Origin of the sequence: Streptomyces sp. NBC_01237 (genome assembly GCF_035917275.1) — a bacterium.
Classification (GTDB): Bacteria; Actinomycetota; Actinomycetes; order Streptomycetales; family Streptomycetaceae; genus Streptomyces.
Genome location: NZ_CP108508.1, coordinates 5,274,145 through 5,496,576, shown reverse-complemented (window position 1 = coordinate 5,496,576; position 222,432 = coordinate 5,274,145). Strand labels below are relative to the sequence as shown.

Sequence of the window (222,432 nt, the reverse complement as noted above, 5' to 3'; positions counted from 1 at the left end):
GGGCCTGTTGGCCGCCGGTGACGCGCTGCACCCCGAGGCGCTGCGCAGGGCGCGGGAGTACGCCGCGCAGGCCGGGGCCGACGGGAACACCGGGCGGGCCACGGCCGACTAGGCCGTGCCGGGCGGCGGAGGTTGTGCCGGGCGGCGGCAGGGGCCGCCGGGCGGGTGATCCGGGGGTGCGTGAAGGGCACTAACGTGCCGCGTATGACGACTGCACTGATTACGGGCGCGACGGCGGGGATCGGGGCCGCCTTCGCGCGGCGGCTCGCGGGCGACGGGCACAACCTGGTGCTGGTGGCCCGCGACACCGAGCGGCTGCGGGTCCAGGCCACCGAACTGCACGACCGGCACGGCATCGAGGCCGAGGTGCTGAGTGCCGATCTGTCCGAGGACACCGGGATCGCGGCCGTCGAGGCGCGGCTGGAGGATCACCGGCACCCGGTCGATCTGCTGGTCAACAACGCGGGGTTCGGCAGCAAGGGGCGCTATCTGGACACGCCCATGTCCGATGAGCTGACGATGCTGAAGGTGCACTGCGAGGCCGTGCTGCGGCTGACGTCGGCCGCCGCGGCCGGGATGCGGGAGCGGGGCCGGGGCGGGGTGATCAACGTGGCCTCCGTCGCGGCGTTCCTGCCGCGCGGGACGTACGGGGCGTCGAAGGCGTGGGTCGTGCAGTTCACCCAGGGAGCCTCGAAGGACCTGGCCGAGTCCGGCGTACGGCTGATGGCGCTGTGTCCCGGTTTCGTGCGGACGGAGTTCCATGAGCGGGCCGGGATGGGGACGGGCAACATCCCGGGCTGGATGTGGCTGGACGCCGACAAGGTGGTGGCGTCGGCACTCGCGGATCTGGCGCGCGGCAGGTCGGTGTCGATCCCGGACCCGCGCTACAAGGCGCTGATGGGGCTGGTCAAGGTCACGCCTCGCGGCCTGCTCGGAGGGGTCTCCTCCAGGACAGGCCGCAAGTACGGACCCCAGTGAGTGGGCGGTTACCGGCGCCAGGGGCTCTCCGGGTGTTACCCCTGTTACGTGTGGTGCCCGTGGTACGGGCTGGGGCGCGGGGCCCGTTATCTGACGCCGCGGCCCGCGTAGGCACCGATGTTGGGGGCGCCGGGCTTCAGCCTGTTGCCGAAGTAGTCCTTGCCGCCGTTGTTCTCGATCACGGTTCCGGCGGCGAGGGCGGGCGAGCCCTTGCCCAGCCGGAAGTCGGGGCGCAGCTTCGGGTCGGCGGTGATGCCACCGGGGTTGGGGCGGGTCATGTCGATGCCGTAGAACGCGTTGTGGTCGAAGGAGAGGCCGGCGGTCGGGTTCTTGAAGGCGTAGCCGCCGGTGCCTTCGCTCACGAAGACGTTGTTGCGGATGGACAGTTCGTGCTGCGTGGTGGCGGGGCTTCCGGCGTCGTCCTGGACGAGGTGACCGGGCACTGTCTCCGCGCTGTTGACGAAGGTGTTGTTGTAGATCCGGGTGTCGAGGATCGGGCCCCAGCAGTTCTGGATGAGGCGCGCGCCGTCGTTGCGGCTGACGTTGTAGCGGGCGACCGTGCCAATGGTTTTGGCTCCGCTGTAGGGGCAGACCAGCAGGAAGCCGCCCTTGTTGTCGTGGCTGTAGTTGTACTGGAAGACGGTGTTCCGCGAGGCGCCGTCGGCGTCGAAGGACATGCCGTCGTGGGTGTTTCCGCCGCCCGAGACGTCGTTGTACTCGACGGTCGTGTCGTCGGTGTTGAAGGTCCAGATGCCCGCGTTGGCGGAGGGCGAGCGGAGCTGGAAGCCGTCGATCCTGTTGTGGTCGACGCGGGCGCCGCTGGTGGTGTCCAGCTTCATGCCGTCGCCCGCCAGGGACTTCAGCGTGTTGTGGTGGATACGGACGCCGGTGCTGGGCGTCCACTCCCCCGGGTAGACGTTCGGGTCCTGCTGCTCGCCGACCAGATCGCGCTTGGAGAAGGTGGACTTGAAGTAGATGCCCTCGCGGTCGACGTTCTCGATCCGGTTGTAGCCGATGTCGAGACCGTCGTACCGGCTGGCCTTCGCCTTGCCCTCGACGGCGATGTGGATGGCGCTGGAGCCGGTGAGCGTCTTGAAGTCGCCGCCGCGCACGTCATGGATGTAGAGACCCGAGACGCTGAAGCCGCGGGCGGTGCCGTAGTCGGTGAGACGCAGGCGTACGCCGTTGCGCTCGCTGCCGGGGTTGTCGGCGTTGGTGATCTCCAGGGCCTTGAGATGGACGTACTGCGTGTTGGAGAGCAGGACGACATCGTGGGCGCCCGCGCCGTCGAGCTTGGCGCGGGCGGACCCGTGGCCGTAGTCGGCGATGGTGAACGGGGCGCGGGCGGAGCCGCCGCCCTGCGGGGCGAGGGTGCCGGTGCAGGTGGCACCGCGCCGGAAGAGCAGCCGGTCGCCGGGGCCGTAGGTCTGGGCGTTCGCCTCGTCGAGACCGGTCCAGGGCCGTGCCCTGCTGCCGTCGGCCGCTGTCGTACCGGGGGTGGCGGAGCAGTCGACGTGGTGGGTACGGCCGGTGGGCGCGGCCTGCGCGGTGCCCGTTCCCGCGGCGGTCAGCCCGGCGGCGGCGGTCAGGGCAGCGAGCGCGGCTGCGGTGACGCGGTGTCTCACAATTCCTCCGTACGAACAGTCAGGGTCGGTTCGGATCGGTCGGTCGGATCAGCCGATCGGATCGGTCGGCCGGCCGGGATCGGTCGCATGGCTCGGATCGCTCGATCGGTCGGCATCGCCGGAATCCTGGACGCCGATTGATCGAACGTCAATGGATTGCGTTTGAATGATCGAAACTGCCATCGTTCGATCACGCTGGACTAGGGTCGGGACAGGGCTCCGGGAGTGGCCGGACCGGAGACCGGGTCACACATTGCGAGGGGACTGCTGCCGTGCGCGAAAGTGCTGCTGAACGCCATGACCGACTGCTGGAGCTGGTACGCGAACGGGGCTCGGCCCGGGTCTCGGACCTCGCCTCCCAGCTGGGGGTCTCCCCCGTCACGATCCGCCGGGACGTCGAGGACCTGGCGGTACGGGGCCTGCTCGACCGGGTGCACGGTTCCGTGTCCTGGCCGCAGGACGCCGTGCCCCCGCCCGGCGCCGCCACCGGTCCGGGCGCCACCGGCCCCGGCGGCGCGGGCGCGGGCAGCGGCCTGGTCCTCGGCATGCTCGCACCCTCCGCGACGTACTACTTCGCCGAGGTGATCCGCGGGGCGCACGAGGCCGCCGCGCGGGCCGGGGCCCGGCTGATCCTGCGCATCTCCGACTACCGGCCCGAGGAGGACCACGCCCGCACCGAGGGCCTCCTCGCGGCGGGCGCCGAGGGAATGCTCGTCGCGCCCGGGTGGCGGCGGCCCGGCGACCCGGCGGCGTTCGGCGACTGGATCACCTCGCTGCCCGTGCCCACCGTGCTCCTGGAACGGCAGCCCGCGGCCGGCTCCCCGCTCGACGCCCTGGACCGGGTCTGCTCGGACCATGGCCACGGGGTGCTGCTGGCCGTGCGCCACCTGGTGGACCTGGGCCACGGGGCACCGCTGCTGATGGCCCGCGCCGACTCCCCGACAGCGGTGGCCGTGCGCTCCGGGTACGAGGAGGCGCTGCGCATCCTGGGACTGCGCGCCCCGCAGGACGTGATCGATTCCGTACCGGCGGAGCTGGCGCCGGAGGGCTTCGAGGACGCGGTGCTGGCACTGCGCGACGCGGTCCGGTCGGGGGTGGCCACGGCGGCGCTGATCCACAACGACGTGGACGCGATCCAGGTGGTGCAGCGACTGGCCGAGCTGGGCGTCCGGGTGCCGGACGACCTGGCGCTGATCGCGTACGACGACGAGGTGGCGGCGCTCGCCGACACCCCGCTCACGGCGGTCGCCCCGCCCAAGCGCGAGGTGGGGAGGCACGCCACGGAGCTGCTGGTGGAGCGGCTGACGCGGGCCCGCGGCGCGGGCGGCGCCGCCCCGCGCCGGCATCTGACGCTGCTCCCCGAACTGCGGGTCAGGTCCTCCTGCGGGCACCCGCTGAGGTAGGCCGCCGGGCCCCTCCGCGACCACTTCCGTTCGTAACTTATTTGATCTTTTTTCGATCAATCAATCTTTCGCTCTTGACTTCGGTCACGGCTGGTTCAAGGATCACGGCCAACGCCAATGTCGTCGCCTGTTCAGGAGCCACGCTGTGAGCCGCAGTCGGAGCAGAACGTCCCATGTCATAGTCGGCGCCGCCACCGCCCTCGCCGTTCTCACGGCCTGCGGCGGCAGCGGTGACGACTCCGCAGCCCCCGGAAGTGACGGAAAGCCCGTCAGCGTCACCTTCTGGGGCTGGGCCAAGGGATCCAAGGAGGTCGTTGACGCGTTCAACGCCTCGCACAAGAACATCAAGGTCGTCTACGAGGAGATCCCCTCCGGCAACGCGGGCGGCTACGCCAAGATCTCCAACGCGGTGAAGGCGGGCAACGCCCCCGACCTGGTCAGCATCGAGTACCCGCAGCTGCCCGAGTTCGTCAGCCAGGGCGCGCTCCAGGACATCAGCTCGTACGTCACCGACGACGTCAAGAAGAAGCTGCTGCCGCAGGCGGTGGAGCTGACCACGCTGGGCGGCAAGAACTGGGCCGTTCCGTTCGACGCCTCGCCGCAGGCGTTCTACTACCGCCAGGACCTGTTCAAGAAGTACGGCGTCGAGGTCCCCACCACGTGGGACGACTTCCGCAAGGCGGCCGAGAAGGTCAAGCAGGCCGACAAGAAGGCCCGTATCGGCACCTTCTTCCCGGACGACCCGACCACCTTCCAGGCGATGGCCTGGCAGGCCGGGGCCCAGTGGTACAAGGCCGAGGGCGACACCTGGAAGGTCTCCACCAAGGACGCGGCCACCACCAAGGTCGCCGACTACTGGCAGGGACTGCTCGACGACGACCTGATCCGGGCCAACGCCTCCTTCAGCCCGGAGTGGACCAACTCCCTCAAGAACGGCGGCACCGTCGGCTACCTCGGCGCCGCCTGGGGCGCGGGCGTCCTGAAGGGCACGCTGCCCGAGCAGAGCGGCAAGTGGGCGGTCGCCCCGATGCCCAGCTGGGACGGCAAGCCGGCCAGCGGCATGCTCGGCGGCTCCACCTTCGCGGTGTCCAAGAACAGCAAGAAGGCGAAGGCCGCCGTCGAGTTCGCGACCTGGATGTCCACCACCGAGGACGGCATCAAGGCCCGTATCGAATCCGGCACGTCGAGCGCCTTCCCGGCCGCGGCCGAGCTGCGTCCCGTCGCGAAGAAGTCGTTCGACGCGAGTTTCTACGGCGGTACGGACATCTACCAGGTGTTCGAGGGCGCCGCGACGTCCATCGGCCAGAACTGGGCCTGGGGCCCGACGACCGGCACATCCAACACCGTGATCAAGGACCAGTTCGGCAAGGTCGCCAGCGGCGGTTCGACGATCGCCGAAGCCGTGCAGGCGGGCCATGACGCCACCGTCGCCGAGCTCAAGAAGCGCGGCCTGAAGGTCGAGGACGCCGGCTGATGAAGCGCGCCCGGACAACCAGAGCCGCCGCCGTCCTGCTGGGGCCCTTCTTCGTACTGTTCACCTTGGCCATGCTCGTGCCGATCGGATACGCGGTCTGGCTCAGCCTGTTCACCGAGAAGCAGTCCGGACTGGGCTTCGGCGGTACCGAGACCGTCTTCAGCGGCCTCGACAACTACGCGGCGGCGCTGGGCGACCGGGCCTTCCGCGAGGGCTTCGGCGTCCTGCTCGGATACTGCCTGTTCTACATTCCGCTGCTGCTCATCGGGGCCCTCGCCCTCGCCCTGCTGCTGGACTCCACGCTGGCCCGTGCCCGCCGGTTCTTCCAGCTCGCGCTCTTCCTGCCGCACGCCGTGCCCGGCATCATCGCCGCGCTGATCTGGGTCTACCTCTACACACCCCAGCTCAGCCCGGTCGTCAGCGCCATGGAGTCCGGGGGGATCGGCTTCGACTTCTTCTCCCCCGAAGGCGCTCTCCCCTCCATCGTGAACATCGCGCTGTGGGAATGGCTCGGCTACAACATGGTGATCTTCTACGCCGCGCTCCAGGCCATCGACCGGTCCGTACTCGAAGCGGCCACGGTCGACGGTGCGGGTACCTGGCGGATCGCCCTGTCCATCAAGGTCCCGCTGATCCGCGCCTCCGTGGCGATGGTCGCGCTGTTCACGATCATCGGCTCGCTCCAGCTGTTCACCGAACCGCTGATCCTCAACAAGGGAACGGGCTCCGCCGTCTCCTCCACCTGGACGCCGAACATGTACGCGTACACCGCGGCCTTCGAGCGCAACGACTACGGGCTCGCCGCGGCCGCCTCCATCCTGCTGGCCCTCACCGCCGCGCTGCTCTCCTTCGTCGTCACCCGCTTCACCGGCCGGAAGGGCAAGAAGGCATGAACTCATCGACTCGCCCCAGCCGTTGGATGTCCAAGACGGCGGTCAACGGCTTCCTGCTCCTCGCGGTCGTCTACATGCTCTTCCCCCTCGTCTGGCTGGTCACCGCCGCCACGAAGGACACCGGCGGCCTGCTCGCGGGCAACGCCTTCTCCTTCGACGGCTTCAACCTCGGCGAGAACCTGTCGAACCTCGCCTCCTACGGCGACGGCATCTACTTCCGCTGGTACCTCAACAGCCTCCTGTACGCCGGCGGCGGCGCGATCGTCTGCTCGCTGATCTGCGTCGCCGCGGGCTACGCCTTCGACAAGTACGAATTCCGGGGCAAGGAGAAGCTGTTCGGCCTGGTCCTGATGGGCGTGCTGGTGCCCACCACCGCGCTGGCCCTGCCGATGTATCTCCTGGCGTCCAAGATCGGGCTGGTCAACACCTACTGGTCGGTGCTGATCCCGGTGCTGGTCAACCCGTTCGGTGTGTATCTCGCGCGGGTGTTCTGCACCGGCTACATCCCGAACGAGGCGCTGGAGGCCGCCCGGATCGACGGGGCGGGAGAGCTGCGCACCTTCTGGTCGATCGGTCTGCCCATGGTCATGCCGGGCTTCGTGACGGTCTTCCTCTTCCAGTTCACCGCGATCTGGAACAACTTCTTCCTCCCCCTGGTGATGCTGTCGGACCGCAAGCTCTTCCCGTTGAGCCTCGGTCTCTACTCCTGGAACACCAACACCCACGGCGAGCCGAGCTTCTACCCGCTCGTCGTCACCGGCTCCCTCCTCGCCGTCATCCCCCTGATCGTCGCCTTCGTCTCGCTGCAACGGCACTGGAAGGCGGGCCTGACCGCCGGAAGCGTCAAGTGACCGTCGGACCGCCCGCGCGAGCCCTGAGGAGTACGAGTCCCACCATGCCCCACGCCACTGACAACCGGCCGAAGGCCCTGCTGGCGATGGCTCCCGGCATCGCCGAACGCCTCCTCGCCGCACACCACCGCACCCGGCTGACCGCCCTCACCCGGACGGACCCCCGGCTCGTCGGCCACGACCTGGCCGCTCCGACGCCCGAGGTGGCCGCCGCGCTCGCCGAGGCCGAGGTGCTGTTCACCTGCTGGGGCGCGACCCCGCTCACCGCCGAGGTACTGGCCGCCGCCCCGCGGCTGCGCGCCGTCGTACACGCCGCGGGGTCGGTGAAGCACCACATCACCGACGCCTGCTGGGAACGCGGGATCGCCGTCACCTCGGCGGCGGGGGCGAACGCGCTGCCGGTCGCCGAATACACGGTGGCCGCGGTGCTCTTCGCCAACAAGCGCGTCCTGCACTCGGCCCGGCGCTACCGCGAGCTGCGCACCGACCACGACTGGCTCCACGAGCTGGACGCCACCGGCAACTACCGCCGTACCGTCGGCATCGTCGGAGCGTCCCGCATCGGCCGCCGGGTGATCGAACTGCTGCGGCCGTTCGATCTGGACGTGGCGCTCTACGACCCGTACGTCGGTGCCGAGGAGGCGGCCTCGCTGGGTGTCCGCTCCGCGTCGCTGGCGCAGGTGTGCGCGGACAGCTCGGTCCTCTCCGTCCACGCGCCGCAGCTCCCGGCCACGCACCACCTCATCGGCGCGGAGCAGTTGGCGCTGCTGCCGGACGGGGCGACGCTGATCAACACGGCGCGGGGTTCGCTGGTGGACGAGGACGCGCTGCTGCCGGAGCTGGTGAGCGGGCGGCTGCACGCGGTGCTGGATGTCACGGAGCCCGAACTCCCGGCGGCGCAGTCCCCGTTGTACGACCTGCCGAACGTTCTGCTGACCCCGCACGTCGCGGGGTCGCTGGGCAATGAGCTGCATCGGATGGCCGACCAGTCGCTGGACGAGCTGGAACGCTTCGCCCGGGGACTGCCGTTCGCGGATCCGGTGACGCCGGGGGCGCTCCGCCACTCGGCGTGACCCCTCGGGGCTCCGCCCCGGACCCCGGTCCTCAAACGCCGGACAGGCTGAAAGATGCCCTCAATCGCCGGGCGGGCTCAATAAACCGAGCCCCCCGAAAACCCAGCCCCTCCGGTAATTGAGGAGCAGAGGTCCGGGGGGCAGTGCCCCCAAAACCCAGCCCCTCCGGCGATTGAGGAGCAGGCGTCCGGGGACAGCCCCCCGAAAACCCAGCCCCTCCGGCGATTGAGGAGCAGGCGTCCGGGGACAGCCCCCCGAAAACCCAGCCCCTCCGGCGATTGAGGAGCAGGCGTCCGGGGGCAGTGCCCCCAAAACCCAGCCCCTCCGGCGATTGAGGAGCAGGGGTCCGGGGACAGCGCACCCGGCAGGGTGGAACGCACCGAGGCCCGGTGCCCCCGCGACGGGGGTACCGGGCCTCGGTGTCGTGCCGGGTGCGTACTAGTGGGAGTGCCCGTGGCCGTGACCGGCGTCGGACTCGTCCTCGGCCGGCTTCTCGACGACCAGGGTCTCGGTCGTGAGCAGCAGCGACGCGATCGACGCGGCGTTCTCCAGCGCGGAGCGGGTGACCTTGACCGGGTCGATGACGCCGGCCTTCACCAGGTCGCCGTACTCGCCGGTGGCCGCGTTGAAGCCCTGGCCCTTGTCGAGCTCGGCGACCTTCGAGGTGATGACGTAACCCTCGAGGCCCGCGTTCTCGGCGATCCAGCGCAGCGGCTCGACGGCGGCGCGGCGCACGACCGCGACACCGGTGGCCTCGTCGCCGGTCTTGCCGAGGTTGCCCTCAAGGACCTTGACGGCGTGGACCAGAGCGGAGCCACCACCGGAGACGATGCCCTCCTCGACCGCGGCGCGGGTCGCGGAGATGGCGTCCTCCAGACGGTGCTTCTTCTCCTTGAGCTCCACCTCGGTGGCGGCACCGACACGGATCACGCACACGCCGCCGGCCAGCTTCGCGAGGCGCTCCTGGAGCTTCTCGCGGTCCCAGTCGGAGTCCGTGGACTCGATCTCGGCCTTGATCTGGTTGACGCGGCCCTTGACGTCGTCGGAGTTGCCCCCGCCGTCGACGATGGTCGTGTCGTCCTTGGAGACGGTGACGCGGCGGGCGGTGCCCAGCACGTCGAGACCGGCGCCGTCGAGCTTGAGGCCGACCTCTTCGGCGATGACGGTCGCACCGGTGAGGGTGGCGATGTCACCGAGCATGGCCTTGCGGCGGTCACCGAAGCCCGGGGCCTTCACCGCGACGGCGTTGAAGGTGCCACGGATCTTGTTGACGACGAGGGTGGAGAGCGCCTCGCCCTCGACGTCCTCGGCGATGATCAGGAGCGGCTTGGAGGCGCCGGCCTGGATGACCTTCTCCAGCAGCGGGAGCAGCTCCTGGATGGAGCCGATCTTGCCCTGGTGGATCAGGATGTACGGGTCGTCGAGGACGGCCTCCATACGCTCCTGGTCGGTCACCATGTACGGGGACAGGTAGCCCTTGTCGAAGGCCATGCCCTCGGTGAACTCAAGGTCCAGACCGAAGGTGTTGGACTCCTCGACGGTGATGACACCGTCCTTGCCGACCTTGTCCATCGCGTCCGCGATGAGCTCGCCGACCTGGGTGTCCTGCGCGGAGAGCGCGGCCACGGCGGCGATGTCGGACTTGTCGTCGATCGGGCGGGCGGTCGCGAGGAGCTCCTCGGACACGGCCTTGACCGCGGCGTCGATGCCCTTCTTCAGGGAGGCCGGGGACGCGCCCGCGGCGACGTTGCGCAGACCCTCGCGGACGAGCGCCTGGGCCAGCACGGTGGCGGTGGTGGTGCCGTCACCCGCTACGTCGTTGGTCTTGGTCGCCACCTCCTTCACGAGCTGGGCACCGAGGTTCTCGTACGGGTCGTCGAGCTCGACCTCGCGCGCGATGGTGACACCGTCGTTGGTGATGGTGGGAGCGCCGAACTTCTTGTCGATGACGACGTTGCGGCCCTTGGGGCCGATCGTCACCTTGACCGTGTCGGCAAGCTTGTTGACGCCGCGCTCAAGGGCGCGACGGGCGTCCTCGTCGAACTTCAGAATCTTCGCCATGGGCTGAATCTTTCCCTCTCGAACGAACTGCGCCCCTCGCCGCCCGGCTAGTTATTTCGCAGGGGACCAGGGGCGCAGAACAGAAGCAAACGTGGGTGAATTACTTCTCGACGATCGCGAGGACGTCGCGCGCCGAGAGGACGAGGTACTCCTCGCCGTTGTACTTCACCTCGGTGCCGCCGTACTTGCTGTACAGAACGACATCGCCGGTCTTGACGTCGAGCGGAAGACGCTCGCCGTTCTCGAAGCGGCCCGGGCCCACGGCCAGGACGACGCCCTCCTGGGGCTTCTCCTTGGCAGTGTCCGGAATGACCAGGCCGGAAGCCGTGGTCTGCTCGGCGTCGAGCGGCTGGACCACAATGCGGTCCTCAAGCGGCTTGATCGCAACCTTGGAGCTGGTGGTCGACACGATCCGGTCTCCCCCTTCGGAGATCTCACGGGGTTTAACAGTCTTTGGTCGGCGACCAGGTCGATCCGTCGTCGCGGGTGCCGGACCTGCCCTGTCGCACAGTGGTGCTGGCACTCTCCAGGGGGGAGTGCCAGACCCGAGACTATGACCGCGATTAGCACTCGGTCAAGCGGAGTGCCAATTCACCACCCTCGCGTCGTGCGGCGAGCCGGAGCGGGAGGGGGCGCCGGCCGCACGCGCCGCGACTGCCCTTGGCCACGGTGGCCTTGGGCGACGGCGACCGCGGGCCGACCTTCTGGGCCGCCTTGCGCCCCAGCCGTTCGATGGGGTCCACCGACTGCGCGCAGCCCGCGGTGACGGTGAACAGCGCACCGGCCGTCAGCAGTGCGGCCAGCAGCCGGTGCGCGCGGCTCATACGTAGTCCTCCAGCCTGGCCACCGCGTACCCCTTGTCGGTGATCGTCTTCATGACCCGGCGGATCATGTCCGCCATGGAGCCCTTCCAGTCCTCGCGTCCCCGGAAGTGGGTCAGGACGATGTCTCCGGGGTGCAGGTCCCGGTCCCACTCGCGCCACTCCATGTGGTCGGGGAACGCCTCGGCGGACCACAGGGGTACGGCGGTGACCCCGCAGGACTTCGCGACGACCAGGGTGTCGCGGTTGTAGTTGCCGTACGGCGGCCTGAAGAGGGTGGGCCGCTTCCCGTAGCGCTTCTGGATCTTCGCCTGCTGGTCGCAGATCTCCGTCCGCTGTTCCTCGCGGGAGAGTCCGGGCAGATAGCGGTGGTTGAGCGTGTGGTTGTTGAGGGTGACTCCGAGCTTCTGCATCTTCGCGAAGTAGTCGTAGTCGTCGTTGATCACGTAGTCGCTGAGGAAGGCGCTGTAGGGGATGTCGAGTTCGGTCATCATCCGCAGCAGCTCGGGGTCCTTCTCCGCCCCGTCGTCCATGGTGAGGAAGACGATCCGCTCCTTGGTGGGCACAGTGGTGAAGACGGGCGGCAGCGCGTCCCCGTCCGTGACCTCGAAGCCCTCGCGGGAGGTGATGCGCGGTTTCACGGCGGGGGGCGCGGGGGCGGGCAGCGGCACCGCGGCCAGCCCCCACTTCTTCGCGGCGACGGCCCGGGCCGCCTGTTTGCGCTTGAGCTCCTGGGCGTACGTGTCCGGGGCGCGGGCGGGTCCGGCCTGCCGGGCCGGGCCGCCCGGCTGCCCGGCGGCCGGCCCGCCCCGCTGACCGGCGGTGGGCTCGGCCGACCCGCCGGGGGTGCCCGCGCCACCGCCGTCCGATCCTGCGGCGCATCCGGAGCCGACGGCGGCGACCAGCAGGGCCGCCAGGACCATGTGACCCGGTCTGCGCCTCTTCGTGGTCAATTTTTCTTTTTGTCGTACTGGCTGCATGGCGCCGCATCCTGCCAGCCCGTCACCGGGCCCCCGCCCCGACACCGCCGCCGGGCTCGCCCGGTCCCCCGGCTGGCTCACAGCCGGCCTGGCTCACAATGGGCCGGGTGAACGCAACTACCCCCACCGGCCCCGCCGGCCCCACGGACCCGCTCGCCGCCTTCGCCGCCCTGCGCACGCCCGAGGGCGCCGAGCTGCTGGCCGGGCTGCGGGACCACGACCCCGCGCGGGAGCTGGCCACCGCGACCCGGCTGCGCCGTTCGCACCCCGCGGATCTGGTGTCGGCGGCCCTGGGGCAGGCACGGCTGCGGCAGCGGGCGGTGGCGAAGTTCGGTGCCGAGGACGCGCACCGGATGTTCTTCACACCGAACGGCGTCGAGCAGGCCACCCGTACGTCGGTCGCGACGTACCGCGCCGAACGGTTCGCGCGGCTCGGCGGCGTACGGAGCGTCGCGGACCTGTGCTGCGGGATCGGCGGCGACGCGATCGCCCTGGCCCGCGCCGGAATCCGTGTGCTCGCCGTGGACCGCGATCCGCTGACCGCCGAGGTCGCCCGCGCCAACGCCGCGGCGCTCGGTCTGGCGGACCTGATCGAGGTGCGGTGCGCCGATGTCACGGAGATCGACACCTCCCCGTACGACGCGGTCTTCGTCGACCCGGCGCGGCGCGGCGGACGGGGCCGGATCTTCGATCCGGAGGCGTACTCACCGCCGCTGTCCTGGGCGACCGCCGCCGCGCTGAAGGCCCCCAGGGCGGCGCTGAAGATCGCCCCCGGCGTCCCGCACGAGGCGATCGGGCCGCGGGCGGAGGCGGAGTGGATCTCGGACGGCGGCGACGTCAAGGAGGCGGTGCTCTGGTTCGGCGAGGGCTTCGCGCCCGGCTCGTTCCGGGCGACGCTCCTGCCCTCGGCGGCGACGCTGGTCGCCGCCGCCCCGCTCCCCGCCCCGCCCGTCGGCCCCGTCGCCCGCTATCTGTACGAGCCGGACGGCGCCGTCATCCGCGCCCACCTGGTCGCCGACATCGTGGAGCGGTGCGGTGGGTGGCTGATCGACGAGACGATCGCGTACGTCACGAGCGAGACGCCGTACGAGTCGCCCTACACGACCGCGTACGAGATCACCGACCGGCTCCCGTTCGGCATGAAGAAGCTGAAGGCCCTGCTGCGGGAGCGGGAGGTCGGCGTACTGACCGTCAAGAAGCGCGGCTCGGCGGTCGAACCGGAGGAACTGCGCCGCCGCATGAAGCTTCGGGGGCCGCACTCGGCCACCGTGTTCCTGACCCGGGTGGCCGGTGCCCCGACGATGCTGATCGGCCACCCCGTGGACCGATGAGCCGGTGAGGTGTCAGCCGTGCGGTCCGCCGCCCGCCGGCACCCGCGGCCGGGACACGGCTCCGATCAGGACCCGCACCACCCAACGGCGGTGGGTGAGCGCCTTGGTGATGCCGATCAGACCGGCCACCCAGGCGATGAGGCCGACGCCCATGAGGAGGACGACCAGGCCGTACGGGTCACCGGCCGTGGCGCCCGCCGGTCCGGCCGTGCACGCGAACAGGCCGACCGCGCACAGCACGAAGGACGCCAGCAGCCAGGCGAGACTGGCTCCGGGCCTGCGCAGTCGCAGGTCGCGGGCCGGGTCGCGGTCCAGCGCGCCCCATTCCAGGAGCAGTTGACGGACCCTCCGGTCCCGGGACAGGCCCAGCGCGACGAAGACGGCGGACGGCACCAGGAGTGCGACGCCGATGACGAGGCTGACCAGGGCACCGATGGCGCTGATCACGTCGTACGTCTGCTCGAACATGATGAGCCCGGTCCCCACGAGGGACCAGCCGAGCGCGGCGAGCGCCGCCCACATCCACAGCAACCCGAGCCGCCCCGGCCCCACATGCATCCTGACCAGCTCGCCCAGGACCACGTCCCGGTCGGCGAGCAGCGCTTCGCGGTCGGGCCAGGAGCGGATCTCCACGGGCGGCGGGGACGGCGGCAGCGGCGAACGGCGTGACATGACCCAGACACTACCGGCGGGTCACTCCCCCCCCTCCAACCGTTACCTGTTAAAAGCTCCTTCTGGTAACTTCATCGAAGCGGTCGAGCATCCCCGAAGCAGGAGGCACCCCATGACCTGGACTCTCGGCAGGACCTTCGAGACGCCCGACGGAGCCATCCGGTGGGACTCGTTCGGGCAGGGCGATCCCGTCGTGCTGCTGCACGGCTCCCCGTTCTCCTCGTACATCTGGCGCGATATCGCCCCTGCCCTCGCCCGCACCCGTCAGGTCTTCGTCTTCGACCTGCTGGGCTACGGGCGGTCGGAGCAGCGTGCGGGCCAGGACGTCGGGCTGGCCGCCCAGGGGCGGCGGTTCGCCGCCCTCCTCGGCCACTGGGGGCTGTCCGCCCCGGACGTGGTGGCCCATGACATCGGCGGCGCCGTCGCGCTGCGGGCGCTGCTGCTGGAGGGCGCCCGCTACCGGCACCTCACGCTGGTCGACGCCGTGGGCGGCGGCGACTGGGGTACGGGCTTCTTCAAGCTCATCCGCGAGAACGCGAACGTCTTCGAGCGGCTCCCCGACTACGCCCACGAGGCACTGGTCACGAGCCATCTGCGCTACGCCACCCATACGGGATACCGGCCCGGCGTCCTCGACGCCTATCTCGCCCCCTGGCGCGGGCCGGTCGGCCAGGCGGCGTTCTACCGGCAGTACCGGGATCTGGAGCAGGCGCAGTCCGACGCGTTCGAGCCGCTCCTCGGCGAGGTGTCGGTGCCGACCCGGATCATCTGGGGGCGCGAGGACCGGCTCCTGGTCGGTGAGTTCGCCGAGCGGCTGCACGCCCGGATTCCGGGGTCCGAGCTGATCTGGGTGGACGGCGCGGGCCACACGGTCCAGGAGGACGCGCCCGCCCGGCTGCTGGCCCTGCTGACCTCCCCCTGACCGCCGGACCCGGCCGGGGAGGAAGGCCGGGGGGGGAGGGCCGGGCAGCGGTCAGGCGTCCCGGAGCGCCTGGATGTCCAGCTTCCGCATCCCGAGCATGGCCTTCATCGCCCGGTCCGCCCTGGCCGGGTCCGGATCGCGCAGCACCTCGGCCAGCGCGCGCGGGACGATCTGCCAGGACAGGCCGTACTTGTCCTTCAGCCAGCCGCACATGCTCTCCTCGCCCCCCTCGGTGAGCGCGTCCCACAGGCGGTCCACCTCCGCCTGGTCCTCGCAGTCGACCGAGAGCGAGACCGCCTCGGTGAACGGGAACTGCGGGCCGCCGTTGAGAGCGACGTACTCCTGGCCGGCGAGCCGGAACTGCACGGTCATCACCGATCCGGTCTCGCCGGGGGACGCCGCCGTGTAGTGGGTGACGTCCAGGATCCGGGAGTCACCGCCGAAGATGGAGACGTAGTGGTTCGCCGCCTGTTCGGCCTGGTCGTCGAACCACAGGAAGGTCGTGATCTTCTGCATGGTCTTCTCCTCGTAGAGCCGTCCGGAGGGGCACCGGACGCCGGGGCGCCGCGCATCGGGACACCGGGCGCTCAGGCGCCGGACGCTGTGGAAGGTAGCCCCGTGACGGCCCCCGGACTCATCGGGACACGCCCGTCGCCCCGTCCGGCTCGGCCGGAGCCACCGCCCGCTCACCCGCCGGGAGCAGCACCAGCGCCGTCACCGCGGCCAGTGCGAGCAGCCCCGCGCAGACCCAGAACGCCGACGAGTACCCCGAGGCCAGTTCGGTGCGGCCGGAGCCGCCGCCGGTCACCTGGGCGGCGACGGTGACCAGGAACGCGAGCCCCAGCGAGCCGCCGACCTGGCGGGCGCTGTTGAGCAGCCCGGACGCCATGCCCGTCTCGCCGGGCACGACACCGGTCGTGGCGGCCGTGCCGAGCGGTACGAAGCAGAGGCCGACGCCGACGCTCGTCACCAGGGACGGGCCGAGTATCGAGTAGAGGAAGCCGCCGTCCGCCGTCGCCGTCGCGGCGAACCCGGCCATCCCGAGCGCGGCCACCGCCGCGCCCGTGGCCAGCAGCCGCCGGGTGCCGATCGCCGCGACCGTACGGGCGGCGGCCACCGAGCCCGCGACGACGCCCACACAGAACGGCAGGAACGCGGCACCGGCCGCCGTCGGCCCGTACCCGAGCACCAGCTGGAGATAGAGCGAGACGAAGTAGAACGCGGCGAACTGCCCCGAGGCCAGCAGCAGGCAGAACAGGTTCGCCGTCAGCACCGGCCGCTCCTTCAGCAGACCGGGACGCAGCAGGGGCGACGCGGTCCGCAGCTCGACGGCGACGAAGGTCACCAGCAGCAGCACCGCGGCGCCGAGCGTGCCCAGAGTGGTGGCGGAGCCCCAGGCGTGGTCCGAGGTCCGTACGAGCCCGAGGACCAGCAGCGTCGTACCGGCGGTGGCCAGCAGCGCCCCCGCCACATCGAGCCGGGCCCCGGTCCGCACGGGCCGGGCGGCGAGTCCCGTACGCACCGAAGCGGCGAGCGCGAAGGCGACGATCGGCACGTTCACCAGCATCACGGAGCGCCAGCTCGTCGCGTCCGTGAGCAGCCCGCCCGCCAGGACCCCGACGGCACCGCCCGCCGCGCCCGCCATGCCCCACAGCCCCAGGGCCCGCGAACGGGCGGGACCGGCCGGGAAGGCGAGGGTGATCAGGGCGAAGGCCACCGGGGCGAGCGCCGCCGCGCCGACCCCCTGCACCGCGCGCGCCGCGACCAGCGCACCCGGCGACTGCGCGAGCCCGCCCGCCAGACTCGCCGCGCCGAAGAGGACCAGCCCCGCCGTCAGGACGCGGCGGCTGCCTATCAGGTCGGCGAGCCGGCCGCCGAGCATGAGGAGCCCGCCGAAGGCGAGGGCGTAGGCGTTCACCACCCACAGGAGTCCGTCCCGGCCGAAGCCGAGATCGCTGCGGATGTCGGGCAGCGCCACGTTCACCACGGACATGTCCAACGACACCATGAACTGCACGGTGAGAGCCACCACCAGCAGCCAACGCACCTGCTTCGCCTGATTGTTCACGATTTACCCTTCCCTCGCGGTCACCCTTCGAATCATTACTATACGCGTATAGAAATTAATCACGGTGCGGCGGCCCGACAGGCGCGGGGTACGACGGAACGGCGTACGCCGGTACTGCGGAAGGGCGGACATGGCCGGGGAGGCGCGGAAGTGGCGAAGGGCGCGGGGGACAATGCCCCGGTGGCAGGCACAGAGAAGAAACCGGCGGCGGCGAAACGATCCGTGGGCCGGCCGCGCAAGCTGGACCCCGAGGTGATGGTCGCCACCGCGCGCCGCATCGTCGAGGAAGAGGGCGTAGCAGCCCTGAGCATGCGGCGGGTGGCGAAGGAACTGGGCAGTACGCCGATGGCGCTCTACCACTACGTGCAGGACAAGGACGAGCTGCTGATGCTCGCCCTGTCCGGCACCGCGGACTCCTTCCCGCGGCCCGAACTGCCCGAGGATCCGCGCGAGCGGCTGCTCGCCGTGTCCGTGCACATGCACGACATCCTCGGCCGGCTCCCGTGGGTGCTGGACATCCTGGCGCTGGGCGAGCTCACCGACAAGAACGCGCTGTGGATGGTGGAGGAGATCCTCGGCTCCGCCCTCGCCTGCGGGCTCTCCCCAGCTCAGTCGGTACGCGCCTACCGGACGATCTGGAGCTACGTCTACGGCGACCTGGTCTTCCGCAGGGCCGCGGCACGCCGGGCGGAGCATCCGCCGCGCATCCAGTACTTCCCCGAGATGGTCACCGAAGAGGACGCGGCCGCGCTGCCGCGGCTCACCGCGGTCAAGGACCGGTGGCGCGAGTACGCAGCCGACTACGACGTCGCCGACGAACTCGGCGCGATCATCGACGGACTGATCAGCCGAGGGACTCGAAGCGCCAGCGGTGCACCGCCCGGGTGATCAGTCCGGCGTCCGGCTCGGGGAGTTCGGGCAGTTCGTCGCCGTACTCCCCCGCCCACCACGTGATCACCAGGACCCGGTCCTGCGGGGCGCGCAGCAGTTCGCTGCGCAGCGGCTCGCGGGCCAGCTCGCCCGTCCTGGCCCGTGCCCACTCCAGGAGCTCGGCGCCCCGGCCCTCGGCGGCACGGGCCTCCCACATCAGCGCGACGGTCGGCTCGCTCATGAGTACAGGTTGTCCTTGCTGATCTCGTGCACGTGATCGTGGTCGTGGCCATGAGCATGACCGTGGCGGCCCGGCACATGCGGTTCGGTCACCGGAAGCGAGGAGTCCGCCGACAGCTCCAGGTCCGAGGCGGGCCGGTTGCGGGCCACCATCTCCGCGCCGAGCGCGGCGACCATCGCCCCGTTGTCCGTGCAGAGCCCCGGCCGCGGCACCCGCAGCCTGATCCCGGCCCGCTCGCACCGCTCCTCGGCCAGCGCCCGCAGCCGCGAGTTGGCCGCGACCCCGCCACCGATCATCAGGTGGTCGACGCCCTCGTCCTTGCAGGCCCGGACGGCCTTGCGGGTGAGCACATCCACCACGGCCTCCTGGAAGGACGCCGCCACATCCCGTACCGGCACCTCCTCGCCCGCCGCCCGCTTCGCCTCGATCCAGCGCGCGACGGAGGTCTTGAGGCCGGAGAAGGAGAAGTCGTACGCCGGATCGCGCGAACCGCTCAGCCCGCGCGGGAACGCGATCGCCTTCGGGTCGCCCTCCCTCGCGAGCCGGTCGATGACCGGGCCGCCGGGGAAGCCGAGGTGCAGCACCCGGGCGATCTTGTCGAACGCCTCGCCCGCCGCGTCGTCGATGGTCGCGCCCAGCGGCCGTACGTCGTTCGTGATGTCCGGGGCCAGCAGCAGCGAGGAGTGCCCGCCGCTGACCAGCAGCGCCATGGTCGGCTCGGGCAGCGGGCCGTGCTCCAGCTGGTCGACGCAGATGTGCGAGGCGAGGTGGTTGACCCCGTAGAGCGGCTTGTTCAGGGCGTACGCGTACGCCTTCGCCGCCGAGACGCCGACGAGCAGCGCCCCGGCGAGCCCGGGACCGGCCGTGACCGCGATGCCGTCCAGGTCGCGGGGGGCGACCCCGGCTTCCTTCAGGGCGCGCTCGATGGTGGGGACCATCGCCTCCAGATGGGCGCGGGAGGCGATCTCCGGGACGACCCCGCCGAAGCGGGCGTGCGTGTCGACGCTGGACGCGACGGCGTCCGCGAGCAGCGTCGTACCGCGCACGACGCCGACGCCGGTCTCGTCGCAGGAGGTCTCGATACCGAGTACGAGCGGTTCGTCAGCCATCAGTCAGTCTCAGTTTCTTGTACGTGCTCATGTACGTGCACAGGCTCGTCTACTTGTACGTGCTCGTGTTCCTGTACGTGGAGGCGCATGACGAGCGCGTCGACGTTGCCCGGCTGGTAGTAACCGCGCCGGAAGCCGATCGGCTCGAAGCCGAAGCGCTCGTACAGCTTCTGTGCCCGGGTGTTATCGACGCGGACTTCGAGGAGCACCGTGGCGCACTCGAAGGCGGTGGCGTGCTTCAGCAGGTCGGTGAGGAGTTCGGAGCCCAGACCGGCGCCCGTGTACGCACGCGTCACTCCGATCGTCTGGACGTCGGCCAGCTCACCGAGGGCCGCGAGACCGGCGTAGCCAACGATCCGCCCGTCGGCCGGGTCCTCGGCGACGACATAGCGGCGGGTGGCCCCCGGGCCGCGGGAGTGCGCCAGCTCGGACCAGAACATCCCGGCCGACCAGGCGTCCTCCGGGAACAGCTCGTGCTCCAGCTCCAGCACCGCGTCGATGTCCCACCAGCGCATCTCGCGCAGCACAGCGGTCGCGGTCCTCACTTCGGGGTGACCACCTTGTAGTTCTTCGGGACCTGCGCGTCGGGCCTGCGGAGATAGAGCGGCTGCGGCGGCAGCAGCTCGGCCCCGGCGGCCAGCCGCTCGGCGGCGAGCGCGGCCAGCGCCCCGGCCGCCACGTGCTCGGGTTCACGGGCGTCACCGAACGTGTCCGGGTACAGCAGCGCGCCCGCCCCGACGACGGGAAGGCCCGCCAGCCGGTCGGCGATGTCGGCGGGCCGGTCGACGGCGGGTTCACCGGTTCGGGTACGTCCGTCCTCGTACCGCGCCCAGTAGACCTCCTTGCGGCGGGCGTCCGTCGCCACGGCGAACGGACCCTCCAGACCGGCGAGCCCGGCGGCGTACGCGAGTCCGTCCAGCGTGCACAGTCCGTACACCGGTACGGACAGGGCGGAGCCGAAGGTCGCGGCGGTGACGAGGCCGACCCGCAGCCCGGTGTACGGGCCGGGGCCCACGCCGACGACCACACCGGTCACGGCGTCGAGTTTCACCCCGGCCTCGGCGAGAACCCGGTCGACGGCGGGCAGCAGCAGCTCCCCGTGCCTGCGGGCGTCGACCCGACCGGACTCCGCGACGACGGAGCTCCCGTCGTGGAGGGCGACGGTGACGGCGGGGGTGGCGGTATCCATGGCGAGCAAGAGCACGCAAACAGCCTACGGCTCCGCCGACGGAGGCACGGCGTCCGTACGTCGTCCCGAACTGCCCCGCCCCGGCTGCTACCGTCACCGGGGATACACGGGTACGACGTAAACGCTTGTATGACATGCGGCAGTCCGCATCCGAAAGGGGAGCTCACGGTGGCAAGGGGAAGCTCGGGAATCGTGGCCGGGCTCACTGCGGCGGCTGTCGTCGCGGTCGGCTTCCTCGCCTACCAGGCATCGGCGAACGCGCCGGATTCGGTGGCCTCCGTCACCCCGAAGGCTTCCTCCTCCGCCTCGGCCCACCCCCCCGCGAAGCCCAAGGCCCCCAAGAGCGACCCGCTCGTGATCCCGGCCGACTCCGGCACCGGGGCGCGCGTCGTGTACGCGCTGAAGGACCGCCGGGTGTGGCTGGTGGACGCCGGCGAGAAGGCCGCCCGGACGTTCACCGTGATGCCGAGCACCGTCAGCCCGCTCCCCGGGACCTACGGGGTCACCTCGCGCTCCGGCAGCATCCAGGGCTCGGACGGCGTCCTGATCGAGCACGTGGTGCGGTTCGCGAACGTCGGCGACGTGTCCGTGGGCTTCAGCGCGGCGCAGGACGGCTCGATGGAGAGCCCGGACCCGACCACGAAGACCGGCGGCGTACGCATGAAGCGCGCGGACGGCAACGCGCTGTGGACGTTCGCGACGGTCGGCGCGAAGGTCGTCGTCGTCCCGTAACGGGAGCGCCGGCGCCCGCGGCGCTACGCGGCTTCGCGCCGGACCGGCGACGCGTCCGGCGCACCCTCGTCCGGCTCGTCCTGCGCGCACGGCGGTGTGGACACGGCGGTCGCCGCCGCGCACGAGGCCAGCAGATCCTTCATCGACAGGGCGGACGGCGTCGCTGTCGACGGCGACGGGGACGTCTGCGGCCGCTCTTCACGCTCGGGCGTCGGCATGGATGCCTCCTGGGCTCCGCTGGAGGGCGTGGTTAGGTAGACCTAACCAGGTCTCCTCTCCATGTGACCACGCCCACCGTGCCCCGCGCAACAATTTACCGACGGCTTGTCGGAAAGAGCCCCCTCAGAACACCGGCAGCGCGGTCAGCGACGCCCCGTCGAGCAGGAAGACCCGCCCGCCGTCGGCCGTGATCCAGTAGCGGTCGATGTTCTTGATCAGGCGGAACACCCACGGCTCCCGCTCGTAGTCCAGATCGAGCACGTTGACGCCGCCGGCCTTCGCGTTGACGGCCACCGACCAGAACCCGTGGCCCTGGACGATGAGCGGGCTGGGCGGATCGCACTCGACCCTCCCCTCGTAGGTCCAGTCGGTGGGCTTTCCGTCGGCGATTCCCAGGCGCCGGGGAAATCCCAGGACGGACGCGTACACATGCGTGCCGTGAATGGTCGGGGAGCCCGAGGAGACCTGCGCCCCCCGTACCTTCCCCGACGTGTCCACGGCCCAGCGCTCCGTGCCGTCACCGGCGTCCAACGCCGCCAGACGGTTGCCGCTCACGACCACGGTGTCCCCCGAGACGGCGAGACCGGGGCGGCCCTCGGCCTGCCCGCGCACGATCCACGCCCTGCGCCCGTCGCCGGTGGCGAACGCGGCGACACCGCCGCCCCCGACGACGACCAGACGGCCCGGCGCGGTGGCACCGCGCGCCCCGGACCCGGCGGTGAGAGCGATCCCGGCCTCGACGGTCCACCGCACCTTCGCGTCGGACCGGCCGACGGCGCGCACCCGGCCGTCCCCGGTGACCACGTACACCGCGTCCTCGTCGGCGGCCAGGACGCAGGAGGCGTCCGCGTCCGCCGTCCACTTCGGCTCACCCGTCGACGCGACATACGTACGGAGAACGCCGTCCCCGTCGACCCCGGCCACCAGCCGGTCGGAGAGCGACACATAGCGGCGTACGGCCTCGACACCGGGCGCCTTCCACGTCACCGACCCGTCGACGACGCTCCGCGCCACGAGGCCGCCGCCCTTCGCCCCGGCGAGGATCACATCGCGCACCGGGAGGGGCGCCGGCGTCTTCGCGTCGACCGCCGAAGCGACGGTCCACAGCGGCTTCGGCGTCTCCCCGTTCACATAGTCGCCACGCTCCGTGGACAGGGCACGCGCCTTCGGCGTCGGCACGGCGGGCGGTATGGCGAAGGGACCCCCGCCGCTCTCCCGCCCGCTCCACCACACCGCGCCGCCACCGGCCGCGGCCACCGCCCCGCCGACCGCCAGCGCGGTCAGCAGACGGCGGCGCGCCACCGGTCGCCCGGTGACGGCGGTGGCGCCCGCGCTCCGGCCCTGCACGGTGGTGGTCAGCTCGTGGAGGCTGCGCTCGCGTGCCATGACGTCCTGCGCGAGCGGGCCCCGCCGCCAGACGCGGTCGGCGCCGCGTGGCGGGTCGAAGGCCCCGGCCAGCTGCTCCGGGACGGGGCGGTGCGCGGGGTCCTTGGCCAGGCACGGCGCGATCAGTGCCACGAGCGCGGGCGGCACCCGGTCCAGGCGCGGCTCCCCGTGGACGACCTCGTACTGCACCGCGGCGACGTGCGCCCCCTCGTACGCGCGCTGCCCGCTCGACGCGTGGACCAGCACGGCGCCGAGGGAGAAGACGTCCGCCGCCGGACCCACGCGCCGGCCGAGGACCTGCTCCGGGGCGCCGTAGCCGGGGGTGACCGGCACCTGGCCGGTCACCGTCAGTGTGAACCCGTGCTCGGGGCGGGCGATGCCGAAGTCGATGATCCGGGGCCCCGCCGAGGTGAGCACGATGTTGGCGGGCTTCAGATCGCGGTGGACCAGACCGGCGGCGTGGATGTCCTGGAGCGCGCGGGCCAGCGCCACCGCGAGGACCCGGACACCGGGCTCGTCGAGCGGACCGTACGCGCGGACGGCCTCGTCGAGGGTCGGACCGGCGAGGAACTCGGTGGCGATCCAGGGACGGCCGCCCTCGGTCCGGGCGTCCAGCACCCGGGCCACCCCCTCGCCGGTGACGGCCCGCGCCATGTGGGCCTCACGGACGAAGCGCTGCGCGAGGTTGGCGTCGTGCGCCAGGTGGGAGTGCAGGACCTTCACGGCGGCGGCACGCCCCTGCCCGTCCTGACCCACGTACACCTTGCCCATGCCACCCTCCCCCAGGACGCCGCGCAGGTGGTACGGGCCGAGTCGGATCGGGTCGCCGGTTTCCAGGGGCTTCATGTCTGCGCGATGCTTTCCGTGAGTTCGGTGCGGGCGTTCCCGCGTTCGGTGCGCGGGTTCCCACGAGGTGCGGAGCGCGGGCGTCCGGCGCCGGCGTCCGGTGCGTTCAGCCCAGGGGGTACGCGGCCGCGTACGCGTCGCCGAGCGCGATGAGCGTCCCCGAGCCCTTGTGCGGGAAGTACCGGCCGACGGCGGCCTTGTAGGGGCGGGCGGAAGCGCCGGTACGCACATCCGTGGCGGTCAGTCCCGACGCGGAGGCGCTGTAGACATGGCCGGTGCCCACGGCGGGAGCCGCGTCCAGGACGGTCTCGGTGTCGGTGCGGCCCTTCTCCGTCCAGCGCGGTTTCCCGTCGGCGGCCCCGACCGCGACGACACCCCGGCCCTGCTCCACCGCGTACACCACACCGCCGTCGACGGCCGGCGGGCCGTACCCGGCCCGCCCCCGCGCGTACCGCCACGCCTGCGCGCCGTCGGCCAGCCGGAGTGCGAGGAGTCCGGCCGCCGCCGTGTACACGTGCTGGTCGTCGACCGCGAGGCGGGCCCGGGTGAAGGCGGGCCGGTCCCCGTCGAGCGGCCGGGTCCAGAGCTGCCGTCCGGTGCGGGTGTCGCGGACGGCCAGGCTGAGCACGCCCTTCGCGGACTGCTGGACGAGCACCAGATACGTGCCCTGGACCTGGGCGGTCAGGAAGTGCAGTGCCTGGGACCCGTTCGGACGCGCGGGGAGCGGCCGGGTCCAGCGGGTGTCTCCCGTACGGCTGTCGAGCGCCAGGAGGGACCAGGACTGGTCCTCGCGGAACCCGTCGGTCGAGTAGGGCCCCCGGCCGCCGACCGCGTAGAGGGTGTCGCCCGAGACGCAGAGCAGCTGGTTCTCGAAGAGCCGCCCTCTCAGGTCCGGGAAGCGGGCGAAGGGCGTACGGAGTTTTCCGTCGGCCGGGCCCACCGTGCCGATGGTGAGGGGATCGGTCTCCTCGAAGGGGTACTCGACGGCGTAGATCTGCTTGCCGTCCGTGGTGACCTGGTGGAAGCGGTACGTATCGGATTCCGCCCACTGGGCCCTGCCGGTCCTCGGGTCCAGTGCCTGGAGCGTGCTCGCACTGTCCGCGATCACGACCAGCCGTTCCAGAAGGAGCGGAGCCGGGGGTACGCGGGGGCTGATCCCGTAGTCGGCCTTCACCTGCCAGAGCTGGTCCCAGGCGGGCGGCTCGGTGGGTTTCCCACCGGTGGCGCCCTTCTTCGGGTCGGCGCCGTCGTCGCCTCCCGGCAGATACCGCACCCCCGCCGCCACCCCGGCCGCGCCGAGCAGTCCGGCGCCTCCCAGGGTGAGCACCCGGCGGCGGGACACGGCGGGCTTCGCCTCGTCCGGGGCCGTCCCGGCGAGCGCGGGGTCGTGTCCGTGGTCGGCGGGCGGCGGCAGCCGGTGGGGGGTGACGGCCCAGACCGCCGCCGCGCGACGGCCCATCTCCATGAGCAGGGCTTCGGGCAGGTGATCGGCGAAGTGACCTGCGGGCGGGGCGAGTTCGGCCGCGAGAGCCATGGTGGCGGGACGGTCCGCCGGGTCCTTGCTCAGGCAGCGGGCCAGCAGCGGGAGCAGGCCCGCGGGGACGCCGGTGAGGTCGGGGGCGGCGTAGCGGACGCGGTAGAGGAGGTCCGCGGCCAGCCCCGAGCCGAAGGGACCGTGACCCGTCGCCGCCTGGGTGAGCACCCCCGCGAGGGCGAACACATCACCGGCCGCGGTGTGTTCCTGGCCGGTGGCCTGTTCCGGGGACATGAACGCGGGCGTTCCGGCGGCGGCCCCGGTACGGGTCAGCCGCTCGTCCCCGAGGGCGCGGGCGATGCCGAAGTCGATGACCTTGGGGCCGTCCGCGGTGAGCATGATGTTGGACGGCTTGAGGTCGCGGTGGACGACGCCCGAGAGGTGCAGTTGTGTCAGGGCCGCGCACAGCAGGGCCCCCAGGGCCCGTACCGCGGTCTCCGGAAGGGGTCCGGCGAGCCGCACCGCCTCGTCGAGCGGCGGCCCGAGGACGTACTCCGTCGCCAGCCAGGGTGTCTCGGCTGCGGGGTCGGCCTCGAAGACACGGGCGCCGTGGACGGGGCCGATGACACGGGCGGCCTCGGTTTCGAGACGGAAGCGGGTCCGGAAGGCGGGATCGGACGCGATGCGCGCGTGCATCGTCTTCAGGGCGACGGTGCGCCCACCGGCGGAGCGGGCCAGGTAGACCGTGCCCATGCCGCCGCTGCCGAGCCGGGCGAGAGGACGGTGGCCACCGAGGTGCCGCGGGTCGTCGTGGGTCAGCGGAGAGAACATCGGCCGTCAGCCCCGGGCGGTAGGAACGGTGGTGGATATGGGCAGTTCGGCCGCGAGCACCGCGGCGGAGAGCCGGACCAGCTCGGCGACGATCCGGGGAGGCGGCGGTACGGGGAAGGCTGCGTCGAGCACGGTGGCCTCGGGCACACGCGCCACCCCCGGAACACCTCCCGTACGCGGATCGCCGCCGGTGACACGCGGATCGAAGCCACTCGCCCGCGGATCAACGCCGGTGGCACGCGCATCGAAGCCACTCGCACGCGGATCAAAGCCACTCGCCCGCGGATCGGCCCCGGTCGTACGCGGACCGCTTCCCGCGCCCAGTTCGGCGGCCACCCGCGCCGCGTCCGGTCGGGCGGCCGGGTCACGGGCCAGGCAGGCCGTGATCAGGGGGCGCAGCGCGGCGGGCAGTTCGGCGCTCTCGGGAACGACGTGACCGGTGCTCGCGTACGAGAGCACTGTTCCCAGGCCGTACACATCACCCAGCGGACGCGGCCGGCCGCCGGTCAGCTGCTCCGGGGCGAGGCTGCCGGGCTCCAGACCCCCCGGCCCCACGTTTCCCAGGCCCTCGTGCCCCGGCCGCATGTGCCCCGGGCCCTCGCGCCCCGGCCCGTCCGGTCCTGCCGCGCGCACCGCCCCGAAGCCCGCCAGCCACGGTCCGCCGGACGTGAGCAGGACGGCGGACGGGGACACTCCGGCATGGGTCACACCCCGCGCGTGGGCGACGGCGAGCGCCCCCGCCAGGGTCGCGCCCAGAGCACGCACATACCGCTCGGGCAGCGGTCCGCCGTGGGCCGCCAGCGCGGCGGGGAGGGGAAGAACGGGTGCGTACGCGGCCGCGTACCAGGGAAATCCGCCGGGCCCGTGCGTCGCGTCCACCGCCTCCGCCACCGGGAGGAAGCCGGGGACGGACAGCCCGCGCGCCTGCCGCGCCTCCTCGGCCCAGCGCGCCGGGTCGGCGTCGGCGCGCGGGACACAGACGATGACGGTGCGCTCGCCGTCGGCGCTGCGGGCGACGTAACGGCGGTCGGGGACGGGGCGCCCGCCGTCCCGCGCGTCCAGCCCGGCCAGCGTGACGTACGGCCCGATCAGGGCAGGGTCGTCCTGGCGTAGGTGTTCCATGCGGTTGTCCCCCGAGGTCAGTGCCGAACGGGGTTCAGACTACTGAGCGGGCCCACGGCCCCGGACGGCCGCTCCCGCCCCGCCGCCGGCCCACCGGCACCGGCCGCCCTACGCCAACTCCGCCCGCAGCCCCGCCCAGCGCGCGCCGATCCCCACCAGCGTCACCTCGCGCCGCTCGTCGTCCGTGTCGCCGACCGCCCGGCCGATGAACACCTGGAGCCGGTCGTCCGACAGCTCCTCGACCTTGCCGTCGCCCCACTCCACGACCACCACCGAATCCGGCAGGGACACATCGAGGTCGAGGTCCTCCATCTCGTCGAGCCCGCCGCCCAGGCGGTACGCGTCGACATGGACCAGTGCCGGGCCGTCGGCCAGCGACGGGTGGACCCGGGCGATCACGAAGGTGGGGGACGTGACGGCGCCGCGCACTCCGAGCCCCTCACCGAGGCCCCGGGTCAGCGTCGTCTTTCCGGCACCCAGTTCGCCGGTGAGCATCACCAGGTCGCCGGGGGCCAGCACGCGGGCGAGCCGGCGGCCCAGCTCCCGCATCTCTTCGGGGGACTCGACGGTCATCCGTACGGTGACGGCTTCCCCGTCCGCGGTGCGGGACTCGGCGCCCTCGGGGACCTCAGCGGCCGGGCTGTTGTGCGGTGCTTCCATGCTCGCCAACGTTAGCCGCCGCGGGCACCGCGCCGATCCGCACCAGCAGGTCCGCGAGCCGGTCGGTGACGGTCTCCGGGTGCTCCAGCATCACCAGGTGCCCCGCGTCCGGCACGATCACCAGCTCGGCGTCCGGCAGCACGTCCGCGATGGCCTCGCTGTGCGAGCTGGGCGTCACCAGGTCCTTGTCGCCCGCCAGGATCAGCACCGGGACCTCGCGGAACGCGGGCAGCGCCCCGCTCTTGTCGTGTTCGGTGAAGGCGGGATAGAACTCGGCGACCACGTCGATCGGGGTGGACTCGATCAGCCGCTCGGCGAACCGCGCCACCGCCGGGTCCACGTCCCGCGACCCGAACGAGTACCGCTTGATCAGCCCCGCGAAGAGGTCGGCCGTGGCCCGCCGCCCCCGCTCCACCAGCTCCGCCTGCGAACCGAGCGCCTTCAGCATCCCGGGCAGCACCCGGCGCACCGCGTTCACGCCCGCCACCGGCAGCCCGAAGCTCACCTCGCCGAGCTTCCCGCTCGACGTGCCGATGAACGCGACGGCGGCCACCCGGTCGCGGACCAGGGCCGGGTACTGGTCGGCGAGCGCCATTATCGTCATGCCGCCCATCGAGTGGCCGACCAGGACCAGTCGGCCCTCGGGGGCCGCCGCGTCGATGACCGCCTTCAGGTCGCGCCCGAGCTGGTCGATGCCGACCGGTACGCCGTCGGCCTGGGCCCGGCCGCGCTCGGAGCGGCCGTGGCTGCGCTGGTCCCAGTGGACCGTGCGCACCAGACCGCGCAGCGCCGCCCGCTGGAAGTGCCAGGAGTCCTGGCTGAGGCAGTAGCCGTGGCTGAAGACGACGGTGACCGGTCCGGGTGCCTTGCGTCCGAAGAGCCGTCGCCGCCGCGAACCGGTGCCGCTCCCGCCCGCCCCGGCCTCCGGGGTGGGCGGCTCGATCTCGTCGACCTCGTAGTACAGCTCGGTCCCGTCGTCCGCGAGGGCCCGTCCCGGCATGCCGCGCAGCGAGCCGTAGGGGCCGGTGGCGTCCAGCGCCAGCCGGGCCCTCTTGCGCATGCCGCGCCCCACGGTGAGGCGCTCGACCGCGACCCCGGCCGCCGCACCCGCGGCGAGCACTCCTATCGCGGCCCCCGCGACACCTGCCCGGCGCCAGCCTGCCGCCGCGGCCGCCGTCGCCGCCGCCACGTCCCCCGCGCTGCTCTCGCTCACCGTGCCGCGCTCCTAGTCGTTGTCGGTCGGGATCTCGTGCGGCTCGTCCTGCTCGTTCACATACACGCGGGGCACCCGGGCCCCGATCCGGGTGACGATCTCGTACGCGATCGTGTCGGCGGCCACCGCCCAGTCCTCGGCGGTCGGCTCGCCCCGGTCCCCCGGCCCGAACAGCACGGCGTCCGCGCCGGTCCCTGGCCGGTCGCCTTCGAGGTCGACGACGAACTGGTCCATGGCCACGCGGCCCGCGATCGTGCGCACCCTGCCGTCGACCAGGACCGGGCCGCGGCCCGAGGCGTGGCGCGGGATGCCGTCCGCGTAGCCGACGGGGATCAGGCCGAGGGTGGTCTCGGCGGGGGTCGTGTAGAGGTGCCCGTAGCTGATGCCATGACCGGCCGGGACCTCCTTGACCAGGGCGACGGACGCGGCGAGCGTCATCACGGGGCGCAGTCCGAAGTCGGCGGACGTGCCCAGCTCGGGGCTGGGCGAGATGCCGTACATCGCGATCCCGGTCCGGACGAGGTCGAAGCGCGCCTCGGGGAGGGTCAGGGTGGCCGGGGAGTTGGCCATGTGCCGCACCTCGGGCTCGACGCCCGCCTTCTCCGCGTGCGCGACCATGTCGCGGAACACGCCGAGCTGGGCGGCGATCGAGGGGTGGCCCGGCTCGTCGGCGCAGGCGAAGTGGGACCAGAGTCCGGTGATGGCGACCAGGCCCGCCGTCTCGGCGGTGAGGGCTTCGGCGACCAGTTCGGGCCAGTCGGCGGGCTGGCATCCGTTGCGTCCCAGGCCGGTGTCGGCCTTGAGCTGGATACGGGCCGGCCGGCCGGCCGCGGTGGCCGCGGCGACGACCTCGCGCAGCGCCCACATGCCGCTGACCGACACGTCGATGCCGGCCTCGATCGCCTCGCGCCAGGGGCCGCCCGGCGTCCACAGCCAGCACATGATCCGGCCGCCGAGCCCGGCGGCCCGCAGGGCCAGCGCCTCGTGCGGGGTCGCGGTGCCCAGCCAGGTCGCGCCCGCCTCCAGGGCGGCCTTCGCGCAGGGCACCGCACCGTGCCCGTAGGCGTCGGATTTCACCACGGCCATGAGGTGCGCTCCGCCCGCCCGCGCGCGCAGGACGCGCACGTTGGCGCGCAGGGCGGCGAGGTCGATCTCGGCACGGGCTCTCAGGGACGCTGTCTCGTTCATCGCGCCCAGTCTCTCAGAGGCGTACGGCGGCATCCCGTCACTGCCCGTCCGCCCGCCCGGTCAACCGTCTGTCAGGGTGTCAGTGGTGCTTCAGCGCGTGCTCCAGCTGGTCGACCAGGACCGGGACATGGCTGGCGGGTACGTCCTTCACGGCCGTGACCAGCGTCACCGGTCCGCCCGCGCGCACCAGGGCGATCAGCCGGTCGACGGCCTCCGTGTGGGCCGGGTCGCCCAGCTCGGTGCGGTAGCGGTCGACGAAGTCGTCGTACCGGGCGCCGGACCGGTCCTGGTGGTACCAGGACCGCAGCTCGTCCGACGGGGTGATGTCCTTCAGCCACAGATCGATCGCGGCCCGCTCCTTGGACACGCCCCGCGGCCAGAGCCGGTCGACCAGGACCCTGGTGCCGTCACCGTCCCCGGGCGGGTCGTAGACCCTGCGTACCCGTACGGAATCCGCATCCGCCGAACCGCTCACCGCACCGACCGCCTCTCCGTACGCCCCCGTTCCTCCCCCACCCTGGAGCGGTCCCGCCCGGCCCGCATCTCCCACCCGGCCGCCTTGTCCCGCCCGGCCCGCATGTCACCCGGCCCGCGCGTCTCACCCGGCCCGCACGTCGCGCCAGGCGGCCGGAATCCGGTCGGCGACGTCCTGCGCGGCCACCGGCGCCCCGTCCGAGCCGTGCCGGGCCGCGAGACCGTGCAGATACGCGCCCACCGACGCGGCGTCGCGCGGGGCGAGCCCGGCGGCCAGCAGGGACCCCGTCAGCCCGGAGAGCACATCGCCGCTGCCCGCGGTGGCGAGCCAGGAGGTACCGGTCGGGTTGACCCGTACGGGTGTGTCACGGGCCTCGGCGACCAGGGTGGTCGATCCCTTGAGCAGCACCGTGGCGCGGTAGCGGGCGGCCAGCTCCCGTACGGCGGCGAGCCGGCCCGCCTCGACCTCCTCGCGGGGTACGCCGAGCAGTGCGGCGGCCTCCCCGGCGTGCGGGGTGAGTACGGTGGCGGCGCCGCGCGTACGGACGGCGTCGGCCTCCATCAGCCGCAGCCCGTCCGCGTCGACGAGCACCGGGACGTCCGAGGCCAGCACGTCGGCGACCGCCGCCCCGGCCGCCGTACCGTCCCCGAGCCCCGGCCCCACCACCCAGGCCTGCACCCGCCCCGCCTTCGACGGCGGCCCGGTGTGCACCAGCGCCTCCGGGAAGCGGGAGATCACCGCGTCGCCGCCCGGTCCGACGTACCGCACCGCACCGGCACCGCCGCGCAGCGCACCCGCGACCGCGAGCACCGCCGCGCCCGGATAGCGCTCCGAACCGGCGACGACACCGACGACCCCGCGCCGGTACTTGTCGCTCTCGGCACCCGGAACCGGCAGCAGGGCCGCGACGTCCGCGTACTGCAACGCCTCCAGGTCCGGCGGCTCGGGCAGGTCGGGCCCCAGGCCGATGTCCACGAGCCGCAGGGCGCCCGCCCGTTCGGCGGCCGGGTCGATGAGCAGCCCCGGTTTGTACGTGCCGAAGGTGACCGTCGCGTCCGCCCGCACGGCCGTCCCGTGGATCTCCCCGCTGTCGGCCTCCACCCCGCTGGGCAGGTCCACCGAGAGGACCGGGGCCCGTGACCCGGCGACCGCCCGCACCAGCGCGGCGGCCTCCGGGCGCAGCCCGCCGCGCCCGCCGATCCCGGTGATGCCGTCCACGACGAGGTCGACGGCGCCGAGTCCGTCCGGGCTGTCGAGCACCCGGCCGCCGGCCGCCTCCAGCGCGGCGAGCCCGCCCGCGTGGACCTTGTCCGGCGAGGTCAGCAGGGCCCGGACGCCCGCGCCCCGCCTGGCCAGCCGGGCCCCCGCGTACAGCGCGTCGCCGCCGTTGTCGCCGCTGCCGACCAGGAGCAGGACCCGGGAGCCGTACACCCGGCCGTTGCGCCGGAGCAGATCGCCGCAGGCCACGGCGAGCCCGGCGGCGGCCCGTTGCATCAGGGCGCCCTCCGGCAGCCGTGAGATGAGTGCCGCCTCGGCGGCCCGTACGGTCTCCACGCTGTACGCACGTCGCATACGGTCAACCCTCCGCGATCACCACGGCCGACGCCACCCCCGCGTCATGGCTGAGGGACACGTGCCAGCTCCGTACGCCGAGCTCGGCGGCGCGCGCCGCGACCGAGCCGCGCACCCGCAGCCGGGGCTGCCCGGAGTCCTCGACCCAGACCTCGGCGTCGGTCCAGTGCAGTCCGGCCGGCGCGCCGAGCGCCTTCGCCAGGGCCTCCTTGGCGGCGAACCTGGCGGCCAGCGAGGCGACCCCGCGCCGCTCCCCGCTCGGCAGCGTCAACTCCCTCTCCACGAAGAGCCGCTGGGCCATCTGGGGCGTACGCTCCAGCGCGGCGCCGAAGCGTTCGATCTCGGCAACGTCGATCCCGACCCCAATGATCACGAGCTCACCCTCGCCACTCCCCTTGTCATGCCTGTTGCCACTCCCGGCTCACTCCACGGTCACGGACTTCGCCAGATTGCGCGGCTGGTCCACCTCGTTGCCGCGGGCCGTCGCGAGCTCACAGGCGAAGACCTGGAGCGGCACGGTGGAGACCAGCGGCTGAAGCAGCGTAGGCGTAACGGGGATGGTGATGAGGTGGTCGGCATAGGGAGCGACGGCCTCGTCGCCCTCCTCGGCGATGACGATGGTGCGGGCGCCGCGGGCCCTGATCTCCTGGATGTTCGACACGATCTTGTCGTGCAGCAGGGAGCGCCCGCGCGGCGAGGGCACGATCACGACGACCGGCAGGTCCTCCTCGATGAGCGCGATCGGCCCGTGCTTGAGCTCGCCCGCGGCGAAGCCCTCGGCGTGCATGTACGCGAGTTCCTTGAGCTTCAGCGCGCCTTCGAGGGCGACCGGGTAGCCGACGTGGCGTCCGAGGAAGAGCACGGTGTTCTTGTCGGCGAGGGACCGCGCCAGCGCGCGTACGGGCTCCATGGTCGCGAGGACCCGCTCGACCTGCTCGGAGATGGCCGAGAGCTGCCGTACGACGGTCCTGATCTCGTCGCCCCACTTCGTCCCGCGCACCTGCCCGAGGTACAGGGCGACGAGGTAGCAGGCGACGAGCTGGGTGAGGAACGCCTTGGTGGAGGCGACGGCGACCTCGGGTCCCGCGTGCGTGTAGAGGACGGCGTCGGACTCCCTGGGGATGGTCGATCCGTTCGTGTTGCAGATGGCGAGGACCTTCGCGCCCTGTTCGCGGGCGTGCCGCACGGCCATGAGCGTGTCCATGGTCTCGCCGGACTGCGAGATGGCGATGACGAGGGTGCGGTGGTCGAGGATCGGGTCGCGGTAGCGGAACTCGCTGGCCAGCTCGGTCTCGCAGGGCAGCCGGGTCCAGTGCTCGATGGCGTACTTGGCGATCATCCCGGCGTGGAACGCGGTCCCGCAGGCCACGACGACGACCTTGTCGATCTCCCGGAGCACACCGGGCGCGATGCGCACCTCGTCCAGCAGCAGGGAGCCCTCCTGGTCGATCCGCCCGAGGAGGGTGTCCGCGACGGCCTTGGGCTGCTCGGCGATCTCCTTGAGCATGAAGTAGTCGTAGCCGCCCTTCTCGGCGGCGGAGGCGTCCCAGTCCACGTGGTACTCGCGCACCTCGGCGGCCCGCCCGTCGAACCCGGTGACGACGACCCCGGCCCGGCTCAGCTCGACGACCTGGTCCTGCCCCAGCTCGATCGCGGCGCGGGTGTGCGCGATGAACGCGGCGACGTCGGAGGCGAGGAACACCTCACCCTCGCCCACTCCCACGACGAGCGGTGAGTTGCGCCGGGCGCCCACCACCACGTCGGGCTGGTCGGCGTGCACGGCGACGAGGGTGAAGGCCCCCTCCAGCCTCCGGCACACCTGCCGCATCGCCTCGGCCAGCTCCCCGCACCCGGAGAACGCCTCGGCCAGCAGATGCGCCACCACCTCGGTGTCGGTCTCCGACTCCAGCGCGTGCCCGCGCCCGATGAGCTCCTGCCGGAGCGCGGCGAAGTTCTCGATGATCCCGTTGTGCACGACGGCGACCCGGCCCGCGTTGTCCAGATGCGGATGGGCGTTGATGTCGTTGGGCGCCCCGTGGGTGGCCCACCGGGTGTGCCCGATGCCGGTGCGACCGGCCGGAAGGGGCCGGTCCTTCAGCTCCTTCTCCAGATTGACGAGCTTGCCCGCCCTCTTCGCGGCGGCCAGCCCGCCGTCCGCGAGAACGGCGACACCCGCCGAGTCGTAGCCCCGGTATTCGAGGCGCTTGAGACCTGCGACGACGACGTCCTGCGCCGACTGCCCACCGACGTAACCCACGATTCCGCACATATCGGCACCCTAAGGCCGCGGCCTCCCCACAGGCGGAGGAGCACGCGGGACGGATCAGCCACCCTTCGGACGCACCGGTTCCGCACGTCCCGAGGAGCAGCCGATCACGCCCCGCGCTTCGGCCTGTCCGGCCGTCGGGCGCGGTTACCGCGCCCGTCCGGCCCTCAGGAGCAGTACTGCGCCTGCTTGCCGATCGACCGGTACATGCAGTCGGCGTTCTCGATCAGCTGGAGCACCGCGTCCCGGTTGCGCGAGGTCTCCCGCTCGATCACCTCGTCGGGCGGGTAGAAGCCGCCGCCCCCGGCCGATCCCGGATACATCTCGAAGGTGTAGGCGAAGATCTTCTGCGAGCCCCACAGCCAGTCGTCGATCGACCCGTCGGTGATGTAGAGGTCGCTGGACTGCTCGGCGGTGTAGCCGTTGCTCGTGCCCATCTTCTTGCCGACGGCGGCGAACGCGTTGCGGTCGTCGGCCGTCATGCCGGCGGCGGTGTCGTCGTAGGTGTAGCCGAACGGCCACAGCACCAGCTGGCTGTACGTGTGGAAGTCGATGCCCGCCGTGATCTGCTGCTTCCCGCCGACCACCCGGCTGCGGACGAAGTCGGCGACGACCTTCGTCTCGGGCGCGGATTCGGCCGCGGCCCCGCGGTAGGTCTCCGACGACGTGCTGGAGGAGGAGCCGCCGCAGCAGCCCCACTTGTAGGCCCAGTTGCGGTTGAGGTCCGTTCCCACGGCGCTGGAGCCGGAGTTGGGCTGCCGGTTCTTGCGCCAGCTGCGGTACGAGCCCGACGCGATGTCGTACTCGCCGCCGTCGGGGTTCAGGTCCGGCACGATCCACAGCTCGCGGCCGTTGACCGCCTGGGTGATCCGGGAGTCGGTGCCGTAGTCCTCACCGAGTTCGCGGAGCAGGTAGAGCGACATCTCGACGGTCAGGTGCTCGCGGGCGTGCTGGTGGGCGGTGAAGAGGACCTCGGGCTCGGCCTCGTCGGTGCCGACGTTGTCGCTGACCTTGATCGCGACGATGTCCCGGCCCTGGTAGGTCTTCCCGATCACGCGCTTGCTCATGATCGAGGGGTACGCGGCGATGCGCGCGTCGATCTCCGCGTTCATCTCGGCGTAGTTGTGGTAGCCGGAGTCGGACGGCGGAAAGTCGAGGATGCCGGTGTCACCCGCCGCGACCGGTTCGGCCCGAGGCGCGGGCAGCGCCTCCAGCACATGGCCGCGTGCCCGGAGCTTCTTGGCCTGGGCGGCGTCCGCGGTGATCACGATGCCGTGGTCGTGCACCTCGTCGATCGAGACCCCGGTGCGGGCGATCTCGGTGCGGGCGGCGGCAGTGGTGCGTCCGGTGATCTCGTACTGGGAGGTCTGCTCGTCCGCGGCGACGACCGCGCTGCGCCCCGAGGTGTCGGTACTGGCGACGGCGGTGACGGGGGCGGCGAGTCCGAGGGCGAGCAGGACGGCGAGGGTGGCGTTCCGCCTGGTTCTCGTCGGCCGGGATTTCCGTGCGTGGAGAAGTCGCATGCTGGAGTCTCCTGAGTCCGGATGGGTGGGGGGATGGACCTGTGCGACGCGGATATGGTCGTGTCGTGACATGGCCGGGTCAAGAGGATGGTTCCGGCCATGGGCCCGATGCCGACGGGCGCGGCGGGGCGCTCTCCTGCCCCGCCGAGCGCCCCGCCGCCCCCGCGCACCCCCCGCACCCCCATCGATGAGCTGCCCCGCGCCCCCTACCGACCGGGCGCCCCACCGCCCCGCTCGGCCTCCGCGAGCCGCAGGCGCAGCGCGGCCTTCTCCGGTTCGGCGCCCGGCAGTTCGAGCGCTTCCCGGTACGCGGCGGCGGCCTCGCCGAAGCGCTCCAAGCGGCACAGCAGGTCGCCCCGCGCGGCCGGATACGGCGGGTACGCGCGCAGCCTCGGCTCCCCGGCGAGCGCGTCGAGCAGCGCGAGCCCCGCCTCCGGGCCGTCCCGCATCGCCACCGCCACCGCCCGGTTCAGAGCGACCACCGGGGACGGGGCGAGCGCGAGCAGCACGTCGTACAGGGCCACGATCTGCGGCCAGTCCGTGCTCGCGACGTCCGCCGCCTCGTCGTGCAGGGCGGCGACGGCGGCCTGCACCCCGTACGGCCCGGCCGGTCCGCCGGTCAGCGCGTCGACCACCAGGACGCGCCCCTCCTCGATCATGTCCCGGTCCCAGCGCCCCCGGTCCTGCTCGTCCAGCAGCACCGGCTCGCCGCCCGGCCCGGTGCGGGCATCGCGCCGGGCGTGGACGAGCAGCATCAGGGCGAGGAGCCCGGCGGTCTCGCGTTCGGCGGGCAGCAGCCGGCGCAGGATCCGGGCCAGCCGGATCGCCTCCTCCGCCAGGTCCGTCCGCTGGAGACTGGGCCCGGAGCTGGCGGCGTACCCCTCGGTGAAGATCGAGTAGAGGGCCTGGAGCACCCCGGGCAGCCGCTCCGGCAGCTCGTCGGCGCCGGGCACCCGGAACGGGATGCGGGCCTCGCGGATCTTCTTCTTCGCCCGCACGATCCGCTGGGCCATGGTGGCGGTCGGCACCAGGAAGGCCCGTGCCACCTCCGGTGTGGTGAGTCCGGCCAGGCAGCGCAGGATCAGGGCGGTCCGGTCCTCGGCGGCGAGTGCCGGGTGGGCGCAGGTGAAGAACAGCTGCAACCGTTCGTCGGGCAGCTCACCGGTGGCGCCACCGGCCGGTGCGGCGTACGCGCGCTCCGTCGCCGCCCGTTCCGTCTCCGCCCGTTCCGCGTCCGCGCGGAGGACGGCGAGCCGGGCCGCGTACGCCTGGTCCCTGCGCAGCCGGTCCACCGCCTTGCGCCGGGCCGTCGTCAGCAGCCAGGCCCCGGGGCGGGCCGGCACCCCGTCGGCCGGCCAGTGCAGCAGCGCGGCCTCGATGGCCTCCGACGTCACCTCCTCGGCCAGGTCGAGGTCCCCGAACCGGCGGACGAGGGAGGCCAGCAGCAGACCGCGCTCCTCCCGGAACACCGCCTCGACGGAAGCCCGCGCCCCCTCCGCCCCGGCTCCCCCGCCCGTCACCGTCAGGCCCCGAAGTCGGCCACGGGCCGTACGACGACGGCGCCGCTGCCGCGCGAGCCGGGGCAGCGGGCGGCCCAGTCGAGCGCGGTGTCGAGGTCGGGCACGTCGATGACGAGGAACCCGCCCAGCACCTCACGCGTCTCGGCGAACGGCCCGTCCGTCACGGTCCGCTCCCCCGTCGGCCCGACGCGGACGGTGGTGGCGGTGACCAGGTCGGCCAGCGACTCACCGGAGACATGGATGCCCGCGTCGCGTACGGCCCTGTCGTAGTCCATCCAGTCCTCGACGGTGCACTCGGCCGCCCCGCCGTTCTCGTCGATCGCCCCGCTGTGGATCAGCAGCATGTACTTCATGGTCCCGGCTCCTGTCGTGTCCTGCCCTGTCCCGTCGCACCCCACCGCGGGGGTGCCTTTCACCATGACGACGAACGGGACAGGGCTCGATCGACACGCCCCGGAGAATTTTTTCTTCCGCGCGGGAAAACGACTCAGACGACGATGACCCGGCGCCCGCGCGTGTGACCGGCCTGGCTGTCGATGTGCGCCGCAGCGGCCTCGGTGAGCGGGTACGACTTCTCGACCGGGATGTGGAGCTTTCCCCGCGAGATGAGGCCGGCCGCCACGGCGAGCGCTTCCGGCACGCTCCCGGCCACGCCGGAGAACCGGACCCCGAGATCCGGCGCGTCGAGATCGGCGATGGAGATCACCTTCTGCGGATCCCCGGTCAGTTCCACGAGCTCAGGGATCACGCCCGAGCCGGCCAGATCGAGCGCCGCGTCGACGGGGCCGAGCTGCCGCACCCGCTCGGCCCAGCCCTCGCCGTACGTCGTGGCGAGGGCTCCCAGGCCGCGCAGATAGTCCTGGTTCGCGGCCCCGGCCGTGCCGATGACCGTGATGCCGCGGTCGCGGGCGATCTGAAGCACCGCCGAACCGACTCCCCCGGACGCGCCGCTGACCAGCAGCGTCTGCCCGGACCGCACACCGACCTGGCCGATGATGCGCAGCGCGGTCTCCACCACGGAGGGGTACCCGGCCGCCTCTTCGAAGGTCAGGCCCTCGGGCATACGGGCCCAGGCCGACAGCACGGCGAACTCGGCGTAGGTGCTCGCCCCTTCGCCGAACACATGGTCGCCGACCGCGATCCCTTCGACGCCCTCGCCGATCCCGTCCACCACCCCTGAGGCGTCCAGCCCGACCCCGGCGGGCAGTTCGAGCGGATGGGCCGCCAGGATCTGGCCCTCCCGAACCCGCCAGTCGACGGGGTTCACACCCGCCGCCCGTACGGCGATGCGTATCTGGCCGGGGCCCGCTTGGGGCTCCTCGGCGTCCACGAGTTGCAGAACGTCCGGACCGCCGAACTCGGCGAAGCTCACTTTCTTCATACGGCCGAACGTAACACTAACGGTTAGCTTTTTGGAACTGTTCCATTTTCGCATTTGATAGCGTCAGGGCATGACCGTGCAGTCCGGACGCCGTGAGCGCAAGAAGGCCGCGACCCGCCAGAAGATCGCTGACACCGCCCTGCGGCTCTTCCTGGAACGCGGGTACGACGCCGTGGGCATCCGCGACGTGGCCGCCGAGGCCGATGTGGCCGTCACCACGCTCTTCTCCCACTTCGCCTCCAAAGAGGCCCTGGTGTTCGAGCGGGACGAGGACTTCGAGCACCGCCTCGCGCGGGCGGTCACCGGCCGGGCCCCGCACGAGCCGCTCATCCCCGCGCTGCGCCGCGAGATCCTGGCCCTGGTACGCCATTGCACGGCGGACGGCGCCGCCCCGATCTGGCGGATGATCGACGGATCACCCGCCCTGCGGAAGTACGAGGAGTCGATGCGGCTGCGCCATGCGGCGTCGCTGGCAACGGCCATCGCCGCCGATCTCGGCCTGCCGCAGCCCACAACGGCCTGCCGGACGATCGCGAGGTTCGCGATCGACGCCCATTCGCTGGCCCGCGAGGCGGCCGATCCGGAGGCCGCGGTGGACGAGATCTTCCTGATGATCGAGGCGGCCTGGGCGGTCGCCCGCCCCTGAAGGGGGCACGTTCGCCGAAGGAGGCGCGTTCGACGCGTCGGCCACGGCCGTGGCGCCGTGACCAGGTGTTCCGGTCCGGGAGAAGGTGGATCAGCGGCCGGTCGTACGGTCGATGAGTTCGCGGAGGATGTCCGCGTGGCCCGCGTGCCGGCCGGTCTCCTCGATCAGGTGGGTGAGTGCCCAGCGGACGCTGGGAGCGGGGCGGTCCTGCCGGGACCGGGGGACCGGTGCGCCGAGATCGGCGCACCCGTCGAGAACGGCGTTGGCGCGCTCGACCGCCTCTCGGTAGCGAGCGACGACACCGGCCGCGCTGTCCCCCGGTGCGGCCCGGAACGTCGCCTGCCAGTCGGTGACGTCGTCCCCGAGGAACATCGAACGCTCGACGAGGGTCAGATGGTTGAGCAGGCCGAGCAGGTTCGTGCCCGACGGCACCGCGGCTGTGCGCACCTGCGGTTCGGGGGCGCCGTCGACCTTCGCGGCGATCGAGGTCCGGAGGTAGTCGAGGAATCCACGCAGGACCTCCCTCTCGCTGTTTCCGGTCCGGGGCGGCGGGGTGTCGCGGCGCGTGGTGCCGGGCACGGCGTCTCCTTCACCGGATGCGTCAGGCGGTGCGGCGCAGGAGGAGGACGTGGTCGGTGACCTCGGCGGTGCTCCCGTCCGGTCCGGTCGCGATCCGGCGGGGTGAGTCGGCCCGCTCGACCGTCCAGGTCTCCGGGGCCAGGCCGATGTCCGCGGCGATCTCCCGCGGGCCCGGGTAGCGGGCATCGGGGTCCTGGTTCCACGACCACGGTGCGGCCGAGCCGTGGTCGACGACCAGCAGCCGCCCGCCGGGGCGCAGTGCGTGCGCGGCCGAGCGCAGGGCGGTTGCCCGGTCCAGGGCGAAGGGGGTCTGTAGGTAGTGGGCGCAGATCAGGTCGAATCCGCCGGGCGGGAACGACGTGTGCACATCGTGCGGCACGGTGACGACACGGTCGTCCAGGCCGTGCGAGCGGGCGAGGGCGGCGAGCCGTCCGACCGCCACGGCCGAGATGTCGACGGCGGTGACGTGCCAGCCCTGGCGGGCGAGCCACAGCGCGTCGCCGCCTTCGCCGCATCCGAGGTCCAGCGCGTCACCGGGCGGCAGGCCCGTCACCGTCTCGGTGAGGCGGGCGTTCGGCCGCGGGCCGTCGGCCGCCGGCCGGGCCGCGTGGACCCCGTCCCAGAACGCGACCGCTTCGGTGGTGCTCATCAAGACTCCCTGTGTCGGTGGGTACGTGAGTCTTGCCGCGCACCCCGCGATCCGGCACGGAAACTTGCGGTAATGGCAAGATGGCCCGATGGATGGCACGAGCGACGACGACGTGCTCGACGCGGTGGGGCCACGGCTGCGCGCGCTGCGCCGCGAACGCGGCATCACCCTCGCCGACCTCGCGTCGGCCATCGGCGTCTCGGAGAGCACGCTGTCCCGGCTGGAGAACGGGCAGCGCCGGCCGAGCCTGGAACTGCTGCTGCCGCTGGCCCGTACCTATGACGTTCCGCTGGACGACCTCGTCGGCGCCCCGCACACCGGCGATCCCCGCATGCACCTCAAGCCGGTCAGCCGGTTCGGGATGACCTTCGTGCCCCTGTCCCGGCGACCGGGCGGTGTGCACGCGTTCAAGATGATCGTCCCCGCCCGCCCGGAACCACGCGAACCGACCCCGCAGACCCACGAAGGCTTCGAATGGCTCTACGTGCTCAGCGGACGCCTGCGGCTCGTGATCGGCGAACGCGATCTGACCCTGCCGCCCGGCGAGGCAGCCGAGTTCGACACGTCGTTGCCGCACTGGCTGGGCAGCGCCGACGGCGGCGCGGTCGAACTCCTCATCCTGTTCGGCCTGCAAGGGGTACGTGCGCACGTACGCACCGGCCCTGACGGGTCGTCCGGGACCGGGAGGGGTCGGTGAAGGACGACGCCGGGGGGCGGCCCGTGACCGGCCGCGCGACCCCGACTTCCCCCGGAGCAAGGCCCCTTCGGTCGGTACTAGGAGACGAGCATCCCCCGCCCCTCACGCGCTGAGCAGGTCCGGTTCGCGGAAGGCTTCGGCCCGGTAGGCCCGGCAGTCCCGGCAGGGGCCCGCGTCCGGTGAGCGGAAGGCCCGGTCGCAGTCGTCGCAGTTCTGCATCGGGACGACCGGTGGCGCCGTCGGCAGCAGGGGCGGCAGCAGGGCGATGAGCCGGTGCCTCAGGAGCTTCGCCGGATGCTTGAGCGGTACGGGGAGGTCACCGGTCAGGGCGGCGCGGAGGGCGGCCGGGGTGGCGCCGCGTTCGAGCCAGGCGGCGGCACCGGGTGTGAGGTCCTGGACATCGCGCTCGGAGAGGACCAGATGAGGCACCGTGCGCGGAAGACCGGCGAGGAGATCGGCAGCCGCCCGGTGCAACTGGGGCGTCACGGCCTGCGGTACGGGGAGCGGCGGGGGCGGCGGCTTGGGCGCGGTGGGTGGCGGTACGAGGCGGGGCGCGGGAGTCCGCTCCCGTACGGGCATCGGCGCGGGAGTCGGCTCCCCTACGGGCATCGGCGCGGGAATCGGCTCCCCTACGGGCGCCGCGGCGGGCCGGGGCGTCGGCGCGGGGGCGGGCTCCCGTACGGGCGTCGGCGCGGGGCGCCGCGACGGGCCGGGTGGCGCGGGCGGCGCTGCTCGCTCCGGAGCCTTCGGAGATCCCGGACCGCTGGTGTTCCGTCGGCTCTTCGGGGCTTCCTGCGGGTGCCGGTCGCGCTCCGGCAGGTTGTACGACTCCGTACGCGTCGCGATGCGGCCGTCGCGAAGGTGCACGCGGACCCGCCGCAGGAAGCCATGGACCTCCAGCTCGCGCAGCGCACCGGCGATGCACCTCTCGCCCTCCTTGAAACGCTCGGCGAGCACCTTGATGCCGACCTTCGTTCCGGCGGGCAGCGACTGGATGTACGTGCTGAGGCCGATCGCGACCAGCGACAGATCGCCGTGCTGGGAAAGGGCGTTGGAGATGATCGAGAAGCGCTCGGTCAGCCGGACGTTGAGGTGCACGACACCGTGTGACGGGGCACGCGGGGGCACGCTAACCTGCTGGGTATCCATCGGGAAGCTCCTACTTCCTCGGCGGCCAGACCCTCGATCGGGATTGCAGCCCGGTCGGGGGTCGTCGCATGTCTGGGTGGTGAGCGTGAGCATATGCCAGCCAACCAGCCCGAAATCCAGCTCAGTTGGCAAACCTCACCCGTGCGGGTGACGCCCTGCGGATGGCCGGGGACAGGGGTGGGGAAGGGTTCTTTCCTCTCGGTTCTTGAAAAGCTTTTACGTCGTGGCCGACCGGGACCCGCTCCACCGCGACGCCCCGACCCACGACATGGCACACCGGGTCGCGGCCGGTCACGATCCGGTGCCGCGCGGTGCACCGGCTGCCAGGTTCGCCCCGCCTCCCCCACTGAAGTCCGTACGTCCAAGGAAGTTGAAACCGCGCCTAGTTCAAGATGCGGAGACGGGCCCACGGTGGTGTGATGGTGAGAGGAGTGTTAACCAAATCGACGCACAGCGGAGATGGTCATCATGACCTCCTTCAAGCTCGGAGATCCGGTTGAACAGGAACGCAAGGGACTGACGAAGTTCTCTTCCGCGGCTGCGGCCGCAGCGCCCCCGGTCGTCCTGCGTGTCCAGCCCGAGTCCTATATCTACCTACAGACCCCGGAGGAGTTGCGGGCGTGGGAAGAAGGGGTTCGGGCCACGACGGGCCTCAGGATCGATGCCAGCTACATGGCGGGCTCGGCGTCCGAGTCCTGCTCGTGCGGCTGCACCGATGACTGCTGCGTGGACTGTCCCGAATAATGATCCTCACGGTATCGATCGAGGATGATCTGCACACACTCGCCATCCGTGAGGCCGCGGCCCGCCGCCACTACAGCCCGTTCCACGTCGTTGAATGCGACCGGATCAGCGGGCGGCCCAGCCTCAGTTGGAGTTCGCACCGGGACTCGCCCGCCACGGTTCTGACCTCGGAAGGGATCGCGGTACCGCTGGAGGACGTCTCGGTGCTGTGGTGGCGGAGGATGAGGGCGAACCAGCAGAACTCCGCGGACGCGGCGAACGACCACGAGCGGCGGCTGGTCAACAACGACTGCCGCGGAGCGCTCGGAGGCATGCTGGCGGCCGCCTTCACCGGCCGGTGGGTGTCATCCCCGGAGGCGACCGACCGTGCGGCGGACAAGCTGTACCAGCTCGCCGTCGCACGGGAGGAAGGCTTCCGCGTACCGCGCACCCTGGTGTCGCAGTCGCGCCAGGAAGTGATCGAGTTCGTCCGCCGCACCGGCCGGGTCATCGTGAAGCCGGTGCTGGGGGCGAGCGGGCCGCTGATGTTCACTCAGTACCTCGACGACCCGTCCTCGATCCCCGAGGAGTCCTTCCGGGTGTGCCCCGCCGTCTACCAGGAGTACGTCCCCGGCAGGCGCCATGTCCGGCTCAACTGCTTCGGCGAAGACATGTGCGCGGCCCTCATCGAAACGGACCGGCTCGACTGGCGCCCCGATCTGAACGTTCCCATCACCAAGTGGGAGGTTCCGGAACCGCTCGCCCGCCGGGTCACGGCGGTCCTGCGTCGGCTCGACCTGCGTATGGGGATCATCGACATCAAGCTGATGCCGGACGGCGAACCGGTATGGCTGGAGGTCAACCCCCAGGGCCAGTTCCTGTTCCTGGAACCCCTCCTGGGCGAACCACTGGCCGACCGCTTCCTGGACTTCCTCATCGCGGAGGCCGCCGACGCCTGACCGTCGGGGAATCGGCGAACGATTGCGGCAACGGTCACCATCACCCGGCTCACCGAGCGGCGGTGACGCGATGATCTAGACGCCGGTCTGCCCGTCCACGAGTTCACGCACCACATCGAGGTGACCGTTGTGGCGGGAAATCTCCTCGATGAGGTGGAGGACCACCCAGCGCAGGTCCACATGGCGGCCGTCGCCGATAGGGCGCTCGGCCGTCGAGTCCAGGTCGCGATCGGCCACCAGGCGGCGGTAGCGGGCGCTCTGTTCCTCGTACTCGGCGAGAAGCCGAGGCAGGGGGACGTCGACCGCCGTCCGCATCTCGGGGTCGGGGTCGTCGTCGGTCGCCGCAGTGAGCGGCCCCTCGGGTTCCTCACCGAGGAACATCACCTGGATCCAGTGATGTTCGACCCATCGCAGATGGCTGATCAGCCCGCACATCGTCATCAACGGTGAATTCGGGAGCGGCGCCCTGCGGGCATCCTCCTCGGACACGCCCTCACACTTGGTTCGCGCCGTGTCACGGGCGTAATCCAGAAAGGTGGCCAGCTGCGTACGTTCGTCCCACGTGGGGGGCGTATCGGTTCGTTGTGTCATCGCGGGTGAGGCTCCCACAACTCGGACGCGGTGTCGCGTGATTTCGCAGCCGCGCGGGCGAGCGGGCAAGCGGGACCGGCCGCGGGACCCCGCCCGGAGGGGTTGATCACCGTCTTCCTGCTGGCCTACGGCGCGGCGGGAATCGTGAAACCCTTGCGCTCTCTACTTATCAAAGACAAACAAAAGGTGGTCGTCGTCCACATACCTGATATCGACCTCGCAGCCTTTCTGCACCGCCGATGAGCGGATGGCCAGAATGGTATCCCTGCCTTCCACATGCCTGACCACGCCGCCCTCATTCCATGAGAGCCGGTAATCTATGGTGACGGATCCGCTGTCGTTGGTACCCACATGGCGAACATCCTCCACCAGGACCCGAATATCCCGTCCCTGCGACCAGATCTTTTGGTCGCGGAAAAAAAGATACACAATATAGGCGATGCTGCCTGCGACAATAATGACGGAAATAATGATGGAAATAGCTATGGCGAAATCCACAGATGCACCCCTCGCGTAACCATTGTCATGCCGTGGACCGGTGCCGGTATTTGCCTGTACCGCACCATCACATTCACCGACAATAGCCGTCGGCACAGTTTCGGATCTGCATTGTACCGTCGCCCAATGCCACTGCCACAGCGGTACGGACAGTCATGGACTTCCTTTGCCGCCAACAGTGAGGTTGATTCTTCAGCGGTGCCACTCCGGGGTGAGTACTTGGCAATTGACGTCATGTGGTTGTGGCGGGCGGGACGGAAGGCCCTCCAGGACTTGAGGTGGGCAAGGCCGCGCGCCGATGCCCAGAGAGCGGGAATTGGCCCTCCCCTTACGTCAGGCTTGAGGCTGTATGCCGACGAAAGGGCTACGCCGTCACCCTCGCCACCACAGACGCCTTCGCACCCCTCGTCCTCGTCACCGCGCTCCTTCGGTCCGGACACCGATCGGGGTGACGGCTGAGGACGCGTAACAGGCGAGGCCCTGCGGACCACGTAAGGGATCTTGAGACCACGAACAGCCCATGGCAGGCTCATGCCGCATGATCGATGAATTCGCGAAGGACAACCTGCACGGAAGACTGCGGCGGGACCGCGAGGCGCTGCTCTGGAAACTCGACGGCTTGTCCGCATACGACGCCCGCCGGCCTTTGACAGCGACCGGGACCAACCTCCTCGGCCTCGTCAAACACATGGCCAACATCGAGGCCAGGTACTTCGGCGAGGTCTTCGACCGCCCTTCCCCGGAATCGCTGCCCCGGTGGCAGGACTCCGACGGCAGCGATCTGTGGGCGACCGAGGACGAGACCCGCGATCGGATCATCGGGTTCTACCGGCGCACGTGGGAACACTCGGACGCGACGATCAACGAGCTTGCCCTCGACGCCCCCGGCCACGTCCCGTGGTGGCCGGAGCCGCACGCCGACACGAACCTGTTCGCCATCGTGGTCCATGTCCTCGGCGAGACCATCCGGCATGCCGGGCAGGCCGATGTCCTGCGTGAGGGCCTCGACGGCCGGACCGGGCTGCGCCCCGAACACGAGCAGCCGATCGACGAGGAAGCCCGTGCGGCCCACTGCGCGAAGATCGAGCAGGCTGCCGCCGGGTCGGCCGCACCGGGCAACGCCTAGCACGCCACCCGCAGATCGCCGGAGCGGCGTCCGGCCGACCGTGCCTACGGGTGCGTGTCCGTGACCGCGATGACCTCGTCGAGGCGGTCCAGGGCGGCCTGGAGGTCGTCGGCCTTGGCCTGGATCCGGTCGCGCTCGGCGCGCAGCATGGCTCGTTGCTCGGCATCGGTGTGCCCGGAGTCCCAGCACGGAAGGAGTTCCGTGATCCTTCGGCTGGTCAGGCCGGCGGCGTACATCTGCTGGAAGAATTGGACCCGGGCGATGGCGTCCTGTCGGTAGAGGCGCTGGCCGGAAGGGCTGCGCTCCGCGATGAGCAACCCCTGCTGCTCGTAGTAGCGCACGGCGCGTACCGAGACGCCGGCACCGCGCGCCACCTCGCCGATGCGGATCAGCCGCCCGGCCGCGGCCTCTGTGACGGTCATGGTGACTCCTCTCACCCCGGCCCTGATGACCGACGCTTGCCCCTGACGTCAACGTCAGGTTTTAGCGTACCGGGCATGGACATCAACAACTCAGTCGCCCTTGTCACCGGAGCCAACCGCGGCCTGGGCCGCGCCTTCGCCCAGCGCCTGCTCGAACGGGGCGCCCGCAAGGTCTACGCGACGGCCCGCCGGCCGGAGACCGTGGACCTGCCCGGGGTCGTGGTGCTGCCCCTCGACATCGCCGATCCCGCGGCCGTGCGGGCCGCCGCCGAGGCCGCCCCGGACGTCTCGCTGCTCATCAACAACGCGGGGATCCAGACGGGGACCGACCTGGTCACCGGTTCGCTGGACGCGGTGCGGCACGAGCTGGAGACCAACGTGTTCGGCCACCTGGGAATGGTCCGGGAGTTCGCGCCGACGCTCGCCGGGAACGGCGGGGGCGCGATCGTCAACGTGCTCTCCGCCATGTCGTGGTTCGGGGGCAAGGGCGCCAACGCCTACCACCTGACCAAGGCCGCGGCCTGGGCCATGACCAACGGCGTCCGCCTGGAACTCGCCGAGCAGGGCACGCTCGTGACGGCGGTGCACCTCGGCCTGGCCGACACCGACATGGCCGCGGGCTGGCCCGTGGACAAGATCGCACCGTCGGACCTGGCCGACGCGGCGCTCGACGGTGTCGAGGCGGGTTCCGCCGAGGTCCTCGCCGACCGGTGGAGCCGGGACGTCAAGTCCCGGCTGCCGCTGACGCCGGAGGAGTTCAACGCCGCGATGGACCGCGCCCTGGCGGCGCTGACGGCGGCCTGAGGAGCTTCTCGGGCCGCACCGACTCCGGTCCGCGGTTGCTCCTGAGGTCGGTCAACCCGCGTACGGCGGTGCCGTGCCCGGCCGCCGGATGTGAGCGGATCCGTGGTCAGGGCAGGGTCAGGATGCGGGGGCCGTCCTCGGTGACGGCGATGGTGTGTTCGATGTGGGCGGCCCGGCTGCCGTCGATCGTGCGCAGGGTCCATCCGTCGGGGTCGGTGTAGTAGTCGTTGTGCCCTCCGGCCATGAGCATGGGCTCGATGGCGAGCGTGAGGCCGTGGCGCAGGGGGAAACCGCGGCCGGGCCGTCCGTGGTTGGGGACGTGGGGATCTTCGTGCATCGTGCGGCCGATGCCGTGGCCGCCGAAGTCGGAGGGCATGCCGCAGCCGGCCTTGCGGGCGACCGCGCCGATGGCATGGGAGATGTCTCCGATCCGGTGGCCGGTGGTGGCGGCGGCGATGCCCGCGTCCAGGGCCCGCTGGGTGGCGGCGATGAGTTCGAGGTCGGCGGGGCGAGGGGTGCCGACGATGAAGCTGATCGCGGCGTCCCCGGTCCAGCCGTCGAGTTCGGCTCCGCAGTCGAGGCCGACCAGGTCGCCGTCGCGCAGGCGGTAGTCGCCGGGGATGCCGTGCGCGACGGCGTCGTTCACGGACACGCACAGCACCGCGGGGAAGGGGGTGGGGGCGAAGGACGGTCGGTATCCGAGGAACGGAGAGCGCGCTCCGGCCTTGTCGAGAACGGTGCGGGCGGCTTCGTCGAGCTCGCTCAGGCGGACTCCCACGGCTGCCGCCGCGCGACCGGCCGCCAGTGCGTGGGCCACGACGCGTCCCGCCTCCCGCATCGCGTCCATTGCCGTGTCGGTCTTGATCTCCACCATGTTCCTGACTCCTTGCGATGCGCCGCTACCCAATACTTATACCGGTATTAGTATCACGGACATGGTGAGAGTTCCTTTGAGCCCGCAGGAGCGTCGACGTGGGCAGCGGTTCGGGGCCCTGCTCCGCGAGGCCCGCGGTGACCGCAGCATGGTGGACGTGGCAGCGGCGGCCGGAGTGTCCGCGGAAACCCTCCGCAAGATCGAGACCGGCCGGGCCCCGACCCCGGCCTTCTTCACCGTGGCGGCCCTGGCCCACGCGCTGGGCCTGTCGCTGGACGGCCTGGCCGTCGCCTGCGCGGAGGACGCCGAGGGCGGCGAGCGGGCCATGGCGGCGTGACCCGCCCCGCACCCACCGGCGGCGGGGGCGGAACTCCCTGACGCACCACGGCAGAAGCGCTCCCGCCCGCACGCACCCAGGCAGCGCGAAGCCCCACCGTGCGGCGCACGGTGGGGCCCTCTTCGAGAGGTATACGCCGGCCGGTTGGCCGGTTGCTCAGACGGTGCCGAACGCTCCGGCCTTGACGCCCGCCACGAAGCCGACGAACGCATCAGCGCGAAGGCTCAGGGTGGGGCCGGTCAGATCCTTGGAGTCACGCACGGGGACCACGCCGCGCGAGGCGACGAGGTCGGCAGCGACCTCGACGCAGTTGCCGCCGTTGTTGCTGTACGAGGACGTGAACCAGCGGGGGGATTCGGTCGTCACGGAGTGCCCTTTCCTGGCCGACTGATCATGGCAGCGGCCGACGCCCGGGACAGCGGCTTCGGCATGCCTCCGACAGTAGGCCGCCCACACGGGCGGAAGTGAGGCGCTTTCCCGTCCAGGTGACCCGCCCGAACCCGATGGGCAGCACCTGATGTACGTGCATTAGGTCACTAAGTGGGATGGAGGAGCGGAACAGCGGATCGGGTGGAGGTAGCCTGGCATTCCATGGCAATGAGTACTGCGCTGTGGTCCTTCGCCCTGGTTGTAGGGCTTCTCACTCTGACTCCCGGTCTCGACACCGCTCTGATCCTGCGCACCTCGGCCCTCGGCCGCCGCAGAAGAGCATGGGGCGTCGTCCTCGGAATCCAGACCGGCACCCTCCTCTGGGGTGCGTTCACCTCCCTCGGAGTGACCGCACTCCTCACGGCCTCCCACCTCGCCTACACGGCGTTGCGCTGGGTCGGCGCCGCCTACCTGGTCTGGATGGGTGTCCGCATGCTCCGGGACACCCTCCAAAAACGACCGGCCTCGGACACGAACGACTCCGGACTGCTCGCCGGTACGGACTCGACAAGCGGCGGCTGGCGGCAGGGCACACTCACCAACCTCCTCAACCCGAAGATGGGTGCCTTCTACGTCGCCGTCCTGCCCCAGTTCATCCCCGTCGGCGCGAACCACTTCACCATGGGACTCCTGCTCACCACGGTGCACATCCTCATCGGCCTGATCTGGTCGGCCGTCCTCATCGGTTTCGCCCAGGTGCTGCACGGCTGGCTCCGCAGGCCCCAGGCCCGCCGCCTGCTCGACCGGATCACCGGCACCGTCATCGCCGCATTCGGTATCCGACTGGCTCTCGGCGACTGAACGCCCCTCCCGCCACGGTCCGTTCGTCAGGAGCTCCCGGCTTCCCCGACGTTGGCCACCATCCTGCGCAGGACCTTGAGCGCCGCCACGTACTCCTCGTCGCTGATGCCCTCGTGGACCACGGCGCGCACCTCGGTCACCAGCTCGCGCAGCCGCACCCTGGCGGCCTCCCCGGCCTCGGTGAGGTGCAGGCGGTGCCCGGCGTCGAACCGCAGCCAGCCACGGTGGACCAGCTGGTCGACGACCCGCCCCACCTCGTGCGGCCCGTCCGCGAGGGGCGTCAGCTGGACGACGACCTCCTCACGACTCGGCGCCGAGGAACCGCCGTTCAGACGGTTCAACACCCAGTACTGCGGCTGCGTCACGTCGATCCTGGCCATCGCATCACGCAGATGCCGGGTGACGACCCCATGAGCGAGGCCGCTCCAGTACCCGACGGGCTGCGTGGCCAGCATGTCGTCCGTGGCGGCCGGATCGGCCGGTGCCTGATCGGTGGCGGTGTCGGTCGGCGGTTTCATGATCCGACGCTACATCCCAAAAGCGCGTCGGGGCCGGGCGATTGCGGCACGTGACGGTGTCGGGCCGGGACAGCACGAAGCCCCACCATGCGGAGCACGACGGGGCTGTCCGGCTCGGTGAGGAACCGGGTGTTCAGACGGTGCCGAACTCTCCGGCCTTGACGCCCGCCACGAAGGAAGCGAACGCATCGGCACGAAGGTCCAGGGTGGGACCGCTCAGATCCTTGGAGTCACGTACGGGGACCACGCCGCGGGAGGCGGCGAGGTTGGCGGCGACCTCGACGCACTGGCCGCCATTGTTGCTGTAGGAGGACGTGAACCAACGGGGGGATTCGGTCGTCACGGAGAGCCCTTTCGTAACTGCTCGATCATGGCCACGGATGTCGCCTGGGAGGGCGATTCTGCTTGTAGTTGATGGTAGGCCGTCAGCATGGGCAAGACCGAAGTACTTTCCCGTTCGAGATGCCCCCGCTGCGAAGACTCTGCGTACGACATCAGCGAGCGGTCCGGCATCGTCAACACCGTTATCGGCAGATCGAACGGCCGGTGCGCCAGATCGAACGGGGCAACCTGAAGCATGGTGTTCGGCTGCCGAGCGAACTCGACCAGCCGCTCCAACTGCGCATCCATGGCCGCAGTTTCGCCGATCGACCGGCGAATGCAGCTTTCGTCCAGCACGACGACCACCAGCGGCAGCGGCATGCGCACAAGTGCGGCTTGCCTCTCGGCAACCAACGCCACCCGCTCGTCAGCCTGCTCGGGCGTGATCGCCCCACGCGCCACCGCGCTTGCAGCCAGGATCGTCGCATACTCCGGGGTCTGGAGCAGGCCGGGCACGATGCCGACTTCGAACAACCTGACTTCTGCGGCTCGTCCCTCATACGCCACGTACTCCGGGAAGCCTTCCAACAGGCTGCCGTTCCGTAGTTCTCCCCATGTGCGCTCGAACGCCTCTGCCGTTCCAGCGAGCCCCAGCACGGTATCCAGGCTCCGCGAGAAACGGAGAGTTGGAGGTTTGCGTCCCGTTTCGATTGCTGAGATGTGCCTGCCCGAGTAGCCGACCAGCGCGGCAAGCTCGTCTTGCGTCCAGCCGCGAGCCTCACGCGACTTGCGGACACGTGCCCCGAAGGCGGCTTGCGGGCTCGCTTCGGGGTTTAACTCCTTGCGGTTTACCAATGTGCCCTCCCCTTAAGGAACGTTGAAGACAGCCAGACTTTAGGTCACGCTCATCTCACCTGGTAGCGAAATGACCACGGAGAGGAACGATCGTGTCTACGAAAAACGGTTCTCCGAACGGACGTACCCCCCACGCACCCGCCCCCGACACCCTCGTACGGCCGGTCGTCCACGACGGCCTGCCCGCGCCGGAGCCGTGCCGGGGCTGCCAGGAGATCGACCACGCCGAGGCCGTGGCCGGAGCCGAGCGCGACGCCACCAAACAGGCCGCCTGCCGGGCCTCACGCCGGCGCCACGAGACGGCCGAGCACGGAGCACCGTCATGACGACGGGGTTCCTGACGGTCCGGCTCGCCCTCACCCTCGGAGCCGCCGGAATCCTCCTGCGCCGGTACCTCCCCCGGATCATCCGGGCACTCGCCCCGCAACCACCCCGGCCACAACCCCTGTTCGCCGAGTTGCAGCGTATCGAGTCGGACCCCGTCTACCGGGCCCTGTTCCTCGCCGGGCTGGACGCCGCGCTCGCCCGGCACGACGCGGAACGCACCGCCCGGCTGCACGCGGTCGAAGCAGCCGCCGACCTCCTCCGACGCCTGGTCCGCCCCGCCCCCGGCCCCCGCCACGACGAACACGCCACCACCACGACCGGCACGGACTACGTCGCCGAAGTCACCGTGAGCGCCGGGACGAGACGCGCGGTCCCGATCGGCCGGATCACCGCACCCAACCGCCGCCTCGCCCTGCGATGGCTCCGCAGACAGGCACTCCGCCTCGCGGACGGCCACGGACACCTCATAGCCCCCGACACCACCCCATGGACCCAGGCGAAGAACGACGTCCGGCCGGTCACCTTCCACAGCTCCGACGCCCCCGAAAACCTCCGCGCCTGGGCCACCGACAACCAACGCCAGACCGACGCACTGCACCAGCTGGAAACCGGCCCCGGCACCCTGCTCACCGTCACCGACCCCGCCGTCGGCCTCCACATCACCCTCACCGGCCGACCCGCCCGACCCGCACGGCCGTAACACCCCACAGACCCCCGTCCTGGCCGCGACCGCAGTGGCTCCCCCACGGGCGGCCAGGACGGGCACCACCCCACAAGGCACGGAGCACACCCCATGGAAAACAACCCCGAGACCCGAATCCAGGACTGCCCCCACTGCAACCTCTGCACCGGCACCAAACCCGGCTGCCCCTACGCGAAACCCACCCCGCCCATCGCAACGCCCCGCACCCCCGGCACACACCCGGCAGCCCACTAACCCCCAAGCCCCGCCCGGCTGCCCCCTGTCATGGGGACGGCGGCAGCCGGGCGGCACCACCCCCACAAGGAGGAACCCATGCCTCTCCTGACCCCGTACGTCGCCTCACGCAGCACCGACAGAGGCATGCCGGAATCCGCCCTGACCGTCGAGTTCACCCCGAACGGACCCCGCCTCGCCTACCGGGACACACGCCCCCAGGACCGCGACAGGCACGGCAACCTCTGGGTCCGCATCGAGGAATCCCCCGACCCCGGCCACGTCCAGTACGACTCCCTGCACTCCACCCGCCAACGCACCTGCATGGAAAACCTGCTGTGCCAGATCTGCGCCCAGCCCGCCGACCGCAACAAAGAAGGCTGGCTCTTCATCGACTGGCGGCGCGAGGACTCACCCCCCACCTGGCCCGAGAAATCACTCACCACCATGCCCCCGCTCTGCACCGAACACGCCCGCATCTCCGCCCGCCAGTGCCCCTTCCTCCGACGCGGCGAACACGTCCTCCTACGCGTCCGCAAACCCCACCCCTACGGGGTCTCCGGCACCCTCTACCGCCTCACCACCACCGGCTGGACCTCCACCGAAAACGGACAACTCTCCCCCTACAACAAACCCCGCTACCCCGGCATGCTCGCCTTCCTCCTCCTCCGCGAACTACGCGGAGTCACCCTCGCCGAACTCCCCTGACCCCCGGTCGACGGACGGTGCGGCCCCCGAACCGCGATGCCTGCCCACGGCTGGGTCAGCCCGGCTTGACCGCCAGCGTCGCGAAGTAGCTCGACATGTAGGAAGCGGATGCGTTGGAGTGGTGCGGCGCCTCCGCGAAGCCGGTGAGGACGAACCCCGCGGCGAGTTGCCCGCCGATCTGGTCGGTGAGGGTGTGGCTGTACTCAAGAGGGGCGTCCGCGCCGAACTTCGTGGCGCGTTCCTCGGCGGAGTAGTGCGTGACATCGCTGTAGGGCAGCTTGTGCACGACGTTCAGCTCGCCGCGCTCGTCGAGCGCCTCGTGGTCGAACAAGTACGCGTCAGGGTTGAGGAAGCCCGCGAGCAGAGTTCCGCCCGGTCGCAGGACGCGGAAGCACTCACGCCACACCGCTGCCAAGTCGGGTACGAACAGGTTGGAGACCGGGTGGAACACGACGTCGAAGGCTCCGTCGCCGAAGGCGCTGAGGTCGCGCATGTCGCCCAGGACGGTGCGCAGGTCCAGTCCGTCGCGCTCCGCCACCAGCCGGTCCTGGCCGAGCTGGCGTGGTGAGTTGTCGAATACGGTGACCCGCGCCCCCGCGGCGGCGAGAACCGGACCCTGCTGGCCACCGCCGGAGGCCAGGCACAACACGTCCGTGCCGGTCAGGTCGGTCGGCAGCCAGGAGCGGTCGACCGGCTCATGCCCGACGAGAACGATCGACCAGTCGCCCCCGCGGGCGCGCTCGACATCCTCAGCACTCACCGGCACCGACCACTCGTTGCCCTCCTGGACGCACTTGTCCCAGGCTGCTCGATTGTGGGCAACCGGGTCGACATCAATGTCCTGCACGTCTAACTCCCTGCTACGGCCAAGGGGACACCAGCGGTACTGACAGTTCGGTGCCGCCAGCCAACACGATCGCAGGGCGCGGGCTCAACGAAATTAGCGCCCACCTGAGGCAGTCCGGGGCACGGGCGGCCTCAGGAGGGGCCCTCTGCCCCGGGCTGCCTCAGGTGGGCGAGGAGGTCATCGAGGGCCTTGCCGAGGGCTTCGGAGTTGGCCGGGCCGAACCAGGTGGTGCGGATGCGTTCATTGCTTCCGTTCGGGGTCTCGTGGTCGGCGGCGAGTCGGTGCAGGGAGCGGGTCTCGTCCTCCAGGGCGCGGCCGGCACCCTGGAAGAGTCCGCGGAGGTAGCGGTCGGCGGTGTCGGCGGCGATGCCGTGGCCGACGGCCCACGACTTGAGCGTGGCGAGATACGCGTAGTGGGTGGTCAGCGTCCCCGTCAGCGCGGAGAAGACGTCGAAGGCCGCCTCATCCGCGACCGGCTGTGTCCCGCCCAGCTGCTCGAAGAGCGCGTCCGCCACCGGATGGGACGGAAACGTCACCGTGACGCAGCGGCGTTCGCGTACGGAGGGCAGCGGGATCGCCCGTACCAACGCCGCCTCGGTGTAGAGCACTTGGCGCAGGTCGTCGTTGGCGACCCCGGACATCACGTTGATCACCGTCCTGTCGTCGTCCACCCTCAGGCCGGCCAGTGCTTCGTACAGGTCCTGGGCGCGTACGGCGATGATCACCGCCTCCGAGCGGTCCACCACCTCCTGGTTGTCGGCGCAGACCTGTACTCCCTCGTAGCGTGCGCTCAGCTCCGCGGCCGTGCGCTCTCCCCGCGGGGAGAGGAACACCTCCGGCGGGGTGCCGACGCCGTCGCACAGGCCACTCACGACGGCCCGGCCGATCTCGCCCACCCCGATGATCCCGATGCGCCCCACCGTCGTCCTCGTCATCGGAGCGCTTTCCTTTCTCGTCATGCGGCGAGGGCGGTCCGGAGGAACGCGAGGATGTCCGCCCGCGCGGTCCCGGCCTGCGGTGCCAGGCCCGGCGTGGCGAGGAACCCGTGCCCCGCTCCGGGGTACTCGGCGAGCTGCGCGGGCGTCCCCGCCGCTCGCAGGCGTTCGGCGTAGCGGCGGCCGTGATCGGCCAACGGGTCGTGGGTGGGCACCACCAGGAGCGCCGGGGCCAGCCCGTCGAGGCGGTCGGCGTGCAGCGGTGAGAAGGCGCGGGGGTCGGTTCCCGGCGGAACGGCGAGCCGCCGGAACACGTGCAGCAGCGGCAGGCTGAGGGTCGGGGTTCGGGCGTGCTCGGTGAACGAGTCGTGGTCGAACATCGTCCCGGTCATATCGACAGCCGGGTTGACGAGCACCTGCGCCCTGAGACGCAGGCCGGCCTCCCTGGCCCGGATCGCCGCCAGGGCGCTGATCAACGCGCCGCAGCTCTCGCCGAGGACGGCGGTCCGCGCCGGGTCGATGCCCCACTCCTCGGCATGCCGCACCACGTGCCGGAGCACGTCCCAGCCGTCGTCGACAGCCGCCGACAGCGGGGTTTCCGGGTCGATGAGGCGGTGCTCGACCGAGACGACGAGTGCGGGCAGGTGGGCGGCGAGCCAGCTGTTGTTCCAGTCGCTCTGCACCGCCGTACCCACGAACCCCCCTCCGTGTACGTGGATCACCAGGGGCAGATCCGTCCGGCCGGCGCCTTCGTCGTCGCGCCCGGCGGTCGGCCGGTACACGCGGACCGGGAGTTCGCGGCCGGGCAGCGCCACCTCCTGCCACTGGATCGTGGCGCCGGGGTCCGGCTCCCCGGTGATCGCCCGCGCCGCGCCGGACGCCCGGAAGCGGTTCTCCGCGTCGCGGTAGGCGACCAGATCCTCGGTCGTGAGCGCCGACCAGTCCGGCTGCGGCGGACGCCCCTCGGCAGTGACCTCGCTCATGTCTTCTCCTCGTCGAGAGTTACGCGACTTCAGGTATCGATACCCAAGGTAGCGAAACGAGGTACCGTGTGGCTATGCCATCGCCCACATCCGCCAGGTCACCCGGCCGCCCGCGCTCCGGCGTCCACGCCGCGGTGTTCGCCGCGACCCTGAGCACGGTGCGGGAGCTCGGCTACGCACGCGCCACCGTCGAGCGCATCGCGGCCACGGCCGGCGTCGCGAAGTCGACGGTCTACCGGCGCTGGCCGTCGAAGGGCGTACTGATCGTGGACTGCCTCCTGGACGCCTTCGGCCCGGCACCACTGGAGGGTGCCGGGCGGACCGAGCTGATGTCCTCGACGATCCGCTGGATAGCGGCGAAGATCGGCGAACCCGGGGTGGGTGACGCGTTCGCCGGTGTGTTCAGTGACGCCGTCAGCGATCCGGCCCTGCGCGAGATCCTGTCCTCGCGGTTGCAGGACCCGTACCGCATCGCACTCCAGGACGCGCTCGGCGAGCCGGAGCACCGGGTCCTGTTCTTCATCGATGTCGTGGTCGGCGTCCTGCTCCACCGGATGGGCATGACCGGCGAGCCGATGGGCGAGGCCGATGTCGACGCGCTGGTCGAGATGGTTCTGCCGCACTTCGCCGGAGCGGGCGCACCGCGCCGGGACGGGGCGGGCCCCGGCACCCGACGCTCACCGCATCCCGCGTAGGCGTCGGCCGGCTCGCGCATCCGGCTCCCCCCGGCACCAGGGCGCGCCGCCGTCGCGCACAAAGCCCGCCGCATCCGGCCCCGGCCCCCTGCTCCACCCACTCGTACCGGCAATCCGATCCGTTTCGGAAGCCCTATCCGACCGGGCCGCCGCGAAACCGGGAAGGGCCCGCGGCAGCCACCGGATTGAAACGTGTTAACTCCCCCAGGCGCTCTCGATCTAGACATTTAGGGGTGCATTCCGGCCCAGGGAGCCGCGAATGATTGCCATACACACCTGCCTTACAGGATCTTCGTAGAGCAAGCACGAGAGACGAGACGACGGAAGGCCCGGACGAAGGCGGGCAGATATTTTTTCGACGCGTCTTCATTTGTTCGGCCGCACCCGTCGCCTCCCCGTTCGATTATCGAATGAAGGAGAACTTGTGATCTCAAAGACGAAGAGGTTCGCCCGTTCCGCAGCCGTGGCGTTCGCCGCCACCGTCGGGGTCACGATGGCCATGCCCACGGGCAACGCCTTCGCCATCGACCACGTCGAGTGCCGTGGCGGGGAGAACTTCCTGAAGATCTGGTCGCACCTGGACGGCAGGTCCAGCGTGGACTGCTACGCCAACAAGGGCCGGACCGGCTTCGGCAGCTGGTGGGTCGACCGTATTTCGACGGGCAACAACGACCTCATCTACTACGACGCCAACGGCGACTCGGTGCGCATCAACCGGTGGACCGACATCACTTTCCCGAACCACCCCCCGCTGGTCAAGGACATCGAAATCCTTTAGCTGACGAGCGGGCCGGTGTCCCGCGAAAGGCCGCGCCGACTCACGGGTCTTCGCGGATTCAATCCCCTTACCGAACGGACCTGAATTCATCGCGGGGTTGAATTAATCGCTGCCCGGCTCATCGATACAGGCCACGCGCATTTCGCGTGGCCTGTATCGGCATGTTCGGCGACACCGTTCACGGGCGTCACCGCTCACGCTCAGCCCTCCCCGCTGGTGCCGCTATTGCCGCCGAGGGGCCACCTGTTCGGGCGCCGGTTCCTTCGCCTCGCGCCGCCCACCACCGTCCCCGCGGCCAGCGTCACGGCCGCCACGGCGTGGACCCAGCGGGGCCCACCGCGCCCCGCCCAGACCACACACACGCACCCGCCGACGGCGAGGGCCAGGACGACGATCAGTGCCACCTGAAGCATGGTTCCCACCTTCGCGTTCAGTCCGCCGGTCCCACCGATCGTGCCAGGACCGGCAGACGCTTTCCGGACCCCGGGCGGGTCGCCGCCCATCGGTCCTCCGGCCGGTCATATCGACGCGAATCCCGGTGCGGACGGTTCCGTGCGCACAACGACCGGGGGGGCGGGCCCCCGCCTCCTGGAACCGGTCCCCGCCGCAGCTAACGCCTGGGGCCCCCGACCGCGTAGACCGCCGTACCGGCGACGACCAGGACGAGGGCCGTCCAGGTGGCGGTCGCCGTGCCGGGCGGCAGCATCATCCAGGTCAGCACCTGCCTGCCCACGCCCGACGAGGGCGGGACGACGAGGGAGACCGACAGCCACGCGAACGGCAGGATCCACGCGTACTGCGCCCCGCACCAGGCCGCCCCCATGGCGACGAGTCCGACCAGCCCCGCGCTGTTGCGCACGACGAAGGCGGCGGAGCCCGACTGACCGCTCATCGTCTGCACCGCCAGCAGCACCGCGCCGATCAGCACGCCGCAGAGCAGCACGTGCGCCGCCCTGCGGGGCATCCAGCGGATCGCGGCCGTGCGGTCCAACGCCCCGTCCTGCCCGCCGAGTCCGACCGAGACCGCCATGGCCCCGGCGGCGAGGATGAGCATGGACAGCCGCGGGTCCCCCAGCGTGCCGCCGCCGATCCCGGCGAGTGCCCACACCACCAGCGCGCCGATCACCACCCCCGCGAACGAGGCGGGCAGCTGCCGCGAACGCGCGTACAGCGTCAGCCATCTCACCGGAGCGCACCACCGTTCAGCACGGTCAGCGCGTCCTTCGACGAACAGGAGACCGCGGCGGCGTGCATGGCGCCGATCCGCCGCTGCTGCTCCGCCTTCGGCAGTGCGACGAACTTCTTCCACACCGGGCGGGCCAGGTCGTTCTGGTCCTTCGCGGGATACATGGTCCCGGCGAGCGGCCGGAGGTCCTCCCCGAGGACCCACGCGGTCGCGATGCTCTGCGCGGCGGCCTCCTCCTGCGTACCGCTCTCGGTCACGCTGCGGGGGCTGCACAGCGGGACCATGCCCTGGGCGACCAGGGCCCGGGTGACCGGGCGCTCGCCCTCGGCCTCGCCGATCGTCCGGTCGTCGAAGTCGAGGAGCACGGAGTCGCGCGGGCGTTCGGGCACGCCGGCGATCGCCCTCGGAACGGCGGTCTCGCGGATGGCGACGGGGGCCCGGTCGCCCAGGGCACCGCGCATCAGCCGAAGCGCCTCCTTTCCAGGACCCGCCAGGGCGTCGAGCCTCGCCTGCCGGAGCGTCGTCACGCACACCGGGCCGTCGCACACCTGCTTCGCCGCGGCCCGGTCGACGACGTATGTGTCGCGGGCGGTGGTCGGCAGCAGGAGCAGGGCGAGCGCCCCGCCCGCCACCAGGGGGGTGAGGGCCAGAAGCCGGGTGCGCGGGCGGGTGGCGGCCAGCAGGGCCAGACCCGTCGCGGCCATGCCGAGCAGCCAGAGCGTCTGCCCGACGTGCACGGAGGAGGAGAGCGTGAGGAGCGTTTCGCGGACGTCGGCCGTCGCCGGTGACAGCAGCGACAGGTCGTTCGGCAGGAACCCGGCGGTCGGCTGCGGGGCGTCCGAAGTCTGCATCTGCCGGAAGAAGTTGTTGAACACCAGGGCGGCCACGGCCAGTGCGGGCGGGGTGAGGACGGAGGGCAGGGCCCGCGCGACCCCCATGCCGAGGACCGCCCCGGCGGCCAGTGCGAGCGCCCCCACCAGCACGATGGGCAGCCAGCCGACGTGGGTGTACGCGGCGTCGCCCGCGAGGACCTGCACCGCGCCCACGACGACGAGGAGAGCGAAGGCCGCGAACAGCGCGAAGGCCGTCGTGCCCGCCAGGGTCGCCGCGCGGTGCCGCGCGGGCCGTGGGGTGCTGGTCAGCAGTTCGGGCATCTTCGAGCGGTGGTCGCGCAGCCCCTGGAGCGCCCCGAGCCCGATGGCGATCGGCCAGAGGAAGAACAGCAGGTACCGGATCCACAGGGCCATGGAGGTCCACTGGGCGGTCCACAGGACGGAGCCCTTCGACCACGCTCCGGGGATGAGGAGGAGGAACGCGAGCGCGGCCACCAGGATGACGGCGCCGGCCCACGGGGCGACGGACCGCCGCAGTTCGATGCGCAGAATACGGAGGTTCACCAGGCGCCCTTCGTCTGTGCGGGGTCGGCCAGCAGAGCCGAGTAGCCGCGCTCCAGCGGGCTGTCGCCCACGTGTTCCGGGCCGCCCGCCGCGGCCAGCTCGTCCGGGGTGCCCTGGAAGACCAGCCGCCCCTCGGCGAAGAGCACCACATCGGTGCAGGCGGCGGCCACGTCCTCCACCAGATGGGTGGAGACGACCACACACGCGTCGGTCCCCAACTCCTGGAGCAGATCGCGGAAGCGCAGCCGCTGCGCCGGATCCAGGCCGACGGTCGGCTCGTCGAGGAGCAGGATCGACGGGTCGTTGACGATGGCCTGCGCGATGCCGGCCCGTCGCACCATCCCGCCCGACAGGGCCTTCATCCGGTCGTCGGCGCGGTCGGCCAGACCGACCCGCTCCACGGCGCGCTGCGTCGCCCCGGGGATGTCCTCCTTGGGCACCTCCTTGAGCCACGCCATGTACTCGACGAACTCGCGCACGGTGAAGCGCTTGTAGTAGCCGAAGTCCTGCGGCAGGTAGCCGATCCGGCGGCGCAGCGCCCGGTGCTCGCCCAGCCCGCCCGCGGACTCCCCGAGCAGCTCCAGCTCACCCCCGGCGGGGCGCAGCACGGTGGCCAGCGCGCGGATGAGGGTGGTCTTGCCCGCCCCGTTGGGGCCGAGAAGTCCGTGTACTCCGGTGCCCAACGACAGGTCGAGCCCGTCGACGGCCATCCGGTTCCTGCCGACCTTGACCTTCAGTCCGGTCGCCCGGATCTCCCAGGCGTAGGCCGTGGGCGCGATGTCGGCCCTGCTCACTGCGGGCATCGTGCGCTTCCTGTTCTGTTGGTTCGGCTGACTCTGTTGGCTCTGCTGATTCGGCTGGTTCGGCCGACTCTGTTGGTTCTGTTGGTTCTGTTGGTTCTGTTGGTCCTGTTGGGGTTCTCCCGGATTTCCGAGAGGCGGGTTCAACGGTTCGCTCCCAGCACGGTGTACGCGCCCCTGCGGGCGATCACGACGGCGACGCCGAGCGCGAGGATCAGCGCCCACACCGGCAGTCCGCCCTCCTGGAACGCGGCGGCCGTACGACTGGTGGCCAGGGTCGGCGCCGCCACCACCACGGCCCACGCGGCCACCATGGCGACGGCGGCGCGGGTCACGCCGATCACACCGCCGAGCGCGAGGGTCATCGAGGTGAAGGCCAGGCAGGGCAGCAGCCACTGTGCGGCCGTCACCCCCGTCGCCCATCCCCCCGCCAGCAGCGCGGGGATCACCACGGCGAGCACGGAGGCGGTGCGCCGCAGCACCAGTTGCAGCCCGGCTCTCGGCGTGGAGGCCGTCAGCTCGTACGCCGGGTCCAGGCCCCGCGACCACGAGGCGGCCACACCGCACACGGGCAGGAGAGGGGCGAGCAGCAGCACCAGCGACACCTGGCCGGAGCCGGGTCCCACCAGGTCCAGCAGGAGCGCGAGCGCCGTCACGGCCAGGACCATGGCCAGCCACGGCGTCATGGCGGGCGTCGTCCACGCCGACAGCCTCGTACGGCGCCGGCGCGACGGTGCCGGGACGGCCGCGGCCAGTTGGTGTTCGAGGTCGGACCAGACGGCGTCGGTCAGCGCCACCAGTGCGGGGGCCTCGACAGTGACGGCCGCCGACAGCCGGTCACGACAGACCCGGCACCCTTCCAGATGGGCCTCCAGGGCCCATACCTCGTCCGCGACGAGGTCCGTGTCGCCGCGCGCGTACCCGTCGATGAGCCGTGCCGACGCGTGTTCCACGTTCATGCCAGCGCCTCCCGCATCATGATCCGGGCCCGTCGGGCGCGGGTCTTGACCGTTCCCTCGGGCACTCCGAGCAGAACGGCGGTCTCCCGGACGGACAGTCCGTCGAGCACCATGGCCTGTAGTACGTCTCTGAGCTCCGGCGCGAGCCGCCGCAGCGCGTCCCCGACATCACCGCCGACGGTGCCCACCAGCGCCTCTTCCTCGGCCGGGGGCGCCACGGGGTGCGGAGCGGCGGCGGGCGGCGGCTCCGCGTGGTGGGCCCTGCGCCGGAACGCGTCGACGAGACGGCGGGCCGCGATCGTCCACAGCCAGCCGACGGCCGTTCCGCCGGTGCGGCTCCCGGCGAAGGAACCCGCCGCCCGCCACACCGCCAGATACGTCTCCTGCATGACCTCGGCGACGATCTGCGGGTCGGCGCAGCGGCGGCGCAGCCGCACCGCCAGCCATGGCGACGTGCGCCGGTACAGCTCCTCGAAGGCGGCCCGGTCACCCCGGGCCACGCGTCGGAGGAGACGCTCCTCGTCCAGTTCCTGCGGCGGTGCCGCCCCAAGCCGTTTCACACCTGCTAGACGCCCTGCCGGGGCCGCAGGTTTTCCCCGGGGCGTGATCCGGGTCACACGTCGGGGCGGCATCGTCAGCCCGAACGCCGCCGCGGCACTCTTCAGCGACAGGTTTAGTTAGGTTAGGCTAACCTCACCATGATCATCGCGATGGAGGGGTTACCGACGTGCGGACACGTGGGAACGGGACGGGGCAGATACGGCTCGCCGGGATCGCCGGCATTGTGGCCTCGATCGCCTGGCTCATCGGGGACATCCTGCTCCTGGGCAAGCCCGTGGCATCGCCCGGAGACCATCCCCTCCTGACCGGCTACGACGGAACGGCCGCCGACTCACTGGCGGCGATGATGTCGGCGTCCACGACGCGGCTGGCGTGGGGAGCGCTGCTCGGCGTGCTGACCGGTCCGCTCTATCTGGTCGCGTGCGGGCACCTGTACCAGGGGCTCCGGCCGGCTCGGCGGTCGCTCTCCCTGCCACCGTTCCTGCTGCTGACCGCGGGCTTCGCCCTCGCCCCCTTCGCGCACGGCTCCTTCTTCTACTGGGGCCAGGCGGCCAAGGTGGTCGACGCCTCCGGCGTACGGTCCGCCGCCCTGGACGCGCTGCCGGGCGACATGGCGGACGTCCTGATCCTTCCCTACGCGGTGCTGCTGACCTGCTGGGTGCTGGGTTCCGTCTGGATGTCCGTGTGCGTACTCCGGGGCGCCACCGCCTTCCCCCGGTGGATGTGTGCCGTGAACCCGCTGACCTGCATCCCCGTGGGGGCCCTTGTCGCCGCGTCGATGCCCGGTCCGGTGGGAACCGCGATCCAGGGGGCACAGCTGAGCATCGGCAATCTGCTGCTCTTCTCGCTGTCGACCTTCGCCCTGTGGAACGCCCGCGGGGGCGCACCGGCCGAGCGCATGGCCGTCGGGCGACCGGTCAGCCCGTGAGCCGTCGATCTGCTGAGCCGCTGAACCGCTGAGCCGGTGAGGCCGTGAGCCGTCGAGGCAGTGGACCTTGAGGCTCACCGGACGGGCGGGCTTCCCGCTCAGAGCGCCCTGCGCAGTTCGCCCGTGGTCACGATCCGCAGGAACGGCGGGATCGTGAGGGCGATGGCAGCCGCGAAGACGAGGAACGCCGCCCGTATCCCGAACCATTCGGCCAGTACGCCGATCAGGGCCGCGCCCACCGGCATGCCGCCCCAGGTGAGCAGGCGGGCGGCGCTGGAGTAGCGGCCCATCAGGGCGTCCGGGACCAGGTTCTGGGAGATGAGGCGGGCGTTGACCGTCCAGAGGGTGCCGCCCATGCCGCCGAGGAAGGCCGCGACGGCGACGGCCCAGAGGTTCGCCGTGAGGACGGGGACCGCCATCATCGCCAACGTACCGAGCAGGTCCGCGAACATCGCCCACCGGCGGCCGAGCAGCCGGTTGACCCGGACCACGGCCAGGGTGCCGACCAGCCCGCCGACGCCGAGGGCGCTGAGGACGATGCCGTACTCCTGGGTGGAGAGCCCCATCAACTCCTTGGCGATCAGCGGCATCAGGGCCAGCCAGGCGCCCCAGCTCGCGCACAGGACCGTGAGGATCAGGCTCATGGTGCGCAGCAGCCGGTGCCGCCACAGGTAGCGCAGCCCTTCGGTGAGCCGGCCGCCCGCCCCGCCCGCACCCTTCTGCGGCGCGGCGGCGGGCCGCTCGGCGCGGAACCGGCCGACGAGCAGGAACAGCAGCAGTACGGCCGCGAGGTACCCGGCCCAGGTCGCGCCGAGCGCGACCCCCGTCCCGGCGGCCAGGAGCAGACCGCCGACCATGGGTCCGCAGAACTCGTTGGCGGCGGTCTCGACTCCGGTGATCCACGCGTTGGCGCGTTCGCGTGCGGCACGCGGGACCAGGGTGGGGATCAGGGCCGACTCGGCGGTCTGCGCGACGACTTCGGCGATGCCGAGCGCCGCGCCGACGACCGCCAGGGACGTGAGGGTGACCTGCCCGGCGGCGACGGTCCGGAACAGCCAGCCGACCGCCAGGAGCCGCACCCCGTTGGCCAGCCAGAGCAGCCGCCGGCGGTCGACGCGGTCCACCAGCAGCCCGACCGGGAGGGAGACGAGCAGCCACGGCAGCGTGAGGGTGAGGGCGATCAGGGCGACCGGGCCGGGCGAGCTGGTGATCCGGGTGGCCAGCACCGGAAGCGCGATCTTGATGATCCCGTCCGCGAGGTTGGTGAACGCGGTGAGGGCGAGCAGGACGCGGGTGTTGCGGGTGCCGTGCGCATCCGCCGCGGGAGACACGGGCGGCGCAAGCGGTGCGAGCGATGCGGGCAGCACGGAGGACACGGGCGGCGCAAGCGATGTGGGCGGCGCGGAGGACACGGGCGGCGCAACCGATGTGGGCGGCACGGGAGACACGGGCGGCGCAACCGATGTGGGCGGCACGGGCAGCATGGGCGGTGCGGGCGGCGCCGCGTCCTCGGCGGCCGATGGAGCCTGAGCACCCATGGAGCATCCCCTAACCCTCTAAACGCTTGACCGGTTATCCGCACGCAGCCTGACACCACCGGCGCGAACCAGTCAAGCGCTTAGCCGGTTACATGAGGGGTAGACTGACCAGGACCAGGAGGTGACCCGTGCTCGAAGCACCGCCTTCGGCCCAGCTGGTCGAAGCGTTCGCCAACACCGTCGATGTCGAACTGGGCACCGACGACGTGACCGAGCCCGCGCAGCTCGCCGCCTGGCTGAGCGAGCGGGGGCTCCTGCCGCCCGGCGGCCGGATCTCTCCCGCCGACCACGATCTGGCGCTGCGGCTGCGCGACGGAATCCGCGAGGAACTGGGCGTACACGCGGGGGACTCCCCCGACGCGCGTCGCGTGGCGGCGGCCGAGGAGGCCCTGCGCGAGCTGCCGCTCCTCGCCACCGTACGGCGAGGAGCGGGCCCGTCCCTGATCCCCGACCCCGGACTCCCGCCCGCCAAGCAGGCGTTGGCGGCCGTCGCCATCGCGTGGAGCGAACTGCTCGCCACCGGCGAGGTCGCCCGTCTCAAGCGCTGTGCCGAGCACGCCTGCGCCTGGGTGTTCTGGGACGTCTCCAAGAACCGCAGCCGCCGCTGGTGCTCCATGCGGGTCTGCGGCAACCGGACCAAGGCCCGCCGGTACGCGGCCAAGCACGCGGCCGGCGGCGACTGAGACTCCCGCCGGAGCGGGACCCGACCGGCTCGGAGACCCGCTCCGACCCGTTCAGTCCCACTCCGGAACCGCTCCGACCCGTTCGGCCCCGCTCCGACCCGTTCAGACTCCGACGTACGCCGCCAGGTGCTCGCCGGTGAGGGTCGAGCGGTCGGCGGCGAGGTCGGCGGGGGTGCCTTCGAAGACGACCCGGCCGCCGTCGTGACCGGCGCCGGGGCCGAGGTCGATGATCCAGTCGGCGTGCGCCATGACCGCCTGGTGGTGCTCGATGACGATGACCGACTTCCCGGAGTCGACCAGCCGGTCGAGCAGGCCGAGCAACTGCTCCACGTCGGCGAGGTGGAGTCCGGTGGTCGGCTCGTCGAGGACGTAGACGCCGCCCTTCTCGCCCATGTGGGTGGCCAGCTTGAGCCGCTGCCGCTCGCCGCCGGACAGCGTGGTGAGCGGCTGGCCGAGGCTGATGTAGCCCAGCCCGACATCGGCGAGCCGGACGAGGATGCGGTGCGCGGCGGGCGTACTCGCCGCGCCGGAGCCGAAGAACTCCTCCGCCTCGCTCACCGACATCGCGAGCACCTCGCTGATGTCCCGGCCTCCGAAGCGGTACTCCAGCACCGACGCCTGGAACCGCTTCCCCTCGCACTCCTCGCAGGTGCTGGCGACACCGGCCATCATCCCCAGGTCGGTGAAGACGACACCGGCACCGTTGCACGTGGGGCAGGCGCCCTCGGAGTTGGCGCTGAACAGCGCGGGCTTCACGCCGTTGGCCTTGGCGAACGCCTTGCGGATCGGGTCGAGCAGTCCGGTGTACGTCGCCGGATTGCTCCGCCGCGAGCCCTTGATCGGCGCCTGGTCGATGGACACCACGCCCTCACCGGTGGGAATCGACCCGTGCACGAGCGAGCTCTTGCCGGAACCGGCGACCCCCGTGATGACGGCCAGGACCCCGAGGGGGATGTCGACATCCACGTCGCGCAGGTTGTTCTCCGTCGCACCGCGGATCTCCAGCGCGCCGGTCGGCCTGCGCACGCTCTCCTTGAAGGAGGACCGGTCATCGAAGTGGCGGCCGGTGACCGTGCCGCCGGCCCGCAGCCCTTCGACGGTGCCCTCGAAACAGACGGTGCCGCCCGCCGTACCGGCGCCGGGGCCGAGGTCGACCACATGGTCGGCGATCGCGATCGTCTCCGGCTTGTGCTCCACGACGAGCACCGTGTTGCCCTTGTCCCGCAGCCGCAGCAGCAGGTCGTTCATCCGCTGGATGTCGTGGGGGTGCAGCCCGATGGTGGGCTCGTCGAAGACGTAGGTGGTGTCGGTGAGCGAGGAGCCGAGGTGGCGGATCATCTTGACGCGCTGCGCCTCGCCGCCCGACAGCGTGCCGGCCGGCCGGTTGAGCGAGAGATAGCCGAGACCGATCTCCACGAACGAGTCGAGTGTCTGACGCAGCGCGTCGAGCAGCGGTGCCACCGACGGCTCGCGGAGGCCGCGTACCCATGCGGCCAGGTCACTGATCTGCATCGCGCACGCGTCGGCGATGCTGATCCGCTTGATCTTCGAGGACCGGGCCCCCTCGCTGAGCCGGGTGCCGTCGCACTCGGGGCAGGTGGTGAAGGTGACCGCCCGCTCCACGAACGCCCGGATGTGCGGCTGCATCGCCTCCTTGTCCTTGGCCAGGAACGACTTCTGGATCTTGGGGATCAGCCCCTCGTAGGTGAGGTTGACGCCGTTGACCTTCACCTTGGTCGGCTCGCCGTAGAGGAAGTCCCGCATCTCCTTCTTGGTGAACCCGCTGATCGGCTTGTGCGGGTCGAGGAAGCCCGACTGGGCGTAGAGACCCACGGTCCACTGGCTGTCCGACTTCCAGCCGGGGATGGTGAACGCGCCCTCGGCGAGCGACTTGGAGTCGTCGTAGAGCTGGGTGAGGTCGATGTCGGAGACGGTGCCCCGGCCCTCGCAGCGCGTGCACATGCCGCCGGTGCGGTTGAAGGTCGCCTTCACGGCCTTCTTGGCCCCGCGCTCGACGGTGATCGCACCGCTGGCCCGGACGGAGGGGACGTTGAACGCGTACGCGCTGGGCGGGCCGATGTGCGGCTTCCCGATCCGGCTGAAGAGGATGCGCAGCATCGCGTTGGCGTCGGTGGCGGTACCGACCGTCGAGCGCGGGTCGGCGCCCATCCGCTGCTGGTCGACGATGATCGCCGTCGTCAGCCCTTCGAGGACGTCGACCTCGGGCCGCGCCTGCGTCGGCATGAAGCCCTGCACGAAGGCGCTGTACGTCTCGTTGATCAGCCGCTGCGACTCCGCGGCGATCGTGCTGAACACCAACGAGCTCTTGCCCGAACCGGAGACCCCCGTGAACACCGTCAGCCGGCGCTTCGGGATCTCGATGCTGACGTCCTTGAGGTTGTTCTCCCGCGCGCCGTGCACGCGGATCAGGTCGTGGCTGTCGGCAGCGTGCGGCGCAGGCGACTGCGGGTCCTTCTTCGTGGCCATGCTGGTCGTTCTCCGGCTTCTGCGTCGTCGGCTTGCGCTTCGTCGGCATCTGGTACGTCGGCTCGCGCGTCGTCGGCCTACGCGTCGTCGGCCTGGGGTTCGTCGGCTCGGGCTGCTTCGGCCGGTGGTTCGTCGGCTCGGGCTCTTCGGCCCAGGGGTCGCGCTGAGGGCCCGCCGCCTCCCTGACGGGCGGGGCGCCCAGCCATGGGCCGGGACCCTACCGCAGGCGTCCCCGCCGCAGGCCGGCCGCCGGCTGAGCGCCGGTCCTCACCCCTTGCGGGGCTGGTTGAAGCGGAGCATGTTGCCCGCCGGGTCGCGGAAGGCGCAGTCGCGGACGCCGTACGGCTGGTCGATCGGCTCCTGGATGACGTCCCCGCCGGCGGCCCGGATGCGCTCGAAGGTGGCGTCGACGTCGTCGGTGGAGAAGATCACGCCGCGCAGCAGGCCCTTGGCCAGCAGCTCCGCCATCGCCTGCCGGTCGGCGGGCGCGGCGTTGGGGTCGGCGAGCGGGGGTTCGAGGACGATCTCCACGCCCGGCTGCGAGGGTGAGCCGACGGTCACCCAGCGCATGCCCTCGAACGCGACATCGTTGCGGACCTCCAGGCCGAGGACGTCGCGGTAGAAGGGGAGCGCCTTGTCGTGGTCGTCGACGGCGATGAAGCACTGTGTGAGCTTGATGTTCATGCCTTCGACGCTACGAGGCGCCGCGGGATTCCGCTTCTCCATTCCTGACCGGTCGTGTGAGGACCTTGGCGACGCACGGCGGGATCGCGGCACCGGCCTCGTGACGGCGGGCCCGGTAGGCGCTGGGGCTCTCGCCGACCAGCTCCGTGAAGCGCGAGCTGAACGAGCCCAGCGAGGTACATCCCACCGCGAAGCAGACCTCCGTCACGCTCATGTCGCCCCGGCGCAGCAGCGCCTTCGCCCGCTCGACACGGCGGGTCATCAGATAGCGGTAGGGCGTCTCCCCGTAGGCGGCGCGGAAGCTGCGGGAGAAGTGGCCGGACGACATCAGGGCGACCTTCGCCAGCGCCGGAACGTCCAGCGGCAGCGCGTAGTCACGGTCCATCGCATCCCGGGCCCGGCGCAGCCGTACCAGGTCCTCCAGGTTCATACACCCCAGCATCGCACGGTGCTGACGCCGGCCCGCCCCCGCGATCGGCACGGCCCGCCCCCGTGATCAGCGCGGCCCGCCCCGCCATCGGCACGGCCCGCCCCCGTGATCAGCGCGGCCCGCCCCGCCATCGGCACGGCCCGCCCCGCCATCGGCACGGCCCGCCCGGCGATCGGCGCGCCCGGGACGCGGGGGCGCTCCGGGGTGTACGGCACCGCCCTGCCGGCCCGTGAACCTTTCCGGCGGCTGCGGGCAACAGGGGGTGCCAGACTCACCGGCCGACCACCTCTGGAGGCGCTGTGCCCGGACGACCACCACGACCGGCCGGTCCCGACGCCGTACCCCCCGAGGGCACCGGCACCCCCTCCGAGCCGGCGTCCGATCCCACGTCCCCCGGACCCCGGCCCTCCGCGGCCGGGCCCGACGACGCCGAGGTCATCGCCCAGTCCCTGGAGCAGCCGGAACTGTTCGCCGGGCTGTACGACCGCCACGCGCCGGACATCCACCGGTACGCCGCCCGCCGTCTCGGGGAGGGCGCGGCGGACGACATCACCGCGGAGACGTTCCTCATCGCGTTCCGGACCCGTGCGCGCTACGACACCGCCCACCGGCTCGCGAGACCCTGGCTGTACGGCATCGCCGCCAACCTGATCGGCAGGCACCGGCGTACCGAGGTACGGGCCCTGCGCGCCCTGGCCCGTACCGGACACGACCCGGTCGCCGCGTCCTGGAGCGAGCGGTCCGACGAGCGGATAGCCGTCCAGGCGCCGCTGGCCGGAGCGCTCGCCGGGCTCTCGCCCGGGGACCGGCACGTCCTGCTGCTCGTCGCCTGGGCCGACCTCGGCTACCAGGAGGTCGCCGAGGCCCTCCGGATCCCCCTCGGCACGGTCCGCTCCCGGCTCAACCGCGCCCGCCGCAAGGTCCGCGAGGCGCTGCGCATCGATCCCTCGTTCACCCCGGACGAACTGGAGCTGACACCGTCATGGACGAAATGACCACGCTGCGCGAGCTGCGCGCCGACGTCCCCGTACCCGACCGTGCCGCCCTGGCCCCCGGACGCAAGCGCCTGACCGAGGCCATGGCGGGGGGCGGCCGTACCCGGCGGCTGCGGGCCGACTGGCGGATCGCGTCCCTGGGCGCCGCCGCGGCGATCACCGTGGCCGCCCTCCTCGGCACCCAGCTGCTGGACGCCTCCGACCCGCGCGGCACGGCCCCCGCCACGATCGCGAGCAACCTGGACCTGTCCGGCCCGGCCGAGACCCTGAACCGGGCCGCCGACTTCGTGGAGGGGGCGGCGGCTCCTCCGGAACCCCGTGACGACCAGTGGATCTACACCAGGGGCGTGGTGGCCGAGCCGGAGCTGAAGGCCGGGGGCGAGGAGATGGCCGAGATGACGTACGAACCCGACTCCTGGAGCCGCTACGGGAACGGCGCCGCGGAGAAGGACCAGTCGGACGACGACCGCTCGGCCCGCGAGATCTACCGTGCCGCCGCCCGACTGCCCGAGGACCCCGCGGCGCTGCTGGCCGAGGTCCGCAGGCTCTACCCGGCGGACACGAGCGGGCAGACCCGCTCCGAGACCGAGGAACAGCAGACCTTCCGGGGACTGAGCGTGCTCCTGGAGTCCTACCCCCTCCCCCCGGCCGCCGTCGCCCGGATCTACCGGGCCATGGCCACGCTCCCGGGCGTCGGGATCACCGGTCACCTCGTGAAGGACGCCGCGGGCCGCGAGGCCATCGCGGTCACCCGGGACGAACAGGGCACCCACGAGCGCCGCGAGATCCTGCTCTCCCCGTACGACTACACCTACGCGGGCCAGCGCTTCGTGGTCACGGAGGACTACGAGATGAAGATGCCCGAAGGCATGCCGGGCCCCGGGCAGAAGTTCACCGCCGGTGACATCACCATCAACGAGGCCCGCACGGCCGCGGCCGTCGTGGACGCCGAGGGCGACAAGCCCTGAGCCGAGCCCGGCCCCGCTCCTCCCCGGCGGGGGACCGGTGTCCACTACAGGGGTGTGGACACCGGTCCCCTGCCGGGGACACACCCCCGCACACCTCCGCACACCTCCGCACACCTCCGCACTCCCCGTAACCCGCCGGACACCCACGTGACCGAGCCCACCCTCCACTCCGTTCAAACTCCCGCAACAATGAACCCGTGATCACTTCGCCGTCCCGGAGCAGCTCCCGTCGCACCGACCACGCGCCGACGCCCTATGTCGACCTGTCGCGTGCCGAGTGGAGCGCTCTGCGGGACAAGACCCCGCTGCCGCTGACCGCCGAGGAGGTGGAGGCGCTGCGCGGGCTCGGCGACGTCATCGACCTGGACGAGGTACGGGACGTCTATCTGCCGCTCTCCCGGCTCCTCAACCTCTATGTCCAGGCCACCTCCGGCCTGCGCGGCGCCCTGAACACCTTCCTGGGCGACGCGGGCAACGGCCACGGCGAGCAGCGCGGCACCCCGTTCGTCATAGGGGTGGCGGGCAGTGTCGCCGTGGGCAAGTCCACCAGCGCCCGTATCCTCCAGGCGCTGCTGGCCCGCTGGCCGGAGCACCCGCGCGTCGAACGGGTCACCACGGACGGCTTCCTGCTCCCGATGAAGGAGCTCCGGGCGCGCGGCCTGATGTCCCGCAAGGGGTTCCCGGAGTCGTACGACCGGCGCGCCCTGACCCGTTTCGTCGCCGACATCAAGGCCGGCAAGGACGAGGTGACCGCACCCGTCTACTCGCACCTGATCTACGACATCGTGCCGGACGAACGCCTCACCGTGCGCCGCCCCGACATCCTCATCGTCGAGGGGCTCAATGTGCTCCAGCCGGCCATGCCCGGCAAGGACGGCCGGACCAGGGTCGGGCTCGCCGACTACTTCGACTTCAGCGTGTACGTGGACGCGCGCGCCGAGGACATCGAGACCTGGTACCTCAACCGCTTCCGCAAGCTGCGCGAGACGGCGTTCCAGAACCCGTCCTCGTACTTCCGCAAGTACACCCAGGTCTCCGAGGAGGAGGCCATGGACTACGCGCGCACGATGTGGCGGACCATCAACAAGCCCAACCTGCTGGAGAATGTCGCGCCGACGCGCGGCCGTGCCACCCTGGTGCTCCGCAAGGGGCCGGACCACAAGGTCCAGCGTTTGTCCCTGCGCAAACTCTGACCCCTGGGAGCGCCGTGCTGCATCTGCGCCTGATCGTCCCCGCCGACGCCACGGACCAGGTGGTCCACCTCCTGGAGACCACCGTGGGCACCGCCCATCTGGTGGTGCTGACGGGTGCGGCGCGCAGCCCCGCGGGCGATGTGATCCTGTGCGACGTGGCCCGTGAGGCGGGCGACGCACTGATCGGCGAGCTGCGCGACCTGGGCATCGACAAGTGCGGCTCGATCACCGTCGAGAACATGGACCTGACGCTCTCCGCGCACGCCGACCGGGCGGAGGAGGAGGCACCGGGCGACGGTGCGGACGCGGTGCTGTGGGAGGAGCTGACGGAGGTCACCCACGAGGAGTCGACGTTCAGCGTCACGTACCTGGCGTTCCTCAGCGTCGCCACGATGCTCGCCGCCTGCGGTGTGATGCTCGACAACGCGATCCTGATCGTGGGCGCGATGGCGGTGGGCCCGGAGTTCGGCCCGCTGGCCGGGATCTCCACGGCCCTGGTGCAGCGCGCCCCGCGCCTGGTGTGGCGCTCGCTGTGGGCGCTGATCGGCGGCTTCGCCATCGCGATGGTGCTGACGGCCGGCTTCGCCTGGCTGATGGACTCCTTCGGGCTGTTCGCCCGCTCGATGGTCGAGGGGGACCGGCCCAACACGGCCTTCATCTGGAAGCCGGACTGGATGTCGTTCGTGGTCGCGTTCCTGGCGGGCATCGCCGGGACGCTGTCGCTCACCTCGGCGAAGTCCGGGGCGCTGATCGGCGTGGCGATCTCGGTGACGACGGTTCCGGCGGCGGCGAACGCGGCGGTCGCCTTCAGTTACACGGACTACACCCAGACGATCGGCTCCGTGCAGCAACTGCTGGCCAACCTCGGCGGCATCATCGTGGCGGGCACGCTCACCCTGCTGGCCCAGAAGGTCCTGTGGGCGGCCCACCGCCGCCGTACCCCGGCCGGTCCGAAGCGGCCGGGGCACCACACCTCACACCTCACCTGACATCACGCCACCTGCGCGGGAAGCCTCATTCACCCGCAGGCGTCCCGTCCCACACGAAGCCTCCGGTCACCCGCAGGCATCGTCACGCAGGAAGCCCCCGGTCACCCGAGGGCATCCCGTCACGCAGGAAGCCTCCGTCACCCGAGGGCGGACTTCACCACATCGGCCAGCCGGCCGGCCACGGCCCGCGCCTGCTCGATGTCGGCCGCCTCGACCATGACCCGTACCAGCGGCTCCGTACCCGACTGGCGCAGCAGCACGCGTCCGGTGGCGCCCAGCTCCCGCTCCGCCTCGATGACCGCCGTGGCCAGCTCGGAGGACGTGCTCACCCGGGACTTGTCGACGTCCGGCACATTGATGAGCACCTGCGGCAGGCGCTGCATGACCCCGGCCAGCTCGGCCAGGCTCCGGCCGGTCGCGGCGACCCGGGCGGCCAGCATCAGGCCGGTCAGGGTGCCGTCGCCGGTCGTGGCGTGGTCCAGGACGATGACGTGGCCGGACTGCTCGCCGCCGAGCGCGAAGCCCTCGGCCTTCATCGACTCCAGGACGTAGCGGTCGCCGACGGCCGTCTGGATGAGCCGGATGCCCTCCCGCTCCATGGCGATCTTGAAGCCGAGGTTCGACATGACCGTGCCGACCACGGTGTCCTTGCGCAGCTTCCCGGCCTCCCGCATGGCGAGGGCGAGCACGGCCAGGATCTGGTCGCCGTCGATCTCCTCGCCCGCCGCGTCCACGGCCAGGCAGCGGTCGGCGTCACCGTCGTGGGCGATGCCCAGGTCGGCACCGTTCTCGACGACCGCGGCGCGCAGCAGCTCCAGGTGGGTGGAGCCGCAGCCGTCGTTGATGTTGAGGCCGTCGGGGTCGGCGCCGATCGTGATGACCTCGGCCCCGGCCCGGGTGAACGCCTCGGGCGAGACCTTGGCGGCGGCACCGTGCGCCTCGTCGAGGACGACCGTCAGCCCGTCGAGCCGGTTCGGCAGGACGGCGATGAGGTGGGCGATGTAGCGGTCGAAGCCCTCGGTGTAGTCGGTGACCCGGCCGACGCCGGCACCGGTCGGGCGCGCCCACGGCGCACCGGTGCGGTGCTGCTCGTAGACGGTCTCGATCCGGTCCTCCAGCTCGTCGGCGAGCTTGTGCCCGCCGCGGGCGAAGAACTTCACACCGTTGTCCGGCATGGCGTTGTGGCTGGCGGAGAGCATCACGCCGATGTCGGCGCCGAGCGCGCCGGTGAGATACGCGACGGCAGGCGTGGGCAGCACACCGACGCGCAGGACGTCCACGCCCGCGCTGGCGAGGCCCGCCACGACGGCGGCCTCCAGGAACTCTCCGGACGCGCGTGGGTCCCGGCCCACCACGGCGGTCGGCCGATGGCCCTCGAAGGTGCCCACCTCGGCGAGTACGTGCGCCGCAGCGACCGAGAGTCCGAGCGCGAGCTCGGCCGTCAAGTCCGCGTTGGCGACACCGCGCACGCCGTCCGTGCCGAAGAGTCGTCCCACTGTTGTCCTCCGAGATGCTCCGAAACCGCACAACCACAGCAACCAAAAAACGGGCAAAAGGCAACAAGCCACGGCTGCGCACCGCGCGACCGGACGAGGGAATGCCAATAAACGTCTTATGCCGTTATACGCCCGCGAGGGGCGATAAACGAACGCCCCAGCGGCACAGGTGTGCCGCCGGGGCGAACGTGTAAAGCAGACGAGCAGGCGATTTAGCGCTTGCTGTACTGCGGGGCCTTGCGGGCCTTCTTGAGACCGGCCTTCTTGCGCTCGACCGCACGGTCGTCGCGGGAGAGGAAGCCGGCCTTCTTCAGCGTGGCGCGGTTGTTGTCCACGTCGGCCTCGTTCAGCGCGCGGGCCACGCCGAGGCGCAGGGCACCGGCCTGACCGGAGACGCCGCCACCCGAGATACGGGCGATGACGTCGTAGCGGCCGTCGAGCTCAAGCACCTTGAAGGGCTCGTTGACTTCCTGCTGGTGCACCTTGTTGGGGAAGTAGTCCTCAAGGGTGCGACCGTTGATCTTCCACTTGCCGGTGCCCGGAACGATCCGGACGCGGGCGATGGCGTTCTTGCGACGGCCAAGGCCGGCGGCGGGCTGCGGGTCGCCGAAGCGGCCGGCGAGGGACTCGCTGGTGTACTCGCCCTCGACGGGAACCTCCGATTCGAAGGTGGTCACCTCGGCGAAGACCTCTTCGCCCTCGGTGCCCGCCACGTCTTCGGTGGTTGTCTCAACAGTGGTCTCGGCCACGATTCTCCTCAGATCTTTCTGAACGTCTTAGGGTGTGGCCGGAACTACTGCGCGACCTGGGTGATCTCGAACGGGACCGGCTGCTGAGCAGCGTGCGGGTGCTGGTCGCCCGCGTAGACCTTGAGCTTCGAGATCATCTGACGGCCCAGGGTGTTCTTGGGGATCATGCCCTTGATGGCCTTCTCGACGGCCTTCTCGGGGTTCTTCGAGAGCAGCTCGTCGTAACGCACCGAACGGAGACCGCCCGGGAAGCCGGAGTGGCGGTACGCCATCTTCTGGGTCTTCTTGTTGCCGGAGAGGTGAACCTTCTCGGCGTTGATGATGATGACGAAGTCGCCCATGTCCATGTGGGGGGCGTAAATCGCCTTGTGCTTGCCTCGGAGGAGGTTCGCAGCCGTGGTGGCCAGACGGCCCAGGACGATGTCCTGCGCGTCAATGATGTGCCACTGGCGCGTCACATCTCCGGGCTTGGGGCTGTACGTACGCACGGTCGTAGCCTTCGCTTCTTCAGTGGATGGGGACCAGACACATGGCACCTCTGAAGCGATCATGCAGCTGGGGCTCACAAGGCCGGAAACACTGTCCGTATGCGAGCCACTGGTAACTGCTCCAGAGAACCTACGTAAGGGCCCTTCGCGTGAGAACGACGAAGCCAATACGCATAACAATCACCGACACTACCCGCCGTGCCCCGGACGGGTCAAAACGCGCCGTCCCTACCGTGCCCGCTCCACCCTCCGCTCGTCCCACACCGGCTCCGCCGTCTCCCGGACCACCCCGTCCGACCCGAAGACCAGATACCGGTCGAAGGACTTCGCGAACCACCGGTCGTGCGTGACGGCCATCACCGTCCCGTCGTACACCTCCAGCCCGTCCTGAAGCGCCTCCGCCGACTCCAGGTCCAGGTTGTCCGTCGGCTCGTCCAGCAGCAGCGCGGTCGTCCCCGCCAGCTCCAGGAGCAGGATCTGGAACCGCGCCTGCTGTCCCCCGGACAGCTTCTCGAAGGGCTGGTCCCCCTGCCGCTCCAGCTCGTAGCGCCGCAGCACCGACATCGCCCCGCCCCGGTCCTTGGCGTGCTCCGTCCACAGGATCTCGACGAGCGTCTTGCCCAGCAGCTCCGGATGGGCGTGCGTCTGCGCGAAGTGCCCCGGCACGACCCGTGCCCCGAGCTTCCACTCCCCCGTGTGCGCCACCGGCTCCCCCGCCAGCAGCCGCAGGAAGTGCGACTTCCCGGACCCGTTGGATCCCAGGACGGCGACCCGTTCCCCGTAGAAGATCTCCAGGTCGAACGGCTTCATGAGGCCGGTCAGCTCCAGCCCCTTGCAGGTCACGGCCCGCACCCCGGTACGTCCACCGCGCAGCCGCATCCTGATGTCCTGCTCGCGCGGCGGCTCAGGCGGCGGCCCGGCGTCCTCGAACTTCTTGAACCGGGTCTGCATCGCCCGGTAGCGCGACGCCATGTCGGGGCTGATCGCCGCCTGCTGCCGCAGCCGGTGGACGAGCGCCTTCAGCCGGGCGTGCTCCTCCTCCCAGCGCCGCAGCAGTTCCTCGAACCGGGCGAACCGGTCCTTGCGCGCCTGGTGGTACGTGTCGAAGCCCGCACCGTGGACCCACACATCGCTGCCCGCCGGGCTCGGCTCCACGCTGACGATCTTCTCGGCGGCCCGCGCCAGCAGCTCCCGGTCGTGGGAGACGAAGAGCACCGTCTTACGGGTCTCCTTCAGCTTCCCCTCCAGCCAGCGCTTCCCGGGGACGTCCAGATAGTTGTCCGGCTCATCGAGCAGCAGCACCTCGTCCGGCCCCCGGAGCAGCGCCTCCAGCACGAGCCGCTTCTGCTCACCACCGCTGAGCGTCCGCACCTCCCGCCACTGCGCCTTCTCGTACGGGACACCGAGCGCGGCCATGGTGCACATGTCCCACACCGTCTCGGCCTCGTACCCCCGGACCTCCGCCCAGTCGCTGAGGGCCTGCGCGTACTTCATCTGCGCGGCCTCGTCGTCGACGGTGAGGATCAGCTCCTCGGCCACGTCCACGGCCTTCGCCGCGTCCTGGATACGGGGCTGCGACACGGACACCAGCAGGTCCCGTACGGTCCGCTCGTCCCGTACGGAGCCCACGAACTGGGCCATCACCCCGAGCCCGCCGCTCACCGACACCGTGCCGCCGTGCGGCTGGAGCTCTCCGGCGAGCAGCCGCAGCAGCGTCGTCTTGCCCGCGCCGTTGGCGCCGACGAGGGCGACGACGGCCCCGTCCGCGACCCGGAACGAAGCATCGCCGAGCAGTACCCGCCCGTCCGGTAGGTAGTACTCCAGATGGCCCGCTTCAAGATGTCCCATACACATCATTGTCACGTCCTGCGAAGCCCTGGCCCAACCGGTTTACCCAGGCCCCGAGAATCGGGCCTACCGAGGCCCTAAGATTCGCCGCATGAGCTTTGGGCAAGGGGGGCCCTCCTGGGGGCCGGGAGATCAGCAGACGCCGGACTGGTCGGCGCTGGCCGATGAATCCGCCGCACGCGGCCGCCGCAAGAAGTGGCTGATGATCGGCGGCGGCGTGCTCGCCACCGCCGCGGTCGGCGCGATCGTGGCCACGGCCGTCATCTCGACCAACAACAACGGCAAGCCCGCCGGCTCGGACAAGAACGCGAGCGATCTGCCCGCCCCGGCCGATCTGCCCTCGGACACCTCCGAGCCCGCACCGTCCTTCTCCTCGGTGGCACCACCGCCCCCGCCGGACCCGAAGGACTACATATCCGACGCCAAGAAGGACAAGGCGCCGATCACCGTCGACGGCTTCTTCCCCGGCAAGAAGCTGACGATGGGCGGCCGCGTCCACATCAAGGGCGCGACGAACCGCACCACGAACTGCGCCGCGGGCACCCAGGGCGCACTCGGCGCGGTCCTCACGAACAACGGCTGCCAACAGCTCATCCGCGCCACGTACCGCAAGGAAGGCATCGCGGTCACCGTCGGTGTCGCGGTGTTCAAGACCGAGGCACGGGCGAAGAAGGCGGCCCAGCAGGCGTCCGGCGGCGTCGCCTCCCTCAACGGCGAGGGCGTCCCCACCTTCTGCCGCGCCGGTACGGTCTGCCGCCGCACCGCCAACTCCTACGGCCGCTACGCCTACTTCACCGTCAGCGGCTTCACCGACGGCACCCGCGTCACCACGTCCCACAAGAAGGTGTACGCGGTCGGCGACGACCTCACGGAGTTCACGTTCCGTCAGATCCGCCACCGGGGCGAGGTCCAGGCATCGCAGGCGGCGAACCCCGCCACCTGACGCCCCGCGAGGTCCGGCCGGGTGGCGCGCCCCGGCCCCCCGGAATCGGCCCCTGCCCCCGGCGCGGCAACGCGCCCGCGGCACCCGCCGGGGTCAGCAGCAGCCCGCCCCCGGCAGCGTCCTGACGTTCCGGGCCTCGACCGCCCGCGCCGCCAGCAACTCATCGGCCGGGTACGCCACTTCCTCCAGCGTCAGCCCGTGCGGCCGCACCACGTGCACCGCCGGGTCCCGCACCTTCGCCGCCAGCACCTCGGCGGGCCACCCGGCCGGACGGCGCCCGTCCCCCACGAACAGCGCGGCACCGATCAGCGCCCGCACCATGTTGTGGCAGAAGGCGTCGGCCTGCACGGTCGCGGTCAGCACCCCCGACACCTCGTCCCGCACCCAGCTCAGCTTCTGCAGCGTACGAATGGTGGTGGCACCCTCGCGCTTCTTGCAGTACGCGGCGAAATCGTGCTCCCCGACCATCAGCGCGGCCGCCTCGTTCATCGCGTCCACATCCAACGGCCGGTCGTGCCACAGCACATGACCGCGCGTCAGCGGATCGACCCCGCCGGGCCTGTCCCCCACCCGGTAGGCGTACCGCCGCCACATCGCGGAGAACCGCGCGTTGAACCCGGCCGGCGCCTCGGCCGCCCGCCAGATCCGGACGTCCAGCGGAAGCCGCCCGGCCATCCGCCGCAGCAGCTTCTCCTGGTGCTCGGCCCACACCTCGGCCGGCAGGTCGACATGCGCCACCTGCCCCCGCGCGTGCACCCCGGCATCGGTGCGCCCGGCCACCGTCAGGTCGTACGTACGGGGGGACCGCGTCACGGTCCGCAGCGCGTCCTCGATCTCCCCCTGCACGGTGCGCCTGCTGGTCTGCTTCGCCCAGCCGGAGAAGTCCTTCCCGTCGTACGACAGGTCCAGCCGCACCCGTACGAACCCGGGCTCCGCCTCGTCACTCACCACGCGTCCCCTCTCGAACCCTTCACAGCAGAACGGGCCCGCACCGCCCCGAAGGGTGATGCGGGCCCGTCCAGTGGTCTCAGAACGCTCAGGCGTCCTTGGACTCCGCGTCGGCCTCGGCCGGCTTGGCGTCCTCGACGACCTCGGCGGACTCGGCCGGGGCCTCGTCCTTCTTGAGGGAGTCTTCCTTGACCGCACGCTTCGTCGCGGCCTCGGCCTCACCGGTGGCCTGCTGCGCCACGGTCAGCGCCTCGACCAGCTCGATGACCGCCATCGGGGCGTTGTCGCCACGACGGTTGCCGATCTTGGTGATGCGGGTGTAACCACCGGGGCGGTTCTCGTACCGCGGGGCGATCTCGGTGAAGAGCGTGTGCACGATGCTCTTGTCCGTGATCGTCTGCAGCACCAGGCGACGGTTGTGGATGTCGCCCTTCTTCGCCTTGGTGACCAGGCGCTCGGCGACCGGACGCAGGCGACGGGCCTTGGCCTCGGTCGTGGTGATGCGACCGTGCTCGAACAGCGACTTCGCCAGGTTGGCGAGAAGCAGACGCTCGTGCGCGGCGCTGCCGCCCAGACGGGCACCCTTTGCGGGACGCGGCATGGTGTTTCTCCTTGTGTGCTGCACCGGCCGTATCAGGTACCGGTGTCAGTTCCCGCGCGGCGGTCGCCACACGGAAGTCCAGGTACTGGAACGAATCCCAGCCCGGACGGGCCAACCCTCAGCCCGTCCGGCATTCAAGAACGAGCCAAAACCAGCCCGTCCAACGTCCGAGGACGGCCAAAATCCAGCGCATCCAACGTCCGAGGACGAGCCGAAATCAAGCCCGTCCGGCGATTGAGGACAACCCCCTCACGCCCGGGCCAAAACCAGCCCGTCCAGCGATTGAGGACAAAGCCCTCGCCCGGTCCGGGGCACCCAACAATCCCGGGCACCCCAGCCGGAGGCGTACTAGTACTGCTCGGTCTCCACGAACCCGGCATCCGCATCGTCGTCCGCGCCAAACGCGTCCGCCGCGGCGGTCGGGTCGAAGCCGGGAGGCGAGTCCTTCAGCGCGAGGCCCATACCGGCCAGCTTCGCCTTGACCTCGTCGATCGACTTCGCACCGAAGTTGCGGATGTCGAGCAGGTCGGCCTCGGAACGAGCCACGAGCTCACCCACGGAGTGGATGCCCTCGCGCTTGAGGCAGTTGTACGAGCGGACCGTGAGCTCCAGCTCCTCGATCGGCAGCGCCAGATCGGCGGCCAGCGCCGCGTCCGTCGGCGACGGGCCCATGTCGATGCCCTCGGCGTCGATGTTGAGCTCGCGCGCCAGACCGAACAGCTCGACCAGGGTCTTACCGGCGGACGCCATGGCGTCACGCGGGCGCATGGCCTGCTTGGTCTCGACGTCGACGATCAGCTTGTCGAAGTCGGTGCGCTGCTCGACACGGGTCGCCTCGACCTTGTACGTGACCTTGAGCACCGGCGAGTAGATGGAGTCGACCGGAATCCGGCCGATCTCCTGGCCCACCTGCTTGTTCTGGACGGCGGAGACGTAGCCGCGACCGCGCTCGACGGTCAGCTCCATCTCCAGCTTGCCCTTGCCGTTCAGCGTGGCCAGGACCAGGTCCGGGTTGTGGACCTCGACACCGGCCGGCGGGGCGATGTCAGCAGCGGTGACCAGGCCGGGGCCCTGCTTGCGCAGGTACATCACGACCGGCTCGTCGTGCTCCGAGGAGACGACCAGCTGCTTGATGTTGAGGATGAGGTCGGTCACGTCCTCCTTGACGCCCGGCACGGTGGTGAACTCGTGCAGGACACCGTCGATCCGGATGCTGGTGACAGCAGCGCCGGGGATCGAGGAGAGGAGCGTGCGGCGCAGGGAGTTGCCGAGGGTGTAGCCGAAGCCCGGCTCCAGCGGCTCGATGACGAACCGGGACCGGAACTCGTCGACGACCTCTTCGGTCAGCGACGGACGCTGAGCGATCAGCATGAGGAAAATCCTTCAGTCGTGGGCACCCACTATTTGATGCCCGACAGATGAAACAAGGGTACGGGCGGCACACCCCCGAAGAGATGTACCGCCCGGCCCCACACTTGCGACAACGCGCGAACAGCCGTTACCGGCGTCCGTGCGTCAGACGCGACGACGCTTCGGCGGACGGCAGCCGTTGTGCGGCGTCGGGGTGACGTCCTGGATCGAACCGACCTCCAGGCCCGTGGCCTGGAGGGAGCGGATCGCGGTCTCGCGGCCGGAGCCCGGACCCTTGACGAAGACGTCAACCTTGCGCATGCCGTGCTCCTGCGCGCGGCGGGCGGCCGACTCGGCGGCCATCTGCGCGGCGAAGGGGGTGGACTTGCGCGAGCCCTTGAAGCCGACGTGGCCGGCGGAGGCCCAGGAGATCACGTTGCCCGCGGGGTCCGTGATCGAGACGATGGTGTTGTTGAACGTGCTCTTGATGTGCGCGTGGCCGTGAGCGACGTTCTTCTTTTCCTTGCGACGCACCTTCTTGGCTGCGCCCTGACGACCCTTGGGGGGCATGTCTTGACTCCAGATGGAGAGGGGAGGTGATCGGTCCTACAGCGAAGACCGCTGGATGCTGCGGATGCCCGGGATTCCGGACGTGCGCAGTGCGTCCGCTGAGGACTACTTCTTGCCCGGCTTCTTCTTACCGGCGATGGCGCGACGCGGGCCCTTGCGGGTACGCGCGTTCGTGCTGGTGCGCTGGCCGTGGACGGGCAGACCGCGACGGTGACGGATGCCCTGGTAGCAGCCGATCTCGACCTTGCGGCGGATGTCGGCCTGGATCTCGCGTCGAAGGTCACCCTCGGTGCGGAGGTTGGCGTCGACGTACTCGCGGATCTTGACCAGGTCCTCTTCGGCCAGGTCACGAACGCGGGCGTTCGGGTCGACACCGGTGGTGGCGAGGATCTCCTTGGACCGGGTGCGCCCGATACCGAAGACGTAGGTGAGGGCAACCTCCACGCGCTTTTCGCGCGGGATGTCAACACCTGAAACGCGTGCCATTCAATGGCTCCAGTTGTTAGATCGGGGGTCTTCCGCAGTGCCACTCCCGGCCGCCGACCTCTCGCTGGGAGAGGTGGTACGTCCGGGTCCCCGGCCCCCGCCGGAGGTGTCGTCAGCCGTGGCTTGGACGGGCTCTGCGTATGTACGTATTTACGTGCGTCGCGCGAAGAGCTGCGAGATGCAGGTGGTCGTGCGTCAGCCCTGGCGCTGCTTGTGGCGCAGGTTGTCGCAGATGACCATGACCCGACCGTGACGGCGGATCACCTTGCACTTGTCGCAGATCTTCTTGACGCTCGGCTTGACCTTCATGGGATGTCAGGTTCTCCGGGTCAGTGCCCTCACCACGCCGAAGCGGGATGGCGGCAAGATCTACTTGTACCGGTAGACGATCCGGCCACGCGTCAGGTCGTACGGGGAAAGCTCCACCACGACCCGGTCATCCGGGAGGATACGGATGTAGTGCATCCGCATCTTGCCGCTGATGTGCGCGAGGACCTTGTGACCGTTCTGGAGTTCCACCTTGAACATGGCGTTCGGGAGGGACTCGATCACGGTGCCCTCAATTTCGATGGCACCTTGCTTCTTGGCCACGCTTCGCCTTTCGAATCGGCTACCTTGATCGACTCCGACTTCCGTATGGAGACACACGGATGCACGAGAGCCGACGAGTCAGTCTACGTCAGCGGACTCCAAAAGACGAATCCGTCAAGTTTGCCCAGCCAGGGTGATCCTTAGACCTCCATGGAGGTCCGGACTCACCCCAGGGGGTCGGGGGCCGCCGTGATGCCGTACTCCGCCAGCTTGGCCCGGCCGCAGTCCGGAGAGGTGAGGACCAGCGGCCCCTGCTCCGTCAGGGCGATCGAGTGCTCCCAGTGCGAGGACCAGGTTTTGTCGGTCGTGAGGACCGTCCAGTCGTCGCTGAGCACCTCGGTCTGCGCCGTACCGAGCGAGACCATGGGCTCGATGGCCAGGCAGACGCCCGGCACCAGCTTGATGCCCTTGCCTCGCTTGCGGGAGACGTAGTTCAGCAGGTGCGGGTCCATGTGCATCTCGGTGCCGATGCCGTGGCCGCCGTAGTCCTCGATGATCCCGTACTTGCCGGTGGCCGGGCGGGGCTGGCGGCGGATGTAGGTCTCGATCGCCTTCGAGATGTCGACCAGGCGGTTGTTCACCTTCATCGCGGCGATCCCGGCCCACATCGACTCCTCGGTCACCCGGGAGAGCTCGATCAGCTCCGGGGCGTGACCGGTGCCGACGAAGGCGGTGTACGCGGCGTCGCCGTGCCAGCCGTCGATGATCGCGCCGGCGTCGATCGAGATGATGTCGCCGTCCTTGAGGACGGTCTTCTCGTCGGGGATGCCGTGCACGACGACCTCGTTGACCGAGGTGCAGATGGTCGCGGGGAACCCGCCGTACCCGAGGAAGTTCGACTTCGCTCCGTGATCGGCGATCACCTTGCGTGCGACCTCGTCCAGGTCCTTCGTGGTGGCGCCCGGAACGGCCGCCTCACGGGTGGCGGCGTGAATGGCAGCGACCACCAGGCCCGCCTCGCGCATCTTCGCGATCTGCTCGGGGGTCTTGATCTGCACCATTGCTCGGCGCCTCTCTGCATCGAAGGATGACGGCTGCGGCGTACTCAACGATACGGCGCAAACAGTCGGCCGCGGCGCCTGAAGGGCGCCGCGGCCGACTGTGAAGGTAATACGGGGCCTCGCTCAGTCCTGGTCGGACTTCTGGAGCGCCTCCATGGCACGCGCGGTCACATCGGTGACCTTGCCGAGCGCGGAGATGGTCACCACCAGGCCCTGGGCGCGGTAGTAGTCGATGATCGGCTCGGTCTGCGTGTGGTAGACCTCCAGCCGGGTACGGACCGTCTCCTCGCTGTCGTCGTCCCGCTGGTACAGCTCGCCGCCGCAGGTGTCGCAGACACCCTCGGTCTGCGGCGGGTTGTACGTCACGTGGAAGACGTGCGCGCTGTCGCTGCGGCAGATGCGGCGACCCGCGATCCGCTTCACGACCTCGTCCTCGGGGACCTCCAGGTCGAGGACCGCGTCCAGCTTTACGCCCTCGTCCTTGAGCATCGCGTCAAGAGCTTCGGCCTGCCCCACGTTGCGCGGGAAGCCGTCGAGCAGGAAGCCGTTCACGGCGTCCGACTGGGCCATGCGGTCCTTGGCCATTCCGATGGTTACCTCGTCCGGCACCAGCCGGCCCGCGTCCATGAAGGAACGGGCCTGCTTGCCAAGGTCGGTGCCCTGGCTGATGTTGGCGCGGAAGAGGTCGCCCGTGGAGATGTGCGGAATCGACAGGTTCTTGGCAAGGTACGCAGCCTGCGTTCCCTTGCCGGCACCAGGAGGCCCGACGAGGACGATTCGCATCAGCGGAGGAACCCTTCGTAATTGCGCTGCTGGAGCTGACTCTCAATCTGCTTCACGGTTTCCAGACCCACACCCACGATGATCAGGATGCTTGTCCCGCCGAACGGGAAGTTCTGGTTTGCACCGCCGAAGCCTGCCAACGCCATCGTCGGCACAAGAGCGATCAGACCCAGGTACAGCGAGCCCGGCCAAGTGATCCTGTTGAGCACGTAGCTCAGGTACTCGGCAGTAGGTCGACCAGCCCGGATACCCGGGATGAAGCCACCATACTTCTTCATGTTGTCGGCAACTTCCTCGGGGTTGAACGAGATCGCCACATAGAAGAAGGCGAAGAACACGATCAACAGGAAGTACGTCGCGATGTAGTACGGGTGGTCACCCTTGACGAAGTGGTCCTGAATCCAGGTCGCCCAGCCCGCCTGGGAGTTCGAGAACTGGACGATCAGGGCCGGGATGTAGAGCAGCGAAGAAGCGAAGATGACGGGAATCACACCCGCCTGGTTCACCTTCAGCGGGATGTACGTGGACGTACCGCCGTACGACCTGCGGCCGATCATGCGCTTCGCGTACTGCACCGGAATCCGGCGCTGGGCCTGCTCGACGAAGACGACGAGCCCGACCATCACGAAGCCGATGAGGATCACCGTGCCGAACTCGATCCAGCCGTCGGCCAGCTTGCCGCTCTCCTTGATGGCCCACAGGGCACCGGGGAAGCTCGCGGCGATCGAGATGAACATCAGGATCGACATGCCGTTGCCGATACCGCGGTCGGTGATGAGCTCACCGAGCCACATGACGGCGGCGGTTCCGGCGGTCATGGTGAGCACCATGACGACCGTCGTGAAGATCGACTGATTCGGGACGATCTGGTCGCCCACGGAGCAGCTGCTGAACAGCGCACCGCTGCGAGCAGTCGCCACGAGGCCGGTGCCCTGGAGGATGGCGAGGGCCACGGTCAGATAACGCGTGTACTGCGTGATCTTGGCCGTGCCCGACTGCCCCTCCTTCTTGAGGGCTTCGAGTCGGGGGATGACGACGGTCAGCAACTGAAGAATGATGCTGGCCGTGATGTACGGCATGATGCCGAGCGCGAAGATCGTGATCTGCAGCAGTGCACCACCGCTGAACATGTTCACCAGGCCGAAGAGGCTGTTGTTGCCCTTACTTGCCTGGTCAACACAGGTCTGGACGTTCTCGTAGCTCACACCGGGTACCGGGATGTGTGCCCCGAGCCGGTAGAGCACGATGATGCCGAGCGTGAAGAGCAGCTTCTTGCGCAGGTCGGGCGTCTTGAACGCCCGGGCGAACGCGGTGAGCACGGTGCCTCCTGCGACCCCCGCGCAATGCGTAGAGGTGACGGTCTTGAGGATCGACGAATACGAAAGAGTCAAAGATCCCCGGGCAGTTGCCCGGAGAGATAGCACAACAACGCACGCCACCTTACCGGCGACCATGCCCGCCTAGGAACGACCAACCGGGGATGCCCCATATGAGAGGCATCCCCGGTCGGATGTTCAGTACATCGAGTTGTCCGAGTTGTCTCAGACGAGCTCGGTGACGGTGCCGCCAGCGGCGGCAATCTTCTCCTTGGCGGAGCCGGAGACGGCGTCAACCGAAACCTGCAGCGCCACGGAGATCTCGCCCTGGCCAAGGACCTTGACGAGGTGGTTGTTGCGCACAGCGCCCTTGGCGACCAGATCGGCCACCGTGACCTCTCCACCCTCGGGGTAGAGCGTCGCGAGCTTGTCCAGGTTCACGACCTGGTACTCGGTGCGGAACGGGTTCTTGAAGCCCTTGAGCTTCGGGAGACGCATGTGGAGGGGCATCTGGCCACCCTCGAAGCGCTCCGGAACCTGGTAACGGGCCTTCGTACCCTTGGTACCACGGCCTGCGGTCTTACCCTTGGACGCCTCACCACGACCCACACGGGTCTTGGCGGTCTTGGCGCCCGGGGCAGGCCGGAGGTTGTGGGCCTTCAGCGGGCTGTTCTCCGCCATGTCAGTCAACCTCCTCAACCGTCACGAGGTGGCGGACGGTGTGCACCATTCCGCGGAACTCGGGGCGGTCCTCCTTGACAACCGAGTCGTTCAGGCGCTTGAGCCCGAGCGAACGCAGGGTGTCGCGGTGGTTCTGCTTGCTGCCGATGTACGACTTCGTCTGCGTGATCTTGAGGCGAGCCATTACGCACCCGCTCCCGCACGTGCACGAAGCAGAGCCGCGGGGGCGACGTCCTCGAGGGGCAGACCACGGCGAGCCGCGATCTCCTCGGGACGCTGCAGGCCCTGAAGGGCCGCCACGGTCGCGTGCACGATGTTGATCGGGTTCGAAGAACCGAGCGACTTCGACAGGATGTCGTGAACGCCCGCGCACTCCAGAACGGCGCGCACGGGGCCACCGGCGATCACACCGGTACCGGGGGAAGCAGGCTTGAGCAGAACGACGCCCGCAGCCTTCTCGCCCTGGATCGGGTGAGGGATGGTGCCCTGGATACGCGGAACCTTGAAGAAGCTCTTCTTGGCCTCTTCAACGCCCTTGGCGATGGCCGCGGGAACTTCCTTGGCCTTGCCGTATCCGACACCGACGGTGCCGTCACCATCGCCCACCACGACCAGCGCGGTGAAGCTGAAGCGACGACCACCCTTCACAACCTTGGCGACGCGGTTGATCGCGACGACGCGCTCAACGTACGCGGTCTTCTCGGCGGCGCTGGCGCCACCGTCACGGCCCTTCCGGTCCCGCCGCTCGCCGCCACCGGCACCGCTTCCGCGGCGCTGGGGTCCAGCCATTGGAATTACCTCTCTCTGTTACGTCCGCTGTGCGTAGGAACCGGGGCTTAGAACTTCAGCCCGGCTTCACGGGCGGCGTCAGCCAGAGCGGCAATCCGCCCGGCGTACTGGTTACCACCGCGGTCAAACACGACGGCCTCGACGCCTGCGGCCTTGGCACGCTCGGCGACCAGGGCGCCGACCTGCTGGGCCTGGGCGCTCTTGTCACCCTCGCCACCACGGATGGACACGTCCAGGGTCGACGCCGACGCGAGCGTGTGGCCCGCGATGTCGTCGATCACCTGAGCGACCATGTGGCGGTTGGAACGCGTCACGACCAAGCGGGGACGCTCCGGCGAACCGGAGATGTGCTTGCGGACGCGGATGTGGCGGCGCTTGAGAGCGGCACGCTTGTACGCGTCGCCCTTGGCGATCTTCACACCGTATGCCATGGCTACTTACCAGCCTTTCCGACCTTGCGGCGGATGACCTCGCCCGCGTACTTGACGCCCTTGGCCTTGTACGGGTCGGGCTTCCGCAGCTTGCGGATGTTGGCGGCTACCTCGCCGACCTTCTGCTTGTCGATGCCCTCGACGCTGAGCTTCGTGGGCGACTCGACCTTGAAGGTGATGCCATCCGGAGCCTCGATGAGGATCGGGTGGCTGTAGCCCAGGGCGAACTCCAGGTTGGAGCCCTTCGCCTGGACGCGGTAACCGACACCGCTGATCTCGAGCGCCTTGCTGTATCCCTGGGTCACACCGGTGATCATGTTCGCCACCAGCGTGCGGGACAGGCCGTGAAGGGCCTTGTTCTGACGCTCGTCGTTCGGGCGGACGACGTTCAGAACGCCGTCCTCACCCTTGGAGACCTCGATCGGCGCTGCGACGGTGTGCGTGAGGGTCCCCTTGGGGCCCTTCACCGCGACCGTGCGGCCATCGATGGTGACGTCCACACCGGCGGGAACCTGGATGGGGAGCTTGCCGATTCGCGACATGAGCTATTCCTCCGTTCCCGACTACCAGACGTAGGCGAGGACTTCCCCACCTACGCCCTTCTTGCTGGCCTGCTGGCCGGTCAGGAGACCGTGGGACGTGGAGATGATCGCCACGCCCAGGCCGCCGAGAACCTTCGGCAGGTTGGTGGACTTTGCGTATACACGCAGACCCGGCTTCGAGATTCGCTTGATGCCGGCGATCGAGCGCTCGCGGTTCGGGCCGAACTTCAGCTCGAGGACGAGGTTCTTTCCAACCTCAGCGTCCTCGACCTTCCAGCCGGTGATGAAGCCCTCCTGCTGGAGGATCTCCGCGATGTGCGACTTGATCTTGCTGTGCGGCATCGCGACATCGTCGTGATACGCCGAGTTCGCGTTACGCAGACGCGTGAGCATGTCTGCGATGGGATCAGTCATGGTCATGAGTTGGCCTTCGGCCTCTCTCGCCGGGGTTTCCTGTATGCGCCATCCCTCTCCCCACTCAGTGGCGGGACGGGTGCGGTGCGGGGACCTACGGCGTAGTAAGTCGGTCTTGGGCGGCAGGCGCCCAACCCTTCAAGCCTACGGCATGAAAGGAGGGGCTCCTGCCGACCAGATGCTTACCGAGAGTCTCCGGGTATTCCCAACGCCCAAGGGGCGAAGGAGAATTACCAGGAGCTCTTGGTCACGCCCGGCAGCTCGCCACGGTGAGCCATCTCACGAAGGCACACGCGGCACAGGCCGAACTTGCGGTAGACGGAGTGGGGCCGGCCGCAGCGCTGGCAGCGGGTGTACCCGCGAACGCCGAACTTCGGCTTGCGGGCGGCCTTAGCGATCAGAGCCTTCTTCGCCACGGTCAGTTCTCCTTGAACGGGAAGCCGAGGTGACGAAGGAGGGCACGACCCTCGTCGTCGTTGGTCGCCGTGGTGACCACGGTGATGTCCATGCCCCGGACCCGGTCGATCTTGTCCTGGTCGATCTCGTGGAACATGACCTGCTCCGTGAGACCGAAGGTGTAGTTGCCACGGCCGTCGAACTGCTTGGGCGACAGGCCGCGGAAGTCACGGATACGCGGCAGCGCGAGCGACAGCGTACGGTCCAGGAACTCCCACATCCGGTCACCGCGGAGGGTGACGTGGCAGCCGATGGGCTGGCCCTCGCGCAGCTTGAACTGCGCGATGGACTTGCGGGCCTTGGTGACGGCCGGCTTCTGACCGGTGATCGTGGTGAGGTCCTTGACGGCCCCGTCGATCAGCTTGGAGTCGCGGGCGGCGTCGCCCACACCCATGTTGACCACGATCTTGACCAGACCGGGAACCTGCATGACGTTCTCGTACGAGAACTCCTCACGCAGCTTGCCGGCGATTTCCTCGCGGTAGCGCGTCTTGAGACGCGGCGCAGTGGTGGTAGTCATCAGATGTCCTCACCGGTGCGCTTGGCAACGCGGATCTTGTTGCCCTCGTCGTCAAAACGGTAACCGACGCGAGTAACGACCTTGTTGCCGTCCTTCTCAACAACCAGCTGCACGTTGCTGACGTGGACGGGAGCCTCGGTCGTCACAATGCCACCGGTCTGCGAACCGCGAGCGGTCTGACCGGCCTTCGTGTGCTTCTTGACCCGGTTGACACCCTCGACGAGGACGCGGTCCTGAGCAGGGTAGGCAACGATGACCTTGCCCTGCTTGCCCTTGTCCTTACCGGTGATGACCTGAACCAGGTCGCCCTTCTTGATCTTCATGCTTACAGCACCTCCGGCGCGAGCGAGATGATCTTCATGAACTTCTTCTCGCGCAGCTCTCGGCCAACCGGGCCAAAGATGCGGGTGCCGCGGGGGTCGCCGTCGTTCTTCAGAATGACGGCGGCGTTCTCGTCGAAGCGGATGTACGAGCCATCCTGACGACGACGCTCCTTGACGGTGCGAACGATGACGGCCTTGACGACGTCACCCTTCTTCACGTTGCCACCGGGGATCGCGTCCTTGACGGTGGCGACGATGACGTCACCGATACCCGCGTAGCGGCGACCCGAGCCACCGAGAACACGAATGGTGAGAATTTCCTTCGCACCCGTGTTGTCGGCGACGCGCAGTCGCGACTCCTGCTGGATCACGTCTATCTCCTGATCGTCTGCCGGTTCCCGGCGGGGAGCTTCGCAAGTGACTTGCGGAGCTCCCCACCGAGCCTGGCGGAACTTGCCTGAGGGGAATGCCCCTCAGGAATTACTTGGCCTTCTCGAGGATCTCGACGATGCGCCAGCGCTTCGAGGCGGACAGCGGCCGGGTCTCCATGATGATGACACGGTCGCCGACGCCGGCAGCGTTCTGCTCGTCGTGGGCCTTGAGCTTGTTCGTACGGCGGATGACCTTGCCGTACAGCGCGTGCTTGACACGGTCCTCGACAGCGACGACGACGGTCTTGTCCATCTTGTCGCTGACGACCAGACCCTCACGGGTCTTGCGGAAACCGCGGTCGGTGTTGGTCTCAGTCACAGTCTTCTCGCTCATCAGACGCTCTCCACCGTCTCGATGCCCAGCTCGCGCTCACGCATCAGGGTGTAGATCCGGGCGATGTCCTTACGGACGGACTTGAGCCGGCCGTGGTTCTCGAGCTGCCCAGTCGCCGCCTGAAAGCGGAGGTTGAACAGCTCTTCCTTGGCCTCGCGGAGCTTGTTGAGAAGCTCCTCGTTGCCCAGCTCGCGCAGCTCGGACGCCTTGGTACCGGCCGACATCACGACTCACCTGCCTCGCGCCGAACGATCCGGCACTTCATCGGAAGCTTGTGAGCAGCGCGGGTAAGCGCCTCACGAGCAATCTTCTCGTTCGGGTAGGACAGCTCGAACATCACCCGACCCGGCTTGACGTTCGCGATCCACCACTCGGGAGAACCCTTACCGGAACCCATGCGGGTCTCGGCAGGCTTCTTCGTCAGGGGACGGTCCGGGTAGATGTTGATCCAGACCTTGCCGCCACGCTTGATGTGACGGGTCATCGCGATACGAGCAGACTCGATCTGACGGTTCGTCACGTACGCCGGGGTCAGCGCCTGGATGCCGTACTCGCCGAACGCAACCTGCGTGCCACCCTTGGACATACCGCTGCGCTTCGGGTGGTGCTGCTTGCGGTGCTTGACCCTACGGGGGATCAGCATTTCGGTCAGGCCTCCGTTCCGGTGCTCTCAGCAGCCGGAGCAGCGGCGGCGGGAGCGTCGGCCTTGGGGGCCTCGGCTGCCGGCGACTGCTGCGGCTTACGGCCGCGACCGCCACGCTCGCCACCACGGCCACCACGGCCGGCCGGGCGGTCAGCGCCGCCACGAGCCGGACGGTTGCCGGCGCGGGCTGCGGCGTTCTCGGCGCGGACCTCGGCGATGTTCTTGACGTCGCCCTTGTAGATCCAGACCTTCACACCGATGCGGCCGAAGGTCGTCTTGGCCTCGAAGAAGCCGTAGTCGACGTTCGCACGGAGCGTGTGCAGGGGCACACGGCCCTCGCGGTAGAACTCCGAGCGGGACATCTCGGCGCCGCCGAGGCGACCGCCGCACTGGATCTTGATGCCCTTGGCGCCGGCCTTCATCGAGCTCTGCATGCTCTTGCGCATCGCACGACGGAAGGAGACGCGGGAGGAGAGCTGCTCGGCGACGGCCTGGGCCACCAGCTGAGCGTCCACCTCGGGGTTCTTGACCTCGAGGATGTTCAGCTGGACCTGCTTGCCGGTCAGCTTCTCCAGCTCGCCACGGATGCGATCGGCCTCGGCGCCGCGGCGGCCGATGACGATGCCCGGACGGGCGGTGTGGATGTCAACGCGGACGCGGTCGCGGGTGCGCTCGATCTCAACCTTCGAGATGCCGGCTCGCTCCATGCCCTTCGTCATCATGCGACGAATGGCAACGTCTTCCTTGACGTAGTCCTTGTACAGCTTGTCGGCGTACCAACGGGACTTGAAGTCCGTGGTAATGCCGAGCCGGAACCCGTGCGGGTTTACCTTCTGGCCCATTACCGGGTTCCTTCCTTGCTGCTGACGACCACGGTGATGTGGCTGGTCCGCTTACGGATCCGGTAGGCACGGCCCTGAGCACGCGGACGGAACCGCTTCAGGGTCGGGCCCTCGTCCACGTACGCCTCGCTGATGACCAGCGAAGAGGCGTCGGTGTGGTCGTAGTTGTGTGCAGCGTTGGCAATGGCGCTGTCCAGCACCTTGCCAACCGGCACGCTCGCGGCCTGCGGGGCGAAACGCAGGACCGCCTGAGCCTCCGTGGCATCCATGCCACGGATGAGGTCCACCACTCGGCGGGCCTTCATGGGCGTGACGCGGATGTACCGCGCCTGGGCCCTGGCTTCCATGGTTGTCCCTTCGGTGTAAGTCATAGTCGTTTCCACCCCGCGCTAGCGGCGCTTCGACTTCCGGTCGTCCTTGACGTGGCCGCGGAAGGTGCGAGTCGGCGAGAACTCGCCGAGCTTGTGGCCGACCATCGACTCGGTGACGAACACCGGGACGTGAATCTTGCCGTTGTGCACCGCGATGGTGTGCCCCAGCATGGCCGGGATGATCATCGAGCGACGGGACCAGGTCTTGATGACGTTCTTGGTGCCGGCTTCGTTCTGTACGTCCACCTTCTTGACGAGGTGGCCGTCGACGAAGGGCCCCTTCTTGAGACTGCGCGGCATCTAAACCCGCTCCTAGCGCTTCTTGTTCGTCTTGCGGCGGCGGACGATGTACTTGCTCGATGCCTTCTTCGGCGAGCGAGTACGACCCTCCTTCTGACCCCACGGCGAGACCGGGTGACGTCCACCGGAGGTCTTGCCTTCACCACCACCGTGCGGGTGGTCAACCGGGTTCATCGCGACACCGCGGACGGTCGGGCGTACGCCCTTCCAGCGCATACGGCCGGCCTTGCCCCAGTTGATGTTCGACTGCTCGGCGTTGCCGACCTCGCCAATGGTGGCGCGGCAGCGGGCGTCGACCAGCCGGATTTCACCGGACGGCATACGAAGGTGGGCCATGGTGCCCTCCTTCGCCAGCAGCTGCACGGAAGTACCCGCGGAACGGGCGAACTTCGCACCGCCGCCGGGCCGCAGCTCGATGGCGTGGATGGTCGTACCGACCGGGATGTTGCGCAGCGCCAGGTTGTTGCCCGGCTTGATGTCTGCGGCCGGACCGTTCTCGACGCGGTCACCCTGCGACAGGCCACGCGGGGCGACGATGTAACGCTTCTCGCCGTCCGCGTAGTGCAGCAGCGCGATGCGCGCGGTGCGGTTCGGGTCGTACTCGATGTGCGCGACCTTGGCCGGCACGCCGTCCTTGTCGTGACGACGGAAGTCGATCACGCGGTAGGCGCGCTTGTGTCCGCCACCCTGGTGGCGAACGGTGATCCGACCGGCGTTGTTACGGCCGCCCTTGCTGTGCAGGGGGCGGACCAGCGACTTCTCCGGCGTGGACCGCGTGATCTCGACAAAGTCGGCGACGCTGGAGCCACGACGGCCCGGGGTCGTCGGCTTGTACTTGCGGATACCCATTTCTCAGTCCTCGTCCGATTCCGGACGACTCGACCTCCGTCAGGAGGTCGGGCCGCCGAAGATGTCGATACGGTCGCCCTCGGCGAGGGTCACGATGGCGCGCTTGGTGTCAGCGCGCTTGCCGAAGCCGGTCTTGGTCCGCTTGCGCTTACCCTGCCGGTTGATCGTGTTGACCCCGGTGACCTTGACCGAGAAGACCGCTTCCACGGCCTGCTTGATCTGGGTCTTGTTGGAGCCGGGCGCGACGATGAACGTGTACTTGTTCTCGTCGAGCAGCGCGTAGCTCTTCTCGGAGACAACCGGCTTGACGAGAACGTCGCGGGGGTCCGAGTAGGTCTTGCTCGTAATGCTGGTAACGGTCGCCTCGCTCATCAGGCGTCGCTCCCTTCGGTCTCAGCGGTCTGGGGGCCAGACACGAAGGACTCGAAGGCGGCCTGAGTGAAGACCACGTCGTCAGAGACGATCACGTCGTACGTGTTCAGCTGGCCCGGCTCCAGGATGTGCACCTGGGGCAGGTTGCGTGCGGACAGCCACGCGGCCTCGTCGGCGCGCTCGACGACCAGGAGCACGTTGTCGCGCTCGCTGATCTTGCCGAGCAGCGTCTTCGCGGCCTTCGTGGAGATCGCACCCTCGACCACGCCGGTGACGACGTGGATGCGGGAGTGACGCGCCCGGTCGGAGAGGGCACCGCGCAGAGCGGCGGCCTTCATCTTCTTCGGGGTGCGCTGCGAGTAGTCACGCGGCTGCGGGCCGTGGACGACGCCACCGCCGGCGAACTGCGGCGCACGGGTCGAACCCTGGCGCGCGCGGCCGGTGCCCTTCTGGCGGTACGGCTTGCGGCCACCGCCTCGGACCTCGGCGCGGGTCTTGGTCTTGTGCGTGCCCTGACGGGCAGCTGCCAGCTGTGCGACGACGACCTGGTGGATCAGCGGAACGCTGGTCTTGGCGTCGAAGATCTCCGCGGGGAGCTCGACGGTACCGGCCTTGTCGCCTGCCGGCGAAAGGATGTCAATGGTGCTCATTACCTCAAGCCCCCTTGGCCGCGGTACGGACCAGGACGAGGCCGCCGTTCGGACCGGGGACCGCGCCCTTGATGAGGAGCAGACCCTTCTCCGCGTCAACCGCGTGGATGGTCAGGTTCTGGGTGGTGACCCGCTCGTTGCCCATGCGACCCGCCATGCGCATGCCCTTGAAGACACGGCCGGGGGTGGCACAGCCACCGATGGAGCCAGGCGAACGGTGCTTGCGCTGCACGCCGTGACCGGCGCCGAGGCCCTTGAAGTTGTGACGCTTCATGACACCGGCGAAGCCCTTGCCCTTGCTCTTGCCCGTGACGTCAACCTTGACGCCGGACTCGAACACCTCGGCAGTGACCTCCTGGCCCAGCGTGTACTCGCTGGCGTCAGGGGTGCGGAGCTCCACCAGGTGGCGGCGCGGGGTCACGTCGGCCTTGGCGAAGTGGCCCTTGAGGGGCTTGTTCACCTTGCGCGGGTCGATCTCGCCGAAGGCGATCTGGACCGACTCGTAGCCGTCGCTGTCGTTGGTGCGGACCTGGGTCACGACGCAGGGCCCGGCCTTGACGACGGTCACCGGGACAACCCGGTTGTTCTCGTCCCAGACCTGGGTCATGCCGAGCTTCTCGCCCAGGACGCCCTTAATGTTCTTAGCCATCTCGCGCGTCACCTCAGAGCTTGATCTCGATGTCGACGCCCGCCGGCAGGTCGAGACGCATCAGCGAGTCAACCGTCTTCGGCGTGGGGTCGAGGATGTCGATGAGGCGCTTGTGCGTGCGCATCTCGAAGTGCTCGCGCGAGTCCTTGTACTTGTGCGGCGACTTGATGACGCAGTACACGTTCTTCTCAGTGGGCAGCGGCACCGGGCCCGCGACCGACGCACCAGTGCGGGTCACCGTCTCGACGATCTTCTTCGCCGAGGAGTCGATGACCTCGTGGTCGTAGGCCTTGAGCCGGATGCGGATCTTCTGTCCCGCCATGGCTACTAGTAGTCCTGTCTCTCGAAACGCTCTGGAACCCGGGGGTTCTACCGACTCCTCCTCCGACCCACGCGGTCGGGCGTGTCGCATCCCCTCTACGAAAATCTCCCGAGAGAGATCCCAACCAAGGGGGTGCGGGCCCAAGGACCGCGGAACCGGGGGCGGAACACCCACCGGGTGCCTGGCCGGCGCCCTGCTTTACTTCCCGGAAGATTCCCGTACGTCCGGCCCATACAGGGCCGACGAGTACTGTGGGACTCGCTTCCGGTCCTCCCGGCGGGAGGCGCGCAGCATTGACACTCAACCGAGCAACCTGGTCAGTGTGCCATACGGGGAGCTGGCCTGGCCAATCGGGCGGAGGATCTTACCCCCCGCGAGGGAGCGGTCAAACGCGGGCACGCATTCGGCCCGGCGACGGCCATGGGCTGGGGCACGCGTGCGTAGAGGGGTCAGTGCCCGGCGGCGTACGGGACGAAGCCCGTCCAGGCGGCGCGGCTGACGGCGAGACGCGGGCCGTGAGCGTTCTTGGAGTCACGGACGTGCACGGCGACCGGAGTGGTCGCGACCTCGACGCAGTCGCTGGGGTTGCTGCTGTCGCTGTAACTGCTCTTGAACCACTCCAGCGCGGAAGCAGCTCCCGCAGGCGGCTTGCGGATCATGGCTCTCCCACGCAGAAGCGGTCAGTTCCCGGCGGCGTACGAGACGAAGCCCGCCCACGCGGCGGGGGCGACGGCGAGACGCGGGCCCTGGATGTCCTTGGAGTCACGGACGTGGACGGCACCGGAGGCAGCGGCAACCTCGACGCACTCGCTGCCGTTGCTGCTGTCGCTGTAACTGCTCTTCATCCACGCCAGCGCGGAAGCGTCCCTGGCAGGCGGCTTGTGAATCATGGCTCTCCCCACGCAGAAGCGGTCAGTTCCCGGCGGCGTACGAGACGAAGCCCGTCCAGGCGGCGCGGCTGACGGCGAGACGCGGGCCGTGAGCGTTCTTGGAGTCACGGACGTGGACGGTGACCCGAGTGGTCGCGATCTCGACACATTCATTGCTGTTGCTGCTGTCGCTGTAGCTGCTCTTGAACCACTCCAGCGCATAACCGTCTCCGGCGGAGGTCTCGCTGATCATGTCTCTCCCAGCACTTGCTCGATGAAGGCCATCGACTCCCCTGGAGTGAAAGCCTGCGCCCGGATGATGCCACACCGCAGTTCGATGATCCGGAGGTGCTTCGGGTCAGAGACCGGTCGACTGCCAAAGTCGCCCTCGGAGCGCCCGACCGCCGAGCCGTCCCCGAACTTCAGCACCTGCATCTCCCCGCCCATTCCAGCATGCTCGTTACGGCTGGTCGGCATCACCTGAATCTCGACATTCCGCAACTGCCCAACCTCCAAAAGCCGTTCGAGCTGTTGGCGCAACACCATTCTGCCTCCGAGGGGGCGCCGCAGTGTCACCTCTTCCTGGACAAAGCTGAGCTCCGGGGCAGGCGATCGGCCGAAGATGGACTGTCGTGCTACGCGAGCGGCCACCAGCCTCTCCACCTCGTCCTGTGAGAACGAGGGCCTCCGCATCCCGAACAACGCCCGCGCATACTCTTCGGTCTGCAACAGGCCGTGAATGTTGTGGCTCCCGTACGCCGAGAGCTCCACCGCCCGAGCCTCCAGCTTCGCCAGTTCTCGGATCTTCTTCGGGTACCGCACCTCCGCGACGTCCGGCTTCATCGCCGCGAGCTTGCCGCCCGCCCCCAGTACCGTGTCCGCCCCGTCCAGGAACTCCGGGCGGGGGATGCGCCGGCCGCCCTCCACCTTGTAGATGAGGTCTTCGCCGTACCCCATCGCCGCCCCGAGCTCGCACGCCCGCATCCCCGCCGCCTCGCGCCACGCCTTGATCTGGCGGCCGACGGCGGCGACCACCGCCACCCCCGACTCGTCGTCCGGGTCGACGTCCCAGCCGGGCTCGTCCGCCCCGCCGTTCCCGTGCTCCGTACCGTCGCCAACCACGCTCATGCGAGCCCCACTTCCGACGTGCGTGCCGATCTTTTCCCAACCACGTCCGTTCCCGGCGCGTCACGCCGGACAGCCAGGACAGCGCCGGACAAGCCCCGGACAATCACCGTACGCAAGCGCTCTGTCACTGGGCACCGTACGCAGAGGCGGCCACGCTGAGTGACATGAACCCAGAACTCGTCCGCACCCAGCGCCCCGCCGCGAGCCGGACGTTCACCGTGCTGCTCTCCCCCACCCGCCGAGGGGCCCGGCTCGCCCGGCTGCTCACCGTGGCCCATCTCGGGGCCTGGGGGCTCCCTTCGGAGTCGGCGGCGCACATCGTCGCCGAGCTGGCGGCGAACGCCTCGGTGCACGGCCGCGTACGGGGCCGTGACTTCCAGCTGCGCCTCGCGGTCCACCACGAGGTCCTGCTGCGGATCGAGGTCACCGACACCCGGGGCGACAGCGTTCCGTCCGGCCCGGGGTCCGTCGAAGCGCCCGAGGACGACGCGGAGGGCGGGCGGGGCCTGCTCATCGTCGAGGCTCTGGCCGACCACTGGGGCGTCGTCCCCGGGCCCGTCCCGCTCAAGACGGTGTGGGCCGAGCTCGACCTCGCGCGCTGACGGCATCCACCGGGTCGTGCGTGGTCACGACCCGGTACCTCACGACCGCGTCGTGGGCGGCCACGACGCGGTGGCCCACGACATCAACTACGTAAAGAACCAGGAGAAATAACCCCACCCGACCCCACCCGGCCTCTACCTGACCCACCCCCCATGGCCAGTCACTCACACGGGTGAGGTTTGGCAACTGGGCTGGATTTCGGGCCGGTTGGCAGGCATATGCTCGCGCCACAACACCAGACATACGTCGGCCCCCAATCAGGACTGCAATCCCGATCGAGGGCCTGACCACCGAGGAAGAGAACGCTTCCCGATGGATGCCCAGCAGAATAACGCCCTCACCCGCGCCCTGGCAGAGGTTCCCGGCCCCCTCCCGGCCTCCGGGGTGATCCACATCGTGATCCCGCACACCAGCCGCTTCACGGTCGTCGGCAACCACCTCGCCCAGCACCCCGGCCTCAGCTCCACCGCCGTGGGCATCGCCGTGCGCATCCAGTCCCTGCCCCAGGGGGCCGACGTGGGGATCAAGGCGCTGGCGGCCCGCTTCCCCGAAGGGGAGACCCGCATCGCCGCCGCCCTGCGCGAGCTGGAGGCCCACGGCTATCTGCGACGGACCCGTAACCGCCTGCCGAACGGCCGGGTCGTCACCCGCACGGTGTTCTGCAACCAGCCGACGGCTCTGCTGCGGCCCCGCACGGCGGCCCCGCAACCGCCTCCCGCGCCGCTGGTCCCGGCACCGGCTCCGACGCCCGAGCCACCCGCACAGCAGGCCACGGCACCGCAGGCAGCCGCACCACAGGCGCCCGCAGCTCTCGCCGTACCGGAGGCACCCGGCCCCGCCCCCGTGCCGGAAGCTTCCGACCGGCCCTCCGCCGCCCCGGAGCCCCGCCCGCCGGTCGCCCCGATGCCGGTCATGGTCCCGCCCCCGGCCTCACCGCCCTACGTACCGCTGGCCACCGCGCCCAAGCCCCCGCCCCGGCCTCTGCCCCGGCCCCGCGAGCTGACCCCGGAGCTGGACCGGGCCGCCGCCGCGCTCCTGAGCGACCTGCGCCGTCACGCACCGCAGTTCGTGCTGTCCGAGAGTGATGTGCGGCATCTGGTGCCCGGTGTCGCCGCCTGGCTCGAACGCGAGGCCCACCCCGACACCATCCGCCATGCGCTGACCGACGACCCTCCCCAGCCCCTCAGGCAGCCCGCGAAACTCCTCAGGCACCGCCTGAGCGCCCTGCTGCCACCACCACTCCCCGGTGCCCCCGACCTCGCTCCGGTCCGCCGCGCCCCCGCCCTACCGCTCCAGACCTGCGACGGCTGCGAGCGCGCCTTCCGCTCCCCCGCCCCCGGTCACTGCCGCGACTGCCGGGCGGAAGGCGCGCGGACAGCCGCCTGAGCGCTGCACGACCGGCCGGGAACCGTCCGGCGCAACCGCTGCGGGCCCGTACGCCGCGCCCCTATCCGTACGAGATCGCGGTCCCGTAGGCCACCACGTACCAGGAACCGGCGTCCACCCCGTTCTGGACGGCCGTCAGACGTGCGCCGATGACCTCGTCGGCTCCGACCCCGGCCGCGTTCACGCTCAGGGAGGAGAAGGCTTCGCCGGGGAAGACCTGCTGGTCGCCCCAGACGACCCAGCTGTTGGTGACGGAGCGGTCCGTCCGCTGGGGGTTGTCGACAGTGAGGACCGGGACCGGAAAGGAGACTCTTCTCGCCATAGCCATGGGATGGTGCCAGGGCCCGGCAGGTTCGACAACGGACGGTGCACACCGTCGGCGGGTACGCGCTCCGGGCGGATCACCCGGGCGCGATCGGTCCCAGGTAGGTACCGCCGGAGACATCGATGCTCTGGCCGGTCACCCAGCGGCCCTGCGGGCCCGCCAGGAAGGCCACCACGTCCGCGATGTCCTCCGGCTCGCCGATCCGTCCGAGCGCGGTGATCGACTCCAGTCCGGCGACCGCCTCGGGAACGGCGGCGTAGGGGGCGATCATGTCGGTCAGCACCACTCCGGGTTCGACCGTGTTCACGGTGATCCCCCGCCGGCCCAGCTCGTTGGCGAGCGACGGGCCGAGGGCCGCCAGCGCCGCCTTGGTGACGGTGTAGCCGATCTGGCCGGGGTCCGCGATCCGGGTCGCCGCCGAGCCCATGTTCACGATCCGTCCGCCGTCCCGCAGCAGCGGCAGCGCCCGCTGGATCACGAAGAGCGGCGTGCTCACGTTGACCGCCAGCAACTGCTGGAACTCCTCCTCGGTGAGCTGTCCGATCGAACGGACCGAGTGGATGCCCGCGTTGTTGACCAGGATGTCCAGGCCGTCCACGCCATGGTCCGCCAGCCCGGCGGTGAGCCCGGTGAACAGGTGGTCCACCGCACCGCTCTCGCCGAACCGGGCCCGCACCGCGAACGCCCGGCCTCCGGCCCCGGCGATCCGCGCCACGGTCTCGGCGGCGGCCGCGTCGTCGCTGCCGTAGTGGACCGCGACCAGCGCCCCCTCGGAAGCGAGCCGCAGGGCGACCGCCCGCCCGATCCCCCGCGAGCCGCCCGTGACCAGTGCGGCCCTGCCGTCCGGTTTCCCCATGATCGACTCCCCCTTGGACGCCCCGGTCACATCCGGGAGCGATTCACCTTGTGCGGCCACGAAATCAGGTGTGCTTGAGCTTCGACGGATACACCTGGTGGGACGGGTCCCACCAGAGCACGTGGAAGACGTTGCCGACGGGGAATCCGTACAACCGCTGCGTGCCCGTGAACTCCAGGCGCTGGATCCTCGTGGCGTCACCGAAGCCGATGACCGCCGGCCTCGCCACGGCCTCCCTGCTCAGGCCGCCGGGCAGCTCGTACTCCTTGAAGAAGCGACGGGTCGTGCGTAACTCGTTGAGCGTCATGGTCTCGCAGTCGCGCAGCTTGGTCAGGACCTCTCACAACGTGGCCGGATCCATACCGTCGAAGCCCCAGGGCCCCTCGTGATCGACGTGTGTGAAGCGCCGGCAGACCCGGTCGTCCGAGGCGGTCGGACCCGGGAGCAGTGAGCGGACGTCACCGAGCCGTTTCCCCCGCACCGCCCCACTGGGCGGGAGCGCCGACGTTGGCCCAGGCTTCGAAGCGCTCGGCGAAGAGCGGGCGGTCCTCCCACGCCAAGTGGCAGGGTCCGACAGGCCGCGGGGCCGAAGCGGGACTTCTCCCGGACCGGCGGATGGACGCATCAGCTCACCTGAAAGAATCCGGCCATGTCCACGAGCACCAGGTCCGACTGGGCCCTGCGCACCGCCACCCCCGAGGACGTCGAGCCCATAGCCGAGCTCCGGGCTCTGGTGATGCGCCCCGACCTGGAGCGGCTGGGCCGGTACGACGAGCACCGCGTACGGCAGCGGCTGCGCGATGTGTACGCGCCGGAGCACACCTCGGTGATCCTCGTGGACGGAGCCCTCGCGGGGTGCGTGACCCTGCGCCCCGTACCGGACGCCACGACGGGCGGTGCGGCGGACGGGTGGTGGCTGGAGAACTTCTACCTCTCCCCCACCCTCCAGGGCCGGGGCATCGGCACCGGCGTACTGCGCTCGCTGCTGGAGCGGGCCGACCGCGAGCGCGTCACCGTGCGGCTGGACGTGCTCCAGGGCAGCGCCGCGCGTGCGCTGTACGAGCGGCACGGCTTCGTCGAGGAGCGCCAGGACCCCATCGATGTGTTCATGGTCCGCGAACCCACGGCCTGACCCCACTTTCCCCGTTCGCCCGGACATGCCCGGTCCGGCGGCCTAGCCTGATCCTCCACGGCTCTCGGGGGAGGCTCGGTGCGTCTGCTGATCGATGTCCGCGAAGGTGACTGGGCCACCTTCTACGGCCACTACGGGGACTGGACCGCATGGCGGCTCGGCCGCCTTGAATCCTTCGGCCCCTCCTCGTCCCGCGGCGCGGACGACACATCGGCCCGCTGGCACGAGCTGCACGAGGCCGCGCTCGACCGGGCCTTCGAGATCTCCGTACCGCCGTCGACGACCGTGTCCGAGTGCCTGGCGCACGCGCTGCGGGAGGCCCGCCGTCGCGGTGTCGCCCAGCCCGAAGCGGGGCCACCGGCGGACGGGGCGGACCTGTTCCTGGGCGGCCGGATCGTGCGGACCTGGCTGGCCGATCCCGCCACCGACGAGCGCTACGAGGACGGGCTGACGCTGGAGCGGGCCGGTCTGGCCGAGGACGACCTCGTCGTCCTGTGCGTCAAACGCACCGCGCAGGGCGCCTACTGCATGGGCCCGGCCGCGAATCCGGCCGTCCTGCTGGAGCACTTGCAGCTCGCGATGAACGGGACCGCCCCCGCCGACGGGCCGCGGCTGTGGGGCGTGCTCCTGTACACCACGGCCGACGTGGAGCTGGCGACGTACGTCCGGACGCACTTCGAGGACCTCAACGCCCTGTCCGGGCCGAACACCCGGGTCTTCGTGGTCGAGCGGCAGGCCCGATGGGCCGAGGCACGGAAGTACTGGCGCGCGCACCTGGAGCCGGAGCTGTACCGGGTGCTCTCGTCCATGCGGTGGCTGCACTGGCAGCCGTACGACCCCCAGGGCGCCTACAAGATCGCCGCCGTACTGAAGGTGGACCCCGAGCTCCTGCCCTGCCTGGTCTTCTTCGACAGCCGCCCCGGACTTCCCTGGGGCGAGCGGAAGATCGTCTTCCCGGTGGAGGACGTCACCCCGCGGTATTTCCGCACCCTCTTCGGCCGCATCGCCAAGGTCCTCGGAAGCGTCCCTCCGGAGGGGGAGCCGCTGGTCGACCACCACGGACCGCTGTCGTTCGCGAGCCGGCCGGACAGTGCCGAGAGCGACACCCGGACCGCACTGCGCGCACTGCTGCACAGCGGCCGGGGCCCTGACCTGGACGGCGCCGCCTTCGCCGCCGTCGAAACGGCCCAGCGCGCGATCAGGGAAGCGCTGCGGCCCGCCCCCGCGCCCAGCACCGATTACCACCTCGACAACTGCCGGGTCATTCTCACGCCAGGAGCATCCGTGACCGAGAACTTCTACTTCAACGGCCAGAACACCACGTTCATCAACCGCCCCGTGGACACCGTCGTCCAGGACTTCCAGAACCAGCACGGAACGGCTCTGTGCCACGAGGAGCTGCGCAGCCTGCTCCGGCTGACCCTCTCCAGCACCGACCTCGCCGACGCCGAACGCGACGAGGCCGCGGCCGCCGTGCACGACCTGGCCCGGCTCACCGCGGAACCCGAGCCGGACGCACCCGGCGTCCGGCTGCGGGCGGAACGGCTGCGGGAGATGCTCGCCGGTGCCGCCGACATCGCGCAGCCCGCCCTGGCGATCATCGCGTCGGTCGTGGCGGCCGTGACCGGGTAGCGGCCGTCGGTCGTGGCGGCCGTGACCCGGGGGGCGGGCATCCGTCGTCGCGGCCGTGACCGGCCAGGGGGCATCGGTCGTGGCAGCCCTGACCGGCCAGGGGGCATCGGTCGTGGCAGCCCTGACCGGCCAGGGGGCATCGGTCGTGGCGGCCCTGACCGGCCAGGGGGCATCGGTCGTGGCAGCCCTGACCGGCCAGGGGGCGTCCGGCTAGCCGTGACCACCGCCCGGCAGAGGCGATGTGCCCGCCGTGACCACCGCCCGGCACGGGCGACGATCCTGCCGGTGACCGCGCGCGAGCGGGGTATAACGCCGCGTTGTGGCCAAGCGTGAGTACCCGGTTCACTCCGACTTCGGGACCCTGGGGCCGACCGACCCCCACAGACACGCCTCAGGCGTGCCTCCCCCGAAAGAGGAACCATGCGAATAGCCAGGTTCGTGCCCGCCCTCGCCGCCGCGGCGGTCTCCGTCCTCGCCCTTCTCGCACCCACCGCCTCGGCCTCGCCGGCCGCCCCCGCTCCCTCGGCCCAGGCCGTCCAGCCGATCATCGGAGGCGGCTACGCGCAGAACGCCCCCTGGGCCGCGCGCCTCTTCTCCAACGGCCAGGAGACCTGTTCGTCCACGATCATCGCGCCGACGTGGATCCTCACGGCGAAGCACTGCGTAGCGGGCGGCGGGCTGTCGTTCCGTATCGGCAGCCTCGACCAGCACAGCGGCGGCACAGTGGCGAACGGCGTCCAGACCTACACCCACAGCGCCGACCTGGCGCTGGTGCGCCTGGACCGTTCCGTGCAGGGCACCTACTCCCCGCTCGGTCAGCCCGGCTCGGTCAGCGTCGGGCAGAGCGTCCAGGTGTTCGGCTGGGGCGCCACCTCGCAGTGCGGCTCCGAGATCAACTGCCAGTCCCGCTACCTGAAGGTGGCCAATGTGACCGTGAGCGGCGGCTGCACCGACGCGTACGGGGGCTCGGCGATCTGCGCACGGCGCGGCAACGGCATCACCGCGGGCGGCGACTCGGGCGGCCCGATGACGGCGGGCGGTGTCCAGGTGGGCGTCGCCTCGACCAGTGACCGGCAGACCACGACCGCGTACACGAATGTCACCGCGTACCGCTCCTGGATCCAGTCGATCGCGGGCGTCTGACCTATCGCGGGCGTCCGGCCTTCGGCCGTACCGGCCCCCCGGCACAAAGCGAAGGGCCCCGTACCTCTCTTGCGAGAGGTACGGGGCCCTTCTTGCAGCTCAGCGAGCTACCAGGTCAGACGATCAAGCAGAAACTACTTGATGATCTTGGTGACCTGGCCGGCGCCCACGGTCCGGCCACCCTCACGGATGGCGAACTTCAGGCCCTCTTCCATGGCGACCGGCTGGATCAGCGCGACGTCCATGAGGGTGTTGTCACCCGGCATGACCATCTCGGTGCCCTCGGGGAGGGTCACAACGCCCGTTACGTCCGTGGTACGGAAGTAGAACTGCGGGCGGTAGTTGTTGAAGAACGGGGTGTGACGGCCACCCTCGTCCTTCGACAGGATGTAGGACTGCGCCTGGAACTCGGTGTGCGGCGTGACCGAACCCGGCTTGATGATGACCTGGCCGCGCTCGACGTCCTCGCGCTTGATGCCACGGAGGAGCAGACCGACGTTCTCACCGGCCTGGCCCTCGTCGAGCAGCTTGCGGAACATCTCGATACCGGTGACCGTGGTGGTGGTCTTCTCGGTCTTGATACCGACGATGTCGACGGTCTCGTTGACCTTCAGGACACCACGCTCGATGCGGCCGGTGACGACCGTACCGCGACCGGTGATCGTGAAGACGTCCTCGATGGGCATGAGGAACGGCTTCTCGACGTCACGCTCGGGCTGCGGGATGGCCTCGTCGACGGCGGCCATCAGGTTCAGGACCGACTGGCCCCACTCCTTGTCGCCCTCAAGCGCCTTGAGCGCCGAGACACGCACGACCGGAAGGTCGTCGCCCGGGAACTCGTACTCGGAGAGGAGCTCACGGACCTCGAGCTCGACGAGCTCCATGATCTCCTCGTCGTCCACCATGTCGGCCTTGTTCAGGGCGACGACGATGTACGGGACACCGACCTGGCGGGCCAGGAGCACGTGCTCCTTGGTCTGCGGCATCGGGCCGTCGGTGGCCGCGACCACGAGGATGGCGCCGTCCATCTGCGCCGCACCCGTGATCATGTTCTTGATGTAGTCGGCGTGACCCGGGCAGTCGACGTGCGCGTAGTGACGCGACTCCGTCTGGTACTCGACGTGCGCGATCGAGATCGTGATACCGCGCTGGCGCTCCTCGGGAGCCTTGTCGATCTGGTCGAAGGCCGAGGCCTCGTTCAGGTCCGGGTACGCGTCGTGCAGCACCTTGGTAATGGCGGCCGTAAGGGTCGTCTTACCGTGGTCAATGTGACCGATGGTGCCGATGTTGACGTGCGGCTTAGTCCGCTCGAACTTTGCCTTCGCCACTGGGTCCTCCTGCGGAGTGGTTCTGTACGCCTTGCTTCATCGGCGCCAGGTGATCTTTGCTGGGATGCCGGGGCCGGGGGCATTCGGCACATTGCTTACGCTCCGTGTCGAATGCCGCACCGGGCTCCGGTGACAAGCCTAAAGCGTGAACTCGGGTGAGCTACTCGCCCTTGGCCTTCGCGATGATCTCCTCGGCGACGTTCCGCGGAACCTCGGCGTAGGAGTCGAACTGCATCGAGTAGCTTGCGCGACCCGAGGTCTTGCTGCGGAGGTCTCCGACGTAGCCGAACATCTCCGAGAGGGGCACGAGGCCCTTCACGACGCGAGCACCGCTGCGCTCCTCCATGGCCTGGATCTGGCCACGGCGGGAGTTCAGGTCGCCGATGACATCGCCCATGTAGTCCTCGGGCGTGGTGACCTCGACGGCCATCATCGGCTCAAGGAGCACGGGAGAGGCCTTGCGGGCACCCTCCTTGAACGCCTGCGAACCGGCGATCTTGAAGGCGAGCTCCGAGGAGTCGACCTCGTGGTAACCACCGTCGAGAAGGGTGACGCGGACGCCGACCATCTCGTAACCGGCCAGGATGCCGAACTGCATGGCTTCCTGAGCACCCGCGTCCACCGAGGGGATGTACTCCCTGGGGATACGGCCACCGGTGACCTTGTTGACGAACTCGTAGGAGGCGTCGCCACCCTCGATGGGCTCAAGGGCGATCTGCACCTTCGCGAACTGGCCGGTACCACCAGTCTGCTTCTTGTGCGTGTAGTCGATGCGCTCGACGGCCTTGCGGATCGTCTCGCGGTATGCGACCTGGGGCTTGCCGACGTTCGCCTCGACGCGGAATTCGCGCTTCATGCGGTCGACGAGCACCTCGAGGTGAAGCTCGCCCATACCACCGATGATGGTCTGGCCGGTCTCCTCGTCGGAGTGCACCTGGAAGGAGGGGTCCTCCTCCGAGAGACGCTGGATGGCAACACCCAGCTTCTCCTGGTCACCCTTGGACTTGGGCTCGATGGCGACCTGAATGACCGGCGCCGGGAAGTCCATGGACTCCAGGATGACCGGGTTCTTGTCGTCACACAGCGTCTCACCGGTGGTGGTCTGCTTCAGGCCCATGACGGCGATGATGTCACCGGCGCCCACCGACGCGATCTCCTCACGCTTGTTCGCGTGCATGCGGTAGATCTTGCCGATGCGCTCCTTCTTGCCCTTGACCGAGTTCAGCACCGCGGTGCCGGCCTCGAGGCGACCGGAGTAGATCCGGACGAAGGTGAGCTTGCCCAGGTGCGGGTCGCTCGCGATCTTGAACGCCAGGCCGGAGAACGGCTCGTCGTCCGAGGGCTTGCGCTGAATGACCTTCTCCGGGTCCTTGACGTCGTGGCCCTCGATGGCCTCGACGTCCAGGGGGGAAGGCAGGTAGCGCACAACGGCGTCGAGCAGGGGCTGAACGCCCTTGTTCTTGAACGCCGTGCCACAGAACACCGGGGTGACGGTGACCGAGTCGGCACTGCCCTTCGACGCCAGGGTGATCCGACGGATCGCCTCGTGCAGCTGCTCCTGGGTGGGCTCAGTGCCCTCCAGGTACAGCTCCATCATGGCGTCGTCGTTCTCGGCCACGGCCTCAAGGAGCTTGCCGCGCCATTCGTCGGCGGACTCCTTGAGGTTGTCCGGGATCTCGATGACGTTGTACATCTCGCCCTTGGCGGCCTCTTCGGGGTACACGAAGGCCTTCATCGACACCAGGTCGACGACGCCCGTGAAGTCCGCCTCCGCGCCAATGGGGAGCTGCATGACGATCGGGGTCGCGCCGAGGCGGTCCACGATCATGTTGACGCAACGGAAGAAGTCCGCACCGGTGCGGTCGAGCTTGTTGACGAAGCAGATACGCGGCACGCCGTAGCGGTCCGCCTGACGCCAGACAGTCTCGGACTGGGGCTCGACGCCCGCGACACCGTCGAACACGGTGACAGCACCGTCGAGGACGCGGAGCGAACGCTCCACCTCGACGGTGAAGTCGACGTGACCCGGGGTGTCGATGATGTTGATGGTGTGGTCAACATCATTGAGCGGCCAGTGGCAGGTCGTCGCGGCGGACGTGATCGTGATGCCGCGCTCCTGCTCCTGCTCCATCCAGTCCATCGTGGCAGCGCCGTCGTGGACTTCACCGATCTTGTACGAAACGCCGGTGTAGAAGAGGATCCGCTCGGTGGTGGTCGTCTTGCCCGCGTCGATGTGGGCCATGATCCCGATGTTGCGGACCTTGGCCAGGTCAAGCGAAGTGGTGGCCATAAGGCTCAATCTTCTCTCGGTCTCGATGTGGGTAGCGACTACCAGCGGTAGTGCGCGAAGGCCTTGTTCGACTCGGCCATCTTGTGGGTGTCCTCACGCTTCTTGACCGAAGCGCCGAGGCCGTTGGAGGCGTCGAGCAGTTCGTTCATGAGGCGCTCGGTCATGGTCTTCTCGCGGCGCGCGCGGGAGTAACCGACGAGCCAGCGCAGAGCGAGGGTGGACGCGCGACCGGGCTTGACCTCGATCGGCACCTGGTAGGTGGCGCCACCGACACGGCGGGACTTGACCTCGAGCGAGGGCTTGACGTTCTCAAGCGCGCGCTTCAGCGTGATGACCGGGTCGTTGCCGGTCTTCTCGCGGAGGCCTTCCATGGCGCCGTACACGATCCGCTCGGCGGTGGAACGCTTGCCGTCGAGCAGGATCTTGTTGATCAGCGAGGTGACAAGAGGAGAGCTGTAGACCGGGTCAATGATGACCGGGCGCTTCGGGGCGGGGCCCTTACGAGGCATTCTTACTTCTCCTTCTTGGCGCCGTAGCGGCTGCGGGCCTGCTTGCGGTTCTTGACACCCTGGGTGTCAAGGGAGCCGCGGATGATCTTGTAACGAACACCCGGCAGGTCCTTCACACGGCCACCACGCACGAGCACGATGGAGTGCTCCTGCAGGTTGTGTCCCTCACCCGGGATGTAGGCCGTGACCTCGATACCGGAGGTCAGACGCACACGCGCGACCTTACGGAGGGCCGAGTTCGGCTTCTTCGGGGTGGTCGTGAACACACGCGTGCAGACGCCGCGGCGCTGGGGCGAACCCTCGAGCGCGGGCGTCTTGTTCTTCTCGACCTTGTCCTGCCGGCCCTTCCGGACCAGCTGCTGGATCGTAGGCACTACTTCTCCGGTTTCTGTGTGCCGTTCGTGAAACTAACCTGGAACATCGCCGACCCACGCGGTCGGGTGTGTCGAATACTGCAGGCTCCTGCCCTAGGGCAGAAGGGGCGCAGATTGCGGTGGCCACTTACGGACTCGCCATGCGGTTGAGGACACGCACCCGAGCCCAGGCACACCCCAGGCACAAGGCTTGAGCGTACCTACCTCACGCACTCCGGTCAAAACAAATGCTGTCCACCATGCCACGCCGGGCTCCCGGGGACGGCGCGCCGGGGTCCGTGGACCTCCCCGGCAACGGTCCGTGCACCTCCCCGGCCGAGGTCCGTGGACCGCCCAGTCGTGGTCCGTGGGCCGCCCGGCCGCGGTCCGCGATCATCCCCGGCAGCGGGCGGATGGCCGAAATCCGGTCACTCCGGACCCGGTGCGCCGGGGGCCTCAGTACATTGAACCGCGCGCCGGAAGATCGGGGGACGGCATGACGGCGGCTGCACCCTTACCCGGCGACGGCGGACTCGACGACCGCGTGCCCTTTCTCGCCCGGCTGGAGAGCGAGGACCGCGCCGCGCTGCTCGCTCTCGGCCGTGAGCTCCCCTTCGCGCCCCGCGCGCCGCTGCTGCGCCAGTACGAGCCGTCCTCGCACGTCCTGCTGATCCTGCACGGCTGGACCAAGGTGACCGCCTCCGCCGCCAACGGCTACGAGGCGCTGCTCGCGCTCCGGGGGCCCGGCGACATCATCGGCGAGTCCGCCGCGCTGACCGGACGCCCCCGCTCGGCGACGGTGACCGCGCTGGAGCCGGTGCGCGCCGTGGCCATCGAGCACGAACGCTTCCGGGAGTACGCCGTCCGCTCCCCCGCCATCTCGTTCACGCTGCTCGGACTGACCGCCGACCGGACCCGCGCGGCCGACCAGCGCCGCCTGGAGTTCGCCTCGATGAGCGTGCGGGAGCGGTTCGCGGTGCTGCTGCTCGACCTGGCCCGCACCCACGGCCGCCGCACGGACGAGGGCGTCGAGCTCGCCGTACCGCTCAGCAAACAGGAGCTGGCCGGTGCGGTCGGCGCCTCCCGCGAGATGGTCCAGCGGCTGCTCAAGGACCTGCGGGCGCGCGGCATCGTCACGACCGGGCGGCGGGCGCTGGTGATCGTACGGCCGGACGCGCTGCGCATGATCATCGGCGCGCGGCCCACGGCGTCGACGGTCCCGCCGCTCGCCCCACCGCACTCCGCGTCACCCGAGGCGCCCTCTTCCGCGTGAGCACGCGGTCCCCCCGATTCACTGTGTGCACACGGTCACACTTCGAGTGCGTCATCCGCCCTCACCACCGGGGACCCACCGCCGTCACGCTCTTCCCAGCACGGAACACCCCCGGCGAGAGGCAACCATGTCCGACCCCGTGAGCAGCACGATCCTGCTGCTCGACATCGAGAAGTACAGCGAGCGCGACGACGTCGAGCAGGCGTATCTGCGCCGCATGCTCTTCGATCTCGCCGACCGCGTCCTGCTGGCCGCGGGCATCGACGAGACCCGGCGGCGGCGCGCCGACCGCGGCGACTGCGTGATGGAGCTGATCGACGCCAACGCCTCGGTGACCGCCCTGCTGCGCACGCTGCTCACCGAGGCGCCCGCCCAGCTGCGCACCCTGAACCGCACCGCCTCCAGCTCCGCTCAGATGCGGCTGCGCGGGGTGGTCGCCACGGGGTACGTCGCCCTCGACGGGCACGACGGCTGGGTCGGGTCGGATCTCAACCACGCCTGCCGGCTGCTCGACGCCGAACTGCTGCGGGGCGCGCTGAGGGAGCGCGCACAGGACTTCGCGCTGTGCGTGTCGGAGCCGGTGTACCAGGGCATCGTGCGGCACAGCCCCACCGGCGTACCGGCCGAGGAGTTCCACGCCATCACGGTGGGCAGCAAGAACGGGCCGCTCCCCGCGTGGCTGCACGGACCGGTTCCGCAGGTGCCGGTTCCGGACGCGCCCCCGCAGGCCCCGGACCGGGCGGCGCCCGAGCCCCGTACGCCGGCGGCGCCCCCCGCCGGGCCGGGCCAGGCGTTCGACTTCGGCGGCGCCACGGTCAACGGCGGCGTCTTCGGCGGGATGAACCACGGCATCGGCGGCGGCACCTTCCACGGCGACATCCACCTCGGCGGCGGCAGCAGGGAACGCTGATGAGCGCCGGTGACGCCGCCGGCGCGGGGCCGCAGCAGCAGCCGGGAGGCGCCCCCGAGGCGGCCGAGGAGACGGCGGAGACGGAGCCGGCCAAGGAGACCGGGGAGGCAGAGGAGACCGACCGGCCCCAGGACGTGTGGTCGGCCCGGCGGGACCTGGCCAACCACACCCCGCGGACCATGAGCCTGGACGGCTCCCGGGTAGGCGGCGGCGTCTTCGGCGGCGTCAACCACGGCATCGGCGGCGGCACCTTCCACGGCGATGTGCACGTGGGCACGACCGAGATCCACTACCGGTTCGGCGCCCACTCGGCGGTCCACTCCTCCGGCGAGATCCCGCCGGAGGCGCTGGACCGGCTGGCGGCGAGCTTCGCCTCCGCCGGAACAGGCTTCGAGGCGCTGGCCGAGCGGCTGCGCGACGAACACGTCCTGGTGCTCACCGGGCCGCACTTCGCGGGCCGCCGGACCGCCGCGCTCATGCTGCTGCGCCGCATCGGGGCGGCCCCGGTCCGCGCCATGGGCCCCGACACCTCCCCCGGTGACCTCGCCGGGCAACTCGACGGCGGCGGGCAGGAGGAGGCGCGCGGCCATGTCCTGTGCGACCTGATCACCGAGCGCGGCAGCCCCCTGCGCGAGGCGCACCTGCTGGCCGTACGGGACCGGCTCGCCAAGCGGGACGCGTACCTCGTGATCACCGTGGGACCGGCCGCGTCCCTGGAGGACGTACCGGTCGCGGTCTGGCGGCAGCCGTCCGCGAAGGACGTGCTCACCGCGCATCTGGAGCCGCTGGCCGATGCCGGGAGGATGCGGGAACTGCTGTCCCTGCCCGCCGTGACCGAGTTCCTCGGCCGGAGCCATCAGCCGCGCGAGGCCGCCGAGTTCGCCCGGGTCCTGGCGGGGTACGCGGCGGGGCAGAGCGATGAGCGGGCGCTCGGGAGCTACTCGCTGATGGCCCTGGAGAACCAGGTCCAGGAGTGGTTCGAGCAGGACGAGACCTCGCTGCACCTGCGCGAGAAGGCCTTCCTCGTCGCCCTGGCCGTCTTCGACGAAGCGCCCTACGCGCTGACGGCCGAGCTGAGCGACCTCTTCTACTCCTTCCTCCAGAGGACCGAGAACGCCGAGCTGTCGCCCGCCGTCCCGGTCTTCGGCACCCACATCGGCAAGCGGCTGCAACTGGCCAGGGCCCGCCGGTACGACGCGGAGGAGCACACCGAGTGGGGTCCGGTGAGCCAGGTGATGGCCGCCTACCTGGACGACCGCGCCGCGCTCGTCCTGCTCCGGGAGGTGTGGACCGGCCACCCTTCGGCGCGGCCCGCCCTGGTCGGGTGGCTGCGAGAGCTGGCAGGGGACGGCCGCCCGCTGGTACGCACCCGCGCGGCCTCGACGGTCGCCGTCCTCGCCCACACCGACCTGCCGTCCGCGATGGCCCTGGTCATCGAGGAGTGGGCCGGCTCCCGCCTGTTCCGCCACCGGCTCGTCGCGGTCAGCGCACTGGCCCTCACCCATCGGCTCGGCACTCCCAACGTGCCGCGCATCCTGGACGCCTGGTGCGGCAGCGAGGAGGCGGGGCAGCGCTGGGTGGCGATCCGGACGCACGGGCTGATCGGCCCGGAACGGCCGGTGGAGACCCTGGCCGCGCTGCGGGCCGCGGCCCGCCATCCGGACCGGCAGGAGGATCCGGACAAGCTGGTGGCCGGTGAACTCGCCGCATCGGTCGCGCTGTTGCTGCTGTCACCGGCGGGCGACCGGGTCATCGCCGAGCTGCTGCGGACCCTGCACACCGACCGCCCGGTGTTCGACCTCGCGGTGGGCGGCTTCGTCAGCGCCTGTCTGCGGGACCAGGACGACCGGCCCGGGTGGCCGGCCGTCCTCGACTGGTACGCCCGGTCCGCCGCCCTGGGCACGCAGGACGCCCAGGACATCGCCGCTCTGTGGCGGGCCGCGCTGGCCGACCGTGGCCACAGCCAGTCGGCGCTCGACGCGATGCGCCGGTGGGTGCTGTCCGCGGACGACGACGAGGAGGTGGAGTGGGCGCTCGCCGCGCTGCTGCCCGCCCTCGTCACCACCACCGCCGAGCGCCAGCGGCTCGGCCATCTGCTGCGGACCATGCACGGCGAGGACAGCACTCCCCCGCCGCCCGCCGCGGGCCGTCTGCTGACCACCCTGCCGAACCGCTGAGCCGTACCGACCCCACAGGAGAAGCACACCATGACCGATTTCCGCCGACCGCCCGAGTGGGAGCAGGCGGCCGACCGGCACACCCGGCTGGCCGACCCCGTGCTCACCGTCCGGCAGCTCTCCCGGTTCGGGTTCGCCCGCAAGTCGCTCACCCGTATCGACCACGCACTGGTGTTCTCGACCCCGGACGGCTCGTACGACACGTTCCTGCCACCGGTCCGGCCGACCCGCGCCGAAGCGGCGGGCAAGCGGTACACCGCCGTGTACGAGGTGGACATGGGCGTCCACCCGGTCCACGCGGAACTGGTGCTGCCCAGCGACAACGACGCCTTCGAGTTCGGCCTCTCCGTCGAACTGTCCTGGCAGGTCCACGATCCCGCGCTGTTCGTGGCGAGCGGCTACCGGGATGTCCCCCGGCTGCTGCTCGGCGAGCTGGAACAGGCGGCCCGCCCCGTGACGCGCCGCTTCCCCGTCGACCGGAGCGCGGACGCCGAACAGGAGATGCTGCGGGCGGTGCACGCGTGGGGCCCGCTCGGCACCGGCGCGGGCCTCGGCACGACCTGGACGGCGCGGCTGCGCAGGGACCGGGAGAACATCGGCCATCAGCGGCGCATCCAGGCCATCGACCACGCGGCCACCGAGCAGATCCACGCCGAACGGCGGGGCATGGAGTACGACGCCGAACTCGACCGGCGCACCAGGACACAGGACGCCCTCCAGGCGGGCCGGGCCATGGAGTACGGGGAGCGGCACCAGGAACTGGCGCTCCAGCAGCAGCGGTGGCAGCACGAGCGGGCCCTGCTGGCCGCCGCCGATGAGGTGGAGCTGCAGCGGGCCGAGGCGGAGAAGATCGACTTCTACCGGACCCAGCTGGAGCAGGGCGGCGTACGCGCCTGGGCGCTGCACCTCTCCCGGCACCCCGAGGACTCCCGGACCGTCCTGAACGGCATGCGCGAGGACCAACTCCGCATGATCCAGGCCCAGATGGACCTGGTCCGACAGCTGCTGGGCGGCGACGGCGCGGAGAGCTACGAGCTGGAGGGGCCCAAGAAGCTGGCGTTGCAGGCGGTGCACGACATCCTGACCCAGCGGCTGCCGGGAGTGTCCCAGGACTGGTCGGGCCCGCGGCTCGGCCCGCCCGCGCAGGAGACGGCACCGCCGCAGGACACACCACCGTACGAGACACGGCCGTACCGGTCTCCGCCGTACGAGACGCACACGCACGGGCCCCAGCCGTACGAGGCCCGTCCGCACGAGTCACGGCCGTACGAGCCCCAGCCGTACGAGGCCCGTCCGCACGAGCCACAGCCGTACGAATCACGGCCGCACGAATCACAGCCGTACGAAACGTATCCGTACGGATCGCGGCCGCACCCGGCGCCGCCGCCGCCGCAGGACGCACCGGCTCACGGGGCACCGCAGGCGCGGGTGCCCGCCCAGGACACCGTGCCCGCGACCTTCTCGGGCTGGCAGCCGCCGCCCGGCTACGGCAGCGCCCCCGTCATGCCCGCTCCCGCCGTACCACCGCGGCCCACCGAGCCGCCCGCCGCACCGCCGCAGCCGTCCACCGACGGTGACGCCCATGGCGTCGAACGCGTGAAGGAGGCCGACGGCTGATGGCCGACACCGATCCGGCACCAGCACCGCACCCGCCGCACCCACCGGACCCACCCCCGGCCCCGCCACCGGGCACCGGGACCGAGGCCGCCTCGCGGCTCCTCCTCGACCTGCGGTCCGAGATCGCGCGGGCCGACAGCAAGGCGGCCGTGCTCGTCGCCGCACTCGGCATGAGCGCGGGCGTGGTCAGCGGCCTGCTGGCCGGGAGCGACTGGGAACCGGCCGCCCTGTCCGGTACGGGCGAGACCTGCTGGTGGATGGGCACCGCCGCGCTGGCCGCGTCCCTGGTCGCCCTGCTGATGGCCGTGCTGCCGCGCTACCGCGCCAGCAAGTGGGCTCCCGGCGAGCCACTCACGTACTTCGGAGACATACGACGGGCGGTGCGGCAGGAGCGCCTGGCGGAAGCGCTCGCCGCGACGGAGCGCGCACCGGCCGCCTCGCTCCTGGTGGCCCTGGCGGAGACCAGCCGGATCGCCACGCGCAAGCACCAGTGGATACGTGCGGGGCTGGTCACCTTCTCCATCGGCGCCGTACTGCTCCCCGCCTCCCTGCTCATCGGCTGACGACCCCGTACCGCGAAGGATGGCCATGTCCCGGCGAAGCCCCGAGTCACCGCACCCGCAGGACCCGCAGGACGACCTCGACTACCGGCACGCCCCCGGCAGCCGACTGCACTTCACCGCCCACCAGCGCGGCGCCGACGCCACCGCGCTCGGGCATCTGGCGCTGCAACTGCCCGGCATCCTGATGAGCCTGCTGGTCGTCGCCCTGGCCGCCTCGCTCCTGGAGTCGTTCACCGGTCTGCCGTACTGGATCGCGGTGCTCCTCTGGTCGGCCTCCGGCGCCCTGGTCTTCCACGCCCCCAGCGAGAACTTCCTCGCCCGCTACCTTCTGAAGCTCCAGCGCCCGCTGCCCCACGAGGCCGCCCGGCTCGAACCCGTCTGGCGCGAGGTGACGGCGCGCGCCGGCGTGGACGGACGCAGGTACCACCTGTGGATCGAGGAGAGCGAGGACCTCAACGCGTACGCCGCGGCGGGACACATCGTGGCCGTCACCCGGTTCGCCCTGGAGCAGCTGCCGAGCGCCCAGCTCGCCGCCGTACTCGCGCACGAACTCGGCCACCACACCGGCGGTCACGCCTGGTCGTCCCTGCTGGGCTACTGGTACCTGCTGCCCGGCCGGATCGCGTGGCGGGTCCTGCGTACCGTGACCGTCCTCGCCATCAGGTTCACCGGCTACTTCTCGTACCTGGGCGCCGGCGTGCTGGTGCTGCTGATCGGCGCACTCGCCTTCACGACGCTCAGCGTCCTGTACGGGCTGCCGCTGGTGCTGCTCGTCGTCCCCTGGCTGACCGCCGCCGTCGGACGCCGTGCCGAGCTGCGGGCGGACCGGCACGCGGCGGTGCTCGGCTTCGCGCCGATGCTCGCGGAGGTCCTGCACACGATGCACGCCGGTGAGACCCGGGCACGGGAGTACGCGACGGCCGCGACCGGGAAGCCACCGGGCGAACCGGGCGCCCTGGCCCGGCTGCTCGCCACGCATCCCGACTACCGGACCCGGATGCACCATCTGCGGCCCTACCTCCGGCCGCCGCGCTGAGCGGACCCGCCCGCCGGACCCCGTACACGCCGCAGGGCGGCCACCCCGTGTTCGGGGTGACCGCCCTGCGGTCAGTCGCGGACGACTCGCTTACTGGTTGTACGGACCGTAGTCGTAGTCCTCCAGCGGAACGGCCTGGCCGGAGCCCGTGCCGAACGGCGAGTAGTCGATGTCGTCGTAGCCGACGGCCGAGTACATCGCGGCCTTGGCTTCCTCGGTCGGCTCGACCCGGATGTTGCGGTAGCGGGACAGACCCGTACCGGCCGGGATGAGCTTACCGATGATGACGTTCTCCTTGAGGCCGATCAGGGAGTCCGACTTGGCGTTGATCGCCGCGTCGGTCAGGACCCTGGTCGTCTCCTGGAAGGACGCCGCCGACAGCCACGACTCGGTGGCGAGCGAAGCCTTGGTGATACCCATCAGCTGCGGACGGCCGGAGGCGGGGTGACCGCCCTCGGTGACCACACGACGGTTCTCGACCTCGAACTTCGAGCGCTCGACGAGCTCGCCCGGAAGCAGCTCCGCGTCGCCGGACTCGATGATCGTCACACGGCGCAGCATCTGCCGGATGATGATCTCGATGTGCTTGTCGTGGATCGACACGCCCTGCGAGTTGTAGACCTTCTGGACTTCGCCGACCAGGTGGACCTGGACCGCACGCTGGCCGAGGATGCGCAGCACGTCGTGCGGGTTGGTGGCACCCACGGTGAGCTTCTGGCCGACCGCGACCGGGTCGCCCTCGCCCACGAGCAGACGGGCACGCTTGGAGATCGGGAACGCCGTCTCCTCGCTGCCGTCGTCCGGGGTGACGACGAGCTTCTTGGTCTTCTCGGTCTCCTCGATCCGGACGCGGCCTGCCGCCTCCGAGATCGGGGCGACACCCTTGGGCGTACGGGCTTCGAAGAGCTCGACGACACGGGGCAGACCCTGGGTGATGTCGTCACCCGCCACACCACCGGTGTGGAAGGTACGCATCGTCAGCTGGGTACCGGGCTCACCGATGGACTGGGCGGCGATGATGCCGACCGCCTCACCGATGTCGACCAGCTTGCCGGTGGCGAGCGAGCGTCCGTAGCAGAAGGCACAGGTGCCGACCGCGGACTCACAGGTCAGGACCGAACGGGTCTTGACCTCCTCGACGCCGGCGCCCACGAGGGCGTCGATCAGGACGTCACCGAGGTCGACGTTGGCAGGCGCGATGACCTTGCCGTCGACGACGACGTCCTCGGCGAGCATGCGGGCGTACACCGAGGTCTCGACGTCGTCCGTCTTGCGGAGCACGCCGTCGGCACCCTTGACCGCGATCTTCAGCTTGAGGCCGCGGTCGGTGCCGCAGTCCTCCTCGCGAATGATCACGTCCTGCGAGACGTCCACCAGACGACGGGTCAGGTAACCCGAGTCGGCGGTACGCAGGGCGGTGTCCGCCAGACCCTTACGGGCACCGTGCGTGGAGATGAAGTACTCCAGAACGGTGAGGCCCTCACGGAACGACGCCTTGATGGGACGCGGGATCGTCTCGTTCTTCGCGTTCGACACCAGACCACGCATACCGGCGATCTGACGCATCTGCATCATGTTTCCTCGGGCACCCGAGTCAACCATCATGAAGATGGGGTTCGTCTTGGGGAAGTTCGCGTTCATCGCCTCGGCAACCTCGTTGGTCGCCTTGGTCCAGATCGCGATGAGCTCCTGCGTGCGCTCGTCCTTGGTGATCAGACCGCGCTCGTACTGCTTCTGGACCTTCTCGTCCTGCTCCTCGTAGCCCTTGACGATGGCCTTCTTGGCCTCGGGCACGACGACGTCGGAGATGGCCACGGTGACGCCGGAACGCGTCGCCCAGTGGAAGCCCGCCGCCTTCAGGTTGTCGAGCGTCGCCGCCACGATGACCTTGGGGTAGCGCTCGGCCAGGTCGTTGACGATCTCGGAGAGCTGCTTCTTGCCCACCGAGTAGTCGACGAACGGGTAGTCCTCGGGCAGCAGCTCGTTGAAGAGCGCGCGGCCCAGGCTCGTACGCAGCCGGAAGGTGTCGCCCGGCTGGTACTCCGGCTCGCCCTCCTCGGCGACCGGCGGCACCCAGCCACGCGGCGGCATGGTGCCCACCGGGAAGCGGATGTCGACGGTCGACTGGAGCGCCAGCTCACCGGCGTCGAACGCCATGATCGCCTCGGCCGTGGAGCCGAACGCGCGGCCCTCGCCCTTGGTGTCACGGAGCTCACCGTCGGTGGTGAGGAAGAACAGCCCCAGCACCATGTCCTGGGTCGGCATGGTGACGGGACGACCGTCGGCCGGCTTCAGGATGTTGTTCGAGGACAGCATCAGGATGCGGGCCTCGGCCTGCGCCTCCGCGGAGAGCGGCAGGTGCACGGCCATCTGGTCACCGTCGAAGTCCGCGTTGAACGCGGTGCAGACGAGCGGGTGGATCTGGATGGCCTTGCCCTCGACCAGCTGCGGCTCGAAGGCCTGGATGCCGAGGCGGTGCAGGGTGGGTGCACGGTTCAGCAGCACCGGGTGCTCGGCGATGACCTCTTCGAGGACGTCGTACACGACGGTGCGGCCACGCTCGACCATGCGCTTGGCCGACTTGATGTTCTGCGCGTGGTTGAGGTCGACCAGGCGCTTCATCACGAACGGCTTGAAGAGCTCCAGCGCCATGGCCTTCGGCAGACCGCACTGGTGCAGCTTGAGCTGCGGGCCGACGACGATCACGGAACGCGCGGAGTAGTCCACGCGCTTGCCGAGGAGGTTCTGACGGAAACGGCCCTGCTTGCCCTTCAGCATGTCGCTGAGGGACTTCAGGGGACGGTTACCGGGACCGGTGACCGGGCGACCGCGGCGGCCGTTGTCGAACAGCGCGTCGACGGCCTCCTGCAGCATCCGCTTCTCGTTGTTCACGATGATCTCGGGGGCACCGAGGTCAAGGAGACGCTTGAGGCGGTTGTTGCGGTTGATCACACGGCGGTACAGGTCGTTCAGGTCGGAGGTCGCGAAGCGGCCACCGTCCAGCTGCACCATCGGACGCAGGTCCGGCGGGATGACCGGCACGCAGTCGAGCACCATGCCCTTGGGCTTGTTGCTGGTCTGCAGGAACGCGGAGACGACCTTGAGGCGCTTGAGCGCACGGGTCTTCTTCTGGCCCTTGCCGGTGCGGATGATCTCGCGAAGCCGCTCGGCCTCTTCATCCAGGTCGAAGGACTCCAGGCGCTTCTGGAGCGCGGCGGCGCCCATGCAGCCGTCGAAGTACGTGCCGAAGCGGTCACGCAGCTCGCGGTAGAGGAGCTCGTCGCCCTCCAGGTCCTGGACCTTGAGGTTCTTGAAGCGGTTCCACACCTCGTCGAGACGGTCGATCTCGCGCTGCGCGCGGTCACGCAGCTGCTTCATCTCACGCTCGGCACCTTCGCGCACCTTGCGGCGTACGTCGGCCTTGGCGCCCTCGGCCTCAAGCTCGGCCAGGTCGGTCTCGAGCTTCTTGGCGCGGGCCTCCAGGTCGGAGTCGCGACGGTTCTCGGTCTGCTGACGCTCGACGGAGACGTGCGCCTCCAGGGACGGCAGGTCGCGGGTACGACGCTCCTCGTCCACGAACGTGATCATGTACGCGGCGAAGTAGATGACCTTTTCGAGGTCCTTCGGCGCGAGGTCCAGCAGGTATCCGAGGCGCGACGGGACGCCCTTGAAGTACCAGATGTGGGTGACGGGAGCGGCAAGCTCGATGTGGCCCATCCGCTCACGACGCACCTTGGCGCGAGTGACCTCGACGCCGCAGCGCTCACAGATGATGCCCTTGAAGCGGACACGCTTGTACTTGCCGCAGTAGCACTCCCAGTCCCGGGTAGGACCGAAGATCTTCTCGCAGAAGAGTCCGTCCTTTTCGGGCTTGAGCGTGCGGTAGTTGATGGTCTCCGGCTTCTTCACTTCGCCGTGCGACCAGGTCCGGATGTCGTCCGCGGTGGCAAGGCCGATCCGCAGCTCGTCGAAGAAGTTGACGTCGAGCACTTGTCGTCAATCCCTCTTTCGGGGGTTCGAGCCCCTCGCGTCAAAGCGAGAAATGGGGCACTTCAGCAATGGTCTGAACGGGTCCGGGGAGAGCCGGCCGGATCACTGGGATCCGGCCGGCCAACCCGTCAGACCTCTTCGACGCTGCTCGGCTCGCGCCGGGACAGGTCGATACCGAGTTCCTCCGCCGCGCGGAAGACGTCCTCGTCCGTGTCACGCATCTCGATGGACATACCGTCCGAGGACAGCACCTCCACGTTGAGGCAGAGCGACTGCATTTCCTTGATGAGCACCTTGAAGGACTCAGGGATGCCCGGCTCGGGGATGTTCTCGCCCTTGACGATCGCCTCGTAGACCTTCACGCGGCCGGTCACGTCGTCGGACTTGATCGTCAGCAGCTCCTGGAGGGCGTAAGCGGCGCCATAAGCCTCCAGCGCCCACACCTCCATCTCACCGAAGCGCTGTCCACCGAACTGAGCCTTACCACCCAGCGGCTGCTGGGTGATCATGGAGTACGGACCGGTCGAACGGGCGTGGAGCTTGTCGTCGACCAGGTGGTGGAGCTTGAGGATGTACATGTAGCCGACCGAGACCGGCTCGGGGAACGGCTCGCCGGAGCGGCCGTCGAACAGGTTGGCCTTGCCCGAGGGCTGGACCATCCGGTTGCCGTCGCGGTTCGGGATCGTGGACTCGAAGAGACCGGAGATCTCGTCCTCGCGCGCACCGTCGAAGACCGGGGTCGCGACGTTGGTGCCGGCGGCGACGTCGTCGGCGCCGATCGCCTTCAGCCGCTCCATCCACTCCTCGCTGCCCTCGACCTTCCAGCCCTGGCTGGCGAGCCAGCCGAGGTGGATCTCGAGGACCTGTCCCGGGTTCATTCGGGACGGGACACCCAGCGGGTTGAGGATGATGTCGACCGGGGTGCCGTCCTCCAGGAACGGCATGTCCTCGATCGGCAGGATCTTCGAGATGACGCCCTTGTTGCCGTGACGGCCGGCGAGCTTGTCACCATCGGTGATCTTGCGCTTCTGCGCGACGTAGACGCGGACCAGCTGGTTCACGCCCGGCGGCAGCTCGTCGCCCTCTTCGCGGTCGAAGACGCGGACGCCGATGACCTTGCCGATCTCGCCGTGCGGGACCTTCAGCGAGGTGTCGCGCACCTCGCGCGCCTTCTCACCGAAGATCGCGCGGAGCAGGCGCTCCTCGGGGGTCAGCTCGGTCTCGCCCTTGGGCGTGACCTTGCCGACGAGGATGTCACCGGCGACGACCTCGGCACCGATACGGATGATGCCGCGCTCGTCGAGGTCGGCGAGGACCTCTTCGGAGACGTTCGGGATGTCCCGGGTGATCTCCTCCGGGCCGAGCTTGGTGTCACGGGCGTCGACCTCGTGCTCCTCGATGTGGATCGAGGAGAGGACGTCGTCCTGCACGAGGCGCTGCGACAGGATGATCGCGTCCTCGTAGTTGTGACCCTCCCAGGGCATGAACGCCACGAGGAGGTTCTTGCCGAGGGCCATCTCGCCGTTCTCGGTGGCCGGACCGTCGGCGAGAACCTGCTCGGCGATGACCCGGTCACCCTCGGAGACGACAACCTTCTGGTTGACCGAGGTGCCCTGGTTGGAGCGCATGAACTTGGCGATGCGGTACGTGGTGTACGTGCCGTCGTCGTTCGTGACGGTGATGTAGTCCGCGGAGACCTCCTGGACCACACCGTCCTTCTCGGCCTTGAGCACGTCACCGGCGTCGGTGGCGCAGCGGTACTCCATGCCGGTGCCGACGAGCGGGGCCTCCGACTTGATGAGGGGCACCGCCTGCCGCATCATGTTCGCGCCCATGAGGGCACGGTTGGCGTCGTCGTGCTCCAGGAAGGGAATCATCGCGGTGGCGACGGACACCATCTGGCGCGGCGAGACGTCCATGTAGTCGACGTCCGTGCCGGGCACGTAGTCGACCTCTCCGCCACGACGGCGGACCAGGACGCGGGGCTCGGTGAAGCGCAGCTCGTCGGAGAGCGTCGCGTTCGCCTGGGCGATGACGTAACGGTCTTCCTCGTCGGCCGTGATGTAGTCGACCTCGTCGGTGACCTGACCGTCGACGACCTTGCGGTACGGCGTCTCGATGAATCCGAACGCGTTGACGCGTCCGTACGAGGCGAGCGAACCGATCAGACCGATGTTCGGGCCTTCAGGGGTCTCGATCGGGCACATGCGTCCGTAGTGGGACGGGTGCACGTCACGGACCTCGAAGCCGGCCCGCTCACGGGACAGACCACCCGGGCCAAGAGCCGACAGACGGCGCTTGTGGGTGAGACCCGACAGCGGGTTGTTCTGGTCCATGAACTGCGACAGCTGGCTGGTGCCGAAGAACTCCTTGATGGAGGCGACGACCGGCCGGATGTTGATCAGGGTCTGCGGCGTGATCGCCTCGACGTCCTGGGTCGTCATGCGCTCACGCACGACGCGCTCCATACGCGCCAGACCCGTACGGACCTGGTTCTGGATGAGCTCACCGACGTTACGCAGACGACGGTTGCCGAAGTGGTCGATGTCGTCGGTCTCGACGACGATCGTCCGGCCGGACTCACCGACGGTCTCGAGCTCCCCGGCGTGCAGCTTCACCAGGTACTTGATGGTCGCGATGATGTCGTCGCTGGTGAGCACACCGGCGTCCAGCGGCTCGTCCGCGCCGAGCTTCTTGTTCACCTTGTAGCGGCCGACCTTCGCGAGGTCGTAGCGCTTCGGGTTGAAGTAGAGGTTCTCGAGCAGCGTCTGAGCGGCCTCGCGCGTGGGCGGCTCGCCCGGACGCAGCTTGCGGTAGATGTCGAGCAGCGCGTCGTCCTGGCCCTGGGTGTGGTCCTTCTCCAGGGTGGCGCGCATGGACTCGTACTCGCCGAACTCTTCGAGGATCTGCTCGGTGGTCCAACCGAGAGCCTTGAGGAGAACGGTCACGGACTGCTTGCGCTTGCGGTCGATGCGGACACCGACCATGTCGCGCTTGTCGATCTCCATCTCCAGCCAGGCACCCCGGGACGGGATGATCTTGGCCGAGAAGATGTCCTTGTCGGACGTCTTGTCGATGGAGGAGTCGAAGTAGACACCCGGCGAGCGGACCAGCTGCGACACGACGACACGCTCGGTGCCGTTGATGACGAAGGTGCCCTTGTTGGTCATGAGCGGGAAGTCGCCCATGAAGACCGTCTGGGACTTGATCTCGCCGGTCTCGTTGTTGGTGAACTCGGCGGTGACGAAGAGCGGCGCGGCGAACGTGAAGTCGCGCTCCTTGCACTCGTCGATCGAGTTCTTCGGGGGCTCGAAGCGGTGGTCGCGGAACGTAAGCGACATCGACCCGGAGAAGTCCTCGATCGGCGAAATCTCCTCGAAGATCTCCTCCAGGCCGGACTTGGTGGGGACGTCTTGTCCACTGTCCAGAGCAGCCTCGACGCGAGCCTTCCAGGCGGCGTTACCGAGGAGCCAGTCAAAGCTCTCGGTCTGCAGCGCGAGGAGGTTCGGAACCTCGAGGGGCTCCTTGATCTTTGCAAAAGAGATGCGCAGCGGGGCGGTGCTGGCACCGTTGTTCGTATTCGCGGTCGAGGCGTTGCGCGAGGCGGCCAAGAGGGGGTCCTTCCGAGGGCTCGGACTCACTACGCGCGTACCGGTCCCAAGTTGGACACAAAGACAGATATCCCAGGTAAGGGAGGATCAGTCATCGATGCTCAAGCGTGGGCATGCCCCTGGTGACGGGCAGGAGGCAGCTAACAGGCAGCGCAAAGGGTCAGTGTAGCCAAACGCCACACTGATGTCCAGTCGGGGTTCTCAGAGACCCGCGTTGCTCTCAACAGCTGTTCTCAACACCTATGCCTAGTCCTTGCGCGGGGTGCGCTCTTCTTTACTGCCCTCTTCACTCTCGATCCATGCCTCGGATTCGGATCGATGTGATGACGCGCCCCTGAGAATTGCGCGCCTCGTGCGGTTCGTCAAGGCCTCCAAGCCGGGACAGACTCCCAGCGATCCTCTCCAGCCGCCCCTGGACGCCGCAGGAGGCCCCCTGAGAGGCGCACGGCGAAGATCACCATACTCGTCACCGCCGGAAGAGCAAGGCACCCGCCACGGGCACGCCAAAGGGCGACCACCCGGATGGGTGATCGCCCTTTGCGATGTGACATCCCCGCCTTGCGGCAGAGACGGTCCTGAGGAGTCAGATGACTCGCAGGGTCACTTGACCTCGACGGAAGCGCCGGCGGCCTTGAGGGACTCGGCAGCCTTCTCGGCGACCTCCTTGGCGACCTTCTCGAGGACCGGCTTCGGGGTGCCGTCGACGAGGTCCTTGGCCTCCTTGAGACCCAGCGAGGTCAGCTCACGCACGACCTTGATGACCTGGATCTTCTTCTCGCCGGCGCCGGTGAGGACGACGTCGAACTCGTCCTGCTCCTCGGGGGCGTCAGCAACCGCACCCGGGCCCGCGGGACCGGCGACGGCGACGGCCGCGGCGGCGGTGACGTCGAACTTCTCCTCGAACGCCTTCACGAACTCGGAGAGCTCGATGAGGGTCATGTCCTCGAACTGCGCGAGCAGGTCGTCCTGGGTGAGCTTCGCCATGAGGGGCGATCCTTCCACTAATTCGGCAGGTGCCGGATGTATATGAAGGCGGGCGTAACGGCCCGCTGCGACCAGCGCCCTAACGGGCGTCGGTCAGTGCGCGAGCCGAATTACTCGGCACCGCCCTGCTCGGCCTTCTTGGCACGAAGCGCCTCCGCGGTGCGGACGAACTTCGAGGGAAGCGCCTGGAAGAGCGAGGCAGCCTGGGACTGCTTGCCCTTCATGGCACCCGCCAGCTTGGCGAGCAGAACCTCGCGGGAGTCGAGATCCGCGAGCTTCTTGAACTCATCGGCGGACAGCGCCTTACCGTCAAGGACACCGCCCTTGATGATGAGGTTGGGGTTGTCCTTGGCGAAGTCACGAAGACCCTTCGCCGACTCCACCGGGTCACCGGTGACGAAGGCAACCGCCGTCGGACCCGAGAACAGGTCGTCCAGCGTGTCGATCCCGGCCTCGTTGGCCGCGATCTTGGTCAGCGTGTTCTTCACCACGGCGTACTGGGCGTTCTCACCGAGCGAACGGCGCAGCTCCTTGAGCTGTGCCACGGTGAGACCCCGGTACTCGGTCAGCACGGCGGCGTTCGAGCTGCGGAACTGGTCCGTCAGCTCGGCTACCGCGGCAGCCTTGTCGGGCCTTGCCATGAGCATCGGCCTCCTTCCGGGTGATGAGGACCGCTCAGAAGGGGCCGGAAAAGACGAAACGCCCCAGCACAAGTGCCAGGGCGCAGCTCGACCGGACAGAATCCGGGAGCGTTCCACAGTCACCTGCGCAGGTCGTCCGTTTTCAGCGGATCCTTCGGTCACTGTTCCTCTTGCGAGAGCACAGCGACGACCAGCGGTCTTTGGCTTCTTATGGAGCGTACGCGACCGCAGCCGCGTCGGGCAAATCCGTCCCGGATCGGGTGGGTGCGTGAGGTTTAGGACGCGCCCGTGCCCGCACCTGCGGCGGCGCCCTGCTGCTGCTTCAGGATGTCCGCGAAGTCGACCGTGTCGGCGGCCGGGGGCTTCTCCACCGCGACCGCGGTGCCGTAGTCGCTGTAGTAGACCGTCGTATTGAGCTCGCCGGTCTTCATCCGGCCACGCTCGGTCTTCTTCACCAGCAGGTCGTTCTTGTCGACCCAGATGTCCACGGTCTCCGTGGTGATGCCGGCCTGGTCGAGCTGCTTCTTGAGCGCGGCGAGCTGGGCTTCGTCCAGGGCGCCGTTCTTCGCGGTCAGCTCCGCCACGTCGACCGTGCCGGAGTAGTGCGTCGTGGGCACCCCCCGCACGTCCTCCTGGCCGACCTTCTTCACGTCGCCGGAGGCCAGCAGCGCCTTCACGCCCTGCTCGGGGGTGCTGCTCTCCATCTGGTCCTTCATCACCCCGCCGGAGGCCCCGGACATCTCGGCGAGGTCCTTGTAGGCGTACCGGACCCAGTGCTTGCCGCCGATGTTGGCGGCGAAGGCGTCGCCCATGTTGGCGTAGTACTCGTCCTTGAGGTACCGGGCCTCCATCGATCCGTCGCCACCGGACTTCTTCAGGGCTTCGCCCATCGTGCCCCCGGTGTACGTGATCTTCAGGGAGCCCGTGAGCCCTTTGCTCCAGTCGATGACTCCGCTCTGCGTCATCGACATGTTGGTGCCCATCACGGTGGTGCCCTCGACCTTGGCCGACTTGGCCCCGCCGGTCTTCTCCTGCACCTGGCGCAGCGCGGCGACCTGCTCGCCCTTCACCACGCCGCCCGCGCGCGTGCCGTCCTTGCCGGTGCCTCCGGCGTCGTCGGAACCGCTGCAGGCCGCCACCGAAGTCAGCGCCGCCACCGACGCGAAGGCCACGCACACCCGCCGTACAGTCCTGGTCGTCGTCATCTACCGCTCCACCCCTCGCTTCGTCCTGTCGTCCCACACTGGCACAGGGGACCGACAGTTACGCGTACTACCGGACGCATCCTTCGGAAACGAGGACGGGCCCCGCACCTCGAAAGGTTGCGGGGCCCGTCACAAAGCACGCGTGTGACGCGACTGCCTGGTGAGCTCGGTGGCTCAGACGGCGGCCGGGTCCTCCTCGACGAGGAGGTTGCGGGTGCGGTTGGAGTCCAGCGGGATGCCGGGGCCCATCGTGGTGGCCAGCGTGGCCTTCTTGATGTAGCGGCCCTTGGCGGCGGACGGCTTCAGACGGAGGATCTCGTCCAGCGCCGCTGCGTAGTTCTCCACCAGCTTGGTCTCGTCGAAGGAGACCTTTCCGATGATGAAGTGCAGGTTCGAGTGCTTGTCGACGCGGAACTCGATCTTGCCGCCCTTGATGTCGTTGACAGCCTTCACGACATCGGGGGTGACGGTGCCCGTCTTCGGGTTCGGCATCAGACCACGCGGACCGAGCACGCGGCCGAGGCGGCCGACCTTGCCCATGAGGTCCGGAGTGGCGACGACGGCGTCGAAGTCCAGACGGCCCTTCGCCACCTCGTCGATGAGCTCGTCGGAGCCGACGATGTCGGCGCCCGCGGCTTCCGCGGCCGCAGCACGGTCACCGGTCGCGAAGACCAGGACCCGGGCGGTCTTGCCGGTGCCGTGCGGCAGGTTCACGGTGCCACGGACCATCTGGTCGGCCTTGCGAGGGTCAACACCCAGGCTGAACGCGACCTCGACGGTGCTGTCGAACTTGGTGGCGGAGGTCTCCTTGGCGAGACGGACGGCCTCGAGGGGGGCGTAGTTGCGCTCCCGGTCGATCTTCGCGTCCGCAGCGCGGAGGGTCTTGCTGCGCTTCACTTCTACTCCTGTGGTTTCAGGGTGTGGAGTCGTGGTGCGGACCAGCGCTTGGTCCTACCACTGAGGGCTACGGGGCTGAATCAGCCTTCGACCGTGATGCCCATGGAACGGGCGGTGCCAGCGATGATCTTCGACGCGGCGTCGAGGTCGTTGGCGTTCAGGTCGGGGAGCTTCGTCGTGGCGATCTCGCGGACCTGGGCAGCCGTGAGCTTGGCAACCTTGGTCTTGTGCGGCTCGCCGGAGCCCTTGTCCACACCTGCGGCCTTGAGGATCAGCTTGGCGGCCGGCGGAGTCTTGGTGATGAAGGTGAAGGAGCGGTCGTCGTAGACCGTGATCTCCACCGGCACGACCATGCCACGCTGCGACTCGGTCGCGGCGTTGTAGGCCTTGCAGAACTCCATGATGTTGACGCCGTGCTGACCCAGTGCGGGGCCGACCGGCGGCGCCGGGTTGGCCGCACCGGCGTTGATCTGGAGCTTGATAAGCCCCGTGACCTTCTTCTTCTTGGGAGGCATTGCTCTCTCCGGGTCCAGTTGAGAGTTTTTCGCCGCCAGTCCGGTCATCCGGATGGAGGCATACCGCACAACGATAACGGGTATAGCTGCGCGACCAAAAACCGAGCAGGTCAGACGGGCTGCGAAGCCCGTCTGACCTGCTCGGTAGGCATGTGTCCAGAAACCGGCGGGAGGTGCTAGTTCTTCTGGATCTGGTCGAAGCTGAGCTCGACCGGGGTCTCGCGACCGAAGATCTCGACCAGGCCCTTGACCTTCTTCGAGTCGGCGTTGATCTCGTTGATCGTCGCCTGGAGCGTCGCGAACGGGCCGTCGGTGACGGTGACCGAGTCCCCGACCTCGAAGTCCAGCACCTGGACCTCGACCTTGCGGGACGGAGCCGGCTTGCCCTCGGCCTCGGCAGCCTCGCGGGCCGCCTTCTCCTCGGCCTCGGGGGCGAGCATCTTGACGATCTCGTCCAGGGTCAGCGGGTACGGGTCGTAGGCGTTGCCCACGAAGCCGGTGACGCCGGGCGTGTTGCGGACAACACCCCAGGACTCGTTCGTCAGGTCCATGCGGACCAGGACGTAACCCGGGAGCTTGTTCTGGCGGACGTTCTTGCGCTCGCCGTTCTTGATCTGGACGATCTCTTCCTCGGGCACTTCGGCCTGGTAGATGAAGTCCTCGACGTTGAGCGAGACGGCGCGCTGCTCCAGGTTGGCCTTCACGCGCTTCTCATAGCCGGCGTACGTGTGGATGACGTACCACTCGCCGGGAAGACCGCGAAGCTCGTCGCGCAGGGCGGTGACGGGGTCGACGGGGGCGGCCGGCTCGGCCTCTTCCTCGTCGGCGCTCTCGTCGTCGGCGGCCTCGGCGTCGTCGCTCTCGGCGTCGTCGTCATCGGCGTCCTCGTCGGAGGAAGCGTCGACCTCGTCGGACTCCTCCGAGTCGGCGTGCACGGCAGCCTGCTCGGCGGGCTCGCCCGCAGCTTCATCAGCAGCTTCGGCCTGGTCCGGCTCCACAGAATCCGCCGCCTCAACGATGTCGAGCTCGTCCTCGGCGGACTCGAAGGCGCCAGCCTCGGGCTCGACGGCGTCGTTCAGGTTCGGGTCAGACACGATGGCTGCTTCTTCCTGGATACAAATGGGTGGAACATGCGAAAGGGGCGCCCTGTCGGACGCCTCCCGCAGATCAGCCGAAAACGTACTTGATGACCCGCGCGAATCCCGTGTCAATCACGGTAACAAGACCAATCATGACAACGACGAACACAATCACCACTGCGGTGTACGTGGTCAGCTGGTTACGAGTCGGCCAAACGACCTTGCGCAACTCTGCGACGATCTGGCGGTAGAACAGCGCGAGGCGCCCCAGGGGGCCCTTCTTGCCGCGCTTGCCGCCCTTCCGAGCCTTCTTCTTCGACTCGGGGACTTCATCCTCGGCATCAGGCATGTCGATGGAGCCCACGGCGTCCGTCACGCTACTCACCTGATTCCGGGTCGTGGCCGTGCCGCGCCCGGTGGAGCCGCACGGCTGTGCAATGAAGTACGTACATGCGCACACATCCTGGCGAAGGAGTGTGTAGCAGGGCCGGAGGGACTTGAACCCCCAACCGCTGGTTTTGGAGACCAGTGCTCTACCAATTGAGCTACGACCCTTTGTGGTTTCCACCAACCTACCGCATCCTCCCCGGTGCTCGGGTGCGGGAACGGTGCGGCTGGTGAAGGCCAACGACAGGTGAGTGTACGTGCTCGGGGCCCTCGCGTCGAACAGACAGGAACCGACCGGTCCTGTCCGCATGCTGCCCAGGTCCTGTCCGGTCCCTGAAACCCCTGTGCCGACGCCAATTACTGTCTGGGACCATGGGGGCATGAGCGCTGCAACTTCTCCGTCCGAGCGTCGGGTCTCCGCCCGCATCGGTGCGATTTCCGAGTCCGCGACCCTCGCCGTCGACGCCAAGGCGAAGGCCCTCAAGGCCGCCGGGCGACCGGTGATCGGCTTCGGTGCCGGTGAGCCCGACTTCCCGACCCCCGGCTACATCGTCGACGCCGCGGTCGAGGCCTGCCGCAACCCGAAGTACCACCGCTACACCCCGGCCGGCGGGCTCCCCGAGCTCAAGGCCGCCATCGCGGAGAAGACGCTGCGCGACTCCGGCTACGAGGTCGACGCCTCCCAGATCCTGGTGACCAACGGCGGCAAGCAGGCCATCTACGAGGCGTTCGCCGCGATCCTCGACCCGGGCGACGAGGTCATCGTCCCCGCCCCGTACTGGACCACCTACCCCGAGTCCATCCGTCTCGCGGGCGGTGTCCCGGTCGAGGTCGTCGCCGACGAGACCACCGGCTACCGGGTCTCCGTCGAACAGCTCGAAGCCGCGCGCACCGAGCGCACGAAGGTCGTCCTCTTCGTCTCGCCGTCCAACCCGACCGGCGCCGTCTACAGCGAGCCCGACGCCGAGGCGATCGGCCGCTGGGCCGTCGAGCACGGCCTGTGGGTGCTGACCGACGAGATCTACGAGCACCTCGTCTACGGCGACGCGAAGTTCACCTCGCTCCCGGCGATCGTGCCCGAACTGCGCGACAAGTGCATCGTGGTCAACGGTGTCGCCAAGACCTATGCGATGACCGGCTGGCGCGTGGGCTGGATCATCGGCCCGAAGGACGTCGTGAAGGCCGCCACCAACCTTCAGTCGCACGCCACCTCCAACGTCTCCAACGTCGCGCAGGTCGCCGCGCTGGCCGCCGTCTCCGGCCCGCTGGACGCGGTCGCCGAGATGCGTTCCGCCTTCGACCGCCGGCGCAGCCTCATCGTGCGGATGCTCAACGAGATCGACGGCGTGTTCTGCCCGGAGCCCGAGGGCGCGTTCTACGCGTACCCGTCGGTGAAGGAGCTGCTCGGCAAGGAGATCCGCGGCAAGCGCCCCGCCACCTCGGTGGAGCTCGCGGCGCTCATCCTGGACGAGGCCGAGGTCGCCGTCGTACCGGGCGAGGCCTTCGGCACGCCGGGTTACCTGCGGCTGTCGTACGCCCTGGGCGACGACGACCTCGTCGAGGGCGTCTCCCGGCTCCAGAAGCTGCTGGGCGAGGCCAAGGACTGACCCGTCACTCCCTCACCCCGGAAAGTGCTCCCCGGCCGCGGCCGGGGGGCACTTTTTGTTCGATCGGCGCCCCAAGAGGGAAAGCGGCTTCCGCTCCGGCCCGCTCGTGCGGCAGGATCTACCGATGGAGCGTGATGTACGTCTGTTGCCCAAGGCCCACCTGCACCTGCACTTCACCGGGTCGATGCGGCCCACCACCCTGCTCGAACTAGCCGATAAATACGGCGTGCACCTGCCCGAGGCACTGACCGGCGGCGAGCCGCCCAGGCTGCGGGCGACCGACGAGCGGGGCTGGTTCCGCTTCCAGCGGCTCTACGACATCGCCCGGTCCTGCCTCAGGTCCCCGGAGGACATCCAGCGGCTCGTGCGCGAGAGCGCCCAGGAGGACGTCGCGGACGGCTCCCAATGGCTGGAGATCCAGGTCGACCCCACCTCGTACGCCCCGCTGCTCGGCGGACTGATCCCGGCGATCGAGATCATCCTGGACGCCGCGGACAGCGCCTCCCGGGAGACCGGGCTCGGGATCCGGGTGGTGATCGCGGCGAACCGGATGAAGCACCCGCTGGACGCCCGGACCCTGGCGCGGCTCGCCGTGCGGTACGCGGACCGGGGCGTCGTCGGCTTCGGGCTCTCCAACGACGAGCGCCGCGGGATGGCCCGCGACTTCGACCGCGCCTTCGCCATCGCCCGCGAGGGCGGACTCCTCGCGGCCCCGCACGGCGGCGAGCTGGCCGGGCCGGCCAGTGTGCGCGACTGCCTCGACGACCTCGGCGCGACCCGGATCGGCCACGGCGTACGCGCGGCGGAGGACCCCCGGCTGCTGCGGAAGCTGGCGGAGCGCGGGGTGACCTGCGAGGTCTGCCCGTCCTCCAATGTGGCGCTCGGGGTCTACGAGAAGCCCGCGGACGTACCGCTGCGCACCCTGTTCGACGCGGGGGTGCCGTTGGCGCTGGGGGCGGACGACCCGCTGCTCTTCGGTTCCCGGCTGGCCGCGCAGTACGACCTCGTACGCCGCCATCACGCCTTCACCGACGAGGAGCTGGCCGAACTGGCCCGGCAGTCCGTGCGGGGATCGGCGGCACCGGCCGACGTGGCGGAGAAGATGCTGAGCGGGATCGACGCGTGGCTGCGACCGCCCTCGGTTAGCTGATTCCGCCGAGCAGGGTGCGGGCGATCGAGGCGGCGAACGCGTCGAGCGGCTGCGGGGGCGTGCCGCCGGGAGCCATCTCGTAGGCGAAGGCCCGCTGGGCGCAGGCTCCCAGCAGCAGCGAGGCCGCGGCGTAGGTGTCCGCGTCCGCGCGGACGCGGCCCGCCCGCTGTTCGGCCCGGAGGTAGGCGTCGAGTCCCTGGATGGGTTTGTGCGGCCCGGTGCCCAGCTCCCGCATGGCCTCCTCGTGGCGGCGCTTGAGCTGGGGCTCGGCGTACAGCGAGGCGGCCATCGGGAAGCTCTGCTCGTAGAACAGCGCGGCCCGGCGGGCGATCTCGGTGAGGTTCCGCTCGATGTCGCCCTCCCCCGGCTCGGCGGCCAGGGCGCTCAGGACGGCGCCGAGCTTGGGCAGCCGCTCGTCGAGCACCGTCACGAACAGCTCCTCCTTGCCGGCGAAGTACTTGTACAGCGCCGCTTCCGAGCAGCCCGCCGCCCTCGCGATCTCCTTCGTGGTGACCCTGGCGAGGCCGATGCCGAGCATCAGTTCGTACGCGGCGTCGACTATGCGGACACGGGCCGGTTTCTGCTCCATGCGTACTCCAACCAACCTTGACGTGCGGGTGAGTATCCACTCACTCTAGAGGTGAGTGAATACTCACCCACCTGGAGGAAGGCTCACCATGAGGCTCACCGTGTTCGGCTCGACGGGCGGCGTCGGCCGGGAGATCGTGCGCCAGGGGATCGAGGCGGGCCATGAGGTGACGATCGTGGCCCGTGACCCGGCGAAGCTCCCGGAGGGGCTGGCCGGGGCGGCGTTCCACGAAGCGGTGCGGTTCGACGACACGGCCGCGGTGCGCCGGGCGGTGGCCGGCCGGGACGCGGTGCTCTCCGGGCTGGGGGCCGGCGGCCGGAAGGCCGAGGGGATCACGGAGCGGCTGACCGGGCAGGTGCTGGCGGCGATGGAGGCCGAGGGGGTGCGGCGGCTGCTGGTCGTGAGCGCGGCGCCGGTCGGGCCCGCGCCGGCGGACGACCCGCTGCTGGACCGGCTGACGCGCAAGGTGGTCGGGGCGGTCCTGCGGGAGGTGTACGCCGATCTGACGCTGATGGAGGCGGCGTTGGCCCGCTCGGCGACGGACTGGACGTCCGTACGGCCGCCGAAGCTGACGAACGGGCCGCGCACGGGGACGTACCGGAAGGTCGTCGGCGGCACCCCGCGCAGCGGACGGGTCATCGCGCGGGCCGACGTGGCGCACGCGATGCTGGCGCTGATCGACGATCCGGCGGCCCTGGAGCAGGGCGTGGGCATCGCCTACTGAGCCGCGGCCCGCTCCGGCTCCCGGACCCGCCGCCCCGCCCGTCCGCCCACCCGCTACAGGCTCACGCCGACGGTCACGGGTTCGTTGACCAGCGTGACGCCGAATGCCTCGTGCACCCCGGCGACGACCTCGCGGGCCAGGGCCAGCAGGTCCTCGGTGGTCGCGCCGCCGCGGTTGGTGAGGGCGAGGGTGTGCTTGGTGGAGATACGGGCCGGGCCGGTGCCGTATCCCTTGGTGAAGCCCGCCTTGTCGATCAGCCAGGCGGCCGAGGTCTTGGTACGGCCGTCCCCGGTGGGGAACGCCGGGGGCGTCGTGCCGTCGCCGAGCCGCTGCCGGGCCCGGTCCAGGAACGCCTCGTACTGCGCCTGTTCGAGGATGGGGTTGGTGAAGAAGGAGCCGGCCGACCAGGTGTCGTGGTCCTCCGGGTCCAGCACCATGCCCTTGCCCGCGCGCAGCCGCAGCACCGTTTCGCGGGCCGCGGCGGCGGGGACGCGCTCGCCCTGCTCGACGCCCATGGCCCGTGCCGTTTCGGGGTACCGGAGGGGCGCGGACTGGCCTGCCGCCTCTTCCAGCTCGAAGCGGACACGAAGCACGACAAAGCGGTCAGGTTCTGCCTTGAAGCGGCTGTGCCGGTACGAGAACGCGCACTCGGCGTTGGGGATCGTGACCGTTTCATGTGCGTACCGGTCGTAGGCGACGACCTCCGTGATCGTGGAGGACACCTCCTGACCGTAGGCACCGACGTTCTGGATCGGCGTCGCGCCCGCGGACCCCGGGATCCCGGCCAGGCACTCGATGCCCGCGAGCCCGGCCTCGACCGTGCGGGCGACGGCGTCGGTCCACACCTCGCCGGCCGCCAGCTCCAACGTCGTACCGGAGAGGGCGAAGCCCTGGGTCGCGATGCGCAGGGCGGTGCCGTCGAAGCCCTTGTCGCCGATCACCAGGTTGGATCCGCCGCCGATGACCAGGAGCGGCGTACCGCTCCCGTCGGCCTCCCGCACGGCGTCGATCACCTCGGCGTCGGTCGTGGCCGTGAGAAGGCGGGCCGCGGGGCCGCCGAGCCGGAAGGTGGTCAGGGGGGCGAGGGGGGCATCGTGGAGTTCCTGCACGGGGACAAGGGTACGGTCCGTGGCCCCGCCTCCTCGGCGGGGCCACGGACCGCACGGGCCGCACGGGCCGCACGCACCTCGCGGACCGGCCGGACCCCGGGGCCCGCACAGGGCCCACCGGCCCCGCACGGACCCACCGGCCGGACCACCGGCCCCGCACGGGCCGACGCGCGACGCCTCTCCGCCCGGACGGCGGGGCGCGCCCGCCCCGCAGGAGGCTCAGGCCGCGACGGCGGCCCGCTCCTCGGCCGGCCGGGGCTCCGGCACCCGCGCACCGCGCCGGGCGGGGATGAGGAGGGCGACGAGCGCGGCGAGGGCCACGACTCCGGCGCCGATCCAGACGGCCGGACCGGTTCCGTCCGCGAGGGCGCGGGCCGATCCGTATCCGCCCTGCGCCGAGAAGACCGAGGCCAGCACGGCGACTCCGAGCGCCCCGCCGACCTCCCGCAGCGCGTTGTTGGCGCCGGAGGCGATGCCCTGCTCTCCCTCACGGACGCTGGAGAGCACCAGGCTGGCGGCGGGCGCGAAGTACATCGCCATGCCGATGCCGCCGATGATCAGGGCGGGCAGCTGGGAGACGTAGCTCATGTCCGGCGAGATCATCAGCGCGAAGAGCGCGAGGCCGGTGGCCTGGAGCACCAGCCCGGTCACCACGACGGGGCGGCCGCCGTACCGGTCGGAGAGGTAGCCGGCGATCGGCGCGACCAGCATCGGCATCCCGGTCCAGGGCAGCATCCGCAGACCGGCCTCGGTGGGCGAGTAGCCGAGTCCGTTCTGCAGGAACTGGCTGAGCAGGAAGATCGACCCGAACATTCCGAGGAACATCAGCAGGCTCGCGATGTTGATCCCGAAGAAGGCGCGGCTGCGGAAGAGCCGCATCGGAAGCATCGGGTTCTTCGCGTGGAAGCCGTGGTGCACGAACGCGCCGAGCAGGGCCGTGCCCACGATCAGCCCGGTCAGCACGGTGGGGCTGGTCCAGCCGTGGCTCGTGGTGCTGACCAGGGCGTAGACGATGCCGAAGAGGCCCGCGCTGATCAGGACCGTACCGGGTATGTCGAGCGGGGCCTTGGGGGCGTACGACTCGGCGAGGCGCCACCGGGCCAGCGGCAGCAGCACCAGGCCGATCGGGACGTTCAGCCAGAAGATCCAGTGCCAGGAGATGTGCTCGGTGAGCGTGCCGCCGATCAGTGGCCCGCTCGCGACGGCCATGCCGGTGACGGCGCCGAAGATGCCCAGTGCCATGCCCCGCCGGGCGGCCGGTACGGCGGCGCTCAGCAGGGTGAGGGTCAGCGGCATCATGATCGCCGCGCCGATGCCCTGGACCGCGCGGAAGGCGATGAGCTCGTCGATGCCGGGCGACAGTGCGGCGGCGGCCGAGGCGGCGGTGAAGACGGAGAGCCCGGCCATGAAGAGCCGCCGTCTGCCGAACCGGTCACCGAGCGCGGCACCGGTCATCAGCAGCACGGCGAAGGTGAGGGTGTACGCGTTCACCGTCCATTCCAGCTCCTTCAGCTCACCGCCGAGGCTCTCGCGGATGGACGGCAGCGCGGTGGTGACGACGAGGTTGTCGAGCGCCGCCATGAACCCGGCGACGCTGGTGATGACGAGGGCCCAGACGGCTCTCCCGCGACTGGCTGTGTGCTGGTTCACTGCTCCCCCAGAGCATTAGTTATTGATTACTAACTTTCACGGACAGAAAACCGGGCCGAACCCGGGTCGCGCTGTTCACCCCGTGGGCCGGGCCGAGTCGTAGAACCCCGACCAGGTGCGATGGCCGGCAGGGAAGCCGAGCGAGGCCAGCGTGTTGACGAGCATCCCGTACGCCAGGAACGTCGTCGTCTCGCCCAGATCCCCCCCGAGGACGATATGGAGGTCGTCCCACATCCGCCCCCAGCCGGCCCGCACCGTCTCACCGAACTCGTGGTCCCCGCTCGCCTCCGCCGCCGCGATGGCCGCGTAGATCTGCATCTGCATCAGCAGCTTGTCGGCGTCGTCGACGATGAGACGCTGGTACGCCGCGGCCATGGCATGCAGCGCCTCCTCACCCTCCAGTCCTTCGGCGGCCGTCATGAACACCTGATGGGTGTCTTCGAGGCAGCGCTCGGCGGCGGCGAGGAAGATGGCCCGCTTGTTCGGATAGAGCCGGAAGAGATACGGCTGCGAGACACCGACCCGCTTCGCGATCGCCTCGGTCGACGTGCCGTTGTAGCCACCGCGCGCGAACTCGGTGATCGCCGCACGAACGACGCTCTCGCGCCGCTCCTCCGCACTCATTCTTGCCATGCGAGTAAGTTATTGCTCAATCACTAACTTGGCAAGCCCGAAGCGGGCGCCGCTCAGCGTCCCGCCCGGTGCGGGCGGCATGGGTAAGGGGCGCCCCTCCAAGAGGGACGCCCCTTACCCATGTCACTCGGTCTCAGGCGAGCCTGACCACGGCCCGGGACATTCCCAGCACCTTCTTGCCGTCACACATGGCGACCAGGTCCACCCGCACCTGGTTGTCGTCCAGCTTCGCGGCGACCTTGCCACTGACCTCGACCAGCGCGCCCTTGTCGTCGTTCGGCACGACGACCGGCTTGGTGAACCGCACCCCGTACTCGACGACCGCCGCCGGGTCCCCGGCCCAGTCCGTGACCACCCGGATCGCCTCGGCCATCGTGAACATGCCGTGCGCGATCACATCCGGCAGCCCGACCTCGCGGGCGAACTTCTCGTTCCAGTGGATCGGATTGAAGTCGCCCGAGGCGCCCGCGTACTGCACCAGCGTCGCCCGCGTCACCGGGAACGACTGCGCCGGCAGCTCCGTCCCCACCTCGACCGACCCGTAACTGATCTTCGCGGTCATCACGCCTCCTCGGCGGCGCGCGCCACCAGCTTCATCAGCGCCGTCACGACGAGCGCACCGGACTCGTCGTGCACGTCGCCCCGGATGTCCAGGATGTCGTTGCCCGCCAGGGACTTGATGCCCTCGATCGTCGACGTGACCGTGAGCCGGTCCCCCGCCCGTACGGGACGCGCATACGTGAACTTCTGGTCACCGTGCACCACACGGCTGTAGTCCAGTCCCAGCTGCGGATCCTGCACGACCGCCGCGGCGGCCTTGAACGTGATCGAGAAGACAAAGGTGGGAGGCGCGATCACATCGGAATGCCCGAGCGCCTCCGCGGCCACCGGATCGACGTACACCGGATTGGTGTCGCCCACCGCTTCGGCGAACTCGCGGATCTTCTCCCGGCCGACCTCGTACGCCGGGGTGGGCGGATAGGTCCGCCCCACGAAGGACTGGTCGAGCGCCATGAGCTCGCTACCTCCTGATGAAAGACGAATAAGGGCAGGGACAGCCCCATACAACGACACGAGGCCGCCCCCAGAGGGGACGGCCTCGTGTACGAGCCTGATTCAGCGGGTTTCGCGGTGCGCGGTGTGCGAGTTGCAGCGCGGGCAGTGCTTCTTCATCTCAAGACGGTCCGGGTTGTTACGCCGGTTCTTCTTGGTGATGTAGTTCCGCTCCTTGCACTCCACGCAGGCCAGCGTGATCTTCGGGCGGACGTCGGTGGCAGCCACGTGAGTGCTCCTTGGACGGACGGATGGACGGATGAACGCATAAAAGAGTAGCCGATCGAAGGACCGACCCAACAATCGGCTACCGTTGGTAGCGGTGACCGGACTTGAACCGGTGACACAGCGATTATGAGCCGCTTGCTCTACCGACTGAGCTACACCGCTTTGATGATGAGTCCCCCCGCCGAAGCGGGGTTTCCCGATCACCAGAGCCCCAATGCGGAATCGAACCGCAGACCTTCTCCTTACCATGGAGACGCTCTACCGACTGAGCTATTGGGGCGAGCGATGAAGACATTACACGGTCCTCCGCCGATCGCCCAAATCCGTTTCGACGGCCCACGTCCGGCCCCTGATCGACACCCTGCCCGACCCCCGGATCGGGCCTTGATCGGGCCTTGATCAGGGCTCATCGCGACCTGGCCCGGACTTCCCGAGCGGCCGGGAACGGAGACGTGGCACCCCCGCGAGGCACACCGGTACGACTATTGCGCTCTTCCTCGAAGTGGGCCTGGCACCCCCCTAGGCTCGACCCACTCCATGTGATCTTGCACCCCCTTCCCAGGAGCGCGATGCCCGACAGCCAGCCGCGGCGGCCCGACGACAACGCGCCCGAAAGCGCCGACGCGGCCGCCCCCGACGCCCTCACCGCCGAGACCCCCGCGCTCGTGCTCTCCGGCGCCCGGCTCACCGACGGCCGCACCGTGGACGTACGGCTCAGCGGCGGCCGCATCGAAGCCGTCGGCACCGCGGGCAGCCTCACCACCCACGGCCCACGCGTCGACCTGCGCGGGTACCTCCTGCTCCCGGCGCCCGCCGAACCCCACGCCCACAGCGACACCGCGCTCACCGCCGACAGCGTGGGACCCGACGGCCCCGGCCCCGCCTCCCACCGCGCCGAGGACATCCAGCGCCGCGCCACCCAAGCCGCTCTGCTCCAGCTCGGCCACGGCACCACCGCGCTGCGCTCCCACGTCCGCATCGGCGACGTACAGGGCCTCGCGGCGCTCGAAGCCGTCCTCCAGACCCGACGGGCGCTGCGCGGGCTGGCCGACCTCACCGCCGTGGCCGTCCCCCGCCTCCTCACCGGCATCGCGGGCGCCGACGGCCTCGCCATGCTCCGCGACGCCGTGAAGATGGGCGCGGGGGTCGTCGGCGGCTGCCCCGACCTCGACCCCGACCCCACCGGCTACACCGAAGCCGTCCTGGAGATCGCCGCCGAGCACGGCTGCCCCGTCGACCTGCACACCGACGGCGACGACCCGGCCCGCCTCGCCCGTCTCGCCGCCATGGCCGGCGGACTCCGCCCCGGCGTCTCCGTCGGCCCCTGCGCCGGCCTCGCCCAGCTCCCGCTCGAAGCCGCCACCCGGGCCGCCGACCAGCTCGCCGCCGCCGGGGTCACGGTCATCTGCCTCCCCCAGGGCGGCTGCTCCGGCGCGGAACGCCGCGGAACCGCCCCCGTACGCCTCCTGCGCGCCGCCGGCGTACGCGTGGCGGCGGGCAGCGGCGCGCTGCGCGACGCGGCCAACCCGGTCGGGCGCGGCGACCCCCTCGAAGCCGCCTACCTCCTGGCCTCGCAGAACGGCCTGCGCGCCGAACAGGCATACGACACCGTCTCGGCCACCGCCAGAGCGGCCATGGGCCTTCCCGAGGTCCGGGTCGAGGCCGGCTTCCCGGCCGAGCTCCTCGCCCTGCGCGGGGAGCGGCTCGCCGCGGTCCTCTCGCTCGCCTACAGCAGGATCGTGGTGCACCGGGGCCGCGTGGTCGCCCGCACCAGCGCCGTACGCGAGTTCTGCGACTCCGAGGCGACCGTCGCCCTCGGCCTTCCCCGCCAGGGCCGCCCCGATTCCGCGCCCGGCGGCAGGCCGTGAGCGCGCCGCCGCGCTCCGGCGTACGGTCGTGAGTATGCGCATTGTCATCGCAGGTGGACATGGTCAGATCGCGCTGCGGCTGGAGCGTCTGCTCGCCGCACGCGGCGATGAAGCCGTCGGCATCATCCGCAACCCCGAACAGAGCGCCGACCTCGGAGCGGTGGGCGCCGAACCGGTCGTACTGGACCTCGAATCGGCCTCCGTGGAACAGGCCGCGGAGGTCCTGCGCGGCGCCGACGCGGCGGTCTTCGCAGCCGGTGCGGGCCCGAACAGCGGCCTGGAGCGCAAGGACTCCGTGGACCGCGGCGCCGCGGTGCTGTTCGCGGACGGGGCCGAACTCGCGGGAGTACGGCGCTACATCGTCGTCTCCTCGATGGGCGCCGACCCCGAGCACCCGGGCAACGAGGTCTTCGACGCCTACCTGAGGGCCAAGGGTGCCGCCGACGCGGACGTACGTTCCAGGACCGCACTCGACTGGACGATCCTGCGCCCGGGAATGCTGACGAACGACGCGGGCACCGGCCAGGTCCTGCTGGCCGCGTCGACCGGGCGCGGACCGGTACCGCGGGACGATGTGGCGGCGACCCTGCTGGAGCTCCTGGACACCCCGGCCACGGCGGGCCTGACACTGGAACTGATCTCGGGCAACGTGCCGATGACGGTCGCGGTGAAGGACGTCGCGGGCAACTGATCCGGCCACGCCCCCGGCCGCGGCGGGAGCCTGTGTCCGCAGGCTCCGGCCACGCCCCCGGCCGCGGCGGGAGCCTGCGGACACGGCGGGCGGAAACGACTGAGCCCCCGACCAGACATGCTGGTCGGGGGCTCTGTTCGCGTGGCGGCGCCAGGGTTCGAACCTGGGTAGGCTGAGCCGGCAGATTTACAGTCTGCTCCCTTTGGCCACTCGGGCACACCGCCTCGAACGACGCGTCGGAACCCCACTGGGGTGCTCCTTGGCGACGACGTAAACGATACCCGATGCCCAGGGGTGCTCCGCCACCCGATTGATCGGCACCCCGGGCTGGCCATGGTGGCCGGGGGCCGTCCGTCGTCCCTGGTGGATCGGTGCGCGGCGGCGGACCCGGTGCACCGGCGGGCGGCGGCATCCGCGTACGGGAGGTATCCGGGCGTTCCGGCGGCGCCGCGAGGTGCCGTGGCTGTCGTCGCGCGCCCACCGGGGATGGCGGGGCAGCCCTTAGGCTTCGGGCTGTATCCCAACGCATTCGACGCAAGGAGCCACACGTCATGGCCGACTCCAGTTTCGACATCGTCTCGAAGGTCGAGCGGCAGGAGGTCGACAACGCCCTCAACCAGGCCGCCAAGGAGATCTCCCAGCGTTACGACTTCAAGGGCACGGGTGCCTCGATCTCGTGGTCCGGCGAGAAGATCCTGATGGAGGCGAGCGGCGAGGAGCGGGTCAAGGCCATCCTCGACATCTTCCAGTCCAAGCTGATCAAGCGCGGCATCTCGCTGAAGTCGCTGGACGCGGGCGAGCCGCAGCTTTCCGGCAAGGAGTACAAGATCTTCGCCACGATCGAGGAAGGCATCTCGCAGGAGAACGCCAAGAAGGTGGCGAAGATCATTCGCGATGAGGGCCCGAAGGGCGTCAAGGCGCTGGTCCAGGGCGACGAGCTGCGGGTCAGCTCGAAGAGCCGGGACGACCTGCAGGCCGTGCAGGCGCTGCTCAAGGGCCAGGACTTCGACTTCGCGGTGCAGTTCGCCAACTACCGGTAGGCGGGCGGAGCGGTCCCGTCGCCGCGGTTCACGGCGACGTGGGGGCGGGGCGGGCGTGCTGGCCGGCGCGGGCCGCCCCGCAGGCGTTCCCGGGGGCGGACGGGCCCTGCCGAAGCCCGGGACGATGTCCGATTTCCGCCAGTCCCGGCACGGTGGCAGCCGCAGACTTGGCGGTACGGGAAGCGCGCACGGGCTTCGGTCCGTGGGCGCGGTTCGCCCGGCAAGGAGGATGACGAGTCATGACCACGGTGTACGCGAAGGTCGGCAGCCCGCTGGGTGAGCTGCTTCTGGTCGGCGAAACGTCGGCGGGGACGGCGGGGACAGAAAGGGTGGAGGCCGGGACGGGGGCGGATTCGACGGATTCGTCCAACACCCCGGACACCTCGGGCGTGGACATGGCGCCGTCGGGTGGTGTCGCGCTGGTGTCGCTGTCCCTGCCCGGCCAGAAGGGCGGCGCCGTCGTCCAGGACGGCTGGCAACAGGCCCCCGGGCTGTTCGCCGGGATCGCCGCGCAGTTGGAGGCGTACTTCGCGGGGCGGCTGACCCGCTTCGACATCCCGTACGCGGACGGGGTGGGTACGGAGTTCCAGCGGCGGGTCTGGCAGGCGCTGGACACCATCCCGTACGGGGAGACGGTCTCGTACGGGCAGATCGCCGCACGCGTGGGGTCCTCCGGCGCGGGGGTGCGGGCCGTGGGGACGGCGATCGGGCGCAATCCCCTGCTGGTCGTGCGCCCGTGCCATCGCGTGATCGGGGCGGACGGGGCCCTGCGCGGCTACGCGGGCGGACTGGAGCGCAAGGAGCGGCTGCTGGGGCTTGAGGGTGCCTCGGTGCCACGGCGCTGAGCCGGCGGGGCCGGGTGGGCCACGGCGCTGAGCCGGCGGGGCTCTGAGACCCTTGCTGTGGGCGCCGGGAGTCCTGTGTGGCGGAGAAGTGCCCTGCGGCGTGGCGAGAGCCCTGTGCCGGTGCCGCGGACGGTGGCGTGGTGCGTGTGCCCCGCGCCGGCACCGGCACGGGGCGGTACGAGGTTCTGAAGGTGGTGGTCCGAGTGGTTCCGCGGGTGGATCCGCCGTCGTCGTCCGACGGCCTCTTTCCCCGGCCGCGGCGGGTCGTCGCACCGGGCGCCGTCCATGTGCCGGAGTGGCTGTCGGTGGACCGCCGACGGGAGTTGGTGGCCGCCTGCCGTCAGTGGGCGCGGGGTCCCGTTCCCTTGCGGCACACGGTGTTGCCGGGCGGTGGGGTGATGTCGGTGCGCACGGTGTGCCTGGGGTGGCACTGGCAGCCGTACCGCTACGGGCGTACCGCCGACGATGTGAACGGGGCGCGAGTGGCCCCGTTCCCCGAATGGCTGGCCGATCTGGGGCGTGCGGCGGTGGCGGAGGCGTACGGGGACGCGGACGCCGCCGCGTCGTTCGCGCCGGACACCGCGCTGATCAACTTCTATGACGGTGCGGCGAAAATGGGCATGCACCAGGACAAGGAGGAGCGCTCCGGTGCTCCGGTGGTATCGCTGAGCGTGGGCGACACCTGTGTGTTCCGGTTCGGGAACACACAGGATCGCGGGCGGCCGTACACCGATGTGGAGTTGGCCTCCGGGGACCTGTTCGTCTTCGGCGGGCCGTCACGTTTCGCGTTCCACGGGGTGCCGAAGGTGTACCCGGGGACGGCCGGCCCGGCGGCGGGACTGCGGGCCGGCCGGCTCAATGTGACGCTGCGCGAGACGGGGCTCCATGAGCGGCCGGGCGCCGGGGGCGGCCGGCCGCGGTCAGCGCCGTTCGCGTGAGTTGCCGAAGAGCAGCCGGTAGGCGATGAGCAGGACGAGGGAGCCCGCGATGGCGGCCACCCATGTCGCCGTGTCGTAGAAGTCGTTGCTGATGGGGCGGTCGAGGAACCGGCTGGACAGCCAGCCGCCGAGGAAGGCACCCACGATGCCGATGAGGGTCGTGCCGATGATGCCGCCCGGGTCCCGGCCCGGCAGCAGGATTTTGGCTATGGCGCCCGCGAGCAGCCCGAGAATGATCCAACCGATAATGCTCATGCTGCCGCACCTACCCCTTACCTGGTCTTGAAATCCAAGACGCCAGGGGCGTGCGGACGGTTGCCTGCGGCCCCGTCCGGGTGTTCTACCGGGAGGCGAAGGGCTGGTCGGTGCGGACGATCTCCTTGCCGAAGGGCATGAGCGAGACCGGGATCAGCTTGAAGTTCGCGATGCCGAGCGGGATACCGATGATGGTGACGCACAGGGCGATGCCGGTGAAGATGTGGCCGAGTGCGAGCCACCATCCGGCGAGGACCAGCCAGAGGACGTTGCCGACGCAGGAGGGCGCGCCGGCGTCCCGGCGGTCCACGACCGTGTACCCGAAGGGCCACAGGGCGTAGACGCCGATGCGGAACGCCGCGAGGCCGAAGGGGATGCCGATGATCGTGATGCACAGCAGCAGCCCTGCGGCGATGTAGCCGAGGAACATCCAGAAGCCGCACAGGACGAGCCATATGACGTTCAGGATTGTCTTCACGGGCGATGACCTGCCATCTGCTCGAGTCGGGCGATGCGCTCCGCCATCGGCGGGTGCGTCGAGAACATCTTGGCCATTCCCCGGCCGGGGCGGAACGGGTTCGCGATCATCATGTGGCTCGCGGTCTCGATCCTCGGTTCGGCGGGCAGCGGAAGCTGCTTCGTACCGGCGTCGAGCTTGCGCAGGGCGCCGGCCAGCGCGAGGGGGTCTCCGGTGAGCTGGGCACCGGAGGCGTCGGCCTCGTACTCGCGGGAGCGGCTGACGGCCAGTTGGATGACCGATGCGGCGAGCGGGCCCAGGATCATGATCAGCATCATGCCCAGAATGCCGGGGCCCTCGTCGTCGTTGGACCGGCCGATGGGAATCAGCCAGGCGAAGTTGACGAGGAACATGATGACGGAGGCCAGGGCTCCGGCGACGGACGAGATCAGGATGTCGCGGTTGTAGACATGGCTGAGCTCGTGCCCCAGGACTCCTCGCAGCTCTCGTTCGTCGAGGATCTGGAGGATGCCGTCGGTGCAGCAGACCGCCGCGTTGCGCGGGTTGCGGCCGGTCGCGAAGGCGTTGGGCGCCTGGGTCGGGGAGATGTAGAGCCGGGGCATGGGCTGCCGGGCCGCGGTGGAGAGTTCCCGGACGATGCGGTAGAGCTGCGGCGCTTCGAACTCGCTGACGGGCCGGGCCCGCATGGCCCTGAGAGCCAGCTTGTCGCTGTTCCAGTACGCGTAGGCGTTGGTGCCGACCGCTACGACGAGCGCGACGATCAGACCCGTACGGCCGAAGAAGCTGCCGATGACGATGATGAGTGCGGACAGGCCCCCGAGGAGTACGGCGGTTCTCAGCCCGTTGTGCCGGCGGTGCACGGTACGCCCTCCAAGTGGTGCAGCAGGGGAACCCTTGCTTGGTGGTGCTCCACTCTCCAGTGGAGCCTCCCGTACTGGTCAACGCCAGGCGAGGAGAGCTAGTTCCCTTGTGCGCGCGGCCGGAGGGTGGGGCCCGTCCGGCTGTTCCGGCCGGTTCGGGCTCCGTACCCGTACGATCCGCCGCTGGGCCGTACGGGTGTCGCGGTGGGGCGGTCCGGCGGTGAGCCGGGGCGGCGCCGAAGCGGGTTCGGTGCCGAGGGGGTCGGCGTCGGCGGGTCGGCGCCGAGCGTGATCGGTGCCGAGGCGGTCAGCGCTGGGCGGGGAGTCCGGCGAGCGCGAGGGCCTCGGGGTCGGGCTCGACCTCGCTGGTGCAGTGTCCGCAGCGGGAGGCGATGGAGGGGATCTCGGTGAAGCAGCGGGGGCAGTCGCGCACGGCGGCCTTGATGTCGGCCTTCTCGTCGGCCTTGGCCGTGAAGCGGTTCTGGACCTTGGCCATGGGGACGACGACGCAGAAGTAGAGGACCGCGGCGGTGATGAGGAAGGCGATGGCGGCGGCGAGGAACTTTCCGTACGGGAAGATGGCGCCCTCCACCGCGAACTCCGCCGCGCTGAAGTCACCGACCGAGCCGGTGGCGAGGCCGATCAGCGGGGTGATGAACGCGGTACTGAAGCCGGTGACGACCGCGGTGAAGGCTGCTCCCACGGCGAGCCCGATCGCCATCGAGATGACGTTTCCACGCAGGATGAAGTCCTTGAACCCGTTCAGCACTGCTTTCCCTCTTCCGTGCCCGCTACGTGACGTCCTTTACGTGACGTATGCAGGCATGAACCCTGCCCTGTGGGGACCGCCGTGGGCAAACCGATCTTGGGCGGCCGGGCGACGTTCCCGGCCGGTCTCAGAAGAGGCTGACTGCGGCGAACCTGAGCACGAGCTGCGGGGCGCCGGAGAGGGCCACGCCCGCGAGGGTGGTGAGGACGATCGCCGTGACCAGGGGCGCAGGGGCGCGAAGCCGGTGCGGAGCGGGCGCCGGGGCGCCGCCGCTGCCCGTTCCGGTGCCGTCGGCGGCGGGCACGGCGGTGTCGCCCGCTTCCGGAGTGCGGAAGAGGGCCGCTGTCCACTGAAGGTAGTAGTAGAGGGCGATCACTACGTTGACGGCCATGACGACGGCGAGCCAGCCGAGTCCCGCGTCGACGGCGGCGGAGAAGACGGTCACCTTCGCGAAGAGGCCGATGATGCCGGGCGGCAGACCGGCCAGGCAGAGCAGGAAGAAGCCCATCGCGAGGGCGGCGAGCGGGCGGGTGGCGTACAGGCCGCGGTAGTCGGTGAGCCGGTTGCCGGGGCTCGTACGGGCCACGAGGGCGGCGACGGCGAACGCGCCGAGGTTCACGACGGCGTACATGAGGGCGTACGCGACGGTGGAGCCGATCTGTTCGTCGCCGGAGTACGCGGCGGCGGCGATCGGGACCAGGAGATAGCCGGCCTGGGCGACGGACGACCAGGCGAGCAGGCGGACGGCGCTGCGGGCGCGGGTGGCGTTCTGGCGCAGTGCGGCGACGTTGCCGATGGTCATGGTGAGCGCGGCGAGGACGGCGAGGGCCGGTCCCCAGACGTCGGCGTAGGCGGGGAACGCGATCACGGTGACGAGGATGAGGCCGGAGAACCCGACGGCCTTGCCGACGACGGAGAGGTAGGCGGCGATCGGCAGGGGGGCGCCGACGTAGGTGTCGGGCACCCAGAAGTGGAAGGGCGCGGCGGCCGTCTTGAAGGCGAAGCCGACGAGCGTGAGGGCGACGCCCGCCTTGGCGAGGGTGTCCAGCTGACCGGGCACGGCGTCGAGGCGGTCGGCGATCTCGGTGAGGTGCATCGTGCCGGTGGCCGCGTACACGAAGCTGACGCCGAGAAGCATCACGGCGGTCGCGACGACCGAGGAGAGGAAGAACTTCAGTGCGGCCTCGGAGGAGCGCCGGTCGCCGCGTTTGATGCCGACCAGGGCGAAGGCGGGCAGGGAGGCGACTTCGAGGGCGACGACGAGCGTGGTGAGGTCGCGGGCGGCGGGCAGGAGGGCCGCGCCCGCCGCGGAGGACAGCAGCAGGAACCAGAACTCGCCCGCGGGCAGCTTGCGCGTGTCGTCGAGGGAGAGCAGGGCGGTGAGCAGGGCGCCGCCGAGCACGAGGGCCTGGATGACGAGGGCGAAGTGGTCGGCGGTGTAGCTGCATGCCTGGGCGCCGTCGGTGACGCAGAAGGTGGAGCGGTCCCCGGCGCGCAGCGGGATGAGCAGGGCGAGTGCGGCGACGAGCCCGGCGATGGTGCCGTACCCGAGGAGCGGCTTGCGGTGTTCGGGGACGAGCAGGTCGGCGACGAGGACGATCAGGGCGACCGCGGCCACGACGGCGGGGGGCGCGATGGCGAGCCAGTCGATGGACTGGACGAGGCTGGGGGTGCTGTCGGCCGCGGTGGCGAGCAGGCCCGGGGCGCCGCTTCCGGCTCCTGTGCCCGCCCCTGTTCCGGCTGCTGTTCCCGCGACGAGGTGCGTGGTCCCGGCTGCTGTGGTCACGAGGTCCGCGGTCACGACTTGCCTCCTGCGAGGAGCTTCTGCACGGCCGGGTCGGTGAGGCCGAGAAGGACGGCGGGCCAGAGTCCGGCGAGGACGGTGAGGGCGGCGAGCGGGGTCCAGGCGGCGTATTCGTACGTCTGGATGTCGGCGAGCTGCCGCGTGCTTCCGGGCTGCTGGGACGGGGTGTGCTCCCCCATGCAGACGCGGCGTACGACGATGAGCATGTACGCGGCGGTGAGCAGGGTGCCGAACGCGCCGATGGCCATGAAGGTGCGGAAGGCGGGGCGGCTGAGGCCGTCGGCGGGATCGAAGGCGCCGAACAGAGTGAGCATTTCGCCCCAGAATCCGGCGAGTCCCGGCAGGCCCAGCGAGGCGACGGCGGCGAAGGCGAGGAGGGCCCCGAGACGGGGGGCCCGGCCGTAGAGGGCGGCTCCGGTCGCACCGGCGAGGGTGTCGAGGTCGGCGGTGCCGTAGCGGTCCTTGACCGCGCCGACCAGGAAGAAGAGCAGTCCGGTGATGAGGCCGTGGGCGATGTTGGCGAAGAGCGCGCCGTTGACACCGGTGGGGGTCATGGTCGCGATGCCGAGGAGGACGAACCCCATGTGGCCGACCGAGGAGTACGCGATCAGGCGCTTGAGGTCGCCCTTGGCACCGGGGCGGGCCAGCGCGAGGCAGGCGAGGGACCCGTAGATGATGCCGACGACCGCGAAGGCGGCGAGGTAGGGCGCGAAGGTGTGCATCCCGTCGGGGGTGATGGGGAGCAGGATGCGGACGAACCCGTACGTTCCCATCTTCAGCATGACGCCCGCGAGGAGGACGGAGCCGACGGTCGGCGCGGCCGTGTGGGCGTCCGGGAGCCAGCTGTGCAGCGGCCACATCGGGGTCTTCACGGCGAGGCCGACGCCGATCGCCAGCACGGCGATGACCTGCACGGACGAGGTGAGGCCACGGCCGTTGTCAGTGGCGAGTGCCACCATGTCGAAGGTGCCGCTCTCCAGTCCGATGAGGAGGAGGCCCAGCAGCATGACGACCGAGCCGAGCAGCGTGTAGAGGATGAACTTCCAGGCGGCGGCCTGCTTCCGGTCGCCGCCCCAGCGGGCGATGAGGAAGTACATCGGGATGAGGACCATCTCGAAGGCGAGGAAGAACAGCAGCAGGTCGAGGACGGCGAAGGTGGCGAGGGTGCCGGACTCCAGCACGAGGATCAGGGCAACGAACGCCTTCGGGGACGGGCCCGGGGGCATCTTGAAGTAGCTGTACACCGCGCAGAGGAAGGTCAGGAGCGCGGTGAGTACGAGAAGGGGGAGCGAGATGCCGTCGATGCCGAGGTGGATGCGGACGTCGAGCGCCGGGATCCAGCTGATGTCGGTGGTGGCCTGCATCTTCGACGGGTTGTCGTGGTCGAAGCCGACGGCCAGGACGATCGCGGCGATGAGGATGACGCCGGTGACGGTCACTCCGTGGCGGAGCACGGCCTGGTCGGGGTTCCTGCCGCGCAGTCCGGGCGGGGCGGGGAGCAGGGCCGCGGCGGCGCCGAGGAGCGGGCCGGCGACGAGGAACGCGAGAAGGAACTGCATCACGGATTCGCTGATATCGATCACGGCTCACGACCCGGCGTTGACGTTGGCAAAGACGACGGCGGCGATCGCCAGGACAAGGGAACCGGCGAGCAGTGCGCTGAGGTAGGTCTGCACGTTGCCGGTCTGGGCGCGGCGGACCGCGGTGCCGAGCCAGCGTGCGCCGGTGCCGGAGCCGCGTACGTAGGTGTCGACGACCTCGCGGTCCAGGAAGCGGACGACACGGGCGGCGCCCAGTACGGGGCGGACGAACAGGGCCGCGTACAGGGCGTCGAGGTGGAAGCCGGCGGCCGCGTGGCGGTGCAGCGGGCCGAGCAGCAGGCGGCCGGGGTCGGCGGGGTCGGGGGCGTCCCCGTCGTGGCCGTAGGCGGCGGTGTGCGCGGTCATCGCCTCGACTTCGACGAGGGCGGGTTCGGCGTCGGGGTGGGCGACGACGGAGCCCATCGGGGTACGGGCGGCGAGGGCCGTGGTGTGCCGCCAGGCGCCGTAGGTGACCAGTCCGCCGATGAGGCCGACGCCGGTGGAGAGCACGGCCGTGGCGAGGGAGGGAGTGAGGGCGTGGCCGTCGAACCAGTCGCCGATCGTGCCGACGGCGAGTCCGAAGGCGATGGTGGGGACGGCGAGGATCCACAGGACCGAGGTCATGGCGACGGGCTGCCTGCCGTGCTCCGGGGCCTCGGCACCGCGGCCCCGGAAGGCGAGGAGCCACAGGCGCACGGCGTACGCGGCGGTGAGGAGGGCGGCGACGAGTCCGGCGACGAGGATCGTCCAGCCCGCGGCGGCCGGGGCGACGTCGCGGTCGCCGAAGGCGGTGTGTTCGGCGGCGACGAGTACGGCTTCCTTGGAGAAGAAGCCGGCGAACGGGGGGATCGCCGCGAGGGCCAGGAGCGCGACGGTCATCGTCCAGTAGGCGTCCGGGATGCGCTGGGGGAGGCCGCTCATGCGGGACATGACGGCCAGTGAGTTCGTCCCGGCGGCGTGGATGACGACGCCCGCGGCAAGGAAGAGGACCGCTTTGAACGCGCCGTGCGACAGGAGGTGGAAGACGGCGGCACCGCGGTCCCCGACGGCGAGGGCACCGGACATGTAGCCGAGCTGGCCGATGGTCGAGTAGGCGAGGACGCGCTTGATGTCGTCCTGGGCGAGGGCGGCGAGACCCGAGCCGATCATCGTGACGGCGGCCATCACGGCGAGGACGACGAGGGCCGCGCCGGAGGCGGCGAAGACGGGGAGGAGCCGGGCCACGAAGTAGATACCGGCGGCGACCATCGTCGCGGCGTGGATGAGCGCGGAGACGGGCGTGGGACCGGCCATCGCGTCGGGCAGCCAGGTGTGCAGGGGGAACTGTGCGGACTTGCCCGCGACGCCCGCGAGAAGCAGCAGGGCGATGAGGGTGGGGTGGTCGAGACCGCCGTTCGCCACGGCGCCGAGGATTTTGGTGATCCGGAAGGTGCCGGTGTCGGCGGCGAGGGCGAACAGGCCGATGAGGAAGGGGACGTCGCCGAGCTTGGTGACCAGGAACGCCTTGAGGGAGGCGGCCCGTGCTTCGGGTGTCTCCCAGTAGTGGCCGACGAGGAAGTACGAGCAGATGCCCATGATCTCCCAGCCGACCAGGAGCACCATCAGGTCGCCGGAGTAGACGACGAGGAGCATCGCGGCGGTGAAGAGGGAGACGAGGGCCGCGTACGAGGGGTAGCGGGGGTCGTCGCGCAGGTAGGCGGTCGAGTAGATCTGCACACAGGTCGCGACGAGGCCGACGAGGACGGCGACGAGGACGGCGAAGCCGTCGAGGTGCAGGGCGAGGTCGATGGGGACCGAGCCGGTGGGGGTCAGCTGGGTCGCGGCGTCGATGGCCCGGCCGCCGCCCTGGCGTGCGGCGACGATGACGGCGATGACGGCCGCGGCGAGGGTGGGGAGGATCGCGAGGGGGCGTACGAATCCGGGGGCGGTGCGGCCGAGGAGGAGGCCGGCGACCGCGCCCAGGAAGGGAAGGAGGGGGACGAGGGCGGCGAGCGTCGTGGTGGTCACGCGGTGGCCTCTGCCTTCTTTGCCTTCCCTGCCGGAGCAGTGGCCTGGTCTGCGTCTTCGGTACCCGCGTCGGCGCCTGTGCCGGTGCCGTCGTCGGGGAGTGATTCGGCGGCGTCGGTCTCGGCGGTGTCGCGGAGGCGGTCGACGTCGGAGCTGCCGCGGTTGCGGTAGACCGCGAGGACGATCGCCAGGCCGATGCCGATCTCGGCCGCGGCGATGGCGATGGTGAAAAGGGTGAGGGCCTGGCCGGAGTGCAGGGCGTCGCGGAGCCAGACGTCGAAGGCGACGAGGTTGAGGTTGACGGCGTTGAGCATCAGCTCGACGGACATCAGGACGAGGATCGCGTTGCGGCGGGCGAGTACTCCGTACAGCCCGGTGCAGAAGAGGAGGACGGCGAGCACGGCGGGATAGGCGAGGTGCATCAGCTCTTGTCCTCTCGGCCCCTGGTCGACGGCCGGTTCTTCGCGGGCGGCCCGCTCTGGGCGGGCTTTCCGGCCTGCCCGGGCTTTCCGGACCGCGCGGGCTTTCCGGCCTGCGCGGGCTTACCGGCCTGTGCGGGCTTTCCGGCCTGTGCGGGCGGCTGGTTCTTGCGGGACAGGACGATCGCCCCGACCAGGGCCGCGAGCAGCAGGACCGACAGTGCTTCGAACGGCAGCACCCAGTGCCGGAAGAGGAACTCTCCCGTCGCTTCGGTGGAGCCCTGGGCCGGTCCGTCCAGGTCGATCCAGGTGGTGCGGAAGGCGTCCACGACCACCCAGACGAGGGCCGCCGCGGCGGCCGCGGCCACACCGAGCGCGATCCACCGGTTGCCGGAGTCGGCGTCGGGGGAACGGCCGATGGGCGCTCTGGTGAGCATCAGTCCGAAGAGGAGGAGGACGACGACGGAACCCACGTAGATCAGGACCTGGACCCAGGCGATGAACTCCGCGGTGAGCAGGAGGTATTCGACGGCGAGTCCGCCGAGCGCCACGACCAGCCAGAGGGCGGCGTGCACCAGCTGTTTGGTCGTGACGGTGATGAGCGCGGCGCCGAAGGTGGCGAGGCCGACCAGGAGGAAGGCGATCTCGACACCGGTCGGGGAGAGGAAACCGGGGTGGCCCGCGGCGGTGGTGAGAGCGGTGGTCGTGGCGGCGAGGGTCACTGGTCCCCCTCCCGCGTCGGTGCCTGCCCGGCGTCGCGTGCTTCCTGCGCCGCCCGGGCTTCCTGGGCCTCCTGGGCCTCCCGTGCTTCCTGGGCGCGTTGGGCGCTCTGCGCCTCCAGCTTCTCCGCGGTCTTGCGGGCCGCCGCGATCTCCTTCGGCTCCTCGGCCCCCGGTTCGAGCGCGGGCGGCTCCGGCACGGTCCACATCCACTCGCGGAGCTTGTCCCGCTCGTGGGTGAGTTCGTGGATGTCCGTCTCGGCGTACTCGAACTCCGGTGACCAGAACAGCGCGTCGAAAGGGCAGACCTCGATGCAGATACCGCAGTACATGCAGAGCGAGAAGTCGATCGCGAAGCGGTCCAGGACGTTGCGGCTGCGTTCGCGGCCGCCCGGAGCCGCGGCGGGGACCGTCTCCTTGTGGGAGTCGATGTAGATGCACCAGTCGGGGCACTCACGGGCGCAGAGCATGCAGACCGTGCAGTTCTCCTCGAACAGGCCGATGACCCCGCGGCTGCGGGGCGGCAGGTCGGGCTGTACGTCCGGGTACTGCGCGGTGACGGTCTTCTTCGTCATCGTGCGCAGAGTCACGGCGAGGCCCTTGGCCAGGCCGGAGCCAGGGATCGGAGGCACTAGTTGATCGCCACCTTCACGATGCCGGTGAGCGCGATCTGCGCGAGAGCGAGCGGAATGAGCGTGGTCCAGGCGAGCTTCTGCAGCTGGTCCTCGCGCAGCCGGGGATAGCTGACGCGCAGCCAGATGACGACGAACGCGAGGATGCCGGTCTTGAGGAGGGTCCAGACCCAGCCGAGTCCGTCGGCCCCGAGAGGTCCGTGCCAGCCGCCGAGGAACAGGACGGTGGTCAGGGCGCACAGGACGACGATGCCCGCGTACTCGGCCAGGAGGAACAGGGCGAAGCGCAGACCGGTGTACTCGGTGTACGCGCCGAAGATGATCTCGGAATCGGCGACGGGCATGTCGAACGGGGGGCGCTGGAGCTCGGCGAGTCCGGCCACGAAGAAGACCAGGGCTCCGACGATCTGCCAGGGCAGCCACCACCACTCGAAGGCGTCGAGGATGCCGGGGAGCGAGACGGTGCCCGCCGCCATGGCCACGGAGGCGGCGGCGAGGAGCATCGGCAGTTCGTACGCGAGCAGCTGGGCGGCGGTACGCAACCCGCCGAGCAGCGAGTACTTGTTGGCCGACGCCCATCCGGCCATCAGCGAGCCGAGCACGCCGATGCCCATCACGGCGAGTACGAAGAAGATGCCCGCGTCGACGACCTGGCCGACCGCACCCTCACCGGGGCCGATCGGGATGGCGACCAGGACGAGGAGGTACGGGAGGAGCGCGACTGCGGGCGCGAGCTGGAAGACGCGGCGGTCGGCCGCGGCCGGGACCACGTCCTCCTTCTGCGCGAACTTCACCCCGTCCGCGACGAGCTGGGCCCATCCGTGGAAGCCGCCCGCGTACATGGGACCGAGGCGGCCCTGCATATGGGCCATCACCTTGTGCTCGGTCTGCCCCACGACGAGGGGGACGACCATGAACACGGCGAAGACGATGACGAGCCGGAGGGCGACGTCGAGTACGTCGTTCACGCGGTATCGCCTCCGGCGGGACGGTCGGGTCGGGTGTCGGCGTCGACGTCGACGTCGGTGGCCCGCTCGGGGGTACCGGCCGACTCGGTCTCGGCGTCGGTGGCCCGTTCGGGGGTGGTGGAGGAGTCCGTGGGCGCGGCAGGGTCGAACGCGGGGCGGGCATCGTGCCAGGGGGCGTCCGTGCTGCGGGGCGGTCGCGGTGAACGCTGGGGCTCGGGGGCGGGCTCCGGCGCGGGAGCCGGTTCGCTCGCCGTGCTGTCCGATTCCGGTACCGGCTCCGGCTTCGGCGCGGGTGCGGGCGGTACCGGCTCCGGTGCGGGTGCCGGCGGCGTCGCCTCGCGCTGCTGGCTCGCCGAGCCCTCGGACACGCTGCGCGAACGCCTCGGCCGTGCGGCGGCCGGGGGCGGGGGCTCCGCGGGCGCGCCCGTCGGGTCGGCCGCACCGGGCGCGTCCGGCGTCGTGCGCTGACCGGCCGAGCCCTCGCTCACGCTGCGGGCGCGGCGCACCGGGCGGTCGCCGCCCGCGGCGCGGGCGCCTCGGGCCGGGCGGGCCGGGGCATCCGGGAGCGTGCCCTTCAGCGGACCCCATTCGTTCGGGTCGGGGACGCCGGGCGGCAGCATGGTGCGGCGCTTGGGGCCGCCGTGCTCCGACTCGCCCGGCTCCTTGGCGCCCGGCCACGCCTTGGCGACCCGGGCGGCCAGGACGAAGTCCTTGCGCAGCGGGTGGCCCTCGAAGCCTTCGGGCAGCAGGAGCGGGACGAGGTGCGGATGGCCCTCGAAGGCGACGCCGAACATCTCGTGGGTCTCGCGCTCGTGCCAGGCGGCACCCGCGTAGACGCCGATGGCGCTGGGCAGCGTGGCGGCCTCGTGCGGGACGGTCGTACGGACCAGGAGGCGCCGGACCGTACCGGCTCGCAGGGCGGCGACGTGGGCGCAGACGCGGAAGCCGACGCCCGGTTCGTCGACGGCGCTGAGCCAGTCGAAGTAGCCGCAGCCCAGCCGGTCGCGGGCCGTTTCGAGGGCGCCGATCCAGTCGCTGGCGGGGACGTCGACGGTCAGCAGGTCGTAGGCACGCCCGGCCGTGGCGTCCGCGCCGAAGATCTCGGTGACGGCGTCCGGCAACCGGTCGTACGCGTCCTCGGCCGCGGTCGGGACCGGAGCGGTGGAGGAGTCCGGAGCGGGGGAAGCGCCCGGAGCGGAGTCGGAAGCCGGGGCCGCGCCGGAGTCGGGAGCGAGTTCGGGAGCGGGTTCGGGAGTCCCCTCGGGAATCCCGTCGGGAGTGGTCACTTCCGGTCCTCCCCCGGCGCGGTGGGGCCTGCGACCAGTTCGCTGCGCAGGGCGGCGGTGGACGGGCGGCCGGGGCCGTCGCCCTCGGGCGCGTACCGCTCGGCGAGCGACTCGCGGGCGATCTTCTCCTGGAGCTTGAGGATGCCCTGGAGCAGCGCTTCGGGCCGGGGCGGGCAGCCGGGTACGTACACGTCGACCGGGATGATCTGGTCGACGCCCTTCGTGACGGAGTACGAGTCCCAGTAGGGGCCGCCGCAGTTGGAGCAGGCGCCGAAGGAGATGACGTACTTCGGCTCGGGCATCTGTTCGTAGAGGCGCTTCACGGCCGGGGCCATCTTGTCCGTCACCGTGCCGGAAACGATCATGAGGTCGGCCTGTCGGGGGCCCGGCGCGAACGGGATCACTCCGAGCCGGATGAAGTCGTGGCGGGCCATGGAGGCGGCGATGAACTCGATGGCGCAGCAGGCGAGTCCGAAGTTGAAGACCCAGAGGCTGTAGCGGCGGCCCCAGTTGAGGACCACCTTCATCGGCTCGGGAGCGAGCCGGGAGAGCACACCGAGCCGCTTCGGCTCCGGCAGCGCGACCGGTTGCGGCGCGAGGCCGGTCTGCGGCGCGGCCGGCTGGGGCGCGAGGCCCGGCTGCGGATCGGGCTGCGGTTCGGGAGTCGGCCGGCTCGTCACGCCCATTCGAGGACGCCCTTCTTCCATGCGTAGAGCAGTCCCACGGCCAGGAAGCCGAGGAAAATGAACATTTCCACCAGCGTCGTCGCGCCGTATCCGGGTGCCGCGAATACCGTCGCCCAGGGAAAGAGAAAGATCGAGTCGACGGCGAAGATCACGTACAGGAAGGCATAGACGTAATAGCGCACCTGCGTGTGCGCCCACCCTTCCCCGACGGGGTCCACCCCGCACTCGTAGGTGAGAAGTTTCTCCGGCGTCGGGACCACGGGCCTGAGCAGTCGGCCGGCCCCGAAGGCGACGGCGACGAACAGCACGCCGATCAGGGCGAGCAGTCCGACCACTGAATAGCTCCGGAAGTACTCCGACGCGAGAACGGTCGATTCGGTCCCCACGTCCGCCCCTCGCTCCCTCGAACACGCCTGTCCGGCCCCATCTGTACGCACGGGAGTCTAGGCCCTGTTAAAGAAGTGGTAAGCAGCCGCGTCGGACGACAGGTGGGGTTATCCCTACTTCGTCCCACCCACGTACCCCATGGCGTGCGCGGGTCCGGCCCGGCAGGGTGGTGGCATGACCATGAGCCCCCCTGTGCCGGACACCGACCGGCCGCCGCCCGCGCGTTTCGCCTTCGACCGGTGGACCTGGAAGGAGATCGCGTATCTCCTGGCCAACCTGCCCATGGCGATTGTCGGCTTTGTTTACACCATGTTCATGCTCGGTGTCGGCATGGGGCTTTCCATCACGGTGATCGGTCTGCCGCTGCTCGTCCTCGGGCTGCACGGCGCGCGGCTGCTCGGCCGTGCGGAGCGGGGTCTGGCGCGGTCGCTGCTCGGGCTGCACATCGACGAGCCGAGCCCGCTCGCACGCGGCCGCCGGGAGGAGGGGTTCCTGCCCTGGCTGTGGTCGGGGCTGAAGGATCCGGTGGCCTGGCGGACGCTGCTGTTCTCGTTCATCCGACTGCCGTGGGGCATCGTGACGTTCACGGTGACGCTGGTGGGCCTGTTCGTGCTCTGGCCGGTGCTCCCGTTCATCGTGCGGGCCCTGGCCAACGCGGACCGGGCGATGGTGCGGGGGCTGCTCTCGCCCTCCGACGAGCTGGAGCGCAGGATCGCCGAGCTGGAGTCGGACCGGGGGGTCGTCGTGGACACCGCGGCGGCCGACCTCCGGCGCATCGAGCGCGACCTCCACGACGGCGCCCAGGCCCGCCTCGTCGCCCTCGCCATGGGCCTCGGCCTGGCGAAGGAGAAGCTGACCGACGACCCCGAGGCCGCCGCCCGCATGGTCGACGAGGCCCACGGCGAGGTCAAGGTCGCCCTCCAGGAACTGCGCGACCTCGCCCGCGGCATCCACCCCGCGATCCTCACCGACCGCGGACTGGACGCCGCGCTCTCCGCCATCGCCTCCCGCTGCACCGTGCCCGTGAAGGTGTCGGTGGACCTGGATTCCCGGCCCGCCCAGGCGATCGAGGGCAGCGCGTACTTCACGGTCTCGGAACTCCTTCAGAACGTCAGCAAGCACAGCGGGGCCCATTCGGCGTCCGTCGATGTGTGGCGCTCCAGCGACCGGCTGCTGATCCAGGTGCGGGACGACGGGTCCGGCGGTGCGCGGATGGACGGCGGTACGGGCATGGCGGGTCTCGCGGAGCGGCTGGGGGCGGTGGACGGCCTGTTCGTCCTGGACTCTCCGGTGGGCGGGCCGACGACCGTCACCGCGGAGCTGCCCTGGCGCGACCGTACGGAGCCGGCGACGGCGCCCTGACGCTCTCCGCACACACCCCGGGCGGCGCCTCCGGGCGCGCCGGGCGGCGCATACGGCCGCCCGGGGACAGCGGGTCCGGACGCCTGGGGACAACGGGTCCGGGCGCCCCGAGGGGCACATCCAGACGCGCTTCCCGGCACAGGGGGGTGGGGAAAACCCCCGGCCGGATACGGAGACCGTCCTCATGGTGCGAAGCCCCGGCGGGCGCGCACTCTTGCTCACAGCCGGTAAAAGCACAGCCCGCGGAGAACGAGCCGCTGCGGCAGACACGAAACGGACGGAACTCATGGCCACGGCATACGGACCGGACACGCGGGACCACCAGAGGTCCGGCTCCGGTGTTGGGGACCGCCCCCCGGTCAAGCACTTCCTCCCGGCCGCGCTGCGTGCGCCGCTGGAGGCGCGGGCCTGGCGCGAGCTCCTCTACCTGGTGCTGAGCCTGCCGATCAGCACGGTGCTGTTCGCCTTCTCGCTCACCATGACGCTGCTGGGCGTCGGCATGCTGATCACCTTCCTCGGCATTCCGATCCTCGCGGTGGGGCTGACGATGTGCCGGGGCTTCGGCGCGATGGAACGGGGCCGGGCACGGGGGCTGCTGAAGCTGGATGTGGCGAACCCCGCACCGGTACGCGGGAAGACCGGCGGCATGATGTCGTGGGTCGGCGCGGTCCTGAAGAGCGGAGTGTCCTGGCGGCACCTGCTCTACTCGCTGCTGCACTTCCCGTGGGCGGTCTTCGCCTTCTGCGTGGCCATCACGGTCTGGTCGTTCGGGTGGACGGCGTTCACGTATCCGCTGTGGCACTGGGTCTTCCCGACGTACACGGGGGTCGACGGGGTCCAGCTGTACGGGGACGGCACCCACCAGGTCTACCTCGACTCCCCCTTCGACCTGGCCGTGACCAGCGCGATCGGCCTGGCCGTGGTCCTGGTCTCGCCCTGGATCAACCGCGGCCTGGTGACCGTGGACGAGCTGATGGTCTCCGGTCTGCTGGGCCCGTCCCGGCTGGCCAGCCGGGTCTCCGAGCTGGAGTCGGACCGGGGGGTCGTCGTGGACACCGCGGCGGCCGACCTGCGCCGTATCGAGCGCGACCTCCACGACGGCGCCCAGGCCCGCCTCGTCGCCCTCGCGATGGATCTGGGCCTGGCGAAGGAGAAGCTGACCGACGACCCCGAGGCCGCCGCCCGTATGGTCGACGAGGCCCACGGCGAGGTCAAGGTCGCCCTCCAGGAACTGCGCGACCTGGCGCGAGGCATCCACCCCGCCGTGCTCACCGACCGCGGACTGGACGCCGCGCTCTCCGCCATCGCCTCCCGCTGCACCGTCCCGGTGGAGGTCGAGGTGGATCTGGACTCCCGGCCCGCCCAGGCGATCGAGGGCATCGCGTACTTCACGGTCTCGGAACTCCTGCAGAACGTCAGCAAGCACGCCGGCGCGACCCGGGCCACGGTGGACGTGTGGCACACGGCGGACCGGCTGATGCTCCAGGTCACCGACAACGGCCGGGGCGGCGCCGATGTCACGGCGGGCAGTGGTCTGGCCGGTCTGACGGAACGGCTCGACGCGGTGGACGGCATCCTCGTGGTCGACTCCCCGGCGGGTGGCCCCACCACGGTCACGGCCGAACTGCCCTGGCGCGGCTGAGCCCCGCGCGCACCGTCCCCTTGCTTCCCGCCCTCACCGTCTCCTTGCTCCCCGCGCACCACCGCCGGGTACCGCGCCCCGGCTTCCGCGCCTCCGGGTCCACGACCGCGGGCCCCGGTCCCCTCGCCCCGCCCCCGGACACCCGCTCCGGGGGCGGGGCGCTCCGGCGTGTGCACGGGCGGGCGCTCCGGCGTGTACACGGTGGGGGTGATCCGGCGTACGCGTGCGGGCCGACGGCAGCCCCCGTGACGCGACCGACGACGGCCCCGCGACCGGCGCGAAGAGCGGGCCCGACGGGCGATACCACACCTTGCGGTGACTTTCCGGTGACGCTGAGTGCCCAGCCCCGGATCGGGGAAACCTCTCCAAGTCGTACCCCCGTTCCGGGCGCCGCCCCATCCACGCGCCGGCCCTGGGATGCTGGGGACGACAGAGCCGGACACAGATCGAGAAACAGTGGGGGAAACAGCGTCGTGGAGGACAGGGTGCGGGTGGTCATCGCCGAGGATTCGGTACTGCTGCGGGAAGGACTCACGCGGCTGCTCACCGATCTCGGGCACGACGTCGTCGCGGGGGTGGGGGACGCCGAGGCACTGATCAAGACCGTGGCGGATCTCGACGCGCAGCAGGCGCTGCCCGATGTGGTGGTGGCCGACGTACGGATGCCGCCGACCCACACCGACGAGGGCGTCCGGGCGGCGGTGCGGCTGCGCAAGGACTACCCCGGGATCGGGGTGCTGGTGCTGTCGCAGTACGTCGAGGAGCAGTACGCCACCGAGCTGCTGGCCGGAAGCAGCCGGGGCGTCGGTTATCTGCTGAAGGACCGGGTCGCGGAGGTCCGCGAGTTCGTGGACGCCGTGGTGCGGGTGGCGCAGGGCGGGACGGCGCTGGACCCGGAAGTGGTGGCTCAGCTGCTGGGCCGGAGCCGTAAGCAGGACGTGCTGGCCGGACTCACGCCGCGCGAGCGGGAGGTCCTCGGTCTGATGGCCGAGGGGCGGACGAACTCTGCGGTGGCCAGGCAGCTGGTCGTGAGCGACGGCGCCGTGGAGAAGCACGTCAGCAATATCTTCCTGAAACTGGGCCTCTCCCCCAGTGACGGGGATCACCGGCGCGTCCTGGCCGTACTCACCTACCTGAAATCCTAGACAACTGACACCCTGTCAGATGGGTGACGGAAGCCGAGGACCTAGCACCAAAGAATGAGCACACAGCGTTGCGGGCGAGCGACTGGGGGGCTTGAGAAACATGTTAAATCGGGCTAAAAGGGTGTCTCAAAAGGGCGTCCACCATATGATCGGTCCCTGGCGGGCGACCCCTGCGGAAGTAGGGTGGCCCGTGGGACCACCGGCGGGTCGGCCGGTCCCGAACCGCCGCCCCGAGGGAGGTCCAGTTCAGTGACCAGCCAGGTCAGTAGCCCGGCCGAAAGGGCCGATGAGGCCAGCGAACCCGTCGTCGGGGAGCAGCGAGCCCCCCTGTCAGGAACCACGGGCGCCGGCGAGAAAGAGGTCCGCCGCCTGGACCGGGTCATCATCCGATTCGCGGGTGACTCCGGTGACGGCATGCAGCTCACGGGTGACCGGTTCACCTCCGAGACGGCTTCCTTCGGAAACGACCTCTCGACGCTGCCGAACTTCCCGGCCGAGATCCGGGCCCCCGCAGGCACCCTGCCGGGCGTCTCCTCCTTCCAGCTGCATTTCGCCGATCACGACATCCTCACGCCGGGCGACGCGCCCAACGTGCTGGTGGCGATGAACCCGGCCGCGCTGAAGGCGAACATCGCCGATGTGCCGCGCGGCGCCGAAGTCATCGTCAACACCGATGAGTTCACCAAGCGGCCGATGGCGAAGGTGGGGTACGCGACCAGCCCCCTGGAGGACGGGTCGCTGGAGGCGTACAACGTCCATCCGGTGCCGCTGACCACGCTCACGCTGGAGGCGCTGAAGGAGTTCGGGCTCCCCCGCAAGGAGGCCGAGCGCTCGAAGAACATGTTCGCGCTCGGGCTGCTGTCGTGGATGTACCACCGGCCGACCGAGGGTACGGAGAAGTTCCTCCGGCAGAAGTTCGCGAAGAAGCCGCAGATCGCCGAGGCGAACGTGGCCGCGTTCCGGGCCGGGTGGAACTTCGGCGAGACCACCGAGGACTTCGCGGTCAGCTACGAGGTCGCGCCCGCGACGCAGGCGTTCCCCACCGGGACGTACCGCAACATCTCCGGGAACCTCGCGCTGTCGTACGGGCTGATCGCCGCGAGCCGGCAGGCGGACCTGCCGCTCTACCTGGGCTCGTACCCCATCACCCCGGCCTCCGACATCCTGCACGAGCTGAGCCGGCACAAGAGCTTCGGCGTGCGGACCTTCCAGGCGGAGGACGAGATCGCGGGCATCGGCGCCGCGCTCGGCGCCGCCTTCGGCGGTTCGCTGGCGGTGACGACCACGTCCGGTCCGGGCGTGGCGCTGAAGTCGGAGACCATCGGGCTCGCGGTCTCCCTCGAACTGCCGCTGCTGATCATCGACATCCAGCGCGGCGGCCCGTCCACGGGGCTGCCCACCAAGACCGAGCAGGCCGACCTGCTCCAGGCGATGTACGGGCGCAACGGCGAGGCCCCGGTGCCGATCGTGGCCCCGCAGACCCCGGCCGACTGCTTCGACGCCGCGCTCGACGCGGCCCGGATCGCGCTGACGTACCGCACTCCGGTGTTCCTGCTCTCCGACGGCTATCTGGCCAACGGCTCCGAGCCGTGGCGGATCCCCGACGTCGACGGGCTCCCCGACCTGCGGGTGCGGTTCGCCACCGGCCCCAACCACGAACTGGCCGACGGCACCGAGGTGTTCTGGCCGTACAAGCGCGACCCGCAGACCCTGGCCCGCCCCTGGGCGGTACCGGGCACCCCGGGCCTCGAACACCGTATCGGCGGCATCGAGAAGCAGGACGGCACGGGCAACATCTCCTACGACCCGGCCAACCACGACTTCATGGTCCGCACCCGCCAGGCCAAGATCGACGGCATCACCGTCCCGGACCTGGAGGTCGACGACCCCTCGGGCGCGCGCACCCTGGTGCTGGGCTGGGGCTCGACGTACGGGCCGATCACCGCGGCCGTACGCAGGCTGCGCGCCGCCGGACAGTCCATCGCCCAGGCGCACTTGAGGCACCTCAACCCCTTCCCGAGGAATCTCGGCGAGGTCCTGGGGCGTTACGACAAGGTGGTCGTTCCGGAGATGAACCTCGGGCAGCTCGCCATGCTGCTCCGGGCGAAGTATCTGGTCGACGCCCACAGCTACAACCAGGTCAACGGAATGCCGTTCAAGGCCGAGCAGCTCGCCACCGCTCTCCAGGAGGCCATCGATGCCTGACACCAACGAGTTGCTGCACCTGGTGCCCAAGGCCGAGGCGAAACAGTCCATGAAGGACTTCAAGTCGGACCAGGAAGTGCGCTGGTGCCCCGGCTGCGGCGACTACGCGGTGCTCGCCGCGGTGCAGGGCTTCATGCCCGAGCTCGGCCTGGCGAAGGAGAACATCACCTTCGTCTCCGGCATCGGGTGCTCCTCCCGCTTCCCGTACTACATGAACACCTACGGGATGCACTCCATCCACGGCCGCGCCCCGTCCATCGCCACCGGGCTCGCCACCTCGCGCCGCGATCTGTCGGTGTGGGTCGTCACGGGTGACGGCGACGCGCTGTCCATCGGCGGCAACCACCTGATCCACGCGCTGCGCCGCAATGTGAACCTGAAGATCCTGCTGTTCAACAACCGGATCTACGGGCTGACCAAGGGGCAGTACAGCCCGACCTCCGAGGTCGGCAAGATCACCAAGTCGACGCCGATGGGTTCGCTCGACGCGCCCTTCAACCCGGTGTCGCTGGCGATCGGCGCGGAGGCGTCCTTCGTGGCCCGTACGGTCGACTCCGACCGCAAGCACCTCACCAGTGTGCTGCGCGCGGCGGCCGACCACCCGGGCACGGCGCTGGTGGAGATCTACCAGAACTGCAACATCTTCAACGACGGCGCCTTCGAGGTCCTCAAGGACAAGGAGAAGGCCCAGGAAGCGGTGATCCGGCTGGAGCACGGGCAGCCGATCCTCTTCGGAGCCGAGGACACGAAGGGTGTCGTACGGGATCCGGCGACCGGGGACCTCCGGGTCGTCGCGGTCACCGAGGAGAACCGCTCGCAGATCCTGGTCCACGACGCGCACGCCGCCTCGCCGACCACGGCCTTCGCGCTCTCCCGGCTCGCCGACCCGGACACGCTGCACCACACGCCCATCGGGGTGCTGCGCAGCGTCGAACGGCCGGTCTACGACAGCCAGATGTCCGACCAGCTGGACGCCGCGGTCGAGCGGGACGGCAAGGGCGACCTCGGCTCACTGCTCGCGGGGAACGACACCTGGACGGTCGTCGGCTGACAGCCCGGCGACCGGCGCCGCCGTACGCACCACCACAGGCGTCACGCGTACCCGTACGAGGCGCGCGAGGACCACGACGACGAGGCCCGGACCCGGTACATCGGGTCCGGGCCTCGTCGTACGTTCAGGTCCGGGCGGCCTCGTCGTACGCCTCGCGTGCCGCGTGCACCGCGTCCACCCGGCGCTCGGTCCAGCGCGCCAGCCCCCACACCTGCTCGGCCGCCTCCCGGCCGAGCGGGGTGAGCGAATAGTCCACCCTCGGCGGGATCACCGGCTTCGCGTCACGGTGCACGAAGCCGTCCCGCTCCAGCGTCCGGAGGGTCTGGGCGAGCATCTTCTCGCTGACGCCGCCGACCGAACGCCGCAGCTCGCTGAAGCGGTACGAGCGCTCCAGCAGCGCGGCCAGCACGAGGACCCCCCAGCGGCTGGTGACGTGCTCCAGCACCAGGCGGGAGGGGCACATCACCTGGTTGACGTCCGGGTCGCGGCCCGTTCCACTTACTCCCATATCAGTACCTTACTTCAAAGTGGGTACTTTCTCTCAGTTAGTGCACGCCGTAGGGTGAGTTCCAGACGGCCCGGAAGCGGACCGAACCCCCCGAAGAGGAGAAAACCCCCATGAGCATCGTCGTCACCGGAGCCACCGGAGCACTCGGCCGGCTCGTCGTCGAGCAGCTGCTCACCACGGTCCCCGCCGACCGGATCGCCGCGGTCGTCCGCGACAAGGAGAAGGCCGCCGGTCTCGCCGCCCGCGGCGTCGAGCTCCGCATCGCGGACTACGACCACCCCGAGACCCTCACCGGGGCGTTCCGCGCCGGTGACCGGGTGCTGCTGATCTCCGGCAGCGAGGTGGGCAGCCGGGTGCCGCAGCACACCGCCGTCATCGACGCGGCGCGGGCCGCGGGCGTCGCGCAGCTCGCGTACACCGGAGTGCTCGGCGGCCCCGGCGCCGACTTCGAGCTGGCCGCCGAGCACAAGGTCACCGAGCAGCTGATCCTCGACTCGGGGCTGCCGTACACCTTCCTGCGCAACGGCTGGTACACCGAGAACTACACGGCCAACCTCGCCCCGGTCCTGGAGCACGGCGCGGTCGTCTCCAACGCGGGCGACGGGCGCGTCGCCTCCGCCGCGCGGGCCGACTACGCCGCCGCCGCGGTGGCCGCGGTGACCGGTGACGGCCATCTGAACACCGCCTACGAGCTGAGCGGCGACACCGCCTGGTCGTTCGCCGAGTACGCCGCGCTGCTGTCCGGGGCGACCGGCAGGGAGATCGCGTACAACAACGTCCCCGCCGCCGTCCACCAGGAGATCCTTGTCGGCGCGGGCCTGCCCGAGGGTTTCGCGGCGATCCTCGTCGACGTCGACGAGGCGATCGGACGCGGGCTGCTCGCCGGGACGAGCGGGGACCTGGCACGGCTGATCGGCCGTCCGACGACGCCGCTCGCCGAGTCCGTGACCGCGGCCCTCGCCACGGCCTGACCGGGAAGAGACGCGTGTCACGAGTGTTTCCGTGAGACGGCTATGACACCCGGCCCTTCCGGCGCTACCTTCGTCCAGTCGGCCGATCCGTCGACGCAGGTACGCCGGGAGGGCCCGTGAAGGGGAAGACAGAGCAGCGAGCTGGCCTGCTGTACGGAATCGGCGCATACGGGATGTGGGGCATCGTCCCCCTCTTCTGGCCGTTGCTGGAGCCGTCCGGAGCGATGGAGATCCTCGCCCACCGGATGGTCTGGTCCCTGGGCGTCGTCGGCATCGCCCTGCTCGTCGTGGGCCGCTGGGCCTGGATCGGCGAGCTGATCCGCACCCCCCGCAAACTCGGCCTGATCGCCGTGGCGGCGGCGGTCATCACGGTCAACTGGGGCCTGTACATCTGGGCCGTCAACAACGGCCAGGTCGTGGAGGCTTCGCTCGGCTACTTCATCAATCCGCTGGTCACCATAGCCATGGGCGTCCTGCTGCTCGGCGAGCGGCTGCGCCCCGTCCAGTGGGCCGCGGTCGCGACCGGCGTCCTCGCCGTGCTGGTGCTCGCGATCGGGTACGGCCGCCCGCCCTGGATCTCGCTGGCACTGGCCTTCTCCTTCGCCACGTACGGCCTGGCGAAGAAGAAGGTCAACCTGGGCGGCCTGGAATCACTGGCCGCCGAGACCGCGGTGCTCTTCCTGCCCGCGCTCGGATTCCTGCTGTGGCTCGGGGCCCGGGGCGAGGCGACGTTCACGTCCGGTGGCGCGGGGCACGGGGTGCTGCTCGCCGCGACGGGCATCGTCACGGCGGTGCCGCTGGTCTGCTTCGGTGCGGCGGCGATCCGGGTGCCGCTCTCCACCCTGGGGCTGTTGCAGTACCTGGCCCCGGTCTTCCAGCTCGTGCTCGGCATCCTGTACTTCCACGAGGAGATGCCGCCCGAGCGGTGGTCCGGGTTCGCGCTGGTCTGGCTGGCACTGTCGCTGCTGACCTGGGACGCGTTGCGGACGGCGCGGCGCAACCGGGCCGAGGCGGTGCGCCTGGCCGCGGCGGCGACGGATCCCGCGGCGACGGACCCGGCGGCGGCCGCCACCGCCGTGGCTCACGGTACGGGGACGGCGCCCGGCGCCACGGCCCCGGAACGGGCACCGAGCTCCTGATGTGACCCGGTGACCGGCGGCCTCGTCCCCTTGCGCCGGCGCAGCCCCAGCGCGGTGATCAGGGCGCCCAGCACCACCATCACCACCGGCACCACCAAAGCCGCGCGGAAGGCGGTCAGGGTCGCCCCGGCGGAGCCGTCCGCCCCGGCCGAGGCGATCCCGTACACCGCCGTCACCGCGGAGATGCCGACCGCCGAGCCGAACTGGGTCGAGGTGTGCAACAGCCCTCCCGCCAGGCCCTGTTCGCTGTCGGGCACACCGTCCGTCGCCGCGATCGAGAGCGGCCCGTACGCGAGGGCGAAGGCCATACCGGTGAGGAACAGGGTCGGGAGCATCGCCGCGTACGACCAGTCGAGCCCGACCGGCAGGAACAGCCCGTACGAGGCGACGGCGAGGACGAAGCCGCCGAGGACGACCTTGGTGTTGCCGTAGCGGTCGACCAGGCGCGGGGTGAGGGTCGGCGCGAGGACCGCGTCGGAACCCATCACCACCAGGGCCAGCGCGGTCTGGAGCGAGGACCAGCCGCGCAGTTCCTGGAGGTACAGGGTCATCACGAACTGGAAGCCGAAGAAGGAGCCCACGAAGAGCAGCGCTCCGAGGTCGGCCCGGATCATCGCGGCCCGGCGCAGCATCGACAGCCGGACCAGCGGCGCGGACGCGCGCCGTTCGATCGCGACGAACAGCGGGACGAGGACCAGCCCGGCGGCGAACGCCCCGGCCGTCCACAGCCACCCGTCGAGACCGTGCTCCAGCCGCACGATCCCGTACGCGAGCAGCAGCATCGCCCCGGCCGCCGCGACGGCGCCCGGCAGGTCGAAGCCGCCGGTGCGGACCGGACGCGGTTCGACGGGGACGGTCCGCAGCGCGGCGATCAGGAGGAGCGCGGCCAGCAGCACCGGCGCGAAGAACACCCAGCGCCAGCCGAGCTGGGTGAGCAGCCCGCCGATGACGAGCCCCAGCGAGAAGCCGCCGGCCGCCGTGCCCGCGAAGACGAGCAGCGCCTTGTTGCGCTGCGGGCCCTCCGCGTACGAGGTGGTGATCAGCGACATGGCCGCAGGGGTCATGAAGGCCGAGGCCACTCCGGTGACGAAGCGGGCGACGACCAGCATCCAGCCCTCGGTGGCGAAGCCGCCCAGCCCGGAGAAGAGCAGGAAGACGGTGAGCCAGACGAGGAACATGCGGCGCCTGCCGAGCAGATCGGCCGCCCGCCCCCCGAGGAGGGTGAAGCCCGCGTAGCCGAGGACGTAGGCGCTCATCACCCAGGCCGTGGTGCCGGTCGACAGGCCGAGGTCGGACCTGATGGAGGGGACGGCCACGGCGAGCATGGCGACGTCGATGCCCTCCAGGAAGATCGTGCCGCACAGGACGAGCAGCAGGAGCCTGGCGCGGAGCGAAAACCCGGAAGTAGAACCGGAAGCGGAACGGGGCCCGGAAGCGGAACCGGAACCGGGCCCGGAGCGGGAAGCGGAACCGGAATCGGGTCCGGAAGCGCGTCCGGAGTCGGGATCCGGTGCCGGCGCGGCCGGTGCGGGTGGCGTGGGTACGTCGGCAGACACAGGTGTCCCCTTCCGGGACCGGCCGGACAGCCGGGTCGGTTACGCACAAGAGGGTCGGTTCCCTCTTGTAACCATGGGAATCCTGCGCCACCATCAGATGCCATGGAAGTAGGCACTTTTAAGTCACCGAGTCACTCCGAAGGCACCGTGAGCGGGGCCGCGACGGAGAAGGCGGGCGCGACCGCAGGCGCAGCCGCAGCCGTGAGCGACGACGGGCATCTGACCGGCGGCGACCCCGATCCGTTCCAGTGGGACACCCGCGAGGGCTGCGAGGTACGGCAGATCCTCGACCGGGTCGCGGACAAGTGGTCACTGCTGGTCATCGCCCTGCTCGACCGCCGCAAGCTCCGCTTCACCCAGCTGCGCCGGGAGATCGACGGCATCAGCCAGCGGATGCTCACCGTCACCCTGCGCCAGCTGGAGCGCGACGGCCTGGTCGAGCGGACGGTCCACGCGGTCGTCCCGCCCCGCGTGGAGTACGAGCTCACCCCGCTCGGCGGCACGCTGCACACCACCATCCGCTCCCTGGTCACCTGGACCGAGGAGCACCAGAACGAGATCGCGGCGGCGCGGGCCTCGTACGACGGGCGGGCGGCCCTGGAGGACCACTGACACCCACACAATAGTTACCGGGTTGCTTTTCTTACTCGGTTGCGTTTTCCTGGGTGCTCCGGAAACGCGAACCGAGGAGCAGGCATGACCGACACGGCCGGCACACTGACGGACGTACTGATCGTGGGCGCGGGCCCGACCGGGCTGACCCTGGCGTGCGATCTCGCCCGGCGCGGCATCGCCGTACGGATCGTCGACAAGTCCCCCGCGTACCCGCGCAGTTCGCGCGCCAAGGGGCCCAACCCCCGCTCCCTGGAGGTCCTGGCGGACCTGGGGGTCATCGACGAAGTGCTGGCCGCCGGCTCGGCGCCGCTGCCGATGCGCAAGTACCGGGACCGGCTGCCGGTCATGGACACCGATCCGTACGCGGACAGCGCCCCGACACCGGACGCACCGTACGACCGGGGGTGGCTGATCGCCCAGTGGCGGCTGGAGGAGGTCCTGCGTGACCGGCTGGCCGCGTCCGGGGTCCGCGTCGAACTGGGCGCCGAGGCCGTGGGCATCACGCAGATCGCGCGGGCGGACGGGGAAGGCGGCGAGGGCGGGGAGAGGGACGCGTCCGGAGAGGTGGACGGGGAGAAGGACGCGGACGGGGAAACGGGCGGGGACGGGGAAACGGGCGGGGGCGGGGAAACGGGCGGCCACGTCACCGTGACGTTCGCCGCCGGTCCCCCCGTCCGGGCGCGGTACGTGGTCGGGTGCGACGGCGCCCACAGCCCCGTACGCAAGCTCCTCGGGATCGGCTTCGACGGGGAGACGCACGCCGAACAGATGATGGTCTGCGGCGATGTCGCCCTCACGGACGGAGTGCTGGACCGCGACCGCTGGCACCAGTGGTTCGACGAGGACGGTGCGGTCATGCTCTGCCCCATCCCCGGTACGCCCTCGGGGTGGTGGTTCCAGGCCGGGCCCGAGCGCGACCGGGAGGGCCGCCCTCTCGCCCCGTCGCAGGACGGGTTCCGGCGGCTGCTCACCCGGCACACCGGACTGCCGGGCAGCCACCTCACCGACGCCACCCTCCTGTCGACGTACCGCGTCAACGTCCGCCTGGCCGACCGCTACCGGGTGGGCCGGGTCTTCCTGGCCGGGGACTCCGCGCATGTGCACGCGATCGCGGGCGGCCTCGGCATGAACACCGGCATCCAGGACGCCTTCAACCTGGGCTGGAAGCTCGCCCATGTACTGGCCGGGCGGGCGGCGGCGGGGCTGCTGGACACCTACGAGGAGGAGCGGCTGCCGGTCGCCGCCCAAACCCTGGACCTGACGTCGGAGAGGCTGCGGGCCACGCTGGCGGCGATCAGGAAGCCCGGCGGCGGCCTGGACTCGGCGATCACTCCGGAGACGGCCGGGCTCGGCACCGGCTACCGGTGGAGTTCACTGGCCGCCGAGGACCGCGACGCGCCGGGCGGCCAAGGCCCCGAAGACGGCCCGCACTCCGGCGACCGGGCTCCGGACGCCCCCTGCCTCGCCGCCGCGACGGGCGCGCCGACCAGCCTGTTCCGCACCTTCGCCGGACCGCACCTGACCGTGCTCGGCTTCGGCCCCGGCAGCACGACGGCGCTGCGGGAGGTGACGGCCGCGTACGGGGACAGTGGCGCGGTACGGGCCTGCCGGGTGTACGGAGCGGGGGAGACGCCCGGCACCGAGGCGCACGCGCTGATCGACCACCAGGGGTACGCGCGGGCGGCGTACGGGGTCGGCGGCTCCGGCGCGGTCGTCGTGATCCGGCCCGACAACCACGTGGGGATCGTCGCCCCGGCGGACGCCCCCCGCGCCGTACGGGAGTACCTGGACCGGCTGCACCGGGCGGACGGTGCCGTCGGCATGGTGGACGCCGTGCGGTAAGGCTGGTTGAGTGCCGGGATGGGGACAGTTCTCAAGGGCATGAGCAACGTTCAGTGGCACGAACTCCAGCATGCCCGCGGCTCCGCGTCCCAGGTCCCCGGGATGCTGTCGCGGATCGCCTGGGGCGACGCCCCGACCGCCGAGGACGCGCTGAGCGATCTGGAGCAGTGGATCGGGGCGATGGCGGTCTTCGACGCGACCGTGGCCACGGTGCCGTTCCTGTGGGAGCTGGCCGCCACGGAGACGGTCAGGGACCGGGCCGGAGTACTGGAGCTGCTGAGGACGATCCTCTCCGCCGGGCATCATCACCACCCCGAGTGGGCGCGCGGGGCGCACGAAGCGGTTGTGGCGGGGCGCGCGACGGCCGAACGGCTGGCCTCGGCACCGGTGCCCCGTCGGCAGTCGGCGCCGGCGCCGGCACCTGGACCGGCACCACAGGCGCCGTCCCGGGCGAAGGCGGCGGCGGAGCTGCTGGCCGCGATCGATGGACACGTCTGCGCGGCCTGCCCCCGTACGGAACCCGAACCTCACGAAGCCTGATCCGTACGAAGCCCGATCCGTCCGGAGCCCGACCGTCACGGACCCCGATCCGTACGGAGCGGCTTCGCCTCACTCGCCCGTGTCGGTCAGCCGGGCTCGGTGGGCGCGCACCTTGTGCCGGTTCCCGCAGCGCTCCATCGAGCACCAACGCCGCCTGCCGGGGCGGGAGGTGTCGACGAAGAGCAGGCGACAGTCAGGGGCCCCGCACTCCCGGACCCGGTGGGCGTACGGTCCGGTGAACAGGTCCACGGCATCGCGGGCGACCGTCGAGAGCAGTTGGGAGCCGGTGGCCCCGGGGGCCCAGTCCCGGCCGCCGCCCCCGGTCAGCCGGGCCGTCAGGGGCGGGTGCGCGGCGGCGTCGTTCACCGCGTCGAGGTCGGCCGGGTCCGGCTCGCGGCCGTGCGCCCGGTCGGCGGCCAACCGCCACAGGGCATCGCGCAGTTCACGGGCGGCGGACACCTCTGCCGCGGTCACCGTGAGCCGCAGTCCGCCGGCCAGCCTGCTCTCCGCCGCCCACCCGGTCAGATCCACCGGCTCGTTCAGCACCTCGAAGCGGGCGAGCGGGCCGGGGCCGCCGGTGGGCAGCAACTCCAGGCACAGGGAGCCGGGATCGAAGCGGAACGAGCTGCCGTCCGGGTGCCTGAGAGACATCCCCGGCGCGCCCGTTGCCCTCTCAGTCATGTAACCACTATAAACAGTTTCCATGACCCTGCACTGGAAACTCGTCATCGACAGCGCCGACCCGCACGCCCAGGCCGGCTTCTGGGCCGAGGCCCTGGGCTACCTCGTCGAGGACAACAGCGCCCTGGTCGAGCAGTTGCTCGCGGCCGGGGCCGTGCCCGAGACCATCACCGTCCACGCCCACGGCCGCCGCGCCTGGCGCGATCTCGCGGCAGCACGCCACCCGGACGATCCGTACGAGGAGTTGAGCGGTACGGGACAGGGGCGGCGGCTGCTCTTCCAGCGGGTACCGGAACCGAAAACGGTGAAGAACCGCCTCCACATCGACGTGCACGCCGCCCCGGGACAGCGCGACGCGGAGGTGGCACGACTGCGGGAACTGGGCGCGAGCCTGCTGCGCACGGTGGAGGAACCGGGCGGGAGTTGGCTCGTCCTCAGCGACCCGGAGGGCAATGAGTTCTGCGTCCAGTAGGGGTGCGTCCGGGCGGAAGGGGCCGCTGCGGGTGGGCGGCTCCGGGGTGATCTGCGGGACCGCACCATGCCCGCTGTCAGTGCGGTGCCCTAACGTGGGCGGATGACTACTGCCGATCACGCTTCCGAGCCCGCGCCGGGCTACCGCCGTTTCGCGGGTGACTGCGCCGCGTGCGGAATCGGCCTCCAATGGGAGGCGTACAGCCGTACCCAACTGGTGGACAGCGAAGGGCTCACCCACTGCGTGCCCCAGCAGGGCCCCCACGTGGTGCGGTAGCCCCCGTCCCCGTCCCCGTGTCCCCGCCCTCGCCCTCGCCGAGGGAGGCACCCGCGCACGCACTCACAGAGCCCCGGCGAGGCCCTGCGGGTGCGCCGCACGGCCGCGAAGCCCGAAGGGTCCCTCGTACGAGTGATGCAAGATCGTTTCTGCGGCGTTCGGAGGCCCCCTCAAGATCGTTCCGGGGAAAACTGGGGCGGCCCGACCGAACCCGAACACGAATGGGACGATCTTCCATGCGCCTGCGCGCCCTCGCCACCGCCGCCGCCTGCGGCCTCGCCGTGCTCCTCGCCGCTCCCGGCTCCGCCTCGGCGGCCGACGGCGACTTCACGTACCGCTACAGCGACCTGGGCGGCACCCCGCACATCGGCGGTCTGATCGACCCGCCGAGCGGGGTCTGCATCACCCTGCCCGAGGTCGAGCACCCGTGGACCGAGCCCGCCCACTCGCCGCGCAACAACACCGGCTCCACGGCCACGGTCTTCGCCGATGCCGACTGCGAGGGCCCCTACTTCAGCCTCCGGCCGAACGGCGGCCACGCCTCCGAGCGCCTCAAGGTCCGCTCCGTGGTGTTCAGCTGACCGGAGCCGCCTTCCGGGGGCCCACGCCCCTGACTGCTCACTGAGCGCTCACTGATGGCTCCTGGGCTCCTGGGCTCCTGGGCTCCTGGGCTCCTGGGCTCCTGGGCTCCTGCGAAGATCCGGTACGACGCCGAAGGGCGCACGTACCGGATCTTTTCGGGTCGCGCAAGGGGCCATCGGTGGCCTCCTAGGCTGGGTCCATGCCCACGCCACCCGCATATGCCCTTGTCGCCACGGACCTGGACGGCACCCTGCTGCGCCCGGACGACACCGTGAGCCCGCGCTCCCGCGCCGCCCTCGCCCTGGCCTCCTCGGCCGGAGCCCGGCACCTGATCGTCACCGGGCGGCCGGTACCCGGCATACGGCGGCTGCTCGCGGACCTGGACTACCGCGGCCCGGTCGTCTGCGGGCAGGGAACCCAGGTGTACGACGCCGGACCGGACCGCATGCTCCACTCGGTGCCCCTCGACCGGGACCTGGCCGATGCCGCGCTCGGCAAGATCGAGGCGGAGGTCGGCGCGGTCTTCGCCGCCGTGGACCAGGACGGCCCCGACGGCCGGACCCTGATCGAACCGGGCTACCGGATGCCGCACCCCACGCTCCCCGCACTACGGGTCGGGCGTCGTACGGACCTGTGGGCGGAACCGGTCATCAAGGTCCTGGTACGGCACCCGGAGCTCGGCGACGACGCGCTGACGGCCGCCGCCCGCGCGGCCGTGGGTGATCTGGCGACCGTCACGATGGCGGGCCCCGGCACGGTCGAACTGGCCCCGTACGGCGTGGACAAGGGCACCGGGTTCGCGCTGGCCGCCGAAGTGCTGGAGCTCGATCCGGCCCGCGCGGTCGCGTTCGGCGACATGCCCAACGACCTGCCGCTGTTCCGCCTCTCCGGACACGGGGTGGCGATGGCCGGCGCGCACCCGCAGCTGAGGGCGGCGGCCGACGAGGTGACCCTGTCCAACCTGGACGACGGCGTCGCGGTGGTGCTGGAACGCCTCTTCGGCTGAAAGCGGGGTTCCTGGCGGTTCACTCCCCCGGCGGTCGGCCGGGGACCTCACCGCCCCGGCGGTCGGCCGGGGGGTCCGGCTCCCCCGCCGGCCGGCCGCGTCCGGCGCTCGCGGGGCCCGGGGGCGCGGGAAGGTCCTGCTCGGTCCACAGCGTCTTGCCCTGCGGACCGTGCCGGGTGCCCCAGTGCGTGGCGAGCTGGGAGACGATGAACAGCCCCCGGCCGCCTTCGTCGGCGGTCCGGGCGTGGCGCAGATGCGGCGCCACCTCGCTGCTGTCGTGCACTTCGCAGGTGAGGGTGGCGCCCAGCAGCAGGCGCAGCCGCAGTGGCGGGGTGCCGTAGCGGACGGCGTTGGTGACCAGCTCGCTGACGATCAGTTCGGTCGCGTCGATGGTGTCCTCGTCCAGGTTCCAGCCCTGGAGCCGGTCGCGTACGAGGACCCGGGCCGTGGCGGGGGTCGTACGGTCGTGCGGCAGGTCCCAGGTCGCGACCCGGTTCGCCGGAACGGTGCCCGTGCGGACGAGGAGCAGCGCGGCGCCGTCGGGTCGGGAGCCGGCCGGGAGTCCGTAGACGACGGCGTCGCACAGCTCCGCCAGGCCGCGTCCGGGCTCGGCGAGCGCTTCGCGGATGCGAGCGGCGGCATCGGCGTCGGGCAGCAGGGCCTCGGTGCAGAACGCGAGGAGGCTGCCCTCTTCGAGGATGAGGGTGGCCGTCGCGAAGGGCGCGCTGTCGGCGGAGAAGAGGCCGGGTCCTTCGGGTACGTCGAGGGGCCGCGCACTCCCGTCGGGGGCGACGACGACGGGCGCCGGGTTCCCGGCCCGCGCGAGGGTGCAGGTACGGGTGAACGGGTCGTAGACCGCGTACACACAGGCCGCCGCCAGCGGTTCGTCGTGCAGGGCGTCGGCCCGGGGCAGGGCCGCCCGTTCGACGGCGAGGCGTTCGGCCGTGTCGTTCAGCCGGGCCAGCATCTCGTCGGGCTCCAGGTCGAGACCGGCCAGCGCCTGGATGACCGTGCGCAACTGCCCCATGGCGATGGCCGTCTGGAGACCCTGCCCCGCCACACTTCCGACGACGAGGGCGGTGCGGGCGCCGGACAGCGCGATGGTGTCGAACCAGCAGCCGCTGTCGCGTCCGGGCAGCAGGACATGGGCCGTCTCGACGGCGGCCTGGTCCCCGTCGTACTGCGGGAGCAGCCGGCGCTGGACCGTCGAGGCGATCACATGGTCGCGCTCGTAGCGGCGGGCGTTGTCGATGCTCAGCGCGGTGCGGGTGGCCGCCGTCCGGGCGAGGGAGACGTCGTGCTCGTCGTAGGGCTCGGTGTCCCCGCACCGGTAGAGGCTCAGCAGCCCGAGGACCGCGCCGCGCAGCGTCAGGGGGACCGCGATCAGCGAGTGGGCGTCGGCCGACCTGATCAGACGGGCACTGTCCGGGTCCGCGTCCAGCCACGCGGTGTCCGGCGTGAGCTGGACGAGCCGGGGCCGGAGGTCGGACACCGCCAGCGCGTACGGCGTACGGAAGGAGAGGTGGCGGGTACCGCCGTCCGGGTCGGCCCGGCGCAGCGGGACATCGGGTCCGAGCGGTCCCACCGGCGGCTCCGCACCGCGCAGGACGTCGTCCACCACCTCGACCACGGCCAGATCGGCGAACTCCGGCACCAGGGCCCCGACGAGTGCCCGGCAGGTCTCCGCCACATCGAGCGATCCGCCCACCGCCTCACGTACCGCCGCCAGACATTCCTCCCGGCAGCGCGCCCGCTCCCGCTCGGTGACATCGACGACGGCCGCCAGCAGGCCCAGGGGCCGGTCGCCGGGACCGTCGAGGCGGTACGCGGACACCTTGAAGCTGCGGTCCGCTCCAGGGAGCCGCCTGAGCCGGCCGCGGACCAGACGGCCGTGCACGGGGCCTTCGCCGGCGAGCACACCGCGCAGTACCTCGTCCGCCAGGTCCGGCCTGTCGAGGCGGTACACATCGGTGAAGTGATCACCGATCATCTCCTGGACGTGGGCGGCGTCGACGAGGGAGTTGGCCCGCACCACCCGCAGGTCCGGATCGAGCACGACCAGGCCCACCGCGGACTGGGCGAACAGCGTGTCGAGGAGGGCCGTGTCCAGGACGGCAGGGGCGCCCGGAACGGTGAACGCATCCGGGGCGGCGGAGCCGTCGGAAGCGGAGACATCGGAGGCGGAGACATCCGGCGCCGTCCCGGCGGCTCGCGTTCCCTCAGCTGCCGGTCCCTCGGCGTCCGACACGGCTTCACCCCGCCCTCAGGCTCTCCGGCGCACCGGGTGGACCCCCACGCGCCAGAACAGCATCACCCGCCACACGCCCCCCTGCCACCGGATGGCGGCAGCCGGGTGGCTCCAACCGGGTGGCGCGCTTCCGGGCCCGGGCGGGCTCAGGCGGGCGGCAGCATGGCGCGTCGTCCCGGGACCGCCGGGGACTGGATGGTCATACCGCCGTCGACCACCAGGAGTTGGCCGGTGAGGTAGCGGGATTCGTCGGAGGCGAGGAAGACCATGGTGTGGGCGATGTCCTCGGGGCTGCCGAGGTAGGGCAGCGCGTTGTAGCCCTTGAGCGCCTCGATGACGTCGCCGGGGAGGTTGTCCCGCAGGGCGGGGGTCATGACCGCCCCGGGGGCCACCGCGTTGCACCGCACGCCGTGGGGGCCGTACTGGACCGCGATCGACTTGGTGAGGTTGACGACGGCGGCCTTCACCGCGCCGTAGGAGATCTGCAGGACGTCGCCGACCAGTCCGGCCACCGACGCGGTGTTGATGATGGACCCGCCCCCGGCCTCGATCATGTGCGGGACGGCGTGCCGGGAGCCGAGGAGCGTACTGCGCACATTGAGGGCGACGGCCCGCTCGAACTCGTCCATGTCCAGCCGCAGCAGGTCCAGGTCCTTCCGGGGGTCGCTGCCGCCGACGTGGTTGCAGAGCACGTCCAGGCTGCCGAACTCCCCCACCGCGGCCGCCACCGCGGCGGCGGTGGAGGCGTCGTCGGTGACATCGACGGTGACGGGCAGGGCCCGGCCGCCGGCGGCCTCGATCAGACGGGCGGTCTCCTCCGCCGCGGCCGTGTCGTGGTCGGCGGCCACCACGCGTGCCCCCTCGCGGCTCATCAGCTCGGCGGCCGCCCGGCCGATGCCGCTGCCCGCGCCCGTGATGAGTGCGGTCCTGTCCTTGAGACGGTCCATCGCTCTGCTCCTCGCCCGCTCGTCCGACGGTTGTCAACATTGATGACAACCAAGACGACCACCGTAAGTCATCTATGATGACTTTTCCAACGAGCGACGGAGGCACCAGCCGTGACCGAGCCGCAGCGGGCCCCCCGGCCACGCCGATCCGCAGCCCTGACCAGGCAGGAGATCCTCGACGCCGCGCGCGAGCTGTTCACCCGCGACGGCCTCGCCGCGGTCGGCATCCGAGCGGTAGCCGCGCGGGCCGGTGTCGACGCGGCCCTGGTCATCCGCCACTTCGGCTCCAAGGAACAGCTCTTCGTGGAGGCGATGTCCGTCGACCTCCCGGCCACCCGGATCATGGAGGGCCCGCTGGAGGGAATGGGGCGGGCGCTGGTGGAGCATGTGGTGGACCTCTCCGCGTCCACCGCGGGGGCGCTGGCCGTGGCCTCGCTCGCCGCGCTCTTCCGGGCCTCCGACCGGGCCGAGGTGCAGCGGACCCTGCGCGCGACGATCGAGCGCTCCTTCGCCGCGCCGCTCGTCCACCGCCTCGGCGGCGAGGACGCCGAGCTGCGCGCCCACCTGGTGGCGGCCCAGATCGGCGGCCTGCTCACCTCCCTGCACGTGGTGGAGGACGCCGTACTGACGCACGCCGACCGCGCGGCCCTGGCCGCGCACTACGGAGACGCCGTCCAGCGGCTGATCGACGGCGGCTGAGCTACGGCTGACCGGCGGCTGAACAGGACCGCGGACGGCGGGACGGACAGCGGGACAGGCCGGCGGACAGCCGGACAGCAACCCCGTCGCGGCGCCTGAGCCCCATGACGGCACACCCCCGGGCCGTCGACGCGCGGGAGACCGCACCGAAGCCAATAGCCCACCAGCGGCCCGCCAGCAGCCCGCCAGCAGCCCGCTAGTAGTCCCGCGCCCCCAGCGAGCGCAGCACATGCGCCACGAGCGCGGCGATCGTCGCCTCGTCCTGGGGCGGCTTGCGCAGCAGATGGCGGTAGTAGAGGGGGCCGTAGAGCATCTCGACCGCCAGTGGAAGGTCCGCGTCCGCCGGGATCTGGCCCCGTTCCTGAGCACTGCGCAGCCGTCCCACCGCACCCTCGACGCGCGGTCCGACCAGCTGATCCCTGACCGCCTCCGCGAGGACGTCGTCATGGTGGACCTCGGAGAGGATGCCCGCGTACGCCGGACCGTACGGCGGTGTCGAGAGCAGCTTCACCGCGCCCGTCACATGGGTGCGCAGGTCGGCGCCGATGTCGCCGGTGTCGACGAACGGGGTCGCGTCGACCAGGGCCTCGGCGAACGCCTCCAGCAGCACCGCGCCCTTCGACGGCCACCAGCGGTAGATCGTCTTCTTGCTCACACCGGCGCGGGCCGCGATGGCCTCGACCGTGACGCGGCCGTAGCCCTTCTCCGTACACAGGTCGAGCGCGGCCTGAAGGGTCGCGCGTCGTGATCTCTCGCTGCGGCGCACGGAACTCGGCGATGTGATCATTCGGTGAGCATAGGGGTCTTCAAGCCATCTCTTGTTGACAGGTCGTCGCCAGAAGTCGAACAATACCCAGGCGGAAACGGAACGTACCGTGTCGTGTCGTTCCCTTTGCCCGCACCGTTCGTGCCGTTCGTGCCGCGACGAGCCGATCGGGGGACGGCTCGCCCGGCCGACGGCACGGACGGGCCCGCACCGGCCGGAACAAGCCAGTGCAGCCTCGGCATCGAGCATCCGGAGCCCCGCGCTCAGGCAGTGATGTCCTTGGCCGTGAAACGCGCCCAGGCCGCCGAGCCGAACACCGCCGCGTACAGACCCTGCAGGCCGAGGTTCTTGATGACGTCGTCCCAGTGGACGGGGTCGCGCAGCAGGTCCGCGAAGGACAGCCAGTAGTGCGGGAAGAGATAGGGGTGCAGAGCGCTCAGCTGCGGGATCGAGCCCAGGATCTGCACCGTGATCAGCACACCGACCGTGGCCGCCATCGCCGCGATCCCGCTGCCGGTCAGCGTGGAGATGAACAGGCCCAGCGCCGCGAAGCCGATGAGTGAGGCCGCGACCACCACCGCGATCAGTCCGGCCCGCACCAGCCCCTCGCCGAAGCCGATCCGGGTCCCGGAGATCGTGGTGACCTCGCCGAGGGGGAAGAGCAGCGCCCCCACGGCCAGCGCCGATGCCGCCACGACCAGCGTCGCGACCAGGCAGAAGATGAGCACGGAGGCGTACTTGGCGAGCAGCAGCCGGGTCCGGCCCGCCGGGGCGACCAGCAGATAGCGCAGGGTGCCGCCGCTCGCCTCCCCCGCGATCGAGTCGCCCGCGACGACGCCGACGGCCATCGGGAGGAAGACCGGGAGCGTCGCGGCGAGGGCGGCGAAGACGAGGAAGAGCCCGTTGTTGGTGACCTGGGTGAGGAAGGCCGGGCCCGCCGCGCCCACGGGGCCGCCGTCAGCGCCGTCGCCGCCGCCCGTCTCGATCCGGACCGCGATCCCGATCAGTACGGGAACGGCGGCGAGCACCCCGAGCAGGGTGAGGGTCCGCCAGCGGCGCAGGATGGTGGTGACTTCGGAACGGAGGATTCCGAACGTCCACAGCGGGTTGCGGTGCACGCTCACGCCCCGCACGCCGCCGCCTTCACCCCGTACGCCGCCGCCTTCATCCCGTACGCCGGTTGCTTCACCTCGTACGCCGTCCGCTTCACCCCGTACGCCGGTTGCTTCAGCCCGCGACATCGAATCCCTCTCCGGTCAGTGCGACGAAGGCGTCCTCCAGCGAGGCCCGTTCGACGCCGAAGGACCGCACCCGGACGCCGCCGCGTACCAGGGCGGCGTTGAGGTCGGCGAGTTCCGTGCCGCCGGGCGGGGCGTCACCGGTCAGCCGCTCGCCGTCGGTGCTCAGGCCGGTGATCCCGTGTTCCTTGAGGATGCGGGCGGCGTCGCCCGGGTCGGGGGTGGTGACGGCGAGCCGGCCGCGGGTGCCGGCGAGGTCGCCGACGGGCCCCTGCACGATCAGCCGGCCGCGGGCCATCACCGCGGCGTGCGTGCAGACCTGTTCGATCTCGTCCAGGAGGTGGGAGGAGAGGAAGACCGTGGTGCCCTCGGCCGCCAGCTCCCGGATCAGGGAACGGATCTCCCGCATGCCCTGCGGGTCCAGGCCGTTGGTGGGCTCGTCCAGGACGAGCAGGCGGCGCGGCTGGAGCAGGGCGGCGGCGAGCCCGAGGCGCTGTTTCATGCCGAGCGAGTACGCCTTGGCCTTCTTGCCCGCGGCGGCGGCGAGCCCGACCCGGTCCAGGGCGTGCGCGACGCGGGCGCGGCGGGTACGCGGGTCGGCGGCCGGGTCGGCGGAGTCGTAGCGCACGAGGTTCTCCCGGCCGGACAGGAAGCCGTAGAGGGCCGGGCCCTCGATCAGCGCGCCGACCTGCGGGAGCACGGTACGGGCGCCAGCCGGCATCGGACGGCCGAGGACACGGGCGGTGCCGGACGTCGGGTCGATGAGGCCCATGAGCATCCGGATCGTGGTGGTCTTCCCGGAGCCGTTGGGGCCGAGGAAGCCGAAGACGCTGCCGCCGGGGACGGTGAGGTCGAGGCCGTCGACGGCGAGCTGGCCGCCCCGGTAGCGCTTGGTGAGACCCCGGGTCTCGATCACGGCCGCCGCGTCCCCTGCCGCCGCCACATCCCCGGCAGCCCTGGTCACGTCCCCGGAAGCCCTGTCGTTCCCGACGGTCACATCCCCGGCAGCCCTGTCGTCACCTGCGGTCACGTCCCCGGCCGCCGTCCCGCCGGAAGCCGCCGTCACCCCTCCGGCCGTCGCCCGTCCGTCCGCGGCCGCCTCTGTCCCGGTCATGCGTACCCCTCGAAGCTCGGTTCGGCCCGGCCCGGCTCGGCGGGCCGCCCCGTCGCGCGGTGCGCGCGGCGGGGCGGCGTCGTTCACCGCGGGCAGTGAAGCACCCCGGCGCCTACTTGGCGCCGTTGGCCGCCTGCACCAGCGCGTCCTTCGTCACCGCTCCGACGTAGACCGTGCCGTCGTCCGTCAGCAGGGCGTTCACCAGACGGGTCTTGAAGACCGTGCCCGAACCGAACTTCCCGGTGACCTTGTCACCCAGGGCGTCCAGGAAGCCCTGGGCCTCGGCCGGAATGTCGCCCGAGCCCTGCGAACCGCCGGTGGGCAGGCCCGAACCGCCAGGGGTCTTGATCTGGGCGACCGAGGTCCAGCCCTCGCCGATCACGTTCAGCCCCTGTGAGCCGTCCAGGCCCTCCAGGCCCTTCAGGCCGCCCAGCTCGGCGAGGCCCTCCGGTGCCTTCCCCTCTCCGCCCTGCTGCTCCGCCGCATCCTTCAGGTCGTCCGCCTCGGTCACCTTCGCGCCCTTGGGCGGGGTGAAGGAGAACGAGGAGGCGTCGGGCCGGGAGAAGTCGACCTTGGTGAATCCGGCGTCGACCACGGCCTTGCCGCCACCGTTCGCGGAGAGGGTGAACTTCAGCGGGACGCCGTTGGCCGCGTCCACCGCGACCCGGACCGACGCGACCGTCGAACCGGTCTGCTTCGGCTTGATCAGCAGCTGGTACGCGTCGCGCCCGGCCACCCGCGACGTGCCGTCGACGGTGACCGAGGTGGTGTCCCCGGCCGCCGCGAGTGCCTGCTCGGCGAACTCCTTCGGAGTGGTCGGCACTCCCGCGGGCGCCCTGTGCTCCTTCTTCTGCTTCTGCTGCTCGGCGTCCGCCGCGGCGTGGTACGCCTCGCCGGACTTGCTGTCGTACGCCCAGACCTCGCCCTTGTTGTGGATGAGGCTGTACTCGGCGGCGTTCCCGAGGATCGAGAGCCGCTGCTTGTCGGGGCCGTCGGCCGCCACCCGCAGCGTGTGCGTACCGGAGGCCAGCTCCATCAGCTTGTCCTCCGGAGCGGCGGAACCGCCGCCGTCCGTACCGGCGCCGCCCGGGGCGAAGGAGCCCGCGAGCCCGCCGAGGGACGGGATACCGAGGTCGGTGCTGATCTTGAGCGTGCCGGACAGCTGCTGCTCGTCCGAGGCGGCGATCTTCTCGATGAGTTCCTGTGCGCTGATCTTCGGCAGCTCGGGGTCACCGGAGTCCGCGAGGGCCGGGACGAGCCCGATCGTCGCGGCCGCCACCCCCGCCACCGCGACGGGGACGATGTATCGCGCGGCCTTGCGACGGCCCACGACAGTGCCCGTGGCCTTGCCGGTGGTCTCTGCGCTGTCGTTCGGTGCCATGTGTGCCTTACCTCCGTGGTCGGCGGCGTCCGTCCGGTTGCTCACATCCACTCCCTGCCGCCATTCTCACCCGATGTGGTCAGGAGTGGTTGTTCTCCATCTGACCAAATCGGGCGGCACGAAGCGTCAGCCCGCGGGATCAACTCCGTCTACTGCTCCGGTATGACAACCGGCGTCCCAGGGCCGGCCGTCCAGTAGGGGTAGGGCCGAACGGTGTGTCAGCCGGCCCGGTGCACCACGGCGTCGCACAGCTCCTCCAGCGCGGACTTGGCGTAGCCCTCGGGCAGCGGCGCCAGGGTGGCCCGTGCCTCCTGCGCGTACCGGACGGTGTCCTGACGGGCCTGCTCCAGCGCCGGGTGGCTCCGCAGCCCCCGCAGCGCCTCGGCCAGCCTGCCGTCGTCGCTCAGGTCGCCGTCCAGCAGTTCGACGAGCTCCACGTCCTCCGGCTTGCCGTAGGCCGCCGCCTGCGCCCGCAGCCGCAGGACCGGCAGCGTGGAGATGCCCTCGCGCAGGTCGGTGCCGGGGGTCTTGCCGGACTCGTGGGAGTCGGAGGCGATGTCGAGGACGTCGTCGGCGAGCTGGAAGGCGATGCCGAGGCGTTCCCCGTACTGGGTGAGGATGTCGACGACCCGCTCGTCGGCACCGGACATCATGGCGCCGAACCGCCCGGACACCGCGACCAGCGAGCCGGTCTTGCCGCTCAGGACGTCCAGGTAGTGGTCGACCGGGTCGCGGCCGTCGCGCGGGCCCGCGGTCTCCAGGATCTGGCCGGTGACCAGGCGCTCGAACGCCTCCGCCTGGATGCGTACGGCCTCCGGGCCGAGGTCGGCCAGGATGTGCGAGGCGCGGGCGAAGAGGAAGTCGCCGGTCAGGACGGCGACGGAGTTGCCCCAGCGGACGTTGGCGCTGTCCACCCCGCGGCGTACGTCCGCCTCGTCCATCACGTCGTCGTGGTAGAGCGTCGCCAGATGGGTCAGCTCGACCACCACGGCCGAGGGAACGACCCCGGGCGCGTCCGGGTCACCGAACTGGGACGCCAGCATGACCAGCAGCGGCCGAAAACGTTTGCCCCCTGCACGTACAAGGTGCTGCGCGGCCTCCGTGATGAACGGGACCTCGCTCTTGGTCGCTTCGAGCAGCCCAGCCTCGACAGCGGCCATACCCGTCTGGACATCGGCCTCAAGAGCCTGGTCCCGCACGCGCAGTCCGAACGGCCCGACGACGGTCACGAGGGGATCTCCTGTCTACTGACGATCACACGGATTGTCGATGTGTCGCTGTCATCACTCAACTCAGCGTATCCGGTCCGCTTTGGATCACCGTGGGCGCCTTCCCGCCACCGCCGGTATGTTCGGGATCAGCTCATACGATCAGGAGTTACCGCTTTGTCGCACACCGCCAACGACACCGAGTCGACCCAGCCCCCGCCCGGGGACGACCACGCCTTCTTCGGGCAGCCACGGGGCCTGATGACCCTGTCCGGCCTGGAGGTCTGGGAGCGCTTCTCGTTCCTGGGCATGCAGGCGATCCTGGTCCTCTTCTTCGCCGACAAGGTGTCGAACGGCGGAATGGGCATGGACGCCGGCACCGCCGCGTCCGTCTCCGCCGCCTACGGCACCCTGGTCTATCTGGTCTCCGTGGCCGGCGGCTGGCTGGCCGACCGCATCCTCGGCTCGTACCGCGCCGTCCTGTACGGCGGCATCCTCATCGCCTGCGGCCACTATTCGATGGCCGTGCCGACCGACACCATGACCTGGGTCGGCCTGGGCCTGATCAGCGCCGGAACGGGCCTGCTCAAGCCCAATGTCGCCTCGATGGTCGGCAAGCTCTACCGCACCGACGACGAGCGGCGTGACGCCGGATTCGCCCTCTACTACATGGGCATCAACATCGGCGCCTTCGCCGGTCCGCTGATCACCGGCTGGCTCGGCGACCACGCGAGCTGGCACTGGGGCTTCTCGGCCGCCGCCGTCGGCATGACACTGGGCCTGATCCAGTACGTGGCGGGCCGGCGTCACCTGGCCGGGCGTAAGCACGGCGCGGAGTTCCCGCTCGCCCCCGGACCGATGCGCCGTGCCGTGCGGCTGATCGTCGTCGGGGCCGTCGTGTTCGCCGCCCTCGCCACCGCGCTGGCGCTGGCCGGGTGGCTGACGATGGACCGCTTCGTCGACGTCCTGACCGTGATCTCGGTGATCGCCCCGGTCGTCTACTTCGTCGTCATGTTCAAGAGCCCCCGGGTGACCGCCGAGGAACGCGGCAGGCTCCGTCCGTACGTGGTGCTGTTCCTGGGGTCCGTCGTCTTCAACTTCATCCTCTTCCAGGCGTACTCGACGATGATGCTGCTCGCGTCGACCAACGCCCGTACCGAGATCTTCGGCTTCCACTTCCCGGCCAGCTGGTACGCCTCCGCGCTCGGCGCCTTCGAGGTCGCGCTGGCGCCCGTGGTCGCCGCCGTGTGGGCCCGGATGGGCCCACGCCAGCCGCACGCCTCCAACAAGATCGCGTTCGGGGTGATCCTCGGCGGGCTCTCGTTCCTGCTGATGGTCCTGCCCACGTCCGGGCACTCCGACGACACGTTCAAGATGGCCGCCTGGTGGATCGTCGGCTCGTATCTGCTGCTCGGGCTCGGCGACGTCCTGCTGGAGACCTCCGGCATGTCGGCCACCACCAAGCTCGCCCCCAAGGCCTTCGCCAGCCAGACGATGGCCCTGTGGTTCCTGTCGCTGGCCCTCGCCAACGGCATCCAGGCCCAGATCGTGAAGCTGTACGGCGAGGTCTCCAACCCCGCCTACTTCGGTGTCAACGGTGCGATCGCGGTGGTGGCCGGTGTGGCGATGATCGCCGCCGCCCCCTGGCTCAAGCGCACCATGCACCCCGTCCACTGAGGTACCGCCATGCACATCAGCACCGAGTTCCCGTACGAGACGTTCCGCGAGGACGTCTATATTCCGCTGCCGGACGGCACACAGCTGTACGCCCGGATCTGGCGGCCCCTCACGGACGAGCCGGTCCCCGCGCTGCTGGAGTACCTGCCCTACCGGCTCAGCGACTGGACGGCCCCCCGCGACTGGCAGCGCCACCCCTGGTACGCGGGCCACGGCTACGCCTCCGTGCGGGTCGACGTCCGCGGCCACGGCAACAGCGAGGGCATGCCGGGCGACGAGTACGACGCGACCGAACTGGACGACGGGGTCGCCGTCATCCACTGGCTGGCCCAGCAGGAGTGGTGCTCCGGCCGGGTCGGCATGTTCGGCATCTCCTGGGGCGGCTTCAACTCGCTCCAGATCGCCGCGCTCGCCCCCGAGCCGCTGAAGGCGATCGTCACCGTCTGCTCGGCCGACGACCGCTACGACAACGACGTCCACTACATGGGCGGCTCGGTCCTCGCCGTCGACATGCACGCCTGGGCCGCCACGATGCTGGCCTTCGTCTCCCGGCCGCCGGACCCGGCACAGGTCGGCGACGACTGGAAGGCCATGTGGCTCAAGCGGCTGGAGGCCGTCGACCCCTTCATCCACACCTGGCTGGCCCACCAGACCCGCGACGACTACTGGAGGCACGGCAGCGTCTGCGAGGACTACGGCGCCATCAAGGCGAACGTCCTCGCGGTGGGCGGCTGGCACGACCCGTACCGCGACACCGTGCTGCGGCTCGTCGAGCACCTGGACCCCGGCCGGGTGCGCGGGCTGATCGGACCGTGGTCGCACCAGTACCCGGACCGGGGGCTGCCGCCGGGGCCGGCGATCGGCTTCCTCCAGGAGACGCTGCGCTGGTGGGACCAGCACCTCAAGAACAAGGACACCGGAGTGATGCGGGAGCCGCTGCTGCGGTCCTGGATCAGCGGCTCGCACCCGCCCGCCACGGTGTACGAGACGCTGCCCGGCCGCTGGGTCGGCGACGCGAGCTGGCCCTCGGAGAACGTGGCGCCGGTCGCGTACGCCCTCCAGGGCGGCGAGCGGATCGTGCGCTCGCCGCAGCAGACCGGGGTGGACGCGGGCCGCTTCTTCCCGTTCGGCAACGATGCCGACCTGCCGCCCGACCAGCGCGACGAGGACGCCAAGTCGGTGTCGTTCGAGTTCCCCGTCGAGGACTCCCCCATCGAGATCCTGGGCCGCCCCCGGGTGAAGCTCCGGGTCCGGATGGACGTACCGCGCGGCCAGGCCATCGCCCGGCTCTGCGACGTGGCCCCGGACGGCTCCTCCACCCTGGTCACCCGCGGCGTGCTCAACTTCTCGGCCCGCCACGGGCGCGACCGCTGCGACGACTGGCCCGTCGGCGAGAGCGAGGACGTGACCTTCGAGCTGAACGGCATCGGGCACACCTTCCCGCCCGGCCACCGGATCAGGATCGCGATCTCCTCCTCGTACTGGCCCTGGATCTGGCCGCAGGCCGGCTCGGCGGGCTTCACCCTCGACGCGGACGGCAGCTTCGTCGAACTCCCGGTGCGCCGCCACACGGAGGACCCCGCGATCACCTTCGGCGCACCGGAGCAGTCCGAACCGCTGGGCGTCGTCTATCCGGTGACCCTCGACGAGCAGCGCCCCGAGCGGCTGGTGGTCCGCGATGTCGCCAAGGGCGAATGGCGGATGGAGGTCGACCCGCGTTACGGCGGCACCCGGGTCTACCCGGACGGCCTCGAATTCACCGAGGACGCGGTCGAGACCTACACGATCCAGGAGAACGACCCGCTCTCCGCCCGGACCCGCTCCGACTGGACGATCCGGCTGCACCGGCCGGAGATGGCCTGGGACGTGCGGATCGAGACGCGCTCCGAGATCAGCGCGGACGCGGACGACTTCATCACGTCCAACGAGGTGGTCTGCAAGGACGGCGGCGAGGTCGTCTTCCACCGCACCTGGGAGAAGCGCATTCCGCGCACAGCGGGGTAAGCCGCCCGGAGGTACGCGTGGGGCACCCGGATTTCCGGGTGCCCCACAGAACTTTCCGGGCATTGCGCATAGTTGGGGCACTGCCGCGGGGTAGGGGGCCCGACGTAACGTGTCCCCCAAGCGACCTGGAAAGCGAGGCAGCAACACATGCCCGAGCAGAGCAGCCCGCTCGATCTGGCCGAGGGCGATCCCTTCGGCCCGCACAACCTTCCGTACGGAGTGTTCTCCACCCCCGACCACCCCGACGACCGCCGGGTCGGCGTCCGCATCGGCAGCCATGTGCTGGACGCCGGAGCCGCCGCCCACGCGCTCGGCTCGCCCTACGCCGGACTGCTGGACCGGCCCAGCCTGATGCCGCTGCTCTCGGCCGGGCGCACCGCCTGGCGCGATGTCCGCCGGGCGCTCACCGCCTGGTTGACGGTCCCGGCCCACCGCGCGGACATCGAGCCGCTGCTGCACCCCGTCGACGCGGTGACGCTGCACCTGCCCTACGAAGTGGCGGACTACGTCGACTTCTACGCGAGCGAGCACCACGCCACCAACGTCGGCCGGATCTTCCGCCCGGACGGTGCCGCGCTGACGCCCAACTGGAAGCACCTGCCGATCGGTTACCACGGACGGGCCGGCACGGTCGTCGTCTCCGGTACGGATGTGGTGCGGCCCTCCGGCCAGCGCAAGGCCCCCTCCGATCCGGCACCGGTCTTCGGCCCCTCGGTGAAACTGGACATCGAGGCCGAGGTCGGTTTCGTCGTGGGCGTCCCCTCCGCTCAGGGCACCCCGGTCGCGCTCGGCGACTTCCGCGAGCACGTCTTCGGGCTCTCGCTGCTCAACGACTGGTCGGCGCGCGACATCCAGGCATGGGAGTACGTGCCGCTGGGCCCGTTCCTCGGCAAGTCCTTCGCCACCTCCGTATCGCCGTGGGTGACTCCGCTGGAGGCCCTGGACGCGGCCCGCACCGCACCGCCCGCCCGCGACTTCCCGCTGCTGCCCTACCTGGACGACGCGCAGGAGGAGGAGCCGGGCGGCATCGACCTGCGGATCTCCGTCGCCATCAACGGCCAGGTGGTGGCCGAGCCGCCGTTCTCCTCCATGTACTGGACGGCCGCCCAGCAGTTGGCGCAGATGACGGTGAACGGGGCGTCCCTGCGCACCGGTGATCTGTACGGCTCCGGCACGGTCAGCGGCGCCGAACCGGGCCAGCGCGGCTCCCTCCTCGAACTCACCTGGAACGGCCGCGACCCGCTGGACCTCCCCGACGGCAAGCGGACGTTCCTGGAGGACGGCGACACGGTGACGCTGACGGCCTGGGCGCCGGGTCCGGACGGGACGCGCGTCGGGCTCGGCGAAGTGACCGGACGGATCGTTCCCGCGCCATGACCCAGGACCCACCCGGGCCGACGCTCCCCGAGGAACTGCTGCTGCTCGCCCTGGACCCGCGACGGGGCAAACCGCTGTGCCGGGGCCGCTTCCTGGAGTACGGGATGGCGGGGGCGGTCCTGGCCGAGCTGGAGCTCCAGGGGCGCGTCACCGAACAGCACGGCCGGGTGCTGGTGGCGAACCCGCTGGACCCGGCCGATCCGCTGCTGGCCGTCTTCCTGCGCAGCCTGCCCGCACCGGGGAAGAGCACGTTCGGCTCGGGTGTGTCCGCGAAACGCTGGATCCGGCAGGCCGCCCGGCAGACCGGGGGGCTGTATCTGGACTCCCTGGTGGAGCGCGGCATCCTGCGCAGGGAGACCCACCGCTTCCTCGGCCTGCTCCCCTTCCACCGCCACCCGGCGGGCCCCGGGGACGATGCCGCGCGGGTACGGGACCGCTTCACGGCCGCCGAACGGGCCGGCTTCCCCGACCGCCGCGACCGGCTGCTGGCCGCGCTGGTCTCGGCGACCGGGCTGGCACCGGAGGTGACCGCGGACGGCCACCGCGGCCGGGCGGCCATGCGGACACTGCGCCGCGAGGAGTGGGCCGCGCACGCCGTGCACCGCAACGTGAGCCAGGACCGGACGAACCGGAGCGGCGGCGGGGACGGCGGAGGGAGCGGCGGGGACGGCGGGGGCGACTGAGGGAGCGGCGGGGACGGCGGGGGCGACTGAGGGCTGTCCTGCGGGGCCGGTGGTCAGCGGTGCGCGGGACGCTCACACGCTCGGGGGGAGCCGCATCCGGTTTCCCGGCGGATACGCTGATCTCCCCCCGAATCCCGGTCGCGCGACCGGGAGACCAAGCCCGTGACATACGCCCGTGCGGCCATCCCCCACCACTGGCGGGCCGAGAACCACGACGGCCGGGCCGTGGTCCATGTCTTCGAGCGGGAACCGGCCACCGGTGTCTGCACCTCGACGGGGATCTTCCACGACCGCATGAAGGTGTCGGTGCCGTTCCCCCTCGACCTGGACCTCATGGCGATCACGCCTCGCCACCGGGCGGCGGACCTGGACCAAGGGCTGTCCGCCCTCCCGTCACCGCCCGCTGCTCACTCGTACTCGGGCGGTTCCTCGTCCCAGCCGAACTCCGGGTCACTGTCCGGGGCGGACGGGCGGGCAGCGGACGGGCGGGCCACCGGCGCGGCGGCCCGGGTCCGTGCCGGAGCCGGGGTCCGTGCGGCAGCCGGAGCCGGTACCGCCGCGGGTGCCGCGGCCGGGGACTCGGTCTCGGACTCGGGCCGCTCCGGTGCCGGACCCAGCTCCGCGAGCACGGCCAGCACCCCTTCCCCGTACGTCGCCAGCTTCTTCTCGCCGAGGCCGCTGATGCCGCCCAGCTCCGCCAGTGAGCCGGGCCGCAGCGCGGCGATCTCCCGCAGCGTCGCGTCGTGGAAGATGACGTACGCCGGGACGCCCTGCTCCTTCGCCGTCGCGCCGCGCCAGGCGCGCAGCGCCTCGAAGACCGGGACGGCCGACTCGGGCAGCTCCGCGACGGCGGCCGCCGACTTCGAGGTGCGCTCGCCCTTCATGGACCGGGACGTGGGCTTCTTGGGCTCCTTGCGCAGCAGCACCTCGCGCTCCCGGCCGAGCACCGTGGCACTCTCCTCGGTGAGCACCAGCGTGCCGTACTCGCCCTCGACGGCGAGCAGCCCCTGGGCCAGCAGCTGGCGCACCACACCCCGCCACTCGGCCTCGGCCAGCTCCTCGCCGATGCCGAAGACCGACAGCTGGTCGTGGTCGAACTGGATGATCTTCGCGGTCTTGCGGCCCAGCAGGATGTCGATGATCTGGCCCGCGCCGAACTTCTGCCCGCGCTCCCGCTTCAGCCGCACCACCGTGGACAGCAGCTTCTGTGCGACCACCGTGCCGTCCCAGGTCTCGGGCGGGGTGAGGCAGGTGTCGCAGTTGCCGCAGGACTCCGCCGTGGGCTCCTGGCCGAAGTACGTCAGCAGCTGGGCCCGGCGGCACTGCACCGTCTCGCACAGGGCCAGCATGGAGTCCAGGTGGGAGGCCGCCCGGCGGCGGAACGCCTCGTCGCCCTCCCCGCCCTGGATGAGCTTGCGCTGCTGGACGACGTCCTGGAGGCCGTAGGCCATCCACGCCGTGGAGGGCGCACCGTCGCGGCCCGCGCGGCCGGTCTCCTGGTAATACCCCTCGACGGACTTCGGCAGGTCGAGGTGGGCGACGAAGCGGACGTCCGGCTTGTCGATGCCCATGCCGAAGGCGATGGTCGCGACGACGACCAGGCCCTCCTCGCGGAGGAAGCGCGCCTGGTTGACGGCGCGCGTCCCGGCGTCCAGTCCCGCGTGGTACGCCACGGCCTCGATGCCGTTGCGGCAGAGATACTCGGCGGTCTTCTCGGTGGAGTTGCGCGAGAGGCAGTAGACGATGCCCGCGTCCCCGTCGTGCTCCTCCTTGAGGAACGTCAGCAGCTGCTTCTTCGGGTCGGCCTTCGGCACGACCCGGTACTGGATGTTGGGCCGGTCGAAGCTGGCGACGAAGTGCTTCGCGTCGGGCATCCCCAGGCGCTGGGTGATCTCCCGGTGCGTGGCGTCGGTCGCCGTGGCCGTCAGCGCGATCCGCGGGACATCGGGCCAGCGCTCGCCCAGCACGGACAGGGCCAGGTAGTCCGGGCGGAAGTCGTGGCCCCACTGGGCCACGCAGTGCGCCTCGTCGATCGCGAAGACCGAGATCTCGCCCCGGGCGAGCAGCGAGAGCGTGGAGTCCAGGCGCAGCCGCTCCGGTGCCAGATACAGCAGGTCCAGCTCGCCCGCGAGGAACTGCGCCTCCATCGAGCGCCGCTCGTCGAAGTCCTGCGTGGAGTTGACGAAGCCGGCCCGCACCCCGAGCGCCCGCAGGGCGTCCACCTGGTCCTGCATGAGGGCGATCAGCGGCGAGACGACGATGCCGGTGCCGGGCCTGACCAGCGCCGGGATCTGGTAGCAGAGGGACTTGCCGCCACCGGTCGGCATGAGCACGACCGCGTCACCGCCCGCCACCACATGCTCGATGACGGCACCCTGCTCGCCGCGGAACGACTCGTACCCGAATACGCGATGCAGTGTCTGCTGCGCATCGCTCTCGGTCACATCCATGGTTACGCCCGTCCCGCTCATCGCTCTGTCCCCCGGGGTCCGTCCCGCTCTGTCCCGCACCGTCTCACCGCTTCACCGTCTCCTGCCACGATAAGCGCCACCGATGACAACGCCGGACGGGCCCGGAGATCGGGCCCGCCCGGCGGACGGTGTCGGCGCCACCGTGCCGTGGCACGGTGCGGCGGCGTGATGCGGTGCGGTTACCGCGCGAACACTCCCGCCTGACCCGCCAGGTCGAGGAAGTACTGCGGGGCCAGGCCCAGCACCACGGTGACCGCGACACCGACGGCGATCGTCGTCATCGTCAGCGGGGACGGGACGGCGACCGTCGGGCCGTCCGCCTTCGGCTCGCTGAAGAACATCAGGACGATGACCCGGATGTAGAAGAACGCGGCGATGGCCGAGGAGATCACACCGACCACGACCAGAGCGCCCGCGCCGCTCTCCGCCGCCGCCTTGAAGACCGCGAACTTCCCGGAGAAGCCCGAGGTCAGCGGGATACCGGCGAAGGCCAGCAGGAACACCGCGAAGACCGCGGCGACCAGCGGCGAGCGCCGGCCGAGTCCGGCCCACTTGGACAGGTGCGTCGCCTCGCCGCCCGCGTCGCGCACCAGTGTGACGACGGCGAACGCGCCGACCGTCACGAAGGAGTACGCGGCGAGGTAGAAGAGGACCGAGGAGATGCCGTTCGGGTTGGTCGCGATGACACCCGAGAGGATGAAGCCCGCGTGCGCGATGGAGGAGTAGGCCAGCATCCGCTTGATGTCGGTCTGGGTGATCGCGACGATCGCCCCGCCCAGCATCGTGACGATGGCCACGCCCCACATCACCGGGCGCCAGTCCCAGGTGAGCCCCGGCAGCACCACGTACAGCAGCCGCAGCATCGCACCGAACGCGGCGACCTTGGTGGCCGCGGCCATGAAGCCGGTGACCGGGGTCGGCGCGCCCTGGTAGACGTCCGGGGTCCACATGTGGAACGGGACCGCGCCGACCTTGAAGAGCAGCCCGGTCAGGACCATCGCACCGCCGATGAGCAGCAGCGCGTCATTGCCCATGGTGTCGGCGAGCGCCGGGTCGATCTCGATGACGGAGCCGTCGACCACATTGGCGATCTGCGCGTACGAGAGCGAGCCCGCGTACCCGTACAGCAGGGCGATCCCGAAGAGGAAGAACGCCGAGGAGAACGCGCCGAGCAGGAAGTACTTCACCGCGGCCTCCTGCGACATCAGCCGCTTGCGGCGGGCGAGGGCGCACAGGAGGTAGAGCGGGAGCGAGAAGACCTCGAGCGCGATGAAGAGGGTCAGCAGATCATTCGCGGCCGGGAAGACCAGCATGCCCGCGATGCAGAAGAGGACCAGCGGGAAGACCTCGGTCGTGGTGAATCCGGCCCTGACCGCGGCCTTCTCGCTGTCGCTGCCCGGGACGGAACCGGCCTGGGCGGCGAAGGAGTCGACCCGGTTGCCGTGCGACTCGGGGTCCAGGCGCCGCTCGGCGAAGGTGAAGACCGCCACCACCGAGACGAGCAGAATGGTCCCCTGGAGGAACAGCGTGGGGCCGTCGATCGCGATGGCCTTCATCGCCGCGAGGTGCGGATCGGAGGCGTACCCGTCGGCCGCCAGGGCGAGGACCGCCGCGAACGAGGCGGCGAGTGCCACGACGGTCAGGAAGACCTGTGTGTGGTAGCGGGCCCGGCGCGGGACGAAGGCCTCCACCAGGATGCCGAGAACGGCGGCACCGATCACGATCAGTACGGGCGCGAGTTGGCCGTACTCGATGTTCGGCGCCTCGAACGTCTGGCCCGGGGCGGCCGTCGCCCACCCGCCCGCCGTCGTCCACAGGCTGTGGACAGCTGTTGCGCTCACTTGGCGGCCTCCACCTCGGGCTGGGGGTCCTTCTTCTGTACGTCATTCATGGTGTGCTGCACCCCGGGGTTGACGACCTCGGTGAGCGGCTTCGGGAAGACCCCCAGGAAGATCAGCAGCGCGATCAGCGGGAGGGCCACCACCAGCTCCCGGGCCCTGAGGTCCGGCATCCCCCGGACCGACGCCTTCACCGGGCCGGTCATCGTCCGCTGGTAGAGGACGAGGACATAGATCGCGGCGAGCACGATGCCGGAGGTGGCGATGATGCCCGCCACCGGGTACGCGCTGAACGTGCCGACCAGCACCAGGAACTCGCTGACGAACGGCGCGAGGCCGGGCAGCGAGAGCGTGGCCAGACCGCCGATCAGGAAGGTCCCGGCCAGCACGGGTGCCACCTTCTGCACCCCTCCGTAGTCCGCGATGAGCCGCGAACCGCGCCGGGTGATCAGGAATCCGGCGACCAGCAGCAGCGCGGCCGTCGAGATACCGTGGTTGACCATGTAGAGCGTGGCGCCCGACTGACCCTGGCTGGTCATCGCGAAGATGCCCAGGATGATGAAGCCGAAGTGCGAGATCGAGGCGTAGGCGATCAGCCGCTTGATGTCGCGCTGGCCGACCGCGAGCAGCGCCCCGTACACGATGGAGATCAGTGCCAGGACGAGGACGACGGGCGTCGCCCACTTGCTGGCCTCCGGGAAGAGCTGGAGGCAGAAGCGGAGCATCGCGAACGTGCCGACCTTGTCGACGATCGCGGTGATCAGCACGGCGACCGGCGCCGTGGCCTCCCCCATGGCGTTGGGCAGCCAGGTGTGCAGCGGCCACAGCGGGGCCTTCACCGCGAAGGCGAAGAAGAACCCGAGGAACAGCCACCGCTCGGTGCTGGTCGCCATCTCCAGCGACCCGTTGGCCCGCGCCTCGGCGATCTCGGCGAGCGAGAAGCTCCCCGCGACGACATACAGGCCGATGACGGCGGCCAGCATGATCAGGCCGCCGGCCAGGTTGTAGAGGAGGAACTTCACGGCGGCGTACGAGCGTTGCGCCGCCGCGTTCTCGTCGCTGCCGGAGTGGGCCCGGTCGCCGAAGCCGCCGATGAGGAAGTACATCGGGATGAGCATGGCTTCGAACAGGATGTAGAAGAGGAAGACGTCGGTGGCCTCGAAGGAGAGGATCACCATCGCTTCGACCATCAGGATCAGGGCGAAGAAGCCCTGGGTGGGCCGCCAGCGCGAGGACTTCGTCTCCAGGGGGTCGGCGTCGTGCCAGCCCGCCACGATGACGAACGGGATCAGCAGGGCGGTGAGCGCGAGGAGCGCCACCCCGATGCCGTCCACGCCCAGCTCGTAGCGCACCCCGAAGTCCGCGATCCAGGAGTGCGATTCGGTGAGCTGGTAGCGGTCGCCGCCGGGCTCGAAGCGGGCGAAGACGATGCCCGCCAGCACGAGTGTGCCGAGCGAGAAGAGCAGCGCGAGCCATTTGGCCGCGGTGCGCCGCGCGGCCGGGACGGCGGCGGTGACGATCGCGCCGATCGCCGGGAGTGCGGCCGTCGCTGTCAGGAGAGGAAAGGACATGGTGATCAGACCGCCCTCATCAGCAGGGTTGCGGCGATGACCACGGCCGTACCGCCGAACATCGAGACCGCGTAGGAGCGGGCATAGCCGTTCTGCAGCTTGCGCAGTCGGCCGGAGAGCCCGCCGACCGAGGCGGCCGTGCCGTTGACGACGCCGTCGACCAGGGTGTGATCGACGTAGACCAGGGAGCGGGTGAGGTGCTCACCGCCGCGGACCAGGACCACATGGTTGAAGTCGTCCTGGAGGAGGTCGCGGCGGGCGGCCCGGGTGAGCAGCGAGCCACGCGGGGCGACGACGGGGACGGGCTTGCGCCCGTACATCAGCCAGGCGATGGCGACACCGATGACGAGCACCACCATGGTGGCGGCGGTGACGGTGGTCGCGCTGACCGGGGCATCGCCGTGGTCGTGTCCGGTGACGGGCTCCAGCCAGTGCATGAACCGGTCGCCGATGGAGAAGAAGCCACCCGCGAAGACCGAACCGAAGGCCAGCACGATCATGGGGATCGTCATCGACTTCGGGGACTCGTGCGGGTGCGGCTCGTGCCCCTCGGCATCCGGCTGCCAGCGCTTCTCGCCGAAGAACGTCATCAGCATCACCCGCGTCATGTAGAACGCGGTGATCGCGGCGCCCAGCAGGGCGACGGAGCCGAGGATCCATCCCTCGGTGCCGCCCTTGGCGAAGGCCGCCTCGATGATCTTGTCCTTGGAGAAGAAGCCGGACAGACCGGGGAAGCCGATGATCGCGAGGTAGCCGAGGCCGAAGGTGATGAAGGTGACCGGCATGTACTTCCGCAGGCCGCCGTACTTGCGCATGTCGACCTCGTCGTTCATGCCGTGCATGACCGAACCGGCGCCGAGGAAGAGCCCGGCCTTGAAGAAGCCGTGCGTCACCAGGTGCATGATCGCGAAGACGTAGCCGATGGGGCCGAGGCCCGCGGCCAGGATCATGTAGCCGATCTGGGACATCGTCGACCCGGCGAGGGCCTTCTTGATGTCGTCCTTCGCGCAACCGACGATCGCACCGAACAGGAGCGTGACCGCGCCGACGATGACGACGACCATCTGGGCGTCCGGGGCGGCGTTGAAGATCGCGCCGGACCTGACGATGAGATAGACGCCCGCGGTCACCATGGTGGCGGCGTGGATGAGGGCGGAGACCGGGGTCGGGCCCTCCATCGCGTCACCGAGCCAGGACTGCAGCGGCACCTGGGCCGACTTGCCGCAGGCGGCGAGCAGCAGCATCAGCCCGATCGCCGTCAGCTTGCCCTCGCTCGTCCCCCCGGTCGCCTCCAGCACCGGCCCGAAGGCGAAGGTGCCGAAGGTGGTGAACATCAGCATGATGGCGATCGACAGGCCCATGTCGCCGACCCGGTTGACCAGGAAGGCCTTCTTCGCGGCGGTGGCCGCGCTGGGCTTGTGCTGCCAGAAGCCGATGAGCAGGTACGACGCCAGACCGACGCCCTCCCACCCGACGTACAGCAGCAGGTAGTTGTCGGCGATGACCAGCACGAGCATCGCCGCGAGGAACAGGTTCAGATAGCCGAAGAAGCGGCGCCGGCGCTCGTCGTGCTCCATGTAGCCGATGGAGTAGATGTGGATCAGCGTGCCCACACCGGTGATCAGCAGCACGAAGGTCATCGACAGCTGGTCGAGCTGGAAGGCGATGTCCGCCTGGAAGCCCTCGACGGGAATCCAGCTGAACAGGTGCTGGTGCAGGGCCCGGTCCTCGGCCCCCTTGCCCAGCATGTCGAGGAAGAGCACGGCTCCCACGACGAAGGAGGCGGCGGCGAGCACGGTGCCGAGCCAGTGTCCGGCCCGGTCCAGCCGGCGGCCGCCGCACAGCAGGACCGCCGCTCCGAGCAGAGGCGCCGCGACGAGCAGCGCAATCAGGTTCTCCACGATTTCCGACCCCTTACAGCTTCATCAGGCTGGCGTCGTCGACCGAGGCCGAGTGGCGGGAGCGGAACAGCGACACGATGATCGCGAGCCCGACGACGACTTCCGCGGCGGCGACGACCATCGTGAAGAACGCGACGATCTGCCCGTCGAGGTTGCCGTGCATCCGGGAGAACGTGACGAACGCGAGGTTGCACGCGTTGAGCATCAGCTCCACACACATGAACACCACGATCGCGTTCCGCCTGATCAGCACCCCGGACGCGCCGATGGTGAACAACAGGGCCGCTAGATAGAGGTAGTTGACCGGATTCACTTGGCGACCTCCTCTTCTTCGTTGTCACGGCCGAGCCGTTCCTCCGAGCGCTGTTCCAGCGCCTTGAGGTCGGCGAGCGCCTCGTGCGACACATCACGGATCTGGCCGCGCTCGCGCAGCGTCCCCATGACGGTGAGCTCGGACGGGGTGCCGTCCGGCAGCAGGCCGGCGATGTCCACCGCGTTGTGCCGGGCGTAGACACCGGGGGCGGGCAGTGGCGGAAGCTGGCTGCCGCGCACGCGCTCCTCGGACATCTCCCGCTGGGTCTTGGCCCGTTCGGTGCGCTCGCGGTGGGTGAGCACCATCGCGCCGACGGTCGCGGTGATCAGCAGGGCGCCGGTGATCTCGAACGCGAAGACGTACTTGGTGAAGATCAGGTTGGCGAGCCCCTCGACGTTTCCGCCGTGCTCGGCGTTGGCGGTGCCGAGCCCGGTGAAGCTGTTCAGGGAGGCGTTGCCGATGCCCGCGATGAGCAGGACGCCGAAGCCGAGTCCGCAGCCCGCGGCCAGCCAGCGCTGCCCCTTGAGGGTTTCCTTCAGCGAGTCCGCTGCCGTGACGCCGACGAGCATGACCACGAAGAGGAACAGCATCATGATCGCGCCGGTGTAGACGACGATCTGGACGATGCCCAGGAAGTACGCGCCGTTGGCGAGGTAGAAGACCGCCAGGACGATCATGGTCCCGGCGAGCGACAGGGCGCTGTGGACGGCCCTCTTCATCAGGACGGTGGACAGTGCGCCGATCACGGCGACCGTGCCCAGTACCCAGAACTGGAAGGCCTCGCCGGTCGAGGTGGTGGAGGCCACTGCGGCCAGGCCGCTCATGCGTCCACCTCCTTGTCCTGCCGGGCCTTGTCGCCCTCGGCCCCGTCCTTCTCGCCCTCGCCCTTGGAGACGGCGGTCTGACGCTCCGTACCGGGGGCGGCCTCGGTCACCAGGCCCCGGTAGTAGTCCTGTTCGTCCATGCCCGGGAAGATCGCGTGCGGGCTGTCGACCATGCCTTCCTCCAGCCCCGCGAGCAGCTCGTCCTTGGTGTAGATGAGGCTCTCGCGGGTGGTGTTGGCGAGCTCGAACTCGTTCGTCATCGTCAGCGCCCTGGTCGGGCATGCCTCGATGCAGAGTCCGCAGAGGATGCAGCGCGCGTAGTTGATCTGGTAGACGCGGCCGTAGCGCTCCCCGGGGGAGTAGCGCTCCTCCTCCTTGTTGTCCGCGCCCTCCACGTAGATGGCGTCGGCCGGACACGCCCAGGCGCACAGCTCGCAGCCGATGCACTTCTCCAAGCCGTCCGGATGACGGTTGAGCTGGTGGCGGCCGTGGAAGCGGGGCGCCGTGACCTTCTGCGTCTCCGGATACTGCTCGGTCAGCCGCTTCTTGAACATGGCCTTGAAGGTCACGCCGAAACCGGCAACGGGATTCTGGAACTTGTCCTCCGAGGACCCCGTGGATCCCGGGGACTCGCTCGATCCCCTGGGCTCTGATGACTCAGACACCGTCAGCCTCCTTTCCGTCACTCGAATTTCCGTCACTCTGAGTATCCGGCCCACCACTGACAACGAGCTCCCGCTCCCGTCGTGGACGGCGGCGCGGCACGGTCGGCAGGGTCTGTCCGGGCAGCGGAGGCACCGGGAATCCGCCCGCCATCGGGTCGAACGCGGGCTCCGGTCCGGCCGCCGCCTCCTCGGCCTTGGCCTTGCGGTCCCGGAACATGTCGACGACGAAGGAGATCAGCAGGATCGCGATCACGGCCCCGGCGACGTACAGCACGATCCGGGAGAAGTCGTAGCCCTCGTTGCGCAGCGCGCGGACCGTGGCCACGAGCATCAGCCAGACCACGGAGACCGGGATCAGGACCTTCCAGCCGAGCTTCATCAGCTGGTCGTAGCGGACACGGGGCAGCGTGCCGCGCAGCCAGATGAAGAAGAACAGCAGCAGCTGGACCTTGATGACGAACCAGAGCATCGGCCACCAGCCGTGGTTCGCGCCCTCCCAGAACGTGCTGACCGGGTACGGAGCCCGCCAGCCGCCGAGGAACAGGGTCACGGAGACCGCGGAGACGGTGACCATGTTGACGTACTCGGCGAGCATGAACATCGCGAACTTGATGGACGAGTACTCGGTGTTGAAGCCGCCGACGAGGTCGCCCTCGGACTCCGGCATGTCGAACGGGGCGCGGTTGGTCTCGCCCACCATCGTGATGATGTAGATGATGAAGGAGACCGGCAGCAGGATGATGAACCAGCGGTCCTCCTGCGCCTCCACGATCTTCGAGGTCGACATCGACCCGGAGTAGAGGAAGACCGAGGCGAACGCGGCGCCCATCGCGATCTCGTAGCTGATCATCTGCGCGCAGGAACGCAGCCCGCCGAGGAGCGGGTACGTCGATCCGGAGGACCAGCCCGCCAGCACGATGCCGTAGATGCCGACCGAGGCGACCGCGAGGATGTAGAGCATCGCGATCGGCAGGTCGGTCAGCTGCATCGTCGTGCGCTGGCCGAAGATCGAGACCTCGTTGCCGGACGGGCCGAACGGGATCACGGCGATCGCCATGAACGCCGGGATGGCCGCGATGATCGGCGCGAGGACATAGACGACCTTGTCCGCCCGCTTGACGATGACGTCTTCCTTCAGCATCAGCTTGACGCCGTCGGCGAGCGACTGGAGCATCCCCCAGGGCCCGTGCCGGTTCGGCCCGATGCGCAGCTGCATCCAGGCGACGACCTTGCGCTCCCACACGATGGAGAAGAGCACGGTCACCATCAGGAACGCGAAGCAGAAGACCGCCTTGATGACGACGAGCCACCAGGGGTCGGTGCCGAACATCGAGAGATCCTCGGCGGCGAGAACGGCACCGCCCGGTGCCGTCGCGAAGGGAGCGAGGCCAGTCACGCGCGTACCTCCGATGGGACGACGGGAGCACCCGGTGCGGCGGCGGGGCCGATCCGCACCAGGCCGCCGGGGCGTGCGCCGGTGTCACCGGGGATGCCTCGCCCGACGGAGTTCAGCGGCACCCAGACCACCCGGTCCGGCATGTCGGTGACCTTCAGCGGAAGTTCGACGGTGCCGGTGGGGCCGGAGACGGCGAGCAGGTCGCCGTCCTTCACCCCGGACTCGGCAGCGGTGACCGCCGAGAGCCGGGCGACGGCCGCGTGCCGGGTGCCGGCCAGCGCCGTGTCGCCCTCCTGGAGCCGGCCCAGGTCCAGCAGCATCCGGTGGCCCGCGAGGACCGCCTCGCCGTCGCCGGGCCGGGGAAGCGGCAGCGCCGGCTCCCGCGGGTCCTCCGCGTGGACGCCCTGCCATCCGCCGAGCCGGTCCAGCTCACGCCGGGCCGACTTCAGGTCCGGCAGCGCGAAGTGCACATCGAGTGCGTCGGCCAGCATGTGCAGGACCCGGGCGTCGCTCGGGCAGAGCGTCCGGGGCATCTGCTCGGGCTTCAGCGCCGCCTCGAACAACCGCGCCCTGCCCTCCCAGTTGAGGAAGGTGCCGGGCTTCTCGGCGACCGCGGCGACCGGGAGGACCACGTCCGCCCGTTCGGTGACCTCGCTGGGCCGCAGCTCCAGCGAGACCAGGAATCCGACCTCGTCCAGGGCCGCGCGGGCACGGGCCGGGTCGGGCAGGTCCGCGACCTCGACCCCGGCGACGAGCAGCGCGGCCAGTTCGCCGGAGGCCGCGGCCGCCACGATCTGGCCGGTGTCGCGGCCGTGGCGGGAGGGGAGTTCGGCGACGCGCCACAGGGCCGCCACCTCGTCCCTGGCCCGCGGGTCGGTGGCCGGACGGCCGCCGGGCAGCAGGGTCGGGAGCGCGCCCGCCTCCACCGCGCCGCGCTCGCCGGCCCGGCGCGGAATCCACACCAGGGCGGCGCCGGTCGCGGCCGCGGTCCGTACGGCGGCGCTCAGCGCACCGGGTACCCCGGCCAGCCGCTCGCCCACCACGATCACGGAGCCTTCGCCGCGCAGTGCCTCGGCCGCAGTGGCACCGCCGCCGTCCAGCCCGACGCCGCCCGCGAGCGCGTCCAGCCATTCGGTCTCGGTGCCGGGGGCGGCGGGAAGCAGCGTGCCGCCCGCCTTCACCAGGCCGCGCGAGGCGTGCGAGGCGAGGGCGAAGGTGCGCTGCCCGTGCTTGCGGTTGGCCTTGCGCAGCCGCAGGAAGACGCCGGGGGCCTCCTCCTCGGACTCGAAGCCGGCCAGCAGCACCGCCGGGGCCTTCTCCAGCGAGGTGTACGTGACCCCGTCGCCGTCCAGGTCGCGTCCGCGTCCGGCGACCCGGGCGGCCAGGAAGTCGGCCTCCTCGCCGCTGTGGACCCGGGCCCGGAAGTCGATGTCGTTGGTGTCGAGGGCGACCCGGGCGAACTTGCTGTACGCATAGGCGTCCTCGACGGTCAGCCGGCCGCCGGTCAGGACTCCGGCCCTGCCCCGCGCGGCACCGAGACCGGCCGCCGCGGCGGCCAGCGCCTCGGGCCAGCTCGCCGGTTCCAGCACACCGTCCGCGTTGCGTACGAGCGGAGTGGTGAGCCGGTCGCGCTGCTGCGCGTACCGGAAGCCGAACCGCCCCTTGTCGCAGAGCCATTCCTCGTTGACCTCGGGCTCGTTGGCCGCGAGACGCCGCATGACCTTTCCGCGCCGGTGGTCGGTACGGGTCGCGCAGCCGCCCGCGCAGTGTTCGCACACCGAGGGCGTCGACACCAGGTCGAAGGGGCGGGAGCGGAACCGGTAGGCCGCCGAGGTCAGCGCGCCGACCGGGCAGATCTGGATGGTGTTGCCGGAGAAGTACGACTCGAAGGGGTCGCCCTGGCCGGTGCCGACCTGCTGGAGCGCGCCGCGCTCGATCAGCTCGATCATCGGGTCGCCCGCCACCTGGTTGGAGAACCGGGTGCAGCGCGCGCAGAGCACGCACCGCTCACGGTCCAGCAGCACCTGGGTGGAGATCGGGACGGGCTTTTCGAAGGTGCGCTTCTTGCCGTCGAAGCGGGAGTCGCTGTCGCCGTGCGACATCGCCTGGTTCTGCAGGGGGCACTCGCCGCCCTTGTCGCAGACGGGGCAGTCCAGCGGATGGTTGATCAGCAGCAGTTCCATCACGCCCTTCTGCGCCTTCTCGGCGACGGGCGAGGTGATCTGCGACTTGACGACCATGCCGTCGGTGCAGGTGATGGTGCAGGACGCCATCGGCTTGCGCTGGCCCTCGACCTCGACGATGCACTGCCGGCAGGCGCCGGCCGGGTCGAGGAGCGGATGGTCGCAGAAGCGCGGGATCTCGATGCCGAGGAGTTCGGCGGCCCTGATGACCAGGGTGCCCTTGGGGACGCTGATCTCGATGCCGTCGATGGTCAGCGTGACAAGGTCCTCGGGCGGGAGAGCCGCCTCGCCGCCCCCGGAGGGCGCACTCGTGGTGACTGTCATGCGTTCACCCCCCGGTGAGTGTTCTTGTCGTCGGCCCAGACGGTCGACTTGGCGGGATCGAAGGGGCAGCCCTTGCCGGTGATGTGCTGCTCGTACTCCTCGCGGAAGTACGCGAGCGAGGAGAAGATCGGCGAGGCGGCACCGTCGCCGAGGGCGCAGAAGGACTTGCCGTTGATGTTGTCGGCGATGTCGTTGAGCTTGTCGAGGTCGGACATCCGGCCCTTGCCCGCCTCGATGTCGCGGAGCAGCTGGACGAGCCAGTACGTGCCCTCGCGGCAGGGTGTGCACTTGCCGCAGGACTCGTGGGCGTAGAACTCGGTCCACCGGGTGACGGCCCGGACCACGCAGGTCGTCTCGTCGAAGCACTGGAGCGCCTTGGTGCCGAGCATCGATCCGGCGGCGCCGACGCCCTCGTAGTCGAGGGGGACGTCGAGGTGTTCGTCGGTGAACATCGGTGTGGAGGAGCCACCCGGGGTCCAGAACTTCAGGCGGTGACCGGCCCGGATGCCGCCGCTCATGTCGAGCAGCTGGCGCAGCGTGATGCCGAGCGGGGCCTCGTACTGGCCGGGGCTGGTGACATGGCCGCTGAGCGAGTACAGCGTGAAGCCCGGGGACTTCTCGCTGCCCATCGACTTGAACCAGTCCTTGCCCTTGTTCAGGATCGCGGGAACCGAGGCGATGGACTCGACGTTGTTCACCACAGTGGGGCAGGCGTACAGACCGGCGACCGCGGGGAAGGGGGGACGCAGCCGGGGCTGGCCACGCCGTCCTTCCAGCGAGTCGAGCAGCGCGGTTTCCTCACCACAGATGTACGCACCGGCACCCGCGTGCACCGTGAGTTCCAGGTCGAGCCCCGAACCCAGGATGTTCGCCCCCAGATAACCCGCCTCGTAGGCCTCGCGGACGGCCTCGTGCAGGCGCCGCAGTACGGGGACCACTTCACCGCGCAGGTAGATGAAGGCGTGCGAGGAACGGATCGCGTAACAGGCGATCACCATGCCCTCGATGAGGCTGTGCGGGTTGGCGAAGAGCAGCGGGATGTCCTTGCAGGTCCCGGGCTCGGATTCGTCGGCGTTGACGACGAGGTAGTGCGGCTTGCCGTCGCCCTGCGGGATGAACTGCCACTTCATCCCGGTGGGGAAGCCCGCGCCGCCGCGTCCGCGCAGACCGGAGTCCTTGACGTACGCGATGAGGTCGTCCGGCGACATGGCCAGCGCCTTGCGCAGTCCCTGGTAGCCGTCGTGGCGCAGATAGGTGTCCAGCGTCCAGGAGTCCGGCTGGTCCCAGAAGGCGGAGAGGACGGGCGAGAGCAGCTTCTCCGGGCTGGTCCCGTTCTCGTTGATCTCGGCGGCCAAGGTCATCACTCCCCCTCCTCGGCTACCGGCCCGGCCGGGTGCTCCGGGTCGGAGGCCGAGGTCTGCTGTGGTGCGTCATGAGAGCTGAGGTGGTCGGACGGTGACGCGTCATGGGGCTGCGCGTCGTGGGGCTCCGCGTCACGGGGGGTCTCGCCGCGCGGTGAGACCACGCGGGCCCGCGGGGCGGCCTCGCCCTTGGCGAGCTTGAGCCCCACCAGCGAGGCGTGTCCCGCGCCACCGCTCGCTCCGACGGCGCCGGGGCGTTCGTCGGGGAAGCCGGCCAGGATGCGCGAGGTCTCCTTGTACGAACAGAGCGGGGCACCGCGGGTGGGTTCGACGGTGCGTCCGGCGATCAGGTCGTCCACGAGTCGCGTCGCGCTCTCGGGCGTCTGGTTGTCGAAGAACTCCCAGTTGACCATCACCACGGGCGCGAAGTCGCAGGCCGCGTTGCACTCGATGTGTTCGAGGGTGACCTTGCCGTCCTCGGTGGTCTCGTCGTTGCCGACCCCGAGGTGGTCCTTCAGCCGGTCGAAGATGGCGTCACCGCCCATGACCGCGCACAGGGTGTTGGTGCAGACACCGACCTGGTAGTCGCCGCTCGGCCTGCGCCGGTACATGGTGTAGAAGGTCGCGACGGCGGTGACCTCGGCGGTGGTGAGGCCGAGCAGTTCGGCGCAGAGGGCCATGCCCGTACGGGAGACGAAGCCCTCCTCGGACTGCACCAGGTGCAGCAGGGGCAGCAGCGCGGAGCGGCTGTCGGGGTAGCGGGCGATCACCTCCTTCGCGTCCGCTTCGAGCCGGGCGCGTACGTCGGCCGGGTAGGCGGGGGCGGGGAGCTGCGGCATCCCCAGACTGACCTCTTGGTTTGCGGTCACCGGTCGACGCCTCCCATCACGGGGTCGATGGACGCGACGGCGACGATGACGTCGGCGACCTGGCCGCCCTCGCACATCGCCGCCATGGCCTGCAGGTTGGTGAAGGACGGGTCGCGGAAGTGGACCCGGTAGGGGCGGGTGCCGCCGTCCGAGACGACATGCACGCCGAGTTCGCCCTTGGGCGACTCGACCGCGGTGTACGCCTGCCCGGCCGGGACCCGGAAGCCCTCGGTCACCAGCTTGAAGTGGTGGATCAGGGCCTCCATGGAGGTGCCCATGATCTTCTTGATGTGGTCGAGCGAGTTGCCGAGTCCGTCCGGTCCGAGCGCGAGCTGCGCGGGCCAGGCGATCTTCTTGTCGGCGACCATGACCGGGCCCGGCTCCAGCCGCTCCAGGCACTGTTCGACGATCCTGAGCGACTGCCGCATCTCCTCCAGACGGATGAGGAAGCGGCCGTAGGAGTCGCAGGTGTCCGCGGTGGGCACATCGAACTCGTAGTTCTCGTAGCCGCAGTACGGGTCGGTCTTGCGCAGGTCGTGCGGGAGCCCGGCGGAGCGCAGGACCGGTCCGGTGGCGCCGAGCGCCATGCAGCCGGTGAGGTCGAGGTAACCGACGTCCTGCATACGGGCCTTGAAGATGGGGTTGCCGGTGGCGAGCTTGTCGTACTCCGGCAGGTTCTTCTTCATGGTCTTGATGAACTCGCGCAGCTGGTCGACCGCGCCCGGGGGCAGGTCCTGGGCGAGGCCGCCGGGACGGACGAACGCGTGGTTCATCCGGAGGCCGGTGATCAGCTCGAAGAGGTCGAGAACCAGTTCACGATCGCGGAAACCGTAGATCATGATCGTGGTCGCGCCGAGCTCCATACCGCCGGTGGCGATGCAGACCAGGTGCGAGGAGAGCCGGTTGAGCTCCATCAGCAGGACGCGCAGGACCGTGGCCCGGTCGGGGATCTGGTCCTCGATGCCGAGGAGCTTCTCGACGCCCAGGCAGTACGCCGTCTCGTTGAAGAACGGCGTCAGATAGTCCATGCGCGTGACGAACGTGGTGCCCTGGGTCCAGTTCCGGAATTCGAGGTTCTTCTCGATGCCGGTGTGGAGGTAGCCGATGCCGCAGCGGGCCTCGGTGACGGTCTCGCCGTCGATCTCCAGGATCAGCCGCAGCACACCGTGCGTGGACGGGTGCTGGGGACCCATGTTGACGATGATGCGTTCGTCGTCGGACTTGAGGGCCGACTCGACGACTTCGTCCCAGTCGCCGCCGGTGACTGTATATACAGTCCCCTCGGTCGTGGCCCTGGGTGTCGCGTGGGGAGTAGTCATCAGGAGTACGACCTCCGCTGGTCCGGAGCCGGGATCTGGGCGCCCTTGTACTCGACGGCGATGCCGCCGAGCGGATAGTCCTTGCGCTGCGGGAAGCCCTGCCAGTCGTCCGGCATCATGATCCGGGTGAGGGCGGGGTGCCCGTCGAAGATGAGGCCGAAGAAGTCGTAGGTCTCGCGCTCGTGCCAGTCGTTGGTCGGATAGACCTCGACGAGGGACGGGACGTGCGGGTCGCTGTCCGGGGCGGACACCTCCAGCCGGACGAGCCGGCCGTGGGTGAGGGACCGCAGGTGGTAGACGGCGTGCAGTTCGCGGCCCTTGTCGCCCAGGAAGTGGACGCCGCTGACTCCCGTACAGAGCTCGAAGCGCAGCGCCGGGTCGTCGCGCAGGGTGCGGGCGACCTGGAGCAGATGCTCGCGGGCGATGTGGAAGGTGAGTTCACCGCGGTCGACGACGGTCTTCTCGATGGCGTTCTCGGGAAGCAGGTCCTGTTCCTCCAGGGCCCCTTCGAGTTCGTCGGCCACTTCGTCGAACCAGCCGCCGTACGGGCGGGAGGTGGCGCCCGGCAGGGTCACCGTGCGTACGAGACCGCCGTAGCCGGTGGTGTCGCCACCGTTGTTGGCGCCGAACATGCCCTTGCGTACGCGGATGACCTCGGCCTGCTCGCGCGGTGCGGGGACTCCGTTGCCGGTCGGCTCGTCGCCGTTCGCGTTGTCGGTCACCGCAGCAGCCCCTTCATCTCGATCAGGGGGAGCGCCTTGAGGGCCGCCTCCTCCGCCTCACGGGCGGCTTCCTCCGCGTTGACCCCGAGCTTGGAGCCCTGGATCTTCTGGTGGAGCTTGAGAATGGCGTCGATCAGCATCTCGGGGCGCGGCGGGCACCCCGGCAAATAGATATCAACCGGGACAATGTGATCAACACCCTGCACAATGGCGTAATTGTTGAACATCCCGCCCGATGATGCGCAAACCCCCATGGAGATCACCCACTTCGGGTTCGGCATCTGGTCATAGACCTGCCGCAGGACGGGCGCCATCTTCTGGCTGACCCGTCCCGCGACGATCATCAGATCGGCCTGCCGCGGCGATCCGCGGAAGACCTCCATCCCGAAACGGGCCAGGTCGTAGCGCCCCGCGCCGGTCGTCATCATCTCGATGGCGCAGCAGGCGAGGCCGAAGGTGGCCGGGAAGACGGAGGACTTCCGCACCCAGCCGGCGGCCTGCTCGACAGTGGTCAGCACAAAGCCGCTAGGCAGCTTCTCTTCGAGTCCCATGTGTGCCCCTCAGCCCCTCAGTCCCATTCCAGGCCGCCCCGGCGCCACACATACGCGTAGGCGACGAAGACGGTGAGCACGAAGAGCAGCATCTCCACGAGCCCGAAGATCCCCAGGGCGTCGAAGGTGACCGCCCAGGGATAGAGGAAGACGATCTCGATGTCGAAGACGATGAAAAGCATCGCCGTCAGGTAGTACTTGATCGGGAAGCGGCCGCCACCGGCCGGAGTCGGGGTGGGTTCGATACCGCACTCGTACGCTTCGAGCCGTGCTCGGTTGTACCGCTTGGGGCCGATAAGCGTGGCCATGACCACGGAGAAGATCGCAAACCCTGCCCCGAGGGCGCCGAGCACGAGGATGGGCGCGTAGGCATTCACGCTCCTCGCTCCTTCCAGTCGTCCTTGACCGTTGGACCGCATCGGGCGAACCGGCTCGCCACCTCACCAAGATCGTGCACATGTGAGGCAGTTCACAAGCCCGACTGCCCCGCATCCTATGCCTGCCATCCTGTGATCTGCGACACGGGGTACAACAACGCCTTTGTGATCTCCACCACCTGACGAAGGATCATGAAGTCGGATGAGCGGTGATCTTCGTACGCGAAGCGGCCGAGTGATCACGAGACGTGACATTCGATGGTGTTACCGCTGGTCAAAGCAGTGGCGCGCTATCAATGGACAGCCCCTACAAGCAAATTGGCGATGGACAGATCCGGGTGATATAGGCACCGACCCCGCTTGGCGCTCACCCGGAAGGGGGGATCACGGGGAGCCATGTGGACATGTGCACGCATTCACGATCTTCCGGGCGGCCGCTCCGCGTCGGCCGCGCACCCACCCGCCGCCCGCCGGCGAGGGGCACCGTCGGGCGACGACCACCCTCCGAACCAAACGGACATGACGCATCAATAGGTCATCTCACCCCAGGGGTCCGATCCAGCCACTCCGGCACTCGTGGCGCGTCCGCGCGGTTGCCCATCGAGCCCGAGTCATGCTGTGACCTGCGCCACAACGGACTCGCTCCCCATACAGCGGGCTTGGCCATCGGTGTGAACGGATGGTAAGCGCCGGGCAATTCGGGCGTATTGCCGAAAGCCAATGATCACAGCCCTGATTACGCATGCCCGGTTTGCCCGTTACGGCGTCAATAAAGGCGCTCAGAAAGCGGATTCACAGATTCCGAACGTAACTGTGTCGCAACACACGTTTCTTGATGGGACCCCTACAGCCCTGATAGCGCTAGTACTCATGTCCCTCACCGCTCACATACCCAGCCACCGGAAGCCCCGCCAGAGTGCCTCGAAGACGGCACTGCGGGCCGGAGTTGCCGGTGGCGTCCTCAGCACCATCGCGGTCGCAGGCGCCGCGGGCCCGGCCCAGGCCGAGCCGGTGACCCAGACCATCGAGATGCCCACCATCACCTCCGGGCTCTCCACGACCGTCGCCGCTTCCGCACAGGCCACGCAGCAGGTCGCCCTCGACCTGGAGACGCAGGCCAACGAGGACGCCGCGGCCGAGAGCGCCGCGAAGAAGGCCAAGAAGGCCAAGGCCGAGGCCGTACGCAAGGCAGAGGCCAAGAAGAAGGCCGAGGCGGCCGCCAAGGCCAAGGCGGAGGCCGCCGAGCGCGCCTCCCGCACCGCCGAGCGCACGACGCTCAGCGCCTCCACGGGCTCCTCCGGCTCCTCCGCGTCCTCCTCCTCGCCCTCGTACTCCTCGTCGAGCGCCACCGGCTCCGCGGCCGCCGTGGTCGCCTTCGCCAAGGCCCAGGTCGGCGACGCGTACGTGCCCGGTGGCACCGGCCCCAACTCGTGGGACTGCTCGGGCCTCGTCCAGGCCGCGTTCCGTTCGGTCAACATCGACCTGCCGCGCGTCTCGCAGAGCCAGTCGACGGCCGGCACCCAGGTCTCGCTGAGCAACCTCCAGCCGGGCGACATCCTGTACTGGGGCAGCGCGGGCAGCGCGTACCACGTCGCGATCTACATCGGCGGCGGCCAGTTCGTCGGCGCGCAGAACTCCAACACCGGTACGGTGCAGCGCTCCATGGACTACGACATGCCGACCGGCGCGGTCCGCGTTCTCTGATTCACAAGCGTTCGCCACTCCTCGGGCGTTCTCCGCTTCACGGGCGTTCCGGCACCGGCGCCACCCGACGCCGCCGGACACGCCGAAGGGCCGCCGCTCCCCCGCTCGGGAGCGACGGCCCTTCGCCGTGTCCGGGACGGGGCACGCCCGCTCCGGTGCTCATGCCTCGTGCAGCGACCTGTCCGCGGGCCCCGTGGTGAAGCCGGTGAAGCGGACCTCCAGACCCGCGCGCTGCGGCGAGCAGCAGAACGGACCGGCCAGCGCTGCCGCCCCGGGGTCCAGCGGGGCGAGCCTGACCATCCGCCAGGGCCCGTCCTCGCACCGCGCCCGCACGGTGAGCGCGTCCCCGGCACGGCTGGCCCGTACGGTCACCGGCCGCCCGGCCCATTCGGGGACGGGCGCCATCGACCAGTCCGAGACCTCGCGGGTGACCACGGCCCCCAGATGCGGGACCCCGTCGGTCAGTTCGATCCCGGCCTTGATCCAGTTCCGTTCGTCCACCCGGACCATGACCCCCGCCTGGTCGTACAGGGTGTCGAAGTCCGCCACGAACGACACCTCGACGGCCGATCCGCCGGGCAGGTCCGTGAGAAGGGCGTGCCCGTCGTCGTGCACGAAGCCGTAACTGGTGGTGCGCCAGAAATCGCCGCGGTCCCGGGTGGTCACGACCAGGTCCGTGCCCCGGCCGACGGACGCCGGCGGCGGGTTGAGCCAGTGGGCCTGCGCCCGGTCGACCGTCTGCTGTCCGTTCATCGGCTCCCCTTGATCGTCGGCCCCCGATCGTACGAGGCCGGGCGCGCGCCCCCGCGTCCGTTGTTCCCCGCACCGCGCGTCCTGGCCGAACTCGCCCACCTCGACCGGCCCGTCGACTCCCCCTCACCGCACCGCTCGGACGGTCCCGCTCACCCCGGCGGGCGCGGTCCTGCTCGGCTCGTCGGACCGGGCGGCCCGCCGGGACCTGTCCTCCGGCTGACCCGTACGCACCCCAGACAAAAAAGCCCCGGACGAATTGGCGTCCGAGGCTTGGTCCTGCGTATATTCAATCCTTCATGTCTTTGCGGAAAGGACATGAAGAAGAACTCTTCTTACAGAACCATATCGCGTCAGGAGTCGAATTGTCAACCGAGGAAATGCGGCAGGAACAGCAATTCATCACCGACCTCTATGCCCGGCTCGATCAGCTCAGGGAGCAGGCCGAGGAGTCGGTGCGCGACGCGCTGGTGCAGGTCGGGACCGGTTTCCAGGCCCGGCTGGAGCGGGATGTGCTGGTGGCGGAGCAGTCCGGGCTGCTCAGCGCGCTCCACTCGGGAGAGAACGGTCTCTGTTTCGGTCGCATCGACTTCCGGGACGGCCGGGCGCACCACATCGGGCGTATCGGAATTCGGCAGGACGATCCCTCCCGTACGCCCCTGGTGATCGACTGGCGGGCGGACGTGGCGCGTCCCTTCTATCTGGCGACCGGTCATTCCCCGATGGGCCTGCGGCGCAGGCGGCACATCACCACCGAGGGGCGCACCGTCACCGCGCTCCACGACGAGCTGATGGACCTCGGGGACCCCACCCGCACCGGCCACGAAGGAGCGGACGCCGATGAGGTCCTGCTGGCCGCGCTGGACGCGGCCCGCACGGGACGGATGCACGACATCGTCCGGACCATCCAGGCCGAGCAGGACCGCATCATCCGGGCGCCCCACCAGGGCGTCATGGTTGTCGAGGGCGGACCCGGCACCGGCAAGACCGTCGTCGCGCTGCACCGTGCGGCGTTCCTGCTGTACGAGCACCGGGAACTGCTGGCCCGTCGCGCCGTGCTGATCGTCGGCCCGAACCCGGCCTTCCTGAGCTACATCGGCGACGTACTGCCGTCCCTGGGCGAGACCGGCGTGCTGCTGGCCACCCTCGGCGAGCTCTTCCCCGGTGTGCGCGCCACCGGCACCGACAGTCCGGCCGCCGCCGAGGTCAAGGGGCGCGCCGCGATGGCCGATGTGCTGGCGAAGGCGCTGCGGGAGCGGCAGACCGTGCCCGAGCGGGCGACGGAGATCGAGCACGACGGCTACGGGACGCTCCAGCTGGACCGGGCCATGGCCGAGGACGCCCGGTGGCGGGCGCGCGAGAGCGGGCTGCCGCACAACCTGGCCAGACCCGTCTTCGCCTTCCACATCATCGACGCGCTCACGGCGCAACTGACCGAACGGATCGGCGCCGACCCGTTCGGCGGGCCCAATCTGCTGGGGCCCGACGACATCGCCCAGATGGGCAAGGAGATCGCGATGAGCCGGGAGGTCCACGCGGCCGTCGAGGAGCTGTGGCCACAGCTCACCCCGCAGGAGTTCGTCGCGGACTTCCTCGCCGATCCGGTCCACCTCGACGACGGGCCGGCCGGGCTGATCCGGCGGCAGGGCGGGGCGTGGACCGAGGCCGACGTACCGCTCCTGGACGAGGCCGCCGAACTGCTGGGCGAGGACGACAGCGCGGCCCGTGCCGCGGCCGAGGCCGAGCGCCAGGAGCGGATCGCGTACGCCCAGGGCGTGCTGGAGCTGTCCGCGGGCTCGGAGACGTACGAGTTCGAGGACGAGGAGTCCGAGATCCTCGCGGCGCACAACATCATCGACGCCGAACGGATGGCCGAGCGCCACGAGGAGGCCGACCTGCGCAGCGCGGCCGAGCGGGCGGCGGCCGACCGGACCTGGGCGTTCGGCCACATCGTCGTGGACGAGGCGCAGGAGCTGTCCGCGATGGCCTGGCGGCTGCTGATGCGGCGCATCCCGACGCGCTCGATGACGCTCGTCGGGGACCCGGCGCAGACCGCCGACGCGGCGGGCCTCGGCTCCTGGGAACGCATCCTGGAACCGTACGTGGGCGACCGCTGGGAACACGTACGGCTGGGGGTCAACTACCGGACGCCCGCCGAGATCATGGAGGTGGCGGCCGGGTTCCTGCGGGCGCACGACCCGTCGTTCGAGCCGCCCGGCTCGGTGCGGTCGACCGGGGTGCGGCCCTGGGCACTGCGGGTCACCGCGGACGGCCTGGCCACCGCGGTGGCACGGGAGGCCGCGGCGGCACGGGACGGCGGGCGGGTCGCGGTCGTCGCCCCGGCGGCACTGCACCCGTCGCTCCTCGCGGAACTGCCGGACGCGGGTCACGGGCCCGCGCCCGACCTCACCCGGGACGTGGTGCTGCTGGACGCGCGGCAGGCGAAGGGCCTGGAGTTCGACACGGTGCTGGTCGTGGAACCGGACGCGTACCAGGTGAGTGATCTGTACGTCGCGCTGACCCGCGCCACCCAGCGCCTCGGGGTACTGCACACCGTCGATCTGCCCGCGGCGCTCGGCGGACTGGAGGAGGTGGGGGCTGCCGGCCGGTCGGCCGGCTGACAGCCCCCGGCGGTCAGTTCGGCAGCCGGTCCAGCAGCCAGGTGCACAGCTCCTGGGTGATCGCGGTGTGCCCGGTGGTCTCCGAGGAGCACAGGAACTCGTCGAGTTCGCTCTCCTGCGGAGCCATCCGGTCGATGCTCGCGTACAGATCCTCCGGCTGGTCGAGGTCACGGACGGCGACCGCGCTGACGGACGGGACGAAACAGACGTCGGCGTGGCGCAGGTCCACGGTCGCACCGAACCTCTTCAGCATGCCGCCGAGGATCCCGTACGAGTCCAGCGAGCCGCCCGGTGCTCCGTCGAGCGCCGGGAAGCCGCTGGTCCGAATCGTCTTCCCGCCCCTCGGGAAGAGGCGCTTCAGCTCCGCGACGACCACCTCGTGCCCCTCGGCCTGAGTGAAGAACGTGGTGCCCGGGTAGACCAGCTTCCCGGTGCTCGCCAGGGCCACCTGGCCGGGCGGGACATCGAGGCCCGTGCCGTCGCCCCGGCCGTTGGCCACGGCGATCCTGCGCGGCCGCATCGGCCACCCGCCCACCTCCATCAGCGCGTCCAGGAACTTCTCGCGCTCCGGGTCGACCCGGACCGTGCCGCTCTCGTTGTCGTAGTGCCGCCACAGCATCTGCCGCGCGGCCGAACTGTTCATCTGCCGGGCGAAGTTGTTGGCGACCGGAATGAAGTGCGCGAACGCCTGGAGCCCGATCGGGATCACGGCACCGCGGTGCGGGCTGTCGTAGGAGAAGTAGAGCTCCGTACGGTGGTCGATGCCCTCGCTCTCCATCCTGGCCAGCGCGTAACGGGTGACGATCCCGCCCATGCTGAAGCCGCCCACGGTCAGGGTGGCGTCGCCCTGCTGCTCGGCGGTCGTGCGGAGGATGGCGTGGGTCGCCGTCCGGGCGTTGTCCAGGATCGAGGCGCCCCGGTCGTCGAACCCGATCAGGATGACGTCCCTGCCCCGCCGCCGCAGCTCGGTGAGAAGAGCGAAGTCCCCGTCCAGACCCAGGTAGAGCCTGTCGAGGTCGCTCCTGCCCAGATTGAAGCCATCGGCCATGAGGACCGGCTTCCGAATGCCGCTGTTGTTCTCGCCGTAATAGACGTTGGCGAAGCCGTCGGGCAGCTCCCACTCCGCGTCCGGCCGCGGTGCCTGTGCCACGGTCGTGCGCGTGGCACCCGGTGAACCGGCGAGAGTGAACTCGCCGATGCTCTGCTCCGCCGTCTCGCCCTGCTGTCCGGACAAAGTGTCGCTCCTCGGTCTGCGCCCGTGCCGCGGCAGCCCGAGGGAATCGGGCCCGGTGACCGCGGAGGGCGCGAAGACCGGCACATCATGGCCATACGTACGGCGCCCGGATAAGCGATCGCCACACCACGTCACCCCTCCAGGTAGGAACCCGGCGTGGTGTGTTTATCCCGCCGGAATGCGGGCTTGGCGCGTCTCTTTCGGTCGGGAAACGGTCCCGAACGGCCATCCGCGCGGGTGGGACCCGGCGAGGGGGCGCGGGGCCGTTCCGTCGATACGTCAGGGACCATCACGATCCCGCCATTCCTCGGCCCGCCCCCTGTTCGAATCCATCACGCCCCCGGTTCGACCAGGACGAACCAGACCGTCTTCGCGTGCGGCGCACCCCCGCCGTGCGTGGTGGTCCCCCACCGCCCGGCCAGGCTGTCCACGATGAGAAGCCCCCGGCCGCGCTCCGCGTGCGGATCGGTACCCGGCTTCGGCAGCGGTCCGGGCTCGTCGTCGGTCACGTAGACCATGACCTGCCGCCGGTTCACCGTGACATCCACCCGGATACGCACCGACCGCGTGTGGCAGTGCGCGTTGGACACCACCTCGCTCACACACAACCGGGCGTCGTCCGCGAGCCCCCGATGCGCGGTGGTACGCAGCACGGCGCCCACGAAGTCCCGCGCGATCCGGGGTGCGGTGGGGGTGTTCGGCGCGATGAGCCGGTAACGCTCGCCGCGTTGGGGGAGGTACGGGGTGGGGGGAGGCGGAGCGGTTACGGAGGTCATGACGAGGTCTCCCTACGTGAGCGGGTCTCCGAGGTGGCGTCAACTCGCCTGCGGGTGGCTGTACTTAAATCACCAGGGCGCGCTGTGCGACACGAGGGAACGGTAGGGTCAATAAATGCACCGGCGCGAGGCTGCACCTCTTGCGTTCACGCCCAGGAGTGAACGCGTCGCATACCGGCGAGGGCCCTGCGAGACTGCACACGCCAACAGGGAAGGTGACATGCCACCGAGGGACAACCCGACCGCGCGCCAGGCCCGCTTGGGCAGTGAACTGCGCAAGCTCCGCGAACGTGCGGGCACGACCGCCCGCGAGGCAGCCGGGCGCATCTCCACCGACCAGGCCAGGATCAGCCACATCGAAGCGGGACGCAGCGGCATCGGCGAGGAGCGGATCCGTCGGCTCGCGAGTTTCTACGCCTGCGACGAAGAGGCGCTGATCGACGCGTTGTGCGCGATATCCCGAGAGCACCGGGGCCAGTTCTGGTGGGACGAGTACCGGGGCGTGCTCGCACCCGGATTCCTGAACATCGCAGAGCTTGAGCACCATGCGCGCTACATGCGGTGTCTCCAGTCGGTGACGCTGCCGGGGCTGCTTCAGACCCCGGACTACTCACGGGCCCTGTTCGACGGGGTGCTCCCCAAGCTGCCCGCGGACGAAGTGACAGCCCGGGTCGAACACCGCATGCGGAGACAGTCGGTGCTCGACCGCGACGAGCCACCCGAGTTCGAGGCCATCGTGCACGAGGCCAGCCTGCGCATGCGGGTCGGCGGCCGCAAGGTCGCCCGCGAACAGCTGGAGCACCTGCTTGAGGCAACGGATCGCCCGGCCATCACCGTGCGCGTGATTCCGTTCGCGAGCGAACAGTTCGTCGAAGTCACGCAGACAGTGCTGTACGCGGGCGGACCGGTACCGCAGTTGGACACCGTGCACATCGACACACCTTTCGGTGGCACCCATCTGGACGCGGAAGCCGATCTCCACAGGTACCGGATGCAGCTCGACTTCGCACAGGAGGTCGGTCTGGCCCCCGAGGAGTCGCGAAGCTTCATTCACCACATCGCACGGGACCTGTGATAATCCGCAGCATGAACACAGAGATCGAGTGGCAGAAGTCGTCCTTCTCCGGTGGCGGCGGCGAGCAATGCGTCGAGATCGCGGAGCACGCCGGCGAGATCCTGATGCGCGAGAGTGACGCCCCGGGCGCGGTGACCACCACCAGCCGGGCCAAGTTCGCCGCGTTCATCGAGGGTGTCAAGGCAGGCGAGTTCGACCACTTCGCCCGGTAGAGACCTTCAGTCGCATCGCCCCGAGAGCCCTCCGTCCACGGCGGAGGGCTTTTGTGTGCCTCGGCAACCTGCACGCCCTGGGGCATAGTTGCACCGCGAGCCCGGTGACGCTACGGTCACCGTACGTCGCCGCAGCGACCAGGCGCACAGCCCGGCCGCACTCGCACCGCTACGTAACTCCCCGTTGCCCGCCGCTGCGTTGAGCTGCGGGCACACCCAAAAGCCGCCCCCGCCCCGCTGTTCGTCACACAACCCCGGGGCGGGGGCTCTCCGGCACCGCACCGCACCGCACCAACCCCACACGCTGCGATCGGACGGTCGACCATGCGTACCGAGGCAACAGAGACCCTCATGGCCATGGGCGTAGAGGTACTCGTCATCGACTCCACCACGACCGCCCCAACGGACGTAGCGCGCCGGATCGCCGACGCACTGCCGGCGGGCGGGGGTAGCGTCCACAGCAATCCCCACAGCCCCGACGAGCACACGGTGAACCCATGAGCCCCACACTCGCAGTCCCCGTAATCGACACGCACGTGATCCTGCGCAACGGCGACATGATCCTGCTGTCGCAACGCGGAGGACCGTACGGCCACGGACGGTGGCACGCTCCCTCCGGCAAGCTGGACCACGGCGAGCCGCTCAGGGTCGGCGCCGCCCGCGAGCTGCGCGAGGAAACCGGGGTAGAGGTCGACCCCGATCACCTGCAACTCGTGCACACCGTCCACCACAAGCAGAGCGAGCAGGTCGAGCGCATCGGCATGTTCTTCCTCGCGACCAACTGGACGGGCGAGCCGGTCAACCGTGAGCCCGAGAAGTGCCTCGCCCTGACGTGGTTTCCGATCGATGCCCTGCCCGAGGACATCATCGAGTATCCCGCCGCCGGTCTGTACGGCTACCTCAAGGGCGCCGAGACACTCGCCGAGCACGGTTGGTCATAGGCTCCACCCCGCCCCCTCCGCCCGTCGGTGCCCCATGGCCGGCGGGCGGAGTCGTTCCCACAGTCGTACGCGCACGAAGGGGAGCGCCAATGCCGCCTTCGGAACTGGCGGCCCACGTCCTCGGGCCGATCCCGCGCGAGACGGCGCGGGCCCTCCACCGGGGCGGCCGGGCGCCCCGCACACCCGGCACCCGCCCTGCCGGTTAAGGGACGGTCCGAGATGTTTGTTCTATTCCGTATGAGATTCTTCGCGGGAAGCGGGGGCGGCATACGGCCGTGCCCGGCGGGGCGGGGACCCTCCCCGCCGCCGGACGAAAGGGAGACACCGTGCGGGACACGACGGACTCGATACGGGACGGCCAACCGGGGCGCAGGCTGTCATGGCCGTGGTTCCTGGTGGTGGTGGTCGTGTACGCGGGCATCATCCAGGGGCTGGGACGCCTGGTCGGCGTGGACACCAGCTACTCGGACAGCGCGTTCCCCACCACCGAGTCCCTGGTGCGCAACGCGCTGATACCCATCGGGGCGTCGATCGTCTTCGCGGCGGCCGTCGTCACCTGGCTCGGCTGGTGGGGCGAGGTCCTGCGCTATCGGGCCCCCGTGCGGCGCTGGGTGCGCTGGGTCCCGATCTCGATGATCGCGGTGGCTCTGCTCGGCCTGAACTACGGCCACCTCTCCGACCAGAGCATCTCCCTGGTGGCCTGCCTGCTGCTGCTCGGAGTGTTCGTCGGCGTCGGTGAGGAACTCATGTTCCGGGGCATCGGCGTCCACGTCTTCCGCCGGGCGGGATTCACCGAGGGCAAGGTCGCCCTCTATTCCTCGCTCGTCTTCGGCGCCACGCACCTCAGCAACGCCATCGGCGCCGGAGCGCAGGCCATCCTCCAGGCCCTCATCGTCTCCACGTCGGGCTACTTCTTCTATCTGTGCCTCCGCGTCGGCGGCATCATCCTGCTGCCGATGCTCGCCCACGGTCTCTGGGACACCAGCCTGTTCTCCAACCTGGTGGGCGACAAGCCCCAGGCCTCCGTGGGCATGACCCTCATCATCGTTCTTCAGGTCGCCCTGATCATCGTGCTGCTCGTCAAGCGCCGCACGATCGAGCCCGTGCCGGCGGGTGTCCCGAGCTGACCCGCCCGTTCCGGTGCCCGGAGTGGGCGGGTCAGCCGCCCTGTCCGGCGCCTCCCATCGGGCCGACCGTCACCGGGGAGCCCGAGCCGTCCGTGACGGGCAGCGTGGCGGCACCCGGCCAGTCCAGGGTCACGGACTTCGTCTCGTCCGGCGGGGTCACCACCAGCCCCGTGATACGCACCCCGGAACCACCCGACTCGTTCAGCGGGTAGGTGATACCGAAGAAGATCCGCTCCCCGTCCTTGAGAACATCCGGACCCATATCCTGGCCCGCCCGCTTCGCCGACAGCGGCCCCTCACTCGTCTTCAGGTCGACACCCGCATACCCCGAGACCGAGCAGTCCCCGCCACCACTGTTCCTCAGCTCCACCACGACGGTGCCCTCACCCTCATCGCTGATGCTCTGGTCCGACGCCGTGATCTCCAGCTCGTCCGTCCGGCACTTCCCGACCCCGCCACTCGCACCGGAACCGCTCCCGCCCGACGTACCGCTCCCGCTGGAACCCTTCCCCTCGGAGCCGTCCGCACCGCCCTTGCCCGCACCGGCCCCATCCGAACCACCACCCGACGAGGACGCGGACGACCCGGCCGACGCGGACGACGGGGCACTCTGCCCTGTCCCGTCCTCCTCACCCTGGCAGGCCGTGAGCGAGAGACTCGCGGCAACGGCCAGAGCGGCGAAGGTGAGCTTGTGAACGCGCATCGTGTCTTCCTCAGCATCAGACGGCAGTGACAGTCGGCAGTGACGGCCGCCCGGTACGGGTCGGTACGAGCGGGCATCACTGATCACCTAGACCCACCCGGCCCCGCCTCCCGTTCCGCCCAACCACCGCCTAATACACCGCTGTTACACGCGCGGCCAGGCACAGCACGACGGAACACGCCTCCCACCCGGCCGCGCCACCGGTTCCCGCCCCCAACCCGCACCCGCGCCCAGTCACCCCCCGCTGGAACAGACCCGTAACCCCTCGGACCTTGACCACCACCAGCACCGTTCCCCGACCCGGCGGACAGCCGGCCCGGACCCGCGGGGTTCTCGCAGACACCTCGGCCGGGAGAGGATGCGTGCTCCGGCAGGCCGTGCGCCGTCGGTCCCGGGTGGCGGAAGCCTGCTGCCCCCGGCCCTGTCGATCGGCAGGGGCGTCGGTGCTCGAATAGCCCCATGGACGACACACCGCTTCACCCCCCTTCGCCCGCAGCCCCCGACACCGACACCGACACCGATCTGATCATCGTCGGGGGCGGGCCGGCGGGTTGCGCCGCCGCCCGGACGGCCGCCGGTGTCGGGATGCGCTCGGTCCTGATCGAGGCGGACACCCTGTGCCGCAACCTCTACCGCATCCCGGCCCTGAACAACGTCCTCGGCGGCCACACCGACGGCCCCGCGCTCGCCGACGCCATCACCGGGGAGCTGAAGAGCACCCGGCTGTGCCGCCTGGAACTCGGCCGCCGCGCCGTCGAACTGCGCGCCGACGACGACCGCGTCGCCGTCACCCTGGACACCGGTACGCGCCTCACCGCTCCGTACGCCGTCGTCGCGACCGGCGTCGGCCCGCTCCAGCCCCGTGACGCCGCCTGGATCACCGCGCCCGAGTCCCTCACCCTGCCCCCGCTCTGGCAAGTCGACGCGGACGACGCCGAAGGCCGGACCCTCCTCGTCCTCGGCGGCGACCGCCCGATCGGCACCTTCCTCCGTGCCCACCCGACCGTCGGCACCCGCCTGCTCGTGGCGTACCCGGACTCCGACGCGTACAAGATCGAGGAGATTCGCGACGACCCCCGTGTCACGCTCCTGCCCGTCGCGCACCTGACCCTGGCCCCCTCCGGAGGGACCCAGGTCACGGCGGAAGCGGTGGGCCGCGACGGCGTACGGCGCACGGTCACGGCAGACGCCGCGTACCTGAGCATCGGAAGTGTGCCCACCGCACCGCCCGG

Annotated in this window: 234 protein-coding genes, 4 tRNA genes and 1 pseudogene (2 of these 239 cut by a window edge); 78 read left to right on the top strand and 161 right to left on the bottom strand. The window is 70.3% G+C overall.

The window, feature by feature from the left end:
• Together OG251_RS24715 and OG251_RS24710 are read left to right on the top strand one after the other, a co-directional pair.
• Positions 1-112: the 3' portion of an MOSC domain-containing protein gene (locus tag OG251_RS24715; protein ID WP_326679194.1), read on the top strand. 581 nt of this gene lie to the left of the window's left edge; the window shows 112 of its 693 coding nt (coding positions 582-693); the start codon falls outside the window, past its left edge; it ends in the stop codon at positions 110-112.
• Between the two features lie 92 nt (positions 113-204).
• Positions 205-978 carry an SDR family NAD(P)-dependent oxidoreductase gene (locus tag OG251_RS24710; protein ID WP_326679193.1) on the top strand — a complete coding sequence of 258 codons (774 nt, stop codon included), beginning with the start codon at positions 205-207 and terminating at the stop codon, positions 976-978.
• Between the two features lie 86 nt (positions 979-1,064).
• Here the strand turns inward: OG251_RS24710 and OG251_RS24705 are convergent, their stop codons facing one another.
• Positions 1,065-2,603, bottom strand: coding sequence for a right-handed parallel beta-helix repeat-containing protein (locus tag OG251_RS24705; RefSeq protein ID WP_326679192.1), 1,539 nt, complete (start codon positions 2,601-2,603; stop codon positions 1,065-1,067).
• A 48-nt stretch (positions 2,604-2,651) separates the two neighbouring features.
• Complete coding sequence (locus tag OG251_RS24700; RefSeq protein ID WP_326679191.1) at positions 2,652-2,786, bottom strand: hypothetical protein; 135 nt, start codon at positions 2,784-2,786, stop codon at positions 2,652-2,654.
• Between the two features lie 89 nt (positions 2,787-2,875).
• On the opposite strand from OG251_RS24700, the gene OG251_RS24695 reads away from it, so the two are divergent.
• The 5 genes from OG251_RS24695 (at position 2,876) to OG251_RS24675 (ending at position 8,297) form a co-directional block, all read left to right on the top strand.
• Positions 2,876-4,006: a substrate-binding domain-containing protein gene (locus tag OG251_RS24695; protein WP_326679190.1), complete on the top strand. Its 1,131-nt coding sequence runs from the start codon at positions 2,876-2,878 to the stop codon at positions 4,004-4,006.
• Positions 4,007-4,151: 145 nt separating this feature from the next.
• Positions 4,152-5,480, top strand: coding sequence for an ABC transporter substrate-binding protein (locus tag OG251_RS24690; protein ID WP_326679189.1), 1,329 nt, complete (start codon positions 4,152-4,154; stop codon positions 5,478-5,480).
• The gene (locus tag OG251_RS24685; RefSeq protein ID WP_326679188.1) at positions 5,480-6,373 is read left to right on the top strand and encodes a carbohydrate ABC transporter permease; all 894 of its coding nucleotides are present in this window, start codon (positions 5,480-5,482) and stop codon (positions 6,371-6,373) included. The genes OG251_RS24690 and OG251_RS24685 overlap by 1 nt, the downstream gene beginning before the upstream one ends.
• Positions 6,370-7,224 (top strand): carbohydrate ABC transporter permease, encoded by an 855-nt coding sequence (locus tag OG251_RS24680; RefSeq protein WP_326679187.1) that lies wholly within the window; start codon positions 6,370-6,372, stop codon positions 7,222-7,224. Before OG251_RS24685 ends, OG251_RS24680 begins: the two co-directional genes overlap by 4 nt.
• Before the next feature lie 44 nt (positions 7,225-7,268).
• Positions 7,269-8,297: a hydroxyacid dehydrogenase gene (locus OG251_RS24675; RefSeq protein ID WP_326679186.1), complete on the top strand. Its 1,029-nt coding sequence runs from the start codon at positions 7,269-7,271 to the stop codon at positions 8,295-8,297.
• Between the two features lie 438 nt (positions 8,298-8,735).
• On the opposite strand, the gene groL is transcribed toward OG251_RS24675, so the two are convergent.
• The 4 genes from groL to OG251_RS24655 form a co-directional block, all read right to left on the bottom strand.
• Positions 8,736-10,358 (bottom strand): chaperonin GroEL, encoded by a 1,623-nt coding sequence (groL, locus tag OG251_RS24670; protein ID WP_073718310.1) that lies wholly within the window; start codon positions 10,356-10,358, stop codon positions 8,736-8,738.
• A 100-nt stretch (positions 10,359-10,458) separates the two neighbouring features.
• Positions 10,459-10,767 carry a co-chaperone GroES gene (gene groES, locus OG251_RS24665; RefSeq protein WP_003966899.1) on the bottom strand — a complete coding sequence of 103 codons (309 nt, stop codon included), beginning with the start codon at positions 10,765-10,767 and terminating at the stop codon, positions 10,459-10,461.
• 154 nt (positions 10,768-10,921) lie between these two features.
• Positions 10,922-11,182 carry a hypothetical protein gene (locus tag OG251_RS24660; protein ID WP_326679185.1) on the bottom strand — a complete coding sequence of 87 codons (261 nt, stop codon included), beginning with the start codon at positions 11,180-11,182 and terminating at the stop codon, positions 10,922-10,924.
• Positions 11,179-12,159 carry a polysaccharide deacetylase family protein gene (locus OG251_RS24655; RefSeq protein ID WP_326679184.1) on the bottom strand — a complete coding sequence of 327 codons (981 nt, stop codon included), beginning with the start codon at positions 12,157-12,159 and terminating at the stop codon, positions 11,179-11,181. Before OG251_RS24655 ends, OG251_RS24660 begins: the two co-directional genes overlap by 4 nt.
• 98 nt (positions 12,160-12,257) lie before the next feature.
• Between OG251_RS24655 and OG251_RS24650 the strand changes: the two genes are divergently transcribed.
• Positions 12,258-13,490, top strand: a complete 1,233-nt coding sequence (locus OG251_RS24650) for a class I SAM-dependent methyltransferase (RefSeq protein WP_326679183.1) — start codon at positions 12,258-12,260, stop codon at positions 13,488-13,490.
• 12 nt (positions 13,491-13,502) lie between these two features.
• Here OG251_RS24650 and OG251_RS24645 read toward each other — a convergent pair whose 3' ends face one another.
• Complete coding sequence (locus tag OG251_RS24645) at positions 13,503-14,162, bottom strand: hypothetical protein (RefSeq protein WP_326679182.1); 660 nt, start codon at positions 14,160-14,162, stop codon at positions 13,503-13,505.
• A 112-nt stretch (positions 14,163-14,274) separates the two neighbouring features.
• On the opposite strand from OG251_RS24645, the gene OG251_RS24640 reads away from it, so the two are divergent.
• On the top strand, positions 14,275-15,084 hold the full coding sequence (locus OG251_RS24640) for an alpha/beta fold hydrolase (protein ID WP_326679181.1): 810 nt from the start codon (positions 14,275-14,277) through the stop codon (positions 15,082-15,084).
• A 51-nt stretch (positions 15,085-15,135) separates the two neighbouring features.
• On the opposite strand, the gene OG251_RS24635 is transcribed toward OG251_RS24640, so the two are convergent.
• Both OG251_RS24635 and OG251_RS24630 read right to left on the bottom strand, forming a co-directional pair.
• Positions 15,136-15,600, bottom strand: coding sequence for a VOC family protein (locus tag OG251_RS24635; RefSeq protein WP_326679180.1), 465 nt, complete (start codon positions 15,598-15,600; stop codon positions 15,136-15,138).
• A 118-nt stretch (positions 15,601-15,718) separates the two neighbouring features.
• A complete protein-coding gene (locus tag OG251_RS24630) occupies positions 15,719-17,092 on the bottom strand; it encodes an MFS transporter (RefSeq protein ID WP_326681398.1) in 1,374 nt (457 codons plus the stop codon).
• Between the two features lie 240 nt (positions 17,093-17,332).
• On the opposite strand from OG251_RS24630, the gene OG251_RS24625 reads away from it, so the two are divergent.
• A complete protein-coding gene (locus tag OG251_RS24625; protein WP_326679179.1) occupies positions 17,333-18,040 on the top strand; it encodes a TetR/AcrR family transcriptional regulator in 708 nt (235 codons plus the stop codon).
• Here the strand turns inward: OG251_RS24625 and OG251_RS24620 are convergent.
• The 4 genes from OG251_RS24620 to tsaB are packed head-to-tail and all read right to left on the bottom strand — an operon-like array spanning position 17,997 to position 20,561.
• A complete protein-coding gene (locus OG251_RS24620; protein WP_326679178.1) occupies positions 17,997-18,263 on the bottom strand; it encodes a hypothetical protein in 267 nt (88 codons plus the stop codon). The genes OG251_RS24625 and OG251_RS24620 overlap by 44 nt on opposite strands.
• Complete coding sequence (tsaD, locus tag OG251_RS24615; protein ID WP_326679177.1) at positions 18,260-19,372, bottom strand: tRNA (adenosine(37)-N6)-threonylcarbamoyltransferase complex transferase subunit TsaD; 1,113 nt, start codon at positions 19,370-19,372, stop codon at positions 18,260-18,262. Before tsaD ends, OG251_RS24620 begins: the two co-directional genes overlap by 4 nt.
• Entirely contained in the window at positions 19,372-19,917 is a 546-nt protein-coding gene (gene rimI, locus OG251_RS24610) for a ribosomal protein S18-alanine N-acetyltransferase (protein ID WP_326679176.1), read from the bottom strand. The genes tsaD and rimI overlap by 1 nt, the downstream gene beginning before the upstream one ends.
• Positions 19,914-20,561 (bottom strand): tRNA (adenosine(37)-N6)-threonylcarbamoyltransferase complex dimerization subunit type 1 TsaB, encoded by a 648-nt coding sequence (gene tsaB / locus OG251_RS24605; protein ID WP_326681397.1) that lies wholly within the window; start codon positions 20,559-20,561, stop codon positions 19,914-19,916. The genes rimI and tsaB overlap by 4 nt, the downstream gene beginning before the upstream one ends.
• 192 nt (positions 20,562-20,753) lie before the next feature.
• Here tsaB and OG251_RS24600 point away from each other — a divergent pair, with 192 nt between their 5' ends.
• Positions 20,754-21,293 (top strand): hypothetical protein, encoded by a 540-nt coding sequence (locus OG251_RS24600; RefSeq protein ID WP_326681396.1) that lies wholly within the window; start codon positions 20,754-20,756, stop codon positions 21,291-21,293.
• A 23-nt stretch (positions 21,294-21,316) separates the two neighbouring features.
• Here OG251_RS24600 and OG251_RS24595 read toward each other — a convergent pair whose 3' ends face one another.
• The 15 genes from OG251_RS24595 to OG251_RS24525 form a co-directional block, all read right to left on the bottom strand.
• Positions 21,317-21,511 (bottom strand): hypothetical protein, encoded by a 195-nt coding sequence (locus tag OG251_RS24595; protein ID WP_326679175.1) that lies wholly within the window; start codon positions 21,509-21,511, stop codon positions 21,317-21,319.
• 124 nt (positions 21,512-21,635) lie between these two features.
• Complete coding sequence (locus tag OG251_RS24590; protein ID WP_326679174.1) at positions 21,636-23,744, bottom strand: protein kinase domain-containing protein; 2,109 nt, start codon at positions 23,742-23,744, stop codon at positions 21,636-21,638.
• Positions 23,745-23,850: 106 nt separating this feature from the next.
• A complete protein-coding gene (locus OG251_RS24585) occupies positions 23,851-26,049 on the bottom strand; it encodes a protein kinase domain-containing protein (protein WP_326679173.1) in 2,199 nt (732 codons plus the stop codon).
• A gap of 6 nt (positions 26,050-26,055) precedes the next feature.
• The gene (locus OG251_RS24580; protein WP_326679172.1) at positions 26,056-27,171 is read right to left on the bottom strand and encodes a serine/threonine protein kinase; all 1,116 of its coding nucleotides are present in this window, start codon (positions 27,169-27,171) and stop codon (positions 26,056-26,058) included.
• 108 nt (positions 27,172-27,279) lie between these two features.
• Positions 27,280-27,831: a tRNA (adenosine(37)-N6)-threonylcarbamoyltransferase complex ATPase subunit type 1 TsaE gene (gene tsaE, locus OG251_RS24575; protein WP_326679171.1), complete on the bottom strand. Its 552-nt coding sequence runs from the start codon at positions 27,829-27,831 to the stop codon at positions 27,280-27,282.
• The gene (locus OG251_RS24570; protein WP_326679170.1) at positions 27,800-29,044 is read right to left on the bottom strand and encodes an alpha/beta fold hydrolase; all 1,245 of its coding nucleotides are present in this window, start codon (positions 29,042-29,044) and stop codon (positions 27,800-27,802) included. The genes tsaE and OG251_RS24570 overlap by 32 nt, the downstream gene beginning before the upstream one ends.
• Positions 29,045-29,056: 12 nt before the next feature.
• Positions 29,057-30,232 carry an alanine racemase gene (gene alr, locus OG251_RS24565; protein WP_326679169.1) on the bottom strand — a complete coding sequence of 392 codons (1,176 nt, stop codon included), beginning with the start codon at positions 30,230-30,232 and terminating at the stop codon, positions 29,057-29,059.
• Positions 30,233-30,311: 79 nt separating this feature from the next.
• Positions 30,312-30,707 carry a DUF488 domain-containing protein gene (locus OG251_RS24560; protein WP_073718325.1) on the bottom strand — a complete coding sequence of 132 codons (396 nt, stop codon included), beginning with the start codon at positions 30,705-30,707 and terminating at the stop codon, positions 30,312-30,314.
• 123 nt (positions 30,708-30,830) lie between these two features.
• Positions 30,831-32,279 (bottom strand): NAD(P)H-hydrate dehydratase, encoded by a 1,449-nt coding sequence (locus tag OG251_RS24555; RefSeq protein ID WP_326679168.1) that lies wholly within the window; start codon positions 32,277-32,279, stop codon positions 30,831-30,833.
• 4 nt (positions 32,280-32,283) lie between these two features.
• Positions 32,284-32,652, bottom strand: a complete 369-nt coding sequence (locus OG251_RS24550) for a holo-ACP synthase (RefSeq protein ID WP_073718327.1) — start codon at positions 32,650-32,652, stop codon at positions 32,284-32,286.
• A gap of 48 nt (positions 32,653-32,700) precedes the next feature.
• Positions 32,701-34,548, bottom strand: a complete 1,848-nt coding sequence (glmS, locus tag OG251_RS24545) for a glutamine--fructose-6-phosphate transaminase (isomerizing) (RefSeq protein ID WP_326679167.1) — start codon at positions 34,546-34,548, stop codon at positions 32,701-32,703.
• 164 nt (positions 34,549-34,712) lie between these two features.
• Positions 34,713-36,068, bottom strand: coding sequence for a M14 family metallopeptidase (locus OG251_RS24540; RefSeq protein ID WP_326679166.1), 1,356 nt, complete (start codon positions 36,066-36,068; stop codon positions 34,713-34,715).
• Between the two features lie 206 nt (positions 36,069-36,274).
• Positions 36,275-37,588: an RNA polymerase sigma factor gene (locus OG251_RS24535; RefSeq protein WP_326679165.1), complete on the bottom strand. Its 1,314-nt coding sequence runs from the start codon at positions 37,586-37,588 to the stop codon at positions 36,275-36,277.
• Between the two features lie 2 nt (positions 37,589-37,590).
• The gene (locus OG251_RS24530; protein ID WP_326679164.1) at positions 37,591-37,941 is read right to left on the bottom strand and encodes a YciI family protein; all 351 of its coding nucleotides are present in this window, start codon (positions 37,939-37,941) and stop codon (positions 37,591-37,593) included.
• Positions 37,942-38,075: 134 nt separating this feature from the next.
• Complete coding sequence (locus OG251_RS24525; RefSeq protein WP_326679163.1) at positions 38,076-38,969, bottom strand: NADP-dependent oxidoreductase; 894 nt, start codon at positions 38,967-38,969, stop codon at positions 38,076-38,078.
• A gap of 70 nt (positions 38,970-39,039) precedes the next feature.
• On the opposite strand from OG251_RS24525, the gene OG251_RS24520 reads away from it, so the two are divergent.
• On the top strand, positions 39,040-39,615 hold the full coding sequence (locus OG251_RS24520) for a TetR/AcrR family transcriptional regulator (RefSeq protein WP_326679162.1): 576 nt from the start codon (positions 39,040-39,042) through the stop codon (positions 39,613-39,615).
• Between the two features lie 90 nt (positions 39,616-39,705).
• On the opposite strand, the gene OG251_RS24515 is transcribed toward OG251_RS24520, so the two are convergent.
• The gene (locus OG251_RS24515; protein WP_326679161.1) at positions 39,706-40,194 is read right to left on the bottom strand and encodes a DinB family protein; all 489 of its coding nucleotides are present in this window, start codon (positions 40,192-40,194) and stop codon (positions 39,706-39,708) included.
• A 22-nt stretch (positions 40,195-40,216) separates the two neighbouring features.
• Entirely contained in the window at positions 40,217-40,843 is a 627-nt protein-coding gene (locus OG251_RS24510; protein ID WP_326679160.1) for a class I SAM-dependent methyltransferase, read from the bottom strand.
• 88 nt (positions 40,844-40,931) lie between these two features.
• On the opposite strand from OG251_RS24510, the gene OG251_RS24505 reads away from it, so the two are divergent.
• A complete protein-coding gene (locus OG251_RS24505; protein ID WP_326679159.1) occupies positions 40,932-41,540 on the top strand; it encodes a helix-turn-helix domain-containing protein in 609 nt (202 codons plus the stop codon).
• A gap of 102 nt (positions 41,541-41,642) precedes the next feature.
• Here the strand turns inward: OG251_RS24505 and OG251_RS24500 are convergent, their stop codons facing one another.
• Entirely contained in the window at positions 41,643-42,689 is a 1,047-nt protein-coding gene (locus OG251_RS24500; RefSeq protein WP_326679158.1) for a hypothetical protein, read from the bottom strand.
• 468 nt (positions 42,690-43,157) lie between these two features.
• Between OG251_RS24500 and OG251_RS24495 the strand changes: the two genes are divergently transcribed.
• The gene (locus tag OG251_RS24495) at positions 43,158-43,433 is read left to right on the top strand and encodes a hypothetical protein (protein WP_326679157.1); all 276 of its coding nucleotides are present in this window, start codon (positions 43,158-43,160) and stop codon (positions 43,431-43,433) included.
• Complete coding sequence (locus OG251_RS24490) at positions 43,433-44,371, top strand: ATP-grasp domain-containing protein (RefSeq protein ID WP_326679156.1); 939 nt, start codon at positions 43,433-43,435, stop codon at positions 44,369-44,371. The genes OG251_RS24495 and OG251_RS24490 overlap by 1 nt, the downstream gene beginning before the upstream one ends.
• A 75-nt stretch (positions 44,372-44,446) precedes the next feature.
• On the opposite strand, the gene OG251_RS24485 is transcribed toward OG251_RS24490, so the two are convergent.
• On the bottom strand, positions 44,447-44,962 hold the full coding sequence (locus OG251_RS24485; protein ID WP_326679155.1) for a DinB family protein: 516 nt from the start codon (positions 44,960-44,962) through the stop codon (positions 44,447-44,449).
• Positions 44,963-45,124: 162 nt separating this feature from the next.
• Positions 45,125-45,556 (bottom strand): hypothetical protein, encoded by a 432-nt coding sequence (locus tag OG251_RS24480; protein ID WP_326679154.1) that lies wholly within the window; start codon positions 45,554-45,556, stop codon positions 45,125-45,127.
• Between the two features lie 442 nt (positions 45,557-45,998).
• Between OG251_RS24480 and OG251_RS24475 the strand changes: the two genes are divergently transcribed.
• Positions 45,999-46,586 carry a DinB family protein gene (locus OG251_RS24475; protein ID WP_326679153.1) on the top strand — a complete coding sequence of 196 codons (588 nt, stop codon included), beginning with the start codon at positions 45,999-46,001 and terminating at the stop codon, positions 46,584-46,586.
• 44 nt (positions 46,587-46,630) lie between these two features.
• Here the strand turns inward: OG251_RS24475 and OG251_RS24470 are convergent, their stop codons facing one another.
• Positions 46,631-47,008, bottom strand: coding sequence for a MerR family transcriptional regulator (locus OG251_RS24470; protein ID WP_326679152.1), 378 nt, complete (start codon positions 47,006-47,008; stop codon positions 46,631-46,633).
• A gap of 75 nt (positions 47,009-47,083) precedes the next feature.
• On the opposite strand from OG251_RS24470, the gene OG251_RS24465 reads away from it, so the two are divergent.
• Entirely contained in the window at positions 47,084-47,812 is a 729-nt protein-coding gene (locus tag OG251_RS24465; RefSeq protein WP_326679151.1) for an SDR family oxidoreductase, read from the top strand.
• 106 nt (positions 47,813-47,918) lie between these two features.
• Here OG251_RS24465 and map (OG251_RS24460) read toward each other — a convergent pair whose 3' ends face one another.
• Positions 47,919-48,686, bottom strand: a complete 768-nt coding sequence (gene map / locus OG251_RS24460; RefSeq protein ID WP_326679150.1) for a type I methionyl aminopeptidase — start codon at positions 48,684-48,686, stop codon at positions 47,919-47,921.
• Between the two features lie 61 nt (positions 48,687-48,747).
• Here map (OG251_RS24460) and OG251_RS24455 point away from each other — a divergent pair, with 61 nt between their 5' ends.
• Positions 48,748-49,023 carry a helix-turn-helix domain-containing protein gene (locus tag OG251_RS24455; RefSeq protein WP_326679149.1) on the top strand — a complete coding sequence of 92 codons (276 nt, stop codon included), beginning with the start codon at positions 48,748-48,750 and terminating at the stop codon, positions 49,021-49,023.
• Positions 49,024-49,179: 156 nt separating this feature from the next.
• Here OG251_RS24455 and OG251_RS24450 read toward each other — a convergent pair whose 3' ends face one another.
• Positions 49,180-49,389, bottom strand: a complete 210-nt coding sequence (locus OG251_RS24450; protein WP_326679148.1) for a DUF397 domain-containing protein — start codon at positions 49,387-49,389, stop codon at positions 49,180-49,182.
• A gap of 225 nt (positions 49,390-49,614) precedes the next feature.
• On the opposite strand from OG251_RS24450, the gene OG251_RS24445 reads away from it, so the two are divergent.
• Entirely contained in the window at positions 49,615-50,253 is a 639-nt protein-coding gene (locus OG251_RS24445) for a LysE family translocator (protein WP_326679147.1), read from the top strand.
• Positions 50,254-50,279: 26 nt separating this feature from the next.
• Here the strand turns inward: OG251_RS24445 and OG251_RS24440 are convergent, their stop codons facing one another.
• The 3 genes from OG251_RS24440 to OG251_RS24430 form a co-directional block, all read right to left on the bottom strand.
• The gene (locus tag OG251_RS24440) at positions 50,280-50,771 is read right to left on the bottom strand and encodes a MarR family winged helix-turn-helix transcriptional regulator (RefSeq protein WP_326679146.1); all 492 of its coding nucleotides are present in this window, start codon (positions 50,769-50,771) and stop codon (positions 50,280-50,282) included.
• Positions 50,772-50,904: 133 nt separating this feature from the next.
• On the bottom strand, positions 50,905-51,114 hold the full coding sequence (locus OG251_RS24435) for a DUF397 domain-containing protein (RefSeq protein WP_326679145.1): 210 nt from the start codon (positions 51,112-51,114) through the stop codon (positions 50,905-50,907).
• Positions 51,111-51,947 (bottom strand): helix-turn-helix domain-containing protein, encoded by an 837-nt coding sequence (locus OG251_RS24430; protein WP_326679144.1) that lies wholly within the window; start codon positions 51,945-51,947, stop codon positions 51,111-51,113. Before OG251_RS24430 ends, OG251_RS24435 begins: the two co-directional genes overlap by 4 nt.
• Before the next feature lie 92 nt (positions 51,948-52,039).
• On the opposite strand from OG251_RS24430, the gene OG251_RS24425 reads away from it, so the two are divergent.
• The 3 genes from OG251_RS24425 to OG251_RS24415 all read left to right on the top strand — a co-directional run bounded on the left by OG251_RS24425 (position 52,040) and on the right by OG251_RS24415 (position 53,898).
• Positions 52,040-52,273 (top strand): hypothetical protein, encoded by a 234-nt coding sequence (locus OG251_RS24425; RefSeq protein ID WP_326679143.1) that lies wholly within the window; start codon positions 52,040-52,042, stop codon positions 52,271-52,273.
• The gene (locus OG251_RS24420) at positions 52,270-52,974 is read left to right on the top strand and encodes a hypothetical protein (protein WP_326679142.1); all 705 of its coding nucleotides are present in this window, start codon (positions 52,270-52,272) and stop codon (positions 52,972-52,974) included. The genes OG251_RS24425 and OG251_RS24420 overlap by 4 nt, the downstream gene beginning before the upstream one ends.
• A gap of 315 nt (positions 52,975-53,289) precedes the next feature.
• A complete protein-coding gene (locus OG251_RS24415) occupies positions 53,290-53,898 on the top strand; it encodes a hypothetical protein (RefSeq protein WP_326679141.1) in 609 nt (202 codons plus the stop codon).
• A gap of 55 nt (positions 53,899-53,953) precedes the next feature.
• On the opposite strand, the gene OG251_RS24410 is transcribed toward OG251_RS24415, so the two are convergent.
• From OG251_RS24410 to OG251_RS24400, 3 genes are all read right to left on the bottom strand, one after another.
• Complete coding sequence (locus OG251_RS24410) at positions 53,954-54,745, bottom strand: class I SAM-dependent methyltransferase (RefSeq protein WP_326679140.1); 792 nt, start codon at positions 54,743-54,745, stop codon at positions 53,954-53,956.
• Positions 54,746-54,876: 131 nt separating this feature from the next.
• Positions 54,877-55,680, bottom strand: coding sequence for an NAD(P)-binding domain-containing protein (locus tag OG251_RS24405; RefSeq protein WP_326679139.1), 804 nt, complete (start codon positions 55,678-55,680; stop codon positions 54,877-54,879).
• 20 nt (positions 55,681-55,700) lie between these two features.
• Complete coding sequence (locus OG251_RS24400) at positions 55,701-56,663, bottom strand: alpha/beta hydrolase (RefSeq protein WP_326679138.1); 963 nt, start codon at positions 56,661-56,663, stop codon at positions 55,701-55,703.
• Positions 56,664-56,737: 74 nt separating this feature from the next.
• Between OG251_RS24400 and OG251_RS24395 the strand changes: the two genes are divergently transcribed.
• On the top strand, positions 56,738-57,358 hold the full coding sequence (locus tag OG251_RS24395) for a TetR/AcrR family transcriptional regulator (protein WP_326679137.1): 621 nt from the start codon (positions 56,738-56,740) through the stop codon (positions 57,356-57,358).
• Positions 57,359-57,782: 424 nt separating this feature from the next.
• Complete coding sequence (locus OG251_RS24390; RefSeq protein ID WP_326679136.1) at positions 57,783-58,136, top strand: beta/gamma crystallin domain-containing protein; 354 nt, start codon at positions 57,783-57,785, stop codon at positions 58,134-58,136.
• 200 nt (positions 58,137-58,336) lie between these two features.
• Here OG251_RS24390 and OG251_RS24385 read toward each other — a convergent pair whose 3' ends face one another.
• The 6 genes from OG251_RS24385 to OG251_RS24360 form a co-directional block, all read right to left on the bottom strand.
• Complete coding sequence (locus OG251_RS24385; protein ID WP_326679135.1) at positions 58,337-58,549, bottom strand: hypothetical protein; 213 nt, start codon at positions 58,547-58,549, stop codon at positions 58,337-58,339.
• A gap of 197 nt (positions 58,550-58,746) precedes the next feature.
• On the bottom strand, positions 58,747-59,322 hold the full coding sequence (locus OG251_RS24380; protein WP_326679134.1) for a hypothetical protein: 576 nt from the start codon (positions 59,320-59,322) through the stop codon (positions 58,747-58,749).
• A complete protein-coding gene (locus OG251_RS24375) occupies positions 59,319-60,719 on the bottom strand; it encodes a hypothetical protein (protein WP_326679133.1) in 1,401 nt (466 codons plus the stop codon). Before OG251_RS24375 ends, OG251_RS24380 begins: the two co-directional genes overlap by 4 nt.
• A complete protein-coding gene (locus OG251_RS24370) occupies positions 60,716-61,522 on the bottom strand; it encodes an ABC transporter ATP-binding protein (protein WP_326679131.1) in 807 nt (268 codons plus the stop codon). Before OG251_RS24370 ends, OG251_RS24375 begins: the two co-directional genes overlap by 4 nt.
• A gap of 140 nt (positions 61,523-61,662) precedes the next feature.
• Positions 61,663-62,478 carry a zf-HC2 domain-containing protein gene (locus tag OG251_RS24365; protein WP_326679130.1) on the bottom strand — a complete coding sequence of 272 codons (816 nt, stop codon included), beginning with the start codon at positions 62,476-62,478 and terminating at the stop codon, positions 61,663-61,665.
• Entirely contained in the window at positions 62,475-62,978 is a 504-nt protein-coding gene (locus OG251_RS24360; protein ID WP_326681395.1) for an RNA polymerase sigma factor, read from the bottom strand. The genes OG251_RS24365 and OG251_RS24360 overlap by 4 nt, the downstream gene beginning before the upstream one ends.
• Before the next feature lie 227 nt (positions 62,979-63,205).
• On the opposite strand from OG251_RS24360, the gene OG251_RS24355 reads away from it, so the two are divergent.
• Positions 63,206-63,967 carry a DUF6796 family protein gene (locus OG251_RS24355; RefSeq protein WP_326679129.1) on the top strand — a complete coding sequence of 254 codons (762 nt, stop codon included), beginning with the start codon at positions 63,206-63,208 and terminating at the stop codon, positions 63,965-63,967.
• Between the two features lie 98 nt (positions 63,968-64,065).
• Here the strand turns inward: OG251_RS24355 and OG251_RS24350 are convergent, their stop codons facing one another.
• Positions 64,066-65,298, bottom strand: a complete 1,233-nt coding sequence (locus OG251_RS24350; protein WP_326679128.1) for an MFS transporter — start codon at positions 65,296-65,298, stop codon at positions 64,066-64,068.
• A 335-nt stretch (positions 65,299-65,633) separates the two neighbouring features.
• Here OG251_RS24350 and OG251_RS24345 point away from each other — a divergent pair, with 335 nt between their 5' ends.
• Positions 65,634-66,188: a CGNR zinc finger domain-containing protein gene (locus OG251_RS24345; protein ID WP_326679126.1), complete on the top strand. Its 555-nt coding sequence runs from the start codon at positions 65,634-65,636 to the stop codon at positions 66,186-66,188.
• A gap of 102 nt (positions 66,189-66,290) precedes the next feature.
• Here the strand turns inward: OG251_RS24345 and OG251_RS24340 are convergent, their stop codons facing one another.
• The 3 genes from OG251_RS24340 to OG251_RS24330 all read right to left on the bottom strand — a co-directional run bounded on the left by OG251_RS24340 (position 66,291) and on the right by OG251_RS24330 (position 69,789).
• A complete protein-coding gene (locus OG251_RS24340) occupies positions 66,291-68,675 on the bottom strand; it encodes an excinuclease ABC subunit UvrA (protein WP_326679125.1) in 2,385 nt (794 codons plus the stop codon).
• 267 nt (positions 68,676-68,942) lie between these two features.
• Positions 68,943-69,359, bottom strand: coding sequence for a VOC family protein (locus OG251_RS24335; RefSeq protein ID WP_326679124.1), 417 nt, complete (start codon positions 69,357-69,359; stop codon positions 68,943-68,945).
• A gap of 10 nt (positions 69,360-69,369) precedes the next feature.
• Entirely contained in the window at positions 69,370-69,789 is a 420-nt protein-coding gene (locus tag OG251_RS24330) for a helix-turn-helix transcriptional regulator (RefSeq protein ID WP_326679123.1), read from the bottom strand.
• A 437-nt stretch (positions 69,790-70,226) separates the two neighbouring features.
• On the opposite strand from OG251_RS24330, the gene OG251_RS24325 reads away from it, so the two are divergent.
• The 4 genes from OG251_RS24325 (at position 70,227) to OG251_RS24310 (ending at position 73,934) form a co-directional block, all read left to right on the top strand.
• Positions 70,227-70,784, top strand: coding sequence for an RNA polymerase sigma factor (locus OG251_RS24325; protein ID WP_326681394.1), 558 nt, complete (start codon positions 70,227-70,229; stop codon positions 70,782-70,784).
• Positions 70,772-71,752 (top strand): CU044_5270 family protein, encoded by a 981-nt coding sequence (locus tag OG251_RS24320; RefSeq protein WP_326679122.1) that lies wholly within the window; start codon positions 70,772-70,774, stop codon positions 71,750-71,752. Before OG251_RS24325 ends, OG251_RS24320 begins: the two co-directional genes overlap by 13 nt.
• A gap of 197 nt (positions 71,753-71,949) precedes the next feature.
• The gene (gene coaA, locus OG251_RS24315; RefSeq protein WP_326679121.1) at positions 71,950-72,945 is read left to right on the top strand and encodes a type I pantothenate kinase; all 996 of its coding nucleotides are present in this window, start codon (positions 71,950-71,952) and stop codon (positions 72,943-72,945) included.
• Positions 72,946-72,959: 14 nt separating this feature from the next.
• Positions 72,960-73,934: a DUF389 domain-containing protein gene (locus tag OG251_RS24310; RefSeq protein ID WP_326679120.1), complete on the top strand. Its 975-nt coding sequence runs from the start codon at positions 72,960-72,962 to the stop codon at positions 73,932-73,934.
• A gap of 137 nt (positions 73,935-74,071) precedes the next feature.
• On the opposite strand, the gene glmM is transcribed toward OG251_RS24310, so the two are convergent.
• From glmM to OG251_RS24290, 4 genes are all read right to left on the bottom strand, one after another.
• Positions 74,072-75,430, bottom strand: a complete 1,359-nt coding sequence (gene glmM, locus OG251_RS24305; RefSeq protein WP_326679119.1) for a phosphoglucosamine mutase — start codon at positions 75,428-75,430, stop codon at positions 74,072-74,074.
• Positions 75,431-75,642: 212 nt separating this feature from the next.
• A complete protein-coding gene (rpsI, locus tag OG251_RS24300; RefSeq protein ID WP_385889085.1) occupies positions 75,643-76,179 on the bottom strand; it encodes a 30S ribosomal protein S9 in 537 nt (178 codons plus the stop codon).
• Positions 76,180-76,223: 44 nt separating this feature from the next.
• Complete coding sequence (rplM, locus tag OG251_RS24295) at positions 76,224-76,667, bottom strand: 50S ribosomal protein L13 (RefSeq protein WP_073718370.1); 444 nt, start codon at positions 76,665-76,667, stop codon at positions 76,224-76,226.
• Positions 76,668-76,895: 228 nt separating this feature from the next.
• Positions 76,896-78,524 carry an ABC-F family ATP-binding cassette domain-containing protein gene (locus tag OG251_RS24290; RefSeq protein ID WP_326679118.1) on the bottom strand — a complete coding sequence of 543 codons (1,629 nt, stop codon included), beginning with the start codon at positions 78,522-78,524 and terminating at the stop codon, positions 76,896-76,898.
• An 82-nt stretch (positions 78,525-78,606) separates the two neighbouring features.
• On the opposite strand from OG251_RS24290, the gene OG251_RS24285 reads away from it, so the two are divergent.
• Complete coding sequence (locus OG251_RS24285) at positions 78,607-79,458, top strand: hypothetical protein (RefSeq protein WP_326679117.1); 852 nt, start codon at positions 78,607-78,609, stop codon at positions 79,456-79,458.
• A 93-nt stretch (positions 79,459-79,551) separates the two neighbouring features.
• Here OG251_RS24285 and truA read toward each other — a convergent pair whose 3' ends face one another.
• From truA to OG251_RS24110, 35 genes are all read right to left on the bottom strand, one after another.
• The gene (gene truA / locus OG251_RS24280) at positions 79,552-80,406 is read right to left on the bottom strand and encodes a tRNA pseudouridine(38-40) synthase TruA (protein ID WP_326679116.1); all 855 of its coding nucleotides are present in this window, start codon (positions 80,404-80,406) and stop codon (positions 79,552-79,554) included.
• An 88-nt stretch (positions 80,407-80,494) separates the two neighbouring features.
• Positions 80,495-81,007, bottom strand: a complete 513-nt coding sequence (gene rplQ, locus OG251_RS24275) for a 50S ribosomal protein L17 (protein ID WP_073718374.1) — start codon at positions 81,005-81,007, stop codon at positions 80,495-80,497.
• Positions 81,008-81,355: 348 nt separating this feature from the next.
• A complete protein-coding gene (locus tag OG251_RS24270) occupies positions 81,356-82,378 on the bottom strand; it encodes a DNA-directed RNA polymerase subunit alpha (protein ID WP_003966937.1) in 1,023 nt (340 codons plus the stop codon).
• Between the two features lie 144 nt (positions 82,379-82,522).
• Positions 82,523-82,927, bottom strand: coding sequence for a 30S ribosomal protein S11 (gene rpsK / locus OG251_RS24265; RefSeq protein ID WP_006376016.1), 405 nt, complete (start codon positions 82,925-82,927; stop codon positions 82,523-82,525).
• A gap of 105 nt (positions 82,928-83,032) precedes the next feature.
• Positions 83,033-83,413 (bottom strand): 30S ribosomal protein S13, encoded by a 381-nt coding sequence (gene rpsM / locus OG251_RS24260; RefSeq protein WP_073718375.1) that lies wholly within the window; start codon positions 83,411-83,413, stop codon positions 83,033-83,035.
• A gap of 195 nt (positions 83,414-83,608) precedes the next feature.
• Positions 83,609-83,722, bottom strand: coding sequence for a 50S ribosomal protein L36 (gene rpmJ / locus OG251_RS24255; protein WP_003956441.1), 114 nt, complete (start codon positions 83,720-83,722; stop codon positions 83,609-83,611).
• Between the two features lie 60 nt (positions 83,723-83,782).
• Positions 83,783-84,004 carry a translation initiation factor IF-1 gene (gene infA, locus OG251_RS24250; RefSeq protein ID WP_003956442.1) on the bottom strand — a complete coding sequence of 74 codons (222 nt, stop codon included), beginning with the start codon at positions 84,002-84,004 and terminating at the stop codon, positions 83,783-83,785.
• A gap of 164 nt (positions 84,005-84,168) precedes the next feature.
• Positions 84,169-85,005: a type I methionyl aminopeptidase gene (map, locus tag OG251_RS24245; protein ID WP_326679115.1), complete on the bottom strand. Its 837-nt coding sequence runs from the start codon at positions 85,003-85,005 to the stop codon at positions 84,169-84,171.
• Between the two features lie 123 nt (positions 85,006-85,128).
• The gene (locus OG251_RS24240; protein WP_326679114.1) at positions 85,129-85,788 is read right to left on the bottom strand and encodes an adenylate kinase; all 660 of its coding nucleotides are present in this window, start codon (positions 85,786-85,788) and stop codon (positions 85,129-85,131) included.
• Positions 85,788-87,107, bottom strand: a complete 1,320-nt coding sequence (secY, locus tag OG251_RS24235) for a preprotein translocase subunit SecY (RefSeq protein ID WP_326681392.1) — start codon at positions 87,105-87,107, stop codon at positions 85,788-85,790. The genes OG251_RS24240 and secY overlap by 1 nt, the downstream gene beginning before the upstream one ends.
• A 222-nt stretch (positions 87,108-87,329) precedes the next feature.
• Positions 87,330-87,785 carry a 50S ribosomal protein L15 gene (gene rplO / locus OG251_RS24230; protein WP_014047794.1) on the bottom strand — a complete coding sequence of 152 codons (456 nt, stop codon included), beginning with the start codon at positions 87,783-87,785 and terminating at the stop codon, positions 87,330-87,332.
• Between the two features lies 1 nt (position 87,786).
• On the bottom strand, positions 87,787-87,969 hold the full coding sequence (gene rpmD, locus OG251_RS24225) for a 50S ribosomal protein L30 (RefSeq protein WP_003966943.1): 183 nt from the start codon (positions 87,967-87,969) through the stop codon (positions 87,787-87,789).
• Positions 87,969-88,574, bottom strand: a complete 606-nt coding sequence (rpsE, locus tag OG251_RS24220; protein WP_056796577.1) for a 30S ribosomal protein S5 — start codon at positions 88,572-88,574, stop codon at positions 87,969-87,971. The genes rpmD and rpsE overlap by 1 nt, the downstream gene beginning before the upstream one ends.
• 47 nt (positions 88,575-88,621) lie before the next feature.
• Positions 88,622-89,005, bottom strand: coding sequence for a 50S ribosomal protein L18 (gene rplR, locus OG251_RS24215; protein WP_266931745.1), 384 nt, complete (start codon positions 89,003-89,005; stop codon positions 88,622-88,624).
• Between the two features lie 2 nt (positions 89,006-89,007).
• Positions 89,008-89,547, bottom strand: a complete 540-nt coding sequence (gene rplF / locus OG251_RS24210) for a 50S ribosomal protein L6 (RefSeq protein WP_266931746.1) — start codon at positions 89,545-89,547, stop codon at positions 89,008-89,010.
• A gap of 21 nt (positions 89,548-89,568) precedes the next feature.
• Positions 89,569-89,967 (bottom strand): 30S ribosomal protein S8, encoded by a 399-nt coding sequence (gene rpsH, locus OG251_RS24205; protein ID WP_028439249.1) that lies wholly within the window; start codon positions 89,965-89,967, stop codon positions 89,569-89,571.
• A gap of 224 nt (positions 89,968-90,191) precedes the next feature.
• Positions 90,192-90,377, bottom strand: coding sequence for a type Z 30S ribosomal protein S14 (locus OG251_RS24200; RefSeq protein ID WP_003948630.1), 186 nt, complete (start codon positions 90,375-90,377; stop codon positions 90,192-90,194).
• Positions 90,378-90,379: 2 nt separating this feature from the next.
• Positions 90,380-90,937, bottom strand: a complete 558-nt coding sequence (gene rplE / locus OG251_RS24195) for a 50S ribosomal protein L5 (protein WP_073718383.1) — start codon at positions 90,935-90,937, stop codon at positions 90,380-90,382.
• Entirely contained in the window at positions 90,937-91,260 is a 324-nt protein-coding gene (gene rplX, locus OG251_RS24190; RefSeq protein ID WP_018550616.1) for a 50S ribosomal protein L24, read from the bottom strand. The genes rplE and rplX overlap by 1 nt, the downstream gene beginning before the upstream one ends.
• 2 nt (positions 91,261-91,262) lie before the next feature.
• Complete coding sequence (gene rplN, locus OG251_RS24185) at positions 91,263-91,631, bottom strand: 50S ribosomal protein L14 (protein ID WP_003966950.1); 369 nt, start codon at positions 91,629-91,631, stop codon at positions 91,263-91,265.
• A 109-nt stretch (positions 91,632-91,740) separates the two neighbouring features.
• On the bottom strand, positions 91,741-92,025 hold the full coding sequence (rpsQ, locus tag OG251_RS24180; protein WP_073718385.1) for a 30S ribosomal protein S17: 285 nt from the start codon (positions 92,023-92,025) through the stop codon (positions 91,741-91,743).
• On the bottom strand, positions 92,025-92,249 hold the full coding sequence (gene rpmC, locus OG251_RS24175; protein ID WP_014047786.1) for a 50S ribosomal protein L29: 225 nt from the start codon (positions 92,247-92,249) through the stop codon (positions 92,025-92,027). Before rpmC ends, rpsQ begins: the two co-directional genes overlap by 1 nt.
• On the bottom strand, positions 92,249-92,668 hold the full coding sequence (gene rplP / locus OG251_RS24170; RefSeq protein WP_003966953.1) for a 50S ribosomal protein L16: 420 nt from the start codon (positions 92,666-92,668) through the stop codon (positions 92,249-92,251). The genes rpmC and rplP overlap by 1 nt, the downstream gene beginning before the upstream one ends.
• Positions 92,669-92,673: 5 nt before the next feature.
• Positions 92,674-93,510, bottom strand: a complete 837-nt coding sequence (gene rpsC, locus OG251_RS24165; protein WP_007446736.1) for a 30S ribosomal protein S3 — start codon at positions 93,508-93,510, stop codon at positions 92,674-92,676.
• Positions 93,510-93,857 (bottom strand): 50S ribosomal protein L22, encoded by a 348-nt coding sequence (gene rplV, locus OG251_RS24160; RefSeq protein ID WP_004571827.1) that lies wholly within the window; start codon positions 93,855-93,857, stop codon positions 93,510-93,512. The genes rpsC and rplV overlap by 1 nt, the downstream gene beginning before the upstream one ends.
• A 42-nt stretch (positions 93,858-93,899) precedes the next feature.
• Positions 93,900-94,181, bottom strand: a complete 282-nt coding sequence (gene rpsS / locus OG251_RS24155) for a 30S ribosomal protein S19 (RefSeq protein WP_015610726.1) — start codon at positions 94,179-94,181, stop codon at positions 93,900-93,902.
• Positions 94,182-94,193: 12 nt separating this feature from the next.
• On the bottom strand, positions 94,194-95,030 hold the full coding sequence (gene rplB, locus OG251_RS24150) for a 50S ribosomal protein L2 (protein ID WP_073718388.1): 837 nt from the start codon (positions 95,028-95,030) through the stop codon (positions 94,194-94,196).
• 39 nt (positions 95,031-95,069) lie between these two features.
• The gene (rplW, locus tag OG251_RS24145; protein ID WP_266803404.1) at positions 95,070-95,402 is read right to left on the bottom strand and encodes a 50S ribosomal protein L23; all 333 of its coding nucleotides are present in this window, start codon (positions 95,400-95,402) and stop codon (positions 95,070-95,072) included.
• Positions 95,402-96,052, bottom strand: a complete 651-nt coding sequence (gene rplD, locus OG251_RS24140; RefSeq protein ID WP_326679113.1) for a 50S ribosomal protein L4 — start codon at positions 96,050-96,052, stop codon at positions 95,402-95,404. The genes rplW and rplD overlap by 1 nt, the downstream gene beginning before the upstream one ends.
• A gap of 4 nt (positions 96,053-96,056) precedes the next feature.
• Positions 96,057-96,701, bottom strand: coding sequence for a 50S ribosomal protein L3 (gene rplC / locus OG251_RS24135; protein ID WP_014047781.1), 645 nt, complete (start codon positions 96,699-96,701; stop codon positions 96,057-96,059).
• A gap of 13 nt (positions 96,702-96,714) precedes the next feature.
• Entirely contained in the window at positions 96,715-97,023 is a 309-nt protein-coding gene (gene rpsJ, locus OG251_RS24130; RefSeq protein WP_003948644.1) for a 30S ribosomal protein S10, read from the bottom strand.
• Between the two features lie 449 nt (positions 97,024-97,472).
• A complete protein-coding gene (locus OG251_RS24125) occupies positions 97,473-97,682 on the bottom strand; it encodes a DUF397 domain-containing protein (protein ID WP_326679112.1) in 210 nt (69 codons plus the stop codon).
• A gap of 21 nt (positions 97,683-97,703) precedes the next feature.
• Positions 97,704-97,913 (bottom strand): DUF397 domain-containing protein, encoded by a 210-nt coding sequence (locus OG251_RS24120; RefSeq protein WP_326679111.1) that lies wholly within the window; start codon positions 97,911-97,913, stop codon positions 97,704-97,706.
• A gap of 22 nt (positions 97,914-97,935) precedes the next feature.
• The gene (locus tag OG251_RS24115; RefSeq protein WP_326679110.1) at positions 97,936-98,145 is read right to left on the bottom strand and encodes a DUF397 domain-containing protein; all 210 of its coding nucleotides are present in this window, start codon (positions 98,143-98,145) and stop codon (positions 97,936-97,938) included.
• Complete coding sequence (locus tag OG251_RS24110; RefSeq protein ID WP_326679109.1) at positions 98,142-99,020, bottom strand: helix-turn-helix domain-containing protein; 879 nt, start codon at positions 99,018-99,020, stop codon at positions 98,142-98,144. The genes OG251_RS24115 and OG251_RS24110 overlap by 4 nt, the downstream gene beginning before the upstream one ends.
• A 164-nt stretch (positions 99,021-99,184) precedes the next feature.
• Between OG251_RS24110 and OG251_RS24105 the strand changes: the two genes are divergently transcribed.
• A complete protein-coding gene (locus OG251_RS24105; RefSeq protein ID WP_326679108.1) occupies positions 99,185-99,622 on the top strand; it encodes an ATP-binding protein in 438 nt (145 codons plus the stop codon).
• A 313-nt stretch (positions 99,623-99,935) separates the two neighbouring features.
• On the top strand, positions 99,936-101,009 hold the full coding sequence (locus OG251_RS24100; RefSeq protein WP_326679107.1) for a hypothetical protein: 1,074 nt from the start codon (positions 99,936-99,938) through the stop codon (positions 101,007-101,009).
• Between the two features lie 61 nt (positions 101,010-101,070).
• Here OG251_RS24100 and OG251_RS24095 read toward each other — a convergent pair whose 3' ends face one another.
• From OG251_RS24095 to OG251_RS24085, 3 genes are all read right to left on the bottom strand, one after another.
• A complete protein-coding gene (locus OG251_RS24095; protein ID WP_326679106.1) occupies positions 101,071-101,331 on the bottom strand; it encodes a heavy metal-binding domain-containing protein in 261 nt (86 codons plus the stop codon).
• 79 nt (positions 101,332-101,410) lie between these two features.
• Complete coding sequence (locus OG251_RS24090; protein WP_326679105.1) at positions 101,411-102,190, bottom strand: SDR family NAD(P)-dependent oxidoreductase; 780 nt, start codon at positions 102,188-102,190, stop codon at positions 101,411-101,413.
• A 64-nt stretch (positions 102,191-102,254) separates the two neighbouring features.
• Positions 102,255-102,497 carry a hypothetical protein gene (locus OG251_RS24085; protein ID WP_326679104.1) on the bottom strand — a complete coding sequence of 81 codons (243 nt, stop codon included), beginning with the start codon at positions 102,495-102,497 and terminating at the stop codon, positions 102,255-102,257.
• A 342-nt stretch (positions 102,498-102,839) separates the two neighbouring features.
• On the opposite strand from OG251_RS24085, the gene OG251_RS24080 reads away from it, so the two are divergent.
• The 4 genes from OG251_RS24080 to OG251_RS24065 all read left to right on the top strand — a co-directional run bounded on the left by OG251_RS24080 (position 102,840) and on the right by OG251_RS24065 (position 106,097).
• Positions 102,840-103,322 (top strand): GNAT family N-acetyltransferase, encoded by a 483-nt coding sequence (locus OG251_RS24080; protein ID WP_326679103.1) that lies wholly within the window; start codon positions 102,840-102,842, stop codon positions 103,320-103,322.
• 78 nt (positions 103,323-103,400) lie between these two features.
• Entirely contained in the window at positions 103,401-104,954 is a 1,554-nt protein-coding gene (locus OG251_RS24075) for a hypothetical protein (RefSeq protein ID WP_326679102.1), read from the top strand.
• A 79-nt stretch (positions 104,955-105,033) separates the two neighbouring features.
• A complete protein-coding gene (locus tag OG251_RS24070; protein ID WP_326679101.1) occupies positions 105,034-105,168 on the top strand; it encodes a hypothetical protein in 135 nt (44 codons plus the stop codon).
• A gap of 206 nt (positions 105,169-105,374) precedes the next feature.
• Positions 105,375-106,097 carry a S1 family peptidase gene (locus OG251_RS24065; RefSeq protein ID WP_326679100.1) on the top strand — a complete coding sequence of 241 codons (723 nt, stop codon included), beginning with the start codon at positions 105,375-105,377 and terminating at the stop codon, positions 106,095-106,097.
• Positions 106,098-106,231: 134 nt separating this feature from the next.
• On the opposite strand, the gene tuf is transcribed toward OG251_RS24065, so the two are convergent.
• The 4 genes from tuf to rpsL all read right to left on the bottom strand — a co-directional run bounded on the left by tuf (position 106,232) and on the right by rpsL (position 110,598).
• A complete protein-coding gene (gene tuf / locus OG251_RS24060; RefSeq protein ID WP_266803413.1) occupies positions 106,232-107,425 on the bottom strand; it encodes an elongation factor Tu in 1,194 nt (397 codons plus the stop codon).
• Between the two features lie 160 nt (positions 107,426-107,585).
• Complete coding sequence (gene fusA, locus OG251_RS24055; protein WP_326679099.1) at positions 107,586-109,715, bottom strand: elongation factor G; 2,130 nt, start codon at positions 109,713-109,715, stop codon at positions 107,586-107,588.
• A gap of 38 nt (positions 109,716-109,753) precedes the next feature.
• Positions 109,754-110,224: a 30S ribosomal protein S7 gene (gene rpsG, locus OG251_RS24050; protein ID WP_003966970.1), complete on the bottom strand. Its 471-nt coding sequence runs from the start codon at positions 110,222-110,224 to the stop codon at positions 109,754-109,756.
• Positions 110,225-110,226: 2 nt separating this feature from the next.
• Positions 110,227-110,598, bottom strand: coding sequence for a 30S ribosomal protein S12 (gene rpsL, locus OG251_RS24045; protein ID WP_003948652.1), 372 nt, complete (start codon positions 110,596-110,598; stop codon positions 110,227-110,229).
• Between the two features lie 475 nt (positions 110,599-111,073).
• Between rpsL and OG251_RS24040 the strand changes: the two genes are divergently transcribed.
• The 6 genes from OG251_RS24040 (at position 111,074) to OG251_RS24015 (ending at position 118,153) form a co-directional block, all read left to right on the top strand.
• Positions 111,074-111,850 carry a Crp/Fnr family transcriptional regulator gene (locus OG251_RS24040; protein WP_326679098.1) on the top strand — a complete coding sequence of 259 codons (777 nt, stop codon included), beginning with the start codon at positions 111,074-111,076 and terminating at the stop codon, positions 111,848-111,850.
• Between the two features lie 127 nt (positions 111,851-111,977).
• Positions 111,978-112,760 (top strand): hypothetical protein, encoded by a 783-nt coding sequence (locus OG251_RS24035; protein WP_326679097.1) that lies wholly within the window; start codon positions 111,978-111,980, stop codon positions 112,758-112,760.
• Positions 112,760-114,937 (top strand): hypothetical protein, encoded by a 2,178-nt coding sequence (locus OG251_RS24030; protein ID WP_326679096.1) that lies wholly within the window; start codon positions 112,760-112,762, stop codon positions 114,935-114,937. Before OG251_RS24035 ends, OG251_RS24030 begins: the two co-directional genes overlap by 1 nt.
• 30 nt (positions 114,938-114,967) lie before the next feature.
• Positions 114,968-116,554 carry a hypothetical protein gene (locus OG251_RS24025; protein ID WP_326679095.1) on the top strand — a complete coding sequence of 529 codons (1,587 nt, stop codon included), beginning with the start codon at positions 114,968-114,970 and terminating at the stop codon, positions 116,552-116,554.
• On the top strand, positions 116,554-117,117 hold the full coding sequence (locus OG251_RS24020) for a Pycsar system effector family protein (RefSeq protein ID WP_326679094.1): 564 nt from the start codon (positions 116,554-116,556) through the stop codon (positions 117,115-117,117). The genes OG251_RS24025 and OG251_RS24020 overlap by 1 nt, the downstream gene beginning before the upstream one ends.
• 25 nt (positions 117,118-117,142) lie before the next feature.
• Entirely contained in the window at positions 117,143-118,153 is a 1,011-nt protein-coding gene (locus OG251_RS24015; protein ID WP_326679093.1) for a M48 family metalloprotease, read from the top strand.
• 90 nt (positions 118,154-118,243) lie between these two features.
• Here the strand turns inward: OG251_RS24015 and OG251_RS24010 are convergent, their stop codons facing one another.
• From OG251_RS24010 to OG251_RS23965, 10 genes are all read right to left on the bottom strand, one after another.
• Positions 118,244-122,143 carry a DNA-directed RNA polymerase subunit beta' gene (locus OG251_RS24010; RefSeq protein ID WP_326679092.1) on the bottom strand — a complete coding sequence of 1,300 codons (3,900 nt, stop codon included), beginning with the start codon at positions 122,141-122,143 and terminating at the stop codon, positions 118,244-118,246.
• Positions 122,144-122,271: 128 nt separating this feature from the next.
• Positions 122,272-125,754, bottom strand: coding sequence for a DNA-directed RNA polymerase subunit beta (gene rpoB, locus OG251_RS24005; protein ID WP_073718406.1), 3,483 nt, complete (start codon positions 125,752-125,754; stop codon positions 122,272-122,274).
• A gap of 600 nt (positions 125,755-126,354) precedes the next feature.
• Positions 126,355-126,738 carry a 50S ribosomal protein L7/L12 gene (gene rplL, locus OG251_RS24000; protein ID WP_326679091.1) on the bottom strand — a complete coding sequence of 128 codons (384 nt, stop codon included), beginning with the start codon at positions 126,736-126,738 and terminating at the stop codon, positions 126,355-126,357.
• 110 nt (positions 126,739-126,848) lie between these two features.
• Positions 126,849-127,379, bottom strand: coding sequence for a 50S ribosomal protein L10 (gene rplJ / locus OG251_RS23995; RefSeq protein ID WP_326679090.1), 531 nt, complete (start codon positions 127,377-127,379; stop codon positions 126,849-126,851).
• 275 nt (positions 127,380-127,654) lie between these two features.
• Positions 127,655-128,584 (bottom strand): hypothetical protein, encoded by a 930-nt coding sequence (locus OG251_RS23990; protein ID WP_326679089.1) that lies wholly within the window; start codon positions 128,582-128,584, stop codon positions 127,655-127,657.
• A 174-nt stretch (positions 128,585-128,758) separates the two neighbouring features.
• Positions 128,759-129,481 (bottom strand): 50S ribosomal protein L1, encoded by a 723-nt coding sequence (rplA, locus tag OG251_RS23985; RefSeq protein WP_326679088.1) that lies wholly within the window; start codon positions 129,479-129,481, stop codon positions 128,759-128,761.
• Positions 129,482-129,561: 80 nt separating this feature from the next.
• A complete protein-coding gene (gene rplK, locus OG251_RS23980; RefSeq protein WP_024494105.1) occupies positions 129,562-129,996 on the bottom strand; it encodes a 50S ribosomal protein L11 in 435 nt (144 codons plus the stop codon).
• 176 nt (positions 129,997-130,172) lie between these two features.
• Complete coding sequence (gene nusG, locus OG251_RS23975; protein WP_326679087.1) at positions 130,173-131,090, bottom strand: transcription termination/antitermination protein NusG; 918 nt, start codon at positions 131,088-131,090, stop codon at positions 130,173-130,175.
• 73 nt (positions 131,091-131,163) lie between these two features.
• Positions 131,164-131,451, bottom strand: a complete 288-nt coding sequence (secE, locus tag OG251_RS23970) for a preprotein translocase subunit SecE (protein ID WP_266803421.1) — start codon at positions 131,449-131,451, stop codon at positions 131,164-131,166.
• A gap of 106 nt (positions 131,452-131,557) precedes the next feature.
• Positions 131,558-131,630: transfer RNA gene (locus tag OG251_RS23965), tRNA-Trp, on the bottom strand.
• Positions 131,631-131,842: 212 nt separating this feature from the next.
• Here OG251_RS23965 and OG251_RS23960 point away from each other — a divergent pair.
• On the top strand, positions 131,843-133,069 hold the full coding sequence (locus tag OG251_RS23960) for a pyridoxal phosphate-dependent aminotransferase (RefSeq protein WP_326679086.1): 1,227 nt from the start codon (positions 131,843-131,845) through the stop codon (positions 133,067-133,069).
• Between the two features lie 124 nt (positions 133,070-133,193).
• Positions 133,194-134,219 carry an adenosine deaminase gene (locus OG251_RS23955; RefSeq protein ID WP_326679085.1) on the top strand — a complete coding sequence of 342 codons (1,026 nt, stop codon included), beginning with the start codon at positions 133,194-133,196 and terminating at the stop codon, positions 134,217-134,219.
• Here the strand turns inward: OG251_RS23955 and OG251_RS23950 are convergent.
• Positions 134,212-134,808, bottom strand: a complete 597-nt coding sequence (locus tag OG251_RS23950) for a TetR/AcrR family transcriptional regulator (RefSeq protein WP_326679084.1) — start codon at positions 134,806-134,808, stop codon at positions 134,212-134,214. The genes OG251_RS23955 and OG251_RS23950 overlap by 8 nt on opposite strands.
• 88 nt (positions 134,809-134,896) lie before the next feature.
• Between OG251_RS23950 and OG251_RS23945 the strand changes: the two genes are divergently transcribed.
• A complete protein-coding gene (locus tag OG251_RS23945; protein ID WP_326679083.1) occupies positions 134,897-135,532 on the top strand; it encodes an NAD(P)-dependent oxidoreductase in 636 nt (211 codons plus the stop codon).
• A gap of 53 nt (positions 135,533-135,585) precedes the next feature.
• On the opposite strand, the gene OG251_RS23940 is transcribed toward OG251_RS23945, so the two are convergent.
• The 8 genes from OG251_RS23940 to OG251_RS23905 form a co-directional block, all read right to left on the bottom strand.
• Positions 135,586-136,641, bottom strand: coding sequence for a UDP-N-acetylmuramate dehydrogenase (locus OG251_RS23940; protein ID WP_326679082.1), 1,056 nt, complete (start codon positions 136,639-136,641; stop codon positions 135,586-135,588).
• 219 nt (positions 136,642-136,860) lie between these two features.
• The gene (locus OG251_RS23935; protein WP_326679081.1) at positions 136,861-138,291 is read right to left on the bottom strand and encodes an MFS transporter; all 1,431 of its coding nucleotides are present in this window, start codon (positions 138,289-138,291) and stop codon (positions 136,861-136,863) included.
• Between the two features lie 75 nt (positions 138,292-138,366).
• Positions 138,367-138,915, bottom strand: a complete 549-nt coding sequence (locus OG251_RS23930) for a TetR/AcrR family transcriptional regulator (protein WP_326681391.1) — start codon at positions 138,913-138,915, stop codon at positions 138,367-138,369.
• A 142-nt stretch (positions 138,916-139,057) separates the two neighbouring features.
• On the bottom strand, positions 139,058-139,486 hold the full coding sequence (locus OG251_RS23925) for a MaoC family dehydratase (RefSeq protein ID WP_326679080.1): 429 nt from the start codon (positions 139,484-139,486) through the stop codon (positions 139,058-139,060).
• Entirely contained in the window at positions 139,486-139,938 is a 453-nt protein-coding gene (locus tag OG251_RS23920) for a MaoC family dehydratase N-terminal domain-containing protein (RefSeq protein ID WP_073718421.1), read from the bottom strand. The genes OG251_RS23925 and OG251_RS23920 overlap by 1 nt, the downstream gene beginning before the upstream one ends.
• 102 nt (positions 139,939-140,040) lie before the next feature.
• Positions 140,041-140,205, bottom strand: a complete 165-nt coding sequence (rpmG, locus tag OG251_RS23915) for a 50S ribosomal protein L33 (protein WP_003956487.1) — start codon at positions 140,203-140,205, stop codon at positions 140,041-140,043.
• 86 nt (positions 140,206-140,291) lie between these two features.
• Positions 140,292-140,367: transfer RNA gene (locus OG251_RS23910), tRNA-Met, on the bottom strand.
• Positions 140,368-140,412: 45 nt separating this feature from the next.
• Positions 140,413-140,485 (bottom strand) — tRNA-Thr (locus OG251_RS23905).
• 289 nt (positions 140,486-140,774) lie between these two features.
• Here OG251_RS23905 and OG251_RS23900 point away from each other — a divergent pair.
• Together OG251_RS23900 and OG251_RS23895 are read left to right on the top strand one after the other, a co-directional pair.
• Positions 140,775-142,073: an amidohydrolase family protein gene (locus OG251_RS23900; protein WP_326679079.1), complete on the top strand. Its 1,299-nt coding sequence runs from the start codon at positions 140,775-140,777 to the stop codon at positions 142,071-142,073.
• 34 nt (positions 142,074-142,107) lie between these two features.
• Positions 142,108-142,764 (top strand): SDR family oxidoreductase, encoded by a 657-nt coding sequence (locus OG251_RS23895; RefSeq protein ID WP_326679078.1) that lies wholly within the window; start codon positions 142,108-142,110, stop codon positions 142,762-142,764.
• Positions 142,765-142,906: 142 nt separating this feature from the next.
• Here OG251_RS23895 and OG251_RS23890 read toward each other — a convergent pair.
• Positions 142,907-142,988, bottom strand: a tRNA-Tyr gene (locus OG251_RS23890).
• 327 nt (positions 142,989-143,315) lie between these two features.
• Here OG251_RS23890 and OG251_RS23885 point away from each other — a divergent pair.
• From OG251_RS23885 to OG251_RS23875, 3 genes are all read left to right on the top strand, one after another.
• Complete coding sequence (locus OG251_RS23885; protein ID WP_326679077.1) at positions 143,316-143,804, top strand: YajQ family cyclic di-GMP-binding protein; 489 nt, start codon at positions 143,316-143,318, stop codon at positions 143,802-143,804.
• Positions 143,805-144,043: 239 nt separating this feature from the next.
• Positions 144,044-144,649 (top strand): methylated-DNA--[protein]-cysteine S-methyltransferase, encoded by a 606-nt coding sequence (locus OG251_RS23880; RefSeq protein WP_442818369.1) that lies wholly within the window; start codon positions 144,044-144,046, stop codon positions 144,647-144,649.
• Positions 144,650-144,864: 215 nt separating this feature from the next.
• The gene (locus tag OG251_RS23875; protein ID WP_326681389.1) at positions 144,865-145,587 is read left to right on the top strand and encodes an alpha-ketoglutarate-dependent dioxygenase AlkB family protein; all 723 of its coding nucleotides are present in this window, start codon (positions 144,865-144,867) and stop codon (positions 145,585-145,587) included.
• Here OG251_RS23875 and OG251_RS23870 read toward each other — a convergent pair.
• From OG251_RS23870 to OG251_RS23805, 14 genes are all read right to left on the bottom strand, one after another.
• On the bottom strand, positions 145,570-145,842 hold the full coding sequence (locus OG251_RS23870) for a GlsB/YeaQ/YmgE family stress response membrane protein (protein WP_326679076.1): 273 nt from the start codon (positions 145,840-145,842) through the stop codon (positions 145,570-145,572). The two genes, OG251_RS23875 and OG251_RS23870, sit on opposite strands and share 18 nt — an antisense overlap.
• Before the next feature lie 85 nt (positions 145,843-145,927).
• Positions 145,928-146,320: a YccF domain-containing protein gene (locus OG251_RS23865; RefSeq protein WP_326679075.1), complete on the bottom strand. Its 393-nt coding sequence runs from the start codon at positions 146,318-146,320 to the stop codon at positions 145,928-145,930.
• Positions 146,317-147,180: a zinc metalloprotease HtpX gene (gene htpX, locus OG251_RS23860; RefSeq protein ID WP_326679074.1), complete on the bottom strand. Its 864-nt coding sequence runs from the start codon at positions 147,178-147,180 to the stop codon at positions 146,317-146,319. Before htpX ends, OG251_RS23865 begins: the two co-directional genes overlap by 4 nt.
• Before the next feature lie 307 nt (positions 147,181-147,487).
• The gene (locus tag OG251_RS23855; protein ID WP_326679073.1) at positions 147,488-147,949 is read right to left on the bottom strand and encodes an MscL family protein; all 462 of its coding nucleotides are present in this window, start codon (positions 147,947-147,949) and stop codon (positions 147,488-147,490) included.
• Positions 147,950-148,076: 127 nt separating this feature from the next.
• Positions 148,077-149,750: an NADH-quinone oxidoreductase subunit N gene (locus OG251_RS23850; RefSeq protein ID WP_442818368.1), complete on the bottom strand. Its 1,674-nt coding sequence runs from the start codon at positions 149,748-149,750 to the stop codon at positions 148,077-148,079.
• On the bottom strand, positions 149,747-151,312 hold the full coding sequence (locus OG251_RS23845) for a complex I subunit 4 family protein (RefSeq protein ID WP_326681387.1): 1,566 nt from the start codon (positions 151,310-151,312) through the stop codon (positions 149,747-149,749). The genes OG251_RS23850 and OG251_RS23845 overlap by 4 nt, the downstream gene beginning before the upstream one ends.
• 27 nt (positions 151,313-151,339) lie before the next feature.
• Positions 151,340-153,340: an NADH-quinone oxidoreductase subunit 5 family protein gene (locus OG251_RS23840; RefSeq protein WP_326679072.1), complete on the bottom strand. Its 2,001-nt coding sequence runs from the start codon at positions 153,338-153,340 to the stop codon at positions 151,340-151,342.
• Complete coding sequence (gene nuoK / locus OG251_RS23835; protein ID WP_326679071.1) at positions 153,337-153,762, bottom strand: NADH-quinone oxidoreductase subunit NuoK; 426 nt, start codon at positions 153,760-153,762, stop codon at positions 153,337-153,339. Before nuoK (OG251_RS23835) ends, OG251_RS23840 begins: the two co-directional genes overlap by 4 nt.
• Positions 153,762-154,481 carry an NADH-quinone oxidoreductase subunit J family protein gene (locus OG251_RS23830; protein ID WP_326679070.1) on the bottom strand — a complete coding sequence of 240 codons (720 nt, stop codon included), beginning with the start codon at positions 154,479-154,481 and terminating at the stop codon, positions 153,762-153,764. The genes nuoK (OG251_RS23835) and OG251_RS23830 overlap by 1 nt, the downstream gene beginning before the upstream one ends.
• Positions 154,478-155,110, bottom strand: coding sequence for a NuoI/complex I 23 kDa subunit family protein (locus OG251_RS23825; RefSeq protein WP_326679069.1), 633 nt, complete (start codon positions 155,108-155,110; stop codon positions 154,478-154,480). The genes OG251_RS23830 and OG251_RS23825 overlap by 4 nt, the downstream gene beginning before the upstream one ends.
• On the bottom strand, positions 155,110-156,078 hold the full coding sequence (locus OG251_RS23820) for a complex I subunit 1/NuoH family protein (RefSeq protein ID WP_326679068.1): 969 nt from the start codon (positions 156,076-156,078) through the stop codon (positions 155,110-155,112). The genes OG251_RS23825 and OG251_RS23820 overlap by 1 nt, the downstream gene beginning before the upstream one ends.
• Complete coding sequence (locus tag OG251_RS23815) at positions 156,075-157,364, bottom strand: NADH-quinone oxidoreductase subunit C (RefSeq protein ID WP_442818367.1); 1,290 nt, start codon at positions 157,362-157,364, stop codon at positions 156,075-156,077. The genes OG251_RS23820 and OG251_RS23815 overlap by 4 nt, the downstream gene beginning before the upstream one ends.
• Positions 157,361-158,050: an NADH-quinone oxidoreductase subunit B gene (locus tag OG251_RS23810; protein WP_326679067.1), complete on the bottom strand. Its 690-nt coding sequence runs from the start codon at positions 158,048-158,050 to the stop codon at positions 157,361-157,363. Before OG251_RS23810 ends, OG251_RS23815 begins: the two co-directional genes overlap by 4 nt.
• Positions 158,041-158,436, bottom strand: coding sequence for an NADH-quinone oxidoreductase subunit A (locus OG251_RS23805; protein ID WP_326679066.1), 396 nt, complete (start codon positions 158,434-158,436; stop codon positions 158,041-158,043). Before OG251_RS23805 ends, OG251_RS23810 begins: the two co-directional genes overlap by 10 nt.
• Before the next feature lie 175 nt (positions 158,437-158,611).
• On the opposite strand from OG251_RS23805, the gene OG251_RS23800 reads away from it, so the two are divergent.
• The 5 genes from OG251_RS23800 to OG251_RS23780 all read left to right on the top strand — a co-directional run bounded on the left by OG251_RS23800 (position 158,612) and on the right by OG251_RS23780 (position 165,842).
• Positions 158,612-159,799 carry a sensor histidine kinase gene (locus OG251_RS23800; protein WP_326679065.1) on the top strand — a complete coding sequence of 396 codons (1,188 nt, stop codon included), beginning with the start codon at positions 158,612-158,614 and terminating at the stop codon, positions 159,797-159,799.
• Positions 159,800-160,085: 286 nt separating this feature from the next.
• Positions 160,086-161,441 carry a sensor histidine kinase gene (locus OG251_RS23795; RefSeq protein WP_326679064.1) on the top strand — a complete coding sequence of 452 codons (1,356 nt, stop codon included), beginning with the start codon at positions 160,086-160,088 and terminating at the stop codon, positions 161,439-161,441.
• 485 nt (positions 161,442-161,926) lie between these two features.
• Complete coding sequence (locus tag OG251_RS23790) at positions 161,927-162,586, top strand: response regulator transcription factor (RefSeq protein ID WP_266809941.1); 660 nt, start codon at positions 161,927-161,929, stop codon at positions 162,584-162,586.
• Positions 162,587-162,835: 249 nt separating this feature from the next.
• On the top strand, positions 162,836-164,791 hold the full coding sequence (locus tag OG251_RS23785) for a 2-oxoacid:acceptor oxidoreductase subunit alpha (RefSeq protein WP_326679063.1): 1,956 nt from the start codon (positions 162,836-162,838) through the stop codon (positions 164,789-164,791).
• A complete protein-coding gene (locus tag OG251_RS23780) occupies positions 164,784-165,842 on the top strand; it encodes a 2-oxoacid:ferredoxin oxidoreductase subunit beta (protein WP_326679062.1) in 1,059 nt (352 codons plus the stop codon). The genes OG251_RS23785 and OG251_RS23780 overlap by 8 nt, the downstream gene beginning before the upstream one ends.
• A gap of 124 nt (positions 165,843-165,966) precedes the next feature.
• Here OG251_RS23780 and OG251_RS23775 read toward each other — a convergent pair whose 3' ends face one another.
• Complete coding sequence (locus OG251_RS23775; protein WP_326679061.1) at positions 165,967-166,350, bottom strand: winged helix-turn-helix transcriptional regulator; 384 nt, start codon at positions 166,348-166,350, stop codon at positions 165,967-165,969.
• Between the two features lie 110 nt (positions 166,351-166,460).
• Here OG251_RS23775 and OG251_RS23770 point away from each other — a divergent pair, with 110 nt between their 5' ends.
• Together OG251_RS23770 and rarD are read left to right on the top strand one after the other, a co-directional pair.
• Entirely contained in the window at positions 166,461-167,321 is an 861-nt protein-coding gene (locus OG251_RS23770) for an SDR family oxidoreductase (RefSeq protein WP_326679060.1), read from the top strand.
• 116 nt (positions 167,322-167,437) lie between these two features.
• Positions 167,438-168,460 carry an EamA family transporter RarD gene (rarD, locus tag OG251_RS23765; RefSeq protein WP_326679059.1) on the top strand — a complete coding sequence of 341 codons (1,023 nt, stop codon included), beginning with the start codon at positions 167,438-167,440 and terminating at the stop codon, positions 168,458-168,460.
• On the opposite strand, the gene OG251_RS23760 is transcribed toward rarD, so the two are convergent.
• Positions 168,403-169,836, bottom strand: a complete 1,434-nt coding sequence (locus OG251_RS23760) for an MFS transporter (RefSeq protein WP_326681385.1) — start codon at positions 169,834-169,836, stop codon at positions 168,403-168,405. The genes rarD and OG251_RS23760 overlap by 58 nt on opposite strands.
• A 282-nt stretch (positions 169,837-170,118) precedes the next feature.
• On the opposite strand from OG251_RS23760, the gene OG251_RS23755 reads away from it, so the two are divergent.
• The 3 genes from OG251_RS23755 (at position 170,119) to OG251_RS23745 (ending at position 173,013) form a co-directional block, all read left to right on the top strand.
• Complete coding sequence (locus OG251_RS23755; protein ID WP_326679058.1) at positions 170,119-170,628, top strand: winged helix-turn-helix transcriptional regulator; 510 nt, start codon at positions 170,119-170,121, stop codon at positions 170,626-170,628.
• Between the two features lie 84 nt (positions 170,629-170,712).
• Positions 170,713-172,473 (top strand): FAD-dependent monooxygenase, encoded by a 1,761-nt coding sequence (locus tag OG251_RS23750; protein ID WP_326679057.1) that lies wholly within the window; start codon positions 170,713-170,715, stop codon positions 172,471-172,473.
• 18 nt (positions 172,474-172,491) lie between these two features.
• Positions 172,492-173,013: a hypothetical protein gene (locus OG251_RS23745; protein WP_326679056.1), complete on the top strand. Its 522-nt coding sequence runs from the start codon at positions 172,492-172,494 to the stop codon at positions 173,011-173,013.
• A gap of 69 nt (positions 173,014-173,082) precedes the next feature.
• Here OG251_RS23745 and OG251_RS23740 read toward each other — a convergent pair whose 3' ends face one another.
• A complete protein-coding gene (locus OG251_RS23740; protein ID WP_326679055.1) occupies positions 173,083-173,694 on the bottom strand; it encodes a CGNR zinc finger domain-containing protein in 612 nt (203 codons plus the stop codon).
• A gap of 22 nt (positions 173,695-173,716) precedes the next feature.
• Between OG251_RS23740 and OG251_RS23735 the strand changes: the two genes are divergently transcribed.
• The 4 genes from OG251_RS23735 (at position 173,717) to OG251_RS23720 (ending at position 176,030) form a co-directional block, all read left to right on the top strand.
• Entirely contained in the window at positions 173,717-174,166 is a 450-nt protein-coding gene (locus OG251_RS23735; RefSeq protein WP_326679054.1) for a VOC family protein, read from the top strand.
• Between the two features lie 102 nt (positions 174,167-174,268).
• Entirely contained in the window at positions 174,269-174,442 is a 174-nt protein-coding gene (locus OG251_RS23730) for a hypothetical protein (protein ID WP_158074362.1), read from the top strand.
• 221 nt (positions 174,443-174,663) lie between these two features.
• Entirely contained in the window at positions 174,664-175,023 is a 360-nt protein-coding gene (locus OG251_RS23725; RefSeq protein WP_385888964.1) for a hypothetical protein, read from the top strand.
• A 200-nt stretch (positions 175,024-175,223) separates the two neighbouring features.
• Positions 175,224-176,030, top strand: coding sequence for an HAD family hydrolase (locus OG251_RS23720; protein ID WP_326679053.1), 807 nt, complete (start codon positions 175,224-175,226; stop codon positions 176,028-176,030).
• A 19-nt stretch (positions 176,031-176,049) separates the two neighbouring features.
• Here OG251_RS23720 and OG251_RS23715 read toward each other — a convergent pair whose 3' ends face one another.
• Both OG251_RS23715 and OG251_RS23710 read right to left on the bottom strand, forming a co-directional pair.
• Complete coding sequence (locus OG251_RS23715; protein ID WP_326681383.1) at positions 176,050-178,140, bottom strand: SpoIIE family protein phosphatase; 2,091 nt, start codon at positions 178,138-178,140, stop codon at positions 176,050-176,052.
• Between the two features lie 284 nt (positions 178,141-178,424).
• Positions 178,425-179,225 (bottom strand): SDR family NAD(P)-dependent oxidoreductase, encoded by an 801-nt coding sequence (locus OG251_RS23710; RefSeq protein ID WP_326679052.1) that lies wholly within the window; start codon positions 179,223-179,225, stop codon positions 178,425-178,427.
• Positions 179,226-179,336: 111 nt separating this feature from the next.
• On the opposite strand from OG251_RS23710, the gene OG251_RS23705 reads away from it, so the two are divergent.
• Positions 179,337-179,924 (top strand): TetR/AcrR family transcriptional regulator, encoded by a 588-nt coding sequence (locus OG251_RS23705; protein WP_326679051.1) that lies wholly within the window; start codon positions 179,337-179,339, stop codon positions 179,922-179,924.
• Between the two features lie 196 nt (positions 179,925-180,120).
• On the opposite strand, the gene OG251_RS23700 is transcribed toward OG251_RS23705, so the two are convergent.
• The 5 genes from OG251_RS23700 to OG251_RS23680 form a co-directional block, all read right to left on the bottom strand.
• Complete coding sequence (locus tag OG251_RS23700; RefSeq protein WP_326679050.1) at positions 180,121-180,711, bottom strand: TetR/AcrR family transcriptional regulator; 591 nt, start codon at positions 180,709-180,711, stop codon at positions 180,121-180,123.
• Positions 180,712-180,953: 242 nt separating this feature from the next.
• Entirely contained in the window at positions 180,954-181,931 is a 978-nt protein-coding gene (locus OG251_RS23695) for an ABC transporter permease (protein ID WP_326679049.1), read from the bottom strand.
• Positions 181,918-183,042, bottom strand: a complete 1,125-nt coding sequence (locus OG251_RS23690) for an ABC transporter ATP-binding protein (protein ID WP_326679048.1) — start codon at positions 183,040-183,042, stop codon at positions 181,918-181,920. Before OG251_RS23690 ends, OG251_RS23695 begins: the two co-directional genes overlap by 14 nt.
• 112 nt (positions 183,043-183,154) lie before the next feature.
• Positions 183,155-184,423 (bottom strand): LolA family protein, encoded by a 1,269-nt coding sequence (locus OG251_RS23685; RefSeq protein WP_326679047.1) that lies wholly within the window; start codon positions 184,421-184,423, stop codon positions 183,155-183,157.
• Between the two features lie 218 nt (positions 184,424-184,641).
• Positions 184,642-185,652, bottom strand: coding sequence for a polyprenyl synthetase family protein (locus OG251_RS23680; RefSeq protein WP_326679046.1), 1,011 nt, complete (start codon positions 185,650-185,652; stop codon positions 184,642-184,644).
• A 156-nt stretch (positions 185,653-185,808) separates the two neighbouring features.
• On the opposite strand from OG251_RS23680, the gene OG251_RS23675 reads away from it, so the two are divergent.
• The 5 genes and pseudogenes from OG251_RS23675 to OG251_RS23655 form a co-directional block, all read left to right on the top strand.
• A complete protein-coding gene (locus OG251_RS23675; protein WP_326679045.1) occupies positions 185,809-187,308 on the top strand; it encodes a peptide MFS transporter in 1,500 nt (499 codons plus the stop codon).
• Positions 187,309-187,317: 9 nt separating this feature from the next.
• Positions 187,318-189,312 (top strand): CocE/NonD family hydrolase, encoded by a 1,995-nt coding sequence (locus OG251_RS23670; RefSeq protein ID WP_326679044.1) that lies wholly within the window; start codon positions 187,318-187,320, stop codon positions 189,310-189,312.
• Positions 189,313-189,459: 147 nt separating this feature from the next.
• Complete coding sequence (gene fahA / locus OG251_RS23665; RefSeq protein ID WP_326679043.1) at positions 189,460-190,689, top strand: fumarylacetoacetase; 1,230 nt, start codon at positions 189,460-189,462, stop codon at positions 190,687-190,689.
• Positions 190,686-191,372 carry a GOLPH3/VPS74 family protein gene (locus OG251_RS23660; RefSeq protein WP_326679042.1) on the top strand — a complete coding sequence of 229 codons (687 nt, stop codon included), beginning with the start codon at positions 190,686-190,688 and terminating at the stop codon, positions 191,370-191,372. Before fahA ends, OG251_RS23660 begins: the two co-directional genes overlap by 4 nt.
• A gap of 126 nt (positions 191,373-191,498) precedes the next feature.
• Positions 191,499-191,738: pseudogene (locus OG251_RS23655) on the top strand (Uma2 family endonuclease); the annotation flags it as partial.
• A gap of 41 nt (positions 191,739-191,779) precedes the next feature.
• Here the strand turns inward: OG251_RS23655 and recQ are convergent.
• The 15 genes from recQ to OG251_RS23580 all read right to left on the bottom strand — a co-directional run bounded on the left by recQ (position 191,780) and on the right by OG251_RS23580 (position 210,057).
• Positions 191,780-193,822, bottom strand: a complete 2,043-nt coding sequence (gene recQ / locus OG251_RS23650; RefSeq protein WP_326679041.1) for a DNA helicase RecQ — start codon at positions 193,820-193,822, stop codon at positions 191,780-191,782.
• A 200-nt stretch (positions 193,823-194,022) separates the two neighbouring features.
• Complete coding sequence (gene nuoN / locus OG251_RS23645) at positions 194,023-195,684, bottom strand: NADH-quinone oxidoreductase subunit NuoN (protein WP_326679040.1); 1,662 nt, start codon at positions 195,682-195,684, stop codon at positions 194,023-194,025.
• Positions 195,681-197,252: an NADH-quinone oxidoreductase subunit M gene (locus OG251_RS23640; protein ID WP_326679039.1), complete on the bottom strand. Its 1,572-nt coding sequence runs from the start codon at positions 197,250-197,252 to the stop codon at positions 195,681-195,683. The genes nuoN and OG251_RS23640 overlap by 4 nt, the downstream gene beginning before the upstream one ends.
• A gap of 5 nt (positions 197,253-197,257) precedes the next feature.
• Entirely contained in the window at positions 197,258-199,153 is a 1,896-nt protein-coding gene (gene nuoL, locus OG251_RS23635; protein ID WP_326679038.1) for an NADH-quinone oxidoreductase subunit L, read from the bottom strand.
• 13 nt (positions 199,154-199,166) lie between these two features.
• Positions 199,167-199,466, bottom strand: coding sequence for an NADH-quinone oxidoreductase subunit NuoK (gene nuoK, locus OG251_RS23630; protein WP_073718458.1), 300 nt, complete (start codon positions 199,464-199,466; stop codon positions 199,167-199,169).
• Complete coding sequence (locus OG251_RS23625) at positions 199,463-200,290, bottom strand: NADH-quinone oxidoreductase subunit J (protein ID WP_326679037.1); 828 nt, start codon at positions 200,288-200,290, stop codon at positions 199,463-199,465. Before OG251_RS23625 ends, nuoK (OG251_RS23630) begins: the two co-directional genes overlap by 4 nt.
• Positions 200,287-200,955 (bottom strand): NADH-quinone oxidoreductase subunit NuoI, encoded by a 669-nt coding sequence (nuoI, locus tag OG251_RS23620; protein ID WP_326679036.1) that lies wholly within the window; start codon positions 200,953-200,955, stop codon positions 200,287-200,289. The genes OG251_RS23625 and nuoI overlap by 4 nt, the downstream gene beginning before the upstream one ends.
• Positions 200,948-202,351, bottom strand: coding sequence for an NADH-quinone oxidoreductase subunit NuoH (nuoH, locus tag OG251_RS23615; RefSeq protein ID WP_326679035.1), 1,404 nt, complete (start codon positions 202,349-202,351; stop codon positions 200,948-200,950). The genes nuoI and nuoH overlap by 8 nt, the downstream gene beginning before the upstream one ends.
• The gene (locus OG251_RS23610) at positions 202,348-204,858 is read right to left on the bottom strand and encodes an NADH-quinone oxidoreductase subunit G (RefSeq protein ID WP_326679034.1); all 2,511 of its coding nucleotides are present in this window, start codon (positions 204,856-204,858) and stop codon (positions 202,348-202,350) included. Before OG251_RS23610 ends, nuoH begins: the two co-directional genes overlap by 4 nt.
• Positions 204,855-206,219: an NADH-quinone oxidoreductase subunit NuoF gene (gene nuoF / locus OG251_RS23605; protein WP_326679033.1), complete on the bottom strand. Its 1,365-nt coding sequence runs from the start codon at positions 206,217-206,219 to the stop codon at positions 204,855-204,857. Before nuoF ends, OG251_RS23610 begins: the two co-directional genes overlap by 4 nt.
• Positions 206,219-207,058 (bottom strand): NADH-quinone oxidoreductase subunit NuoE, encoded by an 840-nt coding sequence (gene nuoE / locus OG251_RS23600; RefSeq protein WP_326681382.1) that lies wholly within the window; start codon positions 207,056-207,058, stop codon positions 206,219-206,221. The genes nuoF and nuoE overlap by 1 nt, the downstream gene beginning before the upstream one ends.
• A gap of 26 nt (positions 207,059-207,084) precedes the next feature.
• Positions 207,085-208,407 carry an NADH-quinone oxidoreductase subunit D gene (locus OG251_RS23595; RefSeq protein WP_326679032.1) on the bottom strand — a complete coding sequence of 441 codons (1,323 nt, stop codon included), beginning with the start codon at positions 208,405-208,407 and terminating at the stop codon, positions 207,085-207,087.
• Positions 208,407-209,129 carry an NADH-quinone oxidoreductase subunit C gene (locus OG251_RS23590; RefSeq protein ID WP_326679031.1) on the bottom strand — a complete coding sequence of 241 codons (723 nt, stop codon included), beginning with the start codon at positions 209,127-209,129 and terminating at the stop codon, positions 208,407-208,409. Before OG251_RS23590 ends, OG251_RS23595 begins: the two co-directional genes overlap by 1 nt.
• Positions 209,126-209,680 (bottom strand): NuoB/complex I 20 kDa subunit family protein, encoded by a 555-nt coding sequence (locus OG251_RS23585; RefSeq protein WP_073718467.1) that lies wholly within the window; start codon positions 209,678-209,680, stop codon positions 209,126-209,128. The genes OG251_RS23590 and OG251_RS23585 overlap by 4 nt, the downstream gene beginning before the upstream one ends.
• Before the next feature lie 17 nt (positions 209,681-209,697).
• The gene (locus tag OG251_RS23580) at positions 209,698-210,057 is read right to left on the bottom strand and encodes an NADH-quinone oxidoreductase subunit A (RefSeq protein WP_030420561.1); all 360 of its coding nucleotides are present in this window, start codon (positions 210,055-210,057) and stop codon (positions 209,698-209,700) included.
• Positions 210,058-210,927: 870 nt separating this feature from the next.
• On the opposite strand from OG251_RS23580, the gene OG251_RS23575 reads away from it, so the two are divergent.
• Positions 210,928-211,761: a C40 family peptidase gene (locus OG251_RS23575; protein ID WP_326679030.1), complete on the top strand. Its 834-nt coding sequence runs from the start codon at positions 210,928-210,930 to the stop codon at positions 211,759-211,761.
• A gap of 159 nt (positions 211,762-211,920) precedes the next feature.
• Here the strand turns inward: OG251_RS23575 and OG251_RS23570 are convergent, their stop codons facing one another.
• On the bottom strand, positions 211,921-212,514 hold the full coding sequence (locus OG251_RS23570; protein WP_326679029.1) for a DUF1349 domain-containing protein: 594 nt from the start codon (positions 212,512-212,514) through the stop codon (positions 211,921-211,923).
• Between the two features lie 377 nt (positions 212,515-212,891).
• Here OG251_RS23570 and OG251_RS23565 point away from each other — a divergent pair, with 377 nt between their 5' ends.
• Positions 212,892-215,132 carry a HelD family protein gene (locus OG251_RS23565; RefSeq protein WP_326681381.1) on the top strand — a complete coding sequence of 747 codons (2,241 nt, stop codon included), beginning with the start codon at positions 212,892-212,894 and terminating at the stop codon, positions 215,130-215,132.
• A gap of 13 nt (positions 215,133-215,145) precedes the next feature.
• Here OG251_RS23565 and OG251_RS23560 read toward each other — a convergent pair whose 3' ends face one another.
• Together OG251_RS23560 and OG251_RS23555 are read right to left on the bottom strand one after the other, a co-directional pair.
• Positions 215,146-216,366: an esterase/lipase family protein gene (locus OG251_RS23560; RefSeq protein ID WP_326679028.1), complete on the bottom strand. Its 1,221-nt coding sequence runs from the start codon at positions 216,364-216,366 to the stop codon at positions 215,146-215,148.
• Between the two features lie 332 nt (positions 216,367-216,698).
• Positions 216,699-217,142: an ATP-binding protein gene (locus OG251_RS23555; RefSeq protein ID WP_326679027.1), complete on the bottom strand. Its 444-nt coding sequence runs from the start codon at positions 217,140-217,142 to the stop codon at positions 216,699-216,701.
• Positions 217,143-217,362: 220 nt separating this feature from the next.
• Between OG251_RS23555 and OG251_RS23550 the strand changes: the two genes are divergently transcribed.
• From OG251_RS23550 to OG251_RS23535, 4 genes are all read left to right on the top strand, one after another.
• Complete coding sequence (locus tag OG251_RS23550; RefSeq protein WP_326679026.1) at positions 217,363-218,217, top strand: helix-turn-helix domain-containing protein; 855 nt, start codon at positions 217,363-217,365, stop codon at positions 218,215-218,217.
• Between the two features lie 11 nt (positions 218,218-218,228).
• Entirely contained in the window at positions 218,229-218,429 is a 201-nt protein-coding gene (locus tag OG251_RS23545; RefSeq protein WP_326679025.1) for a DUF397 domain-containing protein, read from the top strand.
• Between the two features lie 497 nt (positions 218,430-218,926).
• Positions 218,927-219,370, top strand: a complete 444-nt coding sequence (locus tag OG251_RS23540) for an NUDIX hydrolase (protein ID WP_326679024.1) — start codon at positions 218,927-218,929, stop codon at positions 219,368-219,370.
• 326 nt (positions 219,371-219,696) lie between these two features.
• Positions 219,697-220,497 carry a CPBP family intramembrane glutamic endopeptidase gene (locus OG251_RS23535; protein WP_326679023.1) on the top strand — a complete coding sequence of 267 codons (801 nt, stop codon included), beginning with the start codon at positions 219,697-219,699 and terminating at the stop codon, positions 220,495-220,497.
• A 31-nt stretch (positions 220,498-220,528) separates the two neighbouring features.
• On the opposite strand, the gene OG251_RS23530 is transcribed toward OG251_RS23535, so the two are convergent.
• A complete protein-coding gene (locus tag OG251_RS23530; RefSeq protein ID WP_326679022.1) occupies positions 220,529-221,200 on the bottom strand; it encodes a DUF4232 domain-containing protein in 672 nt (223 codons plus the stop codon).
• Between the two features lie 459 nt (positions 221,201-221,659).
• On the opposite strand from OG251_RS23530, the gene OG251_RS23525 reads away from it, so the two are divergent.
• On the top strand, positions 221,660-222,432 hold the 5' portion of the coding sequence (locus OG251_RS23525; RefSeq protein ID WP_326679021.1) for an FAD-dependent oxidoreductase. It continues 178 nt past the right edge of the window; 773 of the gene's 951 nt are visible here — the first part of the coding sequence; it begins with the start codon at positions 221,660-221,662; its stop codon lies beyond the right edge, outside the window.

What these genes read in the sequence shown, in the direction of transcription:
- OG251_RS24710 (WP_326679193.1), top strand. Translation starts at nt 205, where the DNA reads ATGACGACTGCACTGATTACGGGCGCGACGGCGGGGATCGGGGCCGCC.
- OG251_RS24700 (WP_326679191.1), bottom strand. Translation starts at nt 2,786, where the DNA reads ATGGCAGTTTCGATCATTCAAACGCAATCCATTGACGTTCGATCAATC.
- OG251_RS24685 (WP_326679188.1), top strand. Translation starts at nt 5,480, where the DNA reads ATGAAGCGCGCCCGGACAACCAGAGCCGCCGCCGTCCTGCTGGGGCCC.
- OG251_RS24680 (WP_326679187.1), top strand. Translation starts at nt 6,370, where the DNA reads ATGAACTCATCGACTCGCCCCAGCCGTTGGATGTCCAAGACGGCGGTC.
- OG251_RS24675 (WP_326679186.1), top strand. Translation starts at nt 7,269, where the DNA reads ATGCCCCACGCCACTGACAACCGGCCGAAGGCCCTGCTGGCGATGGCT.
- groL (WP_073718310.1), bottom strand. Translation starts at nt 10,358, where the DNA reads ATGGCGAAGATTCTGAAGTTCGACGAGGACGCCCGTCGCGCCCTTGAG.
- OG251_RS24660 (WP_326679185.1), bottom strand. Translation starts at nt 11,182, where the DNA reads ATGAGCCGCGCGCACCGGCTGCTGGCCGCACTGCTGACGGCCGGTGCG.
- OG251_RS24655 (WP_326679184.1), bottom strand. Translation starts at nt 12,159, where the DNA reads ATGCAGCCAGTACGACAAAAAGAAAAATTGACCACGAAGAGGCGCAGA.
- OG251_RS24650 (WP_326679183.1), top strand. Translation starts at nt 12,258, where the DNA reads ATGGGCCGGGTGAACGCAACTACCCCCACCGGCCCCGCCGGCCCCACG.
- OG251_RS24645 (WP_326679182.1), bottom strand. Translation starts at nt 14,162, where the DNA reads ATGTCACGCCGTTCGCCGCTGCCGCCGTCCCCGCCGCCCGTGGAGATC.
- OG251_RS24640 (WP_326679181.1), top strand. Translation starts at nt 14,275, where the DNA reads ATGACCTGGACTCTCGGCAGGACCTTCGAGACGCCCGACGGAGCCATC.
- OG251_RS24635 (WP_326679180.1), bottom strand. Translation starts at nt 15,600, where the DNA reads ATGCAGAAGATCACGACCTTCCTGTGGTTCGACGACCAGGCCGAACAG.
- OG251_RS24630 (WP_326681398.1), bottom strand. Translation starts at nt 17,092, where the DNA reads ATGGTGTCGTTGGACATGTCCGTGGTGAACGTGGCGCTGCCCGACATC.
- OG251_RS24620 (WP_326679178.1), bottom strand. Translation starts at nt 18,263, where the DNA reads ATGAGCGAGCCGACCGTCGCGCTGATGTGGGAGGCCCGTGCCGCCGAG.
- tsaD (WP_326679177.1), bottom strand. Translation starts at nt 19,372, where the DNA reads ATGGCTGACGAACCGCTCGTACTCGGTATCGAGACCTCCTGCGACGAG.
- tsaB (WP_326681397.1), bottom strand. Translation starts at nt 20,561, where the DNA reads ATGGATACCGCCACCCCCGCCGTCACCGTCGCCCTCCACGACGGGAGC.
- OG251_RS24595 (WP_326679175.1), bottom strand. Translation starts at nt 21,511, where the DNA reads ATGCCGACGCCCGAGCGTGAAGAGCGGCCGCAGACGTCCCCGTCGCCG.
- OG251_RS24590 (WP_326679174.1), bottom strand. Translation starts at nt 23,744, where the DNA reads ATGAAGCCCCTGGAAACCGGCGACCCGATCCGACTCGGCCCGTACCAC.
- OG251_RS24585 (WP_326679173.1), bottom strand. Translation starts at nt 26,049, where the DNA reads ATGTTCTCTCCGCTGACCCACGACGACCCGCGGCACCTCGGTGGCCAC.
- OG251_RS24580 (WP_326679172.1), bottom strand. Translation starts at nt 27,171, where the DNA reads ATGGAACACCTACGCCAGGACGACCCTGCCCTGATCGGGCCGTACGTC.
- tsaE (WP_326679171.1), bottom strand. Translation starts at nt 27,831, where the DNA reads ATGGAAGCACCGCACAACAGCCCGGCCGCTGAGGTCCCCGAGGGCGCC.
- alr (WP_326679169.1), bottom strand. Translation starts at nt 30,232, where the DNA reads ATGAACGAGACAGCGTCCCTGAGAGCCCGTGCCGAGATCGACCTCGCC.
- OG251_RS24555 (WP_326679168.1), bottom strand. Translation starts at nt 32,279, where the DNA reads ATGCGACGTGCGTACAGCGTGGAGACCGTACGGGCCGCCGAGGCGGCA.
- glmS (WP_326679167.1), bottom strand. Translation starts at nt 34,548, where the DNA reads ATGTGCGGAATCGTGGGTTACGTCGGTGGGCAGTCGGCGCAGGACGTC.
- OG251_RS24540 (WP_326679166.1), bottom strand. Translation starts at nt 36,068, where the DNA reads ATGCGACTTCTCCACGCACGGAAATCCCGGCCGACGAGAACCAGGCGG.
- OG251_RS24530 (WP_326679164.1), bottom strand. Translation starts at nt 37,941, where the DNA reads ATGAAGTACATGCTGCTGATCCACAGCGGGGCGATCGACGAGAACGGC.
- OG251_RS24525 (WP_326679163.1), bottom strand. Translation starts at nt 38,969, where the DNA reads ATGAAGAAAGTGAGCTTCGCCGAGTTCGGCGGTCCGGACGTTCTGCAA.
- OG251_RS24520 (WP_326679162.1), top strand. Translation starts at nt 39,040, where the DNA reads ATGACCGTGCAGTCCGGACGCCGTGAGCGCAAGAAGGCCGCGACCCGC.
- OG251_RS24510 (WP_326679160.1), bottom strand. Translation starts at nt 40,843, where the DNA reads ATGAGCACCACCGAAGCGGTCGCGTTCTGGGACGGGGTCCACGCGGCC.
- OG251_RS24505 (WP_326679159.1), top strand. Translation starts at nt 40,932, where the DNA reads ATGGATGGCACGAGCGACGACGACGTGCTCGACGCGGTGGGGCCACGG.
- OG251_RS24500 (WP_326679158.1), bottom strand. Translation starts at nt 42,689, where the DNA reads ATGGATACCCAGCAGGTTAGCGTGCCCCCGCGTGCCCCGTCACACGGT.
- OG251_RS24495 (WP_326679157.1), top strand. Translation starts at nt 43,158, where the DNA reads ATGACCTCCTTCAAGCTCGGAGATCCGGTTGAACAGGAACGCAAGGGA.
- OG251_RS24490 (WP_326679156.1), top strand. Translation starts at nt 43,433, where the DNA reads ATGATCCTCACGGTATCGATCGAGGATGATCTGCACACACTCGCCATC.
- OG251_RS24485 (WP_326679155.1), bottom strand. Translation starts at nt 44,962, where the DNA reads ATGACACAACGAACCGATACGCCCCCCACGTGGGACGAACGTACGCAG.
- OG251_RS24475 (WP_326679153.1), top strand. Translation starts at nt 45,999, where the DNA reads ATGATCGATGAATTCGCGAAGGACAACCTGCACGGAAGACTGCGGCGG.
- OG251_RS24470 (WP_326679152.1), bottom strand. Translation starts at nt 47,008, where the DNA reads ATGACCGTCACAGAGGCCGCGGCCGGGCGGCTGATCCGCATCGGCGAG.
- OG251_RS24465 (WP_326679151.1), top strand. Translation starts at nt 47,084, where the DNA reads ATGGACATCAACAACTCAGTCGCCCTTGTCACCGGAGCCAACCGCGGC.
- map (WP_326679150.1), bottom strand. Translation starts at nt 48,686, where the DNA reads ATGGTGGAGATCAAGACCGACACGGCAATGGACGCGATGCGGGAGGCG.
- OG251_RS24455 (WP_326679149.1), top strand. Translation starts at nt 48,748, where the DNA reads ATGGTGAGAGTTCCTTTGAGCCCGCAGGAGCGTCGACGTGGGCAGCGG.
- OG251_RS24445 (WP_326679147.1), top strand. Translation starts at nt 49,615, where the DNA reads ATGGCAATGAGTACTGCGCTGTGGTCCTTCGCCCTGGTTGTAGGGCTT.
- OG251_RS24440 (WP_326679146.1), bottom strand. Translation starts at nt 50,771, where the DNA reads ATGAAACCGCCGACCGACACCGCCACCGATCAGGCACCGGCCGATCCG.
- OG251_RS24420 (WP_326679142.1), top strand. Translation starts at nt 52,270, where the DNA reads ATGACGACGGGGTTCCTGACGGTCCGGCTCGCCCTCACCCTCGGAGCC.
- OG251_RS24415 (WP_326679141.1), top strand. Translation starts at nt 53,290, where the DNA reads ATGCCTCTCCTGACCCCGTACGTCGCCTCACGCAGCACCGACAGAGGC.
- OG251_RS24405 (WP_326679139.1), bottom strand. Translation starts at nt 55,680, where the DNA reads ATGACGAGGACGACGGTGGGGCGCATCGGGATCATCGGGGTGGGCGAG.
- OG251_RS24400 (WP_326679138.1), bottom strand. Translation starts at nt 56,663, where the DNA reads ATGAGCGAGGTCACTGCCGAGGGGCGTCCGCCGCAGCCGGACTGGTCG.
- OG251_RS24395 (WP_326679137.1), top strand. Translation starts at nt 56,738, where the DNA reads ATGCCATCGCCCACATCCGCCAGGTCACCCGGCCGCCCGCGCTCCGGC.
- OG251_RS24385 (WP_326679135.1), bottom strand. Translation starts at nt 58,549, where the DNA reads ATGCTTCAGGTGGCACTGATCGTCGTCCTGGCCCTCGCCGTCGGCGGG.
- OG251_RS24370 (WP_326679131.1), bottom strand. Translation starts at nt 61,522, where the DNA reads ATGCCCGCAGTGAGCAGGGCCGACATCGCGCCCACGGCCTACGCCTGG.
- OG251_RS24365 (WP_326679130.1), bottom strand. Translation starts at nt 62,478, where the DNA reads ATGAACGTGGAACACGCGTCGGCACGGCTCATCGACGGGTACGCGCGC.
- OG251_RS24340 (WP_326679125.1), bottom strand. Translation starts at nt 68,675, where the DNA reads ATGGCCACGAAGAAGGACCCGCAGTCGCCTGCGCCGCACGCTGCCGAC.
- OG251_RS24335 (WP_326679124.1), bottom strand. Translation starts at nt 69,359, where the DNA reads ATGAACATCAAGCTCACACAGTGCTTCATCGCCGTCGACGACCACGAC.
- OG251_RS24330 (WP_326679123.1), bottom strand. Translation starts at nt 69,789, where the DNA reads ATGAACCTGGAGGACCTGGTACGGCTGCGCCGGGCCCGGGATGCGATG.
- OG251_RS24320 (WP_326679122.1), top strand. Translation starts at nt 70,772, where the DNA reads ATGGACGAAATGACCACGCTGCGCGAGCTGCGCGCCGACGTCCCCGTA.
- OG251_RS24290 (WP_326679118.1), bottom strand. Translation starts at nt 78,524, where the DNA reads ATGATGTGTATGGGACATCTTGAAGCGGGCCATCTGGAGTACTACCTA.
- OG251_RS24285 (WP_326679117.1), top strand. Translation starts at nt 78,607, where the DNA reads ATGAGCTTTGGGCAAGGGGGGCCCTCCTGGGGGCCGGGAGATCAGCAG.
- rplQ (WP_073718374.1), bottom strand. Translation starts at nt 81,007, where the DNA reads ATGCCGCGTCCCGCAAAGGGTGCCCGTCTGGGCGGCAGCGCCGCGCAC.
- OG251_RS24270 (WP_003966937.1), bottom strand. Translation starts at nt 82,378, where the DNA reads ATGCTGATCGCTCAGCGTCCGTCGCTGACCGAAGAGGTCGTCGACGAG.
- rpsK (WP_006376016.1), bottom strand. Translation starts at nt 82,927, where the DNA reads ATGCCCCCCAAGGGTCGTCAGGGCGCAGCCAAGAAGGTGCGTCGCAAG.
- rpsM (WP_073718375.1), bottom strand. Translation starts at nt 83,413, where the DNA reads ATGGCACGCGTTTCAGGTGTTGACATCCCGCGCGAAAAGCGCGTGGAG.
- rpmJ (WP_003956441.1), bottom strand. Translation starts at nt 83,722, where the DNA reads ATGAAGGTCAAGCCGAGCGTCAAGAAGATCTGCGACAAGTGCAAGGTG.
- map (WP_326679115.1), bottom strand. Translation starts at nt 85,005, where the DNA reads ATGGTGCAGATCAAGACCCCCGAGCAGATCGCGAAGATGCGCGAGGCG.
- OG251_RS24240 (WP_326679114.1), bottom strand. Translation starts at nt 85,788, where the DNA reads ATGCGAATCGTCCTCGTCGGGCCTCCTGGTGCCGGCAAGGGAACGCAG.
- rplO (WP_014047794.1), bottom strand. Translation starts at nt 87,785, where the DNA reads ATGGCGGAGAACAGCCCGCTGAAGGCCCACAACCTCCGGCCTGCCCCG.
- rpmD (WP_003966943.1), bottom strand. Translation starts at nt 87,969, where the DNA reads ATGGCTCGCCTCAAGATCACGCAGACGAAGTCGTACATCGGCAGCAAG.
- rpsE (WP_056796577.1), bottom strand. Translation starts at nt 88,574, where the DNA reads ATGGCTGGACCCCAGCGCCGCGGAAGCGGTGCCGGTGGCGGCGAGCGG.
- rplR (WP_266931745.1), bottom strand. Translation starts at nt 89,005, where the DNA reads ATGGCATACGGTGTGAAGATCGCCAAGGGCGACGCGTACAAGCGTGCC.
- rplF (WP_266931746.1), bottom strand. Translation starts at nt 89,547, where the DNA reads ATGTCGCGAATCGGCAAGCTCCCCATCCAGGTTCCCGCCGGTGTGGAC.
- rpsH (WP_028439249.1), bottom strand. Translation starts at nt 89,967, where the DNA reads ATGACCATGACTGATCCCATCGCAGACATGCTCACGCGTCTGCGTAAC.
- rplE (WP_073718383.1), bottom strand. Translation starts at nt 90,937, where the DNA reads ATGACTACCACCACTGCGCCGCGTCTCAAGACGCGCTACCGCGAGGAA.
- rplX (WP_018550616.1), bottom strand. Translation starts at nt 91,260, where the DNA reads ATGAAGATCAAGAAGGGCGACCTGGTTCAGGTCATCACCGGTAAGGAC.
- rpsQ (WP_073718385.1), bottom strand. Translation starts at nt 92,025, where the DNA reads ATGAGCGAGAAGACTGTGACTGAGACCAACACCGACCGCGGTTTCCGC.
- rpmC (WP_014047786.1), bottom strand. Translation starts at nt 92,249, where the DNA reads ATGTCGGCCGGTACCAAGGCGTCCGAGCTGCGCGAGCTGGGCAACGAG.
- rplP (WP_003966953.1), bottom strand. Translation starts at nt 92,668, where the DNA reads ATGCTGATCCCCCGTAGGGTCAAGCACCGCAAGCAGCACCACCCGAAG.
- rpsC (WP_007446736.1), bottom strand. Translation starts at nt 93,510, where the DNA reads ATGGGCCAGAAGGTAAACCCGCACGGGTTCCGGCTCGGCATTACCACG.
- rplV (WP_004571827.1), bottom strand. Translation starts at nt 93,857, where the DNA reads ATGGAAGCCAGGGCCCAGGCGCGGTACATCCGCGTCACGCCCATGAAG.
- rpsS (WP_015610726.1), bottom strand. Translation starts at nt 94,181, where the DNA reads ATGCCGCGCAGTCTCAAGAAGGGGCCCTTCGTCGACGGCCACCTCGTC.
- rplB (WP_073718388.1), bottom strand. Translation starts at nt 95,030, where the DNA reads ATGGGTATCCGCAAGTACAAGCCGACGACCCCGGGCCGTCGTGGCTCC.
- rplW (WP_266803404.1), bottom strand. Translation starts at nt 95,402, where the DNA reads ATGAGCGAGGCGACCGTTACCAGCATTACGAGCAAGACCTACTCGGAC.
- rplD (WP_326679113.1), bottom strand. Translation starts at nt 96,052, where the DNA reads ATGAGCACCATTGACATCCTTTCGCCGGCAGGCGACAAGGCCGGTACC.
- rplC (WP_014047781.1), bottom strand. Translation starts at nt 96,701, where the DNA reads ATGGCTAAGAACATTAAGGGCGTCCTGGGCGAGAAGCTCGGCATGACC.
- rpsJ (WP_003948644.1), bottom strand. Translation starts at nt 97,023, where the DNA reads ATGGCGGGACAGAAGATCCGCATCCGGCTCAAGGCCTACGACCACGAG.
- OG251_RS24125 (WP_326679112.1), bottom strand. Translation starts at nt 97,682, where the DNA reads ATGATCCGCAAGCCGCCTGCGGGAGCTGCTTCCGCGCTGGAGTGGTTC.
- OG251_RS24120 (WP_326679111.1), bottom strand. Translation starts at nt 97,913, where the DNA reads ATGATTCACAAGCCGCCTGCCAGGGACGCTTCCGCGCTGGCGTGGATG.
- OG251_RS24115 (WP_326679110.1), bottom strand. Translation starts at nt 98,145, where the DNA reads ATGATCAGCGAGACCTCCGCCGGAGACGGTTATGCGCTGGAGTGGTTC.
- OG251_RS24110 (WP_326679109.1), bottom strand. Translation starts at nt 99,020, where the DNA reads ATGAGCGTGGTTGGCGACGGTACGGAGCACGGGAACGGCGGGGCGGAC.
- OG251_RS24105 (WP_326679108.1), top strand. Translation starts at nt 99,185, where the DNA reads ATGAACCCAGAACTCGTCCGCACCCAGCGCCCCGCCGCGAGCCGGACG.
- OG251_RS24100 (WP_326679107.1), top strand. Translation starts at nt 99,936, where the DNA reads ATGGATGCCCAGCAGAATAACGCCCTCACCCGCGCCCTGGCAGAGGTT.
- OG251_RS24095 (WP_326679106.1), bottom strand. Translation starts at nt 101,331, where the DNA reads ATGGCGAGAAGAGTCTCCTTTCCGGTCCCGGTCCTCACTGTCGACAAC.
- OG251_RS24090 (WP_326679105.1), bottom strand. Translation starts at nt 102,190, where the DNA reads ATGGGGAAACCGGACGGCAGGGCCGCACTGGTCACGGGCGGCTCGCGG.
- OG251_RS24085 (WP_326679104.1), bottom strand. Translation starts at nt 102,497, where the DNA reads ATGACGCTCAACGAGTTACGCACGACCCGTCGCTTCTTCAAGGAGTAC.
- OG251_RS24080 (WP_326679103.1), top strand. Translation starts at nt 102,840, where the DNA reads ATGTCCACGAGCACCAGGTCCGACTGGGCCCTGCGCACCGCCACCCCC.
- OG251_RS24065 (WP_326679100.1), top strand. Translation starts at nt 105,375, where the DNA reads ATGCGAATAGCCAGGTTCGTGCCCGCCCTCGCCGCCGCGGCGGTCTCC.
- fusA (WP_326679099.1), bottom strand. Translation starts at nt 109,715, where the DNA reads ATGGCCACCACTTCGCTTGACCTGGCCAAGGTCCGCAACATCGGGATC.
- rpsG (WP_003966970.1), bottom strand. Translation starts at nt 110,224, where the DNA reads ATGCCTCGTAAGGGCCCCGCCCCGAAGCGCCCGGTCATCATTGACCCG.
- OG251_RS24040 (WP_326679098.1), top strand. Translation starts at nt 111,074, where the DNA reads ATGACGGCGGCTGCACCCTTACCCGGCGACGGCGGACTCGACGACCGC.
- OG251_RS24035 (WP_326679097.1), top strand. Translation starts at nt 111,978, where the DNA reads ATGTCCGACCCCGTGAGCAGCACGATCCTGCTGCTCGACATCGAGAAG.
- OG251_RS24030 (WP_326679096.1), top strand. Translation starts at nt 112,760, where the DNA reads ATGAGCGCCGGTGACGCCGCCGGCGCGGGGCCGCAGCAGCAGCCGGGA.
- OG251_RS24025 (WP_326679095.1), top strand. Translation starts at nt 114,968, where the DNA reads ATGACCGATTTCCGCCGACCGCCCGAGTGGGAGCAGGCGGCCGACCGG.
- OG251_RS24020 (WP_326679094.1), top strand. Translation starts at nt 116,554, where the DNA reads ATGGCCGACACCGATCCGGCACCAGCACCGCACCCGCCGCACCCACCG.
- OG251_RS24015 (WP_326679093.1), top strand. Translation starts at nt 117,143, where the DNA reads ATGTCCCGGCGAAGCCCCGAGTCACCGCACCCGCAGGACCCGCAGGAC.
- rplL (WP_326679091.1), bottom strand. Translation starts at nt 126,738, where the DNA reads ATGGCGAAGCTCACCCAGGACGACCTGCTCGCGCAGTTCGAGGACATG.
- rplJ (WP_326679090.1), bottom strand. Translation starts at nt 127,379, where the DNA reads ATGGCAAGGCCCGACAAGGCTGCCGCGGTAGCCGAGCTGACGGACCAG.
- OG251_RS23990 (WP_326679089.1), bottom strand. Translation starts at nt 128,584, where the DNA reads ATGACGACGACCAGGACTGTACGGCGGGTGTGCGTGGCCTTCGCGTCG.
- rplK (WP_024494105.1), bottom strand. Translation starts at nt 129,996, where the DNA reads ATGCCTCCCAAGAAGAAGAAGGTCACGGGGCTTATCAAGCTCCAGATC.
- OG251_RS23960 (WP_326679086.1), top strand. Translation starts at nt 131,843, where the DNA reads ATGAGCGCTGCAACTTCTCCGTCCGAGCGTCGGGTCTCCGCCCGCATC.
- OG251_RS23955 (WP_326679085.1), top strand. Translation starts at nt 133,194, where the DNA reads ATGGAGCGTGATGTACGTCTGTTGCCCAAGGCCCACCTGCACCTGCAC.
- OG251_RS23950 (WP_326679084.1), bottom strand. Translation starts at nt 134,808, where the DNA reads ATGGAGCAGAAACCGGCCCGTGTCCGCATAGTCGACGCCGCGTACGAA.
- OG251_RS23945 (WP_326679083.1), top strand. Translation starts at nt 134,897, where the DNA reads ATGAGGCTCACCGTGTTCGGCTCGACGGGCGGCGTCGGCCGGGAGATC.
- OG251_RS23930 (WP_326681391.1), bottom strand. Translation starts at nt 138,915, where the DNA reads ATGAGTGCGGAGGAGCGGCGCGAGAGCGTCGTTCGTGCGGCGATCACC.
- OG251_RS23925 (WP_326679080.1), bottom strand. Translation starts at nt 139,486, where the DNA reads ATGACCGCGAAGATCAGTTACGGGTCGGTCGAGGTGGGGACGGAGCTG.
- OG251_RS23920 (WP_073718421.1), bottom strand. Translation starts at nt 139,938, where the DNA reads ATGGCGCTCGACCAGTCCTTCGTGGGGCGGACCTATCCGCCCACCCCG.
- OG251_RS23900 (WP_326679079.1), top strand. Translation starts at nt 140,775, where the DNA reads ATGCCCGACAGCCAGCCGCGGCGGCCCGACGACAACGCGCCCGAAAGC.
- OG251_RS23895 (WP_326679078.1), top strand. Translation starts at nt 142,108, where the DNA reads ATGCGCATTGTCATCGCAGGTGGACATGGTCAGATCGCGCTGCGGCTG.
- OG251_RS23885 (WP_326679077.1), top strand. Translation starts at nt 143,316, where the DNA reads ATGGCCGACTCCAGTTTCGACATCGTCTCGAAGGTCGAGCGGCAGGAG.
- OG251_RS23880 (WP_442818369.1), top strand. Translation starts at nt 144,044, where the DNA reads ATGACCACGGTGTACGCGAAGGTCGGCAGCCCGCTGGGTGAGCTGCTT.
- OG251_RS23870 (WP_326679076.1), bottom strand. Translation starts at nt 145,842, where the DNA reads ATGAGCATTATCGGTTGGATCATTCTCGGGCTGCTCGCGGGCGCCATA.
- OG251_RS23845 (WP_326681387.1), bottom strand. Translation starts at nt 151,312, where the DNA reads ATGCAGTTCCTTCTCGCGTTCCTCGTCGCCGGCCCGCTCCTCGGCGCC.
- nuoK (WP_326679071.1), bottom strand. Translation starts at nt 153,762, where the DNA reads ATGCACCTCGCCTATCCCGCCGTGCTCGCCGTCCTCCTCTTCTGCACC.
- OG251_RS23810 (WP_326679067.1), bottom strand. Translation starts at nt 158,050, where the DNA reads ATGGGCGTGACGAGCCGGCCGACTCCCGAACCGCAGCCCGATCCGCAG.
- OG251_RS23800 (WP_326679065.1), top strand. Translation starts at nt 158,612, where the DNA reads ATGACCATGAGCCCCCCTGTGCCGGACACCGACCGGCCGCCGCCCGCG.
- OG251_RS23795 (WP_326679064.1), top strand. Translation starts at nt 160,086, where the DNA reads ATGGCCACGGCATACGGACCGGACACGCGGGACCACCAGAGGTCCGGC.
- OG251_RS23780 (WP_326679062.1), top strand. Translation starts at nt 164,784, where the DNA reads ATGCCTGACACCAACGAGTTGCTGCACCTGGTGCCCAAGGCCGAGGCG.
- OG251_RS23775 (WP_326679061.1), bottom strand. Translation starts at nt 166,350, where the DNA reads ATGGGAGTAAGTGGAACGGGCCGCGACCCGGACGTCAACCAGGTGATG.
- OG251_RS23770 (WP_326679060.1), top strand. Translation starts at nt 166,461, where the DNA reads ATGAGCATCGTCGTCACCGGAGCCACCGGAGCACTCGGCCGGCTCGTC.
- OG251_RS23755 (WP_326679058.1), top strand. Translation starts at nt 170,119, where the DNA reads ATGGAAGTAGGCACTTTTAAGTCACCGAGTCACTCCGAAGGCACCGTG.
- OG251_RS23750 (WP_326679057.1), top strand. Translation starts at nt 170,713, where the DNA reads ATGACCGACACGGCCGGCACACTGACGGACGTACTGATCGTGGGCGCG.
- OG251_RS23745 (WP_326679056.1), top strand. Translation starts at nt 172,492, where the DNA reads ATGGGGACAGTTCTCAAGGGCATGAGCAACGTTCAGTGGCACGAACTC.
- OG251_RS23740 (WP_326679055.1), bottom strand. Translation starts at nt 173,694, where the DNA reads ATGACTGAGAGGGCAACGGGCGCGCCGGGGATGTCTCTCAGGCACCCG.
- OG251_RS23735 (WP_326679054.1), top strand. Translation starts at nt 173,717, where the DNA reads ATGACCCTGCACTGGAAACTCGTCATCGACAGCGCCGACCCGCACGCC.
- OG251_RS23730 (WP_158074362.1), top strand. Translation starts at nt 174,269, where the DNA reads ATGACTACTGCCGATCACGCTTCCGAGCCCGCGCCGGGCTACCGCCGT.
- OG251_RS23725 (WP_385888964.1), top strand. Translation starts at nt 174,664, where the DNA reads ATGGGACGATCTTCCATGCGCCTGCGCGCCCTCGCCACCGCCGCCGCC.
- OG251_RS23720 (WP_326679053.1), top strand. Translation starts at nt 175,224, where the DNA reads ATGCCCACGCCACCCGCATATGCCCTTGTCGCCACGGACCTGGACGGC.
- OG251_RS23710 (WP_326679052.1), bottom strand. Translation starts at nt 179,225, where the DNA reads ATGGACCGTCTCAAGGACAGGACCGCACTCATCACGGGCGCGGGCAGC.
- OG251_RS23700 (WP_326679050.1), bottom strand. Translation starts at nt 180,711, where the DNA reads ATGATCACATCGCCGAGTTCCGTGCGCCGCAGCGAGAGATCACGACGC.
- OG251_RS23695 (WP_326679049.1), bottom strand. Translation starts at nt 181,931, where the DNA reads ATGTCGCGGGCTGAAGCAACCGGCGTACGGGGTGAAGCGGACGGCGTA.
- OG251_RS23690 (WP_326679048.1), bottom strand. Translation starts at nt 183,042, where the DNA reads ATGACCGGGACAGAGGCGGCCGCGGACGGACGGGCGACGGCCGGAGGG.
- OG251_RS23685 (WP_326679047.1), bottom strand. Translation starts at nt 184,423, where the DNA reads ATGGCACCGAACGACAGCGCAGAGACCACCGGCAAGGCCACGGGCACT.
- OG251_RS23670 (WP_326679044.1), top strand. Translation starts at nt 187,318, where the DNA reads ATGCACATCAGCACCGAGTTCCCGTACGAGACGTTCCGCGAGGACGTC.
- fahA (WP_326679043.1), top strand. Translation starts at nt 189,460, where the DNA reads ATGCCCGAGCAGAGCAGCCCGCTCGATCTGGCCGAGGGCGATCCCTTC.
- OG251_RS23660 (WP_326679042.1), top strand. Translation starts at nt 190,686, where the DNA reads ATGACCCAGGACCCACCCGGGCCGACGCTCCCCGAGGAACTGCTGCTG.
- recQ (WP_326679041.1), bottom strand. Translation starts at nt 193,822, where the DNA reads ATGGATGTGACCGAGAGCGATGCGCAGCAGACACTGCATCGCGTATTC.
- OG251_RS23640 (WP_326679039.1), bottom strand. Translation starts at nt 197,252, where the DNA reads ATGTCCTTTCCTCTCCTGACAGCGACGGCCGCACTCCCGGCGATCGGC.
- OG251_RS23625 (WP_326679037.1), bottom strand. Translation starts at nt 200,290, where the DNA reads ATGAGCGGCCTGGCCGCAGTGGCCTCCACCACCTCGACCGGCGAGGCC.
- OG251_RS23610 (WP_326679034.1), bottom strand. Translation starts at nt 204,858, where the DNA reads ATGACAGTCACCACGAGTGCGCCCTCCGGGGGCGGCGAGGCGGCTCTC.
- nuoF (WP_326679033.1), bottom strand. Translation starts at nt 206,219, where the DNA reads ATGACCTTGGCCGCCGAGATCAACGAGAACGGGACCAGCCCGGAGAAG.
- nuoE (WP_326681382.1), bottom strand. Translation starts at nt 207,058, where the DNA reads ATGCCGCAGCTCCCCGCCCCCGCCTACCCGGCCGACGTACGCGCCCGG.
- OG251_RS23595 (WP_326679032.1), bottom strand. Translation starts at nt 208,407, where the DNA reads ATGACTACTCCCCACGCGACACCCAGGGCCACGACCGAGGGGACTGTA.
- OG251_RS23585 (WP_073718467.1), bottom strand. Translation starts at nt 209,680, where the DNA reads ATGGGACTCGAAGAGAAGCTGCCTAGCGGCTTTGTGCTGACCACTGTC.
- OG251_RS23575 (WP_326679030.1), top strand. Translation starts at nt 210,928, where the DNA reads ATGTCCCTCACCGCTCACATACCCAGCCACCGGAAGCCCCGCCAGAGT.
- OG251_RS23570 (WP_326679029.1), bottom strand. Translation starts at nt 212,514, where the DNA reads ATGAACGGACAGCAGACGGTCGACCGGGCGCAGGCCCACTGGCTCAAC.
- OG251_RS23565 (WP_326681381.1), top strand. Translation starts at nt 212,892, where the DNA reads ATGCGGCAGGAACAGCAATTCATCACCGACCTCTATGCCCGGCTCGAT.
- OG251_RS23555 (WP_326679027.1), bottom strand. Translation starts at nt 217,142, where the DNA reads ATGACCTCCGTAACCGCTCCGCCTCCCCCCACCCCGTACCTCCCCCAA.
- OG251_RS23550 (WP_326679026.1), top strand. Translation starts at nt 217,363, where the DNA reads ATGCCACCGAGGGACAACCCGACCGCGCGCCAGGCCCGCTTGGGCAGT.
- OG251_RS23545 (WP_326679025.1), top strand. Translation starts at nt 218,229, where the DNA reads ATGAACACAGAGATCGAGTGGCAGAAGTCGTCCTTCTCCGGTGGCGGC.
- OG251_RS23540 (WP_326679024.1), top strand. Translation starts at nt 218,927, where the DNA reads ATGAGCCCCACACTCGCAGTCCCCGTAATCGACACGCACGTGATCCTG.
- OG251_RS23530 (WP_326679022.1), bottom strand. Translation starts at nt 221,200, where the DNA reads ATGCGCGTTCACAAGCTCACCTTCGCCGCTCTGGCCGTTGCCGCGAGT.